Here is a 165,604-nt window from a genome sequence, read left to right as displayed (position 1 = left end):
ATCAGCCTCAAGGATCTCTCCGCATCGATCTGGACCTGGTATCGCGATGGCGACCAGTGGGCAGTGAAGAAAGTCATCGAGATTCCGGCCGAGCCCGCTGACCCAGAGCTTCTGCCGCCTGTTCTCAAGGGCTTCAAGGCGGTCGCCCCGCTTGTGACCGATATCGATCTTTCGATGGATGACCGGTTCCTCTACGTTTCCTGCTGGGGGACGGGCGACATGATCCAGTACGACGTTTCCGATCCCTTTGCGCCGAAGGAGACGGGCCGCGTCAGGATCGGCGGGATCGTTTCCCGCGCCACGCATCCGAAAGCGTCGAACGGCGCGCTCAACGGCGGACCGCAGATGGTGGAAATCAGCCGCGACGGCAAGCGTGTTTATTTCACCAATTCGCTTTACGGCGCGATCGACCCGCAATTCTATCCTGAAGGCATCGATGGATGGATGGTGAAGCTGGATGTCGGCGATAACGGCGGAATTTCCTTCGATGAGAACTTCTTCGTCGATTGGCCGAAAGGCCATCGTCCGCATCAGGTTCGGCTGGAAGGCGGCGACTGCTCCTCCGATTCCTATTGCTATCCCTGAGGGGTGTGGGACCGTGCGGCCTCACCGGAGCAAATGACGGATCTCTGGCCGTGGCTCTCGCTCGCCGGTCTCGGTGCCTTCCATGGCGTCAACCCGGCAATGGGTTGGCTTTTTGCCGTGGCGCTGGGGCTTCATCGACAAAGTTCGCGGATCGTTTGGTTGTCGCTGCTGCCGATAGCCGCCGGGCATGCCGCTGCCATTGCGGTGGTGCTGGCGATTTTTATAGCCTTCGGCGCGGTCGTCGACCTGCGGAGCCTCAAGCTTTTCACGGCCGCGCTTATTCTCGGCCTTGCCGGCTACTATGTCTTCTACGGGCACCGCCACCGGGTAAGGGTCGGCATGCGGACGGGGATGGCCGGCCTTGCACTCTGGTCGTTCCTGATGGCAACGGGGCATGGCGCGGGACTGATGCTGGTGCCTGCGGTACTGGGCCTCTGCCTTGCGGACCAATCAGCGACCATCCCCCTCGGCAATTCGCTGCCGATTTCGCTGGCAGCCGTCGCACTCCATACCGGGGCGACGCTTGTGGTCACCGCCGCTGTTGCCTTCGTCGTGATCGAATGGCTCGGCCTTGCGATCCTGCGCTCCGCATGGATCAATTTCGATCTGATCTGGACGCTGGCACTGGTGGTGACCGCCGTCATTCTCGTCGTGGCTTGAAGCTTCGCCCTGCCAGTCAGATATTCCTTCGCTTGCCCTCGATCAGGTCGAGCACCGCGCGTGCGGCGTCGAGCACGTGTGTGCCGGGACCGAAGACGGCGGCGACGCCATTGTCCATCAGGTATTGATAGTCCTGGCGCGGAATAACGCCGCCGCAGACGAGGATAATGTCCTTGCCGCCGCGCTTCTGCAGTGCCTCGGCCAGTTGGGGCATCAGGGTCTTGTGGCCGGCGGCAAGTGAGGAGACGCCGACGACGGTGACTTCTTCGGCGAGCGCCAGATCGGCTGCCTCTTCCGGCGTCTGGAACAACGGCCCGGCAACGACGTCGAAGCCGATGTCGCCGAAGGCCGACGCGATCACCTTGGCGCCGCGGTCGTGCCCGTCCTGGCCGAGCTTGGCGACCATGATCTTCGGCTTGTGGCCGAGCCGCTTGGTGACGTCGCCGAGCCGCCCGGCGAGCACGCCGAGTTCGGGGTCGCTTTCATAGGCCTTGCCATAGATGTCGGTGACGACTTCCGGGATGGCGGTGTGATCGCCAAAGACCTGCCGCATCGCCTCGGAAATCTCGCCGACGGTGGCACGCGCCCGCGCGGCCTCGATCGCCGCCGCGAGCAGATTGCCCTTGCCGCTCCGCGCGACCTCGGCAAGAGCTTCGAGCGTCTCCGTCACCCTCTGCGAATCTCGCCGGCGTTTGGTCTCTTCGATCCGCTTGATCTGTGCCGTGCGGACGGCGGCATTGTCGATCTGGAGGATGTCGATCGGGTGCTCGTTTTCGAGCCGGTACTTGTTGACGCCGACGATCACTTCCTCGCCGCGGTCGACCGCCGCCTGGCGGCGCGTCGCCGCCTCTTCGATCAGCCGCTTCGGTAGGCCGGCGTTGACCGCCTTGGTCATGCCGCCGAGTGCCTCGACTTCCTCGATCAAGGCCCAGGCCTTTTCCGCAAGCTCGTTCGTCAGGCTTTCCACATAGTAGGAACCTGCAAGCGGATCGACGACCTTTGTCACGCCGGTCTCGTGCTGCAGGATCAGTTGCGTGTTGCGGGCGATGCGGGCGGAAAAGTCCGTCGGCAGTGCGATCGCCTCGTCGAAGGAATTGGTGTGCAGCGATTGCGTGCCGCCGAGCGCCGCCGACATCGCCTCGAAGGCGGTGCGGATGATGTTGTTGTAGGGATCCTGTTCGGCAAGCGAGACCCCGGACGTCTGGCAGTGAGTCCTCAGCATCAGCGAGGACGCTTTCTTCGGCTCGAACTCCTTCATGATCCGCGTCCAGAGGAGCCGCGCCGCACGGAGCTTCGCCGCCTCCATGAAGAAGTTCATGCCGATGGCGAAGAAGAAGGAGAGTCGCCCGGCGAAATCGTCGACGTTGAGCCCCTTGGCAAGCGCCGCGCGCACATATTCGCGCCCGTCGGCAAGGGTGAAGGCAAGCTCCTGCACGAGTGTCGCGCCCGCCTCCTGCATGTGATAGCCGGAGATCGAGATCGAATTGAACTTCGGCATCTCCTTCGCCGTGTATTCGATGATGTCGGCGACGATCCGCATCGAGGGTTCCGGCGGGTAGATATACGTGTTGCGAACCATGAACTCTTTGAGGATGTCGTTCTGGATCGTGCCCGACAGATCGGCGCGCGCGATGCCCTGCTCCTCGCCGGCGACAATGAAGGAGGCAAGGATCGGGATGACGGCACCGTTCATCGTCATCGAGACCGACATCTCGTCGAGCGGGATGCCGTCGAAGAGGATCTTCATGTCCTCGACCGAGTCGATCGCCACCCCCGCCTTGCCCACGTCGCCTTCGACGCGCGGATGGTCGCTGTCATAGCCGCGATGGGTGGCGAGGTCGAAGGCGACGGAGAGCCCTTTTTGCCCGGCCGCGAGGTTCCTGCGATAAAAGGCGTTTGAGGCTTCCGCCGTCGAGAAACCGGCATATTGCCGGATCGTCCAGGACCGGCCGGCATACATGGTGGCGCGGGGACCGCGCACGAAGGGCTCGAAGCCGGGCAGTGAATCGAGGTGGCCGATACCGGCCAAGTCGTCGCGCGTGTACAGCGGCTTGACGTCGATGCCTTCCGGCGTGTGCCAGGTGAGGCTTTCGGGCGAGGCCTTCAGCTCCTTCTCGGCGAGGGCTTCCCAGTCCTTAGGTGTTTTGTCAGTCATTGGCTTGCTCCATCGAGGCGTAGCTGGTCGCTATCCGGTGCACCCCCCTCTGCCCTGCCGGGCATCTCCCCCACAAGGGGGAGATCGGCAAGCGTCGATGTCCCGCTTCACCAGCGCCCGTTTGCCTGAGGTGTGGAAAGGACGTGCCTCGGCATCTTCGACTTTGGTGTCGCGCGGGGCCGTACCTCTGGCTAATCTCCCCCCTTGTGGGGGAGATGCCCGGCAGGGCAGAGGGGGGTATCAACGCCTCCTCCGAACGTACAGGGCTCACCATCACTCGAACTCCATGATCAGTTCATCGACCGCGAGGCTCGCGCCGGCGACAATCGCCACGCGCTTGACGGTCGCTCGCCTTTCGGCTCTGAGGATGTTTTCCATCTTCATCGCCTCGACGACGGCGATCGCCTGTCCGACCTCGACCGTGTCGCCCTCCTTGACCGCGATCGAGGTCACGACGCCCGGCATTGGGCAGAGCAGCATCTTCGACGTGTCCGGCGGCAGCTTCTTCGGCATCAGTCGCGCAAGTTCGGCAACGCGCGGGGTCCTCACCCGGGCGATCACGTCGATGCCGCGCCAGCGCAGCCGGATGCCGGTGCCGACGAGATCGACCTTCACACCCATCGGCTGATTGTCGACGTTGAAGGTGGCGAGCGTACGGCCGGGTGTCCAGTCGGTGGCTACGGTCACCGAACTCTCGTCCGCAAAGCGAACAAAGGCGCCATCCGCCGAGGTGCCGGCGGTGACAGCAAGGTCGCGATCGCCAAGGCTTGCCACCCAGTCGTGGCCGACGACGCGGCGGTGGTTGCCGATCGTGCCCGATATCTGGCTCGCGCGCTCCTGCAGCGCCTGGTTGATGGTGACCGCGACGGCCGCGAGCTTGCGCGCGTCCGCCTCGTCCGGCACGACGCCCTGGAAGCCGGCGGCGAACTCCTCGGCGATATAGGCGGTGGTCAGACGCCCTTCGCGGAAGCGCTGCTGCTGCATGACGGCGGAAAGGAAGGGCAGGTTGTGCCCTATCCCCTCGACCTCGAACTCGTCGAGCGCGCTCGCCATCGCCTCGACGGCGGTGGCGCGATCCGGCCCCCAGGTGCAGAGCTTGGCGATCATCGGATCGTAATACATCGAGATTTCGCCGCCCTCGAAGACGCCGGTGTCGTTGCGGATGACGGTGCCGTCATCCTGCCTGCCTTCCTGAGGCGGGCGGTAGCGCGTCAGCCGGCCGATCGAGGGCAGGAAGTTGCGGAAGGGGTCTTCTGCGTAGAGCCGACTTTCGATCGCCCAGCCGTCGAGCTTCACGTCCTCCTGGCCGAGGGACAGCTTTTCGCCGGCCGCGACTCGGATCATCTGCTCGACGAGATCGAGCCCGGTGACGAGTTCGGTCACCGGGTGCTCCACTTGCAAACGCGTATTCATCTCGAGGAAGTAGAAATTGCGCTCGCCGTCGACGATGAATTCGACCGTACCGGCAGAGTGGTAGCCGACCGCTTTGGCGAGCGCGACCGCCTGCTCGCCCATGGCGCGCCGCGTCTTCTTGTCGAGGAACGGAGATGGGGCCTCTTCGATGACCTTCTGGTTGCGGCGCTGGATCGAGCATTCGCGCTCGCCGAGATAAAGCGTGTTGCCGTGCTTGTCGCCGAGCACCTGGATTTCGATGTGGCGGGGCTCGGTCACGAATTTTTCGATAAAGATGCGGTCGTCGCCGAAGGAGCTTTTCGCCTCGTTCTTCGACGACTGGAAGCCTTCGCGCGCCTCTATGTCGCTCCAGGCGATCCGCATGCCCTTTCCGCCGCCGCCGGCCGACGCCTTGATCATCACAGGATAGCCGATGGAAGACGCGATGCGGACGGCTTCCTCGGCGTCCTCGATCAGCCCCATATGGCCGGGAACGGTCGAGACATCCGCTTCGGCGGCGATCTTCTTCGAGGTGATCTTGTCACCCATTGCCTTAATGGCGCCGACCGGCGGCCCGATGAAGGCGACGCCTTCCTTCTCCAGCGCCTCTGCAAAGGCGGCGTTTTCCGAAAGGAAGCCGTAGCCCGGATGCACGGCATCGGCGCCGGTCTTGCGGATCGCGTCGAGGATCTTGTCGATCACGATATAGGACTGGCTGGAGGGCGAGGCGCCGATATGCACCGCTTCGTCCGCCATGCGCGCATGCATAGCATCGCGGTCGGCATCCGAATAGACGGCGACGGTCGGAATGCCGAGCTTCTTGGCGGTGCGGATCACGCGGCAGGCGATTTCACCACGATTGGCGATGAGGATTTTCTTGAACATGCGTTTCTCTTTCAATCCTTTCTGTCGCGTCAGCGCCTGAACTTTCGCCGGTAGGGTAGAAGCGCGATGGACGACGCCGCCACCGCCCCGCCGAAGAGGAGGGCGAAGGGGGCGACCACCATGGCCGCTGCAAGGAAGGGGCTCGACGAGCGTGCGATATGGGTGCCGACCGCGCCGATGTTGAGCCAGATCAGCGCGCCCGCGACCGCCGCGCCGACGAGCGCGCCGTAAAGCGCGTTCGTCGCCAGATAGCGTAGCATCTGCCAGTGGTCGCGGCGCGCGGCCTCGGGTGTCATGATGGGCTCCGGCTCCGGTTTCATCGCGAGCCTCGTCAGAGCGGTATCGTGTCGTGCTTGCGCCAGCGCGTTTCCACCTGTTTGTTGCGCAGCGACGCGAAGGCGCGCGCGATGCGGCGGCGCGACGAATGCGGCATGATCACCTCGTCGATGAAGCCGCGTTCGGCGGCAACGAAGGGGTTGGCGAAGCGCTCCTCGTATTCCTTCGTGCGCGCGGCGATCTTCTCGGCATTGCCGAGTTCGGAGCGGTAGAGGATTTCGGTCGCGCCCTTGGCACCCATGACGGCGATTTCCGCCGTCGGCCAGGCATAATTGACGTCGGCGCCGATGTGCTTGGAGGCCATGACGTCGTAGGCGCCGCCATAGGCCTTGCGAGTGATGAGCGTCACCATCGGCACGGTCGCCTGGCTATAGGCGAAGAGCAGCTTGGCGCCGTGCTTGATGACGCCGCCATACTCCTGGCTCGTACCCGGCAGGAAGCCCGGCACGTCGACGAGCGTCAGGATCGGGATCGAGAAGGCGTCGCAGAAGCGGACGAAGCGGGCAGCCTTGCGGGAAGAATCGATGTCTAGACAGCCGGCGAGAACCATCGGCTGGTTGGCGACGACGCCGACGGTCTGGCCTTCCAGACGAATGAAGCCGGTGACGATGTTGCGGGCAAAGCTCGCCTGAAGCTCGAAGAAATCGCCTTCATCGGCAAGCGCCAATATCAGTTCCTTCATGTCGTAGGGCTTGGCGGCACTGTCGGGGATCAGGCTGTCGAGACGCATCTCGATGCGCGCCGGATCGTCATGGAAGGGCCGGACCGGCGGCTTTTCGCGGTTGTTGAGCGGCAGGAAGTCGAAGAGCAGGCGCACATGTTCCAGCGCCTCGACGTCATTTTCGTAGGCGCCGTCGGCGACCGATGACTTCGTCGTATGGGTGCGAGCTCCGCCAAGTTCTTCCGCGGTGACGATCTCGTTCGTCACCGTCTTTACGACATCGGGGCCGGTCACGAACATGTAGGAACTGTCGCGCACCATGAAGATGAAGTCGGTCATCGCCGGCGAATAGACCGCCCCGCCGGCACACGGCCCCATGATCACCGAGATCTGCGGAATGACGCCCGAGACTTCCGCGTTGCGGCGGAAGACTTCCGCATAGCCGGCGAGCGACGCCACGCCCTCCTGGATACGGGCGCCGCCGGAATCGTTGATGCCGATGACCGGTGCGCCGTTGCGGGCCGCCATGTCCATGATCTTGCAGATCTTCTGTGCATGGGTCTCGGAGAGCGAGCCGCCGAGCACGGTGAAATCCTGGCTGAAGACATAGACCTGCCGGCCGTTGATCGTACCCCAGCCGGTGACGACGCCGTCGCCCGCGATCTTTTGGCTTGCCATGCCGAAATCGACGCAGCGATGCGTGACATACATGTCGTATTCTTCGAAGGAGCCTTCGTCGAGCAGCACGTCGATGCGCTCGCGCGCCGTCAGTTTGCCCTTGCCGTGCTGCGCGTCGACGCGGCGCTCGCCACCGCCGGCTCGAGCTTGTGCCCGGCGGGCTTCCACCTGTTCCAATATGGCGCGCATGTGTCTCCTCCCGAATTTCTTTCTCGCCGAGATTTTTCTCGATTTTGCAGAGGGGTTTGAAGCTTCGCAATAGCGTCGAAGGGCGAATGGCAAAACGGCCGATGATGTGCGAATGTGGAATATAGAAATATGTAAAACGTAAACTGCAAAGTTGCGAACATGGCGATCGGCAAACTTTACATCGGCCGCAAAGTCCGGGAACTCAGGGAAGCAAACCGGGCGACGCAAGGGCAGTTCGCCGAGCGTATCGGCATCTCGACGAGCTACCTGAATCAGATCGAAAACAACCAGCGGCCGGTTTCGGCGGCGGTGCTGCTCGCGCTTGCGGAGAAGTTCCAGATCGATATTGCGGAACTCTCGACAGGCGAGGGTGACCGGCTCCTGTCGGCCCTGTCGGAGGCGCTGAACGATCCGCTGTTCGAGACCTATTCTCCGAGCCTGCAGGAGCTGAAGCTCGTCGCCCAGAACGCGCCGGGTCTCGCGCATGCGCTGATCACCTGCCATCAGGCCTATAGGCGCAACAGCGAACAGCTTGCCAGCATCGACGACACGATCGGCCGCGGTGCCTCCTTCGTCGAGACGACGCCTTACGAGGAGGTGCGCGACTTCTTCCACTTCGTCGACAACTACATCCACGAGATCGACACGCTCGCCGAAACGCTTGCCGCCGACCTTGGCCTTGGGGAGGGGGACAATCATACGGCGCTCGCGGCGCACCTCGAGCAGCGCCATGGCGTGCGCGTCGTGCGCGGCGTCGCGGGCGACGAGGCGATCCGCCGCTTCGATCCGCGTGCCCGCATCCTGACTCTCAACCCATACGCGCCGGCGCCGACGCGTGATTTTCAACTGGCGTTGCAGATCGCCCAGTTCCATGCCCGCGAGGAGATCGACCGGATTGTCGGCAGTGCCGCATTTCGCACCGAGGAGGCCCACGAAATCTGCCGGCTCGGCCTGCAGAACTACTTCGCCGGTGCGCTGATCCTGCCGTACCAGTCATTCCTCAAAGCGGCGCGTGAATTGCGGCACGATATCGAGTTGCTCGCTGCCCGGTTCGGAGCCTCGCTGGAGCAGGTCTGCCATCGGCTCTCGACCCTCCAACGCCCCGGGCAGAAGGGCATTCCGATCTTCTTTGCGCGCATCGACCGGGCCGGAAACATCACGAAGCGCCACAGCGCCGCCAAGCTGCAATTCGCCCGCTTCGGAGCGGCCTGTCCGCTCTGGAACGTGCATCAGGCATTCGAGACGCCGGGGCGGATTATCCGGCAGCTCGCCGAAACACCGGATGGCGTGCGCTATCTCTGCCTCGCCACCCAGATCACCAAGGGCGGCGGCGGTTACCGTGCCAACCATCCGCGCTACGCGCTCGCGCTCGGCTGCGAAATCTCCTATGCCGACGCCTTCGTTTATGCCGACGACATGGATCTCGGCAATCGCACCGCCTTCGACCCGATCGGCATCTCCTGTCGCATCTGCGAGCGCACCAAATGCGCCAGCCGCGCCGTGCCGCCGCTGAAGCGCAAGCTGATCGTCGACCATGACATGCGCGGCTCTCTGCCGTATCGTCTTAGCGAGAGCTGAGCGTGGGTTTCATCGGCTCTGTTCGTTTTTGAACAGATGTTGTGAGAATTTGCGTCTGTGCCTGTGCGAAATTTGGTGTAACTACAGCGCCGCGCGTCTTCTCAGACGTGCAAAGGTCGCTGTAGCACTTTGAGTGCTGCATGTTTTTATCCATAAATCGCCTTCGATTTATGGAAACATGCAGTGCGCCACATTGTCAGTATGCGGGTCAGGGAGGACATGCATATGGATTTTCGCCTGTCTGAGGAGCAGGAGGCCATCCGCGCGATGGCGCTCGATTTCGCCCGGGACGAACTCGCGCCCAACGCCATCGACTGGGACCAGCAAAAGCACTTTCCGGTGGAGACGCTGCGCGCTGCGGCGGCACTCGGCATGGCCGGAATCTATGTTCGCGACGACGTCGGCGGCACCGGTCTCACCCGTCTCGACGCGGCGATGATCATCGAGGCGCTGGCGACCGGCTGCCCGGCGATCGCCTCCTTCGTCTCGATCCACAACATGTGCGCAGGCATGATCGACCGCTATGGCACGGACGAACAGCGCCAGCGGCTCTTGCCGCCGCTCCTCAGCATGGAAACGCTGGCGAGCTACTGCCTGACCGAGCCCGGCTCCGGCTCGGACGCGGCGGCGCTGAAGACCAAGGCCGTGCGCGAGGGCGACACCTATGTGCTGACGGGCCAGAAGCAGTTCATCTCCGGCGCCGGCGAATCCGGTCTCTATATTGTCATGGCCCGCACCGGCGACGAGGGGCCGAAGGGTATTTCGGCGTTTGTCGTGGAGAAGGAGGCGCCGGGTCTGACCTTCGGCGCCAATGAGAAGAAGATGGGCTGGCATGCCCAGCCGACGCGCGCCGTGATGCTCGACAATGTCCGCGTTCCGGTTACAAACCGGCTGGGCGCGGAGGGTGAGGGCTTCCGGATCGCCATGGCCGGCCTCGACGGCGGCCGGCTGAACATCGCCGCCGCTTCGCTCGGTGGCGCGCAGGCCGCGTTCGACAAGGCGCTTGCCTATGTGCAGGAGCGGCGTGCTTTCGGAAAAGCGATCGGCGAATTCCAGGCATTGCAGTTCCGTCTGGCGGATATGGCGACCGATCTGGAGATTGCGCGCACCTTCCTCTGGCGGGCGGCTGCCGCGCTCGATGCGGGGGATCCGGAAGCGACCAAGCTCTGTGCCATGGCCAAGCGCTTCGTCACCGACCGTTGCTTCGCGGTCGCCAACGACGCGCTGCAGCTCCACGGCGGCTACGGTTATCTCGCCGATTACGGGGTCGAGAAGATTGTCCGGGATTTGAGGGTGCACCAGATACTCGAGGGCACCAACGAGATCATGCGGCTGATCGTCTCCCGCGCGATCATGGGACGGAAATAGGAAGGAGATTTCATGGAGATGCAGACCGCTCTGCCGGAGGTCATCGTCGAGCGCCAGGGCGCGATCGGCAGGCTCCGGCTTAACCGGCCGCGCGCGCTGAACAGCCTCAACCTGCCGATGATCCGGCTGATCGATGCGGCGCTGACCGAATTCGAGCGCGACCCGGCGGTCGCCGCCGTGCTTGTCACTGGCGAGGGTGAGCGCGGGCTTTGCGCCGGCGGCGACATACGCATGATCTACGAGAGCGGACGGGAACGACCCGAGGAGGGCGCGCAATTCTGGCGCGAGGAATTCATCGTCAACAGCCGAATTTCCGCCTATTCCAAGCCCTATATTGCCCTCATGGACGGCATCGTCATGGGCGGCGGTGTCGGCGTTTCCGCCCACGGCAGCCATCGGATCGTGACCGAGAGGACGCGGCTTGCCATGCCGGAGACGGGTATCGGCTATTTCACGGATGTCGGCGCGACCTGGCTTCTGCCGCGCGCGCCCGGCGAGTTCGGTACCTATATCGGGCTCACCGGCCGAGATATCGGCGCGGCGAATGCCATCCACGCGCGGCTCGCCGACAGTTTTGCTCCGACGGACAGGATCGGCGAGCTGATCACCGCGCTAGCAGCCCTTCCGGCTTTCGCGACTGCTGATGACGTTTCCGCCGCGATCCGGAGCGTTTCCGGCGAGCCGCCGGCGTCTCCGCTGCACGACCATTTTTTGCTCATCGACCGCTGCTTTGCCTTCGACACGGTTGAAGAAATTTTTGACGCGCTGGAACGGGATGGTTCGGATTTCGCCGGTGAGACGCTGCAATTGCTGCGAACGCGCTCCGCAATCAGCCTGAAATTGACGCTAGCGCTGTTGCGTGCTGGGCGCGCGAGCGCCTCGCTCAACGAGTGCCTGGAGCGGGAATATGCCGCGACCATCGGCATGCTCTCCAATCCGGATTTCTACGAAGGGGTTCGGGCGGCGGTGATCGACAAGGACCGCAATCCGAAATGGTCGGTCGGGCTCGCGGAGGTGACGCCGCAAATGCTCGCCCGCTTTGATAAACACGGGGGCGCGCCGCTCTTCGGGTGAAGACAGCCGTCAGACGAAAACATGCGAGTTGAGGAGGAGAGGCAAGATGACGAAGATCGCCTTTATCGGGCTTGGCAACATGGGCGGCCCGATGGCCGCCAATCTGGTGAAGGCGGGACATGCAGTCACCGGCTTCGACCTGTCGGAGGCGTCTCGCAACGCGGCGGCGAAGAGCGGCGTTTCGGTGGCCGGCTCGATCGCGCAAGCGGTGCGCGAGGCACAATGTGTCATCACCATGCTGCCGGCAAGCGCGCATGTTCTTTATGTCTGGGATGAACTGCTCGGTTTCGTCGATCCGGGCACGCTCATCATCGACAGCTCGACGATCGATGTCGAAAGCGCGCGCAAGGTGCACGGCTTTGCCGACAAAGCCGGCTGCCCGTCGCTCGACGCTCCGGTCTCCGGCGGCACGGCGGGAGCCGCGGCCGGCACGCTGACCTTCATGGTCGGCGGCAGCGACGGCGCCTTTTCCCGCGGCAAGCATCTGCTCGAGGCGATGGGCAAGAAGATCGTCCATTGCGGCGATGTCGGCGCCGGCCAGGCGGCGAAGATCTGTAACAACATGATCCTCGGCATCTCGATGGCGGGCGTTTGCGAGGCTTTCGTACTGGCCGAGCGGCTGGGACTGTCGCATCAGGCGCTCTTCGATGTGGCCTCGACCTCTTCCGGCCAGTGCTGGTCGCTGACGAGCTATTGCCCGGTTCCCGGCCCGGTTCCGGCCTCGCCGGCCAACAACGACTACAAGCCGGGCTTTACCGCAAGCCTGATGCTGAAGGACCTGAAGCTGTCGCAGCAGGCCGCAAGCGCCAGCGGCGCGGCGACCCCGATGGGAGCGCAGGCAGCGCAGCTCTATAGCTTGTTCGAAAAGCTCGGCCACGGCGGCGAGGACTTCTCCGCCCTGATCCGCATGCTGCGAGGCACAGAAGAGGTTAAGGCGGGGTAGGGGGTGCGCCTTGCGCACTCGGAGATGCGCCGCAACGTTCCAGCCGCATCGGCCTCCCGCTCCGACCGGCCGTCACATCTGTACGGTCATGCCACCATCGACGGTGAGCGTGATGCCGTTGACGAAGCTCGCGGCCGGCGAGGCGAGGAAGACGGCGGCCGGGGCGATCTCTTCCGGTCGGCCCCAGCGCTTCAGCGGGATGCGCACATCGACGAAGGCCTTGAGCGTCGGGTCGGCGGCAAGATGTGCGTTGGTCTCGGTTGCAAACCAGCCCGGCGCAATGGCGTTGACTGTCAGGTTGTCGGCGCCGAGTTCGACGGCGAGCGACCGCGTCAGCGCCGAAAGCCCGCCTTTGGCCGCCGTATAGGCCGGATCGCCGGCGCGCGCCGCGAAGGCGGCGATCGAGGTGACGAAGATCAGCCGGCCGGCGGCGGATTGCTTAAGATAGGGCAATGCCGCCTTTGCCATGGCGTAGGCTGCGGTGAGGTCGGTGTTGAGGAGAGCTGCGAACTCGTACGGCTCCATCGCCTCCGTACTGCGGCGGTCCCGCTCGCCGACGGCGTGGATCAGGATATCGAGCGCCCCGGTCTTCGCCGTGGCATCGACGAGAATGGCTTCGACGTCACGCGTAACGTCGCCCGGCGCCACCGCGACGGTGATGCCGTCATCGGCAAGCCGGGCTCTCGTCTCCTCGAGGCTTTCGAGATTGCGGCCGTTGATCACGGTCCAGGCGCCGGCTCTCGCCAGGGCCTTGGCCATTTCAAGGCCGAGCCCACGCCCGCCGCCCGTCACCAGCGCGGTCTTGCCGTTGAGATCAAACATGGGGCTTCCTCGTCTGTCGCTCAATCAGTCTCTGTCGGCAGAGCCGATTTGAAGCGCAGAAATTTACAGCGATACGGCATCCATGCAAGTGTTGGCGGTCGCGTTTCGCCAGCTGAGTCCCGTCCGCCGGATATGGCGAAGCCGGCCACCGCGGCAGCGGCGACCGGCTTCGCTAACTGGAGGCCTGCCGATCACTTCATCGTATAGACGTCGATCGTGAAATACTTGTCGTTGATCTTCTGATAGGTGCCGTCGGCGCGGATTTCTTCGAGCGCCTTGTTCAGCTTTTCCCGCAGGTCGTTGTCCTCCTGCCTGACGGCGATGCCGACACCGTCGCCGACGAACTTCTTGTCGGTGATCGGCTCGCCGATGAGCTCGCAGCAGCCTTTGCCGTCGTCGTTCTTATTGACCCAATCGAGCATCGGCAGCATGTCGCCGACCTGCAGGTCGAGACGGCCATTGACCATGTCGAGATTGGCCTCGTCCTGGGTCGGGTAGAGCTTGATATCCGCGTCCGGATAGACGGCGGCGATGTAGTCGGCCTGGGTCGTACCGGACTGGGCGCCGATGACCTTGCCCTTGAGCGCCTCATTGCTGAACTCGGTGAGCCCTGCGCCTTTCGGGGCCACATGCGTCATCGCGGCAAGATAATAGGGATCGGTGAATGCCACCTGCTTCTTGCGTTCCTCGGTGATGAACATCGAAGCGATGATCATGTCGTATTTCTTGGCGAGCAGACCGGGAATGATGCCGTCCCAATCCTGCGCGACGACTTCGCATTCGGCCTTGATGCGCTCGCAAAGAGCAAGGCCGATTTCGACGTCGAAACCGCCGATCTTGCCGCTGGAGTCGACGAAGTTGAAGGGTGGATAGGCGCCTTCCGTGCCGATCTTCAGTTTATCGGCGGCCTGAGCCGTCGACGATACCAGGGCGGCGCAGACGAGCGCCAATGTCAGAATCCGGTTTTTCATGGTTCGTTCCCCTTGGAATTTTCACCCTTTTTCAGGGCTTCGTCTGAACTCTATGGGCACATGCCGCATAAGCGAAATAGATAGAGCCGATAATCGATATTGTTTCAATTTATCGAGACATGGGGTTCCTGTCACTTGTACCGGCCGTGGCGCTGCAGCACCTCGATCTTGTAACCGTCGGGGTCGGCGATGAAGAAGAAGCGCGCAAGCAGCGTCCCGTCTCGCTCGAATTCGACGATCTTGTTGGGGCTGAGACCCGCCTCCGTCAAACGCCTATGCTCTGCGTCAAGATCGGCGACGGAGAAGGCGAGATGGCCATAGCCCTCGCCAAGCGCATAGGGTTCCGTGCGCCCCTTGTTGATCGTCAGCTCGAGTTCGAAAGGGCTTTCCGCATTGCTGAGATAGACGAGCGTGAATGTCTCGAAATCCAGCCGCTCGGCAATGTCGAGGCCGAAGGCCCGGCGGTAGAAGTCGACCGAGCGTTTCTCGTCGATGACGCGGATCATTGAGTGGATTGCCTTCGCCAAGATCGTCTCCTTCGTCGATGTCGTGCAGCGGAGATAGCAGACGACTCCTGTTGAGGGAACCGGGGACGATCCGCCGCCGTGGATGCCCGGTTTCCGTGTCGTGGCGGTGGAAACGGCTTTACATCCGCGATGGCGTTTGATTTGTCAGGCGCAGTGATTTTTCGATCTTTTGGGAGGAGCAGGATGAAGCTGTTGCGTTACGGACCCGTGGGGGCCGAGAAGCCGGGCGTGCTTGATGGCGCGGGCAGCATTCGCGATCTCTCCGGCGTCATCGCCGATGTCGGCGGCGCCGCGATCGCGGATTTTGGGTGGGCGAGCGGGCTCGACATCGAAGACCTGCCGGTCGTCGATGGCGCACCACGGCTCGGCGCCTGCGTTGCCGGCACCGGCAAGTTCATCTGTATAGGTCTCAACTACGCCGATCATGCCGCGGAATCGGGGCTGGAGGTTCCGCCGGAGCCTGTGGTCTTCATGAAGGCCACCTCGGCGATCGTCGGGCCGAACGACAATGTGATCATGCCGCGCGGTTCCGTCGCCACCGACTGGGAAGTCGAACTCGGCGTGATCATCGGCGAGACGGCGAAATATGTCTCCGAAGCCGAAGCCCTCGATCATGTTGCCGGCTATTGCGTCGTCAACGATGTCTCGGAGCGCGATTTCCAGACGAAGCGCTCGGGCCAGTGGACCAAGGGAAAATCCTGCGATTCCTTCGGCCCCATCGGCCCCTGGCTGGTAACCCGCGACGAGATCGCCAATCCGCAAAACCTGAAGATGTGGCTGACCGTCAACGGCGAGACGAAACAGGACGGATCGAGCGAGACCATGGTCTATGGCGTCGCCTATCTCGTGAGCTATCTCTCGCAGTTCATGACCCTGCATCCGGGTGACATCATCTCAACCGGTACCCCTCCCGGCGTCGGCATGGGCTTCAAGCCGCCGCAATATCTGAAGGCCGGCGACGTGATCGAACTCGGCATCGAAGGTCTCGGCACGCAGAAGCAGAAGGTCGCCGCGGACGACTGATCCGGTTTTCGAGCCCTATTGCCCCTCGCCCTCTTCGCGCAAGCAGGGCGAGGAAACCTGAAGGGGCACAGCACATCCCTTGTCCCCCAAGCGGGCGGAAGGTGGCGGTAGGCCGGATGGGGACGAATGTGGGCCGAAACCCACACCTTTAGCCCTTCAGCCGCCCTTGCCGCTTGAGTTGCTGCTCGCGGAAGAAGATGAAGAGGCCGGAAGCGACGATGAGACCGGCGCCGAGGATCATCGACAGACGCGGCGCGTCGCCGAAGATCAGCCAGCCGAAGACGATCGCCCAGAAGAGCAGCGTATATTGCAAGGGCGCGATCGTCGCCGTTTCTGCGAGCTTCAGCGCCCTGTTGACGAATACATGCGCGAGCATGGCGACGACGCCAAGCAGCCCGAGCAGCGCGGTGTCGAGCGGTTTCAGCGGCGTCCAGTCGAGCGGCGCCCAGACGAGGCCGACGACCGCCGCGCCGACGATCTGCCAGAAGGCCAGTACCGAATCCGGCGTGCCGCGCAGCGAGCGTCCGGAAATCATCATGAAGGCAAAGAACATGCTGCCGAGAACCGAGATCAGCGCCGGCAGGGTCAGGGCTTGCGAGGATGGCTCGAGCGCGATGACGACCCCGACGAAGCCGATGGCGATCGCGGTCCAGCGTCGCCAGCCGACATGTTCCTTGAGAACCAGCGGCGAGACCGCCGCGACATAGATCGGTGCCGCCAGCCAATAGGTCATGACATCGGCAAGCGGCAGGTAGACGACCGCGAAATAGAACGCGACGACCTCCGCTGTCGAGGCGACGACGCGGGCAAGCTGAAGCCACGGCCGCTCGATCGCTACGACCTTCCGCAGTCCGCCGAGCCAAAGAAAGGGCGCGAGCAGGAGTGCCGCGGCCAGACTGCGGATCAGCACCACCTGGCCGACCGAATAGGTCGCGACCAGCCATTTGCCCATCACGTCGTTCAACGAAAACATCAACATGCCGAGAAGCATGAGGAGAACGCCGGTGCGGGCGGTGCTGGAGGTCTGAACGACAGGAGAGGTGGTGGCAGTATCTGCGGTCATGGTCGGGGCCTTTGTCTTCAGCCCAGCCATTGGCACATTCCGGCGACGTGATCCATGCTCCGTTTCTGATCAACTCATCAGCATTGCGAATGTATGCCGCAAATCGCGGCTATCCCGCCAGGCGGATTTCGGGCGTCAGCACCTTTCCGTAGAGCTCCGCGTATTGGGCGGCGCTGCGGTGCCAGGAGCAGTCCGTCCGCATCCCCTGTCTGCGCAACCTTTCCCAGATGCGCCGTCGCTTGAAGAGTCTGAAGGCGCGGCGCAGGGCAAGCCTCAATCCGTTCGCGTCGATGGGCGAGAACTGAATGCCGGTTGCCACTTGCGCATGCAATGCGGCGTCGTTGGCGTCGATGATCGTTTCCGACAATCCGCCCGTGCGGGCGACAATCGGCACGCAGCCATAGCGCAAGGCGTAGAGCTGAGTGAGACCGCAAGGTTCGAAGCGGGAGGGAACGAGCATGGCGTCCGCCCCGGCGTGGATCTGGTGGGCGAGCGGCTCGTCGTAGCCGATCCTGACGGCAACGCTATCCGGGAAGCGCCGCGCGGCGTCGGTGAACGCATCCTCGATCACGGCATCGCCCTGGCCATGTACGATCAGCTTGCCGCCGCCTTTGACGATCTCGTCGACCACACCCGCCAGGAGGTCCATGCCTTTCTGCCAGGTCAGCCTGTTGACCGCTGCGAAAACCGGCCCGGACGTGTTCGGCAGGCCGAAGCGGTCGAGCAGCTTCTGCCTGTTCGGCAGGCGGCGCAACGGCGCACGCACCGAGAAGTGATTTTCGATAAGCGGGTCCGAGGAGGGGTCCCATACCTCCGTGTCGATGCCGTTGACGATGCCGATGACGTCATCGTGACGCTCATTCATCAGACCTTCGAGACCCATGCCGAAAGCCGGGGACATGATCTCGCGCGCGTAGGTTGGACTGACCACGGTGATCACGTCGGCCGCCTGCAGTCCACCCTTCAGATAACCGAGGTCGCCGTAATATTCGAGGCCGTCGATGGAGTAGGCCTCGTCCGGCAGTCCCAACTCGGTGAAACGACGGGCGGGGAACTGCCCCTGGAAGGCGAGGTTGTGAACCGTCAGGACACGAGGGATCTCGGCATCAGACGAAAATTTGAGATAAACCAGGCTCAGCGCCGGATGCCAGTCATGAGCGTGGATGATGTCCGGCCGCCAGTCCGCGACGCCCTGCTCCGCGACCTGCGCGGCGACGAAGGAAAGGGCTGCGAAACGCTTCCAGTTGTCCGGGTAGTCCTTGCCGCGATCGTCGGTGTAAGGACCGCCTTGGCGGTCGAAGAAGCCGGGCGCGTCGAGCGCCAGGATGTCGAGGCCGTCGGCCCGTCCTGCGACAAGAGTGGCGCGCTCGCCGAACAGGCAATCATATTGCCTGATCGGTGAAGCTCCCGTGAGCGCCTGCATGACGCTCGGATATCCGGGAACCATGCTACGCGTATGGATGCCGTGGGCCGTCAATGCCTTTGGCAGCGAGCTGGCGACATCCGCCAGACCGCCAGTCTTCACCAGGGGGAAAATCTCGGCCGTGACGGACAGAATGTTCATCGCGTTTTTCCGGGGATTTATGTCATGGGCCAGGGGTGACACGCAGACGTAATCTGCGCTCCCTCAACACAATCGAGCCACCAAAGTTCCGCCACATGTTGAATTTTGAACATGCATGTGCGCAGGCCTGAACAAGGCGCCCTGAAGCGGCTCCGTGGAGCGGAATCCGACGTCTCGGTTGTCAATGCTCCCACTTCCAGTCACGTATTTCCGGCATGTCCTCGCCATGCTCGCGCACATAGCGGCCATGCTCATCGAGCTTGGCGCGAAGCGCTTCGACGACATGTCCGGCCTTCTCCAGCAGTCCGGGAATGCGTGAGATCGCTTCGATGGCCAGGTGGTAGCGGTCAAGTTCGTTGAGAACGGTCATGTCGAAAGGCGTGGTGGTCGTTCCCTCCTCGATGAAACCCCTCACGTGGAAATTGTCGTGGTTGGTGCGCTTGTAAGTCAGGCGGTGGATCAGGTACGGATAGCCGTGATAGGCGAAGATCACCGGCCGCGCAGTGGTGAACAGGCGGTCGAAGACATCGTCGGGCAGGCCGTGGGGATGCTGGTCGCGCGATTGCAGCGCCAGGAGATCGACCACATTCACGACGCGGATCTTCAGTTCCGGAATATGCCGGCGCAGCAGATCGACGGCGGCGAGCGTCTCCATTGTCGGGACATCGCCAGCGCAGGCCATGACGACATCGGGCTCGTCCGAATAGCCTTCGTTGCTGGCCCATTTCCAGATGCCGATGCCGGCTTCGCAATGCCGGACGGCCTCTTCCATCGCCATCCATTGCGGCTCCGGCTGCTTGCCGGCAACGATCACGTTGATGCGGTCGTAGGTCTTCAGGCAATGATCCGCCACCCAGAGCAGGCTGTTTGCATCCGGCGGCAGGTAGATGCGGACGATGTCGGCCTTCTTGTTGGCGACCAAATCGACGAAACCCGGATCCTGATGGCTGAAACCGTTGTGATCCTGCCGCCAGACATGGGACGTGAGCAGATAGGTGAGCGAGGATATCGGCCTTCGCCAAGCCAATTCGCGCGAGACCTTCAGCCATTTCGCATGCTGGTTGAACATCGAATCGACGATGTGGATGAATGCTTCGTAGCAGGAAAAGAAGCCGTGCCGGCCCGTAAGCAGATATCCTTCGAGCCATCCCTGGCAGAGGTGTTCACTCAGCACCTCCATCACGCGCCCGTTGCGGCCGAGCTGCACGTCATAGGGCCGGATCTCTTCCATCCAGACCCGATCGGTCACTTCGAAAACGCTGCCGAGCCGATTCGATTCCGTTTCGTCGGGACCAAAGACGCGAAAGTTGGCATGGGACTGGTTGAGCAAGAGAATGTCGCGCAGATATTGTCCAAGGATTTTCGTCGACTGCGCCGTTGTTGCGCCCGGCCGCTCGACGGCGACGGCATAGTCCTCGATCGCAGGTGTCTTGAGCTCCTGCCTGAGCAAGCCGCCATTGGCGTGCGGGTTCGCCCCCATCCGTCGGGCGCCGGCAGGGGCCAGTGCCCGCAGTTCCGGCTTCAGCCGTCCGCTTTCATTGAACAGTTCTTCGGGCGCGTAGCTCCTCATCCAGTCTTCGAGGATCTTGCGGTGATTTCCATCCTCCCGGCAGGTGGCGACCGGCACCTGGTGCGACCGCCAGAAATTCTCGACCATCTTGCCGTCGACTTCCTTGGGGCCGGTCCAGCCCTTCGGACTTCTCAGCACGATCATCGGCCAGCGAGGGCAGGTATTGTCGGTACCGCCGTTTCGCCAGTGCTGCTGGATGGCACGAACGTCCTGGAGCGCCTGTTCCAGCGTCGCAGCCATGTGCCTGTGCATGGCAAATGGTTCGGCGCCTTCTACGAAGAGGGGGTCGTAGCCGTAACCGCTGAAGAGGTTTCTTAGATCCTCGTCGCTCATCCGCCCAAGCACTGTCGGATTAGCAATCTTGTAGCCGTTCAGATGCAGGATGGGCAGCACGACGCCATCGCGGGCAGGATTGAGGAACTTGTTCGAATGCCAGCTTGCGGCGAGCGGGCCTGTCTCGGCTTCGCCGTCACCGACGACGCAGGCAACGATGAGGCCGGGATTGTCGAACGCCGCGCCAAAGGCGTGGGCGAGGGCGTAGCCCAGTTCGCCGCCCTCATGGATCGAACCGGGCGTTTCCGGCGCCGCATGGCTCGGAATACCGCCCGGAAAGGAAAACTGACGGAAGAGTTTTCTCATCCCAGCGACATCTTCGCTGACCTCCGGATAGATCTCGCTGTAGGAGCCTTCGAGATAGGTGTTCGCAACCATCCCGGGCCCGCCGTGACCGGGACCGCAGATGTAGATCATCTCAAGGTCATGGGCTCTGATGACGCGATTCAAATGGGCATAGATGAAGTTGAGGCCCGGCGTGGTACCCCAGTGACCGAGCAGTCGAGGCTTGATGTGCTCCGGTTTCAACGGCTCCCGCAACAGCGGATTGTCGAGCAGATAGATTTGTCCGACGGAGAGATAGTTGGCCGCGCGCCAGTAGCGATCGACAAGCTCGGCTGCGGCATTGTCAAGGACAAATGGTGCCGATCTCGAATAAGGCTTGCGCATCTGCTTTCTCCTCGCTAGGGCCGGTGAGTTGCGTGGGGCGACAGCTTAGTCTCCGCCGGCATCGTCAGAGATGACATGGATCATACCGCAGTTCTTTTTCGCCTTGGCCGGCCATGACGACGAACCGGAATCCACCGCAGTTCGTGCCGGCCCTTATCGCGAGGACGGACGGCGTGGATGGCTGGCGTTGTGCCCGTAGCGGTCATTGACCGTGATCTAGCGGTGGCGGCGGCGAAGGCAAGGCGCTTCTCACTGCGAGTCGCCACTGCACGTTTTCTTAGATCGGCACCGATTTAGAGACGGAAACATGCAGGAATTCAAAGTGCTCCAGCGACATTTGCGCGCCGAAACGACGCGCGGCGCTGCAGGCGTGCCGAAATATATTCGCTGTGGTGGAACATTCTCGGGGGCATAAGGTTTGATGAGTGGATCGCACGGAGCGCGTTCTCTGACCCAAACTCTGGAGGCTCCCTGGCGGTCTCTCCTATGCTGGTTCGTCTTGTGAGCCTCGTCTCGACGAGGCTCATTTTTCGATCGTGTCAGCCCTCTCGGTGCAAAGCAAGGAAGGAACACTTGGATGACCTTCAGCTTGATCAGTCCCGTATTTGCCGATGGGCAGCCCATCCCCCAGAAATATACCCGACTAGGCGAGAACCTCTTTCCACCGCTGAAGTGGACGGGCACCCCGGAGGGAACGCAGAGCTTCGCTCTGATCGTCGAGGATCCGGATGCGACGCGAGGATTGTTTCGACACTGCGTTATCATCAACATCCCGGGCAATTGGACGGAGCTGCCGCAAGCGGTGGATACCGCGCCGGATCACAGCATCAAATTCATCAAAAACGACTTCGGCAATGCTCGCTACGATGGGCCGCAGCCGCCGGCCGGGACCGGACTTCACCATTATTGGTTCAGGCTCGCGGCGCTTGATGCCGTCAACCTTTCGATTCCGGAAGAGGTCGGGGCAGAGGAAGCCTGGAAGAAGGTGCGCAAGCACCTGATCGAAGAAGCCGCGATCGTCGGCACATTCGAGCAATAGGGCGGCAGCAAGACGGCAGATACGGTCTGCGCGCCAGCGTGGCAAATGCGGCCGTTCGGAACAATCGTGATCGCGATCGATTAGACGTGCAAGCAAGTCACAGCGGGAGGGAGAGCTTCCAATGAGCGCTTCGAGCACCACGATCGACCACGACACCATCCGCAACTGGGCCGAGGCCCGCAACGGCCATCCGGCACGCGTCAAAGGCGCAACCGACGGCGGTCTTTTGCGCATCGACTTCGGCACACCGGAAGAAACGCTGGAGAAAATCTCGTGGGATGAGTTCTTCGAGATCTTCGAAAAGAACAACCTGGCCTTTCTCCACCAGGACCTGACCGATGACGGACAGACCAGCCGCTTCTGCAAGTTCATCCATCGCCATTGAAGCCGTAGCTCCAACCGATCTCCGGCCGGGTTCTGGCCTCGCGCCATGGAACCGTTGCGTTGCGAGACAGTTTCTCCTTAACCGCAGGGAAGGAATTGCCGATGCCGATCAGCAAGGCGACGGATGTCGACAAGTTGAAGAGCGAGCGACGTCAAGAACCGGCCGCCGCCCGAAAGGTCAAGCCGGAAGAAATACGCAAGCTTGGCATGAGCAGAGACGACGAAGACCTGCGGGACCGGGAGTCGCTTTTTTGGCGCGGCATCTGGATGACCGTGTTTTAGCGCAATACCAGAAATCCGTGTAACGGTTCCCCGTCCGCAAGTGATCGTGAGCTGAGAAAGCGCACAAAGAATGCGACCGGATCGTGGGCGATGATCCGTGCACCGAAGTCGCCTCAATGGCTGCCCTATTATTCCACAGCCAGCAACTGCTCGATCTCCTGCAGGCGCGATTTCAGGCGCTGGATTTCGTCCCGTTTCTCCGCAACCACGTCCTTCGCCGTCTCCAGCCTGTCGGCACCTGGCACAGTTCCGACCGCCGTGTGGGCCTCCGTCGCGATCGCGTCGATTTCGGTCTCGAGTTCGGCGATGCGGTTGCGCAACTCATCGAGCTGGCTCCGGACGCTTTGGTCGGGATTGTTGCGAGAACCCGCGCCCCAGGCATCGATCGGTTCGTCGACGCCGGGAGGGTCGAGCGGGCGGGCATGGATCAAGCTCGATCCTGGTTTTCCGCGTTTCGTCATTGGCTGATCTCCCGTAGGGCTCCAAACTCCTGATCGCGGCGGTTGTTCCGCAGGATTCCCGTGGCCGCAGACTTTTCGCCGACCGGCTGGAACTTCTGCCCACAACGGCCGTTTTTGCTGGAGCTGAATTGGGAGGGTTCTATGCGCTCGGAGGAAAACCTGCAGCTTCATTTCGATCTCCTGAGCCACCGGGCGCTGCTTTCGTGCGGCGACCGGGACTACGTGCTGCCGGACAGCTATCCTACCAAGGAAATGGCCCGACTGGCCGCGCAGAAATTCGCATGGGAAACGCTCGGCCTAAAAGATCGAACCCGCGAATTCACCCAGGCCTCGGATCTGCCAGTCTGGTTGCGCTAAAGCAAATTCCAGTAAGGCGTGCAACGGTCTTTACGTTCGGAAACGCGTAAGTTCAAAGGGTTGGATCATGAGGTGGAGACTTCTTTCAAAAGAGGCATCGGAGGAGATATTCATCCTTGTGCTGGACCCCGGGGAGGAAGCTTTCGCCGCCATCTCCGAGTTCGCCGCAACCCAGAAGATCTCCGCGGCCTCACTGATCGCGATCGGCGCGTTCGAGAAAGCCGTCGTAGGCTGGTATGACCTGGAAAAGCGAGACTACCGCCGGATCGTCGTCGACGAGCAAAGCGAAGTGTTGAGCCTGATCGGCGACATTGCGCTTGGAGAGGACGGGAAACGCAGTCTGCACGCCCATGTCGTGCTGGGGCTCAGCGATGGGACAACGCGCGGTGGCCATTTCCTCGAAGGGACCGTCAAGCCCACTCTCGAAGTGACATTGTCGGAGACACCTGCGCATCTTCGGCGCAAGCACCATCCCGACCTTGGAATTGCCCTTATAGACGTCTGAATCCTGTTCAAGGGGCCGCGCGTTGCCAGCGTGTTACCACCGGACCTTCGGTGCCGAAGACCGGGTCGAGTTGGGGCAGCGGCACCGAAGCGATCGCTTCACGATCGGCGTCGGTCGCCGGCCCGCGCTGAATGTCTGCGTGCTGCCCGGGAGGATAGCCGCCTATCACCAGGAAATCGGCGCTTGCGGTGATCCGGCGATGACCGGTGCCGGCAGGTAGCACGATCACATCTCCCGCCGTTACCTCCAGTTCCTTGCCCGTCGGTCCGCCGATCAGGAGGCGTGCCTTGCCTCGGGCGATGGCCAAGACTTCGTGGGCGCGCGTATGATAGTGCTGAAAGTCGAAAACACCGTCGCGCCACATGCCTCTCCAGCCGTTGGCATGAAACCTGTCCTCGATGCCGGCTGCATTGTTTTCCCCGGCGTCGAGTGCGCCGTGGTAGACGAGGGCGGGCAGGTGCGGGTTGTTCGGCACGCCCCCGCTTTCGGCAAACATCAGCTCCTCGATATGCATCGGCTCCCTCCCGGAACGATTTTCGTCCGCTTCCGTTGGACATATGGCGTCGTGCGTCTCTTCAGAGGCATGAAGGCCGCTATGACACATTGAACTGCTGCATGTTTTTACCCTCGAATCGGCTCGGATTTAAGGAAACCTACAGCAGGTTACCAAGGGAGAAACCGTGATGAGCAAGGAGAGCAAGAAGAAGAAGTGGTCGCAGGAAGTGACCGAGAAGAGCGATGCGCTTGACCTTGAGGAAGGTATCTTCAAGTCCGACGATCCGGCGAAGATCGCGCATTCGCTGAAGCGGTCGGCCGAGGCGAGCGATCGGCGGAAATCCACTCCTTTCCGCTCTGCCATGTCGATGCTGACGTTCTATATAAACAGAGCCGGTGCGGGTCTGAGCCGCCGCCAGAGACACGTCCTCGAAAAGGCGAAGGTCGAATTGCGAAAAGATTTCGGGCGCGAGCCCAGGTAAGGGGAGCCTTCAATGCCTTACAAGCTCTATTACTGGGACGGCATTCCCGGACGCGGCGAATTCGTTCGCCTCGCGCTCGAGGAAGCCGGAGCGGATTATGTGGACGTCGCCCGCGAGCCCGACGGGCAGGAGCGGGGCACAAGGGCGATGCTGAAGTTGCTGAGAGACGGCGACGGAGAGACGATCCCCTTTGCGCCCCCGTTTCTGAAGGATGGTGACCTCCTCATATCGCATGTCGCCAATATCCTGTTCTATCTCGGCCCGAAGCTCGGCCTGGCACCCCAGGACGAAGGTCTCCGCTTCGTTGCCAACGGGCTGCAGCTGACGATCACCGATTTCGTCGCCGAGATCCACGACACACACCACCCGATCGGCGTATCGCTCTATTATGAAGATCAGAAGCCGGAAGCCTTGCGGCGATCGTCCGACTTCCTGTCGGAGCGCCTGCCGAAGTTCCTCGGCTATTTCGAGCGGGTCCTGCGCCAGAATCCGAGGGCTGGGACGCATATAATCGGCGACCGCCTGAGCTATGTCGATCTTTCGCTCTTCCAAGTTGTCGAGGGGCTTCGCTACGCCTTTCCGAAGGCAATGCGGGACTACGAAGCGAATATCCCGGGCTTGATCGCTCTGCGCGATGCCGTCGCGGAACGGCCGAACATCCGCAGCTATCTCGCCTCCGATCGACGGCTCTCCTTCAATGAGGCCGGTATTTTCCGCCTCTATCCGGAGCTCGACCGACAGTCATAGACGGCGCTGCTTCCGTCTTTCGTGTTCAGCTTCATAGACGGCGACCTTCGTCAAATCCTCGACGAAGCGTGCACGTTGCGCTGCCGCATCCGATCCATCCCGGATCCTGAGAAGATAGGACGGATGGATCGTCACCAGGACGGGATAGCCGGCCGGGGTGTCGATCAGGTCGCCGCGATTTTTCGTGACAGCTACGCTCCGGCCAAGCAGCGTCATCACCGCCGTGGCGCCGAGTGCAACGACGAGGTCCGGTCGAAGCTGTTCCAGTTCCGCGCCGAGCCACCAGGCGCAACGCTGGATCTCGCCCGCGTTGGGGCGGGAATGCAACCGCCGCTTGCCGCGCTGCTCGAACTTGAAGTGCTTGACCGCATTGGTGAGATAACAGCTCGATCGGTCGACGCCGGCCTCGTGCAGACATTCGTCGAGGACCCGGCCGGCCGGACCGACGAAGGGATGCCCCGCCAGGTCCTCCCGGTCGCCCGGTTGTTCGCCGACGAGAACGACGCGGGCGTCGATAGGGCCTTCGCCGAAGACGAGCTGTGTTGCGTTTTTGTAAAGATCGCAGCGTTCGCAACCTTCCGCTTGCCTCCGCAAGGCCGCTATCGAGCGGGCTTCGGCGTGGTCGCCAGAGAGGGCCGGACCGGTGCTTGCTGTTTCTCGCGGCATCTGCTGTCGAGGATTGTTCCTCGCTCCCATCGACGCCCAAAAGCGATAGCGCGTCGAAGTTCTAACCCGAAGATCGAAATCATGTTCCGTCGGGCTTACACTCGTGCGACGGCGGCAACGATGCCCGGCCCAGGCAGTTCGCCCGCTGTCGCTGCGCGCTCACCGGACATGGTAAAAATCGGCTGACCGATGATAGGGGGCACTGCTCCTGCTTCGTCGGTGAGATTGATCCGCAGCTGCAGAACGGAACTGCCGAACTGCCAGTCGACGGCGACGAGCCCGTCGTCGGTCTGACGTATGCGGTGGTCGGGCAGACCGGGCTTCTCCAGCAAAGGGGCGATATGCCGCTGACGGATGTCGGCAAGCTCGCGGATGAAGGCGACATGCCGTCTGCCCGCCGGGCTTTCCGCCCGGTCCCATTGCAATTTCGATGAGGCGAATGTCCGCGGGTCGAGCGGATCGGGCAAATCCGCCATGGTCGCGCCATGCGGCATGCCGCCGAAATTCTCGGCCTCCCGCTGGCGTCCGGAGCGAATGGCCTCGGCGATCTGGCCCTGATAGTCCGCGAAGAAGCAAAACGGTTGGGTCTCACCATATTCCTCGCCCATGAAAAGAAGCGGAACTTGCGGAACGAGCATCAGCGTCGCGGTCAGAACCCGCATCAGATCCTCGCCGGCAAGCGAGGCGAGCCGCTCGCCGAAGGCGCGGTTTCCGACCTGGTCATGGTTCTGCAGGAAATTGACGCGTGCCTGCGGCGGCACCCGGTCGCCCGTCCAGGGCGACGAAATCTCCTTTCCCTCGGCGGGTGACGCGAAACCTTCGGCCATGGCCTCGCGAATTTTCCGCCACGTGTCCACGGCAAAGGGTTGGTAGTGGCCCTTGGTTTCTCCCGTCGCCGCGACATGCAGTGCGTTGTGAAGATCATCGTTCCACGCGGCGGTGAAGAGTTCGGGAGTCCCTCTCGATTTTCTCCCGACAAGGCTTCTGCGGCGGTGTGCATCTTCGACGACGAGATGGACGTGGCGCTCGGGAAATGTCTCGCGTATCTCGCGCGCCATTTCGACCAGGATATGTGGCTCGCGGCTGTCTCTGATCTGCTCCGTCGCATCGAGGCGCAGCCCATCGAAGCGGAAATCGCCGAGCCAATAGAGCGCATTCTCGATGAAATAGCGCCGGACGGCATCCTGTTCGACGGCGATCGAGGCTCCCCACGGCGTCGCCCGATCCGTGTTGAAGAAGTCCGCCGCGTAGCGCGGCAAGGCATTTTCTTCCGGGCCGAAGTGGTTGTAGACGACATCCAGCAGAACCATGATGCCGAGCGAATGCGCCGCATCGACGAGGGCCTTCAGGTCGTCCGGTGTCCCATAGGCATGGTGGGGCGCATAATGTAGCACGCCGTCATAGCCCCAGCCGCGCATGCCTGGATATTGGGCGACGGGCATGATCTCGATCGCGGTAATTCCGGCATCGGCAAGATGAGCGAGGCGTTCGCCTGCCGCGCGGAACGTGCCCCCCGGCGTGAAGGTGCCGGTGTGCAGCTCGCATATGATCGCTTCTCCCCATGGCCGGCCGCGCCAGGATGCGGTCTCCCAACGATATGCGCAGTGATCGATGAGGATGGAAGGACCGGAAGGTCCGCTCTGCTGGGCTGACGATGCCGGGTCTGCGATCAGCGACCCGTCCGATAGCTGAAAACAGTATCGGTCCCCGGCTTGCGCTTTCACCGAAAGCTCGAACCATCCGCCGTCGATCGCCTGCATGTCATGGGCAGCCCCGTTGAGAATGAGGCTCACGGCCCGTTCGTCGGGTGCCCACAATCGGAATCGTGCGGCATCGGCCGAAGTGAAACTGGCGCCCCAGGTTTTTCTGAAAAGTCCGGACGATTGCTCTCGCTGCATCGGCTCTGGTCCCCTGTTGAGTGCAGGGAAACTGGTCGGCTCCGGCGAAAGTTCCACCCTCTCTGTCTCACCGGCCAAAAGCGCCGGTAGGAACAATTTCTCTTCTTCCGCGTTGCACCATCGCTTTCGAACGGGCGCGGGAGGGATGATAACGGCAATGAACGTATCTTTCTCCGAACTCAATTTTCTGAAACCCGAACTCGGTGCCGAGTACACCGGCGAGGGCACGCACTTCGCGGTCTTTTCGGCCCATGCGGAGAAGATCGAACTCTGCCTGTTCTCCGAGGATGGCAGCCGGGAAACGGCACGTTTGCCGCTGCCCAAGCGCGAGGGCGATGTCTGGTCGGGTTATATCGAAGGCATCGGTCCGGGCACGCTCTACGGTTATCGCGCCCATGGCCCCTATGACCCGCACAACGGCCATCGGTTCAATCCGAACAAGCTGCTGCTCGACCCCTATGCCAAGCAGGTTGCCGGCACCTTCGTCTGGGACGATGCGCTGTTCGGTTACACGATCGACGGCACGGGAAACGACCTCTCCTTCGACGAGCGCGACAGCGGGCCCTTCATGGTCAAGGGCGTCATCCAGGACCCCGCTTTCGACTGGGCCGGCGAGGAAGCGATCCGCCGCCCGTGGACGGATACGATCATCTACGAAACCCATGTTCGCGGCATGACCATGACCCATCCGGCCGTGCCGGAGGACTTGCGCGGCACGTTCATTGGCATGGCGAGCGACCCGATCATCGACCATCTGACGAAACTCGGCGTCTCGGCCATCGAACTCTTGCCGGTCCAGTATTTCCTCGACGACCGCTATTTGATCGAACGCGGTCTCAGGAATTACTGGGGGTATCAGACGCTCGGCTTCTTCGCTCCGCAAACGCGTTACATGAAGAGCAATCGGATCACCGAATTCAAGACAATGGTGAAGCGGTTTCATGCCGCCGGCATCGAAGTCCTGATGGATGTCGTCTACAACCACACGGCCGAGGGCTCCGAGCACGGCCCGACCTTGAGTTTCCGCGGCCTCGACAACCTCAGCTATTACCGGCAATCGCCGGAAAAGCCGCGTCATACCTTCGACATGACCGGCACCGGCAACACGCTCAACGTCGCGCATCCGATGGTGCTGCGCATGGTGCTCGACAGCCTGCGCTACTGGGTGCAGGTCATGCACATCGACGGCTTCCGGTTCGATCTCGCGAGTGCGCTCGGTCGCGAGGACATTGAGTTCGACCGGGAAGGCGGCTTCTTTGACGCAATCAGGCAGGATCCGATTCTCGCCGGAGTGAAGCTCATTGCCGAGCCCTGGGATATCGGCGCGGGCGGGTACCAGCTCGGCGGCTTCCCGCATCCGTTCCGCGAATGGAACGACCGCTTCCGCGACGATGTCCGGCGGTTCTGGAAGGGGGATGGCGGCATGGTGCCGACGCTTGCCGAGCGCATCGCGGGCTCGCCGGTGCAGTTCAATCATTCCGATCGCGGTGCGACCGCGTCGATCAACCTCGTCAGCGCGCATGACGGCTTCACGCTGACGGACACCGTTTCCTACAACGACAGGCACAATGAGGCAAACGGCGAGGAGAACCGCGACGGACACTCCGAGAACCATTCTGACAATATGGGCGTCGAAGGTCCCACCGACGACGAGGGGATCAGGAACGCACGCGCACGCCGGCGCCGCGCCATGTTTGCCACCATGATGCTCAGCCAGGGCGTGCCAATGGTCCTTGGCGGCGACGAGCTCGGAAATAGCCAGGGCGGCAACAACAACGCCTATTGTCAGGACAACGAAATCGGCTGGCTCGACTGGGCGTCCGAGGATGAGACCTTCCTGACCTTCTGCCGAAAGATGGTGGCGTTCCGCAAGGACAATCCGGCCTTGTGCCAGGAGCGGTTTCTGCGCGGCGAACCAGGTGACGACGGTCACGTCGAAATCGCCTGGTACAGGATTGACGGCCATCCGATGGACGAGGAAGCATGGCATGATGGGGAACTGCGTATCGTCGGGGTCTATATCAGCCGCAATGGCGTCGCCGAGACGACGCCGAACGGTCTCTTTCTGGCTTTCAATGCCGGTGCCGATTGCGAGATCTCACTTCCCCGTGTGAATGGAACGGAGCAATGGCAGCGCGTGCTTGATACCGCCAGTCTCGATGCGGCCAGTGATGGGCCCGCACTTGTTCGCGCGGCGCAAGATCGGGCGCTTGTCGCTGCGCAAAGCGTCGCAGCGTTCATTTCGGCGGACCATGGCTAGAAACGGCGAGCCCGCGCTGGAGGAAAACGGGCTCGTTTACGTCAGCGACACCGAGCCCGGCATCAGGCGCCAACGTAAAGGCAGGGGCTTCGTCTATCGTCTGCCGGACGGTTCGGTGCTTTCCGATCCCGCGGTGAAAGCGCGCATATCGTCTCTGGGCCTGCCGCCGGCTTACGAGAACGTCTGGATCTGCCTGGATGAAAGCGGCCACCTTCAGGCGACCGGCTATGACGCGCGCGGCCGAAAGCAATATCGCTACCACAAGGAATGGCAGGCGCTCAGAAGCGGCGACAAGTTCGGACAGCTTCTGACGTTCGGAAAGGTGCTGCCGAGGATCCGCCGCACGATCCGGCGCCACATGCAGGGCGCACCCGACGACGTCCGCACCGTTCTGGCGGCGCTGGTGGCCCTGCTCGATGAAGCTCACCTGCGTGTCGGCAGTCCGGCATACGTGCAGGCGAATGCAACCTATGGCGCGACGACCTTGCTCAAGCGCCACCTCAAGCTTTCCGATGGCTGCGTCCAACTGAGCTTCACCAGCAAAGGCGGCAAGCGGGTGAGGCGGAGACTTCGTCATCCGAGATTGCAGCGGCTGCTCGAAGAGATTTCGGACTTGCCCGGCCGGCAGCTTTTTGTCTGGAAGGATGAGACCGGCACGGTGCGGTCCATCGATTCGGGGCGCCTCAACCGTTATCTCGCCGAAATATCGGGAGCGGAGATTTCTGCGAAAACATTCCGGACCTGGGCGGGAAGCGTCGCGGCATTTACCGTCGCGCGTGCCGCTGTGGAGAGGGGGGAACGGCCAACCGTCAAGCAGATGAGCGAGGCTGCCGCATCGGTCCTGCACAACACGCCGGCCATCGCGCGCGCGAGCTACATCCATCCGGAAATCATTGCGCTTGCCGGTGACGGTTCGGTTTCAGCCAGGAACCTCGACCCGCGCGGCCGTGCGAACAAAGAATTACGCGCCGAAGAGGCACGCATGTTGAATTTTCTGACCCGCGCCGGGCGATCGAAGCGCCGGAAACCGAACTGAATCACCGACCTTCGCAACGCAGTCAGAGGTCGCGATCGGTGTCGCCGATTGGCCGAGGTGCCGCGCCTTTCGTCGGCTGGACCCGAATATTGTTCTGCACATGCGTAACGCCTGAAACGTCATCGGCACAATCTTCGGCCCGGCGCTTGGCCCACTTGGAATCGACGAAACCGCTGAGTTGCACCTCGCCATTCAACACGGAGACCTCGATGTTGGAGGCGTCGAGCGCGCCGTCGTCGCTGAGCCGGTCGCTCACGTCTTCGTGGATACGGCTGTCGGAACGAGTGTAACCCTTGGGCCCTTTGCCGCGATGCTGATCCATCTCGCGTCGCCGCTCGGCCTCCTCGTCGCCGAACCAGGAGGCAACTTCGTCTCTCGCTCGATCAACGAAGCCACGCTGCCGCCTCTCTTCCGAAGGCGCTCCGTGGCCGCGGTAAGGGCGTTGCCCACTATAGCCGTAGCCGGAGCCATAATAGTCGCTAAACGCCCGTTCCCTGTTCCACCGGTCATAGTCCTCGTCCGTGCCGCGATAACGCTCCGAGCGGCGGGGTTCGGGATCCGGAAAATACATGGAATTTTCGTACTCCGCGCCGCGTGGAGCTTCGCCGAAGCGTTCGCGCGCGCGTCGCCGCTCGCGCTCATAGTCGTCGGGTGCGCCATACCGATCCCGCTCCCTTTCGTGGGACCGGTCAAAATCCTTTTTCCTCGCCATCGGTTCCTCCTTGCGCTCGTTCCTCGTGCCAATGCGATCCCAACGGCTGAGGGGCGGATCGGTTCCAGGTTTCCACGGCGGGTCGATCCGCAGTCGTTCTCGAGAGGCCCGGCCTTATCCAAGGCCCTGGACCGCGATCGGCAGGCGAGGGAGACGCCCCGCGGTCCGCGATGCGGATGACGTGTGGAACATTCATGGTCGACCGGGATTTTCAATGAAACCCGAGGCCGGGCTTCAGACCCGCATTCAGGAACGTGCCCGCATTCAGGAATGGAGCGAAAAAATGCCGAATCCGCGCCAACCGGAGCCAAAACCACCGTCACCGCAGCCACCACCGCCCTGGAGCCCCGAACCGCCGATCGAGGAGCCGGATCCCGACCGCCTTCCCGACGAAGTGCCGGACCCCAATCCGGACGAAAATCCGGAGCCCCTCAAACATTTCCAAACGCGCCGCAATGGGTGGAACAATTGAGCGGTCGCACCGTTTGAATTCTGCCATCGACAGAGTTCAGCGGTGAGGAAGAAGGGACATGGACAACAACGACAGGGAAGAACTTATCCGGCGCAGAGCCTATGCGATCTGGGAAAAGGAAGGTCGCCCCGAGGGCCAGGATCAGAGGCACTGGGAACAGGCGTCGCGCGAGATGCAGCGCGAGGAAAACCGGTCGAGTACCGGCGAAAAGCAGGATCTCGAAACCGAGGGAACAACGCACGCGACCTCAACGCCGGCGTCGCCCCCCTCTGAGGGCAAGATCCGAAAAGCCGGACCGGCGGGGCGGTAGCCGCGCGAAAACCGCCGGCGGGAACGCCTGGTCGGTTGCAATCAAGAATTCACAAGGAGCAAGACCATGCACGTATCGGAAATCATGACCAGAGACGTTCATCTTGTCAGCCCGAACGAGACCATCACCGAGGTCGCAAAGCAAATGGCTGAGAACGATATCGGCTTTCTGCCCGTGGGAGATCACGACCGCCTGGTCGGCATGATAACGGACAGAGACATCGTTGTTCGGGGCGTCGCAGACGGCCTCGATCTCCAGTCGAAAGTAGGAGACATCATGACCACCGATGTCAAATACTGCTTCGAGGACGAGGAAGTGGATGACGTCGCGCGCAACATGGGCGATGTCCAGGTTCGGCGCCTGCCTGTAGTCGACCGCGACAAGCGATTGGTCGGCGTCGTATCGCTCGCCGATGCTGCCCGCGAGCAGCCCGCGATTGCCGGCACCGGTCTTAAAGGCGTGACGGTTCCCGGCGGCGCTCACAACCAGTCCGAACGAAGCGGCTAAAACACACGCGATCGCGTCCGGTCTATTCTTCGGTACGGGTCAGCCCGCTTTGGTCGCAGTCAGAGCGCAAGGCGGAACAAAAGGCATGCCTTGCGCTTTTCTTGCAACGAAGGAGTCCGGAGATGCCAGCGAAGCAATACAGCGGCGGCAACGGCGTAGACCCGCGTCGAGCGCAACCAGGCTCGCGTGAAGCGAGGCATGCGGGCAGATCGCCGAGAACAGGAAAGCCCCAAGAGTCCCGGAAGGAAGAGGCTTGGAAGGCGGCGGAACTTGGCCTGCCCGAGGCGGAAGACAGGGCCTCGGTGAGCGAACATGTCGCCGATGCCGGCGACGCCGTTGGCTGGACGCCAAGCACGAGTGATGAAGAGGCCGCACGGGCAGATCCGCCGCAGCCGCGACCGCGCGACTATGGCGAAACCATACGCTCGGCGGTGAGATACGTGCCGGGACACGAACCTCGCGGCGACCAGGCGACGACTGAGAATGATGCGCAACAGGGCGACGACGGCACCGGCGGAGAAATGTGGAACCGCGTTCTTGGCGGCAACACCAATGCCGGCATGATCCGCTTTCTCGGAGCGATTGCGCTCTTCATCCTGATATTCGCGTCCCTGTTCTGGCTCTTCGCCGATTGATCGGCCGCCGCGGGATTTCTCAAGGCGAATCCCCTTTTGGGGATTTGCATGATTTCAGCGTTTACCACGCAGGAAAGGGACGACGTGCGAGCCCAGGTCAACACGGCCGGCACCAAGGCCGCGGCGGCTCCCATGTGGCAAACCGGGAAGTAGAACCCGGCAAATCTCCACTGACGCCTTTGCGACTCCTTCTCATCGAACGGAACATAATTGACGCTTGCCGGTTCCGGGGGTGTTGAAATCCGTGCGGCGCTTAAGGGCGCCCGAAGGAGAAGAGAGATGCCTGCAAAATCAAAAGCACAGCAAAAGGCTGCAGGTGCCGCGCTTGCCGCCAAGCGGGGAGAAAAGAAGAAGAGCGAGCTCAAGGAGGCTTCGAAAAGCATGGAAAAATCCATGACCGAAAAGGAGCTCGAGGAAATGGCGTCGACCAAGCGAAAGGGCAAGAAGGAGCACGTTTCGAAGTCTTGAGAGGCGACGGGTACCCGTCGGCACGAGCCGAAGTTTGCAGCACTGACGGTTGACGCTTTGGCGATCCGCCAAACTCCACTGCGCAGGGGCCTTCCACCGGAATGTGCCTCGACCGGTATGGATTTGCGCCAAAATGGTGATCGACTCCAATGGGTTACGAAGCCTGCGGACAAAAACCGCATCAAACTTTTCCCATCCGGCTCTGGCGGTTTACATGGCGAACCGGGCACAATACGTTATCCTGAGATCCTCGCCACGACGAAGGACAGGCGGATGAGCGAAACCAGAGCACCCGAGGGTGCGAACGTAGACAAGGCTATCGACGAGCGGATCGCGTCGCTCATGGCGAAGATACAGAAGGAAGCTGCGCCGGAGCGGCTGCTGGAACTCGCTCGGCAACTGCAGCAAGCGCTGAATGCGCGCAGGCGCTGAGCGGATGTTCATTTCCAGCTGCGGTTAATTCAACGGATTTCCATGCATTTGAACCATCAATTCTTCGCGGGCGCGGCTGAGCCTGCTTTTGATGGTGCCGATCGCGCAATCACATATGTCGGCCGCTTCCTTGTAGCTCATGCCGAAACCGGCGACGAGGACAAGGACCTCGCGGTGCTCGGGGGTCAGTGACGCCAAAGCGTTGCGGAGCTCGCCATTGAGGACGGACCATTCCTGCGGCGGAGCCATCGGAATCGGCAACTCCGCGCAATTGGTGTTCCCAGGGCTCTCGCGCGTTCGGATCTTGTATTGCGTCCGGAAAGCGTTGCGCATGATCGTGAACAGCCAGGACTTCAGGCTGGTGCCCGGTTCAAATTGATCGATGCTTCTCAGTGCACGAAACAGGGTTTCCTGCACGAGGTCATCCGCCTCGAAGGGTACCGATGTGAACGTCCGGGCGAACGCCCGCAGAGCAGGAATCAGATCGACGACCTGCTCCTCTACGTGATGCGATTGGTGAAGCACATGGATGTCGGTGGCAGGCATATCGAATACCGCCCTTTTGCACGAACAGAACATAGGTAACGTCGGACAATGCCTGGCTTGCCTTTTGGTTCCCTCGCGCCGTGGATGATATTTAAGGGCCGGTGGGACGCCCCGTTACCTGGCTGCCTGGTTCTTCAAAGTACAGCCGATCGTCTCTCCGCGCGGCTCTCGTGCCGCCGCAGATTCGGCAGTGGTATTGCAGACCTCTAAAATGCCTCTGTCTGGTGCGATCCTTCGACTGGCTGGGGCAGATGCCTGCTTTCCTTCGTGAAGGTTGGCCCGAGGCGGGCATTTGCCCGCCAAAGGAGGATATGCAATGGACAAGCTTCCAAGAGTCATCGCCGCGTCGCTGCTTGGGCTCGCATCCGCGACTGTATCGCCGCTCATCTCGGCGAGTGTGGACAGCGATTCAAGCAATGCCTACGCCGACAACGGTGTCATTCTCATACCGGGAGGAACGCGAGACAGCAGCAACGACAGCAGTGGTCGTGAGGACGGTACCGGTGGAGGCGGCGGCCCTGAGGACGGTACCGGCGGCGGTGGTGGGCCAGAGGATACTGGCAGTGGAGGTGGAGGGGACGACGGTGCCGGCACCGGCGGCACATCGGGCAGCGGCGGTTGAGGACAGCCAGTTCTAACCTGATGACTGCCTAAAGGGGGTCTAAAGAGGTCCTTCTTGTCGATGGACCTCTTTTTGCGCCGTTCGTCGAAGCGGGGTGACGAGGTTACCGCTTACAATCGGCTCCAGAGACGTTCTTCCTTTGCACACGCGCACAGGGCTGCCTCGGCTGGCACACGGCGGCGAAACAAGCCACAACCGGAGAGGTCACGACTTGGACCGAGCACGAGCGGACCGGGAACCATTTGCGTTGCCGCTGGTTGGGAGGGTCCCTTACGGAAGGAGTATATCATGAATAAATTTGCCATGATGATTGCTGCTGTGCTGCTGACGGCCGGTTCGTCGGCGATTGCCCAGACAACGGTCGTGTTGCCCGGCGAGGTCAGGACCTACGTGTTGGAACAGAATACGCCGTCCATTCAATATGAGGGCGAGATCGTCGTTGGACAGCCGGTGCCCGAAGTGGTGGAGGTTTACCCGATTCCTGACCAGCCTGAGTACGGCTACGCAGTCGTCAACGAAAAGCGGGTCATTGTGAACCCGAAGACGAAGACCGTCGTGCAGGTTCTTGAATAACGAACGGGCCCCTGCCAGCGCGAAAAGATCGGAAAGCGGAGCATGGAAAACATCGAGTTTCGGCTAGCCGCCCACCGCGAAATCCTCGTGGCTGTCCTTTCGGCACTGGCAAAAAATGACGATGCCTGGCTGGTGATCAATCGCATCCTGGAAGAAGAACTGATCGTGCAGGATCATGAGGAAGATCCGGGGATAGTGCCGTCCGAAGCCTTTGCGCGACAGAACGCGGTGACGGCGGAAATTTCATCCATTCTCCAGGACGCCAGCGCACGCGCGGCGGCGGAAACTGCCGCCGCTGCGCCGAAAAGCGATCGTTGATAAGACGAAATAGCCTGCCATGGGCGGGAACTGCTCTCTCTGTGGTGCGTTAAGGATGCATTGCGGCAAAGCCCGCGCACGTCCATACCAGCAGAAGGAGAGCATCGTGCGGCAACGATCGAAGAAGAAGCGTCAGAGATTCCAGCGGCCGCCTGAGAATCCGAATCCGAAGAAGACGCGAAGAAATACATGGCAACCCCAGGTCATCGTTCCCTATCGCGTAGATCTCACACTCAAGAAGTCGGCAGATGAGGAAGTCAGGGTGCCCGCATCCATCAATGGCAGGAGTCTCATCAATGGCCGCCCATGAAGACAAAGCGATACGCGTGCGGGACGTGATGTCCAGACTGGTCTTCACCGTTTCACCGAGCGACACGGCGCAGTCGGTTGCGCGGTTGATGGAAGAGGCAGGCGTTGGCGCCCTGCCAGTCGAGGCCCCGGGCGTCGGAACGATCCTTGGGATCGTCACGGACCGAGACATCCTTACCTCGGTGGTTGCCCAGGGACTGTCGACATCGACGGCCGTGTTCGAGTTCATGACGGTTTCGGCCGAATCCTGCGAGGAAGACGACAGCATCCTGCTGGCCGCGCAAAAGATGCATGATTACAAAATACGCCGCCTTGTCGTCGTTGATGAAAAAAAGCGCGCAGCCGGCATCGTTTCGCTGGCAGATATCACGCGGGCGAGCCCGGAACTCGGTGGCCTCGTACTGGGTGGAATAAGCCGCCAGGCATCCCAGTCCCCTCCGCTTGAAGGAGTTTCCTAATGCCAACTCTGACGCAGGATCGCCTGTGGAGTGAAGCAGTCATCCTGGAGGCGCCGAGCCGCGTGCTGCGGGTGCAAAGCACGCGCGACGCCTACCTATGCCTCAAGAACCACTGGCCGCTCGTAGAAGGCGAGGCAAAAAGCGAGGCATTGGCCGTATGCGACCGCGTGATCGAGGGAGCTGACGAACCCGATGCGGCACGAGCCGCATTCATCAAGGCGGCTGAGGAAGCACAATTCCGTGTCAATAGCTGGACCGGTTCCTGATATTTAGCTGGTGCCGGCGAAGCATCGCCGGCAAACTTATCATATGCGGCCGGATCGCCGTCGGGTTGCATCGATCCAGAATCATGTGACCCGCATCCCGACGTGTCGCGATTTCAAACGCGCGCAAACTGTTCGAACTTTTCGTTGCGCCGTTATCAGAGGAATGGCTTGCCTCCGGTCACTGCGATCGTTGCGCCGGACACGTAGCTCGACATCGGATCCGCCAGCATCACGAAGGTCGACGCCAGTTCCACCGGCTGGCCGGGGCGCTTCATCGGTACCTGCTTGCCGAAATTGACGACCGAATCTTCCGGAAGGGTGGAAGGAATCAGCGGCGTCCAGATTGGGCCCGGAGCCACGACATTCGCGCGTATGCCCCGCTCTGCCAGCAACTGCGCCAGCCCGGCCGTGAAGTTGTGGAGCGCACCCTTGGTGGTGGCGTAAGCAAGCAGGGTCGGATTGGGGCTGTCGGCATTGATGGAGGCAGTATTTATAATCGCACTGCCTTCATGCATATGCGGCACCGCCGCCTTGGTCAGGTAGAAAATCGCATGGATGTTGACCTTGAAAGTCAGTTCCCATTCTTCGTCGGTTATGTCTTCGATCGCCTTGAATGCCGCCTGGTGAGCAGCGTTGTTGACGAGAATATCTATACCACCGAGCTCTTCCACTGCCGTATCGACGATGCGCCGGCAATGATCGGAGGACTGGATGTCGCCCGCTACCAGCACGGCCTTGCGCCCGGCTTCTTCGACGAGCGCCTTCGTCGCTTGCGCGTCTTCGTGCTCGCTCAGATAGGAGATCAGAACGTCCGCGCCCTCTCGGGCATAGGCGATCGCCACGGCCCTGCCGATGCCGCTATCGCCGCCGGTTATGATCGCCTTCTTTCCCTTCAGCCGGCCCGAGCCCTTGTAGGAATTCTCCCCATGATCCGGTAATGGCTCCATTCGATCCGTCGTTCCGGGCATGGCCTGGGGTTGCCGCGCAAAGGGAGGGTGAGGGAAGGTATCCATTTCCGAAGACTCCGTGTGAACAAGGCGGCTTTCGCAGTTCCGCCTTCGTGTTGTGTGGGGTCTAACCGAGGGCCGGACGCTTTTGTTCCGGACGTATTCCGCTCGCGGTTGTCCCGTGTATCGTCGGAACCGATTGCACCGGGAGGCGTTTCCTCACTTCGGGACGATTGGCAATGAAACCGCGCACGATTCTCACAGGTATTGTCTTTCTGACGGCAGCGGCTCTCGCTTTGCTGATCTATGATGCCGCCGATCGCAATCCTGCCGAGCAAGACGGCACACGCCTTCCCGCCACGACCGATTGATCGCTTGAGGATCGTCCGAGGGGTTTCCGTCGGGGAACTTCCTATCCGGGCTGGCGTTGACCCATCAGGAACCCTCAGGAGGAAATGATGAAAGACACTGAAAAGCGGCGCAAGGGCGTCCCCGGCAATACCGCCGGACAGAGACCCATCGAGAAGGATAGTGATTTGCATCCGCGCTCGAAGAAGCAGCCCGTCGAGCCGGACGATCTCGCTAACCATCGCGCCATGCGGGAAGCCGTGCACTCGAAGAGAGATGATTATCTCGTGGAGTCCGATCTCGAGGAAGCGGACCAACGCTATCCGACCCCGGGCATGAAAGACCAGGAATAAGGAGTAGAACGATGGCAGCGCCGAAATCGCTGAAAGCCGGCTTCACCGGCAGGCCGGCGGAACCCGATCTGAAAACGAGGGCTCAGGATGCCGCACGCTACGTCCGCGACGAGGCGGCGGTGGTTGCCGGGACCGCGCGCGAGCATCCGGCCGCGCTCAGTAGCACGCTGCTCGTGGTCGCGACCCTCGCATTCGTCGCGGGCTTCGTCATGGGCGGTACATCGGCCGCTCCTGCGCGAAGCCAGCGGTTCTGGTCGTGGTGAATATGGAGTGCGCAAGCTTTTCCTGACCGATCGGGAACAAATTGCCGCGCTTCCGGTTTATCTGTCGGACCGCGTGGAAAAAGTCCCCTCTCCGCAAGCCCCTACGGATCCGCGCGATCCCAAACGACAGTGCAGATCGGGCTCCATCGATTTGATGGGGCCCTATTTTTTGGACAAGTTCTTGCTGGCAACGCGGGAGCGATGATCTTGAAAACCGGGAACGATTTGCAGGCGCTGTGGTTTCGTCACCGAAGATAAACGTGGAGAGCAATGATGAAAACGCCGAAACCGGGTGCGCCCGGCACAACGGAACAATCGCCGCGCTGGGAAGGGCCGAAGGAGACGAAGCCGAGGGGCTACCTTCCCGCCAAGGATAATCCCGAGCGGGACAGGGATGCGGTCGGGGAAAATCTGAAGGACCCCCATCGCGGCAAGCTGTCGGACGCGGGCAAGACCAAGGGCGATTAGAGCAGTTCCAGGAAAAGCATCGGCGGATATTTCGCGTCGAGCACGGTAGCGATCGCGTGTCGGTGGCCTCATTTTTCTTTGCTCACTGAGAAGCAGCACATCATTCGAAGCAATTAGCCTTGACTAATCAATTAGCGCACGCTATTGATATCGCCATGACCGAAGCCACTCATATCAACGCCGTCATGCGCGCCCTTGCCGATCCCACACGGCGGGCCGTGTTTGAGCAGGTCGTCAACTCCGGCGAGATCACCGTCGTCGATCTGACGCGAGGGAGCGGCGTGACGCAGGGTGCTGTTTCTCAACACCTCAAGGCCCTGAAGCAGGCCGGTCTGGTGGCCGAGCGCCCCGAAGGCCGAAAAGTCTATTACCGCGCCCAGCCGGACGGCCTCGCGCCGCTGGTCGACTGGATGAGCCATTACGGCGTCTTCTGGCGCGAACGCTTTGCAGATCTCAGAACATTGCTGAAGGAAATTGATCCATGAACGACGCCGCATTGAAACTCGACGTGCAAGACATAGTGGTCGACGAGGTTTTCCCGCATACGCCGGAGACGATCTGGAACACGCTGACCACAGCCAATTTGATGGGCCGGTGGCTGATGATGCCGACCGGCTTCGAGCCCGTGGAAGGCAAGCGCTTTACTTATCAGACCACGCCGGCCGGCGCGTGGGACGGCACCATTCACTGCCAGGTGCTGGAGGTGAAGCCGAACGAACGTTTGGCCTATGCCTGGAGAGGCGGGCATGAGGGAAACGTCGGATACGGCTCACCGCTCGACACCGTGGTCACGTTCATCCTTTCCAAGGTCGAAAACGGCACGCGCCTCCGCCTCGTCCATTCCGGCTTCATCCTGCCGAAGAACGACACGGCGTTCAGGAAGATGGGCGAAGGCTGGAAGAAGGTAGTCCAGAACATTGGCGCTATCGCCGGCGGGAAGGACTGACGCGACGGAAATCGCCGTGGCCAATGCAGCGCTTTATTGGGAGAGAGACATGAGCAAGCCTTATACCGGCGGCTGCGCCTGCGGCGCGATCCGCTATGAAATCTCGGCCGAGCCGATCGCGATGAACGACTGCCAGTGCCGCCATTGCCAGAGTACGAGCGGCACCGGGCACGGATCCTATCTGACCTTCCCGAGCAGGGAGGCGGTGAAGCTCGAGGGCGAAGCGACGCATTGGGGCATGGTCAGCGATAGCGGGAACGTGAAGACGCGCGGCTTCTGTCCCGCCTGCGGGTCGCCTGTCTATCTGACCTTCTCGGACACGCCGGACTTCTTCACCATTCACGCCGCAAGCCTCGACGATCCAGGCCGATACGAGCCGCAGATGGTGACGTACACGGTGCGCGGTCATGCCTGGGACCGGCTCGATCCGGCCGTGCAGAAATTCGAGAAGATGCCGCCGGCGTAATCCTCTGCCTCTGAACATGAGGCCTGCGCCTAGATCATTCTAACTGTTTCGTTGAAACGATGAGAATGATCTGGCGCCACGACCTATCTCAGCAGGCCTTGGCCCCCATCGATCCAGATGGGGCTGCCGGTCACGTGCCGCGCGCTATCCGAAACCAGAAAGCGGATGACTTCCGCAACGTCCTCACTGCGGCCGGGCTTGCCGCCGGTAATCGGAACCTGGCCGTCCGGCCACTCGACCGCTATCGCCGTCTCCTCCTCATGGCGCAAACTGGTGTTTTCTTCGATTTCGGTCTCGATCTCTCCCGGGCAGACGGCATTGACGCGAATGTGGTGCTTGGCCAATTCGAGGGCGAGTTGCTGGACGATCGCCACCTGCGCCGCCTTGGTGGCGGTATATGCGGTTGCACCGGGTGTGGTGAACGTCCGCGTACCGTTGATCGATGACACGACGACGATCGAGCCGCCGCCGTTTTCCTTGAGGTAGGGAACCGTCATATGCAGCGTCAGAAAGGTGCCACGCAGATTGACGGCAATGGTCTTGTCCCATTCGAACGGCTTCAAGTCGTCGATCGGTGCCCAAACGCCGTTGATCCCGGCATTTGCGACGACGACATCGAGATGGTCGAATTCGCGCACTAGCGTCTTGACGGCGTTGCGCATCTCAAGCTCATCCGCGATGTCTGCTTCAAGCACCAGCGCTTTGCCGCCAGCGGCAGCGATCTCCGAAGCGCACTTCTCCAGCTTGGAACGGGTACGGCCGAGCACGCCCACCTTCATCCCGTCGGCGGCAAGCGCAAGTGCGGTGGCGCGGCCGATGCCGGACCCCGCGCCCGTGACCAAGGCGACAGACGATCGACCCGGCATGGCCTAGTGCTTCTTCCGGTGGTCGCTGGCGATGGTGGTGCCCGTGACGGAAACCGGGTCACTGGCAGGAAAAGTGTCTTCCAGCCCTTCATCGAGCTGACGCTCCATCTCGCCCGTGTCTTTGGCCGCCCGTGCAGTCCGTGCGGTCTTGATTTTATGCTCCGCGTCGGGGTCGCTCTCCAACGCATCCGTATCCGCACGTGCGAGTTCCATCATGACGGTCTTGGCGCGTTCGACCGCATTCAACCGGTTAAGGCTCCGCGCCGCGTCGTTGCGCATCGAAACCGAAACGATCTCTCCGCCTTCGCCGACGAATTCGACTGTGAAGCCCGAGCGGCCGCCCTGTTCCGGGATGACCTGTGTTCCAACGAGATGCATACGTGACCCTCCTGGCAACTGCATTCGCTACGCAAACGGCCTCGCCGACGTTTGGTTCCAGCGACGCCTTCTGCGTGCTCGCGGCCAGGGCTGTTTTCGTTATTCGCTTTTCTCTGGTTGCCGCTCGACTGCTCGCGATATCTTCTCATGCAGAACGCGATCATCCTCACTTTTGGCATGTTCCTTTAGGATCTCGGTGATCCGCTTGAGTTCACGCTCATCAAGCTCCTCGATGCCGATATACTTGTTCTCCGCCGAGCTCGTCAGGATGAGCTCGTCGAGCTTCGCCTGGATCGCTATGCCATCGCGGATCTGAGAGTTTTGCAGTACGAAAACCATGAGGAAGGTTACGATCGTGGTCCCGGTGTTCACGACCAGCTGCCATGCTTCGGAAAAGCCGAACAGTGGCCCGGTAACGCCCCAGACGACGATCGCGGCCACCGCAAGTGTGAAGGTGACAGGTCGCCCGGAATATTCCGCTATTGCAGTCGAGAATTTGCTGAACGCATTGATCTTCTGAGACATTTGCGACACCCGACCGTCATTCGTTTCCGATAACCCTCCAGCGTGGCAAAGAGTTCCCGAGCTGCTACGCTGGAGCGGAGCGTGTCAAGACCTGGGCATGCAGGATGGTTGCCCGGCTGGTATGCCCGGATCGCGGCCACCGTGGCGTCGCTCGCTGGCAGTTCAGTCGAAGCAACTTCGGCGCTGCTGATCCGGCCAGCCTTCACCTTTCGAGAATTTGCCTGAGCGTCGCGGCATCTTCGAGGAATGCCGCCGGGTCGTCATTTGTCACGAACTCCAGCATGGCAAATCGCCTTCCGGTCCAGCGCGACGCGGGCATTTCGGCCAGGACCGTTCGCCAATAATCGAACGCCGACCTCAGGGGGAAGCGGTTGCGGTCAGCGTCCCAGGCAAAGACATGGACATGTGAAACATGCTCGCCGATCTGGGCGACCTCGGCCAGAGCTTCGCCAAGCGGAAGCCCGGGCCGCGGCTGCCAATAAAGATAGACGTTGTCGTGGGCGATCGCGTCAATCAGGCGCCGCGCCGAGTCGCTTTCATCCGTCAGGGACTGCGGGTGATATTCCAGTGATACGGTGACGCCATGGCGCGCGGCTTCCGCGCCCATGTCACGGATCGCGACCGCCGCCGTGCGTCTTTCACCTTCGCTGTAGTCCTTGGAATCGCGCTGGCGCGTGCCGGGCCAGATGCGGATATTCGAGGCGCCAAGTGCGATCGCACTGTCGAGCGCGCGTCGGAACACGGGAAGGTCGTCGGTCGGCGGCGCAACGTAGGAACCATAGGACGTCGCCAACCCCGCCCTTTCGCAAAGGCGCGCGAGGTTCCGGGCGACCGGTTCGTCCCCGGGAGCGACATGCGCATCGCCTGCCCATTCGATTGCCGCAAGCCCGGCTTGGACGGCCAGCTCCAAGATCCTTTCTGCGGGCATCTTGCGGAACGTGACGGTGCAGAGCGCAGGTTCGAAACCGCTCATGCCATGCGCTCCAGGTCGCCTTTGCGGACTTCGAAAAGCAGTGGCCGACCGTCGATGAACCGGGTGATTTCATCGAGCGCCATTTCGCCGAGGCGCGTACGTTCGAGTCCGATAGCGCCGGCAATGTGCGGGGTCAGGAACACGTTTGGAAGGTCATAGAGCGGCGAGCGGCTTTCCGGCACCTCGGGATGCGTGACATCGATGATCGCATCGATCGTACCCGTCTTCAGCTTGTCGATCAGCGCGGCCTCGTCCACAAGCGCGCCGCGCGCCGTGTTGATAAGGGTTGCGCCGTCCTTCATGAGAGACAACTGCCGGGCGTCGATCATGTGCAGCGTCTCGGGCAGCGACGGCGCGTGCAGCGACACGATGTCCGCGCGCGCCATCAAAGCATCGAGGTCGACCTTCTCGACATTGAGGGCGGAAGCGGCATCCCGGCCGACGAACGGATCATAGAGCAGCACCTGATAATCGAACGGACGAAGAAGCTCGATCACCCGTCTGCCGATCTTCGATGCGCCGACAATCCCGATAGTGCGGCGATAGTTTCCAATAGGCTGCCCCTGCAGGAGATAGGTGCGGGTGCGGTCACGGTCGGCAGCATAGAGATCACGGAACCGAAACACCTGCTTGCCCGCAAAGATGATTGCCGCGAGCGTAAACGCGGCGACCGGCACTGCATTGGCTTCGGCGGCATGGCTGACCGCCACGCCGGCGTCGAAGACGCAATCGTCGATCACACCCTTGATCGTTCCGGCCGCATGCACGACGAAGCGAAGGCGCGGTGCCGCCGCAAGCGCCGCTCTATCGAACAGCGGGGCGCCCCATCCAGTCACGAGGATTTCCGCTTCAGCCAACAGCCGCTTTGCCCGGTCGTCGCCGAACTCCGTCATCGGTTGTTGATCGAGAACACGGGCAAGATCATCGAACCGCAGGAGAAGCTCCGGTGTCAGGACGTATCGCGTCCTTTCGGGCTGCATCGCAAAGGCAATCGCGGGACGCCTCATGGCATTCGTCCCGGTGCGTCCATCGCACTCACGCTGCCGCCCTGCCTTGCGAGGATGCGCAGTTCGTCGATGCCAGGGGCCGCCGGCGGTCTCAACCACTCGCCCGACACGGTAGAGGTGTCGCGAACTGCGATCACCGCGCAGCGCAGGATGGTTTCCCCGGCCGGTATGGTGGCACGCAGTTGCGGCACCAGCGTCTTTGCGGCGATCAGGTTGGTATTTGGCGGAGCCTTCTGAGCCATGCCTTCGCGTATAATAGTCGAGCCGAGGTCGCGGATTCCGCTGAAATCCTCCTCGCCGACGGCAAAAGCCGAGCCCGTTGCCGAGAAAAGCGCGTTCGCCTCAAAATCTCGTCGGGCGATGGCAAAGCCGCCTTCGGCTGTCTCGAGCACCCTTGGGGTCGTGATCCGATGCACACGCACATGCCAGGGCGACGACGGCAGCAGCCAGGTCTCGACGACGACATCAGGCCAGGGCGACCATCTGGAAAAGAGCACGTTACCGGCAAGACGAACCTCGTCATTGCTCTCGCGCACCCGGTAGTGAATGCCATCGTCGCTGAAGGCCAGCATGGAATCGAAAGCGCCGCCGGCAAAACCCCGTTCGTCGCTCTCGACGCTGAAGCCATAGCGCGTCGAATAGGCGAACTTCGCGTATTTCTCCGAACCGAACCGCATCTGCCGGTTTTCCTGGCCCGAGGAGAGCGCCACCACGTCGCCCTTGCAAGGCATCATCATCATGCCCGGGTGACGAAGGTCGACCGTCTCGTCGAGCGGCGCCAGAGGCGTTTCCGGGGTCGCCCAGAATGGATGGTCTTCGCCGACCGCAAGCGGCAGGAAGGCCTTGAACGCCCAATAGGGCGAGCCGGCGGAATTATAGTTTTCCGACATCAGCAGGTTGGGATAGCCGTAGCCGATCGACAGCACGCCGTCACGATGCGTCATCGGCTTGTCCGCCCACCATCTGAGGTGGCGGAGACAAAGCCCCTTGATCTCTCCCCAGGGTAGCGCCTCGAGATCGGCAAAGGCGAGCGCCGACCAGAAGCCGGCGCAGGCGAAACGGTAGGTGAGACTGCGGCCAAAGGGGAGGGTCGCTCCGTCCTCGGCGAACCAGTGACGAAAATCCTGTGCGAAGGCGAGAGCGCGCTCGCGGTAGCGCTTCGCGTAATCGTCGTCGACGAAGCGCGAGTAGATCAGCCCATAGAAGTGCATGGCAAATGGAATGTAGTGGTCGATGCGGCGTACATTACCGTCGCGATACCAGCCATCGGCGATATAGAAGCTTTCGAGTTCGGTCAGATACTGCCTGGTCAGGCTGCGGTCGTATTCGATGCCGAGACGATCCAGAGCGATGTCGACGAATATCCGGAAGAACTTCCAGTTGTTGTCGGCGTAGTCGAACTGGCGGGCATGGATGAGATAGGCGACGAGGTTGTCTTTCGCCCGAGGGCTCAGCGGATCCCACAGTTTTTCCGGCACCAGGACAAGCGCGAAGCCCAGCGCGGCGAGCTCGACCATGCGCTGGTCGCGACCGTTGACCGTGCCCCAGAATTCCGGATGGTCCGGATCGGTGCCGTTGGCGATACCCTCCGCATAGCGGTCCCAATGGGCGAAGTGGCCGCCGCCGGCGCCAAAAGGCGCAAGTCCCCAAAGGGGCCGTGCGAAACCTTCGAGATCAGCCGCGGCGCGGTCGAAATGAGCGGCGGCGGCGTCGAGGCGGACGCGGGCGTTTCCTTCGGAAAAGTATGGCAGCAGCGGATTGAAGAGGTCGATCAGGGCGCGCTGCATGTCACTGCGCGTTGCCAGCGGATTGGAGCCAAGCGGATTGGCACTGGCAGGATCATAGGTCATCAGCGCTGTCCTTCGTCTAGTGTGCCGCCATGTACCGGGATGACCGCGTGGGACACGTGCCGGGCGGGGGCTTCCGGGTGTCGGAAGCGGAAGTGCATCATGCCGACCGCCTCGCGGCCAAGGGCCACGCGATCGACGCGCATCGTCGCCAGACGTGGACTGGACATCTCGGCGCAGGGCAGGTCGTCGAAGCCTACGATGGCAAAATCCTTGGGCACACTGAGGCCGATCTCGGTGACTGCTTCGAGAACACCGACGGCGACAAAGTCGTTCATGCAGAAGGCGGCTGAGAAACCGGGGTCCTCCTTGAGTACGGCGAGTGTCGCCGCATGCGCCTCGACGCTCGCATTGGTCTCGAACGGCAAGCGGATGACACGCGCCTCGCCTCCAACCGAAGCGACTGCCGTTTCGAAACCGAGTATGCGCTCGCGGATCGTCTGCCGATGCGACCCGGTCAGATGGAGGATGCGGCGGTGGCCGGCGACGATGAGCCGCTGCGTTGCGGCATGGGCGCCGAAGAAGTTCGACGGTGAGACGCCTTCGAAGCGCAGTTGAGGGTCGGTGCCGTTGACGAGTATCACGGGCGTGCGGCTTTCCATCAGCCACGCGCTGAGCGCCTCACCGGGGTCGATGCCGACCAGGAACAGCCCTTGCGCGGCGACGGAGTCCATCAGATCCCGGACAGTCTCGGGCGTTGCTTTCGCCTCGCTGATCAGACGGATGTCAAAGGGAATGCCCTTGAGGGCCGCCTCTGAACGCAAGCCCTCGACAATACCCTCGTAGAAAATGCTCAAGACTCCGGTGACGCCATTGCTCGCGATCAGCGCCAAGGTCCCGGGGGACGTCTTCGGGCCGGCCTTCAGGGGATAGCCGAGGTCGCTTGCAACCTTCAGAATCTGCCGGCGGACGTCTTCGCTGATGCCGGGCTCGTTCGCGAGAACGCGCGAGACGGTGGAAACCGAAACTCCGGCGCGGGTGGCGATGTCGGATTGGCGGAATCGTTTTGTGGGCGTGTCATTCATATCGCAAATGTTACGCAAATTACGCAAATTTGCAAGCGAGAAACAATTTCTTGCACGATTTAGATTTTTGCATAATGTTATTGCGGAACTTTGGTCCGCCGGACGCTGGAGGAGGGCGCGAGGCAGGTAACGAGAGGGAGGACTCGCATGCTAATCAATCGACGCACATTCATGCTTGGCGCCGCCGGCGCGACTGCTGGCATTGCGCTCGGCCAGGGTAGCCTCCGGCCGACATTCGCGGCAGAAAACGTCAATCTGCGCGCCATGTGGTGGGGCTCCAACGATCGCTCGAAGCGAACATTGAGCGTCGCCAAGCTCTTCCAGGAGAAGAATCCCGGCGTCACCGTTGTCGGCGAGAGCCTGAGCGGCGACGGCTACTGGACAAAGCTCGCGACGCAGATGGCTGGTCGCTCCATCGCCGACATCTTCCAGCTCGAGCCCAATACGATTTCGGATTACTCGAAGCGCGGCGCCTGCCTCGCCCTCGATCCATTCATCGCTTCGGCGCTGAATGTGAAAGACTTCGGCGATGATGTGCTGAAGCTGACGACCGTGGACGGAAAGCTCTGGGGTATCGGCCTCGGCCTCAATTCCTTTGCATTGTTCTACGACGCGGATGCCTTCGCAAAAGCAGGCATCACCCCTCCCGGGCTTGACACCACCTGGTCGGAATACGCCGACATCGCGGTCGAAATGGCGAAGGCCACCGGCAAGGGCGGCGGGCCTTATGCAGCTCGCTACACCTATGTTTTCGATGCCTGGCTCAGGCAACGCGGCAGCAGTCTTTTCAACGAAAGCGGATTGGGCTTTGGCGTCGAAGAGGCCAAGGAGTGGTATGCCTACTGGGAGGATCTGCGCAAGCGGGGCGGCACCGTGGGCGCCGACATCCAGACGCTCGACCAGAATACCATCGACACCAACTGCCTGGCGCTCGGCTATTCCGCGATCGGCATGGCCTACTCGAACCAGATGATCGGCTACCAGCTCATCATGAAGAGCAAGCTCGGCATCGGCATGCTGCCGCGGGCCGAGAAGGGCGGCCCATCCGGCCACTATTATCGCCCTGCGCTGATCTGGAGCGTCGGCGCCACCACGGAGCATGGCGAAGAAGCCGCCAAGTTCATCAGTTTCTTCGTCAACGACGTCGAGGCCGGCAAGATCCTCGGGGTCGAACGCGGCGTGCCGATGTCGCCGACAGTTCGCGAGGCAATACTGCCACAGCTCAACCCCACGGAAGCGGAAACGGTGAAATACATCAACGCCCTGAAGGACCAGGTCGGCAGCTATCCGCCCCCGGCACCGCTCGGTGCGACGGAGTTCGACCATCGCGTCTTTCGCCCGATTGCCGACGAGCTCGCCTTCGACCGTATATCGATCGCGGATGCTGCAACACGTCTCGTCGAGGAGGGAAAAGCGACCGTCCGCGCCGGCTGAACGCCTGCTCACTGGATCGTTGCGCTCACCGCGGGGGCACAGCTGCGAGTTGGTCGCCGTGGCACCCCCCTCTGCCTCTAATCCCCGGGGCGGGCCTTGACCGTCGCGAGGCGACCGCCCTGGTAAGTGCTGCCTTCCGCGGGTCCGGGCTCACGCCCCTCGATAGCTTGGCGAAAAGGCTCGCTGCTGTCCATCGGCTGCCAGCCGAGGAAATCGGCGTGCGCGTTCGACCACCACGCGTCGCGGTTCGCCGAGGCGCCGTACAGCACCAGGCACCTCCTGCTCCCGTCACCAGCAGTCGCGTCGTCATCCGTCACACCCGTGTCAATGAATTTCCGGTTCGGGCAGCTTATGGGGCGATTGCAGGAAGGTGAAGTCGCAGCCTTCGGGCGCCTGTTGAATATGCTCCGCATGCATTTTCAGAAAGCCTCTCGAATAGTCGCGCTCCGGCGGACGCCATTCGGAAAGCCTGCGCGCGATTTCCGCCGCGTTGACCTCCAGCGTGAGCGTCCGATTGGCGACATCGAGAGCGATGATGTCGCCATTGCGGACGGCCGCCAGCGGCCCGCCGACGTAAGACTCCGGCGCCACATGCAGGATGCAGGCGCCGTAGCTGGTGCCGCTCATGCGGGCGTCGGAAATGCGCACCATGTCGCGCACGCCCTGTTTCAGGAGCTTTTTCGGAATGGGCAGCATTCCCCATTCAGGCATGCCCGGTCCGCCGACGGGGCCGGCATTGCGCAGGATAAGAACCGTGTCGGCGGTGACATCGAGATCCTCGTCGTTCACCGCCTCCATCATCGTGTCGTAGTCGTCGAAGACGAGTGCCGGCCCGCGGTGCTTGAGAAGGGCTGGATCGGCCGCGGCGGGCTTCATGACGCATCCCTGCGGCGCGAGATTTCCCTTGAGGATCGCCGTGCCGCCGCGTGCGGCGACGGGATTCTCAAGCGGGCGGATCACGTCCGGCAGATGAACTTCGATCTCCCGGATCGCCTCGCCGATGCTGCCGATCACGTTGCGCTCTTCGAGATGCAGCAGCGGCTCCAGCTGTTTCCACAGCGCCGGCAGTCCGCCGGCGTAGTAAAAGTCCTCCATCAGGAATTCGCCGGTCGGGCGAATGTTGCAGAGAACCGGGACCTTCTCCGACATGCGATCGAAATCGTCCAAGGTCAGATGAACGCCGCATCGCCGCGCCATCGCAATCAGATGGATCATCGCATTGGTCGAGCCGGCCATAGCCATATGCACGGTCAATGCGTTTTCAAACGCCTTGACCGTCAGCAGATCCGACGGTTTCAGGTCTTCGAAGACCATTTCGACGATGCGCGCGCCCGACAGCGCGGCCATGCGCGAATGGCCGGCATCGGCAGCCGGAATGGCCGAGGCGCCCGGCAGTGAGAGGCCCAGCGTGTCGGCGAGCGCCGTCATCGTCGAGGCGGTACCCATGGTCATGCAGGTTCCGAAAGAACGGGCGATGCCGCGCTCCATGACGCTCCATTCGTGCTCGGTGATGCGCCCGGCTTCTTTCTCCGCCCAGTATTTCCAGACGTCGGAGCCAGAGCCAAGGGCCTGGCCGCGATAGGTACCGCGCAGCATCGGTCCTGCCGGCAGGAAGATCGTCGGAAGGTCGACCTGGATCGCCCCCATGATCGTCGCTGGCGTGGTCTTGTCGCAGCCCGCAAGCAGCACGACGCCATCGACGGGATGCGAGCGAATGAGCTCCTCCACTTCCATCGCGAGGAAGTTGCGGTAGAGCATCGTCGTCGGTTTTACGTAGGTTTCGGCCAGCGACATTGCCGGCAGCTCGATCGGAAACCCGCCCGCCTGCCAGACGCCGCGCTTTACCTCCTCGGCCCGTGCGCGCAGATGCGTGTGGCACGGATTGATGTCGCTCCAGGTATTGATGATCGCGATGACCGGCTTGTTCGCGAGCTCCGCATGATCATAGCCCATCTGGTAAAGCCGGGACCTGTGGCCGAAGGAGCGCAGGTCCTTTACGCCGAACCAGCGAAAGCTTCGAAATTCCTCGGGCTTCTTGCGCCTGGTCATCGGTCACCTCCTTTGCATTCCCGGGCGGGTCGGCTAGATTGCACCTGTTCGGAAAATTGACAGGCGAAAGCAAACCCTTGAACGACGTGATGTTGAAACTGAAACCGGCGCGGCGTGAGCGGCTTGCCGATGTCCTTTACGGCCAAATCCTCGAGCAGATCGCGAGCGGCCAGATGGCCGAGGGAGCGAAGCTGCCGTCCGAAGCGCGGATCTGCCGCGACTTCCAGGTTTCCCGGCCGGTCGTGCGCGAGGCGCTGATGCGGCTGCAGGCGGACGGCCTCGTCGTTTCGCGCCAGGGCATCGGGACCTTCGTCAAGTCGCGCCCGTCCAACAAGCTGACCGATTTCGCGGCCTCGGCGGAAATCGCGAGCTATCTCAGGGCCTTCGAGCCGCGGTTGGCACTCGAAACGGAGTGCGCGGGACTGGCCGCGATGCGCCGCACCAAGGCCCAGCTCAACCAGATCGGTGACGCGCTGTCGGCGCTGGAGGGCGCTTTTGCACGCGGCGAGACGGGTTGGGAGGAGGACTTCGCTTTCCATCTTGCGGTCGCCGCGGCGGCGGGCAACGAGCTTTTCCCGCGCCTCCTGGAGGAGCTCGGCGACATTCTGCGGGGCTCGATGCGCATGGCGCTCAGCCTGACGCGGCAAGGCTCGGAAGACCGGCGGCGACGCGTTCTCGAAGAGCACCGCAAGATATTCATGGCGATTTCCGGTCAGAACAGCGAGCTCGCACGTCTCTACATGCGCTATCACCTGACGGAATCGCGGGCCCGCATCACGGGATCCCACGGGGACCTCTAGAGCGATACCCCGTGTGATCGGATCGTTACGGCAACTGTCGGCGTTCGCGCGTCGCAGCCTCCCAGAGCCACGGCGAACTGCACCCCCCCTGCCGCACATCTCCCCCACAAGGGGGGAGAACGGCAAGGTGCGGGCTCCCCATTCCCTCTCGTCGGCAGAGCCAACTTCGCGGCGTGAAATGGCCGTGGTGGAATACGGTGCCTCCTCGATCTCCCCTATTGACACCCGTGTCCCCGATCGTCGCGACTGCAATCTGATCGGATGCCGCTCCAAGGCCAGTCGTCGAAAAGCGCGGCGCCTTGCCCGCACGATCTCCGCCACCACGTCATGCGCCCGTCGATAACGGCTGGGCGTCGCGAGCGGCGGCATCGCTCTTCGCCTTCAGCTTGCGTGCGGCCGAGGCAATGGCATCGAGCTTTTCGGCGCTGTCGAGATTCGACAGAAATTCGCCGATCGGGCCGGTGTCGCAGACGTCCGCGAGTCTCACCGCTTCGTGCAGGACGCGGATCGGCGAGTGCGCGTCGCGCAGGTCCTCAAGCGGCAGGAAACTTTCGCGAATGGCCCGTGCCGCGGCGAATTGGCCGGATTGGCAGGCCTTCAGGATCGCTGTCGACAAATGCGGTGCGATGCACACCGAGCCGGAGGTGAAGGCGGAGAGGCCCATCTCGACGTGGTCGATCGCCGGGCGTTCGCCGATGCCGCTGACGATACGCTCGCCCGAGCCGACGGCGTCGAGGAGACCGGAAAGATAGGCATCGCTTTTCGGGTCGGGCCGCACGACGGCATATTTCAAGGCGGAGATTGCTCCGTCGCGGAAGAGACGCGCGACATCGCCGGTATCGAGGAAGCCGTCATTCTTGATATAGGCGATCAGCGGTCTGCCGGCGGCATCCGCCAGCTTGGCGAATCCCGACGCCAAGCCCGCCGAAGTCGCGGGGAAGGCGAGCGGGAGGACCATGGCTGTCGGAAAGTTCCGTCCGCGCAGGATCGTCGCCTGATCCATCGCCTTGCCGAAGTCGGCGCCGATCGATGGGATCATCCAGCCGTCACGCGGTGCGATGTCCTCGAGCATGTCCAGAAGGCTGCCGAACTCCATGACGCCGAAGTTGTAGAGGTTGGCGTTGCCGCCGTAGAGATAGGTGGTCACCCCTCCCGAGAGCAGCCAATCGACTTGCCTGCGATTTTCCGCCTTGCTCGGTTCGCCATTCAACTGACGTGCCAGCGGCGGCACGGAAAGGACCGAAGATCTGAGGCCGGCCACATCTACGGGAGTCGTTTTCATGGAAATCTCCTTGTCAAGTCTCTTGTATTTTTAATTTACAAGTTGAGCAAGGGCAATAGCAAATGTTAGAGAAAGGGCAGCCGATAAATGCTTGAAAACGCGCGATTGCGACGGATACTCTTTGTCTCTTCAGTCGAGGCTTTCAAACGATGGTGCTAAACATGTCTTTCGACCTGACATTCGAGTGCGTGCTCGATTTGCGCTTCTCGGTGGCCGAGAGCCCGGTTTACGACGACCGTCGAAACTGCTTGTTTTTCGTCGATATCGGCAAAAGCTGCATCCATCGTGCCGATCTTTCCGGGTCGAGCCATGAGGTGTGGACCCTCGAACACGGAGCATGCAGCATCGGGCTTGCGCATTCCGGGCGCCTCGTGCTCGCGCAACGGGACCGCTTGGTGCTGTTCGATCCCGAGAGCGGCACGATCGCGAAAGGAGATCGCCTCGATCGAGGCCGCAAGGCCGGACACACGCCTGAACGACGGCAAGGTCGGTCCGGACCGCGCGTTCTGGGTAGGAACGATGCACGAGGCGGCCGACCGGCAGCCGGTTGCTTCCCTCTATCGCGTTTTGTCGAAGGGTGCGGTGGAGCGAAAGGTCGGTGACGTCATCTGTTCCAATGGTCTCGCCTGGAACGCGGATGGCTCCGTCCTTTTTCATTCGGACTCGCGCGGGCCCTGGATCGACCGCTGGCAGTTCGATTCCAAAACGGGGGCGATCTCCGGGCGTCGGCGGCTGGCCGTCCTCGACGAGGCGAGCGGCCGTCCAGACGGAGCAGCGACCGATGTGGCGGGAAATTACTGGAGCGCCGGCGTCTCGGCGGGCGTCCTCAATCGCTTCGCGCCCGAAGGTCGGCTCATCCAGGCCCATCCTTTCCCGGTGCCGGCGCCAACCATGCCCTGCTTTGCCGGGCCGGACTTGAAGACACTCTTCGTCGCGTCGCTGCGTCCGGTGGGGGCCGATGAGCAAGGTCGGGCCGGCGGGATTTTCGCCGCCCGGAGTCCCGTAGCCGGCGCGGCGGTGCACCGTTTCGACGACCGCGCTTTCTGAGGCCCGTCTCCGTTGGTACCCGTTTCGCCTGGGGTCTGCCCGACCTAAGTATTCGCCTGATCGCGGCAACCTTGGCCATGTTGATTCATGGCCGCTTCGAGCGTGCGAAAAGTTTGGCTGAAGATTTGCGGCCAGTTTCCGGAACCATCGTGCTCGCAACTCCTTCTTTCATCGTAGTCTTGAACGCACGAGGGCAGTTCGCGAGGCCCTGAAGAATGGAGCGTTACCATATAGCTCTTGGACTATTCGGGCTGGTAGTGTTGCTGACGGCCTGGATTCCCATGGCCTTTCGTCGGCTGCCGCTGTCGCTCCCCATCTTTTGCATCGCTATCGGCATGCTGGTCGGACAGACCATCTTCAACCCGATCGCCCAGCTGGCCTCCTTCGACAGCCGGCTTGTCATAGAGCGTGTAACCGAGTTCACCGTCATCGTCGCGCTGATGGGTGCGGGCCTGAAGATTGACCGCCGGGTCGGCCTGCGCAGCTGGGCCCTCACATGGCGACTTCTCGGAATCGCAATGCCGTTGGGGATCGCCATGATGGCTGTCGGTGCCTCTTGGATGCTCGGGCTCGGGGCCGCTTCGGCCATTCTGCTTGCGGCTACGCTTGCCCCGACTGATCCGGTGCTCGCCAGCGACGTTCAAGTCGGGCCGCCCCAGACTGGCAAGGAGGACGAGGTCCGCTTTGCACTCACATCCGAAGCCGGTTTGAACGATGGGCTCAGCTTCCCTTTCGTCTATTTGGCGATCGCAATTGCACTCTCGGCCGAGGAACCGGACTGGTTCTCCCGCTGGCTTCTCTTCGATGTGCTGTGGCGACCCTTCGCCGGTATTGCCGTGGGCTGGCTCGTCGGCAAGGTGCTCGGCTATGCCACGTTCCGCTTCCCGAAACAGGCCGCGCTCGTGCGCACCGGCGACGGCTTTGTCGCCCTGGGGATCACTTGTCTCGCCTACAGCCTCACAGAGCTCATGCATGGCTATGGATTCGTGGCCGTCTTCGTCGCGGCGCTTTCCTTCCGCACCGTCGAGCGGCACCACGAATTTCACAAGGAGCTTCACGATTTCTCGGAGCAGATCGAAAGGCTGCTGATGATGGTGCTTCTCGTGTGCTTCGGAGCGGCCGTCAGTGTCGGGCAGCTCATTGGCAACGTTGATTGGCGACTGGTCGCATTCGCGCTGTTCGTGATATTGATTGTTCGGCCGGCTTCCGGGTGGCTAAGCCTTCCCTCGGTCCTGCCGAAGGGAGAGAGAGCCGCAGTCGCCGTGTTTGGAATCCGTGGTGTCGGCTCAATCTATTATCTTGCATTTGCAACGGGGATGGCGACCTTCGAAGACGTGGGCCTGCTCTGGTCTGCCGTCGCCCTGATCGTCCTTGCTTCCATTGTCATGCATGGGCTGACTGTCACGCCAGCGATGCGCTGGCTCGACAGGCGGCGCAGAATTATAGGAGACGCCCACGCGGATTAAGCCGACCCGTGTCCCGCATGGGGCAACGATGCTGCAATGACGGTCGCGATCGCCAACGATGGTTTCTACATTGCCTTGCCGTCGGTGCCGAAGACGTGACAGCGCGAAGGATCGAAGTGGACGGCCAGATTGGTGCCGCGCTCCACTTTCTGCTGGCCATCCAGGGCGACAGTGAGCTGCTGCTGGTCCGGGGTGATACCGTAAAGCATCGTTTCGCCGCCGAGGTTCTCCACGAGTTCGACGTTGATTGGAGCGAGGGTGATGCCGTCCTCGCGCGCGGAAAGATGTTCCGGTCGAATGCCGAAGGTGACGTCCTGTCCCGCTGTAGCGCCGTCCAGACGTCGGGGCAGCCGGATCGTACCGCCGCATACCTCGATTGCCGTTTCCGCTTCGCCGACCGCAGCGATGCGCGCCTTGAGAAAGTTCATTTTCGGGCTGCCGATGAAGCCGGCGACGAAGCGGTTGACGGGATTGTTGTAGAGATCGAGCGGCGCGCCCACCTGCTCGATGCGGCCCGCGTTCAGGACGACGATCTTGTCGGCCATGGTCATGGCCTCCACCTGATCGTGGGTCACATAGATCATCGTGTTGCCGAGGTCGCGATGAAGCCGCGAGATTTCGACGCGCATCTGCACCCGGAGTTCCGCATCGAGGTTGGAAAGCGGCTCGTCGAACAGGAAGATGCGCGGCTCCCGCACGATCGCCCGGCCGATCGCCACGCGCTGACGCTGACCGCCGGAAAGCGCCTTCGGCTTGCGATCGAGCAGTTTTTCGATCTGCAGGATTTCTGCCGCGCGGCGCACCTTTGGCTCGATTTCCGCCTTCTTGTAGCCTGCCGTTTCAAGGCCGAAGGCGAGATTCTTATAGACGGACATGTGCGGATAAAGCGCATAGGACTGGAACACCATGGCGATGCCGCGCTTGGCCGGTGCTACTTCGTTCATCCGGTCGCTATCGAGCATCAGAGTGCCGCCGGTGATCTCCTCCAGACCGGCGATCATGCGCAGGAGGGTCGACTTGCCGCAGCCGGACGGGCCGACGAAGACAGCGAACTCGCCGGGATCGATGGTCAGGTCGATGCCGTGGATCACATCGAGCGCGCCGTAGCGCTTCTCGACCTTCTGAAGAACGACGCTGGTTGCCATTTCGAATTCCTCCCTGCGGCCTTTGCCGTTACCTCGTGTTCGCGCGCCAGTTGGCATATTTCGGACTCTCCGGTCCGACCGGAAGCGTTATCTCTCGGCCCGTATCGGCGGACTGATAGATCGCCGTCACCAGTTCCAACGCCTGCCGTGCATCCGTGGTGGTGACTGGAAGCGGTCCGTTGCCGCTGAGATAGGCGTGGAAATGGGCCATCTGCGTCGTGAAGCGCGGCGAAACCGGCTGCCAGTTGCCGATCACCTCGTCGATCTCAGCCTGAACAGTCTCGTTGGCGGCGATGATTTTCCAGGGATCCTTGCCCGGCGCATAGGGTTCATGGCTGCTTTCGAACGTGACGTTCTCGAAATGCAGGCGGAGGCGGCTGATCTGCTCCTGCGAGCCGAGCGTACAGGAGAGCGACACGAAGGCGCCGTTCTGCATGAGCAGGCTCGCCGAGGCGCAGTCCTCGACCTCGATATCGTTGACGCGCGTTGCGACGCGCCCGAACACGCTTGCGACCGGACCAAGGAGGTGAAGCATCATGTCATGCAGGTGCAGAGCATGGGTCACCAGCACCCCGCCGAGTTCCGTCTCCCATTTGCCGCGCCAGGGAACGGAGTAATATTCCGGCGTGCGCAGCCAGAAGGTTTCGACCGAACCCACATAGGGCCTGCCGGCGATGCCGGCGTCGATGATGCGCTTCGCTTTCTCGATGCCATCGCCGTAGCGATACTGGAAGATTGGCATCAGCACGCCCTTGGCCTGCTTCTCCGCTTCCATGATCCTGTCGACACCCTTGAGCGAACCCGTCAGAGGCTTCTCGCAGACGACATGCTTGCCCGAGGCGAGGGCGTCGAGCACCTGTTCGAGGTGGATGCCCGGTGGGGTGCAGATATCGATGATGTCGATGCTGTCGTCGGCAAGCAAATCCTTGAACGAGGTCGTTCGCTTTTCAATGCCGAACTCGTTGCCAACCTCGTTCAACCGTTCCACGTTGAGGTCGCAGAGCGCCGTAACCCGAAACTTGTCCGGGTGCGGCAGGTAACCTTCGACGATGTGCGACCGCCCGATCCCGCAGCCGATGATGGCGACTGTCTTGATGCTCATCTCAATTCTTTTCCCAATTGCGTTCGGCGATCGCTTGCGCCGAAAGGGCAAGCTCCATGGCCTTGAAACAGCGTTCCTGCGGCATCGCGGTTTCAGTTCTGTCGCGAATATCGGCAAGGAATTGGCGACCGAACGGCAGCTCGACAGCCGAGCAATCGATGTGCTCGACGCCGTCGCGGTCAGCCAGGAACAGGTGATGGCCGCCCTCGCGACCGGCGAGATCGACCGTCTTGCGCACCTCGATCGTGCCGGTCGTGCCGATGATGAAGAGTCGGCCGTCGCCCCAGGTCGGCATGCCGTCGGGCGTCAGCCAGTTCACATGGATCATGCCGGTGGCTCGCTCCGTCGAAAGATGGGTGCTGCCCGTATCCTGCAGCTCCGGCTTGTCGGGGACGCTCCTGTTGTTGACGCTTGCCGACAAAATGGTCGCATCGCTGGCGCCGGTGAAGAACAGGAACTGTTCGCACTGGTGCGAGGCGATGTCGGTCAAGATGCCGCCGTAGTCCGCGCGGCGGAAAAACCAGTCCGGGCGGCTTTCCCTGCGCAGGCGATGCGGGCCGAGGCCCACCAGGTGCACGACCTCGCCTATGGCGCCGGCGGCGACCAGTTCTCCTGCCTTCACCGTTGCCGGGCTCTCGAAATGCTCGGAATAAAGGATCGAAAAGATCCGCCCCGTTTCGGCCTGGACCCGGCGTACCTTGGCGAGTTGGTCCAGGCTCGTCATGCCCGGTTTGTCGACGAGTACATCCTTGCCGTGGCGCATGGCGCGGATCGCCAGCTCCGCCCGCTCGGCCGAGATCGCGGCGGATGTGATGAGGCCTATGTTCTCGTCTTCAAGGATCTGCTCGAGCGTCGCGATGCGCGGCACGTCCTTGTAGATGCCTGTGAATTCCGCGGCCAGCGCATCGTTCTTCTCATGGAAACCGACGAGGCGGGCGCCGGCTCTGACGAGGCAATTGACCTGGCCGTAGATGTGGTTGTGGTTGAGCCCGACGGCGGCGAAACGCAATTCGTCCATGTGTAAACTCCAACTCCCTCGATCAGCGTTTCATGCCGGTAGTGGCGATGCCTTCGATCAGAAGGCGCTGGAAGAACAGGAAGAAGAAGAACACCGGCACGAGCGACAGCGTCGACATGGCGAAGAGCCCGCCCCAATCCGAAGTGCTGCTCGAGTCGACGAAGGTCCGGAGGCCCAGCTGGATCGTGTAGGTGTTCATGTCGTTCAGGTAGATCAGCGGTCCGAAGAAATCGTCCCAGGTCCAGATGAAGGAAAAGATCGCGGCCGTCGCCAGCACCGGCAGGGAGAGCGGCAGCATGATCTTCCAGTAGATGCGCCAGGGACCGCAGCCGTCCATCATCGCCGCCTCATCGAGTTCGCGCGGGATGCCGCGGAAGAACTGGACCATCAGGAAGATGAAGAAGGCGTCGCTGGCCAGGAATTTCGGCACCACGAGCGGCAGGAAGGTGTTCACCCAGCCGAGATTGAGGAAGAGCACGTATTGGGGAATGAGCGTCACGTGATAGGGGATCATCAGCGTCCCCAGCATGATCGCGAACCAGAAATTGCGCCCGGCGAAGCGAAGCCGCGCGAAGGCGTAGGCAGCGAGTGAACAGGCGACGACGTTGCCGATCACCGTCAGCACGGACACGACGAGTGAATTCCAGAAGAAGCGGCCAAAGCTGATGTCGAGGCCGAACCAGCCGCGCAGATACGAGGCGAAATCGATCGACGACGGCCAGAGCGAGGTCGAGGCGAAGATCTCGTCCTCCGGCCGCACCGACGCGGACATCATCCACAGGAGCGGATAGAGCATCGCGATCGACGCGGCGATCAGGCCGGCGTGGACAAGGACCGACCCCAGTGGGCCGCGGCGGCCGAGCGGTGCCGATGACGGAGCGGTTACGGAGCTCATGATCGCGTCAGTCATCGTAGTGCACCCAGTAGCGAGAGGTCAGGAAGGAAAAGGCGGTGAAGAGCGCGATGATCAGCACCAGGATCCAGGCCAAGGCCGAGGCATAGCCCATGCGGAAATTGCCGAAGGCTTCCTGGTAGAGATAGAGCGTATAGAAGAGCGTCGAGTTGATGGGTCCGCCGGTGCCGCCGGAAATGATGAAGGCCGGGGTGAAGGCCTTGAAGGCATCGATCGTTTGAACCACCGCATTGAAGAAGATGACCGGGGTGAGCAGCGGCAGTGTGATCTTGTAGAACTGCCGGAACTTCGACGCGCCGTCGAGGCTTGCGGCCTCATACATATCGGTCGGAATCTGGCGAAGACCGGCAAGGAAGATGATCATCGGCGAGCCGAATTGCCAGACGCTCAAGACGACGAGCGTCCAGATCGAATAATTCGGATGCGAAATCCAGCTCGGGCCCTCGATGCCGAACTGGGCAAGCAGGCTGTTGATGAGGCCGTCGCCGGCAAAGAGTTGCCGCCAGAGCACGGCGATCGCGACGCTGCCGCCAAGCAGCGAGGGCAAATAAAAGATCGCGCGATAGACGGTGAGCCCCCTGACGCCGCGATCGAGAAGGATGGCGACGAGCAGCGCGAAGGCGAGCTTGAAGGGAACCGAAAGCACGACATAGAGGAAAGTCACCTGCATCGCGGCGGCGAATTTCGGATCGGCCGTCGCGATACGGACGTAGTTGGCGGTTCCGACCCATTCCGGCGCGCGGATCAGGTCGAAGCTGGTGAAGGAGAGATAGAGCGAGGCAACGGCAGGCCCGAGCGTCAGGCCGAAGAAGCCGATGAGCCACGGCAACAGGAACATGTAGCCGGCACCGTGCTTCGTCCAAAGGCTGGCCCAACGGCCCTGTGCGGCGGGGCGCGCCTGAGCGCCCCCACCGATCGCGACAGCGGAATCCTGCACGGCCGCCATCTCCTCAACCTCGCGACAGGATCTGTGTGACCTCGTTCACCAGCGTCTCGCCGCCCTGCTTTGCGTCGAGTTGGCCGAAGGCCACCTGCTCGGCGACGCTGCGCAGAGCCAGCTCCGCCTCGCCGGCACCCGACGGCGGCGGCGGCGGCAGATCGCCGGCGAGCGCTCCGAGCCCCGAGACATAGTCGAGTGCTGCCCGCCCGAGGTCATCGAGCGATGGGGCGAGCGCCTCGCGCACGGAGGCCGATTCGGGCACGCCGCGTTCGACGCCGAGGATCTTGGCGGCTTCCGGATCCTTGACGAAGAAGTTTACATATTTGGCGCCGAGTTCCGGATCGCTGCTCTTGGCCGATACCGAGAAGAACATCGATGGCTTGCGGTAATGGCCGCCCTTGGCATCCTTGCTGATCAGCGCATGGCTCCTGAGCACGATCTTGTCTTTGTTGATCGCCTGATAGCCGACGAGCTGGTTGGAATGGGCGTAGGATGTCGCCGCCTTTCCGAGCGACAAGGGACTCGTCTCGATATTGAACTGGTCGAGTGCCTGAATATCCGCCGGCACGCACGCCTTGTCCTCGCGCATCTTCTGCCACATGGCAAACCATTCGGCCCCGTCGTTCGCATCATAGGCGATCTTGCCATCCGCGGTGAAGAGAGCCTTGCCGCGCTGGCGAAGCCAGTTCTCGAGGAGTGGCTCGACGCCGCTGCCGTCGGAGAGGCCGTAATAGCCCTTGCGCTTGCCGGCCTTAGTGATCTCGATACCCATGCGGGCGAGGTCGTCCCAGGTGGTCGACGGCGTCGGCAAGTCGACGCCGGCTTCCTCGAAGGCGACCGTGTTGACCATCATCGCCGTCGAATTGGCGCCGAGGCTAATGCCGTAGAGCTTGCCGTCGACACTGCCCCCCTTGATCTGCACCTGGTCGAAATCCTCGACCTTCAGCACCGAGCCGAGATAGCTGTCGAGCGGCGCAAGCGCGCCGCGCCGGGCATATTCGACGATGTAGCGGTAATCCATCTGGATGACGTCGGGCGCGTTGCCCCCCGCCACTTGCGTCGCCAGGCGCGGCCAGTAGTCGCTCCAGCCGAGGAATTCGCCGTTGATCGCGACCCCCGGATTGGCTGCCTTGAAAAGCTCGCTGACCTTGTTGGTGCGGTCGGCGCGGGTCTGCGATCCCCACCAGAGGAGGCGCAGCCGCGCCTCCTGCGAGAACGCGCGGGGTGCCAGCGCGGAATATGAAAGAAGTGCCGCTCCTCCTGCAAGCACACTGCGTCTGCTGATGCGATGCGTCATTTGTTCCTCCTCCCTCGGGAGCGCCTCCACAACGCTCCGTCTCACAGTCGTCTTGTCGAGACCTCTTGCAATAAATAACTAATTGGTTACAAACTAGGGGCAAGCAAAGATCGTGTCAAGCAGTTGTGTGAAATGCTGTCATTATCTTGTAAATTATCTTTACGACGTCGCATCGACCGCCGCCGAAGGCAAGAGGTGCTGGAGGTGATGTAATGGAGAAGGCGCAAGCGGGCGCGAGAGGCAGAAGCGGAAACGGCGAGCGCGCTGAGCGCTCCGCGCAGCGCGATCCCGAGCGGACGCGCGCATCCATTCTTGCTGCCGCCACCAAGGAATTCGCGGAAAACGGCATGGGCGGGGCGCGAGTCGATGCCATAGCCGAGCGAGCCGGTATCAACAAACGCATGCTCTATCATTACTTCGGCGACAAGGAGCAGCTCTACCTCGCGGTCCTGGAAGAGGCCTATATCGGTATAAGAACGGCTGAGAAATCCATCAATCTCAGTGACTTGGAGCCGGAGGAGGGCATCGCCGAGCTGGCGATGTTCACATGGAGGTACTTCCTTGAGCATCCGGAGTTCCTGAGTCTGCTCGGTACGGAGAACCTTCATCGCGCCCGCTGGCTGCGTCAATCGACGCGGCTCAAGGAGCTGCATTCGCAACTCATGGGGAAGCTCTCCGAGCTGCTCGACCGGGGCAGGGCAAAGGGCATTTTCCGGGAGGATGTCGACCCGTTGCACCTCTATCTGACGATGGCCGCGCTCGGTTATTTCTACCTCTCGAACCAGTACACGCGGTCGACGATCTTCGGCCGTGATCTCGCTGAACGGGGCAGTCTCGAGGGCTGGGAGCGTCACATCGTTCATGTGACTTTGGCTTCAATCCGACGCTGAATCTCTAACATGTCGTTTTTTTTGTTGACAGGCGTGCTTTATCTCTGCCACAAAGTAACTGATTAGTTACTGGCTTGGGAGGGCTGGTCCGCTCCCACGAGGCCTGGCAGGGAGGAGACCGCATGCCACGTTTGGGGATTATTTTACACGGCGTCACCGGCCGGATGGGCTACAACCAGCATCTGGTGCGCTCGATACTGGCCATTCGAGATCAGGGCGGGATCACGCTCAAGTCCGGCGAACGACTGGAGATCGATCCGATCATCGTCGGCCGCAACCGCGACAAGATCGAGCAACTGGCCAAGCGCCATAACATCGCTCGCTGGTCGACCGATCTCGATGCGGCACTTGCCGATCCTAACGATCAGATATTTTTCGACGCCGGCACGACGCTGATGCGCGCCGAGCTCATCGGCAGGGCGCTCGATGCCGGCAAGCATGTCTATTGTGAGAAGCCGATTTCCGATGATCTCAGCATAGCCGTCAAGCTTGCCCGCAAGGCGCGCGCCTCCGGCCTCAAGCACGGCGTCGTGCAGGACAAGCTGTTCCTGCCCGGGCTGCGCAAGCTGGCGCTGCTCAGGGACTCGGGCTTCTTCGGAAAGATCCTCTCGGTGCGCGGCGAATTCGGTTACTGGGTCTTTGAAGGCGATTGGGGCGTGCCTGCCCAGCGCCCCTCGTGGAATTACCGCAAGGGCGACGGCGGCGGCATCATCCTCGATATGCTCTGCCATTGGCGCTACGTGCTGGACAATCTCTTCGGCGAAGTGCGCTCTGTCTCCTGCCTCGGCGCCACCCACATTCCAAGCCGCGTCGACGAGCAGGGCCGGACCTATGACTGCGATACGGACGATGCGGCCTATGCGACCTTCGAGCTCGATGGCGGCATCGTCGCGCAGATCAATTCCTCCTGGACCGTGCGAGTACGCCGCGACGATCTCGTGACCTTCCAGGTCGATGGGACGCGCGGCTCGGCCGTCGCCGGACTGACGAAATGCTGGACGCAACACCGGGTCAATACGCCGAAGCCGGTCTGGAACCCGGATCAGCCGCAGACCATCGATTTCTACAAGACATGGGACGAGGTGCCGGACACGCAGGTGTTCGATAATGGCTTCAAGGCGCAATGGGAAATGTTCCTTCGCCACGTCGCCGAAGACGGTCCCTGGCCCTACGGACTGGAGGCCGGCGCCAAGGGTGTGCAGCTTGCAGAACTGGGGCTGAAATCCTGGGCCGAGCGCCGCTGGCTCGATGTACCGGCACTGGAGTTTTGAGCGATGACCACCATCGATCTTCCCCTTGAAGGCAGGCTTGCGCGTTATGATTTGGTCGGCCGGCCGGTTCCTTTGCAAAAGCGTGCGCCGGCCGATTTCCCGAGAGTTGCCTTTGCCGCGGCGCATGTCGTCGCCGACCCGCTTGCCGACAATGATCCATGGCTGACGCCGGCGATCGATTGGGAGCGGACGCTCGCCTTCCGGCACCGCCTTTGGGATCTCGGGCTCGGTGTCGCCGAAGCAATGGATACGGCCCAGCGCGGCATGGGACTCGGCTGGCCCGAAGCGCGCGAACTCATCCGCCGTGCGCTAGCCGAGGCGCGCGGGCGCTCCGGCGCGCTGATCGCCTGCGGTGCCGGTACCGACCATCTTGCGCCCGGCCCGGATGTCTCGATTGACGATATTCTCAAGGCCTATGAGAGCCAGATCGAAGCGATCGAGGCAGAAAACGGTCGGATCATCCTGATGGCGAGCCGGGCGCTCGCGGCAGCGGCGAAAGGACCGGAAGACTATATCCGCGTGTACGACCGCATCCTTTCGCAGGTGAAGCAGCCGGTGATCATCCATTGGCTGGGCGAAATGTTCGACCCGGCGCTCGAAGGTTATTGGGGCGATGCCGACCATCTGGCGGCGATGAAAACATGCCTCGAGGTCATCGACGCGCACGCCTCCAAGGTCGACGGCATCAAGATATCGCTGCTGTCGAAGGAAAAAGAAATCGCGATGCGGCGCCGGCTGCCGAAGGGCGTGCGCATGTATACCGGCGACGACTTCAACTACGCCGAGCTGATCGCCGGCGACGAGGAGGGGCATTCGGACGCGCTGCTCGGCATCTTCGATGCTATCGCGCCGGTAGCTTCTGCCGCGCTTCAGGCGCTCGGCGAGGGGCGGAATGGCGAATTCTTCGAATTGCTGGAGCCAACCGTGCCGCTGTCGCGCCATATCTTCAAGGCGCCGACGCGCTTCTACAAGACCGGCGTCGTCTTCCTCGCCTATCTGAATGGACTGCAGGATCATTTCGTAATGATCGTTGGGCAACAGAGCGCGCGCTCGCTTACCCATTTTGCCGAACTCTTCCGCCTGGCGGACAGGGCGGGCGCTCTTGCCGATCCGGAACTGGCGGTCTCGCGCATGCGGCGCGTCCTCGCTGTCCACGGCATCGACTGAGGCCGCCATGACCGAGGCACCCGTTGTCAGGCTCATAGAGGCGGGCATCTTCGAGCGGCAGGTTGGCTTCCGCTTCCCCTTCCGATTCGGGGCGGCGCGCGTCGAGAGCGCGCCGCAGGCCTTCGTTCGGGTGAGGATCGTGGATGACAGCGGCCACGAGGCCGCCGGCTGGTCGGCCGAGATGATGATGCCGAAGTGGTTCGACAAGAATCCGACTCTTTCGCCGGACGACAACGTTGCTCAGCTTCGCGCGTCGCTGCATCTGGCGATCGAAAGCTTGCGGGCAGCTGGCGCACAGACGCCCTTCGGCCTGCACGCCGCCGTCGAGGCCGATCATCATCGAGCGGCTGCGGGCGAGGGACTACCGCCGCTGGTGGCGTCATACGGTCTGGCGCTCGTCGATCGTGCTATCATCGATGCCGCGTGCCGGATGAAGGGCGCAAGTGCGGTCGACGCCGTCCGGCACGATCTGCTCGGCATCACCAACGCCACCGCACCGGATCTTGCGGGCTTCGATCTCACAGGCTTTTTCTCACGGCTGGAGCCTTCGCCGCGGCTCGCGGTGCGCCATACGATCGGGCTCGCCGATGCGCTGACGGCCGCCGATCTCGCACCGGAGCAGCGGCTCAATGACGGCCTACCGCAGACGCTGGAAGAGGTGATTGCCGCCTACGGCCACCGCTATTTCAAGATCAAGGTTTCCGGACGCCCCACCGAGGACCTTGAGCGCCTGATAGCCATCGCCGCGGTGCTCGATCGCATGGTTGACGGCTATCGGGCGACGCTCGACGGCAACGAACAGTTCGAAAGCGCCGACGCGGCGGCCGACCTTCTCGATCGCCTCCAGAAGGAGCCGCGCCTTTCCAGGCTGCGCCGATCCCTTCTCTTCTTCGAGCAGCCGATCGCGCGCGCCGAGGCGCTCTCGAAATCGGTCGCGGGGCTCGCGCAGCGCATGCCGCTCGAAATCGACGAGTCCGACGGCGACATCGGCGCGTTTCCGCGCGCCCGCGACCTTGGTTATGCCGGCATCTCCTCGAAATCCTGCAAGGGCTTCTATCGGGCTCTGATCAACCGCGCGCGCGTCGAGAAATGGAACCGCGAGGCAGACACTTCCCGGTATTTCATGTCCGCCGAGGATCTGACGACGCAATCAGGCTTGGCACTCCAGCAGGACCTCGTTCTGGCGGCGCTCGTCGGCGCGGGCCATGTCGAGCGCAACGGCCACCATTACGTCGACGGTATGGCGCAAGCGCCGGCGAGCGAGCAGGCGTCCTATTTGGCCGCCCATGGCGATCTTTACGACGGGGCGTCCGGCCGGGTGCGGCTCGCCATCAAGGGCGGCGAACTCGCTTTTGGAACGGCCTTGAGAGCAATCGGCCTCGGTTTGTCGGTCGAGCCGGACTGGGCGTCGATGACGGCGAGCTCATGAACAGCGGGAGGAGAACATCATGCAGGTCGAGGGCCTTTCCATCAATCTGGCGACGATCCGCGAACAGTGCGGCTTTGCCGAGGCCGTGGATCTGTGTCTGAAGCACGGGATCACGGCGATCGCTCCCTGGCGAGATCAGGTGGCGGCGGTCGGGCTCGATGAGGCAGTCCGCATCGTCAAATCCAACGGGCTGAAGCTCACCGGCCTCTGCCGCGGCGGCTTCTTCCCGGCAGCGGACGCGGCGGGCCGCGACAAGGCCATCGACGACAACAGACGCGCGATCGACGAGGCGGCCGCGCTCGGCGCCGATTGCCTGGTTCTGGTCGTCGGCGGTCTGCCGGGAGGCTCGAAGAATATCGATGCGGCCCGCCGGATGGTCGAGGACGGCATCGCCACGGTGCTGCGGCATGCGCGCGCCGCCGGCGTGCCGCTTGCGATCGAGCCGCTACATCCGATGTATGCCGCCGACCGGGCCTGCGTGAACACGCTCGGCCAGGCGCTCGACATGTGCGAGGCGCTCGGCGCCGGCGTCGGCGTTGCGATCGACGTCTACCACGTCTGGTGGGATCCCGATCTCGCCAACCAGATCGCGCGTGCGGGCGAAATGAAGGCGATCCTCGCACACCACATCTGCGACTGGCTGGTCCCGACCAGGGACATGCTGACGGATCGCGGCATGATGGGCGACGGCGTCATCGATTTGAAGGGGATCAGGCGTCGGATCGAGGCGGCCGGCTTTCATGGGGCGCAGGAGGTCGAGATCTTCTCGGCCGAGAACTGGTGGAAGCGGCCGGCCGAGGAGGTGATCGCCACCTGCGTTGAACGTTATCGTAGCTGCTGCTGAGGTGAATTTTCTCGAACATGCTTCTTACAAGTTGGCAGCAAAACCGGCCGGAAACGCCTTGACGTCCGCGGAATTCAGCCACTAGCATGTATATTGAATTTACATGTTGTACTAACCACTGCCGCCGGTCTCGCGGCTTCACTCCAGACAGGATTGCGTGAGGAAGATGGATAACAAACGTCGTTTTGCGCTGGTCGGTACCGGCAACCGCGGCACCACGATGTGGGGCAAGGACTTGCTCGCCGGTTGGCGCGGCCAGGTGGATCTCGTCGCCATTGCCGACACGAATGCGCTCAGAGCCGAACGCGCCCGCACGATGATTGCAACCAATGCGCCGATCTACGGCAATGTCGATGCGATGCTTGCCGAAGCGCGCCCCGATCTGGTGATTGTCTGTACCCCCGACGACACGCATGACGACATCGTCGTCCGTGCACTGGAGGCTGGCGCCGATGTCATCACCGAAAAGCCGATGTCGACGACCGTCGAGAAGATCCGCCGCATTCTGGACGCCGAGAAGCGCACGGGCCGGCGGGTGGACGTCTCGTTCAACTACCGCTTCGCGCCGACCGCGGCCCGCATCAAGGAACTGCTGAATTCCGGCGAGATCGGCCGTGTTACCTCCGTCGACTTTCATTGGTATCTCGATACCGAACACGGCGCCGACTATTTCCGTCGTTGGCATGCTTATACGGAACGGTCGGGCAGCCTCTTCGTGCACAAGGCGACCCACCATTTCGACCTGTTGAACTGGTATCTCGACAGCGACCCGGATGCCGTCACGGCGTTTGCCGACCTGCAGATGTACGGGCGCAAGGGTCCGTTCCGGGGCCCGCGCTGCAAGCTCTGTCCGCATAAGAATGAATGCGATTTCTATCTGGATCTCGAAGCCGACCCGTTCCTCGACGCGCTCTATGAGGACCCCTCCGAGATCGACGGCTACTTCCGCGACGGTTGCGTCTTCCGCGAGGACATCGACATTCCCGATACGATGGTCGCGAACATACGCTACCGCAACAATGTCCACGTCTCCTATTCACTGAACACCTTCCAGCCGATCGAGGGCCACCACATCGCCTTCAACGGTACGAAGGGCAGGATCGAGCTTCGTCAGTACGAGGACCAGCCATGGGAAACGCCAGCGGAAGACGTGATCCTGCTTGTCCGCAACTTCCCGAAAGGCCGCCCCGGAGTTGAGCGCATCGTCGTGCCGCATTCCTCCGGCGGACATTATGGCGGCGACGATCGGCTGCGGAACATGCTTTTCAAGCCTGACGCGAGCGACCCGTTGGGGCAGCGGGCAGGCGCACGCGCCGGTGCGATGTCGGTCCTGTGCGGTATCGCCGCACTCCAAAGCTCGCGCACGGGCAAGCTGGTCCGGCTTGCCGATCTGATGCCGGAGCTCTTCGAGGACGAGTTCGGCTCCGCTCCGCGATCCGCGACGCAAATCTCCGCCTCGGCCGGTCGGCAATGAGTTTCGGTCGGCCTCTCTCGTAGCCGCAAGGCCAGCCCGAACTCCCGCCCTCGCGCTCTGCAGGACCCTCCATCCACGGCCGCATCCATGCATTTGACGCATGGGTGCGCTGACATATGAGCGCTGCAATCCCCCGAGGTGACGCACTATATGTCTCGCATCGAAGCAAACGAGGCGCCACGGACTGGCTGCCAGGCTTCGAAAGCCCATGAAAGGGGGATCAAAAAATGAACGTAGCACGATCTTTTAACAACTGGCGCAAGTACCGTCAGACGGTCGCCGAATTGGGCCGCATGTCGACCCGCGAACTCAGCGATCTCGGCATTGATCGCGCCGATATCCATCGCGTCGCCCGCGCCGCTGTCGGCCGCTAAAGGCTCGATCGACGGGCACGCCCCGTCAGAATTGATGTAGCTGTCCAAGCGCCTGCACCTCCCAGCGGGCGCTTTTTCTTTGCGCCGAGTTGGGGACCGGCTGCTCGCTGTTGACTTATCGAAAGCCTGCGCTCAGTGGGGCCAAGCGGAGCCTGATGGCGCCTGCAAGAGTTTGTCCGTGCTTCAATACAACGAGGCCGTCGGCCTCGTTCGGCATGTTATGAGCGTTAGGCAGATGCGTCATCGGCTCGAAACAGAAGAAGTCCGCATCCGTACCCGGCGAATAGATCATAAAGCACTCGAACGCCCCCTCGGTTTCAAGCCTTAACGCAAGCTGGCGTTCGGGCCATTCGATCACGGCCTCTCCGTCCCAGCCGTCATAGGCATTGTTAATCCAGCAAGCGGGGAGCGTATTGCCCTCGGTGAAATCGAGCGTGCGGGGAATCGGGCCGGGAGCGTCCGGCAGGTGTCCGGCCCTTTCGCCCCAGAAGCGTTTTGCACTCGCCCGGAGCCGTGTCCCGGCCGTGCGCGGAAAAAAGGGGTGATGCCCCAATCCAAAGGGTAACGGGCGAGCCGACATGTTCTTGACTGTCAGAGAGAGAGTGAGCGTACTGCCATCCACCCGCACTTCCTGCACGGTCTCATAGACATAGGGGCTTCCCGCCCGCTCAGTGTGCACATAGGAAAGTGTCGCTTGTTCTCCGCTGTGCGACTTCAGCTGCCATTCGCTGAGCCATCCATCCCCATGCAGGCAGAATGGATCGCCGGATGTATTCGGTTCGAGGAAGAAGTGCTCCCCATCGAAGGTGAAGCTATTGCCTTCGATCCTGTTGCCGTAGGGTACGAGCGGGAAGCTCGCCTCGGCGCCGAACGTTTGCGTCGCGATCCCGCCGGTTGCGGTTGGCTTCAGGAACGGGATGCCACGCCAGGTGGCGGCGAGGAGCGAGCCGCCGAAACGGCTCAGCTCGACCGAGAGCTCGTCGTTCCCGAGATGCAGGACATCGTCTGGCATTGCCCGGTCAGACGCGCTGTCTGCCCGCGGCCGAGCGCAGATTGTCGAGGAGGACCGCCAACAGCAGGATCAGGCCCCGCACCACATATTGATAGAAAGCCTGGATGTTGAGCAGGTTCATCACGTTCTCGGCGATGCCCATGATCAGAACGCCGACGATGACGCCGGTCATCGCCGCGCGGCCACCGGCCAGCGAAACGCCGCCGAGCACGCAGGCCGAGATGACCGAGAGCTCAAGTCCCGTCGCGGCATTGGGCTGGCCGGAGGTGATGCGCGAAGCGAGCAGCACGCCTGCGACGGCGCAGACGATGCCCTGCAGCGCGAAGATCCAGATGCGCATGCGGGCAACGTCGACGCCGGCGAGGCGCGAAGCCTCCGGATTGCCGCCGATCGCCAGCGTGTTCTTGCCGAAGACGGTCCTGTTCAGCACGAAGCCGAAGACGATGAAGAACAGGCCCATCACCCAGATCGGTGTAGGGATTCCGAGGAAACGCGACAGCGCGAGCTGGTAGAAGGACGGATCGTTGATGCCGACGGCGCGGCCGTCCGAAGCGATCAGCGCGAAGCCGCGGACGATCTGCATGGTGGCAAGCGTGGTGATCAGCGCATTGATGCGGAAGCGGGCGATGACGACGCCGTTGACCGTGCCGACAAAGCCGCCGCACAGGACGGCCGCCAGCAGCCCGAGCAGGATGGAGCCCGTGGCGTTCGAGGCCATGACCGCAACCATGCCGGAAAACGCCACCGTCGAGCCGACGGAAAGGTCGAAATCGCGTGAGGCGAGGCAGAACATCATGGTGCAGGCAATGATGCCGATGGTAACGACGGACTGCAGCAGGCCGAGCATGTTGCGTTCGCTGAGGAAATTCGGAACCGTCAACGACACGATGACGAAGGCGACCGCGAAGATGACGACGAGGCCCTGCTCGCCGAGAAGGATTTTTTTCAAATGGGTCATCGTCACTGTACCTGTGTGAGGGGAAGGTCTTTGCTGTTCTTGATGTCGGGAAGGGCCGCCGCGAGGATCCGCCGCTCATCGAATTCTGCGCGCGGCATGTCGGCCGCGAGACGTCCCTCGCACATCACGATGATGCGATCCGCGATGCCCATAACCTCTGGCAGTTCGCTGGAGATGACGACGATCGCCATGCCCTGTTCGGCAAGCCCGTAGAGCATTTCGTAGATCTCGGATTTCGCGCCGACGTCGATGCCGCGCGTCGGCTCGTCGACGATGAGAACTTTGATGCCTTCTTCCGACAGCCAGCGACCGAGAATGACCTTCTGCTGGTTGCCGCCGGAGAGGTTGACGATGTCCTGACGGCGGGACGGCGTTCGTACGCGAAGCTTGGCGATGAACTTGTCGGCGAGCTCGCTTTCCTTCTTCGGGTTGATGATGCCGAGGCGAGAAAAGTGGCGGCGCGAGGAGATCGTCATGTTCTCCTCGATCGACCGGCCTTGGACGATGCCATCGAACTTGCGGTCCTCCGGGCAGAGAACGATACCGGCGCGGATCGACTTGGGCGGGCTGTCTGCCGGCACCGTCGCACCGTCGACCGACACGCTGCCCTGGGAACGTGCATCGGCTCCATAGACGAGCCGCGCCATCTCGCTTCGGCCGGCACCAATCAGGCCGAAGAAGCCGACGATCTCGCCGCGCCTGACGGAGAAGCTCAACGGGACCTTCAGTTTTGGTCCCGCAATGCTTTCGACCCGCAGCCGCTCGGCGCCGAAGGCGCGTCCGCGCCAGCCCCAGATGTTTGCGATTTCACGCCCGACCATTTCGGAAATGATCTGGTCGCGCGTCACCTTGGAAATCTCCGGATGATGTGCGGCGAGCTTGCCGTCGCGCAGCACCGTGAGGCTGTCGCAAAGCCGGAAGATCTCGTCGAGGCGATGCGAGACGTAGAGAATGACGGTGCCGTTCACGCGCAGGCGATCAATGAGGGCAAAGAGGATTTCGCTCTCGCGGGAGGACAGCGACGAGGTCGGCTCGTCGAGAGCGATGACGCGCGCATCGAGCATCACCGCCTTGGCGATCTCGACCATCTGGCGCTCGCCGATCGAAAGCGACGCGACCTTGGCGGTTGGGTCGACTTCGATGCCGATTTCCGCCAGTTTTTGGGAGACGACGCCGATGAGTTGCCGCCGGTCGATTACGCCGCCCTTGCCGGGGAAATGGCCGAGCCAAAGGTTTTCGGCGACCGTCAGCTCCGGCACGAGCTGCAGTTCCTGGTGAATGACGATGACGCCCGCATGGAAGGCGTCGCGCACGGAGCGGTAGTGCTGCACTTCGCCGTTGATCCGGATCTCGCCCTCGTCGGCCGACTGATCGCCGGACAGAACGCGGATCAGCGTCGACTTGCCAGCGCCGTTCTCGCCCATGAGCCCGTGGACAGCGCCTTTGCGGACGGCAAAGGAGACATCCGACAGCGCCTGGACGCCGGGGTAACCTTTGGAAATGGATCGGAATTCGAGGAAGTCCTGCATGCGCTGCTCCGAAGCGAGGTGCCCGGCGGTACGAGTGTTACCGCCGGGCTCGTTGATGCCGTCAGTGACGGTTACTCGATGCCGAGTTCCTTGCGGACGGCTTCGTAGTTGTCGCGAAGCGCCAGCTGGCCGGCGGTCAGGATCAGCTTTTCAGGTTCCTTCTCGTTGGCAATCCACTCGTACATGTTGAGCGCGGTTTCGTAGCCGTGACGCTTCGGCGAGATGATGACGGTGCCGAAGAAGCCGGTGGCGGCGGGTTTCTTGAATTCGTTGATCGCCGACTCCGCGCCGCCGATGCCGACACCGATCATGCTTTCGGCTGGAATGCCCACGGATTCCGTTGCGCGCACGGCGCCGAGAACTGCTTCGTCATTGAGGCCGACGGCGACCCATTTCTTGATGCCGGCGTTCTTGTTGAGCACGATCGTCGAGGCGTTGAGGGCAGCTTCCGTATCGGTCTTGGCCTGCGGTGCGTCGAAGATGTTGGCTTCCGGGAAGCCGTTGGCCTTGAGAACGGAAAGGGCGCCTTCGACGCGGTCGACGGCGGTCGGCAACTGGTCGTAGGAGACGCGGATCGCGCCGACCTCCTTCACGTCCCAGCCGCGCTTCTTGATCTCATCGACGATCGCCTGGCCCACGGCCTCGCCGATCTTGGTGGCCGAGATCCCCATGTGCGGAACGTCTTCGATCGGGCTGCCGTCGGCGTTGACCAGGCGGTCGTCGACGGTCATCAGCTTGAGATCGTTGGCGGCAGCCTTTGCGACGATGCCCGGACCGAGCTTGACGTCGGGCGTGCAGACGATGAAGCCTTGCGCGCCCTGGGCCCCGAGATTGTCGATGGCCGACTGGACCTTCTCGCCGTCTTCGGCGCCGATCTTGACCAGCGTGAAGCCTTTTTCTTTGGCGGCGGCGTCCGCGAATTTCCATTCGTCCTGGAACCACGGCTCTTCAGGCTGCTTGACGATGAAGCCGATCTTGACGTCGGCGGCGAATGCCGAAGTGGCCGTGAGTACGGCAACGGTACCAGCCAGAATGGCTGCCTTGATGAAGCGCATGATGTCTCTCCCTGGTGAACTGCCTCCAGCAGTTGGCATTTGTGTATGATGAATCATCATATTCGTCAATTGCCTTTGTATGATGAATGCGATAGTGATGTATAATAATGAAGCGCGCGCTTCTCGCTGTCGCCAGCCTCGGCGATCTGCGCTAAGGAGCTTCGACTTGATCAGCGTGAGGATGGCGATGGCAGCGGGAGGGCAAGGGCACCAGGGTATTGCGGCGGAACGGCTTCAGCGCCGTCCGCGCGTTCAGAAAAACATTACGCGTGCCATTGCCTCCGATATCTGCGCTGAGGTCTTTCCGGTCGGCACGTTCCTGCCTCGCGAAAACGATCTCTGCGAGCGTTATGGCGTCAGCCGCACTGTGATCCGAGAATCGCTGAAGATTCTCGAATCCAAGGGCCTGGTGCGCGGCCGCTCCCGCGTTGGTACGGTCGTCTGCAGCAAGGAAGAGTGGAACATCCTCGATTCGCAGGTTCTGGAATGGATCGGCGAGCGCATCTTCGAATTCGATCTGCTGAACTGCATTCTGGAAGCGCGTCGGGCGATCGAGCCGGCGGCGGCGGAATTCGCCGCCGAGCGCGCAACCGTTCAGGAAATCGCCGATCTCGAACGCGCCTGGCAGGGCATGCGCGACGGCGAGCGCGACCTCGCTGGCTTCACCGATGCCGACGTCGCCTTTCATACCTGCCTCCTCAAGGCAAGCCACAACCAGGTTTTCCTGCAACTGGTCGGCATCATCCAGGCGGCGCTCAAGTTCTCTCTGCACGCTTCGAACGAAGCCGCCGAACGCCGCGATGAGGCCATCGACATCCATGGCGAACTGGTGGAGGCATTGCGCATGCGCGACAAGGCGGCGGCGCGCGAATGCTCGATGCGCATGCTGGATCTTGCGGCCCGCGACCTCGCGGCGGCCGTCAAACGGCACCGGCCTGCAGGCGCCGGTCTCCTTAACAACTCATAGAGCGGGCAGCCCGCCCGTTTCTCTTCCCCCAATGGACATCACGTCATGAAGATTACCAAGCTCACCACCTATATCGTTCCGCCGCGCTGGCTGTTTCTCAAGATCGAAACCGACGAGGGCGTCACCGGCTGGGGCGAGCCAGTGGTCGAAGGCCGTGCACTGACAGTCGAGGCGGCCGTGCACGAGCTCGCTGATTACCTCGTCGGCAAGGATCCGTTCCTGATCGAAGACCACTGGAACGTGATGTATCGCGGCGGCTTCTATCGCGGCGGCGCCTTGCACATGAGTGCTCTTGCCGGCATCGACCAGGCGCTTTGGGACATCAAGGGCAAGGCTCTCGGCCAGCCGGTTCACCAGTTGCTCGGCGGCCAATGCCGCGACAAGATCAAGGTCTATTCCTGGATCGGCGGCGACCGGCCGAGCGACGTTGCGCGCAATGCCAAGGACGTCGTCGCCCGCGGCTTCAAGGCGATCAAGCTCAACGGCTGCGAAGAACTGCAGATCGTCGACAGCAACGAGAAGATCGACAAGGCCGTCTCGACCATCGGCACCATCCGCGACGCGATCGGCCCGCATGTCGGCATCGGCGTCGACTTCCATGGCCGTGTGCATCGGCCGATGGCCAAGGTGCTCGCCAAGGAACTCGAGCAATTCAAGCTGATGTTCATCGAGGAGCCGGTACTGTCGGAAAACCGTGAGGCGCTGAAGGAGATCGCCAACCATTGCTCGACGCCGATTGCGCTGGGCGAACGCCTCTATTCCCGCTGGGATTTCAAGTCGGTCCTTGCCGACGGCTATGTCGACATCATCCAGCCCGATCTCTCCCATGCGGGCGGCATTACCGAGTGCCGCAAGATCGCGGCGATGGCGGAGGCCTATGACGTGGCGCTCGCGCCGCATTGCCCGCTTGGTCCGATCGCGCTCGCGGCCTGCCTTCAGGTCGATGCCGTCAGCTATAACGCCTTCATCCAGGAGCAGAGCCTCGGCATCCACTACAATGCGGCCAACGACATTCTCGATTACATCTCCAACAAGGAGGTGTTCCGCTACGAGGATGGTTTCGTGTCCATCCCGCAAGGGCCCGGGTTGGGCGTCGAGGTCGACGAGGCCTACGTCATCGAGCGTGCGCGGGAAGGCCATCGCTGGCGCAACCCGATCTGGCGCCACGAGGATGGCAGCGTCGCCGAATGGTGACGCGGGAATAGAGGAGGAGGATCATGGGAAACAGGCTCAACGGCAAGCGCATCGTCATAACGGGCGCGGCCCAGGGTATCGGCCTTGCCATGGCCGAGCTATTCCATGGCGAAGGGGCCAGCCTCTTTCTGATCGACCGCGATGGGCCGCTGCTTGAAAGGGAAGCAAGGCGGCTTCGGGAAGCAGGCGGCCGGGTTTCCTCGGCGATCGCCGATATCACCGATGCCGGGGCAATCGCTGCGGCCTTTGCCATCGCGGCGGAGACCATTGGGCGCCCGAACGCGCTGGTCAACAATGCTGGCATCAACGTCTTCGCGGAGCCGCTGGCGACGAGCGGTGCGGAATGGCAGCGCTGCTGCGACGTGAACCTCAAGGGCGCCTGGAACTGCTGCAAGGCGGCACTTCCGAGCATGATCGAGGCGGGCGATGGGGTGATCCTCAACATCGCCTCGACGCATGCCTTCACGATCATTCCGCACACCTTCCCCTATCCCGTTGCCAAGCACGCGCTCATCGGCATGACGAAGTCGCTCGGGATCGAATATGCATCGAAGGGAATTCGCGTGAACGCGCTCGCTCCGGGCTACGTGCTGACCCAGAAGGTGATCGAATACTGGAACAGCTTCCCCGACCCGAAAGCGGCCGAAGCGGAAACGATGAAGCTGCATCCGGGCGGGCGTATCGCGACGGTTGATGAGATTGCCCGCGCCGCGCTGTTCATGATTTCCGACGAATGCACCTTCATGAATGCTGCCTGCCTGACGGTGGACGGCGGCCTCAGCGTGCTGCATCACCCCGCCTGATTGGGCTTTCTCTGCGTTGCCGCTACCGATCTCAGTCCAGCAGATTTACGCCCGCCTCCCTTGCCGCCGCGACAAAGGCAGCGCGGGCGACGTAGGACGGCCAATCGCGTTCGAGCACTGCCTGGCAGATATCGAGTGCGTGTTCATAGGCCTGGCCGCGGTTGACCGGCCAGTGCTTCGACAGCAGTTCCGCGGCCTGGCGGGTGTTGGAGACCATGTGCACGGCCGTCTCGTTAGGCATGCGGATCGGCACGCATTCACTCCAGGGGCCGGTATCCATCACTGCCTTCCTCCCGCCCTTGACCGGCCAGGATCGTCAGAAAAGCCTCTCGCGAGGCACAGACGAAGGCGGCGCGTGCTTCGCTAGGGCTTTTCCGGCGCTTGACCGCCGCTTCGCAGGCGCGCATCGCATAGCTGTAATAGGCGCCGCCTCGAACAGGCCATTCGCTCTGCAGACACTTCATCGCGTCAAGCGGACCGATGACCGTGCGGCACCGGCCGTCCAGCATGGTCAGACTGACCGGCGCGCTCCAGGGAATTTCGTACATTGCTTTCCTTTCCTGTCCCCGACCGGGGTCATCGGCGCGGGATAAGGGAACGAGCGAAAGGGATATCCGCACATCCTGCGTCCTGTATCAGGTTGAATGCCTTCGGACCGGCTGGGTGCCGAGGCATGCCTAACGACTTTGCCTTTGCGGCATCATGCTTACCAGAGATCGAATCCGATTTTTGCGGGCCGATGCTCTTGTGCCTCGGAGCGACAGGCTTCCGGACATGCGAATGTGTTACTGGCTCCGGATGGAAATGTGCGCCTCTTCGGCAGCCTTGATAAACGCCCTGCGAGCCTTCTCGGTCTTGACCTTGCCCTCAAGCACCTGCAAGCAGACGCGTTTTGCAGCGGCAAGGGCGCGCCCGTCCTGATGGGGCCACCGCAGCATCAGGCATTCGACCGCCTCGCGCGTGCTCTTCACATCGCGATATTTGCCTGCGTCGTCGAGTTCCACCTGGACACTCTTGTCCCACCAGAAACTGTGCATGGCGCGTTGCCTCACAGGTTGTTTTTGCTGGAAATTAAACCCGCCGGAACCAACTTTGGTTCCATCCGAAAACGCCGGCGCCGCGCGAATATTATCGCGTCTGTCTACGCCCGATTCCGACCGCAAGGTGGCGTCTCGGCTGCCGCTTACCCCTTGACGAGGCGTGTCGCGCTGCTAAGTAAAAAAGCGGTCCCGCCTTTTAGACATCGAACCGCGGGATGAACATTGGTGCCGGGCCCCTCTGGCGAGAGTTTTACGGCGCTCTCGTGATGTCGGTACCGCCAGCAAATCACGCCGGCGGATTAGCTACCATGAAAACTGATCTCATGCCCAACGCATGTGCCTGTTCGGCTGTGCGCTTTTTCGTTACAGGAAATATCTCGTCCACAATCGCCGAGGCACGTCGTGCCGGGGAGGGTCGTCGATGATCCAGCCCCGTTCGCAAACGAGCGCCCTCGGTTATTTCAAATGGGCCTTCATCGTTACGGCCCTCGGTCTGCTGCTTGGCGTCTGGCTCGGCTGGCAGTCGACCGGTACGTTCAGCGGCACGATGACCGTCTTCTTCATCTGTGCGGTGCTCGCTGTCCTCGAAATCTCGCTCTCCTTCGACAACGCCATCGTCAACGCCAACAAGCTCAAGGATATGACACCGGCCTGGCAGCACCGGTTTCTGACCTGGGGTATCATCATCGCCGTTTTTGGCATGCGCATCGTCTTTCCGCTGCTGATCGTCGTCATCGCGGCCAATATCGGGCCGATCGACGCGGTGATCCTCGCGGCGGTTCGCCCCGAAGAATACGCCCGCATCATGAACGATGCGCATCTGCCGATCGCCGCCTTCGGCGGAACCTTCCTGATGATGGTTGGCCTCAACTACTTCTTCGACCAGGAGAAGGATGTGCACTGGATCGCCTGGCTGGAACGCAAGATGGCGCGATTCGCGACCATCAAGGGCATCGAGATCGCCCTGGTCCTGAGCGTCATCCTCGCTTTCTCGACCCTGCTCGAAGCCCAGTACGTGCACACTTTCGTCTACGCCAGCATTTATGGGCTGCTCACCTTCCTGGTCGTGGAGGTCGCGGGCGGCCTGCTTGATGCTTCGCAACAGACGATGAGCGCGGCGGCGAAGGGCGGTTTCGGTGCGTTCCTCTACCTGGAAGTGCTCGATGCCAGCTTTTCGTTCGACGGCGTCATCGGCGCCTTCGCCTTGACGCAGAACCTGTTCATCATCGCGATCGGCCTGGGCATTGGCGCCATGTATGTCCGCTCGATGACGGTCATGCTGGTCGAGAAGGGCACGCTCAACGAATATCGCTACCTCGAGCACGGCGCCTTCTATGCGATCCTGATCCTTTCGGTGGTGATGTACTTCCAGACGCTGATCCACATTCCCGAAGTCGTCACAGGCCTTGGGGGTGCGGGACTCATCGGTCTCTCGCTCTGGTCATCGATCCGCCACAATCGGCGGGAGGAGCATGAAGAGGAGCCGAACGCACGGTTTCGGGTCGAAGTCTAAGAGCGGGGCCCGAGAGACGGAATCATTGTCGAGAGATGGCCCGGCGGGATCCCGCCGGGCCATTTTTGCTTTGGCGTGATATAATGTGAATAAGCAATATCTAAAGCATTGATCTGGGTCAATGTGACTTACTGCGATGCGGCTAGGTTGAACTCCGAAGTCAACGGGAGGTTCTCATGTTCCGCAACATTCTCATCCCCACCGATGGTTCGCCGCTCGCCACAGTGGCTTTGGACGCCGGCATTGCCTTTGCAAAGGAAGCTGGGGCAAGAATCACGGTGTTGACCGTGATGGAGCCATTCCACCTCTTTTCGACCGACGCCGAACAGCTCGCCAGCACGAAGGAGGAATATGAGGCATTCTCCCGTCAGCATGCCGGGGAAATACTTGCCGACGCCGCAGCCAGGTCTGAGCGTGCCGGCGTGCCGTGCGGGACGGATCAGGCCCGTAGCCACGAGGTCTATCGCGCGATCATCAAGAAATCGGAGGATATCGGCGCCGATCTCATCATCATGGCATCGCACGGCCGTGGCGGTGTCGGCGCCCTGATCATCGGTAGCGTCGCCGCAAAGGTGCTGACGCATTCGACGATCCCCGTGCTGATCTACAGGAAGAAATAGCGAGCAGAGCCTTAAGGCGATACGATTTCTCCACAGCTCCGGCGGTTTTTGGCCCGGCGTCTCCCGACGCCGGGCTTTTCTTTGGCCGTTGCCGGAAAAGCGTCAAAGTTTCGCGTGATGGCGTGGGTGCCAGGTGGGGCGGCTGCGCAGCATGCATCCGTTCGACCTACTGCATGTTTCCTTATCGTAGCGGATTTAAGGGTGAAAACATGCAGCAATTCAAAGTGCTACAGCGTCCTTTGCCTGAGAAGACATGCGGCGCTGTAGGCCGGCAGTCATGAAACGACAGGGGATGTCCTTGAACGTCAGTCCGAACGATCTTGCGCTTGTTGCGGTGATGCGGCGCTATTTCCTGGTGAAAGATGAAGTCAACGACCTGAAGGGCCGCCTGGAGGCCGCGCGCAGGGAGGTCGCCGAGGAAATCAGCCGGTTCTACGACCCGCGCGTGAATGTCGCCCATGCCGAAGACATTCTGGCGTGGCATCATCTCAGAAGGGAGATGGATGAATTGATGAGCGTTGCCGCGACCTGGGGCAGGGGCGGCAACATCGAGGCCCATCAGCTTGCGTTGGAAGCGGCCGCGGTCGACACCCGTTTTCCGGACACCCGGCCGTCATTGGACTGAGGTCGCGAGCAATTATTCTATCGGTTCAAGGCAGACCGGACGTCCTCGATCACGGGGAGCGCTGCAATCAGCATCAAGGGCGCGGCGAGGAAGAGCGCCGCAGAAACGCCCAGATTGTTGAAGAGAAGGGCGCCGCAAACCCCGCCAACCAGGAAAAGCCCGATCAAGGATGTGAGAAGGCGCAACTTCCGGCGATCGGCGCGGACATGCAGCCGGGAGCTCCTGGCGCTGTCGCGGTTCCAGTAGATCAGCTTTCCAAGCTCGATGCCCGCGTCGGTCACCAGGCCGGTCACATGCGTGGTGCGGATTCTGGCGCCGGAGAGCTTCGTGATGATGGCGTTCTGCAGCCCCATGATGAAGCAGAGAAGCATGACCGTGGTCGATACGGCGAGACTTTCGCGCACGTGGAAAAATATCCCGCTCGCAGCGAAGCAGATGAGCAGAAGCGCCTCGAACAGCAGTGGAAGCGCATATTCCGCCTGCAGTTCCAGGCGTCGGCCCCAGTTGATGAGGATGGCGGACGTGGCGGCGCCGGCAACGAACGAGAAGAGCGCGGCAAGGCCGGCCAGAACCAGTGCGATATTCCCGAGGACGATGTTGTCGGCGATCGCGGAAACGATGCCCGACATATGCGACGTATATTGATGCACCGCCATGAAGCCACCGGCATTGGCAGCGCCGGCGACGAATGTCAGATAGAAGGCCAGATGGCGATCGGTCGCCTCATTGCGTTCTTTCGCAGTCAGATTCCGGAGATAGTGCTTCATGACGGGCCGCAAAGTATCGGATTGGCGGACGAAAAGTGCGATTCATCCGATAGCACAGGATCGCTGCCGCTGTCCGTTCGATCTTGCATTTGCTATGTTGTAGTCGCAGGCGCTCTTGCGCGGCAAGGATGTGCCGCGGTGGCCCGGTGGTTAGCCGTCGAGAGATTGAAGAGGCCGGAAGAGTCTCTATGGAGGGCGTGGCGTGAAATGCATGGGGCGCGCCGCTGGCGACGCCAGCTTGTACCCGCCAAAACCAAAGAACGGCCGCCAGGCGGCTTGAATGACATGCTTATGGTTGGGACGCAGTGGCGCGGTCAAGCGCTCCGGTCCGACAAAAGTCAATATTTAAGCTTTCGAAGGGATCATTGTTTCCCGGGGAACAACTCTACATTGCTGCCTCTGAAAACATCGGTTAGCAGAGTTCAAGCGGCCCGACGAGCCGATGCGGAGATTTCAGTCAGTGCCTAAATCAAAAGCAATATCAAATCGCAAGAACGGCGATCCTGCGCAGGCGCTGCGCGACTGTCGCGCAGCCTTCATCGGTGTCGGCGTCGCCAGCGCGCTCGTCAATATTCTCTATCTCACCGGTTCGTTCTTCATGCTCGAAGTCTATGACCGGGTGCTGCCGAGCCGAAGCATTCCTTCGCTGATCGCACTCTCATTCCTGGCGCTGCTGCTCTACAGCTTCCAGGGTGCATTCGAGCTGATCCGCGGGCGCATGCTGGTGCGCATCGCCGGCGCCCTCGACGAGACGATGAGCGGGCGCATCTACCGGGCGCTCGTCAAGGCGCCCTTGAAGCTGAGGGTTCACGGAGATGGCCTGCAGGCGCTGCGTGATTTCGATCAGGTGCGGTCGTTCCTGTCGGGTGCCGGTCCGGCCGCTCTTTTCGACCTGCCCTGGCTGCCTTTCTACATTGCCATCTGCTTTCTCTTCCATCCCGTCATCGGGCTGATCGCGATCGGCGGCGGGCTGATCCTGACGCTACTGACCTATCTCACCAATCGTGGGACGCAGGCGCCGGCGAAGAAGGCGTCGGAGGCGGGCGGCATGCGCAATGCCTTCGCCCAGGCGTCGCAGCGCAATGCCGAGGTCGTTCAGGCGATGGGCATGTCGGGGCGGTTGACCGACCTCTGGGAACGGCGCAACGAGGAATTCCGGCTGGAGAACCGCCGCACGTCCGACATCGGCAACGGATATGGCGCGGTGTCGAAGGTTTTCCGCATGGCGCTGCAGTCGGGTGTGCTGGCAGCGGGCGCGGTTCTGGTGATCAAGGGTCAGGCCTCGCCGGGCATTATCATCGCCGGCTCCATCCTCACCGCCCGCGCGCTTGCGCCCGTGGAACTCGCTATCGGCAACTGGCGCGGCCTTGTCGGTGCGCGGCAGAGCTGGCAGCGGCTGAAGGAACTGCTCAGGGCGCTGCCGGAGGCCGAGGCGCCGCTGGCATTGCCGACCCCGCGCGACCGACTGAGCGTCGAGGGACTGGCGAGCGGGCCGCCGGCGGCGCAGCGTCTGATCTTCACCGACATCAGCTTCACCGTCCGCGCCGGCAGCGCGCTCGGCGTCATCGGCCCGAGCGCGTCGGGCAAGTCGTCGCTCGCCCGTGCCATCCTTGGCCTCTGGCCCGCCTATCGCGGTTCCGTGCGTCTTGACGGGGCAGCTCTCGACCAATGGGACAGCGATGCGCTCGGCAGGCACATCGGCTATCTGCCGCAGGACGTGGAGCTTTTCGAGGGAACGGTTGCGCAGAATATCTGCCGTTTTGCCGAAGACGCCACGCCCGAGGCGATCGTCGCGGCCGCCACGGCGGCGCGCGTCAATGATCTGATCCTTCGCCTTCCGAACGGCTACGAAACCGAGATCGGGGAGGGCGGCACGGCGCTTTCGGCCGGACAGCGCCAACGCATAGCGCTCGCCAGGGCGCTCTACGGCGACCCCTTCCTCGTCGTGCTCGACGAGCCCAATTCCAACCTCGACGCCGAAGGCGAGCAGGCGCTGAGCGAAGCGATCATGAATGTTCGCGCCCGCGGCGGCATCGTCGTCGTCGTCGCGCATCGGCCGAGCGCGCTTGCGAGTGCCGACCTCGTCCTGATGATGCAGGAGGGACGCATGCAGGCCTTCGGCCCGAGGGACGAGGTGCTGGGCAAGGTGCTGCGCAAGGAACGCGTGCAGCAGACAGAGCGGCCGGCGCCGCTGAAGATTGTCGGTGACGGCCAGGAGGCGGCGCAATGAGCGATAGCAACAAACAGATGCCGAGTGCCCGCCGCTCGCTCGGACGCCATATGGTCGCCGTCTCCACGCTGGCTGTGGCCCTTGTCGCCGGTGTCGGCGGTTGGGCGGCGACGACGGAATTGTCGAGTGCAGTCGTTGCCGGCGGCGTCGTCGTCGTCGACGACAACGTCAAGAAGGTCCAGCACCTCACCGGCGGTATCGTTGGCGAACTGCTGGTCCGCGAGGGTGACCGGGTCGAGGCGGGGCAGGTGCTGATCCGTCTCGACGGCACCACGGTTCGCGCCAATCTGGCGATTGTCGAAAGCACGCTGGCGCAACTCTATGCCCGTAGCGCCCGACTTCAGGCGGAGCGGATCGGGGCGACTTCCTTCGAGATCGATGAGGATCTCGTCGAGCTGGTCTCCGGTGCGGCGGCAACAAAGCTCGTCGATAGTGAGCAAAAGCTCTTTGCCAGCCGCCGGTCGGCTCTCACCGGCATGAAAGGTCAGCTCGCTTCCCGAAAGGCGCAGTTGGCCGACGAGATCGAAGGGCTGACGGTGCAATTGAAGGCGATCGAAGATGCGCTCAAGCTGATCGCGGAGGAACTGACCGGCGTCGACTCGCTCTACGGCCAGGGGCTCGTGCCGATGCAGCGTGTGACGACGCTGAAGCGCCAGCGTGCCGAGCTCGAGGGCGACCGCGGGCAGCGCATCGCCGCCCGTGCCCAGGCGCGCGGCAAGTCGAGCGAGATCGACCTGCAGATCCTCCAGCTCGACGAGGACCGGCGGACGGAAATTTCCAAGGAGCTGACGGATGTGGAGGCGAAAATCGCCGAGTACGAGGAGCGCCGCACCGCCGCCTCCGACCAGTTGCGCCGGCTCGATATCACGGCACCGCTTTCGGGCCGCGTCTATCAGCTCGCCATCCACACGGTAAACGGTGTGATCAATGCCGGGGAGACACTGATGCTCGTCGTGCCTGAAGCCGACGACCTGACGGTGGAGGCCCGGGTTGCCACCCACGACATCGACCAGATCCATGTCGGCCAGCCGGTTGAAATCCGCTTCAGCGCCTTTAATCAACGCACGACCCCCGAGGTCGAAGCGGAGGTGGCAACAATCGCCCCGGACCTCGTGATCGACGAACGCACCGGCGCCACCTACTATCCGTTGCGCATCCGGCCGAAGCAGGAAAGCCTCGCAAAGCTCAAGGGACTGTCGCTCTATCCCGGCATGCCCGCGGAGGTTTTCATCAAGATTGCCGACCGCACGGTGATCTCCTACCTGACGAAGCCGCTCACGGACCAGATGCGGCACGCCTTCCGCGAGGACTAGTCTCGTCGGCCGTGTCTGTGCCGTCCAGGTGAAGAGCAAAGCCGTTTGCATCTGGACCGGCCAGACCGGGGCGGAGCTGAAGGGTCGGGATCACATAGTCTCCGCCGTTCTGCCGCCGATAGGGAATGGGCGGAGTCGAGCCAAGCGTCCGCATCCTCTCGCGCAGGCGCTCGGCCACGACATGGAAGCCGGCCTCGTCGAGGCGATCGACCCTGTAAGCGACGAACGGCGGAAGCACATCGTAGCCCGGATAAAAGAGAATCCCGTGATTGATCGGGAATAAGAGGTCGTCGATCGGTCCGTTAATCCCGCGCGCGGAGTAATGCTCCTCCCAGCCACCGGTTGTCACGAGCAACATCGCGCGTTTACCCGCAAGGGTTCCCTCTCCGAAGCGCTTACCCCAATACTTGTCGCTGTGCTCGCCGACGCCATACGCGAAGCCATATGCGTATACCCGATCCACCCAGCCTTTGAGGATCGCCGGCATAGCGTACCACCACAGTGGAAACTGCAGGATCAGGACGTCTGCCCATAGGAGCTTCTCGTGCTCGGCCTTGACGTCTTCGGTCAGAGTGTTGGTGGCGAATGCTTCGCCCGAGGCCCTTGCCACTTTCAACCGGGCGCCCGGAGCCAGCGATCGAAAATCGGCATGGTCGATCTCGGTTTTCCAGCGAGCAGCATAAAGATCCGACATTCGCACCTCGTGGCCTTGGGCTTCCAGTTCCTTGATGGCGACGTCGCGGAGCGCACCGTTGAGCGAGCGCGGTTCGGGATGGGCGAAGACGAGTAGGACTTTCATGAGATCGGCCTCCGATAGGGGAAATCGATCCTTAGGTAGCCAATGCGGTAATGATCCACTAGATGTGCATAACGGATAGGATTTTGCTGAATAATGGATAAATCGGACGTCACATTGGAACGTATGCGCACCTTCGTCCGGGTGGCCGAGCGCGGGAGCCTGTCGGCTGTTGCGCGAGAACTCGGAGTGGGGCAGTCAACGATCACGCGGCATATCAAAGAACTCGAAGATGCCGTCGGCGTGCCGCTGCTCAGCAGAACCACCCGACGCGTCACCCTGACCGATGAAGGCAGCCGCTATTACGCCAGCAGCGTTCAAGTCCTTCGTCTCGTAGAGCAGGCCGTGGACGAGGCACGCGGCACGCGTGGCGCGCCAGCCGGCACGATCCGTATATCCTGCACGGCGGCCCTTGGGGTCATGCACGTCAGCCGACTGATTTTCGCCTTCCAGGATCTCTATCCCGATATCGGGGTCGACCTCAGTCTCACCGACGATCGAATCGACCTTGTGCACGAAGGTGTCGATATTGCGCTTCGCCTGGGTCCGCTTGCTGACAGCTCCATGAAGCTCAGAGCGATCGGGGAGTGCCGGCGCCTGCTGGTGGCGGCGCCGGCTTATCTGGCTGCGCGGGGTGCGCCGATTGTTCCGCGGGACCTGACTGGCCATGAGGGCATCCGGATGTCGAATGTGGCGGGAAGCGACATCCTCATCTTGCAGGGGCCTGGCGGCGAACACCATGCGGTTCCTTTTGGGGGACGTTTTCGGGTCGATCACGGACTTGCCGCACGCGAGGCGCTTGCCGCCGGGCGAGGCATTGCGCCCGCGCATCGATGGCTGGTCGACGATCTCTTGGCGACCGGACGGCTCACGGCGATCTTGCCCGATTATTCGCTTCCGTCCGTTCCACTGAGCATGCTGATCGTTCCGGGACGCGCGAGCGTTACGCGGGTGCGGTTGCTGATCGACTTTCTCGCGGAGCAAATAGGCCTCATCCCGGGAGTTGAAAAACCCAGCCAAAGGGCCGTCGCCGGAGAGCCAGCCGAGACGGGCAGCGCTCGGCGGACTTAGAGCATTTCGCCGTTTCGACAAGACGGTGAAATGCTCTAACCCGGCGGCAGCGAAACGCCCGCCCCACATTCGCGGGACGGGCGCATCGTCGTGCCTCCTTGCTGGCGGAAAAGTCGCCTTAGAGGAAGGAGAAGTCGCTCGTCGAGAGTGACTTGACGTTCTGCAGGATCGCGACCAGCTCTAGGTCCGCCGTCGCGGCGTTGCCGTCGGCATCGTACCAGAGGCGGCCGTTGTCGCTTTCGAAAAGGAACGTGCCCTTGCCGCTTGTGGCGACCGGGTCCGTGCCGGTAACGAGCGTCACGGTCGTGTCGCCGGCGGCGATGCCGAAGGCGGCGCGATCGATGACAAGCTTGTCCTGGCCGCGGACGAAGTCGGTGATGACATCGCCTTCACCGTCGCGTCCTTCGCGATCGAAGACGAACCTGTCGTTGCCGGTGCCGCCGGTCAGCCAGTCGTCGCCTGCGCCGCCGATGAGCGTATCGTTGCCGTCACGGCCATCGAGGATGTCGTCGGCACCCTTGCCATAGAGCGTGTTGCTCGTCGCATCGCCGCGAATTTCGTCATCCGCCGCGCTGCCGATGATCGTCTCGAAATTCTTGACAGTGAGGCCGAGCGCCAGTCCCTTGTTCTTGGCCTGGGTTTGCAGGTCGAGAACGACGGATGTCTCGCCTTCCGCGAAGCTCAGCGTATCGATACCGACACCACCGTCGAAGAGATCCTTGCCGGAATGAGCGGTGCGGGTGAGGATGTCGTTTCCGGCGTCGCCGAAGAGCTGGTCGTCGCCGGCGCCGTCGCGCAGGCGATCGTTGCCATTGCCGCCCTTGAGGACATCGTTGCCCGCCATGCCGTCGAGGACGTCATTGAGCAAGCCGCCCGTAACCGTGTCCTTACCCTTGCTGCCGACATATTCGAGCGCTTCGAAGGCATTGAAGGATGTAGCGGTATCGACGTTAACCGTGCCGGTCGAGAAGTTGAAGGTGATGTCCTTCGTCTGCTCGGCGACGTTCAGGTTGAGCACGTCCGTTCCCGTGCCACCATCGGAGCGGTCTCCGATACCGGCATAGACCTTGTCGTTGCCATCCTCGGCGTAGATCACATCCCTGCCGCCGGTGGTGGTGGACGTGTCACCGTAGATGGTGTCGTTGCCCGTTCCACCGCGCATTGTATCGTTGCCGGCATCGCCGGAAAGGAAATCGTTGCCCGCCCCGGCGTTGAGACTGTCGTGGCCAGCGCCGCCGCGCAGATCGTCGTTGAGGCTGCCGCCGCCAAAGATGTCGTTGCCTGTTCCGCCGACGAGCGCAACCCGTTCGACGTTCCTCACCGTGACCGGGGCATTTGTCGCCGTTACCGATGGCGCAAGCTTGAAGGTGATACCCTGCGTGTACTTGCTGAAATTGATGGAGACGGAATCCGTGCCCGTCCCGCCATCGACCACCAGCGTGCCGGTCGAGGCCGTCCGCGTGAAGCTGTCGTCGCCGGTTCCGAGGTTGACCGTGTTGTAGCTGGCAGCACCCGTCGCGCTGTCGCCGACACTGACCAAGTCGTTGCCGTCCCCGGCATTGATCGAGTTTTTGCCGCCAAAATCGCGGATGACGTCGTTGCCAGCGCCCGAGTTGAGCGTGTCGCTTCCCTCTCCGCCATCGAGCGTGTCGCCGCCATTGGTGCCGATCAGCGTGTCGTTGCCGCCGTAACCGTAGAAGGCAACGCTCAGTGCGGAACCGACGGATTTCACCACGTCATTGCCGGAGCCGAATTCGACGCGATAACGCTCGAAGTTGTTGAGGCTTGTTCCGTCCGATAGCGTTGCGCTGGCACCGGTCGCGGAAAAGGTTTGGGCGGTTGTCAGCGATCGGCGGTCGACCGCAACGGAGTCGGTGCCGGTGCCGCCATCGCCCTTGTCTGCGCCACCGTCGCCCAGCGTCACGGCGTCGTTGCCGATGCCGCCATTGACGGTATCCCGGCCAATTCCGGCGAGAAGCGTGTCGTTACCGGCACCACCATCGACGAAGTCATCGCCGCCGGCGGCATCGACATAATCGTTGCCGCTCCCGGTCACGACCTTGTTGACCGTCGAACCGGTCGCGTAGATCGAGTAGTGCTCGATGCCCTTGAACGTCGTGCCGCCGGCAAGCGTATTGACCTCCGTCGAAGCCTTGGCGGTGAAGTTTCCGGTGAAGCTGCGAACGACCAGCCGGTCGCTGCCGCTTACGTCGGTGATCGTGTCCTTGCCCTGGCCGTAGGTGTAGCTCAGCGTGTCGTCGCCGGTGCCGCCTTCGAGCTTGTCGTCGCCGATGCCGCCATCGAGCGAGTCATTGCCGGCGTCGCCTGCCAGGCTATCGATACCCGCGCCGCCGGTCATGGCGTCACCGTCGTTGCCGCCGGAAAGCAGGTCGTTGCCGGCATCTCCCGAGAGCGAGTCCGCGCCGTCGCCGCCGTAGACCTTGTCGTCGCCGTCGCCGCCACTCAGGTAGTCGGTGCCGGCGTCGCCGTATACGTTATCGTTGCCGACTTCGCCGCTCAGGAAGTCGAAGCCGTAGCCGCCGATGAGCGTATCGTTGCCGTCTCCTCCCTGGAGCATATCATGACCGCGCCCGCCCGAGAGCCGGTCGTGTCCGAGTCCCCCCATCAGCATGTCGGAATAGTTGCCGCCGGTAATGACGTCATCGAAATTCGTTCCGGTGATGCTGAACGACTCGACATTCGTCGTCTGGATGCCTCCGGTTAGCGTTTGCGGTGCGATCCAGTCCTTGATCGCGATATTGAGCTTTGCTCCATGCTCCGAGTAGTCGATCATCACCATGTCGGTGCCGGAGCCGCCATCGACCACATCGCCGGAAATTTCGCTGAGTTCGAAAGCGGTTATTATGTCCCGACCGCTGCCGCCGTTGAGCTTGTCCTGTCCGGCGCCGCCGCTCAGCATGTCGCTTCCGCTATTGCCGTTTAGCGTGTCGTTGCCGTCGCCGCCCATGAGGCTGTCGTTCTGGAACGAGCCGCTGACGGTGTCGTTGCCCTCGTCGGCGTTCACCGTATCGCTGCCCATGCCGCCGTTGACGATGTCGTCGCCGGCAAGCGCCATGATGAAATCACTCTCAAGATCGCTGCCGGTCAAAATGTCCTTGCCGGCAGTTCCGAAGATATTCGCCATTTCTGTTTCCTTGTTCCAATGCATCGGGACATGCGTCTCTGTTGGCCGAGGCGGCTGCCTCGGCGTGACGGTTGCTGGTTTTTTGGAAGAGGCGCCCATGGCGGGCGGTCGCTCATCGTCGAGCGACAAGGCATCGATAGATTAGATGCGGTGCCGTTTCACGGAGTGTCTCCCCAGTCGAACCCCTCGCAAGTCAAGCGGTATTGCGTGACTTGAAGAACGTTCCCTGCCGTTCTCGCCGCCATATATCGACGAGTCCGAAAGCATTTCATGTTTCCGCGGGAACAGACGATTTGGGTAGATCGCCGATCGGTACACAAATCTATGGTTGCGGGAAAATTGGCGGGCGAAAATCACCCGCGCCGCGGCAGAGGAGGGCTCACAGCCTTCGATGCGACTGGGTCAACGACAGCGGATAGCGGGTCGGATGGTAGGCGGCGGCGCTCACATTGACAGTGCGGTTATGGTTGTCATAGGCGATCTGATCCAGTGTCAAAACCGCGGCCGGAACCTCGAGCTGCAAAAATGACGCCTCGATGTCGGAGGCGAGTCTTGCGCTCACGGTCGACTGGCCGCGCGACGGAATGATTCCGTAGCGATTCTCGAATTCCGCGTAGAGCGACCTGTTCTCGACCGTCCAGTCGATGTCGAGAATGCCCGGCGCGAGCGAGGCGGAAAACCAGTCCCGTTGGATGACCACCGGCACGTCGTCGAGGAGGCGCAATCTCTCGAGGAAAACGACATCGGCCCCTGTCGGCAGCGATAGCGGCCGCGCGACTTCCGCGTCGGCCTGGATGATCTTGCCCGAGAGAAGGCGCATGCCGGGCTTGCGGTTGTTCGCGTAGGCCGTCTGGGTGAAGCTGCGCACGACCTCGAGCTCATAGAACGGTGTCGGTGCGGTGACATAGATGCCCTTGCCGGGCCGCGTCTGCAGATAGCCGAGATTCTCGAGCTCCTTCACCGCCTGGCGCACGGTAATGCGGCTGACGCCATAGACGGCGACCAATTCCCGCTCGGATGGAAGCTTGTCGTTGACCGCAAGTTCCCGCCTTTCGATCATGCCCTTGAGCAGATTTCGCAATTGCACGTAGAGCGCATCCGGATGGTTGCGATCGATGGAACTCTCGTCCGGGAGATTTGCGTGTCGCGCCATGCGTTTTTTCGTTTCAGCCGCCAGTTGCCGGATGCTCTTCTGCATTGCACCTGGCAAGGTTCAAGACAAGAGCCCGGCGGGCGTTTTCCGTTTCGCCTTGCTTCGACCGTCATGCATCTTTCAGCCATCCTGTGGATCGTGCGAAAGCTTCCTGGAGCCCGCGTTGACATGACTGGTTATATCCAGTAGCGATATCACAGTCGGAACGGCGGAGTAAAGAATGAAACTGACCTTGATTGGCGGCGGCGGAGTCCGGGCACCCCTGTTTGTCGGATCTGCACTGCGGCGCGCGGAGAGAAGCGGTCTGACCGAGATCTGCTTGCAGGACATCAATGAGCGGAAACTCGATCTTTTCGGGCGGATCAGCCAGGAACTGGCGCGACGCATGCAGTCCCCGGTCAAGGTCACCATGTCGGTCGATGCCGAGCGGGCGCTGGAAGGAGCAAGCTATGTCGTGACCACCGTCCGGCCCGGCAACGAAGAGGGACGGATCAAGGACGAGCGCATCGCGCTTGCCCATGGCGTTCTGGGGCAGGAGACCACCGGTCCGGGCGGCTTTGCGATGGCGCTCCGCAGCATCCCCGTCATCCTGAAATATGCGGAAATCCTGAAAAAGGTCAGTCCGGACGCCTGGCTGTTCAACTTCACCAACCCTGCCGGCCTGGTTGCCCAGGCCCTGCAGAACGAAGGCTATCATCGCACCGTCGGCATTTGCGACGGTGCGAACGGTGCGCAGGAGGCTTTGGCGCGCTGGTACAAGGTGCCGCAGAACGACGTGCGCGCCGAGGTCTATGGCCTCAACCACCTCTCCTTTACGAGGGGTGCCAGGATCGATGGCAAGGAAGTGCTGCAGCCGCTGCTCGACGACGACGCCTTCATCCGCGCGACGTCGCAGCGCATGTTCGACAGCAAGCTGATCCGCCATCAGCGCAACTGGATCAACGAATATCTCTATTACTACTACTATGCGGAAAGGGCGGTCGAAGCGCTCAAGTCCGACGAGCGGACGCGTGGCGAAGAGGTAAAAGACCTGAACGCGGCGCTGATTGCCAAGCTCGGCACAATCAATCTGGATACCGATGCCGAGGAAGCATTGGCCGCCTACTACGCCTATGAGCGGCGGCGCAACGCGACCTATATGCATTATGCGCTGGCGGATGCGCCAAGCATGGAAGAGGCCGACAAGTTCGTCGACAGCATCGCCGCCGGCGAGACGGGTGAAGAGGGCGAGGGCTATGCCGGCGTCGCGCTCAACCTCGTCGATGCGCTGCAGACCGGAAAGCCCTGCTACACGGGTCTCAACGTTCGCAACGAGGGCGCGATCGACGGACTGCATGCCGATGACGTCGTCGAAGTAAGCTGCGTGGTAGACAAGAGCGGCATCCGGCCGCTGAAGATGGGCGCCATGCCCGAGGCGCAGGCGCAGCTCGTACAAAACGTCAAGCGCTACGAGCGACTGGCGGTCCGTGCAGTCAAGGAACGCAGCCGCGAGCTCGCCGTCGAGGCGCTGATGGCGCATCCGTTGGTGCTCTCCTATTCGCGCGCGGTGCCGCTGGTCGACGAATATCTCGCGGCGCATGCGCAATATGCAGGTGACTGGTCGTGAATGACGCGCTTGGTTCCCACTATGATGTGATGGTGGTCGGAGAATACTACTTCGATCTCATCTTCCGCGGACTTCCGGAGGTGCCGAAGATCAGTGCCGATCTTTGGGCCGAGGAATTCGAGTGGGTGCCGGGTGCGGCCTATTCAACGGCGCTCGCTCTTGCCCGACTTGGTACCAGAGCGGGCTGGTGGTGCACCTTCGGAAACGACATCTTCAGCCGTATGATCGTCGACGAAGCGCGGCGGGAAAATATCGATGACGGGCTCTTCATCCATTTGGAGAAACCGTTGCGCCGGGTGAGCGCGGCTTTCTCGTTCGCGCATGACCGGGGCTTCATCAGCTATGCCGAGCAGCCGGACCCGCTGCCGAAGCCGGAGGATCTCGAGCGCATCGGGCCGCGCATCCTGCTCTTGCAGGGGTTCTCGCTCGACGAGGAGCGCCGCGCCTTGATTCAGGCGGCACGTGACCTCGGCATCGTCGTCTGCTCCGACCTGCAGCACGTCGATTACAAGCTCTCGACGCCCGGCATCCAAGAGATGCTGAGGCTGATCGACGTCTTCCTGCCGAATTCCTCCGAGGCGAAGGCGTTGACCGGCGAGGATGACGTTGAGCGTGCGCTCGCCTCGATCGCCCATTTCTGCCCGACCGTCGTCGTCAAATGCGGCGCCGAGGGCGCAATCGCCTCTTCGAAGGGAGAGATCTGCCGCGTGCCGGCGCTCGCCGTGGATGTATTCGACACGACCGGTGCCGGCGATTGCTTCAACGCCGGCTTCGTCCACGGACTGCTCAACGAGCCGGACCTTCGCGGCGCGATCGAAATTGCCGTCATCTGTGGATCGCTCGCGGTGACGGGGTATGGCGGCCGCAATCTGCCTTTCCAAGAAGATCTTACGAAATATCGGCGGCGGGAGGCCGCGATATAGCGACGTTCACAAGAGAACGAATGAGGGAACGATATGAAACACAAACTGAAAATGCTCGCAGGCATGGCCGTGGTCGCCATCGCATCAGCGCTCCCGGCGAAAGCCGAAACGGTCTCGATGTTCTGCTCCGCGACCGATTACGAATTGTGTGAAAAGGCCGTGGCGAAGTGGTCGGAAAAGACCGGTAACGAGGTGAAGCTCAACCGGATGCCGCAGAACCTCGACGATGCCATCCCGATCTACCAGCAGCTGTTCGCGGCCCAATCGTCGGACATCGACGTGCTCTATATCGATGTCATCTGGCTCGGCATGTTCAAGGATCATCTCCTCGATATCACGTCGATGATCCCCGAAGACGAGGTGAAGGCGCATTTCGCATCCGCAACGGATGCCGCCCGCCTCGACGGCAAGCTTCTGGCAATGCCCTTCTACATCGACACCGGGCTGATGTTCTATCGTAAGGACTTGCTGGAAAAATACGGCAAAGAGCCGCCGAAGACCTGGGACGAAATGACGGCGACCGCCAAGGAGATCCAGGATGCGGAGCGTAAGGCTGGAAATCCCGACATCTGGGGCTACGCCTGGCAGGGCCGCAGCTATGAGGGCCTGACCTGCGATGCGCTCGAATGGATCGCTTCCGCCGGCGGTGGAACCATCATTTCCGACGACGGCGAGGTCACCATCAACAGCCCCGTGACGGAAGCGGCGCTGACCCGCGCGCGCGGCTGGATCGGCACGATTTCGCCCGAGGGCGTCCTCAACTATGACGAGGAAAATTCGCGTGCGCTGTTCGAAAGCGGCAATGCTGTCTTCCATCGCAACTGGCCCTATGTCTGGGGCACCTCGCAGGCGGAAGGCGGCAAGCTCGTCGGCAAGGTCGGCGTCTCCGCGCTGCCGCTCGGTGCCGAGGGACAAAAGTCCAGCGGAACGCTCGGCACCGCCTATCTCGGGGTTTCCAAATATTCGCAGAAGCAGGAGCTCGCGGCCGACCTGCTGCGCTACATGGTCGGCTTCGAGGACCAGAAGATGCGGGCGATTGAAGGCGGCTACAATCCGACCGTCGAAGCGCTCTACGAAGATGCCGACGTGCTGGCGAAAATTCCCTTCCTCGGCATGGCAAAGACGGCCTTCGAGGAATCGGTTGCCCGTCCGTCCGCCGCCACCGGCAAGAACTACAACCGGATTTCCCGCACGTTCTACCGCGCCGTTCACGACATCATCTCCGGCAAGGATGATGTCGCCAAGGAACTCGCCGATCTGGAACGGCGCCTGCAGCGCGATGTGAAAGCCGGCGAATGATGAAGGGGCACCTCCGGCAACCCCGGAGGTGCCTTTTGCAAACATGCATTTCGACACGACGAGTTCCTGATGGCGAAGCCGATTGTCTTCGACGGCTCTGATGAGATGGGCTTTCATGTTGCCAAGCAGATCCTGGCTGGAATTTTCGGTGCTTCCCGCCATGGACGGCGCTATCTTCTCGGCTGCCCGACCGGTCGCACGCCGCGGCCTGTCTACCGGGCGATGGCGCAGCAGTTGCGGGAAAACCCCATCGACCTGTCGCAACTCGTGCTCGTGATGATGGACGAATATCTGACCGCCACCGACGATGGGATATGGAGACTCGCGCCACCGGAACGGCATTTTTCCTGCAAGCGCTTTGCCGAGCGCGAGATCGTGGCGCCGATCAACGAAGCGCTGCCGTCGGACTACAGGATAAGGGCCGATCACATCTGGTTTCCGGCGATCGATGAGCCGGAGGAATACGACAGGCGGATCGCGCAGGCGGGCGGCATCGACTTCTTCATTCTCGCCTCCGGCGCCGGCGACGGACATGTGGCGTTCAATCCACCGGGCAGTTCGGTGCTAAGCCGGACCCGGGTCATCGAGCTGGCGGAGCAGACCCGGCGCGACAACCTTCAGACCTTCCCGACATTCGGTTCCATCGACGATGTGCCGACCCATGGGCTAAGTGTCGGGCTCAGGACCATCAGCGAGGCGCGCAAATGCAGCCTGCTTTTGAGCGGCAGCGGCAAGAAGGAAGCGCTGAAGCGGATAGCGGCGGCCGGCAGCTTTACCGCCGACTGGCCGGCGACCATCGTCTTCGAATGCAGCGACAGAGAAATCCTGGCCGACCGCGCTGCGGCGGGCCTTTGAAGGACAGTGTAATGGCTTCAGTCACCTTGAAAAACGTCAGCAAGACCTTTGGCGCCTATGATGTCATCCGGTCGATCGATCTCGAAATCGAAGATGGCGAGTTCATGGTGTTCGTTGGCCCGTCGGGTTGCGGAAAGTCGACGCTTCTGCGCCTGATCGCCGGGCTTGTCCCAGTCTCCGAAGGTGACGTCTTCATCGGTGGCGAGCAGGTGACCGACGTGCCGGCATCGAAGCGCGGGCTCGCGTTCGTCTTCCAGTCCTATGCGCTCTATCCGCACATGAACGTGTCGCGCAACATCAGCTTCGCGCTCGAAACTGCACGTCTCGCCAAGGATGAAATCCGCCACCGCGTGACCAAGGTCGCGGAGATGCTGAAGATCAGCCATCTGCTTGACCGGCGCCCGCGCCAGCTCTCCGGCGGACAGCGGCAACGCGTGGCGATCGGCCGCGCGCTGGTCGGTGAGCCCGAGGTTTTCCTCTTCGACGAACCGCTGTCCAATCTCGACGCCGATCTGCGCATGGAAATGCGCTTCGAGATCGCAAAGCTGCATGCCGACGTGAAGACGACGATGATCTATGTGACGCATGACCAGACGGAGGCGATGACGCTCGCCGACCGGATCGTCATTCTCAATCAGGGGCGCATAGAACAGGTCGGCCGGCCAAGGGAGCTTTATGACCGGCCGGCGAATCGGTTTGTCGCCGGCTTTCTCGGCAGTCCGCGGATGAACTTCGCACCGCTCGACCGGGATGCTTCGTCTACGGGTGTGCTCCGGGGCGTCGGCGGCTTTTATCATGCCGCCGAGCTTGCCGGCGCCGAAAACCCCACCGAGATCGGCCTCAGGCCGGAGGCCCTCAAGCTGGTCGGCGCCGAGACCAAGGGCGCGATCCGCGGAACGTTCGAGCGCATGGAAGACCTCGGCTACGAATATGTCTGTTATGTGCGGCTAAGCGAAACGCTGGTCTGGACGGTACGCTCTACCGGAAGCCCGCCGGCATTCACCGATGGCGAGCCGGTCGGACTCGCCTGGCAGCCCGAGAATCTCTATTTCTTCGGCGAGGACGGACGGCGGATCGATCATGGCGCCGCCGTCCAACTGGCATCGGGAGCTTCGCTGTGAGCGCGGCCGAGAAGATGCAGCGGCAACAGAACCGCACGGCCTGGCTGTTTCTGCTGCCGTTGATCATCGCGCTTGTCGGCGTCGCGATCTGGCCGCTCGCGCGTAGCATTTTCTTTTCCTTCACCGATGCCTTCCTCGACGCGCCGGCGAACTACGGCTTTGTCGGAATCGACAATTTCATAACCGTTGCCGAAGACCCGGTGTTCTGGCGGGCGGTCAGGAACACGCTTCTCTTCACACTGATATCGGTCGGCCTGGAGACGCTCCTGGGGTTGGCGATCGCGCTGCTGCTCCACCGTGCCTTTGTCGGTCGGGGTATCGTCAGGGCCGCGATCCTTGTTCCCTGGGCCATGCCGATGGTCGTCTCGACCCGGATATGGGAATGGATGCTCAACGACCAGTTCGGCCTTATCAACAAGCTTTTCGTGGCGCTGGGCCTTGTTGAGAAGGGCATCGCCTGGACCGCCGAGCCCTCGCTCATCCTCTATACCGTGATCTTCATCGACGTTTGGGTCACGACACCGTTCATGGTGCTCCTCATTCTGGCCGGGCTGCAGTTGATCCCGGAAGAGATCTACGAGGCTGCCGAGGTTTCCGGCGTGCCGCACTGGAAGCGCTTCTGGTCGATCACGCTGCCGCTCGCCACCCCCGCGATCGGCGTCGCGATGCTGTTTCGCACGCTCGATGCGCTGAGAATGTTCGATTTGAGCTATGTGCTCGCGGCGAACAACGAAAACACCATGACGATGTCGATCTATGCCCGCGACCAGCTCATCAGCTTTCAGGATCTTGGCCTCGGCTCCGCGGCTTCCACCTGGGTGTTCATGATCATCGGGCTGATCGCGATCTTGATCGTTGGCGTCCTGCGCCTCGATCGTGCAACGGGGTGATGAAAATGGCGATGACGACGACTGTTCCCGCAAAACGCTATTCCAACAGCACCTATCGTACGATCAGGCGCATGAAGGCCGTGGGCCTTTATGCGGGCGTGGCGGCCGTGCTCGTCTACATGCTTTTCCCGTATTATTGGGCGATCGTTTCGTCGACCAAATCCGGCCAGGCGCTTTACCAGTTCAGTCTGGTGCCGTCGCTGGACTTCAGCAATTACTGGCAGCTGTTTCACAATCCTGTCTTCATGGGAGCGCTCGTGAATTCCGGTCTGGTCGCTTTCGCGAGCACGATGATTTCCCTTGTGATCGGCCTTCTCGCGGCTTACGCGCTCGGGCGGCTGCAATTTTCGCCGGGCCGGATCATCTTGATCGCCGTCCTGATGATCTCGATTTTCCCGCAGGTGGTCGTGCTTTCGGGAATGTTCGAAGTGATCGGCTGGCTTGGGCTCTATAACCGTCCGTCGGCGCTCATCGTCTCCTATCTCATCCTCACGCTGCCGTTTACCACCTGGATCCTGACCAGCTTCATTCGCGATCTGCCGACCGAGTTGGAGGAGGCGGCGCTCATCGACGGCTGTTCGCGGCTGAGGGTGCTGACCCATGTGCTGCTGCCGCTGATGGGACCGGCGATCGCCAGCACCGGGCTGCTGTCGTTCATTCTGGCGTGGAACGAATTCCTCTTCGCACTCACCTTCATTCTGACCGACGAGAACCGGACCGTGCCGGTTGCGATCGGCCTGCTCACCGGCAGCAGCCGTTACGAATATCCCTTCGGCCAGATCATGGCCGCGTCGGTGACGGTCACATTGCCGCTGTTGGTGCTGGTGCTGATTTTCCAGCGCAAGATCGTTGCCGGTCTGACATCCGGTGCAGTGAAGGGATAGCGCGAACGGAATCCCTTCAGACGGGATCGGCAGGTGGCGACGCGGCTGCGCTCTCGCCGTCGGGTGCCTGTATCTTCCGCAAGGGGACGTCGCCTGCGATTCATGCAGATGATCAAAAATTAGGCGTGTGGCCGAATTAGTTTAGCTTGCCCGGAATGCCGGGACTGCCTTTTGTCTCCGCGCGAATGGCCTCTTCGTGGTACCAGCAGCCGTCTATGGCCGCAGCGCAAACATCTTGCGTGTCCAGATCGGCCTTCTCGTCCCGGCGGTTCTCCACTCTTCTGAGCGGTTTCGCGGGGAACGGATAAATCGTCGCCGACCTGCGGGTTAAACTCTCGGCCATCGTCTGGTCTCCCTTGAGTTCTGCGAGGGAGAATAGCGCATCATATCCGAATTGCACATGGTTTATGCGAAATGCTGAAAATTCGATCAATCGCGCGCCGTATTTGTGGGCACGAGGTTTTGCGCGCTGAAAAATTAGTCGCGAACGCCGGAGTTTGGTCTTGGCATCGCGATCGCGGAACGGCTTGCCGTCGCACGCATAGCGCTCGATGGCGCCTTTCTGGCCTCATGGGGAGAGTGGCCTTGCGCGGGAGCAGCGCTCCGGCCGGCATCAACTAACCGATTGAGTCCATTACAGCGTTCCAACGACACTTGCGGCGAATGAATGGGTTCGCGGACGGCCACGAATGTGACGGCCAACCATTTCTTTCGCTTCCGGCAAGCCTCAGCGGGCCGAACTGGCACGCAAAATGCTTCAGGTGTTCCGGATCCCTTGGCGGTCGGCGCTCCGCGTGCCACTCCGTTCAGGATTTGCTCAAACCTCGCAACACCACGTTATGAGAGATTCGCAATGACAAAGTATAAGCTCGAGTATATCTGGCTCGACGGCTACACCCCGGTACCGAACCTGCGCGGAAAAACGCAGATCAAGGAATTCGATGCATTCCCGACGCTTGAGCAACTCCCGCTCTGGGGTTTCGATGGTAGCTCGACGATGCAGGCCGAAGGCCGCAGCTCCGACTGCGTGCTGAAACCGGTTGCGGTCTATCCCGACCCGGTTCGCACCAACGGCGTACTGGTCATGTGCGAAGTCATGATGCCGGACGGCAAGACGCCGCATCCGTCGAACAGCCGCGCGACGATCCTCGATGACGAGGGCGCCTGGTTCGGTTTCGAGCAGGAATACTTCTTCTACAAGAACGGCCGCCCGCTCGGCTTCCCGGAGTCCGGTTATCCGGCGCCGCAGGGCCCGTACTACACCGGCGTCGGCTACAAGAACGTGGGCGACATCGCACGCCAGATCGTCGAAGAGCACCTCGACATCTGCCTCGCTGCCGGCATCAACCATGAAGGCATCAATGCCGAAGTCGCCAAGGGTCAGTGGGAATTCCAGATCTTCGGCAAGGGCTCCAAGAAGGCTGCCGACGAAGTCTGGCTGGCTCGCTACCTGCTGCAGCGCCTGACGGAAAAATACGGCATCGATATCGAGTGGCACTGCAAGCCGCTCGGCGACACCGACTGGAACGGCTCGGGCATGCACTGCAACTTCTCGACCGCCTATATGCGGGAAGTCGGCGGCAAGGACTATTTCGAAGCGCTGATGGCTGCCTTCGACAAGAACCTGCACGAGCACATCGCTGTTTACGGTCCCGACAACCACATGCGCCTGACCGGCAAGCATGAAACGGCACCGTGGAACAAGTTCAGCTACGGCGTTGCCGACCGCGGTGCATCGATCCGCGTGCCGCACAGCTTCGTCAACAACGGCTACCGTGGCTATCTCGAAGACCGCCGCCCGAACTCCCAGGGCTGCCCCTACCAGATCGCTTCGCAGGTGCTGAAGACGATCTCGACCGTTCCGACCGAAGGCAGCGTCGCGAAAGTAGCGTAAGTAAATACTCCCCGCGGCGCCGACGCGAATGTCGGCGCCGTGACCTTCATCCGCGGGCGATCGACTCCGCTGCACCGAACAGGTCCTGGAGTCTTGTCGCCTTTCTCATGCGGATTGATAGCAGAAACTCGATCGCGCGGTGCGGACCGGGAGCGGTGCGCTTTTACCCCGCACTTGCGGAAATGATCCAGTCGACGGCGGCTGAAATATCGCGGACCGTCGCGGTTGGCGCCGGCTCGAACCGCTTCTCGTCGCCTTCGCGGTACTTGCCGGTGCGCACCAGCAGGGCGTGCGCCACGCCCGCCTGCAGCGCCCCAGCGACATCTGTTTCGGCGTCATCGCCCACCATTGCGGCTCGTGCATCCGGACAATCGATCGTCGCGAGCGCAGCGCGGAAGAACGACGGCGAAGGCTTCCCGAGGACAATCGCGCTTTTCTGGCTGGCGAATTCCAGCGCGGTCACGAATGCTCCAGCATCAAGGCTGAGTTTTCCATCCGAATCTTTGAACGTCCGGTTCGGCGCCAGCGCCAGCAATTCCGCGCCGGCGACCAACTGTCGAAACGCCGCGTTCAGTGTTCGATAATCGAAAGCTTCGCCCGCATCGCCGACGACGACGGCTTTGGGCAGATCGTCTGCCAGATCGTCGAATTCCGGCACGAGATTGGGATGGACCAGTAGATGCGGCGATCGGCCGTGGCTGGCAAGCCATCGACGAGCCGCCTCAGCCGGCGTGAAGACTTCATCTGCCGTCACAACAAGTCCCAACCGCGTAAGGCGTTTAATGACGGCTGGCTTGGTCGAGCGGGTGGTGTTGCTGACGAAGCGGATGGGAAGGCCGACATCGCGCAGACGCAGAACTGCCTCCATTGCGCCAGGCACGGCCTCCTCGCCGTCATAGACGACGCCGGCAAGATCCAAGAGCACACCGCTGATCATCGCAGCAGCATGACACGGAGGCGTTGCTGGTCAAGTTCTGTAAGTTGCGCTGTCGCCCGCCGGGCAGGGACGGGCCTGCGCATTGTCGTGCAGCAGCGGAAAATTCGAAGATTACGACCGCTATCCGCCCGTTTTCTCGATCGGTATTTTCTTGTGGCATTGCAGCCCACCAGAAATTGACTTCGGTTCCTGTTTGCACGCATATTGCGCGCGGGGATCAGCAGACAAAGTCATCATGCGCAAGCTAAAATTCGCCGTTGCCGCATTCGCGGTGCTGGGAAGCGTGCTGCCGTCGGCAGCCGAGGTCTTTCCGCGCGCATCGTCACCGGAAGGCTCGGTCATTGCGCGCAAATCCGGCGAGGAGATCCGCTTCATCGAAATAGATGCCTGGCGCACGGTCGAGGTCAGCCAGGACCTGCTGGCCGGCGATGTCCTGCGCACCAATGCAACCGGTAGCCTTGCGCTTCTGTTCGCCGATGACACGCAGATGCGCATGGGCCGCAACACAGTGCTGCTCGTCAAGAAGATAGGCCAGGACTCCGACAGCCAGCTCAGCCTTCAATCCGGCGTCATCTGGGCCCGGGCCAAGCGCGGCGGCAGCGGTCTGACCATCGAGACGCCCGCAGCGGCGGCAGCCATTCGCGGCACAGACTGGACGCTCCGGGTAACCGGCAATGGCGACACGACTCTCTCCGTGCTTGAAGGCAGCGTGGAGCTCAAGAACGCCCAAGGGTCGGTGACGGTCAATCAGGGCGAGGGCGCGTTTGCGGCAATTGGGCAGGCGCCGCGCAAATACATCCTCGTCAATCTGGAGGAGCGCGAGCAGGTCCTCCTCTACACCGAACTGCGCGGAACCTTTGCCACGTTGCCCGTAACTGGGATGGGTGGTCGTGAGACGCGCGCACGGCGTGATGCCATTTTGGCTATCGCGCCCGCAGCGCGAAGCAGCGAGGATTGGGTTGCGCTTGCTGAAGCATTGCTTTCGAGCGACGGGCGCGCGGCCGCAAAGGACGCGCTTGCGTATCTCCGCCGGCCCCTGCCGGCTGGCTTGGAGGCGCGGGCGAAGCTTGTCGAAGCGATGATCGCGGGACAGGAGCTGCGTTACACCGAGGCAAGCCGCTTGTTTGCCGCCGCTCTGCCGCATCTGCCGCGCGATCGCCGGGCGGCCGCCGTCTTCGGTCGATGGTTCGCAAACGCCTTGGCCCATCCGGATCGCGAGACGCCGCCCCCACCGGCAGAAAACGCCTATGCCGATGATCCGGTCGCGGCGATGGCACGGGCCACCGCCGCTGCCCACGTGCTTGGACAGGCGGAAGCGATCAACATCCTGAAGGCGGCCGAAGAGCGCTTCCCGAACGATGCGCGGCTGCCGGCGATGCGGGCCGATCTTGCTTTTCAGCTCGACCGTCGCGACGAGGTGAGGGAGGCTCTTGCCCGCGCCAAAACGATCGATCCGGAGGAGCCAGCCTATCTCCTTGTAAACGCACGCTTCCGCGCGACCGTTTCCAGCGATCTCGATGGCGCCCTCGCGGACCTGAAGCGCGCGACAGAGCTTGCACCCGGCGACGATGCCGCCTGGAACGAGATTGGCATCGTGCAAAGCGACCGCAACGCGATCATAGAAGCGGATACCGCCCATCGCCGCGCGATCGTGCTGGACCCGGAAAACGCGGCGCTCCACGCAAACTACGCGCGCTTCCTGATGGATAACGACCAGGTCGCGGCGGCAAAGGTCGAGATCGACAAGGCGGAAGCGCTGGATCCTCGTTCTTACGCGGTTCTGGCCGCCAAGGGCCGTTATCTCTTGCGGATCGGCAAGACCGAGGAAGGCGAGAAGACGCTTCTGGAAGCCTCCGCTGTCAACCCGACCTACGGCGACAGCCTCATAGGCCTGGCGATCGGCAGCTATCAGCTAGGGGCGGAAGAGGAGGCGGCCCAGGCGCTCGACAATGCGGATAGATTCGATCCGGACAATCCGTCGATCTCCCTGATCCGCTCCGGCATCGCCCTTGACCAGTACCGTGCCGATCAAGCGATTGTGGAGGCCCGCGAGGCCCTGCGCCGCCGCCAAGCCCGCGGCGGCTACTATAACGGTTACGATGCCAACCGACAGGTTTCCTCCTTTCTGGGAATCGCGCTCGACAATGTCGGCCTGAACGAATGGAGCCAGTACTACGCGGATCGTTCCTACGATCCGTTCAGATCGACCACCTATCTCGATGAGGCTGCGGCCGGCCGGATCAGTCCCTTCGAGGGATTTGCACCTTTGCTCTCCCCAAGTGAGCGCACGCAGGCGGGAAGTTCTACCCTGTCCTCCAACCTGCAGGCGCTTCTGCTTGATCCGCTCGCGGTTGCGTCGCCGACGATCCGCAATTCACTCGAACGAACGAGCTTTTTCGAAGCGGCCATCGGGGGCGGCTTGATCTGGCAGGAGGGCGAGCTTGGCTGGAAGAGCGATGTCCTCGTGCAGGGCACGAGCTACGCGCCGCTGCCGATCAGCTACTATCTGCAGGCTGAGGCACTGCGGCCCGACAGTCCGCGCACGAATGATCGGGATGACATCACCGGCGCAACTTTCGCTGTCGGCATACATCCGACCTTGGAGGACAACGTCTACCTGTTCGGCGATATGGTCGACCTCGACACTGGTTTTCCGGGGCAGACGTGGTTGCCGACGCCGTTCGACACGAGAGAAACTCGTTTCTCCAACCTCGGGATCGGCTGGAGCCACACGTTCGGCGAGCGCAATCTTCTGCAGGCATTCGGCGTCATCGGCGACAGGGACGTGCACCAGAGTCTCGATCTGATCGACGATATCGGCCCGTATCGCGTCGAGCAAGAAACGGAAGAGCAAACCGCAACGGTCGGCGTCAGCCATCTATACGGAATCGGACCTGTTACGTTTCGCTATGGTGCAGAGACCGGCCGATTCCATACGCGCGATTCCGCAATCTATACGGATCTGCTCACGGGGGGCGTGTTCTTCGTTGATGGATTTTCCGACAAAGGCAACGCAACGCGCGGCTACACCGACATCACATGGGACGTGTCGGAAGATCTCGAGTTTCAGGGCGGCGTTTATGTGAATTGGTTGGAGGATGTCACCGACGACTGTCCCTGCGTCGATCCGCGCATCGGCGTCGCGTGGTCGCCGGTGGAAAATCACTGGCTCCGCGCGTTCTATCGCGAAGACACGCAGTTTTCATCGAGCTACACGCTTGCCCCGGTCTCGACCGTCGGGCTGACGCCTCTTGATCTGCCCTTGTTCATCGGGGGCAGCGCGAAAACGGCCGCGTTGCGTTGGGAAGCCGAATGGTCCGAGCGATTGTTCACCTCGGTCGAGTACCAGCATCAGCGTTTTGACGGCCTGTCTCTGGACGTTCCGGAATTGCTCGGCAGCTTCGACACGACGACCGGTGAAATCGATCGTGTCCATGTCAACGGCAATTACTGGATTGGCGAGGGCATCGGTGCCTTTGGGTCGTTCACTTGGAACCATAGTGTCGACCTGACACCTGGAGGCGGGGGAGAATTCGAAGTGCCGCTCGTGCCGGATTATCGCGCGCAAGTGGGGCTGACGGTCGTACATCCCTCGCGCGTCAAGGCGACGGTAGCGCAGACATATGTTGGGGAGCGAGTCGGCGCACCCTTCGGCATCGACTTGGAGTCATACACGATCACCGATGCCGCGATCAGTTGGGAATCTGCAAGCGGACATCTGGAGCTTGGTCTGCAGTTGCTGAACGCGTTCGACAATGACTTCGAACTGGCTTTCGGTATTCCCGGCCCAGGCCGCACGGTCCTCGGCTCCGTCAGGGCAAAATTTTAGCGGTCTCGATTGAGACCGCTCCAAGGTCGTACTTGTGTCGGCCGGCGCGTGTCGTTAGCCGCGACGGATGTCCGGGAAATTTGCCGGATCGATGCCGAGGGTGCGCAGGTCGCGCGCATTCGGACGGCGGTGGCCTTCGACGGCGGCGGCAGCAGCGTTCGCAGCGCTCAGGACGGCGAAGGCGCGGCCAATGAAACCCATGCGGTTCTTGCTGGTGGCAATCATCTCTTTGCTCGCTTTTTCATTTTCTATTCGATGAGCAAAAGATGGGCTTGACCGGGTGTTTTTGCAATGCACAAAACCTCACCCCAGCCATGCAACACAAGCAAGCCCAGGCTTCCCCCGGCCAACCGGACTTAGGGATTGCAACAGGAAGTAATTTTAGCGGGAAGGGGCTGCCCTTCCTCTTCCCGCCCCATGAATCGTCGACTGCATGCGTCCTTAAATCGGAGTGATTTAAGGACGCACGGATGCAGTGATTCAAAGTCCTACAGCGCCGTGCGTCTGAAAAGGCGCAAGGCGCTGTAGGAGGCGAAAGGGGTCAGTCCTCGCTGGCGGCGAGTTGCGCAAGCATCTGGCCGCGCCCGCGAGCTCTCAGGATGAGCGGCACGATAAGGGCGAGGGCGGCGATGACCAGAAGCACTGCCGCGATCGGCGAGGTGAAGAGCACAGTCATGTCGCCCTGGCTGATCGAAAGCGCCCGGCGCAGTTGTTGCTCGGCGAGCGGCCCGAGGATGAGGCCGACGACGACCGGGGCGATCGGATAGCCGAAGACGCGCATAACGTAGCCGAGCAGGCCGAAGGCGAGCAGCATGCCGAGCTCGAACACCGACGGGTTGGCGCCGATCGTGCCGAGCGTCGCGAACAGCAGGATGCCCGCATAAAGCCACGGCTTCGGGATGGTCAGGAGTCTCACCCAGAGGCCGATCAGCGGCAGGTTCAGGACGAGCAGCATGAAGTTGGCAATGAGAAGGCTCGCGATCAGACCCCAGACGAGTTGCGGGTTGGTGGCAAACAATAACGGTCCGGGCTGAAGGCCGTATTGCTGGAAGCCCGCCAGCATGATCGCCGCCGTCGCCGTCGTCGGCAGGCCGAGGGTGAGCAGCGGCACCAGGGTACCGGCGGCGGAAGCATTGTTGGCCGCTTCCGGTCCGGCGACGCCTTCGATCGCTCCATTGCCGAACTCTTCCGGGTGCTTGGTCAGGCGCTTCTCGGCCGCGTAGGAGAGGAAGGTGCCGATTTCGGCGCCGCCGGCCGGCATCGCGCCGATCGGAAAGCCGATTGCGGTGCCGCGAAGCCAGGGCTTCCATGAGCGGGCCCAGTCCATTGCGCTCATCCAGACCGAGCCCTTGACGGCCTCGACCTTGTCCGGGCCACGATCGCCCTGCGCTGCGATATAAAGCGTCTCGCCGATTGCGAACATGGCGACGGCGAGCGTGGTTACCTCGATGCCGTCGAGGAGGTCGGGTACCCCAAAGGAAAGGCGCGTCTGGCCGGTCAACTGGTCGATGCCGATGCAGGCGAGTGTCAGGCCGACGAAGAGGGAGGTGAGGCCGCGAAGCGTCGAGTCTCCGAAGGCTGAGGAAACCGTGACGAAGGCAAGTACCATCAGCGCGAAATATTCGCGCGGGCCGAAGACGAGTGCGAGCTTGACGATATAGGGCGCGATGAACGCCAGCGCCAGCGTCGCGATGAGACCGGCGACGAACGAGCCGATCGCAGCGGTCGCCAATGCCGGGCCGCCGCGTCCGGCGCGCGCCATCTTGTTGCCCTCGAGCGCAGTGACGATCGACGAGCTTTCACCGGGGGTGTTAAGCAGGATCGAAGTGGTCGATCCGCCATACATGCCGCCGTAGTAGATGCCGGCAAACATGATGAGCGAGCCGGCCGGATCGAGCTTGTAGGTGACGGGCAGCAGCAGAGCCACGGTCAAGGCCGGACCGATGCCGGGGAGGACGCCGACGGCGGTGCCGAGCGTCACACCGATCAGCGCATAGACGAGGTTCATCGGCTGGACGGCAACCAGCAGGCCCTGCAGCAGGAAGTCAAAAGTACCCATGGTCGGCGGCCCCCTCAGAAGAACAGGCGTTCAAGCGGCCCTGCGGGCAGCGACAATTGCAGGAGCTTGGCGAAGATCACCCACACGATGAAGCTGAAGACGATGCCGACCGGCACGGTCAGCCAGAGCATGCGCTTGCCGAAACCGCGCGCCGTCATCGCAAAGAGAATGCCGGTTGCGATCGAAAAGCCGAGCGTGTTGAGCAGCAGCATCTGGGCGGCAAGGCCGCCGACGATCCAGAAAACCGGGCCGAACTCCTGTTTCTCCCGCTCATGACCGAAGTCGCCTCTCACAGCTTCGACAGCGGTCCAGACGGCGAGCCCGACGAGACAGCAGGCGATCGCATAGGGAACCGTGGTGGGGCCGACCTGCGAATAGCCGGCAAGCCCGCTAAGGCGCGAAACATCCCAGAAGATCAGGCCGCCGATGGCAGCCAGAACCGCGGCGATAATGAGCGCCGCCCTGTCGGGGCGGCGCGTTTCGACGGAAGGGTGATTCCCCTTGTTCATTTGACCAGCCCGATGTCCTTGAGGACGGTTTCGGTTGCGGAAATGTCCTTTGCGAGCTGCTCGTTGAAGGCGTCGCCGGCGAGATAGGTGTCCTGCCAGCCCTTCGTCTTCAACACTTCCTGCCAGCCGGCGGACTTGGCGAGCTTTTCGATGTCGGCGGAAACGGCTGCCTTCTGCTCGTCGGTAAGGCCAGGGGCAGCCGCGACCATGCGCCAGTTTTCGACCACGACGTCGACGCCCGATTCCTTCAGCGTCGGCGCGTCGATCCCTGGAAGACGCTCGGCGCTCGAAACGGCGATCAGTCGGAGTGTGCCGGCTTTCACTTGCGATTCGAATTCGCCGTAGCCGGAAATGCCGGCCGTCACCTGGCTGCCGAGAATGGCGGCGAGCGCCTCTCCACCGCCGGAATAGGCGATGTAGTTGATCTTCGTCGGATCGACGCCGGCAGCCTTGGCAATCAGCCCGACGGCGATGTGGTCGGTGCCGCCGGCAGAGCCGCCAGCCCAGGAAACCGCGCCCGGATCCTTCTTCAGCGCCGCGACGAGGTCGGCCATCGTCTTGATTTCGGAAGCGGCCGGAACGACGATCGCTTCGTATTCGCCCGTCAGCCGTGCGATCGGCGTCACGTCCTTGAGGGTCACCGGCGATTTGTTGGTAAGGATGGCCCCCACCATGACATAGCCGCCGACGAGGAGTGCATTCGGGTTGCCCTTCTGCTGGCTGGCGAACTGGGCGAGCCCGATCGTGCCGCCGGCGCCGGGAACGTTCTGCACCTGGACATTGCCGGAAATGCCTTCCTGCTGCATGACGGTCTGCAGCGACCGGGCCGTCTGGTCCCAGCCGCCGCCGGGATTGGCCGGCGCGATGATCGTGTAGTCGGCGGCGTATGCCGGAAGCGCCAGGGCGCCGGCGAGAATGGATGCCAGGAAGAAGTGTTTCAAGGTCGGTCCTCCGTAGGGCGCGTTCAATCGCGCGTGCGTTGATTATCGTCGCGTACGGGAGAAGCACGTGACCGGCTTTTGCGCGCCAGCCGCTGACCGTGGTGGTGATTTCCTCCCGATGCGCTGCTGACGGCCCGCCTCCACGGATCATCAGCGATCCCTAAGCCACCATAGAAAGCTGACATTAACCTGACATCAAGTCGGCATTGCGTAAATGGGTTGTTTTGCTATTGCATGTTTCCTTGAACCGGAGCCGATTTCACGCAGCAATTCAAAGAGCTACAGCGACCTTGTGTTGCTGGGAAACCGCACGCTGCAGGCGAGAGTCAGTGTAGCCGCAGCACCTCGTTCCAGCGCGCGATCAGGCGGGCACGCTTGACCTGGTCGAGATAGACCATCAATCCCGGGCTGACCGGAACGGGGCGCAATTGGCCGCCCAGCATCTCCTGCATGGTGTTGGCGGTGTTCTCCCCCGCGACATCCGGGCTTACCGCCGGGATCTGCAGTTCGCGCGCCATGATCGTCTGGCCTTCCTTCGACATGAAGAATTCGAGGTAGCGGCGGCCGAGATCGGGGGAGGCGGCCGCCTGCGGCACGAGCCCGATGCGCGACATCACCACCGTGTAGTCCTTTGGAAGGACGATGCCGACATCGGGATGGCGCGAGGCCCAGTCGGCTGCATAGGATCCGAGGATATTGTAGCCGAGCACGAAGCGGCCGTCGGCAACCCGTTCGACGATCGCCTGGCTGGTCGAATAGAGCTTTACGCCCGCCGCCCCCATGGCCTGGATGACGCTCCAGATGTCGCCGAACTGCTCCTGGTCGCGCGACATGAAGAGGAAGCCGACGCCGGAGCGTTCGATATCATAGGTGCCGATACGGCCGAAGACGGCGCTGCCCTGACGCTTCAGATAGTCGACGAATTCCGCGCGTGTTGCCGGCGGCGGCTCGGTTGCGAAGCTCGGCTTGTGATAGACGAAGACCGCCGGCTCGAAGGTCAGCGCATAGGCCGTGTTGCGCCAGTTCGCCCAGGCCGGCCAGCGGCCGCTCATTGGCAGGTCGCTGCGCTGCGCATAGCCGTCGTTGCTGAGCTTGACCTGCAGGTCCATCGCCGAGGAGAAGGCAAAGTCGGCCGTCTTCTGGCCGCCATCCGTCTCCTTGACGATCCGGTCGTAGATCTCGCCCGTCAGCATGTCCTCGTAGCGCACCGCCACGTCCGGATTGGCCTTCTGGAAACCGACGATCATCGGCCGCGCCAGCGGCTCGTCCAGCGAGGAATAGACGACGAGGATGGGGGCCGCGGCGTCCCCGGAAACGGCGGGAAAAAACACCGGCGCCGAGAGCGCCAACCCGGGGAGAAAGAGGCAAAAAAGCAGGGAAATCAGGTATCGCATAATTCCACAATGCCCTACAGCGCCGCGCGTCAGTTCAGGCGCGCAAACGTCGCTGTAACGGCTTGAAGCGCTGCATGATTTTCTCCTTAGATCAATTCGATTTAAGGAAGTATGCAGTAGCCGTCTGCCGTTCACAAGCAAGCCTGCGGTCGATAAAGTGATCGGGGGAGAGCGACAATTGCGAATCTTGCTTGTTGAAGACAACCAGGCCCTGGCAGAGGGCCTATCGGCGATCCTGCGCGGAAGCGGTTATGCGGTCGACGTCGTCAGCGACGGCGCCTCGGCGCATGCTGTTGCCGCTGCGGAAAGCTTCGATCTGGTGATCCTCGACTTGAATTTGCCGGAGATGGATGGGCTCGACGTGCTGCGGGCCATGCGGGCGCGGCAGAACCGGGCGGCGGTGCTGATCCTGACGGCGCGCGGCACGCCGGAGGAACGGGTGAAAGGTCTCGATCTCGGCGCCGACGATTACATGATCAAGCCTTTCGACATCGGAGAGTTCGAGGCGCGGGTGCGGGTGCTGTTGCGCCGCCAGGCGGGATTGCGCGCCTCCGTCGTCAGCTATGGCAATGTCTCGCTGGATCTGACCTCGCGCAGTTTCTCCTCCGCCGGCGGGCCGATCGAGATTCCCGCCCGCGAGCTCGGCCTGCTCGAACTTCTGTTCATGCGCGCCGGCAAGGTCGTTGCCAAGGAGGCGATCGTCCAGTCGCTCACCGGCCTCGATGACGATCTCAGCCCGAATGCGATCGAGCAATATGTGAGCCGGCTCCGCAAGCGCTTGGCACCCTATGGCCTGACGGTGCGTACCGCACGCGGCATCGGATATTATCTCGACAAGACGGCCAGCCCCGAATGAGGACGGTCGTCTATTCACTGCGGCGCAGGCTGCTCGGCTGGCTTTTGATTTCCACCGCCGTGATCGGCGTGGTGGCGCTGACCGACACCTACCGTGAGGCGGTCAAGACGGCGAATGTCGTTTCGGACCGTGTGCTTGCCGGTTCGGCGCTCGCAATCGCGGAACGTGTCGTCGTCGCCGAGGACGGCTCACTTCAGGTCGATATTCCCTATGTCGCGCTGGAGATGTTGACGTCCGCGGCACAGGATCGGGTCTTCTACCGGGTGGACGGGCCGCCAGGCCAATTCATTACCGGTTACCAGACCCTGCCGTCGCTCACGGAAGCTCAGGACCAGTCGACGGTGTTCGGCGATGCCGTCTTCCGCGGCGAGCCGATCCGCATCGCGGCGCTCCGGCGTTCCGCTTCGACGGGTGTCAATTCCGTTCCCTTTGTGGTGACGGTTGCCGAAACGACGATCGCCAGGCGACAATTGACGCAGACGATCCTTCTGCGCTCCGCCCTGCGTTTGGGCCTTATGATCGCTGGCGCGGCGGTGATCGTCTGGATCGCCGTCACCTTTTCGCTGAGGCCGCTCTATCGGCTCGGCGACGCCATCGCCGAGCGCAGTCCCGACGATCTGCATCCGATCGGCGAGCGGGTGCCGAGCGAGGTTCAGGGGCTCGTCGACACCGTAAACTCCTTCATGGTGCGCCTGCAGTCGGCGCTCGACGCGCTGCGCCATTTTACTGGCAATGCCAGCCATCAGTTGAGAACGCCGCTCGCGATCATCCGCACGCAGCTGGCACTTGCCCAGAGAGCAGGTACGATCGAAGCAACGCGGATGGCTGCGCGCAAGGCAGATGAAGCAGTCGCCGATGCCGAACGCATTCTTGCGCAATTGCTGCTGATGGCAAAGATCGATGCGGCGGCGAGGGAGGAGGCGCGCGGTTCGGAGCGCATAGAGCTCGTGGGGCTCGCCCGCGCAATCACGGCCGAGCATGTGCCGGTGGCCGGCGAAGCCGGAATCGACCTCGGTTTTGCCGGCGACGGCGAACATTGGATCCGCGCCCAGCCGCTGCTCGTCGGCGAGCTTCTGAAGAACCTGATCGGCAATGCGCTCCTCTATGCCGGACGGGGCGCCGAGGTCACGGTGCGTGTCGACAGGCGCAACGACGCTGTCGTCCTTGAAGTCGAGGATAACGGCCCGGGAATCCGGCCGGAACTGCGTGAAGCGGTGCTCAAGCGTTTCCGGCGCGGCGGCGACGAGGCGCCCGGCACAGGGCTCGGTCTACCGATCGTTGAGGAGATCGCCACGCTTTACGGCGGAACGATGCGTCTGGAGGACGGCGAGGGCGGGCGCGGATTGAAGGCGGTGGTGGCTTTCCCGGCGGCGGGGTGAGGGTGAGACTTCGATAGCCGGCAAGCGGGTTTTCCCGTTCGCTTGGCGCTGCACCCCCTCTGCCCTGCCGGTCATCTCCCCCACAAGGGGGGAGATCGGCTCGGCGCGCGGCCTTGCGCAGCCTCAAGGCCGTAAGTGCTCTCAAGGAGCACAGGGAAATCATACCCAAAGCAGTTGCATGTCCGACGTCAGGGCCGCGAGGAGCTGCCGAACTTGACGTCCAGGTCCACCTTCGTCGAATCCAACCGGAAGTGGGTTGAGCAGGCGGACCCTGCTTCGTGCCGATCTCCCCCCTTGTGGGGGAGATGCCCGGCAGGACAGAGGGGGGCAGCTCTGGGCTGAGTAAAGATGCTATTTGCACTGTTGTTCAGAGCGGGTCCGATCAGGAATCGGCCCGATGCACCTCCGAAAACAAATGACCTGCCCGGCAACGCGCGGGCAGGTCGAGGCAAGGCTATCGCCGATGCGTCCGATCAGAACGGCGAATCGGGGAAATAGAAGTCCTTCGCATTGTCCTTGGTGACCAGTGTCGCGTCGATCGTGTAGGTGCCGCGAACCGGAACCTGTCCGTAGAAGTTGGCGACCGTCATTTCAAGCGCGGTGCCCACCATTGCCGGCGGGTAGAGCACGTCGACCGGGATCATCTTGTCGCCGTCCATGACCTTCTTGATCATATCCTTCGAACCGGCGCCGGCAACGACATACTGAATGTCGGTGCGCTTGGCCTGCTCGATCGCCTGCAGGACGCCGACGGCCATGTCGTCATCCTGGCACCAGACGACGTCGATCTGCGGATATTTGGTCAGATAGTCCTGCATCACCTTGAAGGCGTCGTCGCGGTTCCAGTTGCCGTATTGGCGGTCGAGGATTTCGACTTTCGAGCCGGCGATGCCCTGGTCGAAGCCGTCCTGGCGCTGCTGGTCGATCGGGATAGGCAGGCCGCGGATGACGACGACCTTGGCTTCCGGCGTCGTGGCCTTGATGTATTCGCCGGCGACCTGGCCGAGCGCCGGATTGTTGCCGGCGACATAGAGGTCACGCACGCTGTTGTCGTTGACCGAGGGCGCGCGGTCGACGAGCGCGACAAACGTGCCCTTGCCCTTGACTTCCTTGATGGCGTTGACCAGCGGATCGGGATCGGTCGGCAGGATCACCAGCGCGTCAATGCCCTGGGTTTCGAGATCCTGCACCGCGTTTGCCTGGCTCGCCGGATCCGGCGAGGTCTTGACGATGACGTTGAGACCAGGATGCTGCTCCATGAGCGTTTTCGCGACGCGTTCCGCGTGGAACACGACACCGGCGGTCCAGCCATGGTCGGCCGCAGGGATCGAGACGCCGATCGTGACCTTCTTTTCCTCCGCGTGGGCCACGCCTGTCAGTGCCATCATCGCGACGGCGGCAATGCCCATTAAACCCTTTCGCATGTTTTCTTTCCTCCCAATGGATCAAGGTCTTAGCTGATGTCGCCGGATCACTCAGGATCCGGCTTTGTCACGATTTGCGTACCAGCGAGCGCTGGACGAGCATCGCGATGATGATGATCGCACCTTGCATCGCGCCGATCAGGTATTCGCTGATGAAGTTCGACAGGAGCATGATGTTGCCGACCAATTCGAGGATAAAGGCACCGCAGATCGTGCCCCAGACGCGGCCCGCGCCGCCTTTGAGAGCCGTGCCGCCGACGACGACGGCGGTGATGGCCTGCAGCTCCCAGAGGATGCCGGTCGTCGCCGAGGTGGAACCGAGGCGCGGCACGTAGAGCAGCACGGCAATCGCCACGCAGAGGCCCTGGATCACGAAGGCGATGGTGCGCACCCGATTGACGGAGATGCCGGAATAGCGGGCGACGTCGCTGTTGGAGCCGACGGCGACCACGTGCCTGCCATAGCGGGTGCGGTAAAGGATGAAGGCGGCGACGGCGGTGACCGCGAGAATGATCGCGATCGGCAGCGGCACGCCGAGAATGCTGCCGAAATAAGCGGGGCGATAGAGCTCCTGGATTTGCGGCTCGCGAAGCGTGATCGCGCCGCCCTGCGAAAGCCAGGTGGTGAGGCCGCGATAGATACCCATCGTACCCAGCGTAGCGATAAAAGGCTCGATCCGGCCGACGGTGGTGATCAGCCCGTTGGCGAGGCCGCAGGCCGCGCCCGCCGCGACTGCGAAGACGACTGCGGCCGTCAGCATCAGCGCCGGATCGGCTATGACGCCGGAATTCATGAACAGGATCATAAGGCTCGCCACGAAGGCTACCATCGAGCCGACGGAAAGATCGAGGTCGCCTGCCGAGATGACGAAGGTTGCGCCGACCGCAATGATGGCAATGAAGGCGCTGCGGGTGGCGACATTGGCGAGATTGTTGAGGCCGATGAAGTTGGGGTTGACAATCGCGCCGACGACCAACAGCAGCGCGAGCGCAGCAAACGGCGCCACGGCCCTCAAATCGACGTCTCGCCAGGTGCGGCGGTGAATTGTGCTTTGGATGGTTTCCTCGTTCGCGCTCATGTCCAGACCAACCTCCCGCCCCGAAAGCTCGGGGGAATTCCTTTTCCTGTGACTGCCTTGTTGTCGCCGGCGTCGGCGGTCAGGCCGCAGCCATCCTCTTCAGTCCCGCGGCATAGCGCATGATCTCCTGCTCGGAGATCTCGTCGCCTTCGAGCATGCCGACGATGCGTCCCTCGCGCATCACGGCGACCCGCGTGCAAAGCCCGATGACCTCCGGCATTTCCGAGGAAACGACGATGATCGAGCGGCCATCGCGCGCCAGCGCCGAGATGAAGTGATAGATCTGCTGCTTGGTGCCGACGTCGATGCCGCGCGTCGGCTCGTCGATGATGATGATATCCGGCTCGGTTTCCATCACCTTGGCGAGCAGGAGCTTTTGCTGGTTGCCGCCAGACATGCGTCTGGCGACCACATTGCCGTCGCGCACGCGGATATCGAAGCGGCGACGGGCCTTTTCGAGGGCGGCGGCCTCGCTCGTCGGGTTGAGATAACCGAGGCTGGTGTGCTGATCGAGCGATTGCAAGGTCAGGTTTGCCGTCATGCCGGAATTCAGGAGCAGACCCTTCCCTTTGCGGTCCTTGGTCATATAGGCGAGGCCGCATCGGTTGGCCGCGTGCACGTCGCCCGAGGGAACGGATTCGCCACGGATCGTCACCTCTCCCGATAGCCGCGGTCGAAGGCCCGCAACCGCCTCCATCAGTTCGGTTCGTCCGGAACCGATCATGCCGGAAAAACCGAGGATCTCGCCCTTGCGCACCTCGAAACTGGCGTCCTTGACGTAGTCGGTCGAGATCGAGTCCACGCGCAGCACGACTTCTTCGTCAACGTCCGGCTCGGTTTTGGTAGGATAGAGACTCGACATCTCGCGGCCGACCATGAGCTGGGCGATCGATTCCCCATCGAGCATCGAGGTCGGGGCGGTTTTCACCCACTGCCCATCGCGCAATACCGTCACCCGATCGGTCAGCTCAATGACCTCGTCGAGCTTGTGCGACACGAAGACGAAGCTCGTGCCCTTATCACGCAGCTTGCGCACCTGGCGGAAGAGGAAATTGGTCTCCTCGCGGGAGAGAACGGCCGTCGGTTCGTCCATGAAGACGACCCGCGCGTCGCGGCTGATAGCCTTGGCAATCTCCACCATCTGCTTTTCAGCGATCGAAAGACTGCCGATCAGCGCATTCGCGTCTACTCGACAGCCGAGGAGGTCGAGAACGCGGCGCGTTTCCGCGCGCATATATTTGCGATCCAGTACGCCGAGCCGCGTTACTTCCCGGCCCAAAAACAGGCTTTCCGCAACCGTCAGATGTTCTGCGAGATTGAATTCCTGGTGGATGATGACAATGCCGAGCGCCTCGGCGGCGCCATTTTCGGGGAGCTTCACCGGTTGTCCATCGAGCAATATTTCACCCGAGGACGGCTGCTCGAAGCCCGAGAGTATTTTGACGAGCGTCGACTTGCCGGCGCCGTTCTCGCCCATCAAAGCATGGATCTCGCCGGCGCGAAGCTCGAAATTAACGCTGAAGAGCACCTGCACGCCGCTGAACGACTTGCTGATGCGACGCGCCTCCAGCACCACGGGCGCGGCGTCGACGGTCTCCGGATTCATTGATTTCCCCCTTGCGGCTCCCATCCGCTTATCGGGCTATGTAAACCTTTACACTCGCGATGTAAAGGTTTACATAAGGGCATGCACAGAATTTTACCCGGCAGCCTTTGACGTTGCCGGCGGTGTGTGTAGTGTCCCGCCCAGACGAGACGCAAGGCAGAGCGCAGTGTCGGATTCCACGCCCGCAACCATCGAAGACGTCGCCCGGATCGCCGAGGTTTCGATCGCGACGGTATCGCGGGCAATCCACACGCCGGAGAAGGTCGCCACGTCGACGCGTCTGAAGGTCAATCAGGCGATTGCAATCACCGGCTATACCACCAACGCCATGGCGCGCAGCCTCAGGCTCGGCCGGTCGAACATGATTCTGGTCGTCGCCCCGGATATCGGCGATCCCAATTTTTCGAGCATTCTCGTTGGACTGGAAAACGAGGCGCGGTCGCATGGTTATGGCGTGCTGATCGGCCATACGCAGAACGACGCGCAGCGGGCGCTCGAATATTTGAAGTTCCTCAACTCCAACCAGGCGGCGGGCCTGATACTTTTTACCGGCATACTGCCATTCGGCCACGAGACCATGACGGCGCGATTGCCGCCGAGCGTCGGCATCTTCGAGCCCGTCTTCAACGGCGGCATACCCTATGTGGGTGTCGATGATGTGGAGGGTGCCCGCAAGGTGGTCGATCTGCTGATCGCCGAGGGGCACCGCAAGATCGCCTTTATCGGGGATTCCCGCACCCGGCTCGCCTACAAGAGGCGACGGGCGGGCTACGATGCGGGGCTCGACGCAGCGGGCGTGCCGGCGGAGCTTCGCCTTATCCAGGAGGGCGATGGCACGCTCGAGAGCGGCAGAGCTGCTGTCGAGCGGCTCTTCGTGCGCGACACGCTCCCGACCGCGTTCATGTGTGTCAACGATCAGACGGCGCTTGGCGTCATGATTGGGCTAAAGGCGCGCGGTTATGACATACCCCGTGATTTTTCCGTCACCGGTTTCGACGACGTGCCGCAGGCGACGTTCATGACGCCGGCGCTGACGACGATCCGCCAGCCGCGCACGCTGATCGGCAAACACGCCATGGCGCTTCTGTTGGAGCTTCTTTCCGACGGGCAGCCCGCCGAGATGGAAATCCTCTTGAGGCCGGATCTGATTGTCCGCAATTCGGTCGCCTCGCCCTCGCGGAGATGGACGGAAAGATAGGGAAAGCCGAGGCGGCCTCGCTAGCCGCCCCTCCCTCAATGAGGGCATCACGAGGCGCTCCTCCTTTTGGGAAAAGGCCCTCTCTCACACTTCGTCTCATCCCGGGCCTCAGCGGCGTGCTTGCCCGCGTGGACAAACTCCTGCACCTGAAAGCGGCTCGACGTCGAGGTCCCCCACGTCGTTGGTAAGCTCACGGCAGGCCGCATTGGTCATCCCCCCAGCGCGTCTGATAAGGCGCGCTGGAGGATGAGGGAAGAAACGGGCGTTACGCGTTAGCGGCCGCGGGAGGCAAAGAGGGAAGCTGTTTCGCGGGTCTGGACCCGAAGCATCGCGTTCCAAAGCTGAAGAACGAAACGCGGCTGGAACTGGCTCGCAAGCTTGCGCTGCGACAACATGATAAATCTCCGACAGTTTTGGATAGTTGGGGGTGTAGTGTATCGGCGATGCTTTCACCAGAGCGGAGTCCAAGGGGCTGCATTGCAGGGCAAGCATAAGTCGAACCACGGGCAAGTCTTCCATCGCCTCGCAATACAGAAAAGAAAAGACCGGAACGGCTTTCGCCGGTCCGGCCAGTCACTTCACTGGGAGGACAAGTCTTCTTCTTCGATATTAAGTCTTTTTTCTGGCCTTCTGGCGATACACGTCGACGACTACGGCTGCGACGATGATTATGCCCTTGACGATCTCCTGATAGTAAGCGTCGACCCTCAGGAAGGTGAACCCGGAGGTCATGACCCCGAGGATCACCGTGCCGATCACGGTACCCGTGACGCGGCCGACACCGCCGGTCAGCGACGTACCGCCGATGACGGTCGCAGCGATGGCGTCGAGTTCATACATGACGCCCATGCCGGCCTGCGCCGTCTGCGCGCGTGCTGCGGTGACGACACCTGCGAGGCCCGCCAGCATGCCGGCGATGGCATAGACCTTGATCAGATGCGCTTCGACATTGATGCCGGATACGCGCGCAGCCTGCACATTGGCGCCGATCGCATAGGTGAACTTGCCGTAGCGGGTGTAGCGGAGCGCGATGTGGAAAATCAGCGCGACGACCAGGAAGACGATAACCGGCCAGATGCCCGTACCGATGAAATTGAACTGTTCGGTGAGACCGGAGACCGGCTGGCCCTTGGTGTACCACTTCGAGATGCCGCGGGCAGAGACCATCATGCCGAGCGTGGCGATGAAGGGCGGGATCTTGGTTTTCGCGATCAGCTGCCCGTTGATATAGCCGGCGATCAGGCCGATGCCGACGCCAAGACCGATCGGCACGATGGCCGGAAGGTCGGTGAGCGAGGGGTAGAGCGCGCGTGGCCAGGTAGACGCCTGCGCGACGCTTGCCGAGATCATCGCGGTCATGCCGACGACCGATCCTGATGAAAGGTCGATACCGCCGGTGATGATCACCTGCGTCACGCCGACGGCAATGATGCCGATAACCGAGACCTGCAGGATCATGATCGTCAGTCGCTGGGAGTTCATCAGGAAGCTCTGGCCGACGAAGATCCAGCCGAGAACTTCGTAGACAAGGGCAATCCCGAGGAGCACCAGGAAGATGTTGAATTCAGGTGGCACGCGCCGCCTCGACCTCACAAGGGTCGAACTCGTGCCATGTGCGGCGACATTGGTATCCATTTTCTTTCCTCCCTGCGGTCGGCATCGCGCGCCTAGCGCGCGGCAAGTTCCATGACCCTGATCTGGGTCGCTTCGGCTCGGTCGAGGAAGCCGGTGACGCGGCCTTCATGCATCACCATGATCCGGTCGCTCATGCCGAGCACTTCGGGCATTTCCGACGAAATCATGATGACTGCGACGCCGTTGCGGGCGAGTTCGGTGACAAGACGGTGGATTTCCGCCTTGGCGCCGACATCGATGCCGCGGGTCGGCTCATCAAGGATGAGAATGCGCGGATTGGTGAGAAGCCAGCGGCCGATCAACACCTTCTGCTGGTTGCCACCCGACAGGTTTTCGATGCGCTCCTGCAGGTTCGGCGTCTTGACGCGCAACTTGCGGCTCATCTCCTCGCAAGCCGCGGTAATATCCTTTTCCGTGACGAAGCCGCCCTTGACGTACTTGTCCTGCAGCACGGCGATCTGCATGTTTTCGAGCACGTCAAGGATCAGCAGGCAGCCGGTGTCCTTGCGGTCTTCGGTCAGGAACGCCATCCGGTTGCGGATCGCCGTGTTGGGATTGTCGATCACGATCTCCCTGCCGTCGATCGCAATCGTGCCTGAACTTGCCGGGGTGACGCCGAACAGCGTTTCGGCAACATTCGAGCGACCGGACCCGACGAGCCCGGCGACGCCGAGGATTTCGCCGGCGCGTACGTCGAAGGACACGTCATGGAAGACGCCGTTGAGCGTCAGGTTCTTCACCGACAGCACAACGTCGCCGATCGGCACTTCTTCCTTTGGGAACATCTGGGTGATCTCGCGTCCGACCATCATGCGGATGATGTCGTCGCGGGTGACGTTGCTCGAAGCGTGCGTGCCGATATATTTGCCGTCGCGAAACACCGAGAACTCATCGGCGATCTCGAAGAGTTCGTTCATCTTGTGGGTGATGTAGACGATGCCGATGCCCTGCGAGCGCAGATCTCGGATGATCTCGAAGAGATGCGCGACCTCGCGCTCGGTCAGCGCCGATGTCGGCTCGTCCATGATCAGGACGTCGGATTCGTAGGATACCGCCTTGGCGATTTCGACCATCTGCCGGTTGGCGACGGAGAGATGGCGCACCTCGATCTCAGGATCGAGGTCGATCTTCAGCCGCTCGAACAGCTTCGCTGTCATGCGGCGCATTTCGCCGTGATCGACGAAACCGAAGCGGTTCTTGGGTTCGCGGCGGATCCAGATGTTTTCCGCGATCGTCATGAAGGGCATCAGGTTCAGTTCCTGATGGATCATGGCGATGCCGTTTTCGAGCGCGTCGAGCGGCGACTTCAGCCGGATGTCGACGCCCTTGAGCTTCACCTCGCCCTGGTCCGGCTGATAGATGCCGGCGAGGATCTTCATTAAGGTCGATTTGCCGGCGCCGTTCTCGCCCATCAGCGCGTGCACGGTGCCGCGCTTCAGCCTGAACTCGACGTCATCGAGCGCCACGACGCCCGGGAATTCCTTGCGCACGCCTTCCGCGGAAAGAAGATATTCGGCCTTGGGCACTGCGCCGCTGGCGCGCACGGCTGCCATCGTTGTGGGACTGAGTGTCATTCTCATTGCCTCCCATTTTCCGGGTATCGACCGGAACGTCCACGCGGTGGGCGGAGTATGCCTTCTTGTCGACCCATTGCCGGGTCTTTGGCGGGACTTGACTTCAATGGAGCGCGGCGTTTACCGCGCTCCATGAACGAACGATCAGTTCTTCGCCTGGTACTTGTCCAGGTTTTCCTTCGTCACGAGTTCGAAGGGGATGTAGACCTTCTTTTCGACCGGCTCGCCCTTGGCGAGCTTGAGCGCTGCGTCGACGGAGCCCTGGCCCTGGCCGGCGGCGTTCTGGAATACGGTCACGTCGAGGTCGCCGGCCGCCATCGCGGCGAGCGCATCCTGGGTTGCATCGACACCGCCGATAACGACCGAGTCCATCGAACGGCCGGCAGCCTTCAGCGCCTGGATGGCGCCGATCGCCATTTCATCGTTGTTCGAAATGACGGCATCGAACTCAAGACCGGCGGAGAGCCAGTTGGTCACGAGGTCGGCACCCTGGGTGCGCGACCAGTTGGCCGTCTGCTCTTCGACGATCTCGATGCCCTTGCACTGTTCGGTGGCAAGAACGTCATGCACGTCCTTCGTGCGCATGCGGGCGGCCTGGTTGGAAAGCTCGCCCATCATCACGACAGCCTTGCCCTTGCCGCCGAGCATCTTGCAGATTTCCTGGGTCTCGAGCGTACCGGATTCCAGCTCGTTCGAGGCCACGAAGGCCTGCTTGTCAGGAAGGGTATCGACGTTGACGGGTTCGCGGTTGACATAAACCAGCGGAATGCCGGCGTCGGCGGCGATCTTCGACATGGCGGCAGTCGCATCGGTGTCGACCGGGTTGACAATGATGGCGTCGACACCAGCAGCGATGAAGTTCTGGATCTGGCTCTGCTGTTTCGCGACGTCGTTTTGCGCGTCTTCGATCTGCAGTTCGACGCCGTTGAGCGTCTTGGCGTAGTCGGACATGCCGTTGCGCAGTACCGTCAGGAAGTTGTCGTCGAACAGAGCCATCGAGACGCCAATGGTCTCGGCATGCGCCGCCGTCGACATCATGACGGCCATCGCGGCGCCCAGCATAAATTTCTTCATTTCTTTCTCCTCCACATTCGGTGCCCGGCGACACCTTCTCCAGCCGGAAGCACGACCTTCTCGCGGGTCGAGCCTATTCCCAACCGAAAGCCGCACTCCCGCTGCTCCTTCGGTCAAAACGGAATAAACGAACCAGTAAATTGCGATTACGGAATATGTATTCCATTTTATCCGGACGCCGTCAAGTCTGTCTTACAGCGCCCGGCCATTTTCGGTGTTTTCCTGCGAGAGATGATCAGGCCTTGGCTTGCAGATAAGCTATGCTTTCGCGGAGAGCCTTTGCCGGATCGGCGAGGCCGTGCACCGACGGCGCGAACGGCTCGAAGGAAAACGGGCCTTTGTATCCTTGATCCGTGAGCCGCCGGATCTGTCCTGCATTGTCCAACCTGTCTTCCGCATCGACAAGAACGCGATGCGGATCGCGCATGTCGGCAACCGTCACCGCCTTGTCACTGACGCCGGAAATATGCACGAGCCCGGTCACATCAGGGAAAAAGGCATCCTCGCCGGCAAGATGATGATGGAAGGTGTCGTGGACCAGGCGGAATGTCGTTTCGCCGCCGACCTCCCGGATTGCTTCGACGGCTTCCGTCTTGGAGCGCAATGAGCAGATCTCGAAGCCGAGCGGCTCGACGAGGCCGACGATACCGGCCTCGTCGAGGATCGGCTTCAGTGCCTTGAGCGCCGTCCGCAGATTCGCTTGGCGTTCACCGTTCTTCCGGCCGGTGCCATCATTGACCGGCACCAGCACCAGCGCCTTGGCGCCGCAATCGCGCGCATAGGAGACGAGCGCGCGCGCTTCCGCTTCGCGCTCGCCGTTCCATTCGTTGAAGCGCTGCAGTGCGTTGATCGAGATAATTGTCACCCCGTGCTTTTCAGCAAGCGCCTTCACCGCATCCGGGCGGGTGCCGTCGAGGATCGCGTTGCCGGAGAGATCGTTGCGAATTTCAACCGCCGAAATTCCGAGCGACTTGGCGAGTGCGAAGAATGTGTCAAGCGGTAGGCCAGGCGCGGCCATGTGATTGAGGGCGAAGGGAAGCGCGGTCATGGCGGGTGTATCCTCCAGGAATGTTTGGAATGGACTTCGCCTGATCGGAACGTTTATTCCATTTCAGGCCTTGTGCCACATTCATCACTCGGGAGGGTTCAGTCAAAGCGATACGCCGGTGGCCGCCTTGCATTTCTGCAAGAATGCATTTTGCCGATGATGCAATTCTATCATAATGGCCGAGCTGGCGTCACGAGGCGGCGCGATACGGTTTGCCATTCGGCGATCATCGGCGCATGGTGGCTGCTTCGGCAGCCAACGACGCGGGCGCTGCCGCTTCGGGGTCACCATACCCTGGCCCCAGCAGGAGGCGACCACGATGTCTTCCAGCTCCGACCGACAGCATTTGAATTCTCAGAACTTGCGGATGCTTGATGGCGTGCTTCGGCGCGCTGGTTTCCGCAAGACCGTCATGAGCGGCCAACAGGAAAGCCTCAAAACGGCAGCCGTTTTCCTCGTCGGCAGGTTTCAAGAAGGAATAAGTGATCCTGATACTTTGCTTGCTGAACTGGAAAAGCAGCCGGGGTTGCCGGCGCCCCGGCAAGGCAGGGGCGACCAGTCTTGATGCCTGTCCTGATGTCCGGCCTTGATGCCTGGCAGGATCGCAGACCTATCCCGGTTCGGGATAATGCCGACAAACCGGCGATTACTGCCTAATTCCTTAAATCGGAATCGACTTAAGGACAAAATCAATGCAGCACGTCAAAGCGCTACAGCGGTTCCGATCTCAGGACAATGTGCGGCTGCAACTCGTTCCGACCTTGCCGACGAGATCTGCAGGAACTTGAATATCGGCCAATATCAACGCCACGAGCTCATCACGCTTCGCGCGATTGTCATAGCCTTTCAAAGCTGTAAGATCCATGCTGCCGGCGGTAGCCATTCGTCCTGCGGCACTTGAGCAGACGCCGTAAGCGCATCGATCCAGGCCGTTTCCGCCGCAAGTGTGCTGGCACTGGTTGTCGTGACCCATCCAGCATTGAAGGCGATGATCGGCGCGGCAAAGGCCCCTACGACAAAACCAATCGCATAGGGCTTCGCCCGTTCAAGAATTTGATCGAATGTCATGATTTTCATTCCCTCTAATCAGATTGATTATCGGGATCGTTGCGGGCCCGCGCTCGGACCATGAGCCAATGGCAATCCAGATTTTGCATCCTGCTCTCTAAAATATTTAATGTAAACAACCAACTCTGTATGTTTCTCGAAAAATATATTTAATCTATTGACTTCGCGTGCTGCGTTATTTGTTCGGTGTAGTATTGTGCCTCTAGGTAGAAAATCAAGGCGAGGTCGGAGATAAGTTTTCCCGGTTTCCAAAGACCTAACTAAAATATCTTGGTGAATTGGAAATTATCGGGTAAAGATTAAAAATCGTTCTTAGGCTAGCTTGGCTTTTTGCTTCGTCCGAAGCTCTGCACCCGCCAAACGCACCCATCATCGATCCTTCAGACGCAGCAGGCTGCTGCGACTTCTCATAGGCATGAGAAACGTGAAGGAAATCTGCGGCCGACGGCAGTCGCGCCGCGCTCCTGTTCTGAACAGAGAGCAAAGCGCTCCAGTGGGGCCAGAAATATCCGGCAGGTGAGAGGGACGTTCTGATGCGTGGATTCCCTGATGATATCGCGGCTGCACTGAGCGAGGCCGAAATTGCGGCGCTCCGGTGCGTGTTCGAAGCGGTCTGCGCTGAGTACGGAATATCGCGGCAGGGCCAACAAATTCAACGGCTGGCGCAATTCCTCATGCGCGAGTTCCGCCGCGGGCCGTTGGATGAAGACGAGTTGCTGACCGCCGCTCACGAATTTTATCGCGAACAGGAACGCGAACTTGGAGGCGCAGAATAGGCAATGCCCGGGCCGGCCGCTGCCGGTCGCACGGCGAAAAAAAAGGGAGAGAAATGATGAAATCGCATATCGGGCGTTTCGGATATCAGTTCAGATTTGTCGACTTCATGGTGCGATCGTCACTGGCAGTTTCGCTCTTGGTGATAGGATATGTCACCTTCTACGGAGTTTTCTGGTAGTCGTCAGCGCGACGAGAGCCAGCGGGCACAGCGGGTGATCGCTACCGCATGATTCCTTAAATCGGAATCGATTCAAGGATCACAGCCACGCAGCAATTCAAGTGTTACAGCGATCTTTGCGCGCCTTAAAAGACGCACGGCGCTGTGGGTATCTTCAACCAATCTTTTCCCCTTCGGTTCGCCTGATCCCGTTGGCCTCGGCGATAAAGTCGGACAGCATCGGCACATAATCTTCGCCGTGGCCGGAACCGACGGCGTGTGCGAAGGAATTGCGGACAGCCGCGCCGATCGGGTTGGCGGCGCCGGACGCATTGGCGAAGCCGGCGAGATAGCTCATGTCCTTGAAGGCGTTGCGGATCGCGAATTTGTGCGCATTCGGGTCCCGATCTAGTACCCAGCGGAAAAAGGTTTTGTAGAAGGGGCAATCCATCCGCCCGCCACGAATGACGCTATCAAAGACTTGCGGGGTGAGGCCGGCCTTCCTGCCGAGCATCAAAGCTTCGGAATAGAGTGCGGCGTAGCCCATCGCCAGGAAGTTGTTGAGGAGCTTCATCGTGTGGCCGGTGCCGGTCGGCCCGGTATGGATGATGCGGCCGGCGAAACATTCGAGCACGGGCCAGACGCGGCGCACATCGTCCTCAGCGCCGCCGACCATGACGTCGAGGGTGCCGGCGGCAGCATCGGCCGGCGTGCGGCTGAGCGGCGCGTCGATAAGGGTGATGCCTTTCCCGGCCAGATCTTCGGCGAGTTTCGTGGTGACGGAAGGATCGGATGTCGAACAATCGATGATCGTGACCTTCTTCCCGGCGGCGGCGATGCCTTCTCCGCCCTCAATCACCGACAGCACCTCAGGCGAACCGGTGACGCAGAGGACGATGACGTCGCTTCGTTCGGCCATCTCGCGCGGCGTCTTGACCTCGGTCGCACCCTCGGCGACGAGAGCCTCGACGGGCGCGCGGTTGCGATGCGCCATCACCGCAAGCGGCCAACCCTTCTTCACGATGTTTGTCGCCATGCCCTGACCCATCAGTCCGAGCCCGATGAAACCCACATTCGCCTTCGTCATTGGTCGCCTCCCGGCCGTTGGTCATGTCCAGTCGTCGTCATCATCCTGCACGATTGAGCGCGTATCGCCAAATTGACCCTCGAGCCTAGTCGCGCAGCGTGATCCACACCGGTGCGTGGTCGCTCGCGCCATCGAGACCGCGAACCTCCCGCTCGATACCTGCGCCACTCAACCGGCGTGTGAGTTTCCGGCTCAAGAGAATATGGTCGAGGCGCAGGCCCGCGTCGCGCTGCCACCGGTTGCGCCGATAATCCCAGAACGTGAAGAGCTGCTCCTCTGGATAGACCTTGCGGAGCGCATCGAGCCAGCCTTGGTCGAGAAGCCGGCGGAATGCGGCGCGGCTTTCGGGCTGGACGAGGGCGTTGTCGTCATAGGAGCGAGTCGGGTAGATGTCGCGTGGCTCCGGGACCACGTTGTAGTCCCCAGCAAGGACGACCGGCAGACCGGTCGCCAGCAGTTCGGCGGCATGCAGCCTCAGGCGCTCATGCCAGGCCAGCTTGTAGTCGAATTTCGGTCCAGGCTGTGGATTGCCGTTGGGGGCGTAGAGCGACGTGATCAGAATGCCGTTCACGGCCGCTTCGATATAGCGGCTTTGCGAGTCGGATGGATCTCCGGGCAGCTCGGCGCGCGTCAGGATCGGCTGGCTGCCGCGCGCCAGGATCGCGACGCCGTTCCAGGCGGCCTGCCCGCGCCAGACGGCGCCGTAGCCAGCCGCTTCGATCGCTGATTTCGGAAATTGACCATCCGTTGCCTTCAGCTCCTGCAGGCAGGCCACGTCCGGCTCGGCTGTCGCGAGCCAGGCGAGCAGATTTTCGAGCCGCCGGTTGACGCCATTGATGTTGAAGGTCGCGATCTTCATGCGTTCAGCGCACCAGCCGACCGGTCCAGACGGCAACTCTTTCGGCCATCGCCTTCAGATGATCGGCAGCCGAAAAGCCCGATACGCTCTTGCGGGGCTTGAGGTCGTGATCGCCGTCCTCGAGCCACAAGATTTCGATCGCGTCGGAGAGCGTGTAGCCGGCGACGTCCTCACGCGTGCCGAAATCGTCGCGGGTCCCTTGGCAGATCAATGTCGGCGTCTTCAAGTCGACGAGATGCTTGGTGCGAAGCTGCTCCGGTTTGGCCGGCGGATGAAACGGATAGCCGAGGCAGAGGAGCCCGGCGATTTTTCCGCTCGAATGGAGGTCGTCGGCTATCATGCTGGCGACCCGCCCTCCCATCGATTTGCCGCCGATGACGAGCGGGCCGGTCGCGCCGAGCGCGGCGATGGCCGCCTCGTATTCGGGCTTCAGCGTCTCGGCCCGGGGCGGTGGCTTGCGGCCCTCCGAGGTACGGCGGGCGGCCATGTAAGCAAACTCGAAGCGGGCGATGCGAAAGCCGGCGTCGGCAAGCGCCTTCGCAGTCGCGGTCATCGAAGCCGAGTCCATCGGCGCACCCGCGCCATGCGCGAGGAGAATGGTGACGGGGGCATCATCCGGACCGTCGAACAGGAATTTTTCGCCCATCTTAGCCAGCCGTCCTTGGGAGGAGGTGGAGGTCCACGAACTGGACGCCGCGTTCGGCGGCCCGTGCCCACTCGGAATCCTTGTCGAGTTCGAGATAGCGCCTCCACCAGCGCCGCGCCTCGCCGAGATTGTCCGTGTCGAATTCCAGTTTCGCCAGGTTGAAGATGGCGTCCGCATAGTTGCCGTCGAATTCGATGGCTTTCTGCAGATGCCGGCGAGCGGTATCGACCCGGCCGCGTTCGCTCATCAGCCCTGCAAGGTTGAACCAGGCCTCGACGAAGCTCGGGTCGAGCTTGAGCGCGCGGATGTAGTCATGCGCAGCTTCCACCTGCCGGCCCGCGGCCTTCAGGCAGTTCGCGCGGTTGAAGGCGGCGACGGAGTCCGTTGGATCGATGGCGAGGCAGCGCTGATAGAGTGCGGCTGCTTCGTCGCAGAGCCCTTGCTCCTCGGCGACTTCCGCCCGGGCGAAGAGATCCTCGAGTTCCGCATCGTCGGGCGCTCCAAGATCGAACAGCAATTGCCCGTCGAGTTCGCTGAGGCCCTCGGCGCGGCGGACATAGATCGTGTCGGATCTTTCGTGATGAAGCGAGAGCGCGGTGAGTGCCGCCACGGATCCGGAGCGGTGGACCGATCGCGCAATCGTGCTCCAGGTGGCACCGCTGTCGATCAGGCCGGCATATTTCCGGGCGAGGATCAGGTCGCGGAACGAAAAGGGTTCGCTGTCATGCTCGAAAGCGTCGAACAGCGAAAGCAGGTCGAAGGTGCGTGCGGCAAGCCGCGATTGATCGAGCAGCGACTGTCGCGACAGGGCCGAAGCCTCCGGCGCTGTCATCAATCCCAGCAGCCGAAGAAAGCCGTTCTCGCTGAGAGGGCGTCTGTTCTGGCCGATCTCGGCGTCGAATCTGGCCTCGATTTCCGCTTCGCTTGCCTTCGAAAGCAGGCTACGGCCGAAGACGAGGTGCGACGTCTGGCGTGTGATGCCGCGCCTCAGATGGCCGAGCTGCCGCTCGACTTCGCGCGCTGCCAGTCGGCGGGGAAACGCCGCAAGTGCCCCGATGATGCCGAATGTCTGGCCCGCAACCGCCATCAGACTTTCTTCTTGGCCGCCGGCTTGTCGTTGGTCGTTGCCGTCTTCGCGGTCCGCTTGGCCGCCGGCTCGGCCTTGGCCTTGCTCTTGGCCGGCGGTTTCGACTGCGAGAGGCTCGCCTTTAGAGCGTCCATGAGGTTGATGACGTTGCCGCGCTCGGGTGCCGCCGCGATGATCGGCTTGTGGCCCTTGAGCTTCTCGCGGATCATCTGCATCAGCGCGATCTCGTAGCGATCCTCGTAGTTCTTGGGATCGAAGGTCGTCCGCTTCTGTTCGATGAGCGCTTCGGCGAGCTGCAGCATTTCAGGGTCGGGGTTTCCGACCGGAATATTGCCGAAATATTCTGCGGTGCCGCGCACTTCGTTAGGGTTCCTGAGCGTGCAGACGAACATGCCGGTCTCGCGCGGACCGATGGTGATCACCCGTTCGCGGCTGGAGAGCACGAGGCGCGCGATCGCCAGCTTGCCGGACTTTCGCAACGCTTCGCGCAGTACGATGAAGGTTTCCTCCGCCATCGCGCCGTCGGGCGCCAGATAATAGGGAGCATCCTGGTAGATGACGTCGACCGAGCCTTCGTCGACGAAGGCTTCGATGTTCATCGTATGGTTGGATTCGATCCTGACGCTCTCGAGGTCGGTGTCCTCGATGATGATGTATTTCTTGTCCTCGTACTCGTAGCCCTTCACCAGATCGGATCGTTCGACCAGCCCGAGCTCCGGATCCACCGGCTTCATGTTGATCCGGTTGTGGGTGTCCTTGTGAAGCTGATTGAAGCTGATGCGCTCGCTCGAACTGGTGGCTGGATAAAGCCTGACCGGACAGCTTACGAGACTTAGTCTGAGATAACCTTTCCAACTTGCCCTGGGCGCCATGATTGTCTCCTGCGCGGCAACACGAACTACTTCCCCGCCTCGGACAACACGGGCAGATCCCTGGCGAAAGCGTCTATTTCCGCCCATGGATCGCCGGACGTGACCAGGAGGCCAGGCAGCGAAGAATAGTTCAAATCCTCCGGAGCGTCGATAGATTCAAGGTCGCCCCAGCTTACCGGGGTTGAGGCCGGCAGGTTCGTCCTCGCGCGAAGCGAGTATGGGGCGGCCGCGGTGTGACTGCGCGCATTGCGATGGAAGTCGATGAAGATCCGCTTGATGCGCTTGTCCTTGCCCATCGTCGTCGTAAAAACCTCCGGCGCGCTCGCGGCCAGGCGGGTGGCAATCGCGCTTGTCGCCTGATGCACCTTTTTCCAGTTGTGCTTCGGCGCGATCGGCACGACCACGTGGATGCCCTTGCCGCCTGACGTCTTGACGAAGGGAACGAGATCAAGCGCCTCGAGCTCGCCGCGAATGTGGACGGCGGCCTCGACCACCTCGCGCCAGCTGATGCCTTCGCCGGGGTCCAGATCGAAGACGATACGGTCGGCCTTTTCAAGCCGGTTGCTAACGGTCCCCCAGGTGTGAAATTCCACCACGCCGAACTGCGCGAGCGCAAGATATCCCTTGGCGTCCCCGACGGAGAGATAGGACTTCGTTTCGCCTTCCGAGTTGGTCGATTGAAACGTTTGCACCGAGGTCGGCATGCCGGTGAAGGGATGGCGCTGAAAGAAGCAATCCTGCGCTCTTCCCGTCGGGCAGCGCACCAGCGAGACGGGGCGTCCGAGAATGTGCGGCAGCATGAAATCGCCGACGAGTGCATAGTAGACGGCGATGTCGAGCTTGGTCGGTCCGGACCTGCCGAACAGGCGGCGCGTCGGATTGGTGATCGAGATGCTTGCGAGGTCCGCGTCCGAGATGAAGTGCTTTCGCTGTATCGGAGCTGGCGTCGAAAGCTCGACGTCGCGAAGGCCCTTGAATACGGCGTGGCGCAACGCGTTGTCGGTCGTACGGTTGGAGTAGTGAATGTGCGCCGTCAGCACCGGTCTCACCCAAATGATTTCCTTCGGGGCGCCCTCAAGCTTCGCCGCACCGGCACGCAGCGGCTCCAACCGGGCGAGCAACTGCTTGAGCATCTCGGCATCGAAGCCCGTTCCGACCTTGCCGCGATATTGCAATTCGCCGTCAACCCACTCGCCAAGCGCAAGCGCGGCAAGCCCTTCGGCGGCCTCGGACCTGGTGTATCCGGCGATCACGAAATCGCCGATCTGCAGCGCCTTGGTCTTGGTCCAGGTTTTCGAGCGGCCGCTTTGGTAGGGGGCCGAGGCGCGCTTCGAGACGATTCCCTCGAGCCCCATTTCCGAAGCCTGGTCGTAGAGCCCACGCCCGACGCCGACGACGTGATCGCTCAGCTGGATGGCCGAGCGCGCCGAGACCTGCCCCGTCAGCAACTCAGCGAGCAACGTCTTGCGCTTTTCGAGCGGAGCGCCCATGAGGTTCCACCCATCGAGATGCAGGAGATCGAAGGCATAAAACACCAGCCTGTTGCCCGCGCCCTCTGAAAGTGCCTCCTGCAGCAGGGCGAACCGGCTGATTCCCTTGTCGTCGGGAACGACGATTTCCCCATCGATGATGGCATCGCGGCAGGGCAGCCGTCGAAAGCCTTCCGGCAGGTCGCCGTAGCGCTTCGTCCAGTCGAGACCACCGCGGGTGATGAGGCGCACTTCGCCGGCGGACAGGTGCGCCATCGTCCGGTAGCCGTCGAATTTGACCTCGTGCAGCCATACTTCGCGCTGACCGGCGCTCCCCGGGGGAACAGCCGTCTGCGTCGCAAGCTGCGGTTCGATGCGGGCGGGCGCTGCGCCTTTCACGGCGCCCGGTAGTGCGCTCGGATTGAGCTTGACCGGCTTGACTGGCTTGGCCGGCGGTTTCGGCTTCTCCACCAGTTCCTCGATCCGTCGCCCGGACTTGACGCTTTCCGGGCGCGTGGAGAGGATATCGGTTGTGGCGTCGGCGGCGAGGTCGCGTTCCTTGAACAGGAGCCAGTTGCGCTGATCTTCCTCGCCGGGCTTGGGCTTCAGCCGCGCCAGCATCCAGCCGCCATTGAGTTTCTCGCCCGCAAGACGGAACTTGAAGGCGCCCGTGCGCAAGCTCTTCTCGATGTTGTCCATTGGTGCCCACACGCCCGTGTCCCAGACGATCATCGGGCCGCCGCCATACTCGCCCTCGGGGATGACGCCCTCGAAGTCGATATATTCCAGCGGGTGATCCTCCGTCTCGACCGCGAGCCGTTTGTCGGCGGGATTGAGCGACGGCCCCTTCGGGACCGCCCAGCTTTTGAGCACGTCCCCCACCTGCAGCCTCAGGTCGTAATGGTCGGCCGTCGCATGATGCTTGTGGACGACAAAGCGGTTGCCGCTCTCGCCGGCAAGCCTGCCGGGCGGTTCCGACGTTTTCGAAAAGTCCCTTTTCTTGCGATAGACCTGTAGCTTCGACGTCGCCATGTCCCTACGCTATGGCTTATGGGGCGAACCCGCAATATGACGTTCACGTCGACATCGAAAGGATGCGCTGAACATCAAGGGGGACAGGAGAGATGACGGAAAACTATCGTTGGTTGAACGAGCCGGCAAGCTGGCAAGGCGACGAAAAGGCGCTGTCGCTCAAGACGGACGGCAATACGGACTTCTGGCGCGAGACCTTCTACGGCTTCGTCCGCGACAGCGGCCACGCCTATCTCCGATCGGTTTCCGGCGATTTCACCGCATCCGCCACGATCATGGGCGCCTACGAGCAGCTCTACGACCAGGCCGGGCTGATGTTGCGCCTCGACGAGGAGAACTGGATCAAGTGCGGCATCGAATATACCGACGGGCTGATGCATTTCAGTGTCGTCGTTACGCGCGGCGTTTCGGACTGGTCGGTAATCCCTCTTCATGACGCCACGTCGTCCGACGCGGTCGAGGTGCGGCTGACGCGCCATGGCGACGCTGTACGGGTGCAGTTCCGCTTCGGCGACGCGCCCTGGCAGATGGCGCGGCTTTGCCCGTTTTCGGCGGCGGATGCGGAGATCGGCGTCATGGCCTGCTCTCCGGAACGCGCAGGCTTTACGGCAAACTTCCGCGACTTCAGCGTTGGCCCGCCGATTGCCCGTGCGCTGCACGAGGATTGATGGCTCCACCCAAAGGCACGCGTCAATGCGAATGCATTACGCGATCGCGCGCGGCGTCAGGCTGACCGGCCGGCAGGACTCACGGATCATCAGGCGCCCCTGCAGCACGAGCCTGCGCGGTGCCGCCGGGCTCTTGCCTGAAAGGCGATCGAGGATGAGTTGCGCAGCCTGTTCGCCGATCGCCTGAACGGGCTGTGCGATCGTCGTCAGATGCGGCTGGAAAACGTCCGCCCAGGGAAAATCGTCGAAGCTTGCGACGGATACGTCTTCCGGGCACTTGAGACCGATATCGCGGATCGCCTTCATCACGCCGATGACCATCAGGTTATTGGCGGAAAAGATCGCGCTCGGTCGCTCGGCGCTCGTGAGCAGTTGCATCGTCGCCTTGTAGGCATCCTTTTCGCGGAAGTTGCCAATCCGCACGAGATCGTCCTCGTAGGGTAGCTTGGCCGCTTCCAATGCGGCCTTGTAGCCGGCCAGGCGCTCGCGTCCCGTCGACGTTTCGAGCGAGCCCGAAATATAGCCGATGCGGCGATGCCCGAGACCGAGCATATAGAGGGTCGCGTCGTGGACCGCACGGCGGTTGTCGAGCACGACGGCATCGGTGTCGATTCCGTCCAAGAGCCTGTCGATCAGGACGGTCGGCAGATTGGCGCCGGCAATAATGCGCTTCAGCGTTTCGTCGTCTCCCGCAGGCGCGATGATCAGGCCATCGACGCTGCGATCGATCAAGAGCTCGATCTGTTCATCCTGCATCTCGACGTCCTCGTCGTTGCAGCAGAGCATCACCGCGTAGCCGGCGCGATGGAGGACGTCCTGGATCACCGCCACGACGTCGGTGAAGAAGGGGTTGGTGATGTCGGCCACCATCAGGCCGACCGTGCGCGTGGTGCCGAGCTTGAGGCTGCGGGCGATCGCGTTGCGCTTGTAGCCGATGACCTGGATCGCCTCTTCGATGCGGCTACGCAGTTCAGGGCTGACGGGAGCGGACCCGTTGATCACCGCGGAAACCGTCGCCACGGAGACGTTCGCGGCCTTCGCAACGTCGAGCATTGTGGGCGCGGTGGACTTTCGTGAATTCCGGCGACGCTGCGGCATCTTCCATCAAAACGTTTCGAAATGCAGTTGGGAGAACCTTATGTGAGCCGCGAAAATTGTGCAATAGCTGCGCCCCTACCTGGATCTTTTAGCCGCTTGACACTTTCGAAACGTTTAGAATAGGCTGCGGGAAATAAGCGAAATAATCGTCAGATATCGGTGGTAGGGAGGCCGCCAATGTCATGCGCGATGATCTTCCGACGTTGCCGGGTTCCAACTCGCACGCAAGCGACGCGCAACGCGTCGTCCTGACAGCCGAGGCGATTTCCAAATCCTTCGGCGGCATTGCCGCGCTCAAGGAGGTGCGGTTCGATCTGCGCGCCGGCGAGATCCACGCCCTGATGGGCGAAAACGGCGCCGGCAAGTCGACGCTGATGAAGATCCTTTCTGGTGTCTATCCCGATTATGACGGCCTCGTGCGCGTTGATGGTACGCCGGTGCGCTTCTCGACAGTCAGGGACGCCGAAGCGGCCGGGATCGCCATCATCCATCAGGAACTGAACCTTGTTCCGGAGCTCCGCGTCGCCGACAACATCTTTCTCGGCCGGGAGCGCGTGATCGCCGGCCTTTTCGTCGATCGCAAGGCAAGCCTCGATGCCTCGCGCGTGTTGCTGCGTCGTCTTGGCATCGACCTCGATCCCGAGGCGCGCGTCGGCCAGCTCAGAGTCGGTGAGCAGCAGCTTGTCGAGATTGCCAAGGCGCTCTCTCTCGAGGCGCGCATTCTGATCATGGACGAACCGACCTCCGCGCTTTCGCCCGGCGAATGCCAGCGGCTCTTCAAGATCATGCGACAGCTTGCTGCCGACGGCGTCGGTATCGTCTATATTTCCCATCGTATCGACGAGGTGATGCATTTGAGCGATCGCATCACCGTCTTTCGCGATGGCCGGCATGTCTGGACCCGGCCGAGGGCCGATCTCGATGAGGACTCGGTCATCGCCGCCATGGTCGGCCGCAGCCTGCTCGACGCACAGCGCGTAGAACGGCCAACGAGCGGCGATCCCGTGTTGTCCGTGCGTGGTCTCTCGCTTTCGACGTCCAGCCGGCATGGCTGGCGCGACGTGCTGAAGGGTGTGAACTTCGACGTCAGCGCCGGCGAGATCCTGGGCATCGGGGGGCTGCTCGGTGCCGGGCGCACCGAAATCCTGGAAACGATCTTCGGTTCGAGTGAAGGCCGGCGCGGCGGCGAGATCTATCTCGATGGAACTCCGGTCGACATCCGCTCCCCGCTCGATGCGCGCCGCCTCGGCATCGCGCTGGTGACAGAGGATCGGAAAACGCAAGGGCTGCATCTCCACGATTCGATCACGGACAATGTGGCCCTGCCGTTGGTCGGCCGGTTGGCGCGTTTCGGTTTGCGGTCGTTCGATGCGGAGAATTCGCTCAGCAAGAAGGCCGTGCAGACGCTTGGTGTGCGCTGCGGCAGCATCGACCAGATCGCAGGGACGCTTTCGGGCGGCAATCAGCAGAAGGTGGTGATCGGCAAATGGCTGGCCACCGGCCCGCGCGTGCTTCTCCTCGACGAGCCGACGCGCGGTATCGATGTCGGCGCGAAACGGGAGATCTACGATCTCATCTTCTCGCTTGCGGGAGAGGGGCTGGCGATCGTGGTCGTGAGCTCGGAATTGCCGGAGCTCTTGCACCTTGCCGACCGTATCCTGGTGATGGCTGAAGGCCGTCAGACAGGGCTTATCTCCCGCGAAGAGGCGAGCGAAGAACGCCTCATGCAGCTCGCCGCTCCGCGGGGTGGTGTGCTTGGAAGGGCCGTTGCATGACATTTCTGAGACTTCTCTCCCAGACGAAACTCTATTGGGGTCTGATCGCCATCTTCCTGATAGGCGTTCTCTCCTCGCCTGTGACCTCGTCGGGCAGAAACATCTTTCTATCTTCCGGCAATCTTCTCGACGTGCTGCGGCAAGTTTCGACGACGGGGCTAGTTGCCACCGGCATGACGGCCGTCATCCTCACCGGCGGGATCGATCTCTCCGTCGGTTCGATGATGGCGATCTGCAGCGTCGTTTGCGCCATGCTCCTGACGGTGCCCGGCGAAACCCCGGCGGTTTTCCTGGGAATTCCGGCTGTCGGCCTCGCCTCGCTTCTTGTCGGCGCGGTCGTCGTTCGCTTCGTTTTCCTCAACAGCGAGAAAGCGCGGGGTGGGGAAGCCAATGTCAGGGACGTGCACCTCAATCGGGTGCGTGGCACGCTCCTGCCTGCGGTTGGCGGCATCCTCTTGTGCGCGCTGGTGCTGAGCTTTCTGCTGCCGCAGGTGCAGACGAAATTCGGCGTGCTCGGCGTCCTCCTGGTTGCGCCTGCCGTGGGCCTGCTTTTCGGCACGATCAACGGCGCCATCATCGTCGTCGGCAGGTTGCAGCCGTTCATCGTCACCCTGGCGATGATGGTGACGGCGCTTGGCATCGCGCGCCTCACAGCCGGTCAGAACAATGCGGTGCTGCCGGTTTACACCGGGACCAACGCCACTGCCGATTTCGACGTGCTTCGCCAGCTCGTCTTCGGCATTGTGCCGATGCCGGGCATCTTCTTCATCGTGGCGATCATCCTTTACAGCATCGTCCTGCGCTTCACGCCTTTCGGCCGCTACGTCTATGCGATCGGTGGAAACGAGGAGGCGGCGCGGCTCTCCGGCATCAATGCCGGGCGGGTGAAGATCATCACCTATGCTATCTCCGGGCTGCTCGCCGGTATCGCGGCGGTGCTCTATGTGGCCCAGTATCGGCAAGGCAAGCCGGACGCCGGCGCAGGACTGGAACTCGACGCAATCGCGGCCGTAGTGATCGGCGGCACGAGCCTTATGGGCGGGCGCGGCAGCCTTGCCGGGACGTTCTGCGGCGTCCTGATCTTCGGGCTGCTCTCCAATATCCTGCAGCTTCACAACATCAACTCCAATCTTCAGCTGGTGCTGAAGGGCGTGATCATCATCGGCACGGTGCTCGTTCAGGAGCGCAACGCCTACGATGTGCTTGCCCATTTGCGGCTGACAAGCCGACGCCCGGCGCAAAGCGAAACGGCCGCGGAGGAGCGGCCGGCAAGAGAGACCCTGTCTCTAACCATGGGAGGAAAAGAAGAATGAAACGTCGTGACATCATGAGACTGGCGGCCATTGCGGCCGTTCTCGCGGCCTCCACCGCCCTCTTGCCGGGCAAGGATGCGCTCGCCCAGGACAAGAAGTGGCGGATCGGCTTCAGCCAGGCAACGACCATCGAGCCGTGGCGCGCGCAGTTCAACAAGGACATCATCGCAGAAGCGGCGAAGCATCCGGAAGTCGAGCTCATCATCACGGATGGCGAGGACAAGACGGAAAAACAGGTGGCGGACGTCGAAAACCTGATCCGTCAGGAAGTCGACGCGCTGCTCATATCACCTAAGGAATCGGCGGGTTTGACGGGCGTTGTCCAGCAGGCGATCGACGCGAAGATCCCGGTTTTCGTTCTCGACCGCAACGTCGAGACCGACCAGTACACCCAGTTCGTCGGCGGCGACAACAAGCTGATCGGACGGGCGGCCGGCGAACACGCCGTGGAGCTCCTCGGCGGCAAGGGCAAGGCTGAGGGCAACATCGTCGAGATCTGGGGCGGCATGGGCACGCAACCGGCACACGACAGGCACGATGGCTTCCACGAATTCACCGACAAGGAGCCGGGCATCAAGCACCTGCTCGACCAACAGTCCGGCGATTGGAAGCAGGACCAGGCCTATAACATTATGGCGACCGCACTCCGCAACAACGAGAAGATCGATCTCGTCTACGGCCACAATGACCCGATGGCCTACGGAGCCTATCTGGCGGCAAAGGATGCCGGCCGTGAGAAGGAAATCAAGTTCCTCGGCATTGACGCGCTGCCGGGTGAGGGCGTGACCTGGGTCAACAACGGCGAACTCACCGCGACCTTCCTCTATGCGACGCCCGGTGCCGAGGGGCTTCGCCAGGCAATCAAGTTCCTGAACGGCGAGAAGGTCGAAAAGACCGTGACGCTCGACACGATGACGATCACCAAGGAAAACGCCGCGGAGATCATGAAGGCAAACGGACTGTAGGCGCAGCATACCGGGCGGCGAAATGCCGCCCGGTATGCTGATAAAAACGTCGCCTGCGAGTTGGCGCCCACCGGGACCAAAGCTTTGCAGGAGCATCCGGGCAAGCTGGTCGGCGCAGTGGCAAAATCGCAACTACAACGTGTTATGCACTGCAGCGATAACGCCGCAGAGCACGCAGCTCTTGCATTCCGTTCCGTGACACGGTTCTGTTACAAAATCGTCACAATCCGGGAGAAGGAGCATGTTCGACGGTAAGATCGAACTGGCGGATTGGCACCACTGCGCCGCGGGACATCAGCGCAGCATCTTCGCGCATCCGCTCTATCCAAATGTTTTGATAAAGGTTCTGAAACCGGAATCGAGGGGAGAGGGCGGCACCCGGCGGTCGAAGAGGAGGCTTCGTTTCCTGAACAGGTTCAAGCGCTTCGGGGCATATCGGACGTTTCAGCGTGAGGTCGATGAATTCCTTGAGCAGGCGAGAAGGTTCTCCCTTGCCGATCGTGTCGAACTTCCCATCCCGAGGATATTCGGTTTCGCCAATACCGATTATGGCCTCGGTTTGATTGTCGAAAAGATAACGATGAGCAATGGGGAGATCGCTCCCACCCTGCGTGAATTGGCGCTTTCGGGCCGATTGACCGCAACACATCTCAAGATGATCGATGAGCTCTTCGAACGCTTCTGCCGGCTGCACATCGTCATGATGGACGTCAATCCCGGCAATTTCGTCGTCACGGATCGCCGGGGATTCGAGGAACTCATCTGCGTCGATGGTACTGGAGAAATGAGTCCTCTGCACATATTCGCCTTCAGCCGCCGCATGAACGAAGCAAGGCTCCGGCGGATGCGCGCGAAGTTGCTTACGAAGCTTGCCGGAACCCTGGCATGCTCCGCCGCGGTGAGTGGAGATGAAAGTGTCCGCGCCGCCCTCGCAAGGTACCAGCGGCAGACAGGCCAGCTAACTCGCTCGATAGGTCTTTCGCCTGATCCCGCCCACTGACCGCGCCTTACGTGCCGATATCGGGCGCTGGACGAGGAGGCGGCCGCCTTCCCGCGAGCGGTTGAGAGCACGTTCGACGCCTTGCCACCGATGTGCGCCTCACGCGCGAGATACTGCGCCGGATCGAAGCCAGCCAGCGAGACGGCGACGATTTCGCCTTAACTAAAGGCCGAACCCGCCAGGCGCACCTTGGGCGACACTTGGAAACCACATGCCTTCGGCGCCACGCCAGCCGACAATCGGGATGTCGCACTTGCGATCGAACTTGCCGATAGGTGCCTGGCGTATACAATTCTCCTCGGTCCGGAATTTGTGGCCGGGAATCTGGATCGTACTGTCTTGCGCATAGGAGATAGCGCATGATGACAAGGCCAGCGCCGTCAAGGCGGACAGGGTGCTCTTCGGCATAGTAAGTTCTCCCCCATTTCAGCAAATGCTGATTTTACATCAGACGGGGAAGGTTGGCCTTTAGCCTTTCCGAACTAGCTCGGACGGAGCACGTCTCCGCTCTTGGCGCAGACGGAGTCCAATTGCTCTTGATATCGTTTGCGCTGCTATTATCATGGGCGTATGCGACGTTCGAAGCGGTTCCCTTGGATGGAACGGGCGAGAGCCCAAGCAGGATGACGAATACGTCGCGATCGGAGCTGCAGCGGACCCGGCCAACCCATCTGCAGCTCTGTTTGTTTTGAGGGTAAAAACTTTCGAATTTCGCGGCGACCGCATGTTCCCTTAAGCTCATTGAAAACAATGAGCCTTTGGCCCCGTCTATTTCGTCCCTTAGTGCATCACCGACAGCGCGGCGGCGAAGAAATCCTCGCCACCGAAATTGCCCGACTTCAGGGCCAGAAGCATGTCGCCCTGGGGGTTGCCGATCGTCCGGAGCACCGGCACGCCGGGCGCGATTTCCGGGCCGATCAGGAAAGCCGGGATGGCAAGCTGATCCACTGCCGCACCGGAGGTTTCGCCGCCGGCGACGACGAGACGCCGCACGCCTCTTGCCACCAGTTCGGCAGCGATGGCCGAGGTTGCGGCCTCGATCGCGCGCCCCGATATTTCACGCCCATAGCGCGATTGCAGCCGGGAAACGGCCTCCGGCGTTGCGCTTGCGGCGATGATGACGGGGCCTGCGTCCATTCGTTCTCCCGCCCAGGAAAGCGCGGCGGAGATCTCGTCCGGCGCTGCGGTGAGCAGTTTTTCGGGGTCGAGCCTCAGGACCGGCATTGACTGTTCGACGACGGCAAGCTGACGAAGGGTCGCCCTGGAGCAACTGCCGGCGATGATGGCGGCATGCCCGCCGACGGGGCGGATGGCATCAGCCGCGGCGGTGGCCTTCGGCGGCACGCGACCGGAACGCACCAGTGCGCGCGCGAGCCCCAAGCCGAGACCGGATGCGCCGGTCGAGACCGGTGTCTCGAGTACCGCTTCGCCGAGGATTTCGAGGTCACGCTCGAAGATCGCGTCCGCGATAGCCGCTGTGAAGCCTTCTGCCCTGAGCTTATCGAGCCTCGCCCGCACTGCTGGCGCCCCGGTCGATACCGTCGCCAGGTCGACAAGCCCGATGCGGCCGCGTGATTGCCGAGCCATGACGCGAACCAGATTGGCGTCGTGCATGGGATTGAGCGGATGGTCTTTCAGCGGGCTTTCGTTCAGCGGCTCCGTACCGACGAAAAGGTGCCCGAGATAGACGGTGCGTCCCGTCTCCGGGAAGGCAGGCGTGACGAGCACGACGCCGCCGCCTGCCGCAGTGCTGAGGGCCTCCGTGACCGGGCCAATATTGCCGCCATCGGTGGAGTCGAAGGTTGAGCAGATCTTGTAAAGCACATGGCCAGCGCCGTGGTCGCGCAACCACTGCTCGGCTTGACCCGCAGCCACGACGGCTTCATCGGGCGGGACCGAGCGGATCTTCAGCGACACGACGACGGCGTCCACGTCGGGCAACGCCAGCGACGGGTCGGGAATGCCGACCGTCTGCACGGTGGCCAACCCGTTCTTCGTCAGCGTGTTTGCGAGGTCCGAGGCGCCGGTGTAATCATCAGCAATCGATCCGAGCAGGATGGTCATCAGCTAGCTCCGGGAAAACGGCTTGAACCAGTCAAGGCCGTCCAGTGTCCGGCCGCGCGGGACATATTCGCAGCCGACGAAACCATCATATCCGAGCCGGTCGATTTCCTCGAACAGATAGGCGTAGTTCAGCTCTTCGCCGTCGGGTTCATGGCGGGAGGGGATGCTCGCGACCTGAATGTGGCCGATCATCGGCAACAGGCGACGGAGCGCCATTGTGACGTCGCCGTGCAGAACCTGCCGATGATAGATGTCGAACTGGAGCTTGAGGTTCGGCAGGTCTAGTTCTGCGATAAGCCGCTCGGCCGTGCCAAAGTCGTTCAGGAAATAGCCCGGCATGTTTCGTCCGTTGATCGGTTCGATGAGCAGATCGATGCCGCTCTCCGCCAGCCGTTCGGCTGTGTAGACAATGGAGCGCCGGTAGCAGGATGCGGCTTTTTCGTCCTCGCTGTCGGCGAGGCCCGCCATCAGGTGCAGCCGTTTAGCGCTCGTCGCAGCGGCATAGTCCAGCGCCCGTTCCACACCGGACGTCAGTTCATCGAAGCGGCCGGGCAGCGCTGCGATGCCGCGCTCGCCGGCCGCCCAATTGCCGGGAGGCAGGTTGAACAGCGCCTGTTGCAGGCCGTTGCGGGCGAGCCGCTCAGCGATGGCATCCGGCGCAGCCTCGTAGGGAAACAGATATTCGACGGCGGTAAATCCTGCGTCCGCTGCCGCGTCGAAGCGGTCGAGGAAGGACCACTCGTTGAACATCAGCGTCAGGTTGGCGGCAAAGGCCGGCATTGTCGCGTCCTATTCGTTCTCTGAGTTGGGGCGGGGCAGCGCCGCGCCTGAAAGCTGGGCGTAGAGCCGGGCAAGGGAGGCATCGTCGTCGCGTCCCATGCCCGCGCCGGCAGCGGCGAGATACATCTGCAGCGCAGCGGCCGCGAGCGGCACTGGGTAGCGCTCCGACCGGGCCATGTCCTGGACGATGCCGAGATCCTTGACGAAGATCTCGATGGCGCTCCGGGGCGTATAGTCTCCGGCAAGCACATGCGGCACGCGGTTTTCGAACATCCAGGAATTGCCGGCGGATGCGGTGATCACCTCGTAGACCTTGCCGAGATCGAGCCCCTGTTTGGCGGCGAAGCTTATCGCTTCGCAGGCGGCCGCGATGTGGACGCCGGCAAGAAGCTGGTTGATCATCTTGAAGGCGGCTCCGGTCCCCGCCGTGTCTCCCAGTTCGTAGACCTTGGCCGCCATGGCCTCGAGGGCCGGGCGTGCTGTTTCGAAGGCGGCTTTCGAACCGGACGCCATGATTGTCAGTTCGCCGCTGGCCGCCTTTGCCGCACCCCCGGAAATCGGCGCGTCAAGGTAGTGGAACCCAAGCGCCTCGGCCCGTTGTGACAGGTCCCTTGCGACGGCCGGATCCATCGTTGCCGAGGAAACGAACACCGCGCCAGGCTTGATCGCACCGGCGATTCCTTCGGGGCCGAACAATATTGCTTCGGTCTGCGCAGCGTTGACGACCACGGAGACGATGATATCGGCCCCCCGCGCCGCTTCAGCCGCCGTGGCCGCGCCGCGGCCGCCTTCGGCGACGAACCGTTCGACCGCAGCTGGCATGATATCGTAGCCGACAACTTCGAGGCCCGCATGTTTCATCGACCGGGCCATGCCGAACCCCATCGAGCCGAGGCCGATCACGGCGGCAAGTGCGGTATTTTCTGCGTGCGATGACATGGCGGCATGCCCCAATCGAGGTAGGAGGTTGCGATATTCCGGTTGCCTGTTTCGGTGCCGGCAGCTCTTTTTAGTTCGTTTTGGCAGCGCTGCCAAACTGAAATTGGTAGCGCTGCCAAAAAATCTCGCTATTGATTTGGGCAAGAAATGCAGGGCGGCAATCTTGCTGGAAGGCACGCTTTGAACGTGAACCCGGAAACCAGGCACCAGACCATGGTGACGCTTGCGAAGGTCGCCGAAGCGGCCGGCGTCGGCGAGAGCACGGTTTCGCGCGTTCTGCGAAACCATGGCTCGTTCTCGCGCACGACGCGGGACCGGGTGATGGAAGCGGTCGAACGGCTTGGCTACGTTCCGAACCGGATCGCCGGGACGCTGGCTTCCGCCGGATCGCGTCTCGTCGCGCTGGTCATTCCGTCGCTGACGAACATCGTGTTCGCCGATGTGTTGCGCGGCGCGAGCGGTATATTGGAGGAAAGCCAGCACCAGGCCGTTTTTTCCGTGACCGATTACGATCCGGAAAAGGAGGAGGCGCTGGTTGCCGCGATGCTTGCCTGGCGGCCGACGGCGGTGATGCTGGCCGGCTTCGAGCACACCGAGGGCACGGTGAAGATGCTGCGGGCGAGCGGGTGCCGTGTGGTGGAATTGCTTGATCTCGACGGTACGGCACTGGACCTTGCCGTCGGCTTTTCGAATCGGGCGGCCGGAGCCGCCTCGGCCGATTTTCTGTTGAGACGCGGTTATCGCCGGATCGGCTATGTCGGTCACGATCCCGACCGGGACACCCGCGCCGCGAAGCGCTTTGCCGGCTTCCGAGAGAAGTTGGGCGCCGCCGGGATTCCACTCGTCGACCGTGAAATTCACGCCGGCGCCTCCTCGGTGGAAAACGGACGATCGGGGCTGGAGCGGCTGCTCGCGAGGACGCCCGACCTCGATGCAGTCTATTTCTCGAACGATGATATGGCGCTTGGCGGCTATTTCCATTGTCTGGCGCACGGTATTCCGATCCCCGCGCGCCTGGCACTTTTCGGCCATAACGGCCTCGACATTGGCCGGGTTACACCGCAGCCGCTCTCGACCATCCGCACGCCCCGGGTTGCGACCGGGCAGGTGGCGGCGGAACTCGTTGTCGCGGATACACCGTCGCAGGTCGTCGACCTCGGCTTTGAGTTGATCGAAGGGGCGACCGCCTGACAGAAAGGGATTGCCATGTCCGAGAACCGCCTGCGCGACGAAATCTGCCGATACGGGCGATCGCTTTTCGAGCGGGGCCTGACGCCCGGTTCGTCAGGCAATATTTCGCTCAGGCTCGATGATGGCGGCTGGCTGGTGACGCCCACCAACGCTTCGCTCGGCTTTCTCGATCCCGCCCGCATTTCCCGCCTCGACGCCGCGGGACGACTCATTTCCGGAGACAAGCCGACCAAGGAAATTCCGCTTCACTCCGCCCTTTACGAGTCGCGCGGCAGCGCCCGAGCGATCGTCCACCTCCATTCCACCCATGCGGTGGCGCTCACCATGCTGCCGGAGATCGATCCGCGCGCAGCACTGCCGCCGATGACGCCCTATTATCTGATGCGCGCTGGTGAAACCGCCCTCGTGCCCTACTATCGCCCCGGCGATCCGGCGGTTGGCGATGCAATCCGTGGACTTGCAGGCAAGTACTCGTCGGTGCTGCTTGCCAATCACGGTCCAGTGGTGGCGGGCGGCAGCCTCGAGGCGGCGGTTTTCGCCACCGAGGAACTCGAGGAAACGGCGAAGCTCTATCTGCTTCTGCGCAATCTCAATCCGCGCTATCTCAGTCCGGAGCAGGTCGCTGATCTTGCGAGAACCTTCGGGCTCGACCTGCCGTCCCTTGATGGTCATGAAGGGCATGATCACGACTGAGTGGTCGGAAGCCGGTCTTGGCCGGAAGGTCTCCGAACTGTTATGCGCCGCACAAGAAGCACACGCATTTTTGGTGCGGTGCCGCGACGAACTGACCTTGACCGCGTCCTCATTTGAGATGTCTATTTGTATTACTGATCCGGTGGACCAACCAGTAGATCAGTCGGAGGCGTGTCGCAGTGAACGGCAGTCCCATACTCACGCAAATGCCGAAAGTCGGGCGGAGCCTCGAACGCCGCACCGCGCGTGACGTGATTGCCGACAAGCTGATGGTTCTCGTCGCGACCAACATGCTGCGTCCGGGCGACGAACTTCCCGGCGAGCGGGAACTCGCCAACGTGCTCCATGTCAGCCGTGAGACGGTGCGCGGCGCGATCCAGACGCTTGCGGCGCGCGGAATCATCGAGGTCTCGCAAGGCAGCCGCAGTCGGGTCGCCAATGTCGATCTCAGCGACGTGACCGTGACGATCGCCTCGCCGAACGCCATCGACAGCTATGATCTCGAGGCAGTCCATGCCGCAAGGCTCCACATCGAGTTGAAGGTCGTTGGCGACGCTGCCGAAAACATCGACGAGGACACGTTGCGCAAGCTGGAGACCCTCCTCGAAGCGCAGCGCCTCGGCGGAGACGACGCCATGCGCTTCCTGATCTGCGACCGCGAATTTCACGTCGCGATCTATCGGGCGTGCGGCAATCCGCTGCTCTCCGATTTCGTCACCGACCTCTACACCTACATGATGAATTACCGGCGAAGCGCGATGTCGCGACCCGGTGCGATAGGGGCGAGCTACAAGGATCACAGTGACATCGTGGAAGCGCTTGCACGGCGCGACCGCGAAGCGGTCGTCGCGGCGTTTCGCCACCATCTCATGCGAATCTACGAGACGACGAAGGAACTGCTCGCAGAGGTCGGACGAGCGGAAAGAAGCATGGGCAAGGGTGCAAAGACACGTTGAACCCGGAAGGTTTCGGGGATCGAACGGGAGGTTCGCCGCGAATGCATGTCATGGTCATAGGTGCGGCCGGAATGATTGGCCGCAAACTGGTCGAGAAACTCGCCGCTGAGCCGGACGCTCTCGGCTACGAAATCGCCAAGCTGACGCTCGCGGACGTCATCGAGCCGTCGGTTCCGCCTGGGCTTGCCTCGATTTCGAAGACGCTCGCGCTTGACCTGTCATCGGAAGGGATAGCGGCGCGGCTTATTGCATCGCGACCCGACGTGATCTTCCATCTGGCGGCGATCGTCTCCGGCGAGGCGGAGGCGGATTTCGACAAAGGCTACCGCGTCAATCTCGACGGCACGCGAGCGCTCTTCGAGGCTATTCGCCATGAAAGCCGCAACGAAGCCTATTTCCCACGCCTGCTCTTCGCCTCGTCGATTGCCGTCTTCGGCCAGCCTTTCCCGGAAAAGATCGGCGACGAATTCTTCACGACGCCGCTGACGAGCTACGGCACGCAGAAAGCCATCTGCGAATTGCTGCTCGCCGACTATACGCGGCGCGGCATCTTCGACGGCATCGGTATCCGCCTGCCGACCATCTGCATCCGGCCGGGCAAGCCCAATAAGGCGGCGTCAGGCTTCTTCTCGAACATTCTGCGCGAGCCGCTCGTCGGGCAGGAGGCGGTGTTGCCGGTGGACGAGAATGTCCGCCACTGGTTCGCAAGCCCGCGCTCGGCGGTCGGTTTCTTCGTCCATGCAGCGCGCATGGACACTGCGAAGATCGGGCCACGGCGCAACCTGACCATGCCGGGCCTGTCGGCGCTGGTCGGCGAGGAAATCGCGGCCCTCGGGCGAGTTGCCGGCGAGAAGGCCGTGCGCCTTATCCGCCGCGAACCGGATCCCGTCATCTCCTCGATCGTCGCCGGCTGGGCCACTGATTTCGACGCCCGGCGCGCGCGCGAGCTCGGTTTTACGGCAGAAAGCAATTTCGACGAGATCATCCGGATCCACATCGAGGACGAACTCGGAGGAAAGATCTGACATGGCTCGAGGCATGAGAACTGGCGAAGGCAAGATCGCGCTGGTGACGGGCGGCGGCACAGGCGTTGGGCGCGGTATTGCGCAAGCGCTGAGCAATGAAGGCTACGTGGTCGTCATCACCGGCCGCCGGTCGGACGTGCTGGCCGCAGCCGCGAGAGAGATTGCGGCGGAGAGCGGTGGCGTTGTTCGGGCGGTTGCCTGCGATGTCGGCGACCCGGGCGAGGTCAAGGACCTCTTCGATGCGGTGCGGGCAGAGTTCGGCCGGGTTGATCTGCTCGTCAACAATGCCGGCACGAATGTGCCGCCGGTTCCGCTGGAAGAGGTGACCTTCGAACAATGGAGCGCCATCGTCGCGGCGAACCTGACGGGAGCCTTCCTCTGCACGCAGCAGGCATTCCGGCTGATGAAGGCGCAGGAGCCGCGCGGCGGAAGGATCATCAACAACGGCTCGATTTCCGCGAGCACCCCGAGGCCGAATTCCGCCCCCTATACCGCGACCAAACACGCGATCACGGGTCTGACGAAATCCACGGCGCTCGATGGACGAGTTCATGACATCGCATGCGGCCAGATCGATATCGGCAATGCGGCGACCGACATGACGCAAAAGATGAGCACGGGCGTGATGCAGGCCAATGGCGAGATCGCGGCCGAGCCGACCATTCCCGTCGCGCATGTCGCCGAGGCCGTCATCTACATGGCGTGCCTGCCGCTGACGGCCAACGTGCTGACCATGACCGTCATGGCGACGAAAATGCCGTTGGTCGGCAGGGGATAGGAGAATTCAAGAGGTCGCGTGAGCACGGGGAGGGGAACGACCGGACCGCGCGACCAGCATGGGCAGATCCTTGGAGGAACGCATATGGCAGCCGTAGACTTCGTCGATGTCAGAAAATCGTTCGGTGCCTTTCCCGTCATCAAAGGCGTGAACATCGAAATCGAGGACGGCGAATTCGTCATTCTCGTCGGTCCTTCCGGCTGCGGAAAATCCACGCTGCTGCGGATGCTGGCGGGACTTGAAAACATCTCCGCGGGCGAAATCCGCATCGGCGACCGGGTCGTGAATTCGCTGCCGCCCAAGGACCGCGACATTGCCATGGTGTTCCAGAACTATGCGCTCTATCCGCATATGACGGTCGCGGACAACATGGCCTTCTCGCTGATGCTCGCCGGTTCGTCCAAGGCGGATATCGACAAGCGCGTCGGCGCGGCGGCGGAGATCCTCGGCCTGTCGAAGCTGCTCGATCGCTACCCGCGCCAGCTTTCCGGCGGCCAGCGCCAGCGCGTCGCCATGGGCCGGGCGATCGTGCGCGACCCGCAAGTTTTTCTCTTCGACGAACCGCTTTCGAACCTCGATGCGAAACTGCGCGTGGCCATGCGCGCAGAGATCAAGGAACTGCATCAGCGCCTGAAAACCACCACCGTCTACGTCACTCACGATCAGATCGAGGCGATGACGATGGCCGACAAGATCGTCGTCATGCATGACGGCATCGTCGAGCAGATCGGCGCACCGCTCGATCTCTATGACAACCCGGCCAATCTCTTTGTCGCTGGTTTCATCGGCTCGCCGGCGATGAACATGCTCAAGGGCAGGCTCGATCCGGCCAATGCCAACGCATTCCTCACGCAGGACGGCACGGCGCTACCGGTGGCGCGTCCGGCCGCCGCCGCAAGCGGACGCGAGCTCGTCTATGGTCTCAGGCCCGAATACATGGCCTTGGACCCGAACGGCCTGCCCGCCGAGATCGTGGTGATCGAACCGACCGGCTACGAGACGCAGATGATCGTCCGGCTCGGCGGCAACGATGTCACCTGCGTCTTCCGTGAAAGGGTGACCGCCAGGCCCGGCGAGACGATCCGTCTTTCGATCGATGCCGCGCATGTTCACCTGTTCGACGCCGAGAGCGGACGACGCTTGTTCGATTGATGCTGCGCGGAGAGGCAACCCGGGGGAAGAGGAGCCTCCGGTCTTGATCGCGCGGAGATGTCCGGCAGGGGCTGGGCATCATTGCCGCCGCATTCGCCAAGCGGGACGGTGAATGCCGGGAAGGACGTGCTCCCGCTTTTCAAGGAGGAGTATCATGCCAATAAAGAGACGTGACTTTCTCGCAGCCTCCGCTGCTCTCGCCGGTGTCGCCGGCCTTTCGCCACTCGGCATCCGGCCGTCCTTCGCGCAAGCCGCTGAGCCGAGCTACAAGCCGGAGGAAGGCGCGAGCCTGCGGCTTCTGCGCTGGACACCTTTCGTCAAGGGCGACGAGGACGCCTGGCTCGCCAACACCGCGAAGTTCACCGAAGCGACCGGTGTTCAGGTGCGCATCGACAAGGAAAGCTGGGAAGATATCCGTCCGAAGGCCGCGGTCGCCGCGAATGTCGGCTCGGGTCCCGACATGGTGATGTGCTGGTTCGACGATGCGCACCAATACCCGGACAAGCTCGTCGACCTGACGGAACTGGCGAACTATCTCGGCGGCAAATATGGCGGGTGGTACGACGGCGTGAAGGGCTATGCAAGCCGCGGCGACCAGTTCATCGCCATGCCGCTGACGGCGATCGGCAACGCCATCTGCTATCGCGACAGCCACATGAAGGCGGCAGGCTTCAGCGAATTCCCGAAGGACACGGCGGGCTTCCTCGAACTCTGCAAGGCCATGAAAGCCAAGGGAACGCCGGCCGGCTTCCCGCATGGCAAGGCTGTGGGCGACGGCAACAACTACGCCCACTGGCTGCTCTGGAGCCATGGCGGCAAGATGGTCGACGAGAGCGGCAAGGTCACGATCAACAGCCCGGAGACGCTCGCAGCGATCAACTATGCCAAGGCGCTCTACGAGACTTTCATTCCGGGCACCGAAAGCTGGCTCGACATCAACAACAACCGCGCCTTCCTCGCCGGACAAGTGTCGCTCACAGCCAACGGCGTCTCGCTCTATTATGCGGCAAAGAAGGACCAGGCGCTCGCGGAACTGGCCGCCGACATCCGCACCACCAACTTCCCCGTCGGCCCGGTTGGCCAGAGCGTCGAACTGCACCAGACGAGTTCGCTGCTGCTCTTCAGCCACACCAAATATCCGGAGGCGGCAAAGGCCTACATCAAGTTCATGATGGAAGCCGACCAGATGAATGCCTGGATCCAAGGCTCCAGCGCCTATTGCTGCCAGCCGCTGAAGGCCTTCGCCAACAACCCGGTCTGGACGTCAGATCCGATCCACGCGCCCTATGCGCGCGCTTCGGAAACGTTGCGTCCGAACGGTTACGCCGGACCACTCGGCTATGCCTCGGCCGGCGTCATGGCGGATTACGTGCTGGTCGACATGTTCGCGACGGCAGTCACCGGGCAGATGACGCCGGAAGACGCCGTTGTCGAGGCCGAACGGCGGGCAAACCGTTACTATCGCGTCTAGCCATCTTGGGCGGCTCTTGATCGGGCCGCCCAACACCGGAAAGGCGCCGACGAAACATTGCCGGCGCTAAACTGCGAGATCTTCCGCGGGAGAAGTTCGATGCCCACAGCACCATCCGGAAAGCAGCCATCCGTCATGGCTTCGCTCATGCAGAACAACAACGTGCTCGGCTTCCTGTTCATGCTGCCGGCAGCTGTGTTCCTCGTCTGCTTTCTCACCTATCCGCTCGGGCTCGGCGTCTGGCTCGGTTTCACAGACACGCGCATCGGCCGCGACGGCATCTTCATCGGGCTTGAGAACTATGTCTTCCTTGCCGAGGACTCGGTCTTCTGGCTCTCGGTCTTCAACACGCTGCTCTACACCTCGGTCGCCTCGATCCTGAAGTTCGGGCTTGGCCTGTGGCTTGCTCTCCTGCTTAACGAAAACCTGCCGTTCAAGTCATTTTTCCGGGCGATCGTGCTGCTTCCTTGGGTTGTACCGACAGTGCTTTCCGCGCTTGCCTTCTGGTGGATCTACGATTCGCAGTTCTCGATCATCTCCTGGTCGCTGATGCAGCTAGGCCTCATCGACGGGCCGATCAACTTCCTCGGCGATCCGACCAATGCCCGGATTTCAGTCATCGCCGCCAACGTCTGGCGCGGCATTCCGTTCGTCGCCATCTCGCTGCTTGCCGGGCTGCAGACGATACCGGCTTCGCTGCAGGAGGCAGCCTCGCTCGACGGCGCGACCAACTGGCAGCGCTTCCGCTATGTGACCTTGCCGATGCTGACGCCGATCATCGCCGTCGTCATGACCTTCTCGGTTCTCTTCACCTTCACCGATTTCCAGCTCATCTACGTGCTGACCAAGGGCGGGCCGGTGAACGCGACCCATCTGATGGCGACGCTTTCCTTCCAGCGCGGCATTCCGGGCGGTCAGCTCGGCGAGGGGGCGGCGATCGCTGTTGCCATGATTCCCTTCCTGCTTGCCGCGATCATGTTCAGCTTCTTCGGACTGCAGCGCCGCAAATGGCAGCAGGGCGGCCAGGATTGATAGGAGGCATGCCGTGAACACCACCGCGAAAATCCCGGACGACGTCCTTACCGATCATGCGGAGGGCATGAGCTACCTCAACCGGCTGCCGCGCCGGATCGTGGTTCTCTACCTGCCGATGGCGGTCTTCGTCTTCGTCCTCCTGTTTCCGTTCTACTGGATGGCGATCACGGCGGTGAAGCCGAATTCGCAACTGACCGATTATAATAACTACAGCCCATTCTGGGTCGTCGGACCGACGCTCGAACACATCAAGTATCTGTTCTTCGAGACGTCTTATCCGGGCTGGCTGTGGAACACGATGCTCGTTGCAGTCGGCTCCACAATACTCTCGCTTGCGGCCTCGGTGTTCGCGGCTTACGCGATCGAGCGGGTGCGCTTCACCGGCTCGCGGCCGGTTGGGCTGATGATCTTTCTTGCCTATCTGGTGCCGCCGTCGATCCTGTTCATCCCGCTCGCCTTCATCGTCTTCAAGTTCGGAATCTACGATTCGAGGCTGGCGCTGATCTTCACCTATCCGACCTTCCTCATCCCCTTCTGCACCTGGCTCTTGATGGGCTACTTCCGTTCTATTCCGTTCGAATTGGAGGAGAGTGCACTGGTGGACGGTGCGACGCGCTGGCAGATCCTCGTCAAGATCATCCTGCCGCTCGCCGTGCCCGGTCTGATATCGGCAGGCATCTTCGCCTTCACGCTCTCCTGGAACGAATTCATCTATGCGCTGACATTCATCCAGTCTTCGGAGAACAAGACCGTTCCGGTGGGCGTTTTGACCGAACTCGTGCGCGGCGACGTGTTCGAATGGGGGGCGTTGATGGCGGGTGCGCTGTTCGGCTCGCTGCCGGTCGTCATTCTCTACTCGTTCTTCGTCGACTACTATGTTTCGTCGATGACGGGTGCGGTGAAGGAGTAGCGCGGCATGCTCATGGCCGGCCAATGACGAAATAGCGCTGGCTGGGCGAGGCCTGCAGCGATCATCGATCGACGGGGCAGGCCTCTGACCGTCAGCGTTTCCAAACGGCTGGCTAAGATTTACCACCGGGCCGGGAAGGCTGCCATTCGCCAAAACGGCTTACCTCCGACGTGCGAGCGATGGCACCCAAATGGATATGCTACTTGTGGCTGCAGCTCCCGATGGGCGATCCCCCCGCACGCGACGGTTCTCAGTAGTCAGAGGGTGCCACCCATCCATTCGACTGCGGCGATTGCCGAGCCGAGCAAAATAACCGGCACCGAGAGGGCGCCGAGGAACTTGATCATCTGAATGCGGCGCGAACGTCTGCCATGCCAATCGTAAGCCATCTTTTTAAGCCTCTGACTGCATCCAAGTTCTGCGCATATCAAAGCATCAAAGGTGCCGGACGGTCGAGTCCCAAAGTCGTGACATGCCCTTCGGGCGAGCCCGCCGGCGTGCCACACGTGGCCAACGCGCGGCAATGCTTCCACTAAATTGCCGGAGGCTGCGCAATCCTCGGCCGCTCAGCCATTGCGTTTTCGGATCTAAACTGGTTCTTGAATGCACAGTGAAGAAGCGATCGGCGCCGGAGCGCGCCCTGAGATAAGGTGCTTGGATGAGGTACTTGTGCTAAAGGCGGCGGACAGCTTGCCCGACGTGGTGGACAAGACGTGGCATCCGCCGGACGGGGCGAGGCTCGGCGCGACGTTCTTTGTCCGCCGCGCCTTTCCATGGCTCGGCCACTATTTTGGCGGGGCTCCGCTTGCCTCGACACTCGCCCCAGATATCGACGGAATTGTCTCGTGGGGTGGGCGCATTCCGGCAAAGACCGCAATGGCTGTTGCCCGCTTGCGGCGATTGCCGCATTGGCACCTCGAAGATGGCTTCCTGCGCTCGGTCGGCCTTGGCAAGGACGGAGCCGCACCCGTCTCGATCATAGTGGACGACCGGGCGCTTCCTGTCGACGGCGGGAAGGCGTCGCGCCTGGAGTTGCTGATCGCCGAGGCGGCTAGGGGGAACTGGGATCTTCTGGGGGAGCGCATCCGCGCGCGGATGGTCGAGCACAAGCTGTCGAAATACAACAACCTGCCGCACGAGCCGCCCTCGATCGAACAGAGCACCCGGAGGCGTATCCTGCTTGTCGACCAGGTTTTTGGCGATGTCTCAGTGGAGTGTGCGCTTGGCGGCCGTCACTCCTTCAACACGATGCTCGACGATGCCTTGGCAAGCGGCGCGCAATGTGTCGTGCGTACCCACCCGGACGTCATGGCCGGCTACCGAAAAGGCTATATGACCGAGCGTGCCGCGAGGACACCTGGCGTCATTCTCCTGGCCGACCGCGTGTCCGTCGCTTCAATTCTCGACGTCGTCGACGAGGTATGGACCGTGTCGAGCCAGGTCGGCTTCGATGCCTTGTTGCGAAGGATGCCCGTGTGCTGCTACGCCATGCCATTCTACGCGGGATGGGGGCTGACGGACGATCGGGCAAGCGGCAGCGCCGTGACCGCCTTGGCGCGGCGCGCTGGTGCGAGACCCTCCATCGATCAACTCACGGCTGCAACGCTCGGGCTCTATCCGACTTATCGCAATCCGGAAAACTGGCAGCCTATGGATGTGTTCGCGGCGATCGATTTCCTGGTCGCGGAGCTCGAGACGGCGCGGCGCGGCTATATCGTTTCATTGTTTGATTGAAACAGTGACCACTCCCGCCGGCCAACAAGCTGGCCGATCCGCCCGCAGCTCGAAGCTTCGTCAATTTTCCTTTACCGAAATACCGTCCTGGCCAATCTTGATCTCGACGCCCGGCTGGCTTTCCTCGCGGTAAACATAGATGCCGAGCCCGACTGCGACTACAGCAAGAGCTGCGATGATGAGATAGAGCCCGTTCCGGTTCATCCAGTGCCGTCCTTTCGATGATTGGTGTACTCTATCGCATGTTCCTCGAACCGAGGCGATCTCGCGTGGGGGAGCTTGGCGACATGACCGGTCCGTAGAGTCGCTACCGCTCGTGGCGTCAAGCGATCATTCGCGCTTGTTGTTGAAGTGCGCGTTGCCCAGGCCGGTGCCGATCGTCAGAACTCCCCAGCCTGAGACGTCCTGCATGAATGGGATCTGCGAAAGCCCCTGAACGACGGCGTCGTTGTGCATGATCACAAAGGTTTCGTCCTCGCCGATTTGTGGAATGGCCTCCTTGATCGCGGCAGGCAGATTGAAGTGCTCGCTTTCCCAGTTGCCGCCTGGCAGGTTCTGACCGCCGCGCACGATCGATCCATCGGCGGCGATGACGCCGGGGCAGGCCACTCCAATCACGGGTGCGGGTAAAAGGTCGGCCTTATCCGCCTTTGCGATGAGCTCTTCAATCATGCTGATGAGACGTTCGATCGCGGTGGTCCGATTGGGCTTGTCGTCCGCGTGTCGCCATTTGTCTGACTTCCAGACCTTGGCCTTTGAGAGGTCCGCCTCTTCTTTCAAGCGCAGCTCGACTATGCCCACGCGAAGATTTGTGCCGCCAATATCAACGGCGAGCATAGCCTTGTGCCCCTTCAGCATCCAAGTCGGCATCAGGTGGGCGGCGCCGATAAGCCCTGCGTCATCCGGATGGTGGGCGATGGGAGTAAGTTCTACCTTGGTGCCCTTGGCCTTTAGCAGCACCATTGCACGGGCGATTGCGAGTTCACCTACGGCGCTCCCTCCAAAGCCACCACCGATCACGACACGCTCCGTATTGTTCCAGCTCTTTTGTTGCAGGAATTTGGCGAGAATGCTGGCGAGCTCGCCCGCGAAATCGTCAGCCGCTCCCATAATCAGGGCGGCCGCCTCCTTGTCGTCACCCTTCAGAAGTGCGTCGATCTGCTTTTTCGACAGATCGCCGGTTGGCGTCTTCCCGAGTGGATCGTCGCCCCCCTTGCGCACGCGCCTGCGCCATGCGTCGAGCTTCTCCTGAAAGGCGTATTTGTTGGCCTTGTCGCCCAGGAACCCGTCAGAGCTACGCAGTCCGATATTGTAGCCGTCGACCGTGACCGACGGTAAATCGTCGGCACCATGAGTGAGGAGGGCGCCATCTGGCTTCTCGTTCGCGGATCTGCTCACGCAACCTCCCGTATGACGATTCACCTGAACTGGATCCGAGACCGGAGTGAGTCCTATAACGTGAGGGGCCGGGCGATGTTCCGACGTCGAGGCTGCAAATCGAGAAAGAAGTCGATTGGGGATGGATAACGCCGATAGCAGAGCCTAAGCGATTGAAATGATCGAATTAAGTTGATGCGTAGTAGGCGCGGGGACCGGTAATTGGCAGCGGTCAAAAATGCTCGTGCGTGAGCGTCACGCTCTATCACTTCTGCTCATGGTGAGTCGATTTGACGCACGGCACGTTACCATATTCGTTTTGTCCCATGCATCGAGCTCTTCAATCGGGTACAGCACCGCCTTTCTGACTTTCGGTCGCGAATTCGGTCGAAAGCCCGGTTCAAGGCTAGACCCCCTTGCCAGGCAGAAACTCGGTAAGCTCATTGCAGATTCCGCTTGGTGGTCTCGCCGCCATGACGATCGGACGTGTCCTCGAAGAAGTACGAGGGTGCCACATCGAGCACTTCTGCGATCGCTTGAAGCCGGCTTGCTCCGACCCTATTGATCCCGTTCTCGTACTTCTGCACCTGCTGGAACGTAATCCCGAGCGCCTTGGCAAGGGCTTCCTGGGTCATCTCGATCCAGAGTCGGCGCATGCGGATCCGGCGGCCTATGTGAATGTCGATTGGATCAGGTTTCTTTCTTTCAGGGGTACGAGTGAACACGCGTTACTCCTGTGTTTGCTGATTTCGAACCAAGCGTCGCCGGCGAGTCGGGATCCAGAACCAACCGATCGAGCGCAATGCGTAACGCCCTCCGTCGGCGCACGAGCATCCCTGAAACCAGGAGCCTCAGGAACCGCCCGTGCGGAACGGCGTCGAACAACAGAGCTCCTGCCGCTCCGATAAACTTCCTCGCGAAGCTCCTCAAAGTCAGTTGTATACTGCTACAGTGCTCAACTTATGTCTTGTCTTTGCACGCCAACTTTGCTGCTCGTATATTTTCAGCCTTGGAAGTTTGCCTTTGTACTCACCGCCGGAACTCGCATTGCGACCCGATCTTCCGACACAGATCGCCGAGAGGCGCGGTGCAATTGCCTACCCCGAAGGCCAACCCTCCTCCGCGTTGCGAAGCAAGGTGATGACCGAGGGCATGACATCGCTCAGCCTTCATTTGCGCTTGATGAGTTCGAGCGTTACATGCGGTCCAACAACAACGAAATCGCCTGGAAGCCTAAAAACGAGCGGTCATTCGTCGTCCGCACAACGCGATACGATTCGATGACGCAAATTACGAAGGAGGTGGCCTTCCTGATGAAGGTGCGAGAGCCTTCGGAACTACCAACAATCGATCCGGCCTTCGCTTCCGGTGCAATTGCGGTTGCTGCAATCGCCCTCAATTCCGAATGGGCGATACCCGCGTTGCGCAAAACCTGCTGCTTCAGATGGAGACCGACATCAGCATGAGGCGGCAAAACGGCGCGCTGTAAACTCGGTAACAGGTCTTCAGATGGCCACACATTGCGGGATGCCGCCCCTCGATCCCCCAGCGCCTGGCCCCGTTGGAGCACCGGCCTTTGGACAGCAAATATCTGCTAAATGGAAGCTTAGGGTTGGTCGATCGCCGGCTCTGATGTAAATAGGGGCTATGTCACATCAGAAACAGTTTCTCGGGGCCTCGAAACCGGACGCGGTTTCAGGAGAGGACTTCATTCGCGCCGCTCTCACAACAGATCTGCGGGGCTGGGCTCTGTTCCTCGATATCGATGGGACGTTGCTTGACCTTGCCGAAACGCCGGACGCGGTAGTCGTTCCGCCTTCGCTGCCTGCGAACCTCAATGCTTTGTCGAGAAAACTCGGAGGTGCTCTGGCACTAGTGACTGGTCGCGCCCTCGACTATGCCGACGGGCTCTTTTCGCCGGCCCATTTCCCCATCGCGGGGCTGCATGGTGCCGAGCGCCGCGATCCGGACGGCCTTGTACACAAAGCCGCCGACACGACGGAATTTGAGCGGCTGAAGGCCGATCTTGTCGCCGATACGGCCAACTGGCCCGGGGTTTTGATCGAGGACAAGGGAGCGGCGGTCGCCGCGCACTACCGGCTTGCACCGGACAGACAACTCCAACTTGAATTGCTGATCGAGCGGGCGTTGATCCGAGCAGGGCCAAACTGGGCGATCCAGCATGGCAAGATGGTGATCGAAATCCGTCCGGCACGAGCCGACAAGGGCGACGCAATCGCGGCGTTTCTTGCGCAGCCACCCTTTGCCGGGAGGCGCGCCATCGCCATTGGAGATGATGTGACCGACGAAGCGATGTTCCGCACGGTCAACCAACTCGGCGGCTACTCGATCCGCATCGGACCGCCCTTGCCTTCGAGCGAAGCGCTCGGCTCCGTTCCCTCTGCCGAGGCCCTGCGCGGCATCATCGCCGCACTGGTCTCCTGAATTTTTGAGCACCTGACACATCTTCTTGAATGAAGGGAGTTCGGCATGGGCCGTCTCATCATCGTTTCCAACCGTGTACCTGTTCCGGAAAAGGGTGGTATTGCGCCCGCCGGTGGGCTGGCGGTCGCGCTGAAAGTCGCCCTCGAAGAGCATGGCGGCATATGGATGGGCTGGTCGGGGAAATCGAGCGGAGAGCGCGAGCCGCAGGCGCTTGCACAATTGCAGCAGGGTAACATCACCTATGCATTGACGGATCTGACCGACACCGATGTCGAGGAATATTACCACGGCTTTGCCAATCGGGTTCTTTGGCCGATCTGCCACTACCGGCTTGATCTCGCCGAATACGGTCGCAAGGAAATGGCCGGGTATTTTCGCGTCAACCGCTTCTTCGCCCGCAGGCTTGCCCCGCTTGTCAAACCTGATGACGTCATCTGGGTGCACGACTACCACTTAATCCCTCTCGCGGCAGAGCTGCGCCAAATGGGATTGAAGAACCGGATCGGTTTCTTTCTCCACATTCCCTGGCCGCCCGCTGATGTGCTCTTCACGATGCCCGTTCACGAGGAGATCATGCGTGGCCTGTCTCACTACGACGTCGTCGGCTTTCAGACAGATCATGACCTTGAGAACTTCGCCGGCTGTCTCAGGCGGGAAGGCATCGGCGACGAACTTGGCGAAGGGCGCTTCAGCGCCTATGGCCGCATATTCAAAGGCGGCACCTATGCAATCGGCATTGAGACTGCAGCCTTTGCCGAATTCGCCAAAAAGGCAGCGACCAACAAGACGGTCAAAAGAACGCGTGAAAGCATTGGCCATCGCAGTCTGATCATTGGTGTCGATCGCCTCGATTATTCCAAGGGGATCACGCAGCGCATTGACGCCTTCGAACGCTTCATCCTGGCCAATCCGGCCCAGCATGGGCATGTGACCTATCTACAAATCACGCCGAAATCCCGTTCCGAAGTGCCGGAGTACGAAGCCATGCAGCGCATGGTTGCCGAACAGGCCGGCAGGGTGAACGGCGCGCTCGGCGCCGTCGATTGGGTTCCGATACGCTATATCAACCGCTCCTTAGGCCGCCACATTCTTGCCGGGCTTTACCGGCTTAGCAAAGTTGGCCTCGTGACGCCGCTTCGAGATGGGATGAACCTCGTCGCAAAGGAATACGTAGCCGCGCAGGATCCGGACGATCCCGGCGTGCTTCTGCTTTCCCGGTTCGCCGGAGCTGCTCGCGAGCTGAACGGCGCGCTGCTCGTCAACCCATACGACGTGGAGGGTACCGCAAACGCCATGGCGCGCGCGCTGAGCATGCCGCCGAAAGAACGGAAGGAGCGCTGGAAGACGATGATGGATCACTTGCTGGAACACGATGTCACGCGCTGGTGCCAGGATTTTCTCGATGATCTAACGGGCAGAACCGAATCGGCCTGGATAGAGCCCTTAGATGGAAGGCAGGCTTCGTATTCTGAAAAAACTGGGATCAAAACTGGCGAATAAATTTTCTCAAGCCGCCGCACGCCATTCTTGAACTCACCAACCGCCGGCGACAGGATCAGATATTCTCCGGTGTGAAGATGTCGAAAGCCAGGAAGGTCTGTCCTGGCACGCCGGCCGCTCCCCGATCGATCGCGCCGATCATCAAATTGACGGTTTCCCGCACGAGGGCCGGAACCGGGGTTGCGATCGCCATCATGACTGCCTCGTCGGCAAGCGCTGCGCGTGACTCCGGCGTGAGTTCGTTGACGACCACCAGCAGCTTACGCTCGAGCTTTTCCTCTCGGATCGCCGAAATTGCGCCCTCCATCCCGCCGCCGCAGACATAGAAACCGATGAGATCGGGATGCCGCCGCAAAAGGTCAAGCGTTGCCTCGTGGGTGATCTCGGCGGTATCCAGGTTGACCATCGTGTCGAGCACCTCGAATTCGGGCGCGTTCTCGCGAAAATAGGAGCGAAACGCGATCTCGCGCAGTTCATGCCCGTGAAAGCGATGGCTGCCGACAAAGGCCGCGACCTTTCCCGGGCGTTTCGCCGCCTTGGCAATCATCCAGGCTGCAGTTCGTCCAACCTTGTGGTTGTTCAAGCCGATATAACCCTCGCGCACGCCGGCTGCGAAATCGGAAAGCAGCGAGAAGACCGGAATGCCGCGCTCCTTCAGCTCTTCTATCACCGCCGTGACGGCTGGATAGTCGGGCGCGACAAGTGCGATCGCCTGGTTGCGTGCCGCCATCGCCTTCAGCTTTTCGGTGATGCCTGCCGGGGTAGAATTCGGAACGAAGTCCACCTGAGGGAGCGCGCGGACATGGGTCAGTGACAGCGCCGCGTTCTCGATCTCTTTCGCAACCGCCTGATAGAAAGACTGCTGCGGTTTTTGCAGGAGGAAGCCGAGACGATATTGCGGGAGATCCTCGAATACGCGCTGGCGAAGCAGGCCGACGGCGTGATAGCCGATCGTCTTGGCCGCGTCGTAAACCCTTCGTGCCGTTTCCTCTCGCACCGGATGACGCCCGTTCAAGACACGATCGACCGTGGCGACGCTCACGCCGGCCGCCCGCGCAAGATCCGCGATCGTCGGTCTCCTGGTCATTGCGCTTCCTCCTGAAATTATCCCCTCAAGCATGAAGCCGGCGCTATGATGGAATTTGAGAGAATATATCATGACTGCATTGAGAATTGCCAAAAGTCAACATACCCTCCTTTCATCGAATTTGGGGCGCAATCGGGAGTGCGCTTCGGGAGGACGAGATGACGACGGTTGCCACGAAAAGAGATTACAGCCTGCTCGGGCGCGATGCCGAGGCGGCGGTCGCCAGCGGGCTTTCCGCGGCTGAGTGGTATCACACCGAGATTCCGCGCAAGCAAATGAAGGAATTGATGAAACGCGAGGATGGCCCGGCCATTCGCGACACCGTCCTCTGGCTCGGCAGCATGGTGCTTTTCGGGGGGCTCGGCATCTATTTCTGGGGCACTTGGGTCGCGGTGCCGCTTTTCCTCGCCTACGGCGTCCTCTACGGCTCGGCCTCCGACAGCCGCTGGCACGAATGCGGCCATGGCACCGCGTTCAAGACGATGTGGATGAATGATGTCGTCTATCAGATCGCCTGTTTCATGATCATGCGCAATCCGGTGACCTGGCGCTGGAGCCACACCCGCCACCACACCGATACGGTCATCGTCGGCCGCGACCCGGAAATCGCCGTCATGCGCCCGCCGGATCTTCTCCGGCTCGTTCTCAATTTTTTCGGCATCATCGATGTCTGGCACGCTGTCATCGATATGGTGCGGAATGCCTTCGGCGTGATCAGCGCTGCCGAAAAGACCTTCATTCCGGAAATGGAGCAGCCGAAGGCGATTCTGGTCGCCCGCATCTGGCTGGCGATCTATGTCGCGACGATCGGCCTGTCGATCTATCTCGGCTCTCTTCTGCCGCTGACGCTGATCGGACTGCCCCGCCTCTATGGCGCCTGGCATCACGTGTTGACCGGCCTGTTGCAGCATGGCGGGCTTGCCGACAACGTCACCGATCACCGGCTGAACAGCCGCACGGTCTATATGAACCCGGTGAGCCGCTTCATCTACTGGAACATGAACTATCACGTCGAGCATCACATGTTCCCGATGGTGCCTTATCACGCGCTGCCGAAGCTGCATGCGATGATCAAGCACGACCTGCCGGCGGCGAGCCCGTCCATGCTTCACGGCTATCGCGAAATGATCCCGGCTTTCCTCAGGCAGCTCAGGAACGAGGACTATTTCCTGAAGCGCGAACTGCCGCCGACGGCAAAGCCCTATCGCGAAGAGTTCCACAACGACCGGGTCATCCACGCCGCTGAGTGAGCGTGGAAAACGACAGTCTATCAAAACCTTGCATTGAAGGGAGGAAACCCATGAGCTCGAACTGGGTCGAGGTCTGTGCGGCCGACGAAATCGATGAGGAAGACGTTATTCGCTTCGATCACGAGGGGCGAACCTTCGCCGTCTATCGCAGCCCCGATGACGATTATTTCGCGACCGATGGGCTCTGCACCCACGAGCACATTCATCTCGCCGATGGGCTGGTGATGGACGACATCATCGAATGTCCCAAGCACAACGGCCGCTTCAACTACAAGACTGGCCAGGCCAAGGGCGCCCCCGTGTGTGTCAACCTCCGGACCTATCCGGTGAAGGTTGAGGCCGGCAGCGTCTTCATCGCGATTTCCTGACGACAAATTGCCTTAACGCCGAACCGGCGGAGGGAGGAGAAGGCATGACACATATCGTCATCGTTGGTGCCGGTGAATGCGGCGCGCGGGCGGCGTTTGCGCTGAGAGAAAAAGGCTTCGATGGCGAAATCACGCTGATCGGCGCCGAACCGCAACTTCCCTATGAACGCCCGCCGCTTTCGAAGGAAGGGCTCGCGGGCGCCGAGCCCCCGAAATATGTGGCGGCGGCGGAGCGCTATCAGGATGCCGGAATAACGGTGCTCACCGAGGCACCCGTCGAGACGCTCGACCGTGAGCAGAAGAAGGTCAGGCTCGCTGACGGTCGTTTGATTGCCTATGACCGGCTGCTGCTTGCGACCGGCGCCCGGCCGCGGGCGTTTCCGGGCGCTCCGGAAAACTCCGAACGCATCCGCATGCTGAGGACGCACGCCGACGCGGCGGCGATCCGTCCAATGCTTCTCCCCGGCCGTAAACTTGCGATCCTCGGCGGCGGTTTCATAGGACTCGAACTCGCCGCCACCGCCCGCAAGCTCGGTGCCGATGTCATTCTCGTCGAAGGCCTGCCGCGGATACTAAGTCGCGGTGTGCCGGAAGAGATCGCCGCGGTCGTGGCCGGGCGGCATCGGCGCGAAGGCGTCGAGATCGTCTGCGGCGCGAAGATCGCAGCACTTGAAGAAGAGGGCGGCCGAGCGCGTGTTCTCTTCGCCGATGGCGGCAGCGTTTCCGCCGACCTGGTCATCGTCGGCATCGGCGCGGTCCCCAACACCGAACTGGCGGAGGCCGCGGGTCTTGCGATTGACAACGGCATCGCAGTCGACGAGCGGCTCAGCACCTCCGATCCCGATATCTTTGCCGCTGGCGATTGCTGTTCCTTCCCTCTGTCGCATTACAGCGGGCGGCGGGTGCGGCTCGAAGCCTGGCGCAACGCCCAGGAACAAGGGACGCTCGTCGCCAATAGCCTAATCGGCGGGGTCGAGCCTGTCTCCAGCGTACCGTGGTTCTGGTCGGATCAATACGATCTCACTTTGCAGATTGCCGGTCTTGCCGACGGCGCGGCGAGGACAGTCCGGCGCGACATGGAGGAGGGGGCCTTCATCCTCTTCCATCTGGATGGCGATGGCCGGCTGATCGCCGCCAGCGGCGTCGGCCCCGGCAATGCAGTCGCGCGCGATATCCGCCTTGCCGAAATGCTCATTGCCGCGGGCAGCCGACCCGACCCGGCGGCGCTTGTTTCGCCCGAAACAAAGCTCAAGAAGCTGCTGGCAGCCTGAGCGTCGCCCGGTTCCCCCTGTTCCCTAAGCACCCCGCTGGAGGTTTCGATGAAACACCGCCGCCCGACTGTTGCCGATCTGTTGTCGATGAAAGGCACGAGGCAACTGACCATGCTTCGTGTCGTGACGCTAGACGAGGCCGAAGCCGCCGAGGAGGCCGGCATCGACCTCGTCTCCGTTCCCCCGGCACTCCTGGGACCGGAATTCCGCGAGGCGGCACCCTCCGTCTTCGCCTTCCCCGGGCTCGAATATGGCGATTACGTCACGGCGGAGGAGTATCTGCGCGCCGCCTTCCAGGCGATGCGTACCGGCGGCGACGCGGTCTATTGCGCTGCCGGTCTCTCCACGGTCAGGCGGCTGCGAGAGGAGGGCATTCCTGTCTGCGGCCATGTAGGGCTGATCCCCTCCAAGGCCACCTGGACCGGCGGCTTCCGCGCGGTCGGCAAGACTGCGGAAAGCGCGCTCGAGGTCTGGCGGCAGGTAAAGGCGCTCGAAGAGGCGGGCGCCTTTGCGGCCGAGATCGAGGTCGTGCCCGCCGAGGTGGCGACGGCGATCTCCAGGCGCACTTCGCTGCTGACGCTCTCCATGGGTGCTGGCACCGGATGCGACGCACAGTATCTTTTCGCGGAGGACGTGCTTGGGCAGAACCGCGGCCATTATCCGCGCCACGCCAAGGTCTATCGCGACTTCGCCGCCGAGTTCGACCGCCTGCAGCAGGAGCGCGTCGCCGCCTTCCGCGAATATGCCGAGGACGTTCGCTCCGGCGCCTATCCGGAAAAGGCGCATCTGGTTGGCATCGCGCCGGCGGAAGTGGAGGATTTTCTCGAGAAAATCGATGCGCAGGAGTAGAACCTTCTCGCAAATCGAAAGCAGCGGCTCTGCGCTGAAGGACGCGACGGCAAGGACGAAAACAATGCACAATTATGTTTTGACGGTAACCTGCAAATCAACACGCGGCATCGTCGCGGCGATCTCCCGCTACCTCGCCGAACAGGGTTGCAACATCATCGACAGCTCACAGTTTGACGATCTCGAAACGGGTCTCTTCTTCATTCGTGTCAGCTTCATTTCGGAAGAGGACGTGAGCCGGGAGGTGCTCGAAAAGGGCTTCGCGCCGATTGCCGAGACGTTCGGCATGGAAGCGGCAATCCACGACGCCAGCGAGCGCATGAAGGTGCTGTTGATGGTGTCGCGTTTCGGCCATTGCCTGAACGACCTGCTCTACCGCTGGAAGATCGGCGCGCTGCCGATCGACATCGTC

At 61.9% G+C, this 165,604-nt stretch carries 161 protein-coding genes and 4 pseudogenes; 90 read left to right on the top strand and 75 right to left on the bottom strand.

The window, feature by feature from the left end; genetic code table 11:
- A partial coding sequence (locus tag QN224_RS08095) for a selenium-binding protein SBP56-related protein (RefSeq protein ID WP_283976227.1) occupies positions 1-585 on the top strand: 585 nt, incomplete at its 5' end.
- 33 nt (positions 586-618) lie between these two features.
- The gene (locus QN224_RS08090; RefSeq protein WP_283976226.1) at positions 619-1,245 is read left to right on the top strand and encodes a hypothetical protein; all 627 of its coding nucleotides are present in this window, start codon (positions 619-621) and stop codon (positions 1,243-1,245) included.
- Between the two features lie 16 nt (positions 1,246-1,261).
- On the opposite strand, the gene scpA is transcribed toward QN224_RS08090, so the two are convergent.
- From scpA to QN224_RS08070, 4 genes are all read right to left on the bottom strand, one after another.
- The gene (scpA, locus tag QN224_RS08085; protein ID WP_283976225.1) at positions 1,262-3,400 is read right to left on the bottom strand and encodes a methylmalonyl-CoA mutase; all 2,139 of its coding nucleotides are present in this window, start codon (positions 3,398-3,400) and stop codon (positions 1,262-1,264) included.
- A gap of 273 nt (positions 3,401-3,673) precedes the next feature.
- Complete coding sequence (locus tag QN224_RS08080) at positions 3,674-5,677, bottom strand: acetyl/propionyl/methylcrotonyl-CoA carboxylase subunit alpha (protein WP_283976224.1); 2,004 nt, start codon at positions 5,675-5,677, stop codon at positions 3,674-3,676.
- A 29-nt stretch (positions 5,678-5,706) separates the two neighbouring features.
- Positions 5,707-5,973 (bottom strand): hypothetical protein, encoded by a 267-nt coding sequence (locus tag QN224_RS08075; protein ID WP_283976223.1) that lies wholly within the window; start codon positions 5,971-5,973, stop codon positions 5,707-5,709.
- Positions 5,974-6,008: 35 nt separating this feature from the next.
- Positions 6,009-7,541, bottom strand: a complete 1,533-nt coding sequence (locus tag QN224_RS08070; protein WP_269286663.1) for an acyl-CoA carboxylase subunit beta — start codon at positions 7,539-7,541, stop codon at positions 6,009-6,011.
- A 159-nt stretch (positions 7,542-7,700) separates the two neighbouring features.
- On the opposite strand from QN224_RS08070, the gene QN224_RS08065 reads away from it, so the two are divergent.
- The 4 genes from QN224_RS08065 to mmsB all read left to right on the top strand — a co-directional run bounded on the left by QN224_RS08065 (position 7,701) and on the right by mmsB (position 12,504).
- A complete protein-coding gene (locus QN224_RS08065) occupies positions 7,701-9,119 on the top strand; it encodes an XRE family transcriptional regulator (protein ID WP_283976222.1) in 1,419 nt (472 codons plus the stop codon).
- Positions 9,120-9,344: 225 nt separating this feature from the next.
- On the top strand, positions 9,345-10,487 hold the full coding sequence (locus QN224_RS08060) for an isobutyryl-CoA dehydrogenase (protein WP_283976221.1): 1,143 nt from the start codon (positions 9,345-9,347) through the stop codon (positions 10,485-10,487).
- A 12-nt stretch (positions 10,488-10,499) separates the two neighbouring features.
- Positions 10,500-11,561, top strand: coding sequence for an enoyl-CoA hydratase/isomerase family protein (locus QN224_RS08055; RefSeq protein ID WP_283976220.1), 1,062 nt, complete (start codon positions 10,500-10,502; stop codon positions 11,559-11,561).
- A 46-nt stretch (positions 11,562-11,607) separates the two neighbouring features.
- Positions 11,608-12,504 (top strand): 3-hydroxyisobutyrate dehydrogenase, encoded by an 897-nt coding sequence (gene mmsB / locus QN224_RS08050; RefSeq protein ID WP_283976219.1) that lies wholly within the window; start codon positions 11,608-11,610, stop codon positions 12,502-12,504.
- A gap of 72 nt (positions 12,505-12,576) precedes the next feature.
- On the opposite strand, the gene QN224_RS08045 is transcribed toward mmsB, so the two are convergent.
- The 3 genes from QN224_RS08045 to QN224_RS08035 form a co-directional block, all read right to left on the bottom strand.
- Positions 12,577-13,326 (bottom strand): SDR family oxidoreductase, encoded by a 750-nt coding sequence (locus QN224_RS08045; RefSeq protein WP_269286669.1) that lies wholly within the window; start codon positions 13,324-13,326, stop codon positions 12,577-12,579.
- Positions 13,327-13,517: 191 nt separating this feature from the next.
- Complete coding sequence (locus tag QN224_RS08040) at positions 13,518-14,297, bottom strand: ABC transporter substrate-binding protein (protein ID WP_283976218.1); 780 nt, start codon at positions 14,295-14,297, stop codon at positions 13,518-13,520.
- Positions 14,298-14,428: 131 nt separating this feature from the next.
- Entirely contained in the window at positions 14,429-14,824 is a 396-nt protein-coding gene (locus QN224_RS08035; protein WP_283976217.1) for a VOC family protein, read from the bottom strand.
- A gap of 183 nt (positions 14,825-15,007) precedes the next feature.
- On the opposite strand from QN224_RS08035, the gene QN224_RS08030 reads away from it, so the two are divergent.
- Positions 15,008-15,847 carry a fumarylacetoacetate hydrolase family protein gene (locus QN224_RS08030; protein ID WP_283976216.1) on the top strand — a complete coding sequence of 280 codons (840 nt, stop codon included), beginning with the start codon at positions 15,008-15,010 and terminating at the stop codon, positions 15,845-15,847.
- Between the two features lie 148 nt (positions 15,848-15,995).
- On the opposite strand, the gene QN224_RS08025 is transcribed toward QN224_RS08030, so the two are convergent.
- The 3 genes from QN224_RS08025 to QN224_RS08015 all read right to left on the bottom strand — a co-directional run bounded on the left by QN224_RS08025 (position 15,996) and on the right by QN224_RS08015 (position 21,046).
- Positions 15,996-16,910 (bottom strand): DMT family transporter, encoded by a 915-nt coding sequence (locus QN224_RS08025; protein ID WP_283976215.1) that lies wholly within the window; start codon positions 16,908-16,910, stop codon positions 15,996-15,998.
- A gap of 109 nt (positions 16,911-17,019) precedes the next feature.
- Positions 17,020-18,474, bottom strand: coding sequence for a glycogen synthase GlgA (gene glgA, locus QN224_RS08020; protein ID WP_283976214.1), 1,455 nt, complete (start codon positions 18,472-18,474; stop codon positions 17,020-17,022).
- 181 nt (positions 18,475-18,655) lie between these two features.
- On the bottom strand, positions 18,656-21,046 hold the full coding sequence (locus QN224_RS08015) for a phosphoketolase family protein (protein WP_283976213.1): 2,391 nt from the start codon (positions 21,044-21,046) through the stop codon (positions 18,656-18,658).
- Positions 21,047-21,623: 577 nt separating this feature from the next.
- Here QN224_RS08015 and QN224_RS08010 point away from each other — a divergent pair.
- From QN224_RS08010 to QN224_RS08000, 3 genes are all read left to right on the top strand, one after another.
- Positions 21,624-22,085: a YbhB/YbcL family Raf kinase inhibitor-like protein gene (locus QN224_RS08010; protein WP_269286685.1), complete on the top strand. Its 462-nt coding sequence runs from the start codon at positions 21,624-21,626 to the stop codon at positions 22,083-22,085.
- Between the two features lie 121 nt (positions 22,086-22,206).
- Positions 22,207-22,470 (top strand): hypothetical protein, encoded by a 264-nt coding sequence (locus tag QN224_RS08005; protein ID WP_173511673.1) that lies wholly within the window; start codon positions 22,207-22,209, stop codon positions 22,468-22,470.
- A gap of 101 nt (positions 22,471-22,571) precedes the next feature.
- Positions 22,572-22,751: a hypothetical protein gene (locus tag QN224_RS08000; protein ID WP_283976212.1), complete on the top strand. Its 180-nt coding sequence runs from the start codon at positions 22,572-22,574 to the stop codon at positions 22,749-22,751.
- 128 nt (positions 22,752-22,879) lie between these two features.
- Here QN224_RS08000 and QN224_RS07995 read toward each other — a convergent pair whose 3' ends face one another.
- Positions 22,880-23,212 (bottom strand): hypothetical protein, encoded by a 333-nt coding sequence (locus tag QN224_RS07995; RefSeq protein ID WP_283976211.1) that lies wholly within the window; start codon positions 23,210-23,212, stop codon positions 22,880-22,882.
- A 60-nt stretch (positions 23,213-23,272) separates the two neighbouring features.
- Here QN224_RS07995 and QN224_RS07990 point away from each other — a divergent pair, with 60 nt between their 5' ends.
- Complete coding sequence (locus QN224_RS07990) at positions 23,273-23,569, top strand: hypothetical protein (RefSeq protein WP_283976210.1); 297 nt, start codon at positions 23,273-23,275, stop codon at positions 23,567-23,569.
- Positions 23,570-23,636: 67 nt separating this feature from the next.
- Positions 23,637-24,074 (top strand): DNA-binding protein, encoded by a 438-nt coding sequence (locus QN224_RS07985; RefSeq protein ID WP_283976209.1) that lies wholly within the window; start codon positions 23,637-23,639, stop codon positions 24,072-24,074.
- Between the two features lie 7 nt (positions 24,075-24,081).
- On the opposite strand, the gene QN224_RS07980 is transcribed toward QN224_RS07985, so the two are convergent.
- A complete protein-coding gene (locus tag QN224_RS07980) occupies positions 24,082-24,588 on the bottom strand; it encodes a cupin domain-containing protein (protein ID WP_283976208.1) in 507 nt (168 codons plus the stop codon).
- Between the two features lie 169 nt (positions 24,589-24,757).
- Between QN224_RS07980 and QN224_RS07975 the strand changes: the two genes are divergently transcribed.
- Both QN224_RS07975 and QN224_RS07970 read left to right on the top strand, forming a co-directional pair.
- Positions 24,758-25,051: a DUF3175 domain-containing protein gene (locus QN224_RS07975; protein WP_173511667.1), complete on the top strand. Its 294-nt coding sequence runs from the start codon at positions 24,758-24,760 to the stop codon at positions 25,049-25,051.
- Between the two features lie 12 nt (positions 25,052-25,063).
- Complete coding sequence (locus QN224_RS07970) at positions 25,064-25,798, top strand: glutathione S-transferase (RefSeq protein WP_283976207.1); 735 nt, start codon at positions 25,064-25,066, stop codon at positions 25,796-25,798.
- Here the strand turns inward: QN224_RS07970 and QN224_RS07965 are convergent.
- Both QN224_RS07965 and treZ read right to left on the bottom strand, forming a co-directional pair.
- Entirely contained in the window at positions 25,793-26,494 is a 702-nt protein-coding gene (locus QN224_RS07965; protein WP_283976206.1) for a UdgX family uracil-DNA binding protein, read from the bottom strand. The genes QN224_RS07970 and QN224_RS07965 overlap by 6 nt on opposite strands.
- Positions 26,495-26,559: 65 nt before the next feature.
- Complete coding sequence (treZ, locus tag QN224_RS07960; protein ID WP_283976205.1) at positions 26,560-28,362, bottom strand: malto-oligosyltrehalose trehalohydrolase; 1,803 nt, start codon at positions 28,360-28,362, stop codon at positions 26,560-26,562.
- A gap of 157 nt (positions 28,363-28,519) precedes the next feature.
- Here treZ and glgX point away from each other — a divergent pair, with 157 nt between their 5' ends.
- Complete coding sequence (glgX, locus tag QN224_RS07955) at positions 28,520-30,622, top strand: glycogen debranching protein GlgX (protein ID WP_283976204.1); 2,103 nt, start codon at positions 28,520-28,522, stop codon at positions 30,620-30,622.
- On the top strand, positions 30,615-31,658 hold the full coding sequence (locus tag QN224_RS07950) for a DNA topoisomerase IB (protein WP_173511662.1): 1,044 nt from the start codon (positions 30,615-30,617) through the stop codon (positions 31,656-31,658). The genes glgX and QN224_RS07950 overlap by 8 nt, the downstream gene beginning before the upstream one ends.
- Before the next feature lie 22 nt (positions 31,659-31,680).
- On the opposite strand, the gene QN224_RS07945 is transcribed toward QN224_RS07950, so the two are convergent.
- Entirely contained in the window at positions 31,681-32,370 is a 690-nt protein-coding gene (locus tag QN224_RS07945) for a BON domain-containing protein (RefSeq protein WP_173511661.1), read from the bottom strand.
- Between the two features lie 283 nt (positions 32,371-32,653).
- Here QN224_RS07945 and QN224_RS07940 point away from each other — a divergent pair, with 283 nt between their 5' ends.
- The 6 genes from QN224_RS07940 to QN224_RS07915 all read left to right on the top strand — a co-directional run bounded on the left by QN224_RS07940 (position 32,654) and on the right by QN224_RS07915 (position 35,194).
- Positions 32,654-32,842, top strand: a complete 189-nt coding sequence (locus QN224_RS07940; protein ID WP_283976899.1) for a hypothetical protein — start codon at positions 32,654-32,656, stop codon at positions 32,840-32,842.
- Positions 32,843-32,900: 58 nt separating this feature from the next.
- Positions 32,901-33,152 carry a DUF2934 domain-containing protein gene (locus tag QN224_RS07935; protein WP_283976203.1) on the top strand — a complete coding sequence of 84 codons (252 nt, stop codon included), beginning with the start codon at positions 32,901-32,903 and terminating at the stop codon, positions 33,150-33,152.
- 66 nt (positions 33,153-33,218) lie between these two features.
- Positions 33,219-33,659, top strand: a complete 441-nt coding sequence (locus tag QN224_RS07930; RefSeq protein ID WP_173511659.1) for a CBS domain-containing protein — start codon at positions 33,219-33,221, stop codon at positions 33,657-33,659.
- A 122-nt stretch (positions 33,660-33,781) separates the two neighbouring features.
- The gene (locus tag QN224_RS07925; RefSeq protein ID WP_283976202.1) at positions 33,782-34,294 is read left to right on the top strand and encodes a hypothetical protein; all 513 of its coding nucleotides are present in this window, start codon (positions 33,782-33,784) and stop codon (positions 34,292-34,294) included.
- Between the two features lie 279 nt (positions 34,295-34,573).
- Positions 34,574-34,762 (top strand): DUF3008 family protein, encoded by a 189-nt coding sequence (locus QN224_RS07920; protein ID WP_173512469.1) that lies wholly within the window; start codon positions 34,574-34,576, stop codon positions 34,760-34,762.
- A gap of 273 nt (positions 34,763-35,035) precedes the next feature.
- Positions 35,036-35,194 carry a hypothetical protein gene (locus QN224_RS07915; protein ID WP_173511658.1) on the top strand — a complete coding sequence of 53 codons (159 nt, stop codon included), beginning with the start codon at positions 35,036-35,038 and terminating at the stop codon, positions 35,192-35,194.
- 24 nt (positions 35,195-35,218) lie between these two features.
- Here QN224_RS07915 and QN224_RS07910 read toward each other — a convergent pair whose 3' ends face one another.
- Positions 35,219-35,740: a sigma-70 family RNA polymerase sigma factor gene (locus tag QN224_RS07910; RefSeq protein ID WP_283976201.1), complete on the bottom strand. Its 522-nt coding sequence runs from the start codon at positions 35,738-35,740 to the stop codon at positions 35,219-35,221.
- A gap of 316 nt (positions 35,741-36,056) precedes the next feature.
- Here QN224_RS07910 and QN224_RS07905 point away from each other — a divergent pair, with 316 nt between their 5' ends.
- From QN224_RS07905 to QN224_RS07885, 5 genes are all read left to right on the top strand, one after another.
- The gene (locus tag QN224_RS07905) at positions 36,057-36,362 is read left to right on the top strand and encodes a hypothetical protein (RefSeq protein ID WP_173511656.1); all 306 of its coding nucleotides are present in this window, start codon (positions 36,057-36,059) and stop codon (positions 36,360-36,362) included.
- A gap of 288 nt (positions 36,363-36,650) precedes the next feature.
- Positions 36,651-36,935, top strand: coding sequence for a DUF1236 domain-containing protein (locus QN224_RS07900; RefSeq protein ID WP_173511655.1), 285 nt, complete (start codon positions 36,651-36,653; stop codon positions 36,933-36,935).
- Between the two features lie 42 nt (positions 36,936-36,977).
- The gene (locus QN224_RS07895) at positions 36,978-37,253 is read left to right on the top strand and encodes a hypothetical protein (protein WP_283976200.1); all 276 of its coding nucleotides are present in this window, start codon (positions 36,978-36,980) and stop codon (positions 37,251-37,253) included.
- A gap of 296 nt (positions 37,254-37,549) precedes the next feature.
- A complete protein-coding gene (locus QN224_RS07890) occupies positions 37,550-38,020 on the top strand; it encodes a CBS domain-containing protein (protein ID WP_269286723.1) in 471 nt (156 codons plus the stop codon).
- On the top strand, positions 38,020-38,286 hold the full coding sequence (locus QN224_RS07885; protein ID WP_283976199.1) for a DUF982 domain-containing protein: 267 nt from the start codon (positions 38,020-38,022) through the stop codon (positions 38,284-38,286). Before QN224_RS07890 ends, QN224_RS07885 begins: the two co-directional genes overlap by 1 nt.
- Before the next feature lie 155 nt (positions 38,287-38,441).
- Here QN224_RS07885 and QN224_RS07880 read toward each other — a convergent pair whose 3' ends face one another.
- Positions 38,442-39,299 carry an SDR family oxidoreductase gene (locus QN224_RS07880; RefSeq protein WP_173511651.1) on the bottom strand — a complete coding sequence of 286 codons (858 nt, stop codon included), beginning with the start codon at positions 39,297-39,299 and terminating at the stop codon, positions 38,442-38,444.
- Positions 39,300-39,472: 173 nt separating this feature from the next.
- Between QN224_RS07880 and QN224_RS07875 the strand changes: the two genes are divergently transcribed.
- The 7 genes from QN224_RS07875 to QN224_RS07845 all read left to right on the top strand — a co-directional run bounded on the left by QN224_RS07875 (position 39,473) and on the right by QN224_RS07845 (position 42,077).
- Positions 39,473-39,604: a hypothetical protein gene (locus tag QN224_RS07875; protein ID WP_269286728.1), complete on the top strand. Its 132-nt coding sequence runs from the start codon at positions 39,473-39,475 to the stop codon at positions 39,602-39,604.
- Positions 39,605-39,691: 87 nt separating this feature from the next.
- Positions 39,692-39,934 carry a hypothetical protein gene (locus tag QN224_RS07870; protein ID WP_173511650.1) on the top strand — a complete coding sequence of 81 codons (243 nt, stop codon included), beginning with the start codon at positions 39,692-39,694 and terminating at the stop codon, positions 39,932-39,934.
- Positions 39,935-39,945: 11 nt separating this feature from the next.
- A complete protein-coding gene (locus tag QN224_RS07865; protein ID WP_173511649.1) occupies positions 39,946-40,197 on the top strand; it encodes a hypothetical protein in 252 nt (83 codons plus the stop codon).
- Between the two features lie 273 nt (positions 40,198-40,470).
- Positions 40,471-40,665 carry a hypothetical protein gene (locus QN224_RS07860; RefSeq protein ID WP_173511648.1) on the top strand — a complete coding sequence of 65 codons (195 nt, stop codon included), beginning with the start codon at positions 40,471-40,473 and terminating at the stop codon, positions 40,663-40,665.
- Between the two features lie 155 nt (positions 40,666-40,820).
- Complete coding sequence (locus QN224_RS07855; RefSeq protein WP_173511647.1) at positions 40,821-41,150, top strand: helix-turn-helix transcriptional regulator; 330 nt, start codon at positions 40,821-40,823, stop codon at positions 41,148-41,150.
- A complete protein-coding gene (locus QN224_RS07850) occupies positions 41,147-41,611 on the top strand; it encodes an SRPBCC domain-containing protein (protein WP_283976198.1) in 465 nt (154 codons plus the stop codon). The genes QN224_RS07855 and QN224_RS07850 overlap by 4 nt, the downstream gene beginning before the upstream one ends.
- Before the next feature lie 49 nt (positions 41,612-41,660).
- Complete coding sequence (locus QN224_RS07845; protein ID WP_283976197.1) at positions 41,661-42,077, top strand: GFA family protein; 417 nt, start codon at positions 41,661-41,663, stop codon at positions 42,075-42,077.
- 83 nt (positions 42,078-42,160) lie between these two features.
- Here QN224_RS07845 and QN224_RS07840 read toward each other — a convergent pair whose 3' ends face one another.
- The 7 genes from QN224_RS07840 to QN224_RS07810 all read right to left on the bottom strand — a co-directional run bounded on the left by QN224_RS07840 (position 42,161) and on the right by QN224_RS07810 (position 48,698).
- On the bottom strand, positions 42,161-42,943 hold the full coding sequence (locus tag QN224_RS07840) for an SDR family NAD(P)-dependent oxidoreductase (protein ID WP_283976196.1): 783 nt from the start codon (positions 42,941-42,943) through the stop codon (positions 42,161-42,163).
- Between the two features lie 3 nt (positions 42,944-42,946).
- A complete protein-coding gene (locus QN224_RS07835) occupies positions 42,947-43,321 on the bottom strand; it encodes a hypothetical protein (protein ID WP_173511643.1) in 375 nt (124 codons plus the stop codon).
- A gap of 99 nt (positions 43,322-43,420) precedes the next feature.
- Positions 43,421-43,846, bottom strand: coding sequence for a low affinity iron permease family protein (locus QN224_RS07830; protein ID WP_283976195.1), 426 nt, complete (start codon positions 43,844-43,846; stop codon positions 43,421-43,423).
- Positions 43,847-44,048: 202 nt separating this feature from the next.
- Positions 44,049-44,819 (bottom strand): sugar phosphate isomerase/epimerase, encoded by a 771-nt coding sequence (locus tag QN224_RS07825; protein WP_283976194.1) that lies wholly within the window; start codon positions 44,817-44,819, stop codon positions 44,049-44,051.
- Positions 44,816-45,826 carry a hydroxyacid dehydrogenase gene (locus tag QN224_RS07820; protein WP_283976193.1) on the bottom strand — a complete coding sequence of 337 codons (1,011 nt, stop codon included), beginning with the start codon at positions 45,824-45,826 and terminating at the stop codon, positions 44,816-44,818. The genes QN224_RS07825 and QN224_RS07820 overlap by 4 nt, the downstream gene beginning before the upstream one ends.
- Positions 45,823-47,676, bottom strand: a complete 1,854-nt coding sequence (locus QN224_RS07815; RefSeq protein ID WP_283976192.1) for a DUF2264 domain-containing protein — start codon at positions 47,674-47,676, stop codon at positions 45,823-45,825. The genes QN224_RS07820 and QN224_RS07815 overlap by 4 nt, the downstream gene beginning before the upstream one ends.
- Entirely contained in the window at positions 47,676-48,698 is a 1,023-nt protein-coding gene (locus QN224_RS07810) for a LacI family DNA-binding transcriptional regulator (RefSeq protein ID WP_283976191.1), read from the bottom strand. The genes QN224_RS07815 and QN224_RS07810 overlap by 1 nt, the downstream gene beginning before the upstream one ends.
- 147 nt (positions 48,699-48,845) lie before the next feature.
- On the opposite strand from QN224_RS07810, the gene QN224_RS07805 reads away from it, so the two are divergent.
- Positions 48,846-50,132, top strand: a complete 1,287-nt coding sequence (locus QN224_RS07805) for an ABC transporter substrate-binding protein (protein ID WP_283976190.1) — start codon at positions 48,846-48,848, stop codon at positions 50,130-50,132.
- 77 nt (positions 50,133-50,209) lie between these two features.
- Here the strand turns inward: QN224_RS07805 and QN224_RS07800 are convergent.
- Both QN224_RS07800 and araD read right to left on the bottom strand, forming a co-directional pair.
- Positions 50,210-50,404, bottom strand: a pseudogene (locus QN224_RS07800) (NAD(P)-dependent oxidoreductase); the annotation flags it as partial.
- A 52-nt stretch (positions 50,405-50,456) separates the two neighbouring features.
- A complete protein-coding gene (araD, locus tag QN224_RS07795; protein WP_283976188.1) occupies positions 50,457-52,181 on the bottom strand; it encodes an L-arabinonate dehydratase in 1,725 nt (574 codons plus the stop codon).
- Positions 52,182-52,258: 77 nt separating this feature from the next.
- On the opposite strand from araD, the gene QN224_RS07790 reads away from it, so the two are divergent.
- Complete coding sequence (locus QN224_RS07790; RefSeq protein ID WP_283976187.1) at positions 52,259-52,981, top strand: FadR/GntR family transcriptional regulator; 723 nt, start codon at positions 52,259-52,261, stop codon at positions 52,979-52,981.
- A 325-nt stretch (positions 52,982-53,306) separates the two neighbouring features.
- Here QN224_RS07790 and QN224_RS07785 read toward each other — a convergent pair whose 3' ends face one another.
- The gene (locus QN224_RS07785; RefSeq protein ID WP_283976186.1) at positions 53,307-54,263 is read right to left on the bottom strand and encodes a dihydrodipicolinate synthase family protein; all 957 of its coding nucleotides are present in this window, start codon (positions 54,261-54,263) and stop codon (positions 53,307-53,309) included.
- Between the two features lie 161 nt (positions 54,264-54,424).
- Between QN224_RS07785 and QN224_RS07780 the strand changes: the two are divergent.
- Positions 54,425-55,310 (top strand): annotated as a pseudogene (locus tag QN224_RS07780) (SMP-30/gluconolactonase/LRE family protein).
- A gap of 215 nt (positions 55,311-55,525) precedes the next feature.
- Positions 55,526-56,776: a sodium:proton antiporter gene (locus QN224_RS07775; RefSeq protein ID WP_283976185.1), complete on the top strand. Its 1,251-nt coding sequence runs from the start codon at positions 55,526-55,528 to the stop codon at positions 56,774-56,776.
- 65 nt (positions 56,777-56,841) lie between these two features.
- On the opposite strand, the gene QN224_RS07770 is transcribed toward QN224_RS07775, so the two are convergent.
- Genes QN224_RS07770 through QN224_RS07745 form a run of 6 tightly spaced genes read right to left on the bottom strand, consistent with a single transcriptional unit; the run spans position 56,842 to position 63,191 of the window.
- A complete protein-coding gene (locus QN224_RS07770; RefSeq protein ID WP_283976184.1) occupies positions 56,842-57,921 on the bottom strand; it encodes a sn-glycerol-3-phosphate ABC transporter ATP-binding protein UgpC in 1,080 nt (359 codons plus the stop codon).
- A 28-nt stretch (positions 57,922-57,949) separates the two neighbouring features.
- Entirely contained in the window at positions 57,950-59,023 is a 1,074-nt protein-coding gene (locus tag QN224_RS07765; RefSeq protein ID WP_283976183.1) for a Gfo/Idh/MocA family oxidoreductase, read from the bottom strand.
- A 1-nt stretch (position 59,024) separates the two neighbouring features.
- On the bottom strand, positions 59,025-60,041 hold the full coding sequence (locus QN224_RS07760; RefSeq protein ID WP_283976182.1) for a Gfo/Idh/MocA family oxidoreductase: 1,017 nt from the start codon (positions 60,039-60,041) through the stop codon (positions 59,025-59,027).
- 22 nt (positions 60,042-60,063) lie between these two features.
- A complete protein-coding gene (locus QN224_RS07755; protein ID WP_173511629.1) occupies positions 60,064-60,951 on the bottom strand; it encodes a carbohydrate ABC transporter permease in 888 nt (295 codons plus the stop codon).
- Complete coding sequence (locus QN224_RS07750; RefSeq protein WP_173511628.1) at positions 60,944-61,900, bottom strand: carbohydrate ABC transporter permease; 957 nt, start codon at positions 61,898-61,900, stop codon at positions 60,944-60,946. The genes QN224_RS07755 and QN224_RS07750 overlap by 8 nt, the downstream gene beginning before the upstream one ends.
- Before the next feature lie 4 nt (positions 61,901-61,904).
- Positions 61,905-63,191, bottom strand: coding sequence for an ABC transporter substrate-binding protein (locus QN224_RS07745; RefSeq protein ID WP_283976181.1), 1,287 nt, complete (start codon positions 63,189-63,191; stop codon positions 61,905-61,907).
- 212 nt (positions 63,192-63,403) lie between these two features.
- Between QN224_RS07745 and QN224_RS07740 the strand changes: the two genes are divergently transcribed.
- The 7 genes from QN224_RS07740 (at position 63,404) to QN224_RS07710 (ending at position 70,640) form a co-directional block, all read left to right on the top strand.
- Positions 63,404-64,081, top strand: coding sequence for a TetR/AcrR family transcriptional regulator (locus tag QN224_RS07740; RefSeq protein WP_283976180.1), 678 nt, complete (start codon positions 63,404-63,406; stop codon positions 64,079-64,081).
- Between the two features lie 122 nt (positions 64,082-64,203).
- The gene (locus QN224_RS07735; RefSeq protein ID WP_283976179.1) at positions 64,204-65,352 is read left to right on the top strand and encodes a Gfo/Idh/MocA family oxidoreductase; all 1,149 of its coding nucleotides are present in this window, start codon (positions 64,204-64,206) and stop codon (positions 65,350-65,352) included.
- 3 nt (positions 65,353-65,355) lie between these two features.
- Positions 65,356-66,519: a dihydrodipicolinate synthase family protein gene (locus QN224_RS07730; protein WP_283976178.1), complete on the top strand. Its 1,164-nt coding sequence runs from the start codon at positions 65,356-65,358 to the stop codon at positions 66,517-66,519.
- Between the two features lie 7 nt (positions 66,520-66,526).
- On the top strand, positions 66,527-67,948 hold the full coding sequence (locus tag QN224_RS07725; protein WP_283976177.1) for an enolase C-terminal domain-like protein: 1,422 nt from the start codon (positions 66,527-66,529) through the stop codon (positions 67,946-67,948).
- A gap of 19 nt (positions 67,949-67,967) precedes the next feature.
- Positions 67,968-68,792, top strand: coding sequence for a sugar phosphate isomerase/epimerase family protein (locus tag QN224_RS07720; protein WP_283976176.1), 825 nt, complete (start codon positions 67,968-67,970; stop codon positions 68,790-68,792).
- Between the two features lie 166 nt (positions 68,793-68,958).
- Positions 68,959-70,266, top strand: coding sequence for a Gfo/Idh/MocA family oxidoreductase (locus QN224_RS07715; RefSeq protein ID WP_283976175.1), 1,308 nt, complete (start codon positions 68,959-68,961; stop codon positions 70,264-70,266).
- Between the two features lie 227 nt (positions 70,267-70,493).
- Positions 70,494-70,640 (top strand): DUF1127 domain-containing protein, encoded by a 147-nt coding sequence (locus QN224_RS07710; RefSeq protein ID WP_173511620.1) that lies wholly within the window; start codon positions 70,494-70,496, stop codon positions 70,638-70,640.
- A gap of 115 nt (positions 70,641-70,755) precedes the next feature.
- On the opposite strand, the gene QN224_RS07705 is transcribed toward QN224_RS07710, so the two are convergent.
- The 4 genes from QN224_RS07705 to QN224_RS07690 form a co-directional block, all read right to left on the bottom strand.
- Entirely contained in the window at positions 70,756-71,652 is an 897-nt protein-coding gene (locus QN224_RS07705; RefSeq protein WP_283976174.1) for an aldose 1-epimerase, read from the bottom strand.
- A 7-nt stretch (positions 71,653-71,659) separates the two neighbouring features.
- A complete protein-coding gene (gene araH, locus QN224_RS07700) occupies positions 71,660-72,610 on the bottom strand; it encodes an L-arabinose ABC transporter permease AraH (RefSeq protein ID WP_283976173.1) in 951 nt (316 codons plus the stop codon).
- Between the two features lie 2 nt (positions 72,611-72,612).
- Entirely contained in the window at positions 72,613-74,139 is a 1,527-nt protein-coding gene (gene araG, locus QN224_RS07695; RefSeq protein ID WP_283976172.1) for an L-arabinose ABC transporter ATP-binding protein AraG, read from the bottom strand.
- Positions 74,140-74,210: 71 nt separating this feature from the next.
- Positions 74,211-75,194 carry an arabinose ABC transporter substrate-binding protein gene (locus tag QN224_RS07690; protein ID WP_283976171.1) on the bottom strand — a complete coding sequence of 328 codons (984 nt, stop codon included), beginning with the start codon at positions 75,192-75,194 and terminating at the stop codon, positions 74,211-74,213.
- Positions 75,195-75,381: 187 nt separating this feature from the next.
- Here QN224_RS07690 and QN224_RS07685 point away from each other — a divergent pair, with 187 nt between their 5' ends.
- Genes QN224_RS07685 through QN224_RS07675 form a run of 3 tightly spaced genes read left to right on the top strand, consistent with a single transcriptional unit; the run spans position 75,382 to position 78,158 of the window.
- Positions 75,382-76,161, top strand: a complete 780-nt coding sequence (locus QN224_RS07685; RefSeq protein WP_283976898.1) for a FadR/GntR family transcriptional regulator — start codon at positions 75,382-75,384, stop codon at positions 76,159-76,161.
- A gap of 45 nt (positions 76,162-76,206) precedes the next feature.
- A complete protein-coding gene (gene dgoD / locus QN224_RS07680) occupies positions 76,207-77,355 on the top strand; it encodes a galactonate dehydratase (protein ID WP_283976170.1) in 1,149 nt (382 codons plus the stop codon).
- Between the two features lie 23 nt (positions 77,356-77,378).
- Positions 77,379-78,158 carry an SDR family oxidoreductase gene (locus QN224_RS07675; RefSeq protein ID WP_283976169.1) on the top strand — a complete coding sequence of 260 codons (780 nt, stop codon included), beginning with the start codon at positions 77,379-77,381 and terminating at the stop codon, positions 78,156-78,158.
- Between the two features lie 31 nt (positions 78,159-78,189).
- Here the strand turns inward: QN224_RS07675 and QN224_RS07670 are convergent, their stop codons facing one another.
- The 3 genes from QN224_RS07670 to QN224_RS07660 form a co-directional block, all read right to left on the bottom strand.
- Positions 78,190-78,438, bottom strand: a complete 249-nt coding sequence (locus QN224_RS07670; protein WP_269286779.1) for a DUF982 domain-containing protein — start codon at positions 78,436-78,438, stop codon at positions 78,190-78,192.
- Positions 78,416-78,706 carry a DUF982 domain-containing protein gene (locus QN224_RS07665; protein ID WP_173511612.1) on the bottom strand — a complete coding sequence of 97 codons (291 nt, stop codon included), beginning with the start codon at positions 78,704-78,706 and terminating at the stop codon, positions 78,416-78,418. Before QN224_RS07665 ends, QN224_RS07670 begins: the two co-directional genes overlap by 23 nt.
- Positions 78,707-78,943: 237 nt before the next feature.
- Positions 78,944-79,195 (bottom strand): DUF982 domain-containing protein, encoded by a 252-nt coding sequence (locus QN224_RS07660; protein WP_173511611.1) that lies wholly within the window; start codon positions 79,193-79,195, stop codon positions 78,944-78,946.
- Between the two features lie 424 nt (positions 79,196-79,619).
- Between QN224_RS07660 and QN224_RS07655 the strand changes: the two genes are divergently transcribed.
- From QN224_RS07655 to QN224_RS07645, 3 genes are all read left to right on the top strand, one after another.
- A complete protein-coding gene (locus tag QN224_RS07655; RefSeq protein WP_283976168.1) occupies positions 79,620-80,711 on the top strand; it encodes a DUF475 domain-containing protein in 1,092 nt (363 codons plus the stop codon).
- 176 nt (positions 80,712-80,887) lie between these two features.
- Positions 80,888-81,331: a universal stress protein gene (locus tag QN224_RS07650; RefSeq protein ID WP_269286782.1), complete on the top strand. Its 444-nt coding sequence runs from the start codon at positions 80,888-80,890 to the stop codon at positions 81,329-81,331.
- A gap of 292 nt (positions 81,332-81,623) precedes the next feature.
- On the top strand, positions 81,624-81,956 hold the full coding sequence (locus QN224_RS07645) for a hypothetical protein (protein ID WP_283976897.1): 333 nt from the start codon (positions 81,624-81,626) through the stop codon (positions 81,954-81,956).
- 17 nt (positions 81,957-81,973) lie between these two features.
- On the opposite strand, the gene QN224_RS07640 is transcribed toward QN224_RS07645, so the two are convergent.
- Positions 81,974-82,723, bottom strand: coding sequence for a YoaK family protein (locus QN224_RS07640; protein ID WP_283976167.1), 750 nt, complete (start codon positions 82,721-82,723; stop codon positions 81,974-81,976).
- Between the two features lie 460 nt (positions 82,724-83,183).
- Here QN224_RS07640 and QN224_RS07635 point away from each other — a divergent pair, with 460 nt between their 5' ends.
- Both QN224_RS07635 and QN224_RS07630 read left to right on the top strand, forming a co-directional pair.
- Positions 83,184-84,953 (top strand): type I secretion system permease/ATPase, encoded by a 1,770-nt coding sequence (locus QN224_RS07635; RefSeq protein ID WP_283976166.1) that lies wholly within the window; start codon positions 83,184-83,186, stop codon positions 84,951-84,953.
- Positions 84,950-86,266, top strand: coding sequence for an HlyD family type I secretion periplasmic adaptor subunit (locus QN224_RS07630; protein ID WP_283976165.1), 1,317 nt, complete (start codon positions 84,950-84,952; stop codon positions 86,264-86,266). Before QN224_RS07635 ends, QN224_RS07630 begins: the two co-directional genes overlap by 4 nt.
- Here QN224_RS07630 and QN224_RS07625 read toward each other — a convergent pair.
- A complete protein-coding gene (locus tag QN224_RS07625; protein ID WP_283976164.1) occupies positions 86,229-87,065 on the bottom strand; it encodes an NAD(P)H-dependent oxidoreductase in 837 nt (278 codons plus the stop codon). The genes QN224_RS07630 and QN224_RS07625 overlap by 38 nt on opposite strands.
- A 93-nt stretch (positions 87,066-87,158) precedes the next feature.
- Here QN224_RS07625 and QN224_RS07620 point away from each other — a divergent pair, with 93 nt between their 5' ends.
- The gene (locus QN224_RS07620; RefSeq protein WP_283976163.1) at positions 87,159-88,133 is read left to right on the top strand and encodes a LysR family transcriptional regulator; all 975 of its coding nucleotides are present in this window, start codon (positions 87,159-87,161) and stop codon (positions 88,131-88,133) included.
- A 118-nt stretch (positions 88,134-88,251) separates the two neighbouring features.
- On the opposite strand, the gene QN224_RS07615 is transcribed toward QN224_RS07620, so the two are convergent.
- Positions 88,252-91,278 carry a calcium-binding protein gene (locus tag QN224_RS07615; RefSeq protein ID WP_283976162.1) on the bottom strand — a complete coding sequence of 1,009 codons (3,027 nt, stop codon included), beginning with the start codon at positions 91,276-91,278 and terminating at the stop codon, positions 88,252-88,254.
- A 379-nt stretch (positions 91,279-91,657) separates the two neighbouring features.
- Positions 91,658-92,431 (bottom strand): GntR family transcriptional regulator, encoded by a 774-nt coding sequence (locus tag QN224_RS07610; protein ID WP_283976161.1) that lies wholly within the window; start codon positions 92,429-92,431, stop codon positions 91,658-91,660.
- 220 nt (positions 92,432-92,651) lie between these two features.
- Between QN224_RS07610 and QN224_RS07605 the strand changes: the two genes are divergently transcribed.
- The 7 genes from QN224_RS07605 (at position 92,652) to QN224_RS07575 (ending at position 100,009) form a co-directional block, all read left to right on the top strand.
- Complete coding sequence (locus tag QN224_RS07605; protein WP_283976160.1) at positions 92,652-94,037, top strand: 6-phospho-beta-glucosidase; 1,386 nt, start codon at positions 92,652-92,654, stop codon at positions 94,035-94,037.
- Entirely contained in the window at positions 94,028-94,960 is a 933-nt protein-coding gene (locus tag QN224_RS07600) for a carbohydrate kinase family protein (protein ID WP_336621107.1), read from the top strand. The genes QN224_RS07605 and QN224_RS07600 overlap by 10 nt, the downstream gene beginning before the upstream one ends.
- A gap of 33 nt (positions 94,961-94,993) precedes the next feature.
- The gene (locus QN224_RS07595) at positions 94,994-96,259 is read left to right on the top strand and encodes an ABC transporter substrate-binding protein (RefSeq protein ID WP_283976158.1); all 1,266 of its coding nucleotides are present in this window, start codon (positions 94,994-94,996) and stop codon (positions 96,257-96,259) included.
- Positions 96,260-96,328: 69 nt separating this feature from the next.
- Positions 96,329-97,114 (top strand): 6-phosphogluconolactonase, encoded by a 786-nt coding sequence (locus QN224_RS07590; RefSeq protein ID WP_283976157.1) that lies wholly within the window; start codon positions 96,329-96,331, stop codon positions 97,112-97,114.
- Between the two features lie 11 nt (positions 97,115-97,125).
- Positions 97,126-98,235, top strand: a complete 1,110-nt coding sequence (locus QN224_RS07585) for an ABC transporter ATP-binding protein (protein WP_283976156.1) — start codon at positions 97,126-97,128, stop codon at positions 98,233-98,235.
- Entirely contained in the window at positions 98,232-99,125 is an 894-nt protein-coding gene (locus QN224_RS07580) for a carbohydrate ABC transporter permease (protein WP_173511597.1), read from the top strand. Before QN224_RS07585 ends, QN224_RS07580 begins: the two co-directional genes overlap by 4 nt.
- A gap of 11 nt (positions 99,126-99,136) precedes the next feature.
- Positions 99,137-100,009 (top strand): carbohydrate ABC transporter permease, encoded by an 873-nt coding sequence (locus QN224_RS07575; protein WP_283976155.1) that lies wholly within the window; start codon positions 99,137-99,139, stop codon positions 100,007-100,009.
- A 136-nt stretch (positions 100,010-100,145) separates the two neighbouring features.
- Here the strand turns inward: QN224_RS07575 and QN224_RS07570 are convergent, their stop codons facing one another.
- A complete protein-coding gene (locus QN224_RS07570; protein ID WP_283976154.1) occupies positions 100,146-100,352 on the bottom strand; it encodes a DUF2735 domain-containing protein in 207 nt (68 codons plus the stop codon).
- A 510-nt stretch (positions 100,353-100,862) separates the two neighbouring features.
- On the opposite strand from QN224_RS07570, the gene QN224_RS07565 reads away from it, so the two are divergent.
- Entirely contained in the window at positions 100,863-101,903 is a 1,041-nt protein-coding gene (locus QN224_RS07565; protein ID WP_173511595.1) for a glutamine synthetase beta-grasp domain-containing protein, read from the top strand.
- Positions 101,904-102,066: 163 nt separating this feature from the next.
- Here the strand turns inward: QN224_RS07565 and QN224_RS07560 are convergent, their stop codons facing one another.
- The gene (locus QN224_RS07560) at positions 102,067-102,840 is read right to left on the bottom strand and encodes a TIGR01458 family HAD-type hydrolase (RefSeq protein ID WP_283976153.1); all 774 of its coding nucleotides are present in this window, start codon (positions 102,838-102,840) and stop codon (positions 102,067-102,069) included.
- Positions 102,841-103,075: 235 nt separating this feature from the next.
- Between QN224_RS07560 and QN224_RS07555 the strand changes: the two genes are divergently transcribed.
- Positions 103,076-106,669: a FecR domain-containing protein gene (locus QN224_RS07555; RefSeq protein ID WP_283976152.1), complete on the top strand. Its 3,594-nt coding sequence runs from the start codon at positions 103,076-103,078 to the stop codon at positions 106,667-106,669.
- Positions 106,670-106,723: 54 nt separating this feature from the next.
- On the opposite strand, the gene QN224_RS07550 is transcribed toward QN224_RS07555, so the two are convergent.
- The 5 genes from QN224_RS07550 to QN224_RS07530 all read right to left on the bottom strand — a co-directional run bounded on the left by QN224_RS07550 (position 106,724) and on the right by QN224_RS07530 (position 111,572).
- On the bottom strand, positions 106,724-106,894 hold the full coding sequence (locus tag QN224_RS07550) for a hypothetical protein (protein ID WP_173511592.1): 171 nt from the start codon (positions 106,892-106,894) through the stop codon (positions 106,724-106,726).
- Positions 106,895-107,210: 316 nt separating this feature from the next.
- Entirely contained in the window at positions 107,211-108,728 is a 1,518-nt protein-coding gene (locus QN224_RS07545; protein ID WP_283976151.1) for a tripartite tricarboxylate transporter permease, read from the bottom strand.
- Positions 108,729-108,742: 14 nt separating this feature from the next.
- Positions 108,743-109,237, bottom strand: coding sequence for a tripartite tricarboxylate transporter TctB family protein (locus QN224_RS07540; protein WP_173511590.1), 495 nt, complete (start codon positions 109,235-109,237; stop codon positions 108,743-108,745).
- Positions 109,234-110,178 (bottom strand): tripartite tricarboxylate transporter substrate binding protein, encoded by a 945-nt coding sequence (locus QN224_RS07535; RefSeq protein WP_283976150.1) that lies wholly within the window; start codon positions 110,176-110,178, stop codon positions 109,234-109,236. The genes QN224_RS07540 and QN224_RS07535 overlap by 4 nt, the downstream gene beginning before the upstream one ends.
- Positions 110,179-110,504: 326 nt before the next feature.
- Complete coding sequence (locus QN224_RS07530; protein WP_173511588.1) at positions 110,505-111,572, bottom strand: ABC transporter substrate-binding protein; 1,068 nt, start codon at positions 111,570-111,572, stop codon at positions 110,505-110,507.
- A 178-nt stretch (positions 111,573-111,750) separates the two neighbouring features.
- Between QN224_RS07530 and QN224_RS07525 the strand changes: the two genes are divergently transcribed.
- On the top strand, positions 111,751-112,428 hold the full coding sequence (locus tag QN224_RS07525) for a response regulator transcription factor (RefSeq protein ID WP_283976149.1): 678 nt from the start codon (positions 111,751-111,753) through the stop codon (positions 112,426-112,428).
- Positions 112,425-113,807, top strand: coding sequence for a sensor histidine kinase (locus QN224_RS07520; RefSeq protein WP_283976148.1), 1,383 nt, complete (start codon positions 112,425-112,427; stop codon positions 113,805-113,807). Before QN224_RS07525 ends, QN224_RS07520 begins: the two co-directional genes overlap by 4 nt.
- 473 nt (positions 113,808-114,280) lie before the next feature.
- Here the strand turns inward: QN224_RS07520 and QN224_RS07515 are convergent, their stop codons facing one another.
- From QN224_RS07515 to QN224_RS07505, 3 genes are all read right to left on the bottom strand, one after another.
- A complete protein-coding gene (locus QN224_RS07515; protein ID WP_283976147.1) occupies positions 114,281-115,231 on the bottom strand; it encodes a substrate-binding domain-containing protein in 951 nt (316 codons plus the stop codon).
- Positions 115,232-115,298: 67 nt separating this feature from the next.
- Entirely contained in the window at positions 115,299-116,309 is a 1,011-nt protein-coding gene (locus QN224_RS07510; RefSeq protein WP_283976146.1) for an ABC transporter permease, read from the bottom strand.
- Positions 116,310-116,388: 79 nt separating this feature from the next.
- Positions 116,389-117,915, bottom strand: coding sequence for a sugar ABC transporter ATP-binding protein (locus tag QN224_RS07505; protein WP_283976145.1), 1,527 nt, complete (start codon positions 117,913-117,915; stop codon positions 116,389-116,391).
- Between the two features lie 166 nt (positions 117,916-118,081).
- On the opposite strand from QN224_RS07505, the gene QN224_RS07500 reads away from it, so the two are divergent.
- Entirely contained in the window at positions 118,082-119,113 is a 1,032-nt protein-coding gene (locus QN224_RS07500) for a LacI family DNA-binding transcriptional regulator (RefSeq protein WP_283976144.1), read from the top strand.
- 609 nt (positions 119,114-119,722) lie between these two features.
- Here QN224_RS07500 and QN224_RS07495 read toward each other — a convergent pair.
- From QN224_RS07495 to QN224_RS07480, 4 genes are all read right to left on the bottom strand, one after another.
- Entirely contained in the window at positions 119,723-120,748 is a 1,026-nt protein-coding gene (locus QN224_RS07495; RefSeq protein ID WP_173511581.1) for an ABC transporter permease, read from the bottom strand.
- A 32-nt stretch (positions 120,749-120,780) separates the two neighbouring features.
- Entirely contained in the window at positions 120,781-122,322 is a 1,542-nt protein-coding gene (locus QN224_RS07490) for a sugar ABC transporter ATP-binding protein (RefSeq protein ID WP_283976143.1), read from the bottom strand.
- 144 nt (positions 122,323-122,466) lie between these two features.
- Positions 122,467-123,396, bottom strand: coding sequence for a sugar ABC transporter substrate-binding protein (locus QN224_RS07485; protein WP_269286828.1), 930 nt, complete (start codon positions 123,394-123,396; stop codon positions 122,467-122,469).
- Between the two features lie 235 nt (positions 123,397-123,631).
- Positions 123,632-124,444, bottom strand: a complete 813-nt coding sequence (locus tag QN224_RS07480) for a TIM barrel protein (RefSeq protein WP_283976142.1) — start codon at positions 124,442-124,444, stop codon at positions 123,632-123,634.
- Positions 124,445-124,763: 319 nt separating this feature from the next.
- On the opposite strand from QN224_RS07480, the gene QN224_RS07475 reads away from it, so the two are divergent.
- A complete protein-coding gene (locus QN224_RS07475) occupies positions 124,764-125,009 on the top strand; it encodes a hypothetical protein (protein ID WP_283976141.1) in 246 nt (81 codons plus the stop codon).
- Between the two features lie 162 nt (positions 125,010-125,171).
- Here QN224_RS07475 and QN224_RS07470 read toward each other — a convergent pair.
- Positions 125,172-125,512, bottom strand: a pseudogene (locus tag QN224_RS07470) (hypothetical protein).
- A gap of 599 nt (positions 125,513-126,111) precedes the next feature.
- Here QN224_RS07470 and QN224_RS07465 point away from each other — a divergent pair.
- Positions 126,112-126,288: a hypothetical protein gene (locus QN224_RS07465; protein ID WP_283976139.1), complete on the top strand. Its 177-nt coding sequence runs from the start codon at positions 126,112-126,114 to the stop codon at positions 126,286-126,288.
- A 333-nt stretch (positions 126,289-126,621) separates the two neighbouring features.
- Here QN224_RS07465 and QN224_RS07460 read toward each other — a convergent pair whose 3' ends face one another.
- The 6 genes from QN224_RS07460 to ligD form a co-directional block, all read right to left on the bottom strand.
- Positions 126,622-127,533, bottom strand: coding sequence for an NAD(P)-dependent oxidoreductase (locus tag QN224_RS07460; RefSeq protein WP_283976138.1), 912 nt, complete (start codon positions 127,531-127,533; stop codon positions 126,622-126,624).
- Between the two features lie 85 nt (positions 127,534-127,618).
- On the bottom strand, positions 127,619-128,392 hold the full coding sequence (locus QN224_RS07455; protein WP_283976137.1) for an exodeoxyribonuclease III: 774 nt from the start codon (positions 128,390-128,392) through the stop codon (positions 127,619-127,621).
- Positions 128,393-128,396: 4 nt separating this feature from the next.
- Complete coding sequence (locus QN224_RS07450; RefSeq protein ID WP_283976136.1) at positions 128,397-129,038, bottom strand: alpha/beta family hydrolase; 642 nt, start codon at positions 129,036-129,038, stop codon at positions 128,397-128,399.
- 1 nt (position 129,039) lies between these two features.
- Positions 129,040-130,125 (bottom strand): tetratricopeptide repeat protein, encoded by a 1,086-nt coding sequence (locus QN224_RS07445; RefSeq protein WP_283976135.1) that lies wholly within the window; start codon positions 130,123-130,125, stop codon positions 129,040-129,042.
- On the bottom strand, positions 130,125-130,997 hold the full coding sequence (locus QN224_RS07440; protein ID WP_283976134.1) for a Ku protein: 873 nt from the start codon (positions 130,995-130,997) through the stop codon (positions 130,125-130,127). Before QN224_RS07440 ends, QN224_RS07445 begins: the two co-directional genes overlap by 1 nt.
- Before the next feature lie 26 nt (positions 130,998-131,023).
- On the bottom strand, positions 131,024-133,498 hold the full coding sequence (gene ligD, locus QN224_RS07435; protein WP_283976133.1) for a DNA ligase D: 2,475 nt from the start codon (positions 133,496-133,498) through the stop codon (positions 131,024-131,026).
- Positions 133,499-133,590: 92 nt separating this feature from the next.
- Here ligD and QN224_RS07430 point away from each other — a divergent pair, with 92 nt between their 5' ends.
- Positions 133,591-134,166, top strand: a complete 576-nt coding sequence (locus QN224_RS07430) for a DUF1349 domain-containing protein (RefSeq protein ID WP_283976132.1) — start codon at positions 133,591-133,593, stop codon at positions 134,164-134,166.
- 36 nt (positions 134,167-134,202) lie between these two features.
- Here QN224_RS07430 and QN224_RS07425 read toward each other — a convergent pair whose 3' ends face one another.
- Entirely contained in the window at positions 134,203-135,219 is a 1,017-nt protein-coding gene (locus QN224_RS07425) for a LacI family DNA-binding transcriptional regulator (protein ID WP_283976131.1), read from the bottom strand.
- A 227-nt stretch (positions 135,220-135,446) separates the two neighbouring features.
- Between QN224_RS07425 and QN224_RS07420 the strand changes: the two genes are divergently transcribed.
- From QN224_RS07420 to QN224_RS07405, 4 genes are all read left to right on the top strand, one after another.
- The gene (locus tag QN224_RS07420) at positions 135,447-137,039 is read left to right on the top strand and encodes a sugar ABC transporter ATP-binding protein (protein ID WP_283976130.1); all 1,593 of its coding nucleotides are present in this window, start codon (positions 135,447-135,449) and stop codon (positions 137,037-137,039) included.
- Positions 137,036-138,352 (top strand): ABC transporter permease, encoded by a 1,317-nt coding sequence (locus QN224_RS07415; protein ID WP_283976129.1) that lies wholly within the window; start codon positions 137,036-137,038, stop codon positions 138,350-138,352. Before QN224_RS07420 ends, QN224_RS07415 begins: the two co-directional genes overlap by 4 nt.
- Positions 138,349-139,317 (top strand): substrate-binding domain-containing protein, encoded by a 969-nt coding sequence (locus tag QN224_RS07410; protein WP_269286845.1) that lies wholly within the window; start codon positions 138,349-138,351, stop codon positions 139,315-139,317. The genes QN224_RS07415 and QN224_RS07410 overlap by 4 nt, the downstream gene beginning before the upstream one ends.
- Positions 139,318-139,558: 241 nt before the next feature.
- Positions 139,559-140,317, top strand: coding sequence for a YrbL family protein (locus QN224_RS07405; protein ID WP_283976128.1), 759 nt, complete (start codon positions 139,559-139,561; stop codon positions 140,315-140,317).
- 162 nt (positions 140,318-140,479) lie between these two features.
- On the opposite strand, the gene QN224_RS07400 is transcribed toward QN224_RS07405, so the two are convergent.
- From QN224_RS07400 to ltnD, 4 genes are all read right to left on the bottom strand, one after another.
- Positions 140,480-140,725, bottom strand: a complete 246-nt coding sequence (locus QN224_RS07400) for a hypothetical protein (RefSeq protein WP_173511562.1) — start codon at positions 140,723-140,725, stop codon at positions 140,480-140,482.
- A gap of 372 nt (positions 140,726-141,097) precedes the next feature.
- Positions 141,098-142,381: a 3-oxo-tetronate kinase gene (gene otnK / locus QN224_RS07395; RefSeq protein ID WP_283976127.1), complete on the bottom strand. Its 1,284-nt coding sequence runs from the start codon at positions 142,379-142,381 to the stop codon at positions 141,098-141,100.
- 3 nt (positions 142,382-142,384) lie between these two features.
- Positions 142,385-143,161, bottom strand: coding sequence for a 2-oxo-tetronate isomerase (gene otnI / locus QN224_RS07390; protein WP_283976126.1), 777 nt, complete (start codon positions 143,159-143,161; stop codon positions 142,385-142,387).
- Positions 143,162-143,170: 9 nt separating this feature from the next.
- A complete protein-coding gene (gene ltnD / locus QN224_RS07385) occupies positions 143,171-144,100 on the bottom strand; it encodes an L-threonate dehydrogenase (RefSeq protein WP_283976125.1) in 930 nt (309 codons plus the stop codon).
- Between the two features lie 213 nt (positions 144,101-144,313).
- Here ltnD and QN224_RS07380 point away from each other — a divergent pair, with 213 nt between their 5' ends.
- The 9 genes from QN224_RS07380 to QN224_RS07340 all read left to right on the top strand — a co-directional run bounded on the left by QN224_RS07380 (position 144,314) and on the right by QN224_RS07340 (position 153,311).
- Positions 144,314-145,291 (top strand): LacI family DNA-binding transcriptional regulator, encoded by a 978-nt coding sequence (locus QN224_RS07380; protein WP_283976896.1) that lies wholly within the window; start codon positions 144,314-144,316, stop codon positions 145,289-145,291.
- Positions 145,292-145,306: 15 nt separating this feature from the next.
- Positions 145,307-145,984 (top strand): aldolase, encoded by a 678-nt coding sequence (locus tag QN224_RS07375; protein WP_283976124.1) that lies wholly within the window; start codon positions 145,307-145,309, stop codon positions 145,982-145,984.
- Positions 145,985-146,163: 179 nt separating this feature from the next.
- The gene (locus tag QN224_RS07370; protein ID WP_173511556.1) at positions 146,164-146,940 is read left to right on the top strand and encodes a FadR/GntR family transcriptional regulator; all 777 of its coding nucleotides are present in this window, start codon (positions 146,164-146,166) and stop codon (positions 146,938-146,940) included.
- A 41-nt stretch (positions 146,941-146,981) separates the two neighbouring features.
- Complete coding sequence (gene denD / locus QN224_RS07365) at positions 146,982-147,965, top strand: D-erythronate dehydrogenase (protein WP_283976123.1); 984 nt, start codon at positions 146,982-146,984, stop codon at positions 147,963-147,965.
- A gap of 1 nt (position 147,966) precedes the next feature.
- Positions 147,967-148,743, top strand: coding sequence for an SDR family oxidoreductase (locus QN224_RS07360; protein WP_283976122.1), 777 nt, complete (start codon positions 147,967-147,969; stop codon positions 148,741-148,743).
- Between the two features lie 84 nt (positions 148,744-148,827).
- Entirely contained in the window at positions 148,828-149,895 is a 1,068-nt protein-coding gene (locus QN224_RS07355) for an ABC transporter ATP-binding protein (protein WP_173511553.1), read from the top strand.
- A 154-nt stretch (positions 149,896-150,049) separates the two neighbouring features.
- Entirely contained in the window at positions 150,050-151,366 is a 1,317-nt protein-coding gene (locus QN224_RS07350; protein WP_173511552.1) for an ABC transporter substrate-binding protein, read from the top strand.
- Between the two features lie 99 nt (positions 151,367-151,465).
- Positions 151,466-152,398: a carbohydrate ABC transporter permease gene (locus QN224_RS07345; RefSeq protein WP_173511551.1), complete on the top strand. Its 933-nt coding sequence runs from the start codon at positions 151,466-151,468 to the stop codon at positions 152,396-152,398.
- A gap of 13 nt (positions 152,399-152,411) precedes the next feature.
- Complete coding sequence (locus tag QN224_RS07340) at positions 152,412-153,311, top strand: carbohydrate ABC transporter permease (RefSeq protein ID WP_173511550.1); 900 nt, start codon at positions 152,412-152,414, stop codon at positions 153,309-153,311.
- 257 nt (positions 153,312-153,568) lie between these two features.
- On the opposite strand, the gene QN224_RS07335 is transcribed toward QN224_RS07340, so the two are convergent.
- On the bottom strand, positions 153,569-153,700 hold the full coding sequence (locus tag QN224_RS07335) for a hypothetical protein (protein WP_282438641.1): 132 nt from the start codon (positions 153,698-153,700) through the stop codon (positions 153,569-153,571).
- Between the two features lie 265 nt (positions 153,701-153,965).
- Between QN224_RS07335 and QN224_RS07330 the strand changes: the two genes are divergently transcribed.
- A complete protein-coding gene (locus tag QN224_RS07330) occupies positions 153,966-155,045 on the top strand; it encodes a capsular biosynthesis protein (protein ID WP_283976121.1) in 1,080 nt (359 codons plus the stop codon).
- 60 nt (positions 155,046-155,105) lie between these two features.
- Here QN224_RS07330 and QN224_RS07325 read toward each other — a convergent pair whose 3' ends face one another.
- The 3 genes and pseudogenes from QN224_RS07325 to QN224_RS07315 all read right to left on the bottom strand — a co-directional run bounded on the left by QN224_RS07325 (position 155,106) and on the right by QN224_RS07315 (position 157,147).
- Positions 155,106-155,249, bottom strand: a complete 144-nt coding sequence (locus QN224_RS07325; RefSeq protein WP_173511549.1) for a hypothetical protein — start codon at positions 155,247-155,249, stop codon at positions 155,106-155,108.
- Positions 155,250-155,375: 126 nt separating this feature from the next.
- The gene (locus QN224_RS07320; protein WP_283976120.1) at positions 155,376-156,443 is read right to left on the bottom strand and encodes an ROK family protein; all 1,068 of its coding nucleotides are present in this window, start codon (positions 156,441-156,443) and stop codon (positions 155,376-155,378) included.
- Between the two features lie 284 nt (positions 156,444-156,727).
- Positions 156,728-157,147, bottom strand: a pseudogene (locus QN224_RS07315) (helix-turn-helix domain-containing protein).
- A 922-nt stretch (positions 157,148-158,069) separates the two neighbouring features.
- Here QN224_RS07315 and otsB point away from each other — a divergent pair.
- Positions 158,070-158,867: a trehalose-phosphatase gene (gene otsB / locus QN224_RS07310; protein ID WP_173511547.1), complete on the top strand. Its 798-nt coding sequence runs from the start codon at positions 158,070-158,072 to the stop codon at positions 158,865-158,867.
- A gap of 45 nt (positions 158,868-158,912) precedes the next feature.
- Complete coding sequence (gene otsA / locus QN224_RS07305) at positions 158,913-160,367, top strand: alpha,alpha-trehalose-phosphate synthase (UDP-forming) (protein WP_283976119.1); 1,455 nt, start codon at positions 158,913-158,915, stop codon at positions 160,365-160,367.
- A gap of 55 nt (positions 160,368-160,422) precedes the next feature.
- Here the strand turns inward: otsA and QN224_RS07300 are convergent, their stop codons facing one another.
- Entirely contained in the window at positions 160,423-161,454 is a 1,032-nt protein-coding gene (locus QN224_RS07300) for a LacI family DNA-binding transcriptional regulator (protein ID WP_283976118.1), read from the bottom strand.
- Positions 161,455-161,612: 158 nt separating this feature from the next.
- On the opposite strand from QN224_RS07300, the gene QN224_RS07295 reads away from it, so the two are divergent.
- The 5 genes from QN224_RS07295 to QN224_RS07275 form a co-directional block, all read left to right on the top strand.
- Entirely contained in the window at positions 161,613-162,704 is a 1,092-nt protein-coding gene (locus tag QN224_RS07295) for a fatty acid desaturase family protein (protein ID WP_283976117.1), read from the top strand.
- A gap of 50 nt (positions 162,705-162,754) precedes the next feature.
- Positions 162,755-163,072, top strand: a complete 318-nt coding sequence (locus tag QN224_RS07290; RefSeq protein WP_173511543.1) for a MocE family 2Fe-2S type ferredoxin — start codon at positions 162,755-162,757, stop codon at positions 163,070-163,072.
- A gap of 44 nt (positions 163,073-163,116) precedes the next feature.
- Positions 163,117-164,343, top strand: a complete 1,227-nt coding sequence (locus QN224_RS07285) for an FAD-dependent oxidoreductase (protein ID WP_283976116.1) — start codon at positions 163,117-163,119, stop codon at positions 164,341-164,343.
- Between the two features lie 48 nt (positions 164,344-164,391).
- Entirely contained in the window at positions 164,392-165,192 is an 801-nt protein-coding gene (locus tag QN224_RS07280) for a 3-methyl-2-oxobutanoate hydroxymethyltransferase (protein ID WP_283976115.1), read from the top strand.
- A 64-nt stretch (positions 165,193-165,256) separates the two neighbouring features.
- On the top strand, positions 165,257-165,604 hold a 348-nt coding region (locus QN224_RS07275; protein ID WP_283976114.1), incomplete at its 3' end, for an ACT domain-containing protein.

The organism is Sinorhizobium sp. 7-81 (genome assembly GCF_030124405.1).
Lineage (GTDB): Bacteria > Pseudomonadota > Alphaproteobacteria > Rhizobiales > Rhizobiaceae > Sinorhizobium > Sinorhizobium psoraleae.
This window is presented reverse-complemented; position numbering and strand designations above follow the sequence as displayed.

What these genes read in the sequence shown, in the direction of transcription:
- QN224_RS08090 (WP_283976226.1), top strand. Translation starts at nt 619, where the DNA reads ATGACGGATCTCTGGCCGTGGCTCTCGCTCGCCGGTCTCGGTGCCTTC.
- scpA (WP_283976225.1), bottom strand. Translation starts at nt 3,400, where the DNA reads ATGACTGACAAAACACCTAAGGACTGGGAAGCCCTCGCCGAGAAGGAG.
- QN224_RS08080 (WP_283976224.1), bottom strand. Translation starts at nt 5,677, where the DNA reads ATGTTCAAGAAAATCCTCATCGCCAATCGTGGTGAAATCGCCTGCCGC.
- QN224_RS08075 (WP_283976223.1), bottom strand. Translation starts at nt 5,973, where the DNA reads ATGACACCCGAGGCCGCGCGCCGCGACCACTGGCAGATGCTACGCTAT.
- QN224_RS08070 (WP_269286663.1), bottom strand. Translation starts at nt 7,541, where the DNA reads ATGCGCGCCATATTGGAACAGGTGGAAGCCCGCCGGGCACAAGCTCGA.
- QN224_RS08065 (WP_283976222.1), top strand. Translation starts at nt 7,701, where the DNA reads ATGGCGATCGGCAAACTTTACATCGGCCGCAAAGTCCGGGAACTCAGG.
- QN224_RS08060 (WP_283976221.1), top strand. Translation starts at nt 9,345, where the DNA reads ATGGATTTTCGCCTGTCTGAGGAGCAGGAGGCCATCCGCGCGATGGCG.
- QN224_RS08055 (WP_283976220.1), top strand. Translation starts at nt 10,500, where the DNA reads ATGGAGATGCAGACCGCTCTGCCGGAGGTCATCGTCGAGCGCCAGGGC.
- mmsB (WP_283976219.1), top strand. Translation starts at nt 11,608, where the DNA reads ATGACGAAGATCGCCTTTATCGGGCTTGGCAACATGGGCGGCCCGATG.
- QN224_RS08045 (WP_269286669.1), bottom strand. Translation starts at nt 13,326, where the DNA reads ATGTTTGATCTCAACGGCAAGACCGCGCTGGTGACGGGCGGCGGGCGT.
- QN224_RS08040 (WP_283976218.1), bottom strand. Translation starts at nt 14,297, where the DNA reads ATGAAAAACCGGATTCTGACATTGGCGCTCGTCTGCGCCGCCCTGGTA.
- QN224_RS08030 (WP_283976216.1), top strand. Translation starts at nt 15,008, where the DNA reads ATGAAGCTGTTGCGTTACGGACCCGTGGGGGCCGAGAAGCCGGGCGTG.
- QN224_RS08025 (WP_283976215.1), bottom strand. Translation starts at nt 16,910, where the DNA reads ATGACCGCAGATACTGCCACCACCTCTCCTGTCGTTCAGACCTCCAGC.
- glgA (WP_283976214.1), bottom strand. Translation starts at nt 18,474, where the DNA reads ATGAACATTCTGTCCGTCACGGCCGAGATTTTCCCCCTGGTGAAGACT.
- QN224_RS08015 (WP_283976213.1), bottom strand. Translation starts at nt 21,046, where the DNA reads ATGCGCAAGCCTTATTCGAGATCGGCACCATTTGTCCTTGACAATGCC.
- QN224_RS08010 (WP_269286685.1), top strand. Translation starts at nt 21,624, where the DNA reads ATGACCTTCAGCTTGATCAGTCCCGTATTTGCCGATGGGCAGCCCATC.
- QN224_RS08005 (WP_173511673.1), top strand. Translation starts at nt 22,207, where the DNA reads ATGAGCGCTTCGAGCACCACGATCGACCACGACACCATCCGCAACTGG.
- QN224_RS08000 (WP_283976212.1), top strand. Translation starts at nt 22,572, where the DNA reads ATGCCGATCAGCAAGGCGACGGATGTCGACAAGTTGAAGAGCGAGCGA.
- QN224_RS07995 (WP_283976211.1), bottom strand. Translation starts at nt 23,212, where the DNA reads ATGACGAAACGCGGAAAACCAGGATCGAGCTTGATCCATGCCCGCCCG.
- QN224_RS07985 (WP_283976209.1), top strand. Translation starts at nt 23,637, where the DNA reads ATGAGGTGGAGACTTCTTTCAAAAGAGGCATCGGAGGAGATATTCATC.
- QN224_RS07980 (WP_283976208.1), bottom strand. Translation starts at nt 24,588, where the DNA reads ATGCATATCGAGGAGCTGATGTTTGCCGAAAGCGGGGGCGTGCCGAAC.
- QN224_RS07975 (WP_173511667.1), top strand. Translation starts at nt 24,758, where the DNA reads ATGAGCAAGGAGAGCAAGAAGAAGAAGTGGTCGCAGGAAGTGACCGAG.
- QN224_RS07970 (WP_283976207.1), top strand. Translation starts at nt 25,064, where the DNA reads ATGCCTTACAAGCTCTATTACTGGGACGGCATTCCCGGACGCGGCGAA.
- QN224_RS07965 (WP_283976206.1), bottom strand. Translation starts at nt 26,494, where the DNA reads ATGGGAGCGAGGAACAATCCTCGACAGCAGATGCCGCGAGAAACAGCA.
- treZ (WP_283976205.1), bottom strand. Translation starts at nt 28,362, where the DNA reads ATGCAGCGAGAGCAATCGTCCGGACTTTTCAGAAAAACCTGGGGCGCC.
- glgX (WP_283976204.1), top strand. Translation starts at nt 28,520, where the DNA reads ATGAACGTATCTTTCTCCGAACTCAATTTTCTGAAACCCGAACTCGGT.
- QN224_RS07950 (WP_173511662.1), top strand. Translation starts at nt 30,615, where the DNA reads ATGGCTAGAAACGGCGAGCCCGCGCTGGAGGAAAACGGGCTCGTTTAC.
- QN224_RS07945 (WP_173511661.1), bottom strand. Translation starts at nt 32,370, where the DNA reads ATGGCGAGGAAAAAGGATTTTGACCGGTCCCACGAAAGGGAGCGGGAT.
- QN224_RS07940 (WP_283976899.1), top strand. Translation starts at nt 32,654, where the DNA reads ATGCCGAATCCGCGCCAACCGGAGCCAAAACCACCGTCACCGCAGCCA.
- QN224_RS07935 (WP_283976203.1), top strand. Translation starts at nt 32,901, where the DNA reads ATGGACAACAACGACAGGGAAGAACTTATCCGGCGCAGAGCCTATGCG.
- QN224_RS07930 (WP_173511659.1), top strand. Translation starts at nt 33,219, where the DNA reads ATGCACGTATCGGAAATCATGACCAGAGACGTTCATCTTGTCAGCCCG.
- QN224_RS07925 (WP_283976202.1), top strand. Translation starts at nt 33,782, where the DNA reads ATGCCAGCGAAGCAATACAGCGGCGGCAACGGCGTAGACCCGCGTCGA.
- QN224_RS07920 (WP_173512469.1), top strand. Translation starts at nt 34,574, where the DNA reads ATGCCTGCAAAATCAAAAGCACAGCAAAAGGCTGCAGGTGCCGCGCTT.
- QN224_RS07915 (WP_173511658.1), top strand. Translation starts at nt 35,036, where the DNA reads ATGAGCGAAACCAGAGCACCCGAGGGTGCGAACGTAGACAAGGCTATC.
- QN224_RS07910 (WP_283976201.1), bottom strand. Translation starts at nt 35,740, where the DNA reads ATGCCTGCCACCGACATCCATGTGCTTCACCAATCGCATCACGTAGAG.
- QN224_RS07905 (WP_173511656.1), top strand. Translation starts at nt 36,057, where the DNA reads ATGGACAAGCTTCCAAGAGTCATCGCCGCGTCGCTGCTTGGGCTCGCA.
- QN224_RS07900 (WP_173511655.1), top strand. Translation starts at nt 36,651, where the DNA reads ATGAATAAATTTGCCATGATGATTGCTGCTGTGCTGCTGACGGCCGGT.
- QN224_RS07895 (WP_283976200.1), top strand. Translation starts at nt 36,978, where the DNA reads ATGGAAAACATCGAGTTTCGGCTAGCCGCCCACCGCGAAATCCTCGTG.
- QN224_RS07890 (WP_269286723.1), top strand. Translation starts at nt 37,550, where the DNA reads ATGGCCGCCCATGAAGACAAAGCGATACGCGTGCGGGACGTGATGTCC.
- QN224_RS07885 (WP_283976199.1), top strand. Translation starts at nt 38,020, where the DNA reads ATGCCAACTCTGACGCAGGATCGCCTGTGGAGTGAAGCAGTCATCCTG.
- QN224_RS07880 (WP_173511651.1), bottom strand. Translation starts at nt 39,299, where the DNA reads ATGGATACCTTCCCTCACCCTCCCTTTGCGCGGCAACCCCAGGCCATG.
- QN224_RS07875 (WP_269286728.1), top strand. Translation starts at nt 39,473, where the DNA reads ATGAAACCGCGCACGATTCTCACAGGTATTGTCTTTCTGACGGCAGCG.
- QN224_RS07870 (WP_173511650.1), top strand. Translation starts at nt 39,692, where the DNA reads ATGAAAGACACTGAAAAGCGGCGCAAGGGCGTCCCCGGCAATACCGCC.
- QN224_RS07865 (WP_173511649.1), top strand. Translation starts at nt 39,946, where the DNA reads ATGGCAGCGCCGAAATCGCTGAAAGCCGGCTTCACCGGCAGGCCGGCG.
- QN224_RS07860 (WP_173511648.1), top strand. Translation starts at nt 40,471, where the DNA reads ATGAAAACGCCGAAACCGGGTGCGCCCGGCACAACGGAACAATCGCCG.
- QN224_RS07855 (WP_173511647.1), top strand. Translation starts at nt 40,821, where the DNA reads ATGACCGAAGCCACTCATATCAACGCCGTCATGCGCGCCCTTGCCGAT.
- QN224_RS07850 (WP_283976198.1), top strand. Translation starts at nt 41,147, where the DNA reads ATGAACGACGCCGCATTGAAACTCGACGTGCAAGACATAGTGGTCGAC.
- QN224_RS07845 (WP_283976197.1), top strand. Translation starts at nt 41,661, where the DNA reads ATGAGCAAGCCTTATACCGGCGGCTGCGCCTGCGGCGCGATCCGCTAT.
- QN224_RS07840 (WP_283976196.1), bottom strand. Translation starts at nt 42,943, where the DNA reads ATGCCGGGTCGATCGTCTGTCGCCTTGGTCACGGGCGCGGGGTCCGGC.
- QN224_RS07835 (WP_173511643.1), bottom strand. Translation starts at nt 43,321, where the DNA reads ATGCATCTCGTTGGAACACAGGTCATCCCGGAACAGGGCGGCCGCTCG.
- QN224_RS07830 (WP_283976195.1), bottom strand. Translation starts at nt 43,846, where the DNA reads ATGTCTCAGAAGATCAATGCGTTCAGCAAATTCTCGACTGCAATAGCG.
- QN224_RS07825 (WP_283976194.1), bottom strand. Translation starts at nt 44,819, where the DNA reads ATGAGCGGTTTCGAACCTGCGCTCTGCACCGTCACGTTCCGCAAGATG.
- QN224_RS07820 (WP_283976193.1), bottom strand. Translation starts at nt 45,826, where the DNA reads ATGAGGCGTCCCGCGATTGCCTTTGCGATGCAGCCCGAAAGGACGCGA.
- QN224_RS07815 (WP_283976192.1), bottom strand. Translation starts at nt 47,676, where the DNA reads ATGACCTATGATCCTGCCAGTGCCAATCCGCTTGGCTCCAATCCGCTG.
- QN224_RS07810 (WP_283976191.1), bottom strand. Translation starts at nt 48,698, where the DNA reads ATGAATGACACGCCCACAAAACGATTCCGCCAATCCGACATCGCCACC.
- QN224_RS07805 (WP_283976190.1), top strand. Translation starts at nt 48,846, where the DNA reads ATGCTAATCAATCGACGCACATTCATGCTTGGCGCCGCCGGCGCGACT.
- araD (WP_283976188.1), bottom strand. Translation starts at nt 52,181, where the DNA reads ATGACCAGGCGCAAGAAGCCCGAGGAATTTCGAAGCTTTCGCTGGTTC.
- QN224_RS07785 (WP_283976186.1), bottom strand. Translation starts at nt 54,263, where the DNA reads ATGAAAACGACTCCCGTAGATGTGGCCGGCCTCAGATCTTCGGTCCTT.
- QN224_RS07775 (WP_283976185.1), top strand. Translation starts at nt 55,526, where the DNA reads ATGGAGCGTTACCATATAGCTCTTGGACTATTCGGGCTGGTAGTGTTG.
- QN224_RS07770 (WP_283976184.1), bottom strand. Translation starts at nt 57,921, where the DNA reads ATGGCAACCAGCGTCGTTCTTCAGAAGGTCGAGAAGCGCTACGGCGCG.
- QN224_RS07765 (WP_283976183.1), bottom strand. Translation starts at nt 59,023, where the DNA reads ATGAGCATCAAGACAGTCGCCATCATCGGCTGCGGGATCGGGCGGTCG.
- QN224_RS07760 (WP_283976182.1), bottom strand. Translation starts at nt 60,041, where the DNA reads ATGGACGAATTGCGTTTCGCCGCCGTCGGGCTCAACCACAACCACATC.
- QN224_RS07755 (WP_173511629.1), bottom strand. Translation starts at nt 60,951, where the DNA reads ATGACTGACGCGATCATGAGCTCCGTAACCGCTCCGTCATCGGCACCG.
- QN224_RS07750 (WP_173511628.1), bottom strand. Translation starts at nt 61,900, where the DNA reads ATGGCGGCCGTGCAGGATTCCGCTGTCGCGATCGGTGGGGGCGCTCAG.
- QN224_RS07745 (WP_283976181.1), bottom strand. Translation starts at nt 63,191, where the DNA reads ATGACGCATCGCATCAGCAGACGCAGTGTGCTTGCAGGAGGAGCGGCA.
- QN224_RS07740 (WP_283976180.1), top strand. Translation starts at nt 63,404, where the DNA reads ATGGAGAAGGCGCAAGCGGGCGCGAGAGGCAGAAGCGGAAACGGCGAG.
- QN224_RS07735 (WP_283976179.1), top strand. Translation starts at nt 64,204, where the DNA reads ATGCCACGTTTGGGGATTATTTTACACGGCGTCACCGGCCGGATGGGC.
- QN224_RS07730 (WP_283976178.1), top strand. Translation starts at nt 65,356, where the DNA reads ATGACCACCATCGATCTTCCCCTTGAAGGCAGGCTTGCGCGTTATGAT.
- QN224_RS07725 (WP_283976177.1), top strand. Translation starts at nt 66,527, where the DNA reads ATGACCGAGGCACCCGTTGTCAGGCTCATAGAGGCGGGCATCTTCGAG.
- QN224_RS07720 (WP_283976176.1), top strand. Translation starts at nt 67,968, where the DNA reads ATGCAGGTCGAGGGCCTTTCCATCAATCTGGCGACGATCCGCGAACAG.
- QN224_RS07715 (WP_283976175.1), top strand. Translation starts at nt 68,959, where the DNA reads ATGGATAACAAACGTCGTTTTGCGCTGGTCGGTACCGGCAACCGCGGC.
- QN224_RS07710 (WP_173511620.1), top strand. Translation starts at nt 70,494, where the DNA reads ATGAACGTAGCACGATCTTTTAACAACTGGCGCAAGTACCGTCAGACG.
- QN224_RS07705 (WP_283976174.1), bottom strand. Translation starts at nt 71,652, where the DNA reads ATGCCAGACGATGTCCTGCATCTCGGGAACGACGAGCTCTCGGTCGAG.
- araH (WP_283976173.1), bottom strand. Translation starts at nt 72,610, where the DNA reads ATGACCCATTTGAAAAAAATCCTTCTCGGCGAGCAGGGCCTCGTCGTC.
- araG (WP_283976172.1), bottom strand. Translation starts at nt 74,139, where the DNA reads ATGCAGGACTTCCTCGAATTCCGATCCATTTCCAAAGGTTACCCCGGC.
- QN224_RS07690 (WP_283976171.1), bottom strand. Translation starts at nt 75,194, where the DNA reads ATGCGCTTCATCAAGGCAGCCATTCTGGCTGGTACCGTTGCCGTACTC.
- QN224_RS07685 (WP_283976898.1), top strand. Translation starts at nt 75,382, where the DNA reads ATGGCAGCGGGAGGGCAAGGGCACCAGGGTATTGCGGCGGAACGGCTT.
- dgoD (WP_283976170.1), top strand. Translation starts at nt 76,207, where the DNA reads ATGAAGATTACCAAGCTCACCACCTATATCGTTCCGCCGCGCTGGCTG.
- QN224_RS07675 (WP_283976169.1), top strand. Translation starts at nt 77,379, where the DNA reads ATGGGAAACAGGCTCAACGGCAAGCGCATCGTCATAACGGGCGCGGCC.
- QN224_RS07670 (WP_269286779.1), bottom strand. Translation starts at nt 78,438, where the DNA reads ATGGATACCGGCCCCTGGAGTGAATGCGTGCCGATCCGCATGCCTAAC.
- QN224_RS07665 (WP_173511612.1), bottom strand. Translation starts at nt 78,706, where the DNA reads ATGTACGAAATTCCCTGGAGCGCGCCGGTCAGTCTGACCATGCTGGAC.
- QN224_RS07660 (WP_173511611.1), bottom strand. Translation starts at nt 79,195, where the DNA reads ATGCACAGTTTCTGGTGGGACAAGAGTGTCCAGGTGGAACTCGACGAC.
- QN224_RS07655 (WP_283976168.1), top strand. Translation starts at nt 79,620, where the DNA reads ATGATCCAGCCCCGTTCGCAAACGAGCGCCCTCGGTTATTTCAAATGG.
- QN224_RS07650 (WP_269286782.1), top strand. Translation starts at nt 80,888, where the DNA reads ATGTTCCGCAACATTCTCATCCCCACCGATGGTTCGCCGCTCGCCACA.
- QN224_RS07645 (WP_283976897.1), top strand. Translation starts at nt 81,624, where the DNA reads ATGTCCTTGAACGTCAGTCCGAACGATCTTGCGCTTGTTGCGGTGATG.
- QN224_RS07640 (WP_283976167.1), bottom strand. Translation starts at nt 82,723, where the DNA reads ATGAAGCACTATCTCCGGAATCTGACTGCGAAAGAACGCAATGAGGCG.
- QN224_RS07630 (WP_283976165.1), top strand. Translation starts at nt 84,950, where the DNA reads ATGAGCGATAGCAACAAACAGATGCCGAGTGCCCGCCGCTCGCTCGGA.
- QN224_RS07625 (WP_283976164.1), bottom strand. Translation starts at nt 87,065, where the DNA reads ATGAAAGTCCTACTCGTCTTCGCCCATCCCGAACCGCGCTCGCTCAAC.
- QN224_RS07620 (WP_283976163.1), top strand. Translation starts at nt 87,159, where the DNA reads ATGGATAAATCGGACGTCACATTGGAACGTATGCGCACCTTCGTCCGG.
- QN224_RS07615 (WP_283976162.1), bottom strand. Translation starts at nt 91,278, where the DNA reads ATGGCGAATATCTTCGGAACTGCCGGCAAGGACATTTTGACCGGCAGC.
- QN224_RS07610 (WP_283976161.1), bottom strand. Translation starts at nt 92,431, where the DNA reads ATGGCGCGACACGCAAATCTCCCGGACGAGAGTTCCATCGATCGCAAC.
- QN224_RS07605 (WP_283976160.1), top strand. Translation starts at nt 92,652, where the DNA reads ATGAAACTGACCTTGATTGGCGGCGGCGGAGTCCGGGCACCCCTGTTT.
- QN224_RS07595 (WP_283976158.1), top strand. Translation starts at nt 94,994, where the DNA reads ATGAAACACAAACTGAAAATGCTCGCAGGCATGGCCGTGGTCGCCATC.
- QN224_RS07590 (WP_283976157.1), top strand. Translation starts at nt 96,329, where the DNA reads ATGGCGAAGCCGATTGTCTTCGACGGCTCTGATGAGATGGGCTTTCAT.
- QN224_RS07585 (WP_283976156.1), top strand. Translation starts at nt 97,126, where the DNA reads ATGGCTTCAGTCACCTTGAAAAACGTCAGCAAGACCTTTGGCGCCTAT.
- QN224_RS07575 (WP_283976155.1), top strand. Translation starts at nt 99,137, where the DNA reads ATGACGACGACTGTTCCCGCAAAACGCTATTCCAACAGCACCTATCGT.
- QN224_RS07570 (WP_283976154.1), bottom strand. Translation starts at nt 100,352, where the DNA reads ATGGCCGAGAGTTTAACCCGCAGGTCGGCGACGATTTATCCGTTCCCC.
- QN224_RS07565 (WP_173511595.1), top strand. Translation starts at nt 100,863, where the DNA reads ATGACAAAGTATAAGCTCGAGTATATCTGGCTCGACGGCTACACCCCG.
- QN224_RS07560 (WP_283976153.1), bottom strand. Translation starts at nt 102,840, where the DNA reads ATGATCAGCGGTGTGCTCTTGGATCTTGCCGGCGTCGTCTATGACGGC.
- QN224_RS07555 (WP_283976152.1), top strand. Translation starts at nt 103,076, where the DNA reads ATGCGCAAGCTAAAATTCGCCGTTGCCGCATTCGCGGTGCTGGGAAGC.
- QN224_RS07550 (WP_173511592.1), bottom strand. Translation starts at nt 106,894, where the DNA reads ATGATTGCCACCAGCAAGAACCGCATGGGTTTCATTGGCCGCGCCTTC.
- QN224_RS07545 (WP_283976151.1), bottom strand. Translation starts at nt 108,728, where the DNA reads ATGGGTACTTTTGACTTCCTGCTGCAGGGCCTGCTGGTTGCCGTCCAG.
- QN224_RS07540 (WP_173511590.1), bottom strand. Translation starts at nt 109,237, where the DNA reads ATGAACAAGGGGAATCACCCTTCCGTCGAAACGCGCCGCCCCGACAGG.
- QN224_RS07530 (WP_173511588.1), bottom strand. Translation starts at nt 111,572, where the DNA reads ATGCGATACCTGATTTCCCTGCTTTTTTGCCTCTTTCTCCCCGGGTTG.
- QN224_RS07520 (WP_283976148.1), top strand. Translation starts at nt 112,425, where the DNA reads ATGAGGACGGTCGTCTATTCACTGCGGCGCAGGCTGCTCGGCTGGCTT.
- QN224_RS07515 (WP_283976147.1), bottom strand. Translation starts at nt 115,231, where the DNA reads ATGCGAAAGGGTTTAATGGGCATTGCCGCCGTCGCGATGATGGCACTG.
- QN224_RS07510 (WP_283976146.1), bottom strand. Translation starts at nt 116,309, where the DNA reads ATGAGCGCGAACGAGGAAACCATCCAAAGCACAATTCACCGCCGCACC.
- QN224_RS07505 (WP_283976145.1), bottom strand. Translation starts at nt 117,915, where the DNA reads ATGAATCCGGAGACCGTCGACGCCGCGCCCGTGGTGCTGGAGGCGCGT.
- QN224_RS07495 (WP_173511581.1), bottom strand. Translation starts at nt 120,748, where the DNA reads ATGGATACCAATGTCGCCGCACATGGCACGAGTTCGACCCTTGTGAGG.
- QN224_RS07490 (WP_283976143.1), bottom strand. Translation starts at nt 122,322, where the DNA reads ATGACACTCAGTCCCACAACGATGGCAGCCGTGCGCGCCAGCGGCGCA.
- QN224_RS07485 (WP_269286828.1), bottom strand. Translation starts at nt 123,396, where the DNA reads ATGAAGAAATTTATGCTGGGCGCCGCGATGGCCGTCATGATGTCGACG.
- QN224_RS07480 (WP_283976142.1), bottom strand. Translation starts at nt 124,444, where the DNA reads ATGACCGCGCTTCCCTTCGCCCTCAATCACATGGCCGCGCCTGGCCTA.
- QN224_RS07475 (WP_283976141.1), top strand. Translation starts at nt 124,764, where the DNA reads ATGTCTTCCAGCTCCGACCGACAGCATTTGAATTCTCAGAACTTGCGG.
- QN224_RS07460 (WP_283976138.1), bottom strand. Translation starts at nt 127,533, where the DNA reads ATGACGAAGGCGAATGTGGGTTTCATCGGGCTCGGACTGATGGGTCAG.
- QN224_RS07455 (WP_283976137.1), bottom strand. Translation starts at nt 128,392, where the DNA reads ATGAAGATCGCGACCTTCAACATCAATGGCGTCAACCGGCGGCTCGAA.
- QN224_RS07450 (WP_283976136.1), bottom strand. Translation starts at nt 129,038, where the DNA reads ATGGGCGAAAAATTCCTGTTCGACGGTCCGGATGATGCCCCCGTCACC.
- QN224_RS07445 (WP_283976135.1), bottom strand. Translation starts at nt 130,125, where the DNA reads ATGGCGGTTGCGGGCCAGACATTCGGCATCATCGGGGCACTTGCGGCG.
- QN224_RS07440 (WP_283976134.1), bottom strand. Translation starts at nt 130,997, where the DNA reads ATGGCGCCCAGGGCAAGTTGGAAAGGTTATCTCAGACTAAGTCTCGTA.
- ligD (WP_283976133.1), bottom strand. Translation starts at nt 133,498, where the DNA reads ATGGCGACGTCGAAGCTACAGGTCTATCGCAAGAAAAGGGACTTTTCG.
- QN224_RS07430 (WP_283976132.1), top strand. Translation starts at nt 133,591, where the DNA reads ATGACGGAAAACTATCGTTGGTTGAACGAGCCGGCAAGCTGGCAAGGC.
- QN224_RS07425 (WP_283976131.1), bottom strand. Translation starts at nt 135,219, where the DNA reads ATGCTCGACGTTGCGAAGGCCGCGAACGTCTCCGTGGCGACGGTTTCC.
- QN224_RS07420 (WP_283976130.1), top strand. Translation starts at nt 135,447, where the DNA reads ATGCGCGATGATCTTCCGACGTTGCCGGGTTCCAACTCGCACGCAAGC.
- QN224_RS07415 (WP_283976129.1), top strand. Translation starts at nt 137,036, where the DNA reads ATGACATTTCTGAGACTTCTCTCCCAGACGAAACTCTATTGGGGTCTG.
- QN224_RS07410 (WP_269286845.1), top strand. Translation starts at nt 138,349, where the DNA reads ATGAAACGTCGTGACATCATGAGACTGGCGGCCATTGCGGCCGTTCTC.
- QN224_RS07405 (WP_283976128.1), top strand. Translation starts at nt 139,559, where the DNA reads ATGTTCGACGGTAAGATCGAACTGGCGGATTGGCACCACTGCGCCGCG.
- QN224_RS07400 (WP_173511562.1), bottom strand. Translation starts at nt 140,725, where the DNA reads ATGCCGAAGAGCACCCTGTCCGCCTTGACGGCGCTGGCCTTGTCATCA.
- otnK (WP_283976127.1), bottom strand. Translation starts at nt 142,381, where the DNA reads ATGACCATCCTGCTCGGATCGATTGCTGATGATTACACCGGCGCCTCG.
- otnI (WP_283976126.1), bottom strand. Translation starts at nt 143,161, where the DNA reads ATGCCGGCCTTTGCCGCCAACCTGACGCTGATGTTCAACGAGTGGTCC.
- ltnD (WP_283976125.1), bottom strand. Translation starts at nt 144,100, where the DNA reads ATGTCATCGCACGCAGAAAATACCGCACTTGCCGCCGTGATCGGCCTC.
- QN224_RS07380 (WP_283976896.1), top strand. Translation starts at nt 144,314, where the DNA reads ATGGTGACGCTTGCGAAGGTCGCCGAAGCGGCCGGCGTCGGCGAGAGC.
- QN224_RS07375 (WP_283976124.1), top strand. Translation starts at nt 145,307, where the DNA reads ATGTCCGAGAACCGCCTGCGCGACGAAATCTGCCGATACGGGCGATCG.
- denD (WP_283976123.1), top strand. Translation starts at nt 146,982, where the DNA reads ATGCATGTCATGGTCATAGGTGCGGCCGGAATGATTGGCCGCAAACTG.
- QN224_RS07360 (WP_283976122.1), top strand. Translation starts at nt 147,967, where the DNA reads ATGGCTCGAGGCATGAGAACTGGCGAAGGCAAGATCGCGCTGGTGACG.
- QN224_RS07355 (WP_173511553.1), top strand. Translation starts at nt 148,828, where the DNA reads ATGGCAGCCGTAGACTTCGTCGATGTCAGAAAATCGTTCGGTGCCTTT.
- QN224_RS07350 (WP_173511552.1), top strand. Translation starts at nt 150,050, where the DNA reads ATGCCAATAAAGAGACGTGACTTTCTCGCAGCCTCCGCTGCTCTCGCC.
- QN224_RS07345 (WP_173511551.1), top strand. Translation starts at nt 151,466, where the DNA reads ATGCCCACAGCACCATCCGGAAAGCAGCCATCCGTCATGGCTTCGCTC.
- QN224_RS07335 (WP_282438641.1), bottom strand. Translation starts at nt 153,700, where the DNA reads ATGGCTTACGATTGGCATGGCAGACGTTCGCGCCGCATTCAGATGATC.
- QN224_RS07325 (WP_173511549.1), bottom strand. Translation starts at nt 155,249, where the DNA reads ATGAACCGGAACGGGCTCTATCTCATCATCGCAGCTCTTGCTGTAGTC.
- otsB (WP_173511547.1), top strand. Translation starts at nt 158,070, where the DNA reads ATGTCACATCAGAAACAGTTTCTCGGGGCCTCGAAACCGGACGCGGTT.
- otsA (WP_283976119.1), top strand. Translation starts at nt 158,913, where the DNA reads ATGGGCCGTCTCATCATCGTTTCCAACCGTGTACCTGTTCCGGAAAAG.
- QN224_RS07300 (WP_283976118.1), bottom strand. Translation starts at nt 161,454, where the DNA reads ATGACCAGGAGACCGACGATCGCGGATCTTGCGCGGGCGGCCGGCGTG.
- QN224_RS07295 (WP_283976117.1), top strand. Translation starts at nt 161,613, where the DNA reads ATGACGACGGTTGCCACGAAAAGAGATTACAGCCTGCTCGGGCGCGAT.
- QN224_RS07290 (WP_173511543.1), top strand. Translation starts at nt 162,755, where the DNA reads ATGAGCTCGAACTGGGTCGAGGTCTGTGCGGCCGACGAAATCGATGAG.
- QN224_RS07285 (WP_283976116.1), top strand. Translation starts at nt 163,117, where the DNA reads ATGACACATATCGTCATCGTTGGTGCCGGTGAATGCGGCGCGCGGGCG.
- QN224_RS07280 (WP_283976115.1), top strand. Translation starts at nt 164,392, where the DNA reads ATGAAACACCGCCGCCCGACTGTTGCCGATCTGTTGTCGATGAAAGGC.